General features: G+C 56.7%; 188 protein-coding genes and 8 tRNA genes (2 of these 196 running past the window's edge). 80 read left to right on the top strand and 116 right to left on the bottom strand.

Translation table 11 applies throughout. The features are described 5' to 3' along the window. From A8C75_RS08920 to A8C75_RS08910, 3 genes are all read right to left on the bottom strand, one after another. On the bottom strand, nucleotides 1–315 hold the 5' portion of the coding sequence (locus A8C75_RS08920) for a hypothetical protein (RefSeq protein WP_067380929.1). Its footprint begins 81 nt before the window's first position; only the first 315 of its 396 coding nucleotides appear in the window; the start codon lies at nucleotides 313–315; its stop codon lies off the left edge, out of view. 6 nt (nucleotides 316–321) lie between these two features. After that, complete coding sequence (locus A8C75_RS08915) at nucleotides 322–906, bottom strand: SHOCT domain-containing protein (RefSeq protein WP_067380926.1); 585 nt, start codon at nucleotides 904–906, stop codon at nucleotides 322–324. A gap of 467 nt (nucleotides 907–1,373) precedes the next feature. Continuing rightward, nucleotides 1,374–3,602: a PDDEXK family nuclease gene (locus A8C75_RS08910; protein ID WP_084783897.1), complete on the bottom strand. Its 2,229-nt coding sequence runs from the start codon at nucleotides 3,600–3,602 to the stop codon at nucleotides 1,374–1,376. Between the two features lie 856 nt (nucleotides 3,603–4,458). On the opposite strand from A8C75_RS08910, the gene A8C75_RS08900 reads away from it, so the two are divergent. Then, nucleotides 4,459–4,683, top strand: coding sequence for a hypothetical protein (locus A8C75_RS08900; protein WP_067380920.1), 225 nt, complete (start codon nucleotides 4,459–4,461; stop codon nucleotides 4,681–4,683). A 205-nt stretch (nucleotides 4,684–4,888) separates the two neighbouring features. Here the strand turns inward: A8C75_RS08900 and A8C75_RS23000 are convergent, their stop codons facing one another. The 3 genes from A8C75_RS23000 to A8C75_RS08895 form a co-directional block, all read right to left on the bottom strand. Then, the gene (locus A8C75_RS23000) at nucleotides 4,889–5,554 is read right to left on the bottom strand and encodes an inovirus Gp2 family protein (RefSeq protein WP_084783896.1); all 666 of its coding nucleotides are present in this window, start codon (nucleotides 5,552–5,554) and stop codon (nucleotides 4,889–4,891) included. Between the two features lie 182 nt (nucleotides 5,555–5,736). Then, complete coding sequence (locus A8C75_RS22995; protein ID WP_084783894.1) at nucleotides 5,737–5,958, bottom strand: AlpA family transcriptional regulator; 222 nt, start codon at nucleotides 5,956–5,958, stop codon at nucleotides 5,737–5,739. Nucleotides 5,959–6,062: 104 nt separating this feature from the next. Next, nucleotides 6,063–7,601, bottom strand: a complete 1,539-nt coding sequence (locus tag A8C75_RS08895; protein WP_157890254.1) for a hypothetical protein — start codon at nucleotides 7,599–7,601, stop codon at nucleotides 6,063–6,065. Nucleotides 7,602–7,807: 206 nt separating this feature from the next. Here A8C75_RS08895 and A8C75_RS08890 point away from each other — a divergent pair, with 206 nt between their 5' ends. Then, on the top strand, nucleotides 7,808–8,728 hold the full coding sequence (locus A8C75_RS08890) for a hypothetical protein (RefSeq protein WP_157890253.1): 921 nt from the start codon (nucleotides 7,808–7,810) through the stop codon (nucleotides 8,726–8,728). A gap of 517 nt (nucleotides 8,729–9,245) precedes the next feature. Here the strand turns inward: A8C75_RS08890 and A8C75_RS08885 are convergent. The 4 genes from A8C75_RS08885 to A8C75_RS08870 form a co-directional block, all read right to left on the bottom strand. Further along, nucleotides 9,246–10,475: a tyrosine-type recombinase/integrase gene (locus tag A8C75_RS08885; RefSeq protein WP_067380911.1), complete on the bottom strand. Its 1,230-nt coding sequence runs from the start codon at nucleotides 10,473–10,475 to the stop codon at nucleotides 9,246–9,248. A gap of 232 nt (nucleotides 10,476–10,707) precedes the next feature. Next, nucleotides 10,708–10,782: transfer RNA gene (locus A8C75_RS08880), tRNA-Gly, on the bottom strand. A gap of 66 nt (nucleotides 10,783–10,848) precedes the next feature. Beyond that, entirely contained in the window at nucleotides 10,849–11,409 is a 561-nt protein-coding gene (locus tag A8C75_RS08875; protein WP_067380908.1) for a carboxymuconolactone decarboxylase family protein, read from the bottom strand. Then, nucleotides 11,406–12,749: an aspartate aminotransferase family protein gene (locus tag A8C75_RS08870; RefSeq protein WP_067380905.1), complete on the bottom strand. Its 1,344-nt coding sequence runs from the start codon at nucleotides 12,747–12,749 to the stop codon at nucleotides 11,406–11,408. The genes A8C75_RS08875 and A8C75_RS08870 overlap by 4 nt, the downstream gene beginning before the upstream one ends. 55 nt (nucleotides 12,750–12,804) lie before the next feature. Here A8C75_RS08870 and A8C75_RS08865 point away from each other — a divergent pair, with 55 nt between their 5' ends. Continuing rightward, complete coding sequence (locus A8C75_RS08865) at nucleotides 12,805–13,791, top strand: MurR/RpiR family transcriptional regulator (protein WP_227819866.1); 987 nt, start codon at nucleotides 12,805–12,807, stop codon at nucleotides 13,789–13,791. A gap of 23 nt (nucleotides 13,792–13,814) precedes the next feature. On the opposite strand, the gene A8C75_RS08860 is transcribed toward A8C75_RS08865, so the two are convergent. The 4 genes from A8C75_RS08860 to A8C75_RS08845 form a co-directional block, all read right to left on the bottom strand. Continuing rightward, nucleotides 13,815–14,264, bottom strand: coding sequence for a universal stress protein (locus tag A8C75_RS08860; protein WP_067380899.1), 450 nt, complete (start codon nucleotides 14,262–14,264; stop codon nucleotides 13,815–13,817). Nucleotides 14,265–14,333: 69 nt separating this feature from the next. Then, nucleotides 14,334–16,952, bottom strand: a complete 2,619-nt coding sequence (locus A8C75_RS08855) for a TRAP transporter permease (RefSeq protein WP_067380896.1) — start codon at nucleotides 16,950–16,952, stop codon at nucleotides 14,334–14,336. 106 nt (nucleotides 16,953–17,058) lie between these two features. Beyond that, nucleotides 17,059–18,042, bottom strand: a complete 984-nt coding sequence (locus tag A8C75_RS08850) for a TAXI family TRAP transporter solute-binding subunit (protein WP_067380893.1) — start codon at nucleotides 18,040–18,042, stop codon at nucleotides 17,059–17,061. A 359-nt stretch (nucleotides 18,043–18,401) separates the two neighbouring features. Beyond that, nucleotides 18,402–19,397, bottom strand: a complete 996-nt coding sequence (locus A8C75_RS08845; protein WP_157890252.1) for a hypothetical protein — start codon at nucleotides 19,395–19,397, stop codon at nucleotides 18,402–18,404. A 284-nt stretch (nucleotides 19,398–19,681) separates the two neighbouring features. Between A8C75_RS08845 and A8C75_RS08840 the strand changes: the two genes are divergently transcribed. Beyond that, a complete protein-coding gene (locus tag A8C75_RS08840; protein WP_067380889.1) occupies nucleotides 19,682–20,620 on the top strand; it encodes a LysR family transcriptional regulator in 939 nt (312 codons plus the stop codon). An 87-nt stretch (nucleotides 20,621–20,707) separates the two neighbouring features. After that, nucleotides 20,708–21,313, top strand: coding sequence for a LysE family transporter (locus tag A8C75_RS08835; RefSeq protein ID WP_067380886.1), 606 nt, complete (start codon nucleotides 20,708–20,710; stop codon nucleotides 21,311–21,313). Between the two features lie 54 nt (nucleotides 21,314–21,367). Here the strand turns inward: A8C75_RS08835 and tcdA are convergent, their stop codons facing one another. The 5 genes from tcdA to A8C75_RS08810 form a co-directional block, all read right to left on the bottom strand. Beyond that, a complete protein-coding gene (gene tcdA / locus A8C75_RS08830; RefSeq protein ID WP_067380883.1) occupies nucleotides 21,368–22,183 on the bottom strand; it encodes a tRNA cyclic N6-threonylcarbamoyladenosine(37) synthase TcdA in 816 nt (271 codons plus the stop codon). 20 nt (nucleotides 22,184–22,203) lie between these two features. Beyond that, nucleotides 22,204–22,419 carry a hypothetical protein gene (locus A8C75_RS08825; protein ID WP_067292522.1) on the bottom strand — a complete coding sequence of 72 codons (216 nt, stop codon included), beginning with the start codon at nucleotides 22,417–22,419 and terminating at the stop codon, nucleotides 22,204–22,206. A gap of 175 nt (nucleotides 22,420–22,594) precedes the next feature. Further along, nucleotides 22,595–23,299: a DnaA regulatory inactivator Hda gene (gene hda / locus A8C75_RS08820; protein ID WP_067380880.1), complete on the bottom strand. Its 705-nt coding sequence runs from the start codon at nucleotides 23,297–23,299 to the stop codon at nucleotides 22,595–22,597. Further along, entirely contained in the window at nucleotides 23,292–24,389 is a 1,098-nt protein-coding gene (locus A8C75_RS08815) for an AI-2E family transporter (protein ID WP_067380877.1), read from the bottom strand. Before A8C75_RS08815 ends, hda begins: the two co-directional genes overlap by 8 nt. A 23-nt stretch (nucleotides 24,390–24,412) precedes the next feature. Next, on the bottom strand, nucleotides 24,413–25,465 hold the full coding sequence (locus A8C75_RS08810; RefSeq protein WP_067380874.1) for a DUF2066 domain-containing protein: 1,053 nt from the start codon (nucleotides 25,463–25,465) through the stop codon (nucleotides 24,413–24,415). 150 nt (nucleotides 25,466–25,615) lie between these two features. Here A8C75_RS08810 and purM point away from each other — a divergent pair, with 150 nt between their 5' ends. From purM to A8C75_RS08790, 4 genes are all read left to right on the top strand, one after another. Further along, a complete protein-coding gene (gene purM, locus A8C75_RS08805) occupies nucleotides 25,616–26,674 on the top strand; it encodes a phosphoribosylformylglycinamidine cyclo-ligase (protein ID WP_067380871.1) in 1,059 nt (352 codons plus the stop codon). 2 nt (nucleotides 26,675–26,676) lie between these two features. Next, a complete protein-coding gene (gene purN, locus A8C75_RS08800; RefSeq protein ID WP_120785176.1) occupies nucleotides 26,677–27,318 on the top strand; it encodes a phosphoribosylglycinamide formyltransferase in 642 nt (213 codons plus the stop codon). Between the two features lie 106 nt (nucleotides 27,319–27,424). Further along, nucleotides 27,425–28,141: a DUF3108 domain-containing protein gene (locus A8C75_RS08795; protein ID WP_067380868.1), complete on the top strand. Its 717-nt coding sequence runs from the start codon at nucleotides 27,425–27,427 to the stop codon at nucleotides 28,139–28,141. Further along, nucleotides 28,138–28,413 carry a YfcL family protein gene (locus A8C75_RS08790; RefSeq protein ID WP_067380865.1) on the top strand — a complete coding sequence of 92 codons (276 nt, stop codon included), beginning with the start codon at nucleotides 28,138–28,140 and terminating at the stop codon, nucleotides 28,411–28,413. The genes A8C75_RS08795 and A8C75_RS08790 overlap by 4 nt, the downstream gene beginning before the upstream one ends. 7 nt (nucleotides 28,414–28,420) lie before the next feature. Here A8C75_RS08790 and A8C75_RS08785 read toward each other — a convergent pair whose 3' ends face one another. The 7 genes from A8C75_RS08785 to gltX form a co-directional block, all read right to left on the bottom strand. Beyond that, on the bottom strand, nucleotides 28,421–29,185 hold the full coding sequence (locus tag A8C75_RS08785) for a M90 family metallopeptidase (RefSeq protein ID WP_067380862.1): 765 nt from the start codon (nucleotides 29,183–29,185) through the stop codon (nucleotides 28,421–28,423). Between the two features lie 63 nt (nucleotides 29,186–29,248). After that, nucleotides 29,249–29,503, bottom strand: coding sequence for a DUF2164 domain-containing protein (locus A8C75_RS08780; RefSeq protein ID WP_067380859.1), 255 nt, complete (start codon nucleotides 29,501–29,503; stop codon nucleotides 29,249–29,251). A gap of 333 nt (nucleotides 29,504–29,836) precedes the next feature. Beyond that, nucleotides 29,837–29,912 (bottom strand) — tRNA-Ala (locus A8C75_RS08775). 28 nt (nucleotides 29,913–29,940) lie between these two features. Then, a tRNA-Glu gene (locus tag A8C75_RS08770) sits at nucleotides 29,941–30,016 on the bottom strand. 28 nt (nucleotides 30,017–30,044) lie between these two features. Beyond that, nucleotides 30,045–30,120, bottom strand: a tRNA-Ala gene (locus A8C75_RS08765). 182 nt (nucleotides 30,121–30,302) lie between these two features. Then, nucleotides 30,303–31,238, bottom strand: coding sequence for a carbon-nitrogen hydrolase family protein (locus A8C75_RS08760; RefSeq protein WP_067380856.1), 936 nt, complete (start codon nucleotides 31,236–31,238; stop codon nucleotides 30,303–30,305). A 161-nt stretch (nucleotides 31,239–31,399) separates the two neighbouring features. Continuing rightward, on the bottom strand, nucleotides 31,400–32,893 hold the full coding sequence (gene gltX, locus A8C75_RS08755; protein ID WP_067380853.1) for a glutamate--tRNA ligase: 1,494 nt from the start codon (nucleotides 32,891–32,893) through the stop codon (nucleotides 31,400–31,402). Nucleotides 32,894–33,091: 198 nt separating this feature from the next. On the opposite strand from gltX, the gene A8C75_RS08750 reads away from it, so the two are divergent. The 11 genes from A8C75_RS08750 to A8C75_RS08700 all read left to right on the top strand — a co-directional run bounded on the left by A8C75_RS08750 (nucleotide 33,092) and on the right by A8C75_RS08700 (nucleotide 49,651). After that, entirely contained in the window at nucleotides 33,092–33,679 is a 588-nt protein-coding gene (locus tag A8C75_RS08750) for an ANTAR domain-containing response regulator (protein ID WP_067380850.1), read from the top strand. 66 nt (nucleotides 33,680–33,745) lie between these two features. Beyond that, entirely contained in the window at nucleotides 33,746–34,921 is a 1,176-nt protein-coding gene (locus A8C75_RS08745; protein ID WP_067380848.1) for a CmpA/NrtA family ABC transporter substrate-binding protein, read from the top strand. A gap of 332 nt (nucleotides 34,922–35,253) precedes the next feature. After that, nucleotides 35,254–36,570, top strand: a complete 1,317-nt coding sequence (locus A8C75_RS08740; RefSeq protein WP_227820010.1) for a CmpA/NrtA family ABC transporter substrate-binding protein — start codon at nucleotides 35,254–35,256, stop codon at nucleotides 36,568–36,570. A 102-nt stretch (nucleotides 36,571–36,672) separates the two neighbouring features. After that, nucleotides 36,673–37,629: an ABC transporter permease gene (locus A8C75_RS08735; RefSeq protein ID WP_418287456.1), complete on the top strand. Its 957-nt coding sequence runs from the start codon at nucleotides 36,673–36,675 to the stop codon at nucleotides 37,627–37,629. A gap of 30 nt (nucleotides 37,630–37,659) precedes the next feature. After that, nucleotides 37,660–38,598, top strand: coding sequence for an ABC transporter ATP-binding protein (locus tag A8C75_RS08730; protein WP_067380846.1), 939 nt, complete (start codon nucleotides 37,660–37,662; stop codon nucleotides 38,596–38,598). A gap of 183 nt (nucleotides 38,599–38,781) precedes the next feature. After that, nucleotides 38,782–40,251 carry a NarK family nitrate/nitrite MFS transporter gene (locus A8C75_RS08725; protein WP_067380843.1) on the top strand — a complete coding sequence of 490 codons (1,470 nt, stop codon included), beginning with the start codon at nucleotides 38,782–38,784 and terminating at the stop codon, nucleotides 40,249–40,251. A gap of 91 nt (nucleotides 40,252–40,342) precedes the next feature. Continuing rightward, nucleotides 40,343–42,073 carry a bifunctional protein-serine/threonine kinase/phosphatase gene (locus A8C75_RS08720; RefSeq protein WP_067380840.1) on the top strand — a complete coding sequence of 577 codons (1,731 nt, stop codon included), beginning with the start codon at nucleotides 40,343–40,345 and terminating at the stop codon, nucleotides 42,071–42,073. A gap of 334 nt (nucleotides 42,074–42,407) precedes the next feature. Continuing rightward, a complete protein-coding gene (locus A8C75_RS08715) occupies nucleotides 42,408–43,670 on the top strand; it encodes an NAD(P)/FAD-dependent oxidoreductase (protein ID WP_067380836.1) in 1,263 nt (420 codons plus the stop codon). Nucleotides 43,671–43,749: 79 nt separating this feature from the next. Next, nucleotides 43,750–46,302, top strand: a complete 2,553-nt coding sequence (gene nirB, locus A8C75_RS08710; RefSeq protein ID WP_067380832.1) for a nitrite reductase large subunit NirB — start codon at nucleotides 43,750–43,752, stop codon at nucleotides 46,300–46,302. Between the two features lie 11 nt (nucleotides 46,303–46,313). Next, nucleotides 46,314–46,658 carry a nitrite reductase small subunit NirD gene (gene nirD / locus A8C75_RS08705; RefSeq protein ID WP_067380828.1) on the top strand — a complete coding sequence of 115 codons (345 nt, stop codon included), beginning with the start codon at nucleotides 46,314–46,316 and terminating at the stop codon, nucleotides 46,656–46,658. A gap of 344 nt (nucleotides 46,659–47,002) precedes the next feature. Continuing rightward, nucleotides 47,003–49,651, top strand: coding sequence for a nitrate reductase (locus A8C75_RS08700; protein ID WP_067380825.1), 2,649 nt, complete (start codon nucleotides 47,003–47,005; stop codon nucleotides 49,649–49,651). A gap of 28 nt (nucleotides 49,652–49,679) precedes the next feature. Here A8C75_RS08700 and A8C75_RS08695 read toward each other — a convergent pair whose 3' ends face one another. Then, entirely contained in the window at nucleotides 49,680–52,328 is a 2,649-nt protein-coding gene (locus A8C75_RS08695) for a bifunctional diguanylate cyclase/phosphodiesterase (protein WP_162272098.1), read from the bottom strand. A gap of 325 nt (nucleotides 52,329–52,653) precedes the next feature. Between A8C75_RS08695 and A8C75_RS08690 the strand changes: the two genes are divergently transcribed. From A8C75_RS08690 to A8C75_RS08670, 5 genes are all read left to right on the top strand, one after another. Next, complete coding sequence (locus A8C75_RS08690) at nucleotides 52,654–53,535, top strand: DMT family transporter (RefSeq protein ID WP_067380818.1); 882 nt, start codon at nucleotides 52,654–52,656, stop codon at nucleotides 53,533–53,535. A 36-nt stretch (nucleotides 53,536–53,571) separates the two neighbouring features. Next, the gene (locus tag A8C75_RS08685; protein WP_067380815.1) at nucleotides 53,572–54,582 is read left to right on the top strand and encodes a CobW family GTP-binding protein; all 1,011 of its coding nucleotides are present in this window, start codon (nucleotides 53,572–53,574) and stop codon (nucleotides 54,580–54,582) included. Nucleotides 54,583–54,687: 105 nt separating this feature from the next. Next, the gene (locus A8C75_RS23750) at nucleotides 54,688–55,164 is read left to right on the top strand and encodes a hypothetical protein (RefSeq protein WP_067380812.1); all 477 of its coding nucleotides are present in this window, start codon (nucleotides 54,688–54,690) and stop codon (nucleotides 55,162–55,164) included. Further along, nucleotides 55,161–55,757 (top strand): SCO family protein, encoded by a 597-nt coding sequence (locus A8C75_RS08675; protein WP_067380808.1) that lies wholly within the window; start codon nucleotides 55,161–55,163, stop codon nucleotides 55,755–55,757. Before A8C75_RS23750 ends, A8C75_RS08675 begins: the two co-directional genes overlap by 4 nt. Nucleotides 55,758–55,802: 45 nt before the next feature. Further along, a complete protein-coding gene (locus A8C75_RS08670; protein WP_067380805.1) occupies nucleotides 55,803–56,369 on the top strand; it encodes a copper chaperone PCu(A)C in 567 nt (188 codons plus the stop codon). 85 nt (nucleotides 56,370–56,454) lie between these two features. On the opposite strand, the gene A8C75_RS08665 is transcribed toward A8C75_RS08670, so the two are convergent. The 5 genes from A8C75_RS08665 to recQ all read right to left on the bottom strand — a co-directional run bounded on the left by A8C75_RS08665 (nucleotide 56,455) and on the right by recQ (nucleotide 62,588). Further along, a complete protein-coding gene (locus A8C75_RS08665; RefSeq protein WP_084783888.1) occupies nucleotides 56,455–57,060 on the bottom strand; it encodes an elongation factor P hydroxylase in 606 nt (201 codons plus the stop codon). After that, nucleotides 57,060–57,764: a hypothetical protein gene (locus A8C75_RS08660; protein WP_157890251.1), complete on the bottom strand. Its 705-nt coding sequence runs from the start codon at nucleotides 57,762–57,764 to the stop codon at nucleotides 57,060–57,062. Before A8C75_RS08660 ends, A8C75_RS08665 begins: the two co-directional genes overlap by 1 nt. 525 nt (nucleotides 57,765–58,289) lie before the next feature. Beyond that, entirely contained in the window at nucleotides 58,290–59,039 is a 750-nt protein-coding gene (locus tag A8C75_RS08655) for a hypothetical protein (RefSeq protein ID WP_067380799.1), read from the bottom strand. Nucleotides 59,040–59,302: 263 nt separating this feature from the next. Further along, a complete protein-coding gene (ttcA, locus tag A8C75_RS08650) occupies nucleotides 59,303–60,286 on the bottom strand; it encodes a tRNA 2-thiocytidine(32) synthetase TtcA (RefSeq protein ID WP_084783886.1) in 984 nt (327 codons plus the stop codon). A gap of 178 nt (nucleotides 60,287–60,464) precedes the next feature. Then, the gene (gene recQ / locus A8C75_RS08645; protein ID WP_067380796.1) at nucleotides 60,465–62,588 is read right to left on the bottom strand and encodes a DNA helicase RecQ; all 2,124 of its coding nucleotides are present in this window, start codon (nucleotides 62,586–62,588) and stop codon (nucleotides 60,465–60,467) included. 161 nt (nucleotides 62,589–62,749) lie between these two features. Between recQ and A8C75_RS08640 the strand changes: the two genes are divergently transcribed. Continuing rightward, nucleotides 62,750–63,346, top strand: coding sequence for a YecA/YgfB family protein (locus A8C75_RS08640; RefSeq protein ID WP_335623053.1), 597 nt, complete (start codon nucleotides 62,750–62,752; stop codon nucleotides 63,344–63,346). A 526-nt stretch (nucleotides 63,347–63,872) separates the two neighbouring features. Here A8C75_RS08640 and A8C75_RS08635 read toward each other — a convergent pair. Genes A8C75_RS08635 through A8C75_RS08625 form a run of 3 tightly spaced genes read right to left on the bottom strand, consistent with a single transcriptional unit; the run spans nucleotide 63,873 to nucleotide 67,280 of the window. Continuing rightward, nucleotides 63,873–64,340, bottom strand: a complete 468-nt coding sequence (locus A8C75_RS08635; RefSeq protein WP_067380792.1) for an outer membrane lipoprotein — start codon at nucleotides 64,338–64,340, stop codon at nucleotides 63,873–63,875. Between the two features lie 13 nt (nucleotides 64,341–64,353). Continuing rightward, nucleotides 64,354–65,475, bottom strand: coding sequence for a phospholipase D-like domain-containing protein (locus tag A8C75_RS08630; RefSeq protein ID WP_067380789.1), 1,122 nt, complete (start codon nucleotides 65,473–65,475; stop codon nucleotides 64,354–64,356). A 23-nt stretch (nucleotides 65,476–65,498) separates the two neighbouring features. Then, nucleotides 65,499–67,280 (bottom strand): ABC transporter ATP-binding protein, encoded by a 1,782-nt coding sequence (locus tag A8C75_RS08625; RefSeq protein ID WP_067387119.1) that lies wholly within the window; start codon nucleotides 67,278–67,280, stop codon nucleotides 65,499–65,501. A gap of 145 nt (nucleotides 67,281–67,425) precedes the next feature. Here A8C75_RS08625 and aroA point away from each other — a divergent pair, with 145 nt between their 5' ends. Continuing rightward, nucleotides 67,426–68,706 (top strand): 3-phosphoshikimate 1-carboxyvinyltransferase, encoded by a 1,281-nt coding sequence (aroA, locus tag A8C75_RS08620; protein ID WP_067380786.1) that lies wholly within the window; start codon nucleotides 67,426–67,428, stop codon nucleotides 68,704–68,706. 193 nt (nucleotides 68,707–68,899) lie between these two features. Next, nucleotides 68,900–69,304, top strand: coding sequence for a hypothetical protein (locus A8C75_RS08615; protein ID WP_067380782.1), 405 nt, complete (start codon nucleotides 68,900–68,902; stop codon nucleotides 69,302–69,304). A gap of 583 nt (nucleotides 69,305–69,887) precedes the next feature. Here the strand turns inward: A8C75_RS08615 and A8C75_RS08610 are convergent. The 3 genes from A8C75_RS08610 to A8C75_RS08600 form a co-directional block, all read right to left on the bottom strand. Continuing rightward, a complete protein-coding gene (locus A8C75_RS08610; RefSeq protein ID WP_067380781.1) occupies nucleotides 69,888–70,199 on the bottom strand; it encodes a BolA family protein in 312 nt (103 codons plus the stop codon). After that, nucleotides 70,196–71,584, bottom strand: a complete 1,389-nt coding sequence (locus A8C75_RS08605; protein WP_067380778.1) for a DUF3422 family protein — start codon at nucleotides 71,582–71,584, stop codon at nucleotides 70,196–70,198. Before A8C75_RS08605 ends, A8C75_RS08610 begins: the two co-directional genes overlap by 4 nt. A gap of 116 nt (nucleotides 71,585–71,700) precedes the next feature. After that, nucleotides 71,701–72,066, bottom strand: a complete 366-nt coding sequence (locus A8C75_RS08600; protein WP_067380775.1) for a hypothetical protein — start codon at nucleotides 72,064–72,066, stop codon at nucleotides 71,701–71,703. Between the two features lie 57 nt (nucleotides 72,067–72,123). Between A8C75_RS08600 and A8C75_RS08595 the strand changes: the two genes are divergently transcribed. Continuing rightward, nucleotides 72,124–72,810 (top strand): hypothetical protein, encoded by a 687-nt coding sequence (locus tag A8C75_RS08595; protein ID WP_157890250.1) that lies wholly within the window; start codon nucleotides 72,124–72,126, stop codon nucleotides 72,808–72,810. Between the two features lie 26 nt (nucleotides 72,811–72,836). Here the strand turns inward: A8C75_RS08595 and A8C75_RS08590 are convergent, their stop codons facing one another. The 5 genes from A8C75_RS08590 to ycaO form a co-directional block, all read right to left on the bottom strand. Beyond that, nucleotides 72,837–76,271 (bottom strand): SbcC/MukB-like Walker B domain-containing protein, encoded by a 3,435-nt coding sequence (locus A8C75_RS08590; protein WP_067380769.1) that lies wholly within the window; start codon nucleotides 76,269–76,271, stop codon nucleotides 72,837–72,839. Continuing rightward, nucleotides 76,255–76,890, bottom strand: coding sequence for a DUF4194 domain-containing protein (locus A8C75_RS08585; protein WP_067380766.1), 636 nt, complete (start codon nucleotides 76,888–76,890; stop codon nucleotides 76,255–76,257). Before A8C75_RS08585 ends, A8C75_RS08590 begins: the two co-directional genes overlap by 17 nt. Continuing rightward, the gene (locus A8C75_RS08580) at nucleotides 76,891–78,294 is read right to left on the bottom strand and encodes a Wadjet anti-phage system protein JetA family protein (RefSeq protein WP_067380764.1); all 1,404 of its coding nucleotides are present in this window, start codon (nucleotides 78,292–78,294) and stop codon (nucleotides 76,891–76,893) included. A 222-nt stretch (nucleotides 78,295–78,516) separates the two neighbouring features. Beyond that, entirely contained in the window at nucleotides 78,517–85,389 is a 6,873-nt protein-coding gene (locus tag A8C75_RS08575; protein WP_067380762.1) for a retention module-containing protein, read from the bottom strand. Between the two features lie 140 nt (nucleotides 85,390–85,529). Next, entirely contained in the window at nucleotides 85,530–87,275 is a 1,746-nt protein-coding gene (gene ycaO / locus A8C75_RS08570) for a 30S ribosomal protein S12 methylthiotransferase accessory factor YcaO (protein WP_067380758.1), read from the bottom strand. A gap of 276 nt (nucleotides 87,276–87,551) precedes the next feature. On the opposite strand from ycaO, the gene A8C75_RS08565 reads away from it, so the two are divergent. The 5 genes from A8C75_RS08565 to A8C75_RS08545 all read left to right on the top strand — a co-directional run bounded on the left by A8C75_RS08565 (nucleotide 87,552) and on the right by A8C75_RS08545 (nucleotide 89,359). After that, nucleotides 87,552–87,627 (top strand) — tRNA-Asn (locus tag A8C75_RS08565). Nucleotides 87,628–87,650: 23 nt separating this feature from the next. Next, nucleotides 87,651–87,726 (top strand) — tRNA-Asn (locus A8C75_RS08560). A gap of 25 nt (nucleotides 87,727–87,751) precedes the next feature. Then, nucleotides 87,752–87,828 (top strand) — tRNA-Pro (locus A8C75_RS08555). A gap of 150 nt (nucleotides 87,829–87,978) precedes the next feature. Then, nucleotides 87,979–88,055, top strand: a tRNA-Pro gene (locus A8C75_RS08550). A 326-nt stretch (nucleotides 88,056–88,381) separates the two neighbouring features. After that, entirely contained in the window at nucleotides 88,382–89,359 is a 978-nt protein-coding gene (locus A8C75_RS08545; protein WP_067387117.1) for a polysaccharide deacetylase family protein, read from the top strand. Nucleotides 89,360–89,595: 236 nt separating this feature from the next. Here A8C75_RS08545 and A8C75_RS08540 read toward each other — a convergent pair whose 3' ends face one another. The 9 genes from A8C75_RS08540 to A8C75_RS08500 form a co-directional block, all read right to left on the bottom strand. After that, nucleotides 89,596–90,252: a tetratricopeptide repeat protein gene (locus A8C75_RS08540; protein ID WP_067380755.1), complete on the bottom strand. Its 657-nt coding sequence runs from the start codon at nucleotides 90,250–90,252 to the stop codon at nucleotides 89,596–89,598. A gap of 231 nt (nucleotides 90,253–90,483) precedes the next feature. Next, complete coding sequence (locus tag A8C75_RS08535) at nucleotides 90,484–91,956, bottom strand: oligosaccharide flippase family protein (RefSeq protein WP_084783884.1); 1,473 nt, start codon at nucleotides 91,954–91,956, stop codon at nucleotides 90,484–90,486. Between the two features lie 50 nt (nucleotides 91,957–92,006). Continuing rightward, nucleotides 92,007–93,011, bottom strand: a complete 1,005-nt coding sequence (locus A8C75_RS08530) for a glycosyltransferase family 2 protein (RefSeq protein ID WP_067380749.1) — start codon at nucleotides 93,009–93,011, stop codon at nucleotides 92,007–92,009. A 16-nt stretch (nucleotides 93,012–93,027) separates the two neighbouring features. After that, nucleotides 93,028–94,350 (bottom strand): putative O-glycosylation ligase, exosortase A system-associated, encoded by a 1,323-nt coding sequence (locus tag A8C75_RS08525; protein ID WP_067380746.1) that lies wholly within the window; start codon nucleotides 94,348–94,350, stop codon nucleotides 93,028–93,030. A 13-nt stretch (nucleotides 94,351–94,363) separates the two neighbouring features. Next, on the bottom strand, nucleotides 94,364–96,646 hold the full coding sequence (locus A8C75_RS08520) for a GNAT family N-acetyltransferase (protein WP_067380743.1): 2,283 nt from the start codon (nucleotides 96,644–96,646) through the stop codon (nucleotides 94,364–94,366). Between the two features lie 333 nt (nucleotides 96,647–96,979). Further along, the gene (locus A8C75_RS08515; RefSeq protein WP_067380740.1) at nucleotides 96,980–97,831 is read right to left on the bottom strand and encodes a hydrolase 1, exosortase A system-associated; all 852 of its coding nucleotides are present in this window, start codon (nucleotides 97,829–97,831) and stop codon (nucleotides 96,980–96,982) included. Beyond that, nucleotides 97,824–98,639, bottom strand: coding sequence for a hydrolase 2, exosortase A system-associated (locus A8C75_RS08510; protein WP_067380737.1), 816 nt, complete (start codon nucleotides 98,637–98,639; stop codon nucleotides 97,824–97,826). Before A8C75_RS08510 ends, A8C75_RS08515 begins: the two co-directional genes overlap by 8 nt. Then, nucleotides 98,636–98,884: a phosphopantetheine-binding protein gene (locus A8C75_RS08505; RefSeq protein ID WP_067380735.1), complete on the bottom strand. Its 249-nt coding sequence runs from the start codon at nucleotides 98,882–98,884 to the stop codon at nucleotides 98,636–98,638. Before A8C75_RS08505 ends, A8C75_RS08510 begins: the two co-directional genes overlap by 4 nt. A gap of 18 nt (nucleotides 98,885–98,902) precedes the next feature. Further along, nucleotides 98,903–100,651, bottom strand: a complete 1,749-nt coding sequence (locus A8C75_RS08500) for an asparagine synthetase B family protein (RefSeq protein WP_067380734.1) — start codon at nucleotides 100,649–100,651, stop codon at nucleotides 98,903–98,905. 198 nt (nucleotides 100,652–100,849) lie between these two features. Between A8C75_RS08500 and A8C75_RS08495 the strand changes: the two genes are divergently transcribed. The 12 genes from A8C75_RS08495 (at nucleotide 100,850) to A8C75_RS08440 (ending at nucleotide 116,556) form a co-directional block, all read left to right on the top strand. Continuing rightward, nucleotides 100,850–101,872, top strand: a complete 1,023-nt coding sequence (locus A8C75_RS08495; protein WP_067380732.1) for a FemAB family XrtA/PEP-CTERM system-associated protein — start codon at nucleotides 100,850–100,852, stop codon at nucleotides 101,870–101,872. Next, entirely contained in the window at nucleotides 101,869–103,416 is a 1,548-nt protein-coding gene (gene xrtA, locus A8C75_RS08490; RefSeq protein WP_067380730.1) for an exosortase A, read from the top strand. The genes A8C75_RS08495 and xrtA overlap by 4 nt, the downstream gene beginning before the upstream one ends. 15 nt (nucleotides 103,417–103,431) lie before the next feature. Beyond that, a complete protein-coding gene (locus A8C75_RS08485; RefSeq protein WP_067380728.1) occupies nucleotides 103,432–105,060 on the top strand; it encodes an acyl-CoA ligase (AMP-forming), exosortase A system-associated in 1,629 nt (542 codons plus the stop codon). Then, entirely contained in the window at nucleotides 105,047–106,285 is a 1,239-nt protein-coding gene (locus tag A8C75_RS08480; RefSeq protein ID WP_227819865.1) for a pyridoxal-dependent decarboxylase, exosortase A system-associated, read from the top strand. Before A8C75_RS08485 ends, A8C75_RS08480 begins: the two co-directional genes overlap by 14 nt. A 363-nt stretch (nucleotides 106,286–106,648) precedes the next feature. Next, a complete protein-coding gene (locus A8C75_RS08475) occupies nucleotides 106,649–108,040 on the top strand; it encodes a TIGR03013 family XrtA/PEP-CTERM system glycosyltransferase (protein ID WP_067380713.1) in 1,392 nt (463 codons plus the stop codon). Between the two features lie 175 nt (nucleotides 108,041–108,215). Then, complete coding sequence (locus A8C75_RS08470) at nucleotides 108,216–109,259, top strand: SDR family NAD(P)-dependent oxidoreductase (protein ID WP_067380710.1); 1,044 nt, start codon at nucleotides 108,216–108,218, stop codon at nucleotides 109,257–109,259. A 79-nt stretch (nucleotides 109,260–109,338) separates the two neighbouring features. Next, the gene (galE, locus tag A8C75_RS08465) at nucleotides 109,339–110,379 is read left to right on the top strand and encodes a UDP-glucose 4-epimerase GalE (RefSeq protein WP_067380707.1); all 1,041 of its coding nucleotides are present in this window, start codon (nucleotides 109,339–109,341) and stop codon (nucleotides 110,377–110,379) included. A gap of 374 nt (nucleotides 110,380–110,753) precedes the next feature. Further along, nucleotides 110,754–111,398: an XrtA/PEP-CTERM system exopolysaccharide export protein gene (locus tag A8C75_RS08460; protein ID WP_067380704.1), complete on the top strand. Its 645-nt coding sequence runs from the start codon at nucleotides 110,754–110,756 to the stop codon at nucleotides 111,396–111,398. Nucleotides 111,399–111,416: 18 nt separating this feature from the next. Continuing rightward, nucleotides 111,417–113,072 (top strand): XrtA system polysaccharide chain length determinant, encoded by a 1,656-nt coding sequence (locus A8C75_RS08455; RefSeq protein ID WP_084783878.1) that lies wholly within the window; start codon nucleotides 111,417–111,419, stop codon nucleotides 113,070–113,072. Nucleotides 113,073–113,080: 8 nt separating this feature from the next. Then, nucleotides 113,081–114,034, top strand: coding sequence for an AAA family ATPase (locus tag A8C75_RS08450; RefSeq protein ID WP_084783876.1), 954 nt, complete (start codon nucleotides 113,081–113,083; stop codon nucleotides 114,032–114,034). Beyond that, on the top strand, nucleotides 114,006–115,514 hold the full coding sequence (locus A8C75_RS08445; protein ID WP_067380699.1) for a TIGR03016 family PEP-CTERM system-associated outer membrane protein: 1,509 nt from the start codon (nucleotides 114,006–114,008) through the stop codon (nucleotides 115,512–115,514). Before A8C75_RS08450 ends, A8C75_RS08445 begins: the two co-directional genes overlap by 29 nt. Before the next feature lie 13 nt (nucleotides 115,515–115,527). Next, nucleotides 115,528–116,556 carry an XrtA/PEP-CTERM system-associated ATPase gene (locus A8C75_RS08440; protein WP_067380696.1) on the top strand — a complete coding sequence of 343 codons (1,029 nt, stop codon included), beginning with the start codon at nucleotides 115,528–115,530 and terminating at the stop codon, nucleotides 116,554–116,556. A 39-nt stretch (nucleotides 116,557–116,595) separates the two neighbouring features. Here A8C75_RS08440 and A8C75_RS08435 read toward each other — a convergent pair whose 3' ends face one another. From A8C75_RS08435 to A8C75_RS08405, 7 genes are all read right to left on the bottom strand, one after another. Next, nucleotides 116,596–117,648: a nucleotidyltransferase domain-containing protein gene (locus A8C75_RS08435; RefSeq protein ID WP_157890249.1), complete on the bottom strand. Its 1,053-nt coding sequence runs from the start codon at nucleotides 117,646–117,648 to the stop codon at nucleotides 116,596–116,598. Next, nucleotides 117,641–118,549 carry an HprK-related kinase A gene (locus A8C75_RS08430; RefSeq protein WP_157890248.1) on the bottom strand — a complete coding sequence of 303 codons (909 nt, stop codon included), beginning with the start codon at nucleotides 118,547–118,549 and terminating at the stop codon, nucleotides 117,641–117,643. Before A8C75_RS08430 ends, A8C75_RS08435 begins: the two co-directional genes overlap by 8 nt. Further along, complete coding sequence (locus tag A8C75_RS08425; RefSeq protein WP_067380688.1) at nucleotides 118,546–118,824, bottom strand: HPr-rel-A system PqqD family peptide chaperone; 279 nt, start codon at nucleotides 118,822–118,824, stop codon at nucleotides 118,546–118,548. The genes A8C75_RS08430 and A8C75_RS08425 overlap by 4 nt, the downstream gene beginning before the upstream one ends. An 11-nt stretch (nucleotides 118,825–118,835) precedes the next feature. Beyond that, a complete protein-coding gene (locus A8C75_RS08420) occupies nucleotides 118,836–119,525 on the bottom strand; it encodes a hypothetical protein (protein ID WP_157890247.1) in 690 nt (229 codons plus the stop codon). 212 nt (nucleotides 119,526–119,737) lie between these two features. Continuing rightward, a complete protein-coding gene (prsR, locus tag A8C75_RS08415) occupies nucleotides 119,738–121,117 on the bottom strand; it encodes a PEP-CTERM-box response regulator transcription factor (RefSeq protein WP_067380682.1) in 1,380 nt (459 codons plus the stop codon). After that, nucleotides 121,114–123,255: an XrtA/PEP-CTERM system histidine kinase PrsK gene (gene prsK / locus A8C75_RS08410; protein ID WP_157890246.1), complete on the bottom strand. Its 2,142-nt coding sequence runs from the start codon at nucleotides 123,253–123,255 to the stop codon at nucleotides 121,114–121,116. The genes prsR and prsK overlap by 4 nt, the downstream gene beginning before the upstream one ends. A gap of 33 nt (nucleotides 123,256–123,288) precedes the next feature. Further along, nucleotides 123,289–124,059, bottom strand: a complete 771-nt coding sequence (locus A8C75_RS08405; protein WP_067387112.1) for a S1 family peptidase — start codon at nucleotides 124,057–124,059, stop codon at nucleotides 123,289–123,291. A 336-nt stretch (nucleotides 124,060–124,395) separates the two neighbouring features. On the opposite strand from A8C75_RS08405, the gene A8C75_RS08400 reads away from it, so the two are divergent. After that, nucleotides 124,396–125,280: an XrtA system polysaccharide deacetylase gene (locus A8C75_RS08400; protein WP_067380677.1), complete on the top strand. Its 885-nt coding sequence runs from the start codon at nucleotides 124,396–124,398 to the stop codon at nucleotides 125,278–125,280. Nucleotides 125,281–125,517: 237 nt separating this feature from the next. Here the strand turns inward: A8C75_RS08400 and A8C75_RS08395 are convergent, their stop codons facing one another. From A8C75_RS08395 to A8C75_RS08355, 9 genes are all read right to left on the bottom strand, one after another. Next, nucleotides 125,518–127,176 carry a hypothetical protein gene (locus A8C75_RS08395; RefSeq protein ID WP_067380674.1) on the bottom strand — a complete coding sequence of 553 codons (1,659 nt, stop codon included), beginning with the start codon at nucleotides 127,174–127,176 and terminating at the stop codon, nucleotides 125,518–125,520. A 168-nt stretch (nucleotides 127,177–127,344) separates the two neighbouring features. Beyond that, nucleotides 127,345–128,379, bottom strand: coding sequence for a PEP-CTERM sorting domain-containing protein (locus A8C75_RS08390; RefSeq protein WP_067380671.1), 1,035 nt, complete (start codon nucleotides 128,377–128,379; stop codon nucleotides 127,345–127,347). A 223-nt stretch (nucleotides 128,380–128,602) separates the two neighbouring features. After that, complete coding sequence (locus A8C75_RS08385; RefSeq protein WP_067380667.1) at nucleotides 128,603–129,277, bottom strand: acyltransferase; 675 nt, start codon at nucleotides 129,275–129,277, stop codon at nucleotides 128,603–128,605. Between the two features lie 52 nt (nucleotides 129,278–129,329). Then, a complete protein-coding gene (gene prsT / locus A8C75_RS08380) occupies nucleotides 129,330–132,140 on the bottom strand; it encodes an XrtA/PEP-CTERM system TPR-repeat protein PrsT (RefSeq protein ID WP_067380664.1) in 2,811 nt (936 codons plus the stop codon). A gap of 109 nt (nucleotides 132,141–132,249) precedes the next feature. Beyond that, complete coding sequence (locus A8C75_RS08375; RefSeq protein WP_227819864.1) at nucleotides 132,250–133,458, bottom strand: glycosyltransferase; 1,209 nt, start codon at nucleotides 133,456–133,458, stop codon at nucleotides 132,250–132,252. Between the two features lie 59 nt (nucleotides 133,459–133,517). After that, entirely contained in the window at nucleotides 133,518–135,515 is a 1,998-nt protein-coding gene (locus A8C75_RS08370; RefSeq protein ID WP_067380658.1) for a ThiF family adenylyltransferase, read from the bottom strand. A gap of 288 nt (nucleotides 135,516–135,803) precedes the next feature. Continuing rightward, a complete protein-coding gene (locus tag A8C75_RS08365) occupies nucleotides 135,804–137,051 on the bottom strand; it encodes a hypothetical protein (protein WP_067380655.1) in 1,248 nt (415 codons plus the stop codon). A gap of 13 nt (nucleotides 137,052–137,064) precedes the next feature. Then, nucleotides 137,065–137,895: an outer membrane lipoprotein-sorting protein gene (locus tag A8C75_RS08360; RefSeq protein ID WP_067380652.1), complete on the bottom strand. Its 831-nt coding sequence runs from the start codon at nucleotides 137,893–137,895 to the stop codon at nucleotides 137,065–137,067. A 19-nt stretch (nucleotides 137,896–137,914) separates the two neighbouring features. Then, nucleotides 137,915–140,236, bottom strand: a complete 2,322-nt coding sequence (locus A8C75_RS08355; protein ID WP_067380648.1) for an efflux RND transporter permease subunit — start codon at nucleotides 140,234–140,236, stop codon at nucleotides 137,915–137,917. 510 nt (nucleotides 140,237–140,746) lie between these two features. Between A8C75_RS08355 and A8C75_RS08350 the strand changes: the two genes are divergently transcribed. Next, nucleotides 140,747–141,355, top strand: a complete 609-nt coding sequence (locus A8C75_RS08350; RefSeq protein ID WP_067380645.1) for a hypothetical protein — start codon at nucleotides 140,747–140,749, stop codon at nucleotides 141,353–141,355. 101 nt (nucleotides 141,356–141,456) lie between these two features. On the opposite strand, the gene A8C75_RS08345 is transcribed toward A8C75_RS08350, so the two are convergent. The 4 genes from A8C75_RS08345 to wecB all read right to left on the bottom strand — a co-directional run bounded on the left by A8C75_RS08345 (nucleotide 141,457) and on the right by wecB (nucleotide 146,656). Further along, a complete protein-coding gene (locus tag A8C75_RS08345) occupies nucleotides 141,457–142,194 on the bottom strand; it encodes a PEP-CTERM/exosortase system-associated acyltransferase (RefSeq protein ID WP_067380642.1) in 738 nt (245 codons plus the stop codon). Nucleotides 142,195–142,852: 658 nt separating this feature from the next. Continuing rightward, nucleotides 142,853–144,130, bottom strand: coding sequence for a Vi polysaccharide biosynthesis UDP-N-acetylglucosamine C-6 dehydrogenase TviB (tviB, locus tag A8C75_RS08340; protein ID WP_067380639.1), 1,278 nt, complete (start codon nucleotides 144,128–144,130; stop codon nucleotides 142,853–142,855). 41 nt (nucleotides 144,131–144,171) lie between these two features. Beyond that, a complete protein-coding gene (gene wecC / locus A8C75_RS08335) occupies nucleotides 144,172–145,440 on the bottom strand; it encodes a UDP-N-acetyl-D-mannosamine dehydrogenase (protein WP_084783874.1) in 1,269 nt (422 codons plus the stop codon). 31 nt (nucleotides 145,441–145,471) lie between these two features. Further along, complete coding sequence (wecB, locus tag A8C75_RS08330) at nucleotides 145,472–146,656, bottom strand: non-hydrolyzing UDP-N-acetylglucosamine 2-epimerase (RefSeq protein ID WP_120785241.1); 1,185 nt, start codon at nucleotides 146,654–146,656, stop codon at nucleotides 145,472–145,474. 74 nt (nucleotides 146,657–146,730) lie between these two features. Between wecB and A8C75_RS23595 the strand changes: the two genes are divergently transcribed. Continuing rightward, the gene (locus A8C75_RS23595) at nucleotides 146,731–146,886 is read left to right on the top strand and encodes a hypothetical protein (protein WP_157890245.1); all 156 of its coding nucleotides are present in this window, start codon (nucleotides 146,731–146,733) and stop codon (nucleotides 146,884–146,886) included. 182 nt (nucleotides 146,887–147,068) lie between these two features. On the opposite strand, the gene A8C75_RS08325 is transcribed toward A8C75_RS23595, so the two are convergent. The 10 genes from A8C75_RS08325 to A8C75_RS08290 all read right to left on the bottom strand — a co-directional run bounded on the left by A8C75_RS08325 (nucleotide 147,069) and on the right by A8C75_RS08290 (nucleotide 157,870). After that, nucleotides 147,069–147,503 carry a VanZ family protein gene (locus A8C75_RS08325; RefSeq protein ID WP_157890244.1) on the bottom strand — a complete coding sequence of 145 codons (435 nt, stop codon included), beginning with the start codon at nucleotides 147,501–147,503 and terminating at the stop codon, nucleotides 147,069–147,071. Nucleotides 147,504–147,680: 177 nt separating this feature from the next. Further along, nucleotides 147,681–149,228 carry an ArnT family glycosyltransferase gene (locus tag A8C75_RS22990; RefSeq protein ID WP_157890243.1) on the bottom strand — a complete coding sequence of 516 codons (1,548 nt, stop codon included), beginning with the start codon at nucleotides 149,226–149,228 and terminating at the stop codon, nucleotides 147,681–147,683. Between the two features lie 273 nt (nucleotides 149,229–149,501). Next, nucleotides 149,502–151,820: an aminotransferase class I/II-fold pyridoxal phosphate-dependent enzyme gene (locus tag A8C75_RS23810; RefSeq protein ID WP_067380632.1), complete on the bottom strand. Its 2,319-nt coding sequence runs from the start codon at nucleotides 151,818–151,820 to the stop codon at nucleotides 149,502–149,504. Nucleotides 151,821–151,835: 15 nt separating this feature from the next. After that, nucleotides 151,836–152,834 carry a GDP-mannose 4,6-dehydratase gene (locus A8C75_RS08315; RefSeq protein WP_067380629.1) on the bottom strand — a complete coding sequence of 333 codons (999 nt, stop codon included), beginning with the start codon at nucleotides 152,832–152,834 and terminating at the stop codon, nucleotides 151,836–151,838. A 16-nt stretch (nucleotides 152,835–152,850) separates the two neighbouring features. Then, complete coding sequence (locus tag A8C75_RS22980) at nucleotides 152,851–153,738, bottom strand: UDP-3-O-(3-hydroxymyristoyl)glucosamine N-acyltransferase (RefSeq protein ID WP_084783872.1); 888 nt, start codon at nucleotides 153,736–153,738, stop codon at nucleotides 152,851–152,853. A 38-nt stretch (nucleotides 153,739–153,776) separates the two neighbouring features. Then, a complete protein-coding gene (locus A8C75_RS08310; protein WP_157890242.1) occupies nucleotides 153,777–154,775 on the bottom strand; it encodes a hypothetical protein in 999 nt (332 codons plus the stop codon). Between the two features lie 44 nt (nucleotides 154,776–154,819). Beyond that, complete coding sequence (locus A8C75_RS08305; protein WP_067387106.1) at nucleotides 154,820–155,923, bottom strand: DegT/DnrJ/EryC1/StrS family aminotransferase; 1,104 nt, start codon at nucleotides 155,921–155,923, stop codon at nucleotides 154,820–154,822. Between the two features lie 4 nt (nucleotides 155,924–155,927). Beyond that, the gene (locus A8C75_RS08300) at nucleotides 155,928–156,944 is read right to left on the bottom strand and encodes a Gfo/Idh/MocA family protein (protein ID WP_067380624.1); all 1,017 of its coding nucleotides are present in this window, start codon (nucleotides 156,942–156,944) and stop codon (nucleotides 155,928–155,930) included. A 15-nt stretch (nucleotides 156,945–156,959) separates the two neighbouring features. Further along, on the bottom strand, nucleotides 156,960–157,334 hold the full coding sequence (locus A8C75_RS08295) for a DMT family transporter (RefSeq protein ID WP_067380621.1): 375 nt from the start codon (nucleotides 157,332–157,334) through the stop codon (nucleotides 156,960–156,962). Next, complete coding sequence (locus A8C75_RS08290) at nucleotides 157,331–157,870, bottom strand: acyltransferase (protein WP_227819863.1); 540 nt, start codon at nucleotides 157,868–157,870, stop codon at nucleotides 157,331–157,333. Before A8C75_RS08290 ends, A8C75_RS08295 begins: the two co-directional genes overlap by 4 nt. A gap of 860 nt (nucleotides 157,871–158,730) precedes the next feature. Between A8C75_RS08290 and A8C75_RS08285 the strand changes: the two genes are divergently transcribed. The 8 genes from A8C75_RS08285 (at nucleotide 158,731) to A8C75_RS08250 (ending at nucleotide 169,431) form a co-directional block, all read left to right on the top strand. Further along, nucleotides 158,731–159,942: a TIGR03087 family PEP-CTERM/XrtA system glycosyltransferase gene (locus tag A8C75_RS08285; RefSeq protein ID WP_067380618.1), complete on the top strand. Its 1,212-nt coding sequence runs from the start codon at nucleotides 158,731–158,733 to the stop codon at nucleotides 159,940–159,942. A 141-nt stretch (nucleotides 159,943–160,083) separates the two neighbouring features. Next, nucleotides 160,084–161,997 (top strand): XrtA/PEP-CTERM system amidotransferase, encoded by a 1,914-nt coding sequence (locus A8C75_RS08280; protein ID WP_067380615.1) that lies wholly within the window; start codon nucleotides 160,084–160,086, stop codon nucleotides 161,995–161,997. Further along, nucleotides 161,994–163,217: a TIGR04063 family PEP-CTERM/XrtA system glycosyltransferase gene (locus A8C75_RS08275; RefSeq protein ID WP_067380612.1), complete on the top strand. Its 1,224-nt coding sequence runs from the start codon at nucleotides 161,994–161,996 to the stop codon at nucleotides 163,215–163,217. Before A8C75_RS08280 ends, A8C75_RS08275 begins: the two co-directional genes overlap by 4 nt. Before the next feature lie 49 nt (nucleotides 163,218–163,266). Continuing rightward, the gene (locus A8C75_RS08270; RefSeq protein ID WP_084783870.1) at nucleotides 163,267–164,322 is read left to right on the top strand and encodes a glycosyltransferase family 4 protein; all 1,056 of its coding nucleotides are present in this window, start codon (nucleotides 163,267–163,269) and stop codon (nucleotides 164,320–164,322) included. 317 nt (nucleotides 164,323–164,639) lie between these two features. Continuing rightward, complete coding sequence (locus A8C75_RS08265) at nucleotides 164,640–165,794, top strand: TIGR03088 family PEP-CTERM/XrtA system glycosyltransferase (protein ID WP_067380606.1); 1,155 nt, start codon at nucleotides 164,640–164,642, stop codon at nucleotides 165,792–165,794. 3 nt (nucleotides 165,795–165,797) lie between these two features. After that, on the top strand, nucleotides 165,798–167,186 hold the full coding sequence (locus tag A8C75_RS08260; RefSeq protein WP_067380603.1) for a phenylacetate--CoA ligase family protein: 1,389 nt from the start codon (nucleotides 165,798–165,800) through the stop codon (nucleotides 167,184–167,186). Between the two features lie 2 nt (nucleotides 167,187–167,188). Beyond that, complete coding sequence (locus A8C75_RS08255; RefSeq protein WP_067380601.1) at nucleotides 167,189–168,181, top strand: polysaccharide deacetylase family protein; 993 nt, start codon at nucleotides 167,189–167,191, stop codon at nucleotides 168,179–168,181. 29 nt (nucleotides 168,182–168,210) lie between these two features. Continuing rightward, a complete protein-coding gene (locus A8C75_RS08250) occupies nucleotides 168,211–169,431 on the top strand; it encodes a carboxylate--amine ligase (protein WP_067380598.1) in 1,221 nt (406 codons plus the stop codon). A gap of 3 nt (nucleotides 169,432–169,434) precedes the next feature. Here the strand turns inward: A8C75_RS08250 and A8C75_RS08245 are convergent, their stop codons facing one another. Then, nucleotides 169,435–170,007: an arsenate reductase/protein-tyrosine-phosphatase family protein gene (locus A8C75_RS08245; protein ID WP_084783868.1), complete on the bottom strand. Its 573-nt coding sequence runs from the start codon at nucleotides 170,005–170,007 to the stop codon at nucleotides 169,435–169,437. A gap of 482 nt (nucleotides 170,008–170,489) precedes the next feature. Between A8C75_RS08245 and A8C75_RS08240 the strand changes: the two genes are divergently transcribed. From A8C75_RS08240 to A8C75_RS08225, 5 genes are all read left to right on the top strand, one after another. Next, on the top strand, nucleotides 170,490–172,682 hold the full coding sequence (locus A8C75_RS08240; protein ID WP_157890241.1) for a right-handed parallel beta-helix repeat-containing protein: 2,193 nt from the start codon (nucleotides 170,490–170,492) through the stop codon (nucleotides 172,680–172,682). 56 nt (nucleotides 172,683–172,738) lie between these two features. After that, nucleotides 172,739–173,812 (top strand): hypothetical protein, encoded by a 1,074-nt coding sequence (locus tag A8C75_RS08235; protein WP_067380593.1) that lies wholly within the window; start codon nucleotides 172,739–172,741, stop codon nucleotides 173,810–173,812. Between the two features lie 543 nt (nucleotides 173,813–174,355). After that, nucleotides 174,356–175,900, top strand: coding sequence for an asparagine synthetase B family protein (locus A8C75_RS23585; protein ID WP_157890240.1), 1,545 nt, complete (start codon nucleotides 174,356–174,358; stop codon nucleotides 175,898–175,900). Between the two features lie 737 nt (nucleotides 175,901–176,637). Further along, entirely contained in the window at nucleotides 176,638–177,576 is a 939-nt protein-coding gene (locus tag A8C75_RS08230; protein ID WP_067380589.1) for a glycosyltransferase family 2 protein, read from the top strand. After that, nucleotides 177,573–178,991, top strand: coding sequence for a DUF2264 domain-containing protein (locus A8C75_RS08225; protein WP_067380586.1), 1,419 nt, complete (start codon nucleotides 177,573–177,575; stop codon nucleotides 178,989–178,991). The genes A8C75_RS08230 and A8C75_RS08225 overlap by 4 nt, the downstream gene beginning before the upstream one ends. Nucleotides 178,992–179,074: 83 nt before the next feature. On the opposite strand, the gene A8C75_RS08220 is transcribed toward A8C75_RS08225, so the two are convergent. Then, nucleotides 179,075–179,692, bottom strand: a complete 618-nt coding sequence (locus tag A8C75_RS08220; RefSeq protein WP_227820009.1) for a LysE family translocator — start codon at nucleotides 179,690–179,692, stop codon at nucleotides 179,075–179,077. A gap of 270 nt (nucleotides 179,693–179,962) precedes the next feature. Between A8C75_RS08220 and A8C75_RS08215 the strand changes: the two genes are divergently transcribed. Further along, entirely contained in the window at nucleotides 179,963–180,187 is a 225-nt protein-coding gene (locus A8C75_RS08215; RefSeq protein ID WP_067380580.1) for a hypothetical protein, read from the top strand. A gap of 310 nt (nucleotides 180,188–180,497) precedes the next feature. Here A8C75_RS08215 and A8C75_RS08210 read toward each other — a convergent pair whose 3' ends face one another. Continuing rightward, nucleotides 180,498–181,787 carry a M18 family aminopeptidase gene (locus A8C75_RS08210; protein WP_067380577.1) on the bottom strand — a complete coding sequence of 430 codons (1,290 nt, stop codon included), beginning with the start codon at nucleotides 181,785–181,787 and terminating at the stop codon, nucleotides 180,498–180,500. A 29-nt stretch (nucleotides 181,788–181,816) separates the two neighbouring features. Next, nucleotides 181,817–182,335: an FKBP-type peptidyl-prolyl cis-trans isomerase gene (locus A8C75_RS08205; protein WP_067380574.1), complete on the bottom strand. Its 519-nt coding sequence runs from the start codon at nucleotides 182,333–182,335 to the stop codon at nucleotides 181,817–181,819. Nucleotides 182,336–182,486: 151 nt separating this feature from the next. Between A8C75_RS08205 and A8C75_RS08200 the strand changes: the two genes are divergently transcribed. Both A8C75_RS08200 and A8C75_RS08195 read left to right on the top strand, forming a co-directional pair. Beyond that, a complete protein-coding gene (locus tag A8C75_RS08200) occupies nucleotides 182,487–184,571 on the top strand; it encodes a carboxy terminal-processing peptidase (RefSeq protein WP_067380571.1) in 2,085 nt (694 codons plus the stop codon). Between the two features lie 9 nt (nucleotides 184,572–184,580). Beyond that, on the top strand, nucleotides 184,581–185,330 hold the full coding sequence (locus tag A8C75_RS08195; protein ID WP_067380568.1) for a hypothetical protein: 750 nt from the start codon (nucleotides 184,581–184,583) through the stop codon (nucleotides 185,328–185,330). A gap of 10 nt (nucleotides 185,331–185,340) precedes the next feature. Here A8C75_RS08195 and A8C75_RS08190 read toward each other — a convergent pair whose 3' ends face one another. After that, a complete protein-coding gene (locus A8C75_RS08190) occupies nucleotides 185,341–185,658 on the bottom strand; it encodes a hypothetical protein (protein ID WP_067380565.1) in 318 nt (105 codons plus the stop codon). Nucleotides 185,659–185,909: 251 nt separating this feature from the next. Here A8C75_RS08190 and rpsA point away from each other — a divergent pair, with 251 nt between their 5' ends. Next, complete coding sequence (rpsA, locus tag A8C75_RS08185; protein WP_067380562.1) at nucleotides 185,910–187,589, top strand: 30S ribosomal protein S1; 1,680 nt, start codon at nucleotides 185,910–185,912, stop codon at nucleotides 187,587–187,589. Nucleotides 187,590–187,842: 253 nt separating this feature from the next. On the opposite strand, the gene A8C75_RS08180 is transcribed toward rpsA, so the two are convergent. Genes A8C75_RS08180 through dnaX form a run of 6 tightly spaced genes read right to left on the bottom strand, consistent with a single transcriptional unit; the run spans nucleotide 187,843 to nucleotide 192,903 of the window. Next, nucleotides 187,843–188,280: a YcgN family cysteine cluster protein gene (locus tag A8C75_RS08180; RefSeq protein ID WP_067380559.1), complete on the bottom strand. Its 438-nt coding sequence runs from the start codon at nucleotides 188,278–188,280 to the stop codon at nucleotides 187,843–187,845. Beyond that, a complete protein-coding gene (locus A8C75_RS08175; RefSeq protein ID WP_067380555.1) occupies nucleotides 188,281–188,568 on the bottom strand; it encodes a YcgL domain-containing protein in 288 nt (95 codons plus the stop codon). Nucleotides 188,569–188,597: 29 nt separating this feature from the next. Further along, nucleotides 188,598–189,776: a ribonuclease D gene (gene rnd, locus A8C75_RS08170; RefSeq protein WP_067380552.1), complete on the bottom strand. Its 1,179-nt coding sequence runs from the start codon at nucleotides 189,774–189,776 to the stop codon at nucleotides 188,598–188,600. A gap of 7 nt (nucleotides 189,777–189,783) precedes the next feature. Continuing rightward, a complete protein-coding gene (recR, locus tag A8C75_RS08165) occupies nucleotides 189,784–190,383 on the bottom strand; it encodes a recombination mediator RecR (protein WP_067380549.1) in 600 nt (199 codons plus the stop codon). A gap of 5 nt (nucleotides 190,384–190,388) precedes the next feature. After that, nucleotides 190,389–190,712: a YbaB/EbfC family nucleoid-associated protein gene (locus tag A8C75_RS08160; RefSeq protein ID WP_067380546.1), complete on the bottom strand. Its 324-nt coding sequence runs from the start codon at nucleotides 190,710–190,712 to the stop codon at nucleotides 190,389–190,391. Between the two features lie 19 nt (nucleotides 190,713–190,731). Then, a complete protein-coding gene (gene dnaX, locus A8C75_RS08155) occupies nucleotides 190,732–192,903 on the bottom strand; it encodes a DNA polymerase III subunit gamma/tau (protein ID WP_067380543.1) in 2,172 nt (723 codons plus the stop codon). 206 nt (nucleotides 192,904–193,109) lie between these two features. Here dnaX and A8C75_RS08150 point away from each other — a divergent pair, with 206 nt between their 5' ends. From A8C75_RS08150 to A8C75_RS08140, 3 genes are read left to right on the top strand one after another with little or no spacing between them, the layout of a single operon-like run. Then, entirely contained in the window at nucleotides 193,110–193,574 is a 465-nt protein-coding gene (locus A8C75_RS08150) for a MarR family winged helix-turn-helix transcriptional regulator (RefSeq protein WP_067380540.1), read from the top strand. A 12-nt stretch (nucleotides 193,575–193,586) separates the two neighbouring features. Next, nucleotides 193,587–194,651, top strand: a complete 1,065-nt coding sequence (locus tag A8C75_RS08145; RefSeq protein WP_067380537.1) for an HlyD family secretion protein — start codon at nucleotides 193,587–193,589, stop codon at nucleotides 194,649–194,651. Further along, a complete protein-coding gene (locus tag A8C75_RS08140) occupies nucleotides 194,648–196,147 on the top strand; it encodes a DHA2 family efflux MFS transporter permease subunit (RefSeq protein WP_227819862.1) in 1,500 nt (499 codons plus the stop codon). Before A8C75_RS08145 ends, A8C75_RS08140 begins: the two co-directional genes overlap by 4 nt. Before the next feature lie 3 nt (nucleotides 196,148–196,150). Here the strand turns inward: A8C75_RS08140 and kdsB are convergent, their stop codons facing one another. The 6 genes from kdsB to A8C75_RS08110 all read right to left on the bottom strand — a co-directional run bounded on the left by kdsB (nucleotide 196,151) and on the right by A8C75_RS08110 (nucleotide 201,546). After that, a complete protein-coding gene (gene kdsB, locus A8C75_RS08135; protein WP_067380509.1) occupies nucleotides 196,151–196,915 on the bottom strand; it encodes a 3-deoxy-manno-octulosonate cytidylyltransferase in 765 nt (254 codons plus the stop codon). After that, nucleotides 196,912–197,118 carry a Trm112 family protein gene (locus tag A8C75_RS08130; RefSeq protein WP_084783864.1) on the bottom strand — a complete coding sequence of 69 codons (207 nt, stop codon included), beginning with the start codon at nucleotides 197,116–197,118 and terminating at the stop codon, nucleotides 196,912–196,914. Before A8C75_RS08130 ends, kdsB begins: the two co-directional genes overlap by 4 nt. Beyond that, on the bottom strand, nucleotides 197,115–198,164 hold the full coding sequence (lpxK, locus tag A8C75_RS08125; RefSeq protein WP_227819861.1) for a tetraacyldisaccharide 4'-kinase: 1,050 nt from the start codon (nucleotides 198,162–198,164) through the stop codon (nucleotides 197,115–197,117). Before lpxK ends, A8C75_RS08130 begins: the two co-directional genes overlap by 4 nt. A gap of 3 nt (nucleotides 198,165–198,167) precedes the next feature. Continuing rightward, nucleotides 198,168–198,587 (bottom strand): ExbD/TolR family protein, encoded by a 420-nt coding sequence (locus tag A8C75_RS08120; RefSeq protein WP_067380505.1) that lies wholly within the window; start codon nucleotides 198,585–198,587, stop codon nucleotides 198,168–198,170. A gap of 42 nt (nucleotides 198,588–198,629) precedes the next feature. Further along, complete coding sequence (locus A8C75_RS08115; protein WP_067380504.1) at nucleotides 198,630–199,250, bottom strand: MotA/TolQ/ExbB proton channel family protein; 621 nt, start codon at nucleotides 199,248–199,250, stop codon at nucleotides 198,630–198,632. 61 nt (nucleotides 199,251–199,311) lie between these two features. Then, complete coding sequence (locus A8C75_RS08110; RefSeq protein WP_067380502.1) at nucleotides 199,312–201,546, bottom strand: DNA internalization-related competence protein ComEC/Rec2; 2,235 nt, start codon at nucleotides 201,544–201,546, stop codon at nucleotides 199,312–199,314. An 82-nt stretch (nucleotides 201,547–201,628) separates the two neighbouring features. Between A8C75_RS08110 and A8C75_RS08105 the strand changes: the two genes are divergently transcribed. Further along, nucleotides 201,629–202,153 (top strand): DUF2062 domain-containing protein, encoded by a 525-nt coding sequence (locus A8C75_RS08105; RefSeq protein ID WP_067380500.1) that lies wholly within the window; start codon nucleotides 201,629–201,631, stop codon nucleotides 202,151–202,153. 111 nt (nucleotides 202,154–202,264) lie between these two features. Here the strand turns inward: A8C75_RS08105 and A8C75_RS08100 are convergent, their stop codons facing one another. Next, nucleotides 202,265–202,945, bottom strand: coding sequence for an ABC transporter ATP-binding protein (locus A8C75_RS08100; protein ID WP_067380498.1), 681 nt, complete (start codon nucleotides 202,943–202,945; stop codon nucleotides 202,265–202,267). Next, the gene (locus A8C75_RS08095) at nucleotides 202,938–204,182 is read right to left on the bottom strand and encodes a lipoprotein-releasing ABC transporter permease subunit (RefSeq protein ID WP_067380496.1); all 1,245 of its coding nucleotides are present in this window, start codon (nucleotides 204,180–204,182) and stop codon (nucleotides 202,938–202,940) included. The genes A8C75_RS08100 and A8C75_RS08095 overlap by 8 nt, the downstream gene beginning before the upstream one ends. 96 nt (nucleotides 204,183–204,278) lie before the next feature. Here A8C75_RS08095 and A8C75_RS08090 point away from each other — a divergent pair, with 96 nt between their 5' ends. The 7 genes from A8C75_RS08090 (at nucleotide 204,279) to A8C75_RS08060 (ending at nucleotide 209,367) form a co-directional block, all read left to right on the top strand. After that, on the top strand, nucleotides 204,279–204,851 hold the full coding sequence (locus A8C75_RS08090) for a PilZ domain-containing protein (protein WP_067380494.1): 573 nt from the start codon (nucleotides 204,279–204,281) through the stop codon (nucleotides 204,849–204,851). Next, on the top strand, nucleotides 204,844–205,722 hold the full coding sequence (locus A8C75_RS08085) for a hypothetical protein (RefSeq protein ID WP_067380491.1): 879 nt from the start codon (nucleotides 204,844–204,846) through the stop codon (nucleotides 205,720–205,722). The genes A8C75_RS08090 and A8C75_RS08085 overlap by 8 nt, the downstream gene beginning before the upstream one ends. Before the next feature lie 20 nt (nucleotides 205,723–205,742). Continuing rightward, a complete protein-coding gene (locus A8C75_RS08080; RefSeq protein ID WP_067380488.1) occupies nucleotides 205,743–206,033 on the top strand; it encodes a hypothetical protein in 291 nt (96 codons plus the stop codon). A gap of 124 nt (nucleotides 206,034–206,157) precedes the next feature. Continuing rightward, the gene (locus A8C75_RS08075; protein WP_084783862.1) at nucleotides 206,158–207,906 is read left to right on the top strand and encodes a putative bifunctional diguanylate cyclase/phosphodiesterase; all 1,749 of its coding nucleotides are present in this window, start codon (nucleotides 206,158–206,160) and stop codon (nucleotides 207,904–207,906) included. Between the two features lie 148 nt (nucleotides 207,907–208,054). Further along, on the top strand, nucleotides 208,055–208,288 hold the full coding sequence (locus A8C75_RS08070; RefSeq protein WP_067380485.1) for a VF530 family protein: 234 nt from the start codon (nucleotides 208,055–208,057) through the stop codon (nucleotides 208,286–208,288). A 100-nt stretch (nucleotides 208,289–208,388) separates the two neighbouring features. Next, nucleotides 208,389–208,688 (top strand): hypothetical protein, encoded by a 300-nt coding sequence (locus A8C75_RS08065; protein WP_227819860.1) that lies wholly within the window; start codon nucleotides 208,389–208,391, stop codon nucleotides 208,686–208,688. Further along, nucleotides 208,669–209,367 carry a 3'-5' exonuclease gene (locus A8C75_RS08060; protein ID WP_067380482.1) on the top strand — a complete coding sequence of 233 codons (699 nt, stop codon included), beginning with the start codon at nucleotides 208,669–208,671 and terminating at the stop codon, nucleotides 209,365–209,367. Before A8C75_RS08065 ends, A8C75_RS08060 begins: the two co-directional genes overlap by 20 nt. A gap of 67 nt (nucleotides 209,368–209,434) precedes the next feature. On the opposite strand, the gene sthA is transcribed toward A8C75_RS08060, so the two are convergent. The 9 genes from sthA to A8C75_RS08015 all read right to left on the bottom strand — a co-directional run bounded on the left by sthA (nucleotide 209,435) and on the right by A8C75_RS08015 (nucleotide 218,187). Then, nucleotides 209,435–210,835, bottom strand: coding sequence for a Si-specific NAD(P)(+) transhydrogenase (sthA, locus tag A8C75_RS08055; RefSeq protein ID WP_067380479.1), 1,401 nt, complete (start codon nucleotides 210,833–210,835; stop codon nucleotides 209,435–209,437). Between the two features lie 67 nt (nucleotides 210,836–210,902). Then, nucleotides 210,903–211,139 carry a (Na+)-NQR maturation NqrM gene (gene nqrM, locus A8C75_RS08050; protein WP_067380476.1) on the bottom strand — a complete coding sequence of 79 codons (237 nt, stop codon included), beginning with the start codon at nucleotides 211,137–211,139 and terminating at the stop codon, nucleotides 210,903–210,905. Nucleotides 211,140–211,265: 126 nt separating this feature from the next. After that, on the bottom strand, nucleotides 211,266–212,258 hold the full coding sequence (locus tag A8C75_RS08045) for an FAD:protein FMN transferase (protein ID WP_335622986.1): 993 nt from the start codon (nucleotides 212,256–212,258) through the stop codon (nucleotides 211,266–211,268). A gap of 69 nt (nucleotides 212,259–212,327) precedes the next feature. Beyond that, on the bottom strand, nucleotides 212,328–213,554 hold the full coding sequence (gene nqrF / locus A8C75_RS08040) for an NADH:ubiquinone reductase (Na(+)-transporting) subunit F (RefSeq protein WP_067380470.1): 1,227 nt from the start codon (nucleotides 213,552–213,554) through the stop codon (nucleotides 212,328–212,330). 33 nt (nucleotides 213,555–213,587) lie between these two features. Further along, on the bottom strand, nucleotides 213,588–214,196 hold the full coding sequence (gene nqrE, locus A8C75_RS08035; RefSeq protein WP_067294831.1) for an NADH:ubiquinone reductase (Na(+)-transporting) subunit E: 609 nt from the start codon (nucleotides 214,194–214,196) through the stop codon (nucleotides 213,588–213,590). A gap of 2 nt (nucleotides 214,197–214,198) precedes the next feature. Then, on the bottom strand, nucleotides 214,199–214,864 hold the full coding sequence (locus A8C75_RS08030) for an NADH:ubiquinone reductase (Na(+)-transporting) subunit D (protein ID WP_067380467.1): 666 nt from the start codon (nucleotides 214,862–214,864) through the stop codon (nucleotides 214,199–214,201). Between the two features lie 3 nt (nucleotides 214,865–214,867). Beyond that, nucleotides 214,868–215,644: a Na(+)-translocating NADH-quinone reductase subunit C gene (locus A8C75_RS08025; RefSeq protein WP_067380464.1), complete on the bottom strand. Its 777-nt coding sequence runs from the start codon at nucleotides 215,642–215,644 to the stop codon at nucleotides 214,868–214,870. After that, nucleotides 215,634–216,842, bottom strand: a complete 1,209-nt coding sequence (locus A8C75_RS08020; protein WP_067380461.1) for an NADH:ubiquinone reductase (Na(+)-transporting) subunit B — start codon at nucleotides 216,840–216,842, stop codon at nucleotides 215,634–215,636. Before A8C75_RS08020 ends, A8C75_RS08025 begins: the two co-directional genes overlap by 11 nt. Before the next feature lie 4 nt (nucleotides 216,843–216,846). Continuing rightward, entirely contained in the window at nucleotides 216,847–218,187 is a 1,341-nt protein-coding gene (locus tag A8C75_RS08015) for a Na(+)-translocating NADH-quinone reductase subunit A (RefSeq protein WP_067380458.1), read from the bottom strand. Between the two features lie 43 nt (nucleotides 218,188–218,230). Between A8C75_RS08015 and A8C75_RS23580 the strand changes: the two genes are divergently transcribed. Next, complete coding sequence (locus A8C75_RS23580) at nucleotides 218,231–218,533, top strand: hypothetical protein (RefSeq protein ID WP_157890238.1); 303 nt, start codon at nucleotides 218,231–218,233, stop codon at nucleotides 218,531–218,533. Between the two features lie 213 nt (nucleotides 218,534–218,746). Here the strand turns inward: A8C75_RS23580 and A8C75_RS08010 are convergent, their stop codons facing one another. Next, nucleotides 218,747–220,186 carry a glyceraldehyde-3-phosphate dehydrogenase gene (locus A8C75_RS08010; protein ID WP_067380455.1) on the bottom strand — a complete coding sequence of 480 codons (1,440 nt, stop codon included), beginning with the start codon at nucleotides 220,184–220,186 and terminating at the stop codon, nucleotides 218,747–218,749. A 202-nt stretch (nucleotides 220,187–220,388) separates the two neighbouring features. On the opposite strand from A8C75_RS08010, the gene mfd reads away from it, so the two are divergent. Further along, complete coding sequence (gene mfd / locus A8C75_RS08005; RefSeq protein WP_120785174.1) at nucleotides 220,389–223,823, top strand: transcription-repair coupling factor; 3,435 nt, start codon at nucleotides 220,389–220,391, stop codon at nucleotides 223,821–223,823. Beyond that, entirely contained in the window at nucleotides 223,820–224,410 is a 591-nt protein-coding gene (locus tag A8C75_RS08000) for a CsiV family protein (RefSeq protein WP_084783860.1), read from the top strand. The genes mfd and A8C75_RS08000 overlap by 4 nt, the downstream gene beginning before the upstream one ends. Nucleotides 224,411–224,505: 95 nt before the next feature. Here A8C75_RS08000 and A8C75_RS07995 read toward each other — a convergent pair whose 3' ends face one another. From A8C75_RS07995 to A8C75_RS07975, 5 genes are all read right to left on the bottom strand, one after another. Continuing rightward, nucleotides 224,506–227,253, bottom strand: a complete 2,748-nt coding sequence (locus A8C75_RS07995; RefSeq protein WP_067380449.1) for a CHASE domain-containing protein — start codon at nucleotides 227,251–227,253, stop codon at nucleotides 224,506–224,508. A 264-nt stretch (nucleotides 227,254–227,517) separates the two neighbouring features. Further along, nucleotides 227,518–228,675 carry a mechanosensitive ion channel family protein gene (locus tag A8C75_RS07990; RefSeq protein ID WP_067380446.1) on the bottom strand — a complete coding sequence of 386 codons (1,158 nt, stop codon included), beginning with the start codon at nucleotides 228,673–228,675 and terminating at the stop codon, nucleotides 227,518–227,520. Nucleotides 228,676–228,711: 36 nt separating this feature from the next. Beyond that, nucleotides 228,712–229,716, bottom strand: a complete 1,005-nt coding sequence (gene nagZ / locus A8C75_RS07985) for a beta-N-acetylhexosaminidase (RefSeq protein WP_067380443.1) — start codon at nucleotides 229,714–229,716, stop codon at nucleotides 228,712–228,714. 80 nt (nucleotides 229,717–229,796) lie between these two features. Further along, nucleotides 229,797–230,282 carry a L,D-transpeptidase gene (locus tag A8C75_RS07980; protein ID WP_067380440.1) on the bottom strand — a complete coding sequence of 162 codons (486 nt, stop codon included), beginning with the start codon at nucleotides 230,280–230,282 and terminating at the stop codon, nucleotides 229,797–229,799. Further along, a protein-coding gene (locus tag A8C75_RS07975) for a TetR/AcrR family transcriptional regulator (RefSeq protein ID WP_067380437.1) crosses the window boundary here: on the bottom strand, nucleotides 230,279–230,686 show its 3' portion. Its footprint extends 249 nt past the window's final position; the window shows 408 of its 657 coding nt (coding positions 250–657); its start codon lies beyond the right edge, outside the window; its stop codon occupies nucleotides 230,279–230,281. Before A8C75_RS07975 ends, A8C75_RS07980 begins: the two co-directional genes overlap by 4 nt.

Raw genomic sequence — 230,686 nt, 5'->3', positions numbered from 1 at the left:
AATATACTCCGTCAATATATCTAAAATTGATTTTTCCTCGTCTGTTATTGAAATACCTGCCGTCGAAGCAAGTTCGGACAGCTTGTGATTTTTCCTAAAATCAGTTTTTCTACCGACACAATGAGCCTTGAAAACAAGCTCGAAGGACATTCCAATTAACATTTTATAGGTAGCCCAACAACTCACTTCTAAGTTCCGATTTTCTTGCATTGCAAGCCACAGCGTCCGAGCTGACACCAGCAGGTCATGAGACTTGCTATGCCAATATGCTGCAGTGCCTTGCTGTAATTCGAATTGCTTTTCATATATATTCATAAATTCCTATGCCCGCTTTAGAAGCTTTTTCCTGGCTTCGTTGAACTCCCCCTCGGAGATATGGCCATCTTCCTTCAGCTTTGCCCATTTTATAAGCTCATCTGCTACTGAATATTGTTTGAGCTTTTCTCCCTTGATAATATCTACTTCTCCTAAAGCTACAGATTCAGTGGGGCTCTTTGGCTTTCTAGAAAATATGCCATTAATCTCTACCCACTCGCTGTGCCGATCAAGTGGATTGATAAAAAGAAATTTCACAAAAATCAAATAGGCTATACAAGTTCCAGCGAATGCTAGAGAAAAATAGAGCTCTTCGTCCTGACGATCCCAGTAGTCTTCTTCGTTTAAAGTAGTTGCGCTGTACGCTGCCACGATTAAACAGGCGATCAAAATAAGTGATACATAACCTCGAAAGTTTCTAACTGCTGTAGCCACATGAGAAAAATCTTCATTTTTCTTCATCATGAATATCCCAAATACTAAAAACAAAGCGGGAATTACTCCTACAAGAAACCCTAAGGATGGCAGCATGAGCAAACCAAATATCAAAATTTTACTCTGGTCACTACTATTTAGTGGTTGATTAGTCATAAAATCTCCTTAGATATATTACATTTAAATACTGCACATGCTCGTTTACGCGCAGACCAAGATAGCGTTAAGAAAGCCTAAGCGACCAAAAAGAAACAATATTTGAGAATTCACAGCCATTCTCCTCCGTTGAAAACGTGCATGCATATTTTCGTACTAGGCCGTGCGCAGTATTTAACAGGCCCCAATCCATAAGGCATTGATACTGTAACATTTTTGCTCCTAATACCAGTCAGAAACGAGCACATGAATGCTGTAAAACGCGCAATAAGGCCGTATGGCGTCCAATACGCTGTATAAGCGCACAGGCTTTGAGGGTGAGTTATGCACAGGGCGCGGTAGCAGGCAATGTCCGCTTTGGGTCGACAGCAAACAGATATCTCTGCAGCACACAGTCATACCACTCAATAAATCAGCAGCATCAGAAATATCGGAAAAACCAGCAAACAATCATTAATTTAACCCAGTTAACTTGTCGCATTCCAGACAGTTTCCTGCTCGATTACGCTAACGAAGTCCCGGCCGGAAATACCGTTTTGATAAAGCGATCCAAATTCCTGCCCTGCCTCCGCAGGCTTCGCTTCCAGTACCGGTGGATTTAGAAACATGCCAGCCGGGTCATTCAGATAATACGCATCATCCCACAGGGCAATCAGGACCTCCTCGAGCGAAACCTTCAGAAAGCCCGAGAAACGCTCATGGTCGTGTTCAATCGACGTATCTACAATCCAGCCATGGATTTTCAGGCCATCAGCGTCGTTCTCCAGTCCCAGACTAGTTGCCAGGGTCATATCGGTCTTCAACACCTCGGTAACAGCTTCGACCTTCCGCTTTACTTGCGTCCCGGCTTTACGCAGCGTCTGTGTTTTGTGCAGCCAGGCATCGAACTGCGAACTGCGCAAGAAGGTAGACTTGATCTCCAGCACTAGCAGGTGACCATCCCGCTGGCAGATCAGATCGATTTCACCCGGATCATAGTCATCCGTTTTAGGGGGCTGATAATTCGCTACGACTCTGAATCCACGCGCAGCAAACTGCTCCGCCAGCCGTGTCTCGATACGCTGGGTCTCATCCCGGGTTTCCTGTCTTCGCCCCCCAATACGGCGCAGGTTGTTAAGTGCCGCCGTAGAATTGTTCTGGAACGCCATCAGCCACGGTAACTGAAACAGGAAACGGCCCATTTTCAGCACCGGCCGTTCATGGAGTTCTGGTATCGGGCCGTGGCGCTTGTCGCGTAATTGGGCGGCCCGTTCTTTCAAGTCCGAGGTCCAGAAATCGAGTATGGCTTCTGCCGCTTTCAGGCTGCCCTTGGGTAGGGCCTCGTTCACGGTCCAGCCACGTATGGCTTCAATCTTTTCTTTGCGGTCCGAGAACGTGATGGGAAATCGGTTCTGCATCCCATCCTGAAGGCCTTCGATTGCCAGAAGGCACAGCGCTTTACACCAGTGTCCGGTTTCATCGAGATAGCGATTGAATGGCTCTATAAAGGCTGCATTGTAAAACGCAGTCATTAGCTCCATTGACAGTAGGGCTTGATACAGATCCACGCGAAGCCCGCTGTCCGTCAGCAGGTGATCGCTTAACCCGAACACCTCGGTTAGCTGAAGCTGAATCCGTAATGTCTTGATGACTGCTGCCTGATTGCGCTCGTGGTTCTCAGGAAGCCCTATTACCTTCCCCTCCATGCCTGACCGGGAAAACTCAGCCACTGCACGGTAATACCAGTACTGGTGCAGCCTTGCGAGCTTCTCACCGCCACGCTTCCATCGCTGTCGTTCTTCGACATCCACCTCAACGATGGTCAAGTCATTACCCACCAGTTTGAAGCGGATACTGTCGTCGTAACAGAATGCGTCGATCGACTGGGACATGAAACTGTTGTACTCGAGCTGCGCCGCGACGAGCTTTACGAAAGACGGGTAGATGACTAGGTGTTGGCCGGAGTGCTCGGGTGACGGAAACAGGAACGGCGACATATGCTGCTGTAGCGACCGACCGATATCGGATACCGATAGATTGAGAGCACTACAATCAAACGATTCCAGCTTCCACTTCAGGATGTCATTGAACGCATACCAGTGATCTTCCATCTCGTTATCGGAGCCAGCCCCCTGACCTAGCACCTTTTCAGTCGGAATCAGGTACTCGAACGCGTAGAGGCTAGAATATGAAAGTAATTCCAATGGTGTCAGACGTGCAAGTGGAGACCGGGACTCTTCCAGCAGCGATAAACGGTCCTGGTGCGCTATATGAAACCGACGGCAAATGGCGACCAGTGCACCAAACTGATCGGGATCGCTGTCAGCCAGCGCCTCAACCTCTCTCCAGCTTTTCGAATCAGGCCTCATTACCAGCCGCGAGTAACGAATGGCTCGCCTGACGGCCGAAGGTACAAGCGCTGCTATGCGCAACAGCAATGATCGATTGGAAACCACATCCTGAGCAAAGTAACGCGCAAGCGCCAGTACGAATGAATTGGATGCACAGATATCTGGCGTTAGTTGTGCAAGGAAGTCACTAGTCCAGAAAGCTGTATCGCGCTCGCTCGCCTTAATGGGGTTTTTCTTGCTCCGCCTAGCCGGCTTGCCGTCGAGGTACTGATCGGTGATCTCAGTTATCGCGTCATCAACGCTTAAGCCAGCCTCCCGACAGCGCTTGAATCTCGCATCGTACATTCCAGACTGTACTTCCGACATGAACACTCCATTGTCCAGCTGAGCCTTCTCGGCCCCTCTTATGAGCGATATGGCAAAGCCCCTGCCAAGCTGTATGCCATCATAGCTATCCCGAATGAGAGTTGCACTCTTTCAAGATAGACCCGACTCCCCACTGTGACTTGCAGCTTCTGAATTGTCTGCTGTTCAGGCGTCAAGGCCTTGGCAATCGAGATCATACCGTCGTGCTCCTTTTCTCAGTTGAGAGCAAGACTCGCTCGGCGCCTCGCCTGGCCACGATGCCAATCTCGGGCGCCCTGCCCTCAGTTATAGGCGTCCGTTCTTGATATTTTCAATCAGATTACGCACCCCCATACCCGTCAACCGCGCTTTGCGCCCTTTCCATTTCCCGGTCCCTGGCCAAAAATCAATGGGGCCCTGATGACCGCACACGATCAGGTGAGCCCCCTCATTCTTGCTGGTAAACACAATGCCACTACACCTCAGAAGATGCGCACTGGAACCCCGGTTGTTCCCACGTTTTATCTGCCCTTGTTTACGCTGGGCTTCCATTTCGGCAAATATCGTATTCTGTTTCATCGTTTTTATTGGTCCCATACTGTTGAATGTGTCGTCCGAGCTGACTAGACAACCGCCGGCTGCCTAGCCCTTGATCCGAGCAGCTGTCCGTATACGATCACCGAACGTTTACTCTCAAAATATGTTGCTAGGCGGTATTTTCTAATCGGCCGGGTGAGCTGTACTGCGCCTCGGGTTACCACACCAAGTAGCTGCGGATACCGATAGCCGCAAAGGTACGCCTGTTGGCATCAACCAAGTCTGAGCGTAGCTGCATGGCTGTTCAGCTCATCAGGTATGAAGGTGGCATAGAGGTAATATGGAGATCGTGATCGTCGGGATTGACTGTGCGACAGCCGCCAAAAAAGTAGGGTTGGCCAAGTCCGTGCTGGTCGATGGGCAGCTGCGCCTCGAAGCGGTAGAGCAAGACCACACAGGAATGGATATCGCCGCGCGTATTACCCAGTGGATTTCTGCCACAGGACCAACCCTGATCGCGATGGACAAAGCATCAACTAGTCAGGCCACAACGTTGTTTCACTGACGACGTGTTGCGAGTGAAAGCCGAAGCGACTCCAGCTGCATTTAATGCAGGAGCCAACGAATGAGCCTTATACAGATACTACTGATTTCGCTAAAGCGAATCCGCTTATACATGAAGACTATCGACAGAGTGTCTTTTTTACGATTTTAGGAAAATGAAAAATTAGTGCAAGGCCAAATCCAAAAAAACCGAACTTCTACTTTAATTAATTCCTCGAACAATCAAAAGAACGCACGGAACCTCCATAGTGTTTTGTATGCTCTTTACAGAGATAGCTAACGCTTTTGAAAAGTTCGGGACGCGAGGCATACCCATCAGTAGGCTGAAGCCAAAAACTACCTGCCACATTCACCAAACCACCAGAAAAGTCAAAATGGATCCCAATGGCACTTGCCCAAGATGCTCTTATCATACTGTATAGAGTACCGATCTCTAGCCTCAGATTTCCCAGTGTGTAATAGGCATCTTTGTTAAAAAGAAGTAACATGTGATAGTGCAGCCTCCCATCATTACCTCCAATCTCTCTCGCCCACACATATCTTAAATTACTAGCATGCGCCCTATGCTCACTCCTACGAATACTCTCATATCTAACTTTCATTCTTGACTTCAAAGACTTTATAAACATTTGCATCACGTAGTTACTATCATAAGAAATATCATGACCAATAGGAAACCGCATATCCAAGCGAACTGCAAATGTACGAGGATGATCTTGTATTGCTCGATCAATTGTTGAAAGTGATCTTTCTAAATAACTCTCGATGCATGGTCCTTTATGAACCAATATCGGTAACCCGCAGTAGCTATCCATACAATAACGACTTAGGTTTGTATTACTTTCAACTCTCTTATTGATCCCATAACTCATGATAAAACTCCTAATAGAGTAGTCATGCACTAGAATAGAGTATATTACTATACCGACAAATACAGACTTAAAATGAGCCTATACTGCGATAGGTAATAGTACGCAACACCAATAACCATGCGGAAATGAAAATTGTCGGAATATATCAAAAGATGAAACAGAAATTTAGGGGGACATGCCCCCTAAGATGCTTTTGCATGTATACCTTTGACCACTGTTTTGTTGTCCTCACGCATTTCTATCCGCTCGAGGATCCAATCCGTAACTTCACTATCAACCCAGCCAACGACTCGACCACCAAGAGGAACTGGCTTTGGAAAACTTCCATCAGCGACATACCGATAGATTGTAGAGCGGGAAAGACCTGTGTTATGCATTACTTCTGAAAGTCTGATAATTCTCATGACCGGCTCCTTATTGGTTCATGAGATCAGCAAGCTCAATTAAAATTAATTTTTACCAACACTAAGCACTCATCCATCCAGCTGGCCATAAAAACAGCAACTAATTATATATTGAAAATATTTCCCTGACTATCGTTCGTTATTTTTGCGGATATAACTTTGCATCCCGAATCCCCGACCCGTTCTATCTGCGCCTGAAAATCCCCATGAAATTGGTGTAGATTAACTTTATCCTTAATTAATATTTCAACAACCACATCGCCTTCAGCGACATCATTCTTTCTGGTCATCCCGGCGCCCATCGATAGCGATTCACGAAACAACTTATAGCCAAAAGCCGGATGTAAACTAATCACCGCATCGAAGGAATCAACACACCTTTCGTTATAAAAACAGAGCAACGCAGCCTTAGTAACCATGGACAAACGGACAACTTCGCCTGCCATCACAAGCAAGGGTCTTAGTAATAAACTTAAAGTTTCCTCACCATCACTTCTCTTCGAAACATCTCTCAACTCGCTCTGGATGATTTTCTTTTTAGAAATAAATTCATCTTCGCCAGCAACGTGCAGATCCGCCTCCAACTCACTAAGAACACTCATCAATACCTCCCCAAAATTTTTATCTTCTGGGCGAATACTCACAACAGAAGGCCTTTCAGGCAGCCTTTCCCAATTCTCACGGAGCAATTTTGACACGTACTCACATAGTTTAATCTGTAAGTAGTATGCCCCTCTTTTTGATAAATCTATATCATCACGTCTTACAATAAGATAAGTTTCTGGAATTTGAACATACAGTTCCCTAGATTTCTTCGCATACAGAATAGACCGTGCAAAGCTACGATCTCTAAACGCTAGCTCGCACCCTTTTATATGCAAATAGATGCTGTGGCGTTTATGATCTCCAAAAACCTTGTGATCGAGGTTTAAATAGTAGATACTTTTTCGACGACCGAGCCAACCGGGATCCACAACACCAGGCACTACTCTCTTCACATACCCTAATTTCTGAAATGACAACAAATGCGAACGAATACGCTTTTCTGTCATCCCCGTCAGGTTATTGAGATCAGCCATGCCGTTGTCTCGCAGAACACCACAGTCATCAGCATGATATAGCATGACGGCTAATAACCAACGCATCGAGCGGCTAAAGCCGCCTCGCCTTGACTTACTTCCATCGATTCGAATTGAGATTGAGTGATCATAATTTGGAAGCATCTCCGTAGGGGTTTCGAGAATCCACTGAATCATATTCTCAATGCGCGGGTCAGGCAGTGAAGTTGGATGCCGCAGCAAATCTATGAACGTTGAACTAAATGCAAAACACCTTCCTCCCCGGCGACCAAAATCTGAGAGAGATGACTTACGCACCAGTTCTCTCTCAAGACAAAAAGAAAGCATTTCACTAACAGCTTTAGGGTTTGAGTCAAGACTCTTCGCAAGCTCTATGACTGTCCCGCTAATGCAATTCTCGTCATCAGACTTTGAAACGGCTCGCAGCAGAGCAAGGCGCCCCTCTGGTGTCAGACGACCAAACTCCTTAGCACGTTTCACTCTCTTCTTACGATGTGAGTCACCCGCGCCGTACTCAACTTGGTAGTAGTCCTCATCTCTCCAGCTCAGTAGTGACTGATACATCTCAAACCTCTTATTATCGTTTAAAACTACAAATAGTACCTACCTTATTAAACTCAGCAAACATGTTTGTCAACACGTTTGACTTTTCAGAATGTGTAAACCATATTGTTCACAAAGAGCAAATACTAAGATTTAGACTAAAGCTAGAGCGGAGCACAATAGTGAGCCAGCAAGATAGAGCCCATAAGGCCATACGAAGATTAATCATGAAACTTACGAATGAAGACATACAGTGGGCAGTTAATTACTTTAATAAGAAAGGCGTGTACTTTCCTTTATTTAGCCCGATAATTTCTAACAGGGAAGGATTAGAAAACTGTCTAGTCGATCTAACTAGTAGTGACCATTCAAGGTTAATCCTGAACAGATTTAAGGCAGCTTATCGCGAGCGTAAAAATCGTCAAAAACCTCAAAGCCGGCAGCTAAGCATTCTCATAAATAGTGATGAGAACAAAAAAATTGAGCGGCTTTGCCGAGAAAGCAACTGTTCAAAAAAAGCACTTGTGCTCAAACTTATTGAAGAACACGAACAACTACATAAAAATATAAGCTTGCATTTCGAAGCAAAATACAAGGAAAAAATTAACCATCTCGAAAGGAATATTAAAGCCCTTAAGGAAAATAAAAACGCAGCGAGACCATCAATAAAAATCAAAGAACTTAACTCGATAATAAAAAGACTTTACACACAACTTAAGGGTGCCGATAAGATAAATACTGCGATATTAAATCTATTTGAAGATGAGATTTATTCTCTTAGCCTCCAAATCACACAGCTCAAAAATAGCAAATCAGAACCAGTCATTGATGATGAAGTCATTAGGCAGGCACAACGAATATTCTCAGAAAAGACCTCATTGATGAAAAGCACCATTCTGGAAATTGACACAAATACTCAATCAGAAGTATTCATGAATGAGAACTTTTATTTCAACACCCCCTTACAGTCAAATGACGAAATCTGGTTTGCGAAGCGCATAGGAGATGAAGCACCAAAAACAGTTCAGGACGCTTTAGAAAAGCTTATGCAAGGATTTGAAAATCAACAAAAGCGCATAGAAGAGCTTGAGAGGAACAATATAGAGCTAGAAGCCCTATTAGATTTTACGACCCAACCAGACATCTAGGTCAACATTAGAAACCTCTTACTGCAACCCTTATCAAAAGGCAATAAATCTGTAATTTTATCTTACCTTTTTCTTAGCTAACCACTGGTCATAAATAAAAAACTCAAAGAACACCTTACCCCGGGACATATGAAAAATCTTCTTTTTAAATACAGAAAAATCACTGTCATTTTTTGCGCAAAAAGCCTACCCACCTCGTAACCCAATCCACCCATATATGGCATGAATACATCAGCACGGCTTCTGACTCATGAACTTACCTGATTACCCACAAAACTCAGCCATGTTTCAGCCAATTTAGCTTTAGTAAATTCAAAAGATTACAAAGTCTCTCCTGTTTAAACTTCTCATATCAAGACGAAAACAAACCTTGCTTTGGTCACCCATCATGTTGTACCTTCCTGTTCACTGGAGTCACAGCATGATATTGGGCTATATAGTGACTGAGGTTCATAAGTAATCAGGTATATATTTATATCTTACATCTATGCTCAACAATGCAAGTCACATATCGTTACTACTCCTGAGCAAAGTTACGTACAATCGGCAGCCCATTACGGGCCTTGTACTCTAAGTCATCCAAGTAATCAGCCCATTGCTGCATCATTTTGACCCGATGATTGAGGAATTTGGTTCGATTATATGCCCTGCCATTCGCATCCTTCACGGAATGGGCTAATTGATGTTCAACCCATGCTTCGTCAATGCCCAACTCCTCTACGAGTAGCGTACGAGCCATAGCTCTAAATCCATGACTGGTCATGGTACTTTTGTCGTACCCTATTCTTCTTAGTGCCTGATTCAGTGTATTCTCTGATATACAGGCGGAATTACCCCGAAGTGATGGGAACACGTACTTGGAACGCCCAGTAATCCCCTTGAGGCTTTCCAGAGTATCCATGGACTGCCGGCTTAAAGGAATCAGGTGATCGTTGCGCATTTTCATACGCTCACCGGGCATAACAATCACCTTGGCATCAAAATCTATCTCGCTCCATAAGGTTCTCCGCACTTCACCTGGGCGACAGAACCACAGGGACGCGCATTTCAATGCCGCTTTTACAACATAAGTCCCTGAGTAAAGATCTATATCCACCAGCAACTGTCCCACCTGGGCCGGTTCAGTAATTGCGGCGTGGTGCTTTACGTTCCTTGGTTTCAACAGGCCAGTTAGGTCATTGGCAGGATTGCGGGTACAACGTCCTGTAATTATCCCATACTGAAATACCTTACTGGCATAACCCTTCACTCGATGGGCGGTCTCCAATTTCCCCCGTTTCTCTATCTTTTGGATCGCGTTCAGTAGCTCCGGCGCTTCAAGCTTAGCAATCGGTTTACGGCCGACGTAGGGAAACAGGTACTCGGTCATTGCATGAATTGTTCTAGCCTGATAGCTCTCTGTCCACTCATCCCTGACTCGCTCAAACCACTCTCGCGCTACGACTTCAAATGAGTTCGCATTCTGCACCTCGGACCTCAGCACCTTCTCTTTTTTGGCAACCGATGGATCGGTTCCGTCAGACAGCAGTTTGCGCGCCTCGTCTCGGGTCTCTCGAGCTTTTTTCAGAGACACCTCAGGATATACCCCCAGGGCCAGCAGCTTCTCCTTCCCCAAGTAGCGATACTTCATCCGCCAATACTTCGCCCCTGATTTTGTGACCAGTAGAAAAAGTCCTTTTTCATCAAACAGTTTATAGTTTTTATCCGCTTGCTTAGCAGCCTTCAGAGCCTTATCTGTCAGGGCCATCGATCGATCCTCTTGCCCCTCCAGCGGGGTATCTATTGCTGTCTCATTGGGGGTATAGATTTAAAATAATGGGGGTATAAAATCTAAAAAAATAGTACATACCCCCACAAGTACCCCCTGAACACCTGAGCTAGTATGAGACATCATGAGACACACTGGGAAGATTTTATTTGTCTTTTCAAAGATTTATCAAGATGGGTGAAACTAGGTGAGATGCGATGAGATCATAAACTGGAGCGGGTAGCGGGAATCGAACCCGCCTCGCAAGCTTGGGAAGCTCGAGTAATAACCACTATACGATACCCGCAAGAACTCCAATAATCTAACGCCCGGCCTCTGCCGCTGCAAGCATTTCACGTTGTTTATTCGAGTATCAACCGGGCTCTGGAAAGGGCAGCGGTGTTGATGTGTCGCGGCGCACCTCAAACACATTCAGGGTCATGGCAACCAGGGCGTAATAGCCGAGAATTCCCACCAACTCGACCAGTGCAGGCTCTCCAAACTCGGCGACGGCGCGGTGATAGAGTGCGTCGTCGATACGTCGCGTTTGATACAGAGTACAGCCGATTTGATACACCAGCTGCTCGTCGGTGCGCTCAAATGCAGGCGTGTTACCCAGGCGCAGCGCAGCAATCACCTGATCGGCAATACCGGACTGGCGTGCTATGGGTTCGTGGATCTGCCATTCGGCCTGGGACTGCCACCAGGCCGCCGTGACCAGAATCGCCAGCTCCGACAGGCGCAGCGGCATTGACGTATGGTAGCGACAGTAAGCGCCCAGCGCCTGGGCTGGGTCGGCCAGCCCGGGGCTGTGAACCCAGGCCAGGAAGGGGCCGTCCAGATTGCCCCGCGGGCCACTGAGAATGGCATCCAGCACGCGCTGCTGCTCAGCGCTCATCGTCCCCGGCGTCAGTTCACTCAGACGCGATTTCATGCGCTTGCTCCCTTTACGGCGCGCAGCGCCAGAGTAATTGCACGCTCGAGTTTCTCCACCAGCTCATCCAGATGCGACTCTTCAAGGATAAAGGCCGGCGCCAGCAGAATATGGTCGCCCTGGCGACCATCAAGGGTACCGCCCATGGGGTAGCACATCAGCCCTTCGTCCATCGCGGCCTGCTTGATGCGCGCATGCAGTTTCAGCGCCGGATCAAAGGGCTCCTTGGTTGTCCTGTCGCGCACCAGCTCAATCCCCTGGAACAGACCTCGGCCGCGCAGGTCACCAATATGGGGATGATCACCCAAGCGGCTGCGCAGGCGCTGTTGCAGCGCCGTACCCAGCACCTGCACCCGGGAGAGTAACTGGCGCGACTCTATGGCCTGCTGTACCGCCAGGGCCGCCGCACAGGCGGTGGCATGACCAATGTAGGTGTGCCCATGCTGGAAAAAACCCGTGCCCGCCGCTATGGCAGCGTAAATACGCCCACTCACCAGGGTTGCGCCTATGGGTTGATAACCCGCCCCCAGGCCCTTGGCAATGGTGGTGATATCGGGGCTGACGCCATCCTCTTCGATGGCAAAGAGGGTTCCGGTGCGGCCCATGCCGCACATGACTTCGTCCAGTATCAGCAGTACACCATAGCGGTCGCATACCTCGCGAATCTTGCGAAAGTACCCCGGCACAGGCGGCACCGCCCCCAGCGTTGCCCCCACCACCGGTTCTGCCACGAAGGCCATCACCTCATCCGCCCCCAGCCGCAGAATTTCATCCTCCAGCTCCTGCGCCAGACGCGTTGTGAAGGCATCATCGGATTCCTGCTCGCCCTGCTCACGGTAGGCGTAACAGGGCGTCAGATGGCTGACCTGAGTCAGCAGCGGCTCGAACTGGGCACGGCGCCAGGCGTTGCCACCGGTGGCCAGAGCCCCAAGGGTGTTACCGTGGTAGCTCTGACGCCGCGCAATCAGATGCCTGCGCTGCGGCTGTCCCGTCTCGGTGAAGTACTGCCGCGCAAGCTTGAGTGCCGCTTCAACCGCCTCCGAGCCACCGGACACAAAGTAGACGTACTCAAGCCCGGCAGGCGCCCTTTCGATAAGAAAGTCCGCCAGCTGCTCCATCGGCTCAGTGGTAAAGAACGACGTGTGCGCATACGCCAGGCTTGCCACCTGCTTCTGAATGGCCTCGACCACCTCGGTTGCATTGTGCCCGAGACAGGATACCGCTGCCCCGCCACTGGCATCCAGATAGCGGCGCCCGTCAGCGGCGATAATATAGGGGCCATCACCGGCAACAGCGACCGGGTAGGACTGGTGGGTATTGCGGTGAAAGACATGGGTCATTGAGGGGCACTCAGCAGTACTAGTATTTAGCAAATATATTTGCATACGAAAAATTATGCAATTATTTTTGCATAACCATCAGGTTATACTGCACACCCGACAACAACACCTGAACAATATAGAGCGAACTCTGGCGATGAACACATCAGGCTTCACCCCGCCCCATGACCTCAGTAGCCTGCGGCAACTGCTGGCCGATATTGATAGCAAGCAGGCGCCTATTCGCCTCGGCGGCCAGTCGCGCCGGGTACTCAATGCCATGCTGACTAATCCTGAACAGGTTGCCCTGACCTCCATCACCGAGCTTGCCGAACGCCATGGCGTCAACGCATCCACCCTGACCCGTCTGGCCCACCGCCTGGGGCTGAGCGGCTTCAACGGCCTGCAGCAGCTTTTTCGATTTGAACTGACCGGCAGCCCGCTGCATTTTTACAGCGATCAGGCCCGCCATCTGGCCCGTGAGCCCGGTCTTGCAGCCTCTGACCTGCCTGCCAGAGTCGGTCAGCAGGAATGCAGCAACATCAGCGCCATGATCGATAAGCTGGACCCAGAGAGCTTCAAGCGCGCCGCCGACCTCATCGCCAGAGCCCGGCAGGTGCGGATTTACGGCCTGCGTCAGTTCTATGCACTGAGCTATTTCCTGGGCTATGCCCTTGGCATGGTCAGGCCCAACGTCGCCACACTCGAGGCCGGGCGCCAGGGCATCGCCGATGCACTGAGCACGCTGCAGCCAGGCGACCTACTGATAGTCGCCAGCTGCTTTCCCTACACCGCCAGCGTGATCAGGACAGCGGAAATTGCACAGCAGCATGGCATCGAAGTCATTGCACTGACCGACACCCAGGACTCACCACTACACAACATTGCCAGCTACAGCTTTTGCGTACCCAACCGCAGCCTGTTTTACAGCAATGCCATGGCGGGATTCTTTGTGCTGGGGGAAGCGCTTCTGAGTGAAGTGGCGGCACGGCTGGGCGACACAGCGATAGAGGCGCTGCGCCGCAGAGAGGAGCTGATCAGCGAACTGTCACCGCTGTCTTGAAGGACAACCTGAAACCCTGCAGATCAGGTGGCTTTAAGCGCATCACCGCGCAGAATCATCACCGAACACTGCGCACGTTCAACCACGCGGGCGGAGTTTGATCCCAGCAGCGCACTGTCCAGCCGGCTGCGGTGATGCGCCGACATGATGATCATATCGGCGTTAATTGCCGCCGCCTGCTTGATGATCCGCTCCGCCGGATGCCCCTGATGTACCGAAAGGCTATGGGGTACATTAGCCGGGAGCTGCTGGGCAGCAAAGTCCACCAAGTGCTTATCCACTGCCTGATGCGCCTTCTTCACCGTCGCCGGATCAAAAAACGACGCGACCAGGGGAGAGGCAAAACCTGGCATCACCGTCATCAGATGCAGCGTGCCACCATTGGGGTCCAGCTCACGCAACGCCACCGCTATGGCAGGCTGGGCGAAAGCAGGTTCTTCAAGGTCAACCGGTATGAGAATAGTTTTGAACATGATCGGTCCTCGACCGGCCCAGAGCCGGCTCTGTCAGGACCGCCCACCCAGGGGCGGGCGGCCCGGTTATCAAGCCTTCGCAGTTCCGCCCTGCGCCTGCACCCCGCGCCTGCGACGCTGCATCATCACCAACGGCACCAGCAGCAACAGCGCAGGAATAAAGATCAGCTCCTTCGCAGGCTGAGGCTGGGCAATCTCTATACGCTCGATAACCTGGTCAAATGTCAGCCCCGCACGCTCCGCCCGGCTGTCATAGCTCACCGCATCCACCAGCGCCTTGCCGCCGTCGTCCATCAACTCGACACCTGCATCCATCAGCCGATCCCGCGTGTTGTCGCCCTCACCTGCCGGCAGCAGCACAACGAAACGGCGCTCGTTGCCAATTTCGTCTTCACCCAGAATATGCAGCCGCAAAGAGGTTCCCGCAGGAATGTCCAGAGTTTCATCCAGCAGTGCCGCACCTTCACGTACCTCGAAGGGGTCCACAATCCGATCCATCCAGAAACCCGGCCGAAACAGCGAAAAGGCAATCAGCAGCAGCAACAGCGTTTCGTGTACACGGCTGCGCACCAGGAAATAGCCCTGGGTGGCGGCGGTAAACAACAGGATGCCGATGGTCGAGATCACGAACACCATGATGCCATGGGGCCAATCAACGTTGATCAGCAGCAGATCGGTATTGAAGATAAACAGGAATGGCAGTATGGCGGTGCGCAAACTGTAGAAAAAGGCCACAAAGCCGGTGCGAATCGGATCACCACCAGACACCGCCGCCGCCGCAAAGGACGCCAGCCCCACCGGGGGTGTGACATCGGCCATGATGCCGAAATAGAACACAAACAGATGCACCGCAATCAGCGGCACGATGAGCCCGGACTCCTGCCCCAGGGTCACGATCACCGGCGCCAGCAGGGAGGAGACCACAATGTAGTTGGCCGTGGTTGGCAGCCCCATGCCCAGGATCAGGCTGAGCACAGCCGTGAGTATCAGCATCAGCAGCAGGTTACCGAAGGACATGACCTCCACCAGATCCGCCAGCACCGAGCCTACGCCGGTCTGGGATACGGCACCGACGATAATGCCGGCTGTCGCCGTAGCAATACCGATACCGATCATGTTGCGGGCACCGGTAATCAGGCCATCAATCAGCTGATCAAAGCCCGACAGACAGGCCGCCAAAAGCCTGCCTTCGTTGCGGAACAGCGCAAACAGCGGACGCTGGGTGACCAGTATGACCATCATCAGCACACTGGCCCAAAAGGCAGACAACCCGGGCGACAGTCGCTCGACCATCAGACACCACACCAGCACCACCACCGGTAAAATAAAGTGCAGACCCGACTTCACCGTCGGTCCTGTCTCCGGCAACTCCACCACCTCGGATTCGGGATCATCCAGCTCCAGTTCCGGGTAGCCCGCAGCAAAGCGGATCAGCCCGACGTAGACCCCAAACAGCAGCAGCGCGATAACAACACCAGCCGCATCGCCCAGTATCGGCTTGATCCAGCCGATACCGAAGTACACCGCAAACGCCACCACCGCCGTGCCCATAAAGCCCAGCAGCAGGCCCATGAGGCGCATCTGCCAGGGACGCACAACACCGCGGCGCGGCAACCCTTCCATGCCCAGTTTCAGGGCCTCAAGGTGCACGATATATACCAGCGCTATATAGGAAATCAGCGCCGGCAGGAAGGCATGGGTAATGACCTCGACATAGGACAGCCCCACATACTCCACCATCAGAAAGGCCGCAGCCCCCATGACCGGTGGCATGATCTGGCCATTGACCGACGAGGCCACCTCGACCGCACCGGCCTTTTCGGCACTGAAACCCACCCGCTTCATCATCGGAATGGTAAAGGTACCCGTGGTCACTACGTTGGCAATGGAGGAGCCCGAAATCAGCCCGGTCATGCCGGAGGACACCACCGCCGCCTTGGCGGGGCCACCCCGCATATGGCCGAGCAGCGAAAAGGCCACCTTGATGAAATAGTTACCGGCGCCAGCCTTGTCGAGCAGCGCGCCAAAGAGCACAAACAGAAATACGAAGCTGGTTGAGACACCCAGCGCAATACCAAAGACCCCTTCGGTGGTAACCCACTGATGGTTTACCACTTGTTTCAGGCTCGCGCCCTTGTGGGCAATAATGTCCGGCATATAGGGGCCGGCAAAGGTGTAGATCAGAAAGACCAGCGCCACCGCCACCAGCGGTGGCCCCAGCGCACGCCGGGTTGCCTCCAGCAGCAGGACACCACCGATACAGGCCACCACCATATCCTGCAGCAGGGGTGCGCCCGGGCGGGTCGACAACTCCACATAGAAGATAAACAGGTAGGCCGCCGAAAATGCGCCCAGCACAGCCAGCACAAGGTCAATGGCCGGCACCCGATCCCGGGGGGAACCATCAAAGGCCGGATAGGCCAGAAACGCCAGAAATACTGCCAGCGCCAGGTGGATGGAGCGCGCCTCGGTATCGTTGAATACGCCAAAACTGCCGATCAGCGGCCAGTCATAAAATGGCAGGGGCGACGCAATCCAGAGCTGGAACAAAGACCACCCCAGCGCCGTACCGAGCAACAGCATTTTCTGAAAACCCAGGGGGGTGCGCGCACCGCTGTCAGTGGCTGCAACCATGTCCTGCAGCCCTGCCTCATCAATGGCTGACGGGCCTTTCTTTGGGTCGCTCATAAAATCTCCGGTTATTAACTGCGCCCGCACTTAAGCACTAAAACGCTGCGAGCCAAACGAAAAACGGCCTGCCGATATGGCAAGCCGTTTTAATATAAGCCCGTGATTACATCCAGCCACGTTCTTTGTAGTACCGCACCGCACCGTCATGCAGCGGTGCAGACAGGTTGTTCTTGATCATCAGCGCAGGGTCCAGATTTTCGAACGCCGGGTGCAGACGCTTGAAACGATCGAAGTTATCGAACACGGCCTTGACCACCTGGTAAATTACTTCCGGATCAGCCTTGGTTGAGGATACAAAGGTCGCGCCCACACCAAAGGTGGCCGTATCTGCATCCGTACCCTTGTACATGCCCGCCGGAATAATTGCCTTGGCGTAGTAGTCGTTCTCACCGATCAGCGTATCCACTTCAGCACCTTCCACCGGCACCATCAGGGCATCGCAGGAGGTCGTGGCTTCCTTGATGGAACCATTGGGGTGACCCACGGTGAAGATAATGGCATCAACCTTGTTATCACACAGCGCCTGGGACTGCTCGGAAGACTTGAGCTCGGAGGCGAGTTTGAAATCGTCCAGCGTCCAGCCCTTGCGCTCCATCAGCACTTCCATGGTACCGCGCTGACCAGATCCCGGGTTACCGACGTTCACACGCTTGCCCTTGAGGTCATCAAACACCTTGATGCCTGAGTCTGCACGGGCAACCACGGTGAAGGGCTCGGGATGTACGGAAAAAACTGCCCGCAGCTCGGGGTTGGCACCCTGTTCTTCAAACTTGTCGGTACCGTTATAGGCGTGGAACTGCATGTCGGACTGCGCCACACCCATGTCCTGGCCACCCTCACGAATGGCATTCAGGTTGGCGACGGAGCCGCCGGTAGAAGGCGCGGTGCACTTGATGCCATGATCATCGGCACCGCGGTTCACCAGCCGGCAAATCGACTGACCCACGACATAATAGACGCCGGTCTGGCCACCTGTACCAATAGTCACATAGGTCGGATCGGCCGCAGATACACTCTGCACAGCGCCTGCCAGCATGACTCCAGCTGCCAGTACCGATGCGGTAAAGGCGGATTTAAGTTTTATCATGTTGTCTGCTTCCTTGTTTGTTATTCAGTGAATCTATGCAGCACGCAGCTACCACACTGAGAATGCCTGTAACGGTGCCTGATAACGCCCGGATGAGCACCAGGGCCAAGTTAGATAGGGTCGGCGATACAGCTTATAAAATCAATCAGTTATGTCAAAGACAAGGCGAAAACCCCAGTATTTCTCAGATTTTCCTGTCTATTTGGTCATACCCCGCAACCCGGATATCCTTGTTACAAGCATAGGCCGAGATTTGGCCGCGCGCCTGCAAGCACAAACACAGGCCGTGCCGGGGTACTAACGGATTACAGATTTGGGCAGTCAGCCATAAGGAGAAAAGTTGCACACACAGACGCCGATCAGGCAGCGGCGCTGTCCGCCTGTTTCAACAACGCCAGAACAGCCTGAATCGAGGTACCCAGATCGCCACGCATCCAAAGGCCCGCAAGAACCTGTTCGAAAACGTCAATCCAGTCCCGCGCCTTGGTGTCATTCGCGTCATCCACGCCTGCTACAACACATTCCACAAAATACTGACCATGACTGAGCAGCACATAGTGCTGCGCCTCAAGCAGATGCTTTTCATACAAAAGCCCTGCTGCGCTGCGCAACTGCGTGAGCGTCGCCTGACGTACGTCGATTTCCAGCATGCCGAACGCTTGCCCGACCGAAGCATCAGCCTGACCCAGGCGCGAGGCGCCTCCGGCCAGCAACAGCGGCTCCATGCCGGCAGACAAGAGCTTCGATGGCTGTAGCGCTGAGGCACCCACAAGATTAAAGGCGCCGGCGAACAGACGTTGCAAATAGGGATAAAGCTGCCCCGAATCGATGGCCCGGGCTCGACTTTGGGCGCCATCACGCTCGAGCCAGAGCGCACTTTGAGCCAGCGCATAGGGCCGGGCGCGGGCCGCAAGGGATTCGAGCCGGGGAGCATGAGCCGCCAGCCACTCAAGCATGGGAGCCTGAGCCAGCCACATTTGCCCCAAAAACAGATCCGACAGTTCAAATCGATGCCAGCCAAACTGCACACCACCCACCGGAAAGCGCAATTCAATCAGTGCGGCTATATCAAACTGGCCCAGCTCATCGAGTACCCGCTGAGCGCCCTCAAGAAAGAACTCGTAATCTGCCCGAGCATCGCCCAGCGCCTGAACCGGATCGCGCAGCACCGATGCATAGTTTTCTACCGGCCAGCGCGCGAGCAGTGTTTTTTCGAGCGGCGCCAGCCGCTCGCTGGCGTGATCCGCCGCAAGCTCAGCCACCAGCTCCGATGAGATCGCAGCCTGTTGCAGCATGTTCCCAAAACCACGATCAAGCCCCGCCCCCTTGGCGCAAGAGGCGTCTGAGAGTGTCATATTGGTCCGACTAGACGGGCGTCGATCAGGCTGCATCCAAGCTATCTCCCTATTCAGCGCTGGATCTGGCTGCTCACCGCTGAGCAAGGCCTGCGGGCGCGTCTGCTAATTATATACCTCTTGCAAGCCGCGGATCGGGCTTGAGGCTTTTATCTCACAGACTGTCATTGATAGAGCCCAGTCTATCGGCGCTCGCCCCCTGCCCTTGAGCTGTTTTACAGTGCCACCCAAGGTATTTTTTCAATGGCGTGCTTCGGTATAACCTGAGCTGATATCCTTGCGCCATGGAATTATCTCGCATCAACCTCAACCTGCTAACAGCACTGCATCAGCTGCTGCGCTGTCGCAGCGTCAGCCAGGCCGCGCGTGCCCTGTTCGTAACCCAGCCCGCCATGAGCCGCAACCTGGCTCAACTGCGCACCCTGCTGGGGGATCCACTGCTGGTGCGGGTCGGCAACCAGATGCAGCTAACCCCCAGGGCCGAAGCCCTGTCGGCGCAGATAGCGCCATTACTGCTGAACATTGAAAGCCTGCTGATGCCCGATCACTTCGATCCGGCGCTGTTTCAGGGCCGCTTCAATATCGCCATCACCGATTACACCAGCGAGCATATTCTGCCGACACTGGTCGAGGACCTGTGCCGTACCGCCCCCGGGCTGCAACTGCATTTCCACCTCTGGGAACCCGCCATGATCACTGACCTGCGCGAAGGCCGCATGGATCTGGCCGCCTGCATCCTGAATGAGGTACCCGACGATATTCACGGCCGCCAGGTCGGCGAAGACAGCTACAGCTGCCTGCTGCGTGCCGACCACCCGCTGCTGGCAAATGATGGGCCCGACCTGGATCAGTACAGCCAGGCAGACCATATCAGCATCAGCGGCGGTGGCGACAAGAACCGCGCCCTGGACAACGCCCTGGCGGCACTGGGCAGACTGAGACGGATCCGTATTACCGTACCCTTCTTTCACTCCGCGCTGGCCTTTTGCGCCAGCAGTGACGGCATTCTGACCCTGCCCAGCCACATGGCGGAAAACCTCAGGCAACGGCATGACCTGGCGCTGCGCCCGCTACCCTTTGAGGTCGAACGGGTGCGCTATTCGCTGATCTGGCATCAGCGCCAGCAGCATGACGCCGCCCACCGCTTCGTGCGCGAACGCTTCTATCAGGCACTGGAAAAATCGAGCTTTTCAAAGCCCGCCTCAAGTCATAAGCAGAAGTAATATCCCATATCAGCAATGGGGATTGGCGGCACCCGGGCGCCACTGCGTACACTGGGCGTCCAGATTAAGACTCCAGAGACTGACACTATGCTCGAATGGTTACTCTTTGCCGGCATCACCCTGCTGGGCGCCATGATTCCCGGGGCAAACATGGCCATAGTGCTGCGCAATACCCTGGGGCGCGGTCGCAGAGCGGGCTTTTTCACCGCAGCAGGCCTGGCCACCGCATTGCTGATCCACGCCTCCCTGTCCCTCGTCGGTATTGCTACCCTGATCAGCCAGTCACCGGGACTCTACGCCGGCATTCGCTGGCTCGGCAGCGCCTATCTGCTGTATATGGGTGTGATTTATCTGCTCAGCAGCCGCAAGGCCGAGAACCCCGACACAGCCGGTACAGCAGCGAGCAGCCAGCACAGCTTTCTCGCCGGCCTCATGATCAGCCTGTTCAATCCCAAGGTATTGCTGTTCTTTATGGCCATGTTTTCCCAGGTTCTGCAGCAGGACCATGGCTGGCCCGCCCTCATGCTCTACGGCCTGACCCCGGTCAGCATTGAACTGGCGTGGCTGAGCCTGGTTGTGATGCTGCTGACAAGACCCGCGGTACAGCAGGCACTGGCGCGCGCACGCCAGCGCATCGAAGGCGCGATAGGCGTGACATTGATGGCATTGGGAATCAAGGTTGGCCTGGGCTGAGCACCCAGGCGTGCTTCAAAGACAGAAACCACATACAAAACACGAGGGCGCTGGCTAGAGCGGGCTCACATCAGACAGCGCCGCCACACGACGGGCTTCGCGCTCCTGCAGCTTTTTCAGCACCCGCGAGACCGCCACAAAACCAAAACTGGCGGTAACGCAAACGGAGGCGCCAAAGCCGCCGTCACAATCCAGCCGCGTACTGCCCTCTGCGAGGGTCTTCTGCTGGCAGACAGTGCCATCGGGCTGCGGGTACACCAGCTGCTCGGTCGAATAGACGCAATCAACGCCAAATTTTCTAGAGGTACTGAAGCCATAATGACGCCGCAGCCAGGAGCGCACCTTGGCCGCCAGCGGATCCTGGCTGGTGCGGCTCAGGTCAGCGATGTCGATGCGGGTCGGGTCCACCTGGCCGCCAGCCCCGCCGATGGTAATCAGCGGAATCTTGCGCCGCTTGCAGTGCGCGATAAGGGCAGATTTTTCGCGCAGGCTGTCGATGGCATCCACCACGTAATCAAAGTCACCACTGATCAGCTCGGCGACATTTTCCGTGGTGATAAACTCCTCAACTTCTGCAACCACCGCCTCGGGGTTGATCGCCCGCACCCGTTCGGCCATGGCCTCGACCTTGGAACGGCCGATATTGCCGCTCAGCGCATGGATCTGACGGTTGGTGTTGGTGACACAGATATCATCCAGATCGATCAGGGTAATCCGGCCTATGGCCGTGCGCGCCAGCCCCTCGGCAACCCAGGAGCCCACGCCACCAATACCCACCACGCATACATGGCTGCGGCGATAAAGCTCAACCGTATCAACACCGTAGAGTCTGCGAGTGCCACCAAAGCGGTTTTCAAATTCGTTCGACACCGTTCACCCAACCCTGCTACTCAGAAGTCGTCATCCGTAAGCTCGGTCAGTACCGGCTCACCGCAGCCTGTGCACTTGCCCTCGATAAACAGCACACCCTTGAGTTCGTACTCGATCACCGTATGCATGCCAAGATTGGCCTGCTGACACTTGTCGCACCAGGTCTGAGTCAGAAACGCCTGCTGTTCGTCTTCATCCCGGGCGCCGAAATCCCGCATTGTCCGCTCGTCTAACATGTTGTTTCTCACCGGGGTCTGGTTTACATAGATTATAAATTTTTCATCGCCAACAGCCGTTGACACAGCCCGTTGGCAACGCCATGCCTGACATGAAAACGGCTGCCGGGCAGCACAGGGATGATGCAGAAAAGCCCCCGCGGGGGCAAGACACACGCCAGGGTAAGAGCCGGTGCTACCAGCCCATCTCCTGCTTGATAAAGGGAATGGTGATCTTGCGCTTGGCACTCAGGGATGCCTGATCCAGCCGATCGAGCAGGCCGAACAGGTCGCCCATATCGCGACTGGCATGATGAATCAGGTAGCGCACCACTTCACTGGATAGCTGGAAGCCGCGGGCCTGGGCACGCAGCTGCAGAGCGCGCTCCTTGTCTTCATCCGGCAGCGCATGCAGCTGAAACACCATGCCCCAGCTCAGGCGCGACGCCAGATCCGGCAGCTTGATACCCAGCTGGCGCGGAGCACTGCTGGCCGCCACCACCAGACGGTTGTTCTGTGCGCGGATGCGGTTAAAGAAGTGAAACAGCCCTTCTTCCCACTGCTTATTGCCCGTCACCAGCTGCACATTGTCGATGCACACCAGATCCAGATGTTCCATGCCATCCAGAATGCCGGGGCCCAGGTGCAGCAGCTCCTGCAGCGGCAGATAGACCGCGGTACGGCGTGCGGGCTCGCTGGCGTGGCAGGTGGCCTGCAACAAATGGGTACAGCCAACCCCTGGAGTCCCCCAGAGGTAGAGCAGCAGCTCACCCTCACCTTCGGCCGCCTGCTGCAACATTGCGCGAGCCAGGCCGTTGGCGCCGGTCAGATAATTCTCAAAACGCGCATCATCCCGCAGCGATACGCCGAGCGGGAGTTGGAAAGGAGCCGTGTTATTCATCCGCTTCTGTATTCAGCAATTCCACTTCGGCAACCTGCGCCGACCCATACAGCGTGCTGCTCTTGTAACCCTGGTGCAAATGGCGCAACAGCACCATGATCACCGCTGCAACCGGCAGCGCCAGCAATACGCCAACGAACCCGAACAGCTGCCCGCCCGCCATGATCGCAAAGATCACGGCCACAGGATGCAGCCCTATCCGATCCCCCACCAGCAATGGTGTCAGCACCATGCCTTCTAGCGCCTGGCCGACGGCGAACACCGCCCCCACCCAGAACAGCACCATCGGATCCTGAAACTGAATAAAGGCTGCAATGCCCGCAACAAAGATACCGATAATAAAGCCCATATAGGGCACGATACTGGCAAGGCCGGCCAGCATACCAATCAACAGCGCAATATCAAGCCCTACCAGCCACAGACCGACGGCATAAATGATGCCCAATGCCAGCATGACCAGCAGCTGCCCCTTTATAAAGGCACCCAGAACCTCATCGCATTCGTTAGCCCAGAGCGCGACCCTGGGCTCCAGGTAGCGCGGCAGCAACATGCGAATGCGCGCCATCATCAGATCCCAGTCCCGCAGCAGATAAAACAGCACCACCGGAATCAGCACCAGGTTGGCGATCCAGGCGAGCACCGCCAGACCTGAACGGGTAATCCCCCCTGCAAGCTGCGCCATCAGACTGCCGGTCTGCTGCCAGTTGCCCGCCAGCATGGATTTCAGCGTACCCAGGTCCATGGCCGCCAGATCCACCCCCAGGGTTGATTCGAGCAGCGGCACCAGGCGCTTCTCAACCAGATCGATAATCATGGGAACCCGTTCCAGCAGCACCTGAATCTGACGCCCCAGCTGCGGCAGCAGCAACAGTACCGTCAGTGCCAGCACGGCCGTCATGAACACGAACACCGTCACCACGGCGCCGGTACGGCCAAACTTCGCCGCCTCCAGCCGATCCGCCACCGGATCAAACAGGTAGGCCAACAGGGCACCCACCAGGAAAGGCGTCAGAATCGGCGCCAGCATATACACCAGCGCCCCCAGGATCAGGGTGACGATCAGTAAAAACCAGCGTTGCGATTCCGTCATACGATGCCTTCCCTATCCATGTTTCAGTTCTGCCAACGATACTGCAGCAAACCTGTGTCCGGCATATAAACGCCATCCATTCGACCCACCGGCGTCAGGCGATTATCCAGACGCAGCGTTTCCTGCAACTGTTCCACACTGGTATCAAGCTGCAGCCGCAGGCGCAGACGCCCCGCAGATATGAGTTCCGGGAAAACTGCCATAACCCCTTCGCTCGCACGCAAACGCTCAACCAGGGCGAGATAATCCGCCTGACCACTAATCCCATCGATCTGCAGCACCAGCCCCTGGGGCCGGTAATCCAGCGGCGCCAGCTCAGGTATCTGCAGCAAAGAATCCGCCACCCTATCAACGACGTCCGTCATCTGCTCATCCAGCTCGCCGAAAGGTGTAAAAAGCTGCGTCTCACGCCGCTCACCCGCAAATTCGAACTCACTGAACCAGAATCCACCTTCGAACCATATCCGGCCGGCCAGCACCGCATCGGGCGCATAGCGCTGGGATGCCAGACGCACCTCATCCGAGGCCTGCTGCCAGAGCAACTCCGGCGGCAGTTGCTGCAGGTCCTGCAGATCCAGCAACGGCAGCTGCAACGCCAGACCACGACGCTGCGCCTGCGCCACCAGCGCCTGCAGGGCCGGATGATCCGCCGTAATATAGTCTTCAACCGCCCCGGCCTGCTTGGCCACCAGCCACAACAGCAGCGCCGGACGTTGCTGACCGGGGCCCCGAATACCGGCATCCTGCAACAGCTCATCAAGCGGCGCCGCAGCGTAGTGCAGCTGTAGCCAGTGCTCACCCTCGTCCGAGCTACGATAGGCATACTCGCTCAGCAAGCCCTGCGCCTGGGCCAGCACCGCGCCATAGCCCGCCTCGGCCGCAACCTCGGCGCTGCCGCTGAGCTTGATCAGCACCTGTGCCAAACCTTCGGTGATCTGCTGCAGATTGGGCACCGTCCCTGCGCGGGCAACATTTATTTCAGCACTGTAAAGCCCCGGCACAGTAACAGCACCGGCAGAGATCGCCCACAGCAGCGCGGCACAGGCAAAAACCTGACGCAAGCATTTGATAAACATGAGGTATTCCCAACTACGATAAAACCGGCGAACAGCGAGGCAAAAGACGCTTAAACTCTAACACACAATAGCCGCCCCACGCGCAACCTGATAGAATGTCGCCTTCATTTTTTTGCCGCCAATCCCCGTTGCTGAAAGGTTATCTGATTCATGTCTACCGCATCCGACAAAACATCACTGAGCTATAAAGACGCTGGTGTCGATATCGACGCGGGTAACGCCCTGATTGAGCGTATCAAGGGCGTCGCCAAACGCACTGCGCGCCCTGAAGTCATGGGCGGACTCGGCGGCTTCGGCGCCCTGTGCGAAATCCCGGCCGGATATCGCCAGCCTGTCCTCGTATCCGGAACCGACGGGGTCGGCACCAAGCTGCGCCTGGCCATGGACCTGAAAAAGCATGACACCATCGGCATTGACCTGGTTGCCATGTGCGTCAACGACCTGATTGTCGCCGGCGCCGAACCGCTGTTCTTCCTCGACTACTACGCCACCGGCAAGCTCAACATCGACACCGCCGCCGACGTCGTGACCGGCATCGGCCGCGGCTGCGAACTGGCAGGCGCCGCACTGGTAGGCGGCGAAACCGCCGAAATGCCAGGCATGTACGAGGGCGAAGACTACGATCTGGCCGGCTTCTGCGTGGGCGTGGTTGAAAAGGCCGACATTATCGATGGCAGCCGTGTACAGGCCGGCGACAGCCTGATTGCCCTGGCCGCTTCAGGCCCTCACTCCAACGGCTACTCCCTGATCCGCAAGATCATTGAAGTCAGCAAGGCCGACCTCAACCAGCCCATGGGCGACGGCACCCTGGCCGACGCCCTGATGGCGCCGACCCGCATCTACGTCAAGTCCGTACTGCAGCTGATCAAGGACAGCCAGGTCAACGCTCTGTCCCACATCACCGGCGGCGGCCTGCTGGAAAACATCCCCCGCGTCCTGCCCAAGTCCAGCAAGGCCGTGATCAACACCGCCTCCTGGAAACTGCCGCCCGTATTCCAGTGGCTGCAGAGCAACGGCAATGTTGATGCGCGCGAAATGTACCGCACCTTCAATTGCGGCGTCGGCATGGTTATCGCCGTACCGGCAGCCGAAGCCGACAGCGCCCTGGCACTGCTGACCGCCGCCGGCGAAAATGCCTGGGTGATCGGCCAGATCGAAGACGCACAGGATGGCGAGGAGCAGGTCGAACTGCGCAGCGCGGAGGCCTGAGCGTGACACAAAAGCGGATTGTGGTACTGCTTTCGGGCAGCGGCAGTAATCTGCAGGCACTCATTGATGCGACCCAGTCGGGCCGCATCAATGGCCGCATCGTCGCCGTGATCAGCAACAAGCCAGGCGTCAGAGGCCTGGAGCGTGCACGCGATGCCGGCATCGATGCCCTGCTGCTGGACCACACCCAGCACGAATCCCGCGAGGCGTTTGACGGCGCTCTGCAGGCGCTGATCGACCAGCAAGAACCCGACCTGATCGTGCTGGCGGGTTTTATGCGCATCCTAACCGCCGACTTCGTACGCCATTACCTGGGCCGAATGTTTAACATCCACCCGTCACTGCTGCCCAAATACAAGGGCCTGCACACGCACCAGCGGGCGATTGAGGCCGGCGACAGCGAACATGGCTGCACTGTGCATTTCGTGACCCCGGAGCTCGACGGCGGCCCGCTTATTCTGCAGGCAGCGGTACCCATCGCAGCCGACACCAGTATCGAAAGCCTGCAACAGCAGGTCCAGGTGCGCGAGCATGACATCTACCCACTGGCGGTAGAGTGGTTCTGCGCCGAGCGCCTCACACTTGAGGCAACGGGCGTGACACTGGATGGTATTCAGTTACCGGCAAGCGGACAGCGCGTATAAATCCAGAGCATAGACCAACCGGCGCACCACCCCTGAGCGGGCGCCGGACAGGTTTAAACCCTGACCGCCAGCCACCGCACTGCGCAACCCACACGGAGCTCCAATGATGTACCGCCGGATAAAACAGATCCTGTGCTGCACCCTACTTCTGGGCAGCAGCATCAGCGCCCAGGCACTGAGCACCCCAACCGAACTGAAGCCCTTTCGCGCCCTGTACGAATCACACCTGGATGTTGGCATCGAACTGACCCTCGAAGCGGTGCGCGAACTGCGCCAGCAGAACGACGGCCAATGGCTACTCACCAGCACCGCTGACGCGGCCATTGCCGGCATTGAGGAAAGCAGCCGCTTCACCCTTGATAACCTGCAAGTCGTACCGCAAGAGTATCAGTACCACCACAAGGTATTCGGCAAGCGCCGCGACGCCACCCTCAACTTCGACTGGCCCAACACCCGGGTCACCAACGACGTTGACAACAAGCCCTGGCAGATGGACATCCCCATCGGCACCCTCGACAAGCTCGGTTACCAGATGCAGATCCGCCTCGACCTTCCCAGCGGCAAGACCAAGCTCAGCTATCCGGTCGCCGACGGCGGCAGCCTCAAGCAATATGACTTCGAAGTTCTGGGCACCGAGTCGGTCGACACCCCCGCCGGCACCTTTGATGCCATCAAGGTACAGCGCGACCGCGGTGAAGACGCCAAGCGCGAAACCTACATCTGGTTTGCACCCGAACTGGATTACATGATCGTCAAGCTTTACCAAATTGAAAGCGATGGCAAGAAAGCACAACTGCTACTGAAGAAGGTAGAGTCTCCATGACCCCCAACGATTACAGCGACAGCCTCCACAACTACCTGCTAACACAGGAACAGAGCACCGACGACAATGACCGTCTGTTCTATTGCAGCTACCTGCTGGGCCACCTGAGCCTGGCCGCCAGCACCGAGCCCGCCGACTGCGACCTGCTAGACAACAGCGTTAACCTGAGCCTGGAAAGCGCCTTCGCCGTTGATCGCCTCAGCGACGCCGACAAGGCCGGCATCGCTGCGCTCTGGGTCGAAACCGCACGCACAGCCCGCAACCCCGCCTGAAGCCACTTCAGCCACCCAGGCGTAACAGCGGATCCTGCCGATAAAACAGACGCAGCTGCCCATACACCTCAGGGTAGCTGCCCTGCAATAGATCAGGCGCCGCAAAGAACGCCTCGCTCAGCACTGCAAAACACTCCGCCGGATCCTGTGCCGCATAGGCATCCAGCGCCATAGCCCCACCCAACTCAGCCTCAGTCGCAAGGCCCGCATAGGCCGCAGCAAAATCCACCGCCCACTGCTGCACCGACATGCCCGCATGCAGCGGCGGCAAGCCATTGGCCGCGCCGTTGAGCATATCCAGCTTATGGGCGAACTCGTGAATCACCAGATTGACACCCGCAGGTGCCTCCGCCTCCACATCCTCCCACGACAGGATCACAGGCCCCTGTTCCCAGGCCTCACCACTGAGCGCCGCACGCTCGACATGCACCACGCCATCCTCGTCCTGATATTCATGTCGGGCGACAAAACCGCCGGGATAGACCAGCACGCTGCGCACGTCACGGTACCAATCCAGCCCCAGCGCCAGCACGGGCAGACAGGCCTGCACCGCAATGCGCAAACGCATGGCATCACTCAGCACCAACCCCTGTACACCCACCACAGACTTTTCCACCAGGAACAACAGCACCAGCTGCTGCAGATCCCGTAACTCCTCCGCACTCAAGCCTCGCAAGAGCCCAAGCGATGCCACCAACTCCTGCCACTGCGCCTGCGGCAACGCAGCCCTCTCCAGCAGACGCCTGCGCCGCCAGGCCCTGAAACTCCACATCAGCACCACCTGCAATCACCAGAGCACCACAGACAATCAACAGCCGCAATCAGGCCCCGCACACTAGCGCAGAAACTCTGTCGGCTTTTCGATCTCACTGATAGCCTCGGCTATATCATCCAGCTTGCCATTCAGCACCGCCTGAGCATCCGACAAGCCACGATTGTAGTAGTAGGCTCCTACTTTTTCGGAGAAAAAATCCAGCAGAAACTCGGCATCAAACTGACCAATGTCCTGCTCCAGCTCATCCCGAAAATAGCGCTGAATCTGCAGCACAACAGATGCCTTCTCTTCCTTTGAAAACTCAATCAGGGCCATGCAATCCACACTCCTCTTACTCACTGAATGCCGCGAACCGACACCACCAGGCCGCCACGCACAACTCGACCGACGCACATCACATTGAGACGCCAACCACACGGCACCATCATAGCGATTAACGCGACCCACCAGAACAAAGAAGAAAAGAAGCAAGGGAGAAACAGCCGGAGACAAGCACCTCAGAGCAGCACCCAGCAACAACGGACAGGAAGCATAAACATCAACGGAAACACAGGACAAAACGAATAACGAGCGTAAAAATTACGGAGGAATAAAACGACAGAAAACAAGCAGACAAGAGAGATAGAGCAGGAAATCATGTGCATGAATTGGTGGAGCCTGGGGGGATCGAACCCCCGACCTCGACGCTGCCAGCGTCGCGCTCTCCCAGCTGAGCTAAGGCCCCATAAAACAATTCACGCAAAACCTGAAAGTGGCGTCCCATAGGGGGTTCGAACCCCTGTTACTGCCGTGAAAGGGCAGTGTCCTAGGCCACTAGACGAATGGGACGCATAGGACTTTCAGCTGTCTTTTGAAGTGGTGGAGCCTGGGGGGATCGAACCCCCGACCTCGACGCTGCCAGCGTCGCGCTCTCCCAGCTGAGCTAAGGCCCCCTTCAGAAGACGAGCGCTATAGTAAAGTCAGACCCCGGTACTGTCAAGCAGGTTTTCTGCAAAAAACCAAAGAAAGTCCTTTAATATTCAACTGGTTAAACAACGCTCAGATTGAGCCGGATCTGCGGACAACAAGGCGCCCTTAAGGATGCAAATGCAGGCAATAGCAAACAGCTACCCTACTACTTGAACGTCAATGGCGGCTTGACGCCACGATCCACCTCAAGACTAAAGATATCGGGGCGACCGTAATGCCCCGCCACGTCCAGGGATTTGCGGGCCTCGCGAGCAGCGTCTGGATCAATCTGCGCATACAGAATGCCTTTTTCCCGATGCAGCGGGCCGGCCACAACGCCGCCAAAGGGCTTGATGACAACGGCATCCCCCGGATTGATCCATTCATCCGCACTGTACAACAGATCTCGATCCGGGAAAGAGTCCGGAATGTCGCCAGTCTGCATGGCGGTTGCGGTGCTGAGCACCCAGCAGCCGCCCTCACGCGCGATATGGTTCATTGACGCCAGCCAGGTTTCGCCGCTATCCCAGGTCGGGGCTATATAAAGGTCGATGTTCTGGGCATAGAGCGCGAAACGCGCAAGCGGCATGTAGCTTTCCCAGCAGATCAGACAGCCAATACGCCCGACCGGGGTATCGACTACGTTCAGGCCGGAGCCATCGCCGGCGCCCCATACCATACGTTCAGGATTGGTGGGCATCAGCTTTCTATGCCGATTCAGAATCTTGCCATCAGGCCCAATGACAACCACCGTATTGAACAGGGTGGAACCGCTGTATCGGCTATCCCGTTCGTTGAGCCCCATAACCACCACCATATTGTGCCTTGCTGCCGCCTCGCATATGCACTCAAGACCACCAGACTCCAGATCAACCGCGTTGGCAACAAGCTGAGCATGCAGACGATTTCCCAGCGCCATGTCACCACCGGGTCGCAGCCGCCAGATCCAGGTTGGGTAACCGGGAAGATAGGCCTCCGGGAAAACCACAAGCCGAGCCCCCTGTGTTGCCGCCTCCTCGATACTTTCGAGGGCGCGCTCCAGTGTCGCCCTGAGATCCAGCAATACCGGGGGCTTCTGAATAATTGCAACCTGTATGCTCATGGTGACTGTTCCGCCAAGTGAGTAAGTCCATTGAGACTAGCCCACTACGGGCAGCCGTCCAGCCTGATCAGGCGCCACTCATGCCTGACACAGAACGCAAAAACCCCGCCGCAGCGGGGTTTGGACGGACCAGGACTATGCGTCCCGGCGCACTCTGTTAATCAACCCTCAGCCTTTAGCGCCGCAAATTCCTTCTCCCAGCGCTTGCCTTCCTTCTTCGAAGGCCCGCCAATGATATTGAGCGCATGACGCACGCGGGCGCGACTCATGTCCGGCCCAAGGATCGCCATGGCGTCCATCACGGACACCGTCTGACTGGTGCCGGCAATGGCGATAAACAGCGGGAACAGGAAGTCACGGATCTTGAAGCCCATGCCATCGGCCAGCGCCTTGAGTTCGGTAAAGAGCTGATCCTTGGTCCAGACAGACTCGGTATCTATCTGCCAGGAGGCAAACTGCAGAATCTTGCGCACGTCTTCAATCTGCAGGGACTTGTGTGCAAAGCTGGATTCATCCAGATCGATCATGCCCGACAGGAAGAAGCCCGCCAGGGGCGCCACATCCGACAGCTTTTCGACGCGCTGCTGAATCAGCGGCAGAATCTGCATCAGGTACTGCGGGTTCAGCGCCCACTGCTGGAAGCGCTCGGCAAACTGCTCCGGACTCAGGTCTTCGCGCAGCCAGAGGCCATTAAGCCAGCTGAGCTTTTCCTGATCGAAGACAGGCCCGCCCAGGGACACGCGCTGAATATCGAAGTTAGCGAACATTTCGTCGCGCGAGAACTTCTCCTGTTCATCCGGCATGGACCAGCCCATGCGACCCAGGTAGTTGAGCAGCGCCTCAGGCAGGAAACCCATGCGCTGGTAGTACAGGATGCTGGTCGGGTTCTTGCGCTTGGACAGTTTGGACTTGTCGGGGTTGCGCAGCAGCGGCATATGGCAGAGTACCGGCATGTCCCAGCCGAAGTATTCATACAGCAGCTTGTGCTTGGGTGCCGAGTTGATCCACTCCTCGCCACGAATCACGTGGGTGATCTCCATCAGGTGATCATCCACCACGTTGGCCAGATGGTAAGTCGGCATGCCATCGGACTTGAGCAGAATCTGCGCATCCACCATGCCCCAGTCCAGCTCGATGGTGCCGCGCAACAGATCGTCGATCTGGCAGGCGCCCTCGCCTTCAGGCACCACCATGCGAATCACGTAGGGCAGCCCCTGGGCCGCGCGCTGCTCCACTTCAGCCGCCGGCAGCGCCAGATCACTCTGCTTCAGCGCGGTATGACCGCCGGCAGCCCGACGGGCTTCACGCAGTGCATCCAGCTCTTCAGGTGTGCGATAGCACAGAAAGGCCTTGCCCTTCTCCACCAGTTCCAGCGCGAAGTTCTTGTAGATATCGCCACGCTCGCTCTGACGGTACGGACCGTGGGGGCCGCCGACATCGGGACCTTCGTCCCAGTCCAGCCCCAGCCAGCGCAGGGAATCCAGAATCATCTGCTCGGATTCCGGCGTACTGCGCGCCTGATCCGTGTCCTCGATGCGCAAAATAAACTGCCCGCCGTGCTGGCGCGCGAAGGCCAGATTGAACAGGGCTATAAAGGCGGTGCCGACATGGGGATCGCCGGTCGGGGACGGAGCTACGCGGGTACGTACTGTCATCGTTATCCTGAAAGCTATAATCGAGTTAGCGAAATGACGCGCATTATAACGCCGCACCCAGACTTGGGACAGTCAAGTACCGGCGGACATCCCTGACGGCGTCGAAAATTTATCGCAAGAAAGGCATGTTTCATGCATATATTTTCAGTCACAGGATTTTGTTTGCCTGACTGAATGCACCCAGGAGCCCCCGTTAGAATGAAAAGCCCTCCATCGATAAAAGTATTGGTGATTGATGAGGATCGTGGCCGAGCCGCGCTGCTTGAACAGTCGCTGCGCGATCAGGGATATGAGGTGCTGGCACGACTGGACAATACCGATCTGCTGGCCGACCGGGTGGAGGAGCTTCACCCCGACATGATCATTATCGATCTGGACTCCCCCAGCCGGGATGTGCTGGAAAACATGGCGCTGCTGAATGACCGTTCACCGCGCCCGGTGGTCATGTTCGCCGAACAGGGCGACAGCGATACCATTTCAAAGGCCATCCGCTCCGGCGTCAGCGCCTACGTGGTCGACGGGCTTGAATTTGGCCGCATCAGCTCGATTCTGGATGTCGCCGCCGCGCGTTTTCGCGAGTTCCAGGCGTTGCGTCGCGAGCTGGTCGAGGCACGCTCGGAGCTGGCCGATCGAAAACTGATCGAAAAGGCCAAGGGCCTGGTGATGAAACGTCACAAATGCCCTGAAGACGAAGCCTTCAAGGCGATGCGCCGCATGGCGATGGATCAGCAAAAGCCGCTGGCCGAAATCGCCCGCAACATTATTGCCGTGATGGAAATCATCTGATCTGAACACGCTGCCCGCCCCGACCGCGGCGCACCGTTTGCATCCGACCCAATATGGATACCCGCTATGCCTGACCTTAGATTGCCCAGCCCTTTGCCGGCACCGGAAAAACCGCAACTGACACTGGGCTTCGTGCCCCTGATCGACGCCTGCCCGCTGATCCTGGCGCTGGAACTGGGATACTTCCGCGACTGCGGCCTGGACGTCAGCCTGAGCAAGGAGGCCTCTTGGGCCAGCATCCGCGACAAGGTGCAGCTGGGCCTGCTGGATGCCGCCCAGATGCCGGCGGGCATTCCGCTGGCCGCAGCCCTGGGGCTCGGCTACGGCCAGAACCCGCTGGTCTGCACCATGGGTCTGGGCCTCAACGGCAATGCCATTACCCTAAGCAGTGCGCTCCATGAAGCCCTGCAACAGGCGCCGGATTTCGGCACCGACCCCGCCTGCGCAGGCGCGGCCCTGGCCTGGTACCTGCGCGAACATCCCCAAGAGCGCCCCACCTTCGCCACCGTGTATACCCACTCGATGCACAGCTTTCTGCTGCGTTACTGGCTCAACGCCTGCGGTATCGACCTGCAGCGCATTCGCCAGGTGGTGGTGCCGCCGCCCCAGATGGTGGATGCACTCAAGCGCGGCCTGATCGATGCGTTTTGCGCCGGCGAGCCCTGGAACAGTGTCGCCCAGCAACAACAGGTCGGCCGCGTGCTGATCAGCGGCCACCAGATCTGGCATAACGCGCCCGACAAGGTGCTGGGCACCACCGCCCACTGGGCCCGCCAGCACCCGGACAGCCTGCAGCTGCTCATCATGGCACTGCTGCGAGCCTGCGCCTGGCTGGATGAAGCCGGCAATCGCAGCCGCATGCTCGACATTCTGGGCCAGCCACAGTACCTGGGCGCCGGTCTGATAACACCGGATCCCGGTATCGGCCGGCATCAGTTCTTTGGCAGTGCCGCCAACTTCCCCTGGCAGTCCCAGGCACGCTGGCTGCTGGAGCAAATACAGCAGGGCCAGCCCAGCCCCCGCAGCGGTGCAGAACTGGATGAACTGGCGCGCTCGACCTACGACAGCAGCCACTTTCGCCTGGCCAGCGCCGCCCTGCAGCTCAACCTGCCGCTGAACGACAGCAAGCTTGAAGGCATGCACGACAGCCCCTGGGAGGTTGCCGGCAACCAGGGCCCCCTCAGCCTGCCCAAAGACAGGCGCTTCGATCCGAGCGCCCAGCCTGTAACGGCTGAGCAATAAGAGTGCAGCACGCCAGCACCACTGACTTGCCGCAGTGCACAACAGAGCGCACAAAAATCACGCAACATAATTTAATCCATATATTTCAATGATTTAAATTTGTGGCACGGCTTATGCAATATCCTGAACAGTTTTGTTAAAAAGCAGTTTCAGGCAAAGGCGCCTGTAGCGGGACACGTATTTGGTCCCGTTGCAGGCGCCTTTTTGTTTGCAATTCAAGGAGCCAGACCATGCCACTCAACACCGCCCCGAGCACCACCTCCGTCCGCCCCCGTCGCACCCTGCTTAAGCAGGCGATGATCACCGCCGGCGCCCTGTCGCTGTCATCCCTCATGACCCTCAGTCTGGCCCAGGCCGCAATAGGCCCGCCTGAAAAGGAAGACCTGAAATTCGGTTTTATCAAGCTCACCGACATGGCGCCGCTGGCCATCGCCTACGAAAAGGGCTATTTCGAGGATGAAGGCCTGTTCGTACAGGTCGAAGCCCAGGCCAACTGGAAGGTACTGCTGGACCGCGTGATCGACGGCCAGCTCGACGGTGCCCATATGCTGGCGGGCCAGCCACTGGGGGCGACCATCGGCTACGGCACCCAGGCCCATATCATTACCGCCTTCAGCATGGACCTTAACGGCAACGGCATCACCGTCTCCAACGATATCTGGGAGCGCATGAAGCCGCATATCCCCAAGGATGCCGACGGCCGGCCGGTACACCCCATCAAGGCCGATTACCTGAAACCGGTGGTCGACGAATTCAAGGCCCAAGGCAAGCCCTTCAACATGGGCATGGTCTTCCCGGTCTCGACCCATAACTACGAGCTGCGCTACTGGCTCGCCGCCGGTGGCATACACCCCGGCTTCTATGCGCCCCACAAGGGTGATATCAGCGGCCAGCTCAGTGCCGATGCCCTGCTGTCGGTCACGCCGCCGCCACAGATGCCCGCCACACTCGAAGCCGGCACCATTCATGGCTACTGCGTCGGTGAGCCCTGGAACCAGCAGGCGGTATTCAAGGGCATAGGCGTGCCCATCATCACCGATTACGAAATCTGGAAGGACAACCCCGAAAAAGTGTTCGGCGTATCCAAGGCCTGGGCCGATGCCAACCCCAACACCCACCTGCGCGTCGTCAAGGCCATGATCCGTGCCGCCAAGTGGCTGGACGCCAACGACAACGGTAACCGCCCCGAAGCCGTTGAGATTTTGTCCCGGCCTGAATATGTCGGTGCTGATTATGAAGTTATCGCCAATTCCATGACCGGTACCTTCGAATACGAAAAAGGTGACATACGCGAGGTGCCCGATTTCAACGTCTTCTTCCGCCATAACGCCACCTACCCCTACTACTCGGACGCCATCTGGTACCTGACACAGATGCGCCGCTGGGGCCAGATCGAGGATGCCAAGCCGGACAGCTGGTTTATGGATATCGCCAAGAAGGTCTATCGCCCGGACATCTACGCCCAGGCGGCCCAGTCCCTGATCGAGGAAGGCAAGATGGAGGCCTCCGAGTTCCCGGACTTCGGCACTGAAGATGGCTACCGCGCGCCCCAGACCCACTTTATAGATGGCATCACCTACGACGGCCACAGCCCCAACGACTACCTGAAAAAATTCGGTATCGGCCTCAAGGGCGACGACAAAATCTGAGCTTAACCGGCGCAGGCAGCACGCCTGCGCCTCCGTTGTGGAGCAATAACCGTGAGCACTACAAGTCCCCAAAGTCACCCTCTAAAGGCCCGCCGGCTGCGCCTGTCACTGCGCGCACCCAGTGCCGACAGCGTCACTCGCATCGCCCGTGCCCTGCTGCTGCCGCTGCTCGGCCTGCTGGTGTTTGTGTTCGCCTGGCATATAGCCGCGCGCAATATCGATACTTCGCTGGGCAAGTTCCCAGGCCCGACCCAGGTGTATGAACAGTCCTTTGGCCTGATCGCCGACCACCAGCGCGAGCGCGGCCGCGAAGCCGCCTTTATGGAGCGCCAGGAAAAGCGCAATGCCGCCACTCTGGCCAAGGACCCCGGCGCCGAGGTACGGCTGCGCAACTACACCGGCAAACCCACCTTTGTCGATCAAATCGGCACCAGCCTGGTCACGGTACTGGCAGGCTTTGCCCTGGCCAGCCTGATCGCCATTCCGCTGGGCATCCTGATCGGCCTCAACGGCACCCTGTACGCGGCGCTTAATCCGCTGATTCAGCTGTTCAAGCCGGTCTCCCCCCTGGCCTGGCTACCCCTGGTCACCATGGTGGTCAGCGCGCTTTACGTCTCCGACGACCCCATGTTTGCCAAGTCCTTTGTTACCTCGCTGATCACGGTGTCCCTGTGCAGCCTGTGGCCAACGCTGATCAATACCGCCGTGGGGGTGTCGAGCATCAGCCAGGACCTTAAAAACGTCAGCAAGGTGCTGCGCCTGCCGTTCATGACCCACGTTCTCAAGATCGCCATTCCGGCCTCGATTCCTGCCATGTTTACCGGCCTGCGACTGTCGCTGGGCATCGCCTGGATGGTGCTGATCGCCGCCGAAATGCTGGCGCAGAACCCGGGGCTCGGCAAGTTCGTCTGGGACGAGTTTCAGAACGGCAGCTCCGACTCCCTCGGGCGCATCATGGTCGCGGTCCTGGTGATCGGCATCATCGGTTTTATGCTCGATCGCGCCATGCAGCTGCTGCAGAGCCGCATTTCCTGGGACAAAAACGCCGTCGTGCGCTAGTGCACTAGCCACCCAACAAGGAGACACCCCATGACTCACCTGGAACTTACCGGCGTAGCGATCGACTTTCCGACCCCCCGCGGCCCTTTTCGCGCCCTGGACGGCGTCAATCTGAAGATCGACCAGGGCGAATTCGTCTCCCTGATCGGCCACTCCGGCTGTGGCAAGTCCACAGTGCTCAACCTGGTTGCCGGCCTCTATGAGGCCACAGAGGGCGGTGTGGTACTGGAGGGCAAGGAGGTGCGCGAGCCCGGCCCCGAACGGGCCGTGGTGTTTCAGAACCACTCGCTGCTGCCCTGGCTCAGCGCCTACGAAAACGTCGAACTGGCGGTCAGGCAGGTATTTCGTAACAGCAAGACCCGCGCCGAAATGAAGGACTGGATCGAGCACAACCTGGAGCTGGTGCACATGAGCCACGCCCTGCACAAGCGCCCGGATGAAATTTCCGGTGGCATGAAGCAGCGCGTAGGCATAGCCCGGGCGCTGGCGATGCAGCCCAAAGTGCTGCTGATGGACGAACCCTTCGGCGCCCTGGATGCCCTGACCCGCGCCCATCTGCAGGACTCCCTGATGGAGATCCAGGCGCGGCTCAACAATACCGTGATCATGATCACCCACGATGTCGACGAGGCCGTGCTGCTGTCGGATCGTATCGTCATGATGACCAATGGCCCGGCGGCCACCGTGGGCGAGATCCTTAAAATTGAACTGGAGCGGCCACGCAACCGCATCGAACTGGCCGACGACGCCCGCTACAACCACTACCGCCACGAGGTGCTGAGTTTCCTGTACGAGAAGCAGCACAAGCCAGACCAGGACAACAGTCAGCGCAGTACGCCGAGCGGGAAGTCTGCCCCTACCAAACCCGCAACCGAAACCGCAATAACAACCGAAAGCGCAGTACTGGCACAGGACGTGCATTCATCCATGGCATCCACAGGAGAAACGACAGCCCCGGCTGCCGCCTGACCCACGGCAACGGCGCCAGGGGCCAGATAGCGGGTAAAAAGACAACTCCTGACGCACCGAAACAAGGCCCATAAAAGGGCAAACGCACCAAATTTGAACAATGGCGTTCAAGCCTTCCCGGCAACGGGAATCTTGGACGCCATTTTTTTTGCACTTTGCTGGCCCAGTAATGGATGAAGACCTATGACTGATCACACCAAGCTCAACCTGTTTGCCTTTAGCGGCAAAATGAAGATCCTGCACATGAGCTGGATCGCCTTCTTCCTGACGTTCTTTGTCTGGTTCAACTTCGCGCCCCTGCTGGGCGTGATCAAGACCTCCTTGGGACTGACCTCCGACGAAATCAAGACGCTGCTGATTCTCAACGTCGCCCTGACCATTCCGGCCCGCGTTCTGATCGGCATGCTGACCGACAAGTACGGCCCGCGCAATGTCTACGCCGCGCTGCTGTTCTTCTGCAGCCTGCCCTGCTTCATGTTCGCCCTGGCGCAGGACTTTACCCAGGCCGCCGTCGCCCGTTTCCTGCTGGGCTTTATAGGTGCAGGCTTCGTTGTCGGCATCCGCATGGTGAGCGAATGGTTCCCGGCCAACGAACTGGGTACCGCTGAAGGCATTTACGGCGGCTGGGGCAACTTCGGTTCCGCCGCCGCCGCCATGCTGCTGCCAACCCTGGCACTGATTTTTGGCGGCGAAGACGGCTGGCGCTATGCCGTGGCCACCACCGGTCTGCTGTGCCTGATCTTCAGCTTTGTGTGGTTTTTCAATGTGTCCGATACCCCCAAGGGTTCGACCTACTTCAAGCCCAAGCGTATCGGCGGGCTGGAAGTCACCAGCAAGGGCGACTTCGTTTTCCTGCTGATCATGAAAATCCCTCTCTATGCGGCCCTGGCGCTGCTGTGCTGGAAACTGTCGCCCCAGGGTGTATCGATTCTCAGCGCCACAGTCGCGTTCTTTATCTATATTGGCCTGGCGATCTTCTTCATTTATGACTGCTACAGCGCCTACAGCGTCAACCGGGAGATCTTCACCCAGCCGGTACCGGAAATGCACCGTTACAAGTTCAAGCAGGTTGCGGTACTGAATGTGCTCTACTTCGCCACCTTCGGTTCGGAGCTGGCCGTGGTCTCGATGCTGCCACTGTTCTTCGCCGACGTTTTCGAGCTGGACATGGTCTATGCCGGCCTGCTCGCCTCGGGCTATGCTTTCATGAACCTGATGTCCCGCCCGGCCGGTGGCCTGATCAGCGATCGCTGCGGACGCAAAGCCACCCTGCTGGTACTGACCGCGGGTCTTGCCCTGGGCTATGGTGTCATGTCGGTGATCGACAGCAGCTGGCCGCTGGCACTGGCCGTCATTGCCGCCATGGCCTGCTCCTTCTTCGTCCAGGCCGGTGAAGGTGCCGTCTTTGCCGTCGTGCCGCTGATCAAGCGCCGCCTCACCGGCCAGGTAGCTGGCATGACCGGCGCCTACGGCAATGTCGGTGCAGTGTTCTACCTGACAGTACTGTCCATGGTCAGCTACCAGACCTTCTTCATGGTCATTGCCGCCACCGCGGTACTGGGCTTTGCCGTCCTGCTGCTGCTGGAAGAACCCAAGGGGCACATGGCCGAAGTCAATGCCGATGGCAGTGTCGAGCTGATCAACGTCTCCTGATCAGCCTCTCCTGACTCAAGCGACAGCAGGAAGTAACCCGGGGGCGCGGCCGCAAGGCTTCGCCCCCTTTTGAGGTTCTGGAAGCACGATTATGAATCAGCCCCACAGCGGTGCCACCAAACTGCAGGTCCGTTTCGGCGGCCAGTCCATTGCTGGCATCAAACCGCAAAACCAGGATGCCTTCGCCGCCCATGCGCCGGACGACCAGGCCCTGCTGCTCAAGGGCGCCGCGGCGGTGATCGCCGATGGCGTCAGCAGCTGCGCCGACTCTCATATCGCCAGCCAGACCGCGGTCACCAGCTTTATTACCGACTATTTCAGCACCCCCGACAGCTGGAGCACCCGCCACGCCGCCGCCCGCGTGGTCTCGAGCCTCAACAGCTGGCTCTATCAGCAGAATTCCAGCCGTCTGGGTCACGACGACAGCATGCTGTGCACCTTTTCGGCGGTGATCTTCAAGTCCAACACCCTGCACTGCTTTCATGTCGGCGACAGCCGCATCTGGCACTGCCGCGACGGCGAGCTGGAACAGCTCAGTCGCGACCATGTTCACGTAGAAGGCGGCCGCAATTACCTGTCCCGCGCCTTCGGTGCCGACCAGCATCTGGAGCTGGATTACCGCACCCAGGCGCTCGAACCCGGCGATCGCATCCTGCTCACCACCGACGGCGTGCATGAGCACCTGACCCGGGCCCAGATCAGCCAGCTGATGAATCAGCACCCCACCGATCCCGTGGCCGCCAGCGCGCTGCTGATCGACCAGGCCATGGCGGCGGGGAGCGATGACAACCTCACCGCCCTGCTGATCGAGGTCGATGCGCTGCCGCTGGAAACCCCGGATGAAAACTATCAGCGCCTCAGCGCCCTGCCGATACCGCCGGTACTGAATGTCGGCAACCGCATCGACGACTATGAAGTGCTGGATGTAATCTTCAGCGGCACCCGCAGCCATATGTATCGCGTCAAGGATCTGGCCAGTGGCCAGATCTACGTGCTCAAGGCGCCGTCGGAGAACTTCAGCGAAGACAGCCTCTACCTGGATGGCTTCATGCGCGAGGAGTGGGTCGGGCGCAGGCTGGATCATCCCAATGTCATGAAGACCTTCGCGCCGCCGCGTCCCAAGCGCCTGCTGTATTACCTGGGCGAACACATCGAAGGCCAGAACCTGCGTCAGTGGATGCAGGACAACCCCCAGCCGCCACTGGACAAGGTGCGCGACCTGATGCGCCAGATCATATCCGGCCTGCGCGCCTTTCAGCGGGCCGAGATGGTGCACCAGGACCTCAAGCCAGAGAACATCATGATCGATGGCGACGGCCGGGTACGCATTCTGGATTTCGGTACAGTACGCATCGCCGGTATCGAGGAAATGGGCTCGCCACTGGACAAATCCGTCCCCCAGGGTTCGGTCAACTATGTGGCACCGGAATACCTGATGGGCCAGCAGGGCAGCTTTCGCGCCGACCTGTTTTCGCTGGCCGCGATCTGCTATGAAATGATTACCGGCCAGCTACCCTATGCGGAACCCTCCACCAAGCGCTATCGCATCGAGCACTATGGCGAGCTGCACTATATCCCGGCCCTCAAGCACCGCAAGGACTTGCCGTTCTGGATGGAAGGCTGCCTGCGCAAGGCGCTGCAACCCAATCCGATTCACCGCTATAACGCTTACTCTGAATTCCTGCATGACCTGACTACTCCCAACAGCCAGCTGGAGGCCCGGGTACGCGACCAGCCACTGATGACCCGCAACCCGCTGCTGGGCTGGCAGCTCATTGCCGGCGTGCTGTTGCTGATCAACCTGCTGCAGGCGTTTTTATAGACAGGCGCGGTACTGCCCACATCTGGGTAGCCCCTGCACACTATCGCTGGCGCCATACTTTCGCACCAATAACAGGCACCGCCACGGAGCAAGCACCCTATTCGGTGCACCAAAGCCCCTGACCCGCCCCCCGCAAACTACCCCAGAGTACTGAAAATACACACTTTCCAATACTTGGCACGGTCCCTGCTTTATACAACATAGACAAAGCGACGGACTCTTCGGGGTCCACTGAACAAAGGCGTTCATCCCCCGTGTCATTGCGCACGGCTGATGAACGCCTTTTTTTATTGAACGCTTTTTCCTGAAATAGATATTGCGGAGCCCACACCGGATGGAACTACAGAAACTGGTCATTATTGGTAACGGCATGGCAACCAGCCGTCTGCTCGACGAGCTGTTGAGCCGCGATGCCAGTGCCTACCAGATTACTGTATTCGGTGATGAGCCCGGTGGTGCCTATAACCGTATTCAGCTCTCACCACTGCTGGCAGGTGACACCGACCGCAAGTCGATCCAGCTTAAGAGCAACCTCTGGTACAAGAACCACGGCATCAGCCTGCACAGCAATGACGCCGTGGTAGAGATCGACCGGGCCCAGCGTTTTGTTATCAGCCACAAGGGGCTGCGCTGTGAATACGACCAGCTGATTCTGGCCACAGGTTCACGCCCGGCCCGGATCCCGGCCGATAACCAGGCACTGGCTGGCATCTTCGATTTTCGTACCGAGCAGGATGTCGAGCACATCCTTGCCCAGAGCGCCCGCAGCCGGGACGCACTGGTGATCGGTGGCGGCCTTCTGGGTCTTGAAGCCGCCGACGCCCTGGCCAAAAAGGGCCTGGGCGTGACCCTGATTCACCGCGGTGACTGGCTGATGAATCGCCAGCTCGACGCCTGCGCCGGCGAGCTGCTGCGCGCCGAGCTGGCCCTGCGCGGTATTCGCTTTGTACTGGGGGATGAAATCAGCCACTTCGAGGGCAGCGAGCAGCTGCAGGGTGCCGTGCTGAAAAGCGGTACCCGCCTCGATGCCCAACTGGCCATCATCGCCACCGGCATTACCCCCAACAGCGCGCTGGCGCGCTCGGCGGCGCTGGAATGCGACCGCGGCCTGCAGGTCGATGATCTGCTGCGCAGCAGCGATGCCCGCATCAGTGCCCTGGGGGAATGCATAGAGCACCGTGGACGGACCTTTGGACTGGTAGCACCGATCTGGGAGCAGGCTCGCCTGCTGGCAGATCGACTGGTCCGGGGTCTGGCCACTCCTTATCGTGATGCACCGGTACCCACCAAGCTGAAGGTGTCGGGCATCAATCTGTTCAGCGCAGGCGAGTACCTCGATGCCCCTGAGCTGGACAGCCTGACACTGGGCGACAGCGCCAGCGGCGTCTATCGCAAGCTGCTGCTGCGGGATAACCGTCTGGTAGGCGTCGTGCTCTATGGCGACGTACAGGACGGCCAGTGGTACTTCGAACTGATGCAGCGCCAGCAGGATCTGGGCGAACTGCTGCCACAGCTGATCTTCGGCCGCGCCTGCTGCCTTGATGAGATCCCGGAAGTACCGGTCACGGCCTCCATTACCCAAGAAATAGCCGTATGAACACTGAACTCAAACTAGCAGATCGATCCTGTACGACCGGGTCCCTGCCAGCCACAGAATCCGTAACGGGAGTAACCCCATGAACAAAACTAAACTGATCCTGATCGGCAATGGCATGGTCGGTCACCAATTCCTCGCCAGCCTTGCAGACAGTGGCGCAGCCGAGCGCTTTGACGTCACCATCTTCTGCGAAGAGCCGCGTCTGGCCTACGACCGTGTGCAGCTGAGCGCCTATTTTTCGGGCAAGACCGCCGAAGATCTGGCCATGGGGCAGCCGGCGCAGTACGCCGAATGGGGCTACACAGTACGCCTGAACGAAAAAGTCGTCAGCATTGATCGCGATAACCAGAGCGTCACCAGCAACACCGGTGATGTCCTGGCCTACGACCAGATCATTCTGGCCACCGGCTCCTTCCCCTTTGTGCCACCGGTACCGGGTCATGACCGCGAACACTGCCTGGTGTACCGCACCATCGAAGACCTGGAAGCCATCACCGCCAGCGCCGCCAAGGGCCGCAGCGGTGTGGTCGTGGGCGGTGGCCTGCTGGGACTGGAAGCGGCCAAGGCGTTGCGCGATCTGGGGCTCGAAACCCACGTAGTGGAATTTGCCCCGCGCCTGATGGCGGTACAGCTGGATGATGCCGGCGGCAAGGTGCTGCGCGACAAGATTGAAGAACTGGGCGTGAAGGTACATACCGGCAAGAATACCCAGCAGATCGTGGATGGCGACAACGCCGTGCACCGCATGGAGTTCGCCGACGGTGAGGTACTGGAGACAGACGTCATCCTGTTCTCCGCCGGCATCCGCCCGCGTGACGAACTGGCCCGCAGCTGCGGCCTGGATGTGGGCGAGCGCGGCGGCATCGTTATCGACAACGATTGCCTGACCTCGGACAAGAACATCTTCGCCATCGGCGAATGCGCCCTCTGGAATGGCCGCATCTTCGGCCTGGTGGCCCCAGGCTACAACATGGCCAAGGTCGCCGTTGCCAGGCTGCTGGGTGAAGACAAACAGTTCCTCGGCGCCGACATGAGCACCAAACTCAAGCTCATGGGCGTGGATGTGGCCAGCATCGGCGACGCCCACGGCCATACTCCGGGCGCGCGCAACTACACCTATCTGGATGAAGCCTGCGGCACCTACAAGAAGATCGTCGTCAATGAAAGCGGCAAGCAGCTGCTGGGCGCGATCCTGGTGGGCGATGCCGAGGACTATGGCACCCTGCTGCAGTACGCCCTCAACGGTATCGAGCTGCCGGAATTTCCGGACAGCCTGATCCTGCCCCAGCGCGGCGGCGACGGCAAACCCGCGGGCCTGGGCGTTGCCGCCCTGCCCGAAACGGCGCAAATCTGCTCCTGCCATGATGTCTCCAAAGGCGATATCTGCCAGGCCATCGATGGCGGTGCCGCCACCCTGGGTGACGTCAAGTCCTGCACCAAGGCGGCCACGGGCTGTGGCGGCTGTTCCGCCCTGCTGACCAACCTGGTGAACCATGAACTCGAAAGCCGCGGCGTGGAAGTCAATCGCAACCTGTGCGAGCACTTCGACTTTACCCGTCAGGAACTTTACCATCTGGTACGCGTGGATCAGATCAAGTCCTTCGACGAGCTGCTGCACAAACACGGCCGTGGCAAGGGCTGCGAGATCTGCAAACCCACCGCCGCTTCCATCCTGGCGTCGTGCTGGAACGAGTTCGTACTGAAAAAGCCCCACGTCGGGCTGCAGGACACCAACGATACTTTCCTCGCCAACATGCAGAAGGACGGCACCTACTCGGTCGTGCCCCGTGTTGCCGGCGGTGAAATCACCCCCGACAAGCTGATCACTCTGGGTCAGGTGGCCAAGCAGTTCAACCTCTACACCAAGGTCACCGGCGGCCAGCGTATCGACCTCTTCGGCGCCCGCCTGGAAGAGCTGCCGCAGATATGGCGCATCCTGGTGGATGCCGGCTTTGAAACCGGCCACGCCTACGGCAAGTCGCTGCGTACTGTCAAATCCTGCGTCGGCAGTACCTGGTGCCGCTACGGTGTAGACGACAGTGTGGGTCTGGCCATCGAAGTGGAGAACCGTTACAAGGGCCTGCGCTCGCCTCACAAGATCAAGTTTGCCGTATCCGGCTGCACCCGTGAGTGCGCCGAGGCCCAGAGCAAGGACGTGGGCATCATCGCCACCGAAAACGGCTGGAACCTCTACCTGTGCGGCAACGGCGGCATGAAACCGCGCCACGGCGACCTGTTCGCCACCGATCTGGACAAGGACACCCTGATCAAGTACATCGACCGTTTCCTGATGTTCTACGTCAAGACCGCCGATCGCCTGCAGCGCACCTCCGTGTGGATGGACAACCTTGAAGGCGGTCTGGACTACCTGCGCCAGGTCATCATTGAAGACTCCCTGGGGCTTGGCGCAGAACTTGAAGAGCAGATGCTGCAGGTTGTCGGCACCTACGAATGCGAGTGGAAGAAAACCATCGAGGACCCAGAAGCCCTCAAGCGTTTCCGCCCCTTCGTCAACGCCGATGCGACCGACGACAACGTGGTGTTCGTGATGGAACGCGATCAGATCCGCCCCGCCACCGCTGCGGAAAAAACCGCCAATACACCGGCCGTCCCCGTCAAGATGGTTAGCTGAGGAATCAAACCATGACCACCAACACAAAACTGATTTCCCTGTGCAGCAAAGCCGACCTGGTCCCCAACAGCGGCGTCTGCGCCCTGGTGGACGGCCGCCAGGTGGCACTCTTCTACCTGCCGGACGACGAACAGGTCTACGCCATCGACAATCACGACCCCTTCGGCCAGGCCAATGTATTGTCCCGCGGCATCGTCGGCTCCATCGCCGATGTGCCTGTGGTCGCCTCGCCGCTGTACAAGCAGCGCTTCAGCCTGATCGACGGCCAGTGCTTCGAGGACGAGACAGTGAAACTCGCCACCTGGCAGGTAAGCCTGCGGGATGACGTACTGCTGATCGACCCGACGCCCCGTTAAGGGGCATGCGGGATCAGGCACGCACCCAAACGGCTCCTTTATGTACCGCAACAGTCCCCCACTGCCGCGATTCACACCCGGAAACGCCAATGCCATGGGCATTTTGGGAAAAATAATAAACTGGCATGACATTCGCATAACCAATAACAATAGAACGAAAAGTGTCGTGCCCCGCGAGATCTGATTCTCACCGGCCCGGCCCCTAACGTGGAAGTTGGCAATGGCGCCATCTCCTGCCACTTGGCGGGAGGTGGCGTTTTTTTATGCGCACTGTTTTCCAAGTTGCCTGTGCGCCTGACTCCCCATACACCCAGGTCTGAACGACACGGCGAGTGGAACCCATCATGAAGAACAAACCTGAGTCCAGCACCCTGACCACCTGCCCCTACTGCGGCGTCGGCTGTGGTGTCGAGGCGCGCGTTAGTGACAACCGCCTGATCGCGGTGAGCGGCGATGCATCGCACCCGGCCAACAACGGCCGTCTTTGCGTCAAGGGCTCGGCGCTGCATGAAACCGCAGGCCCCGAGGGCCGTCTGCTGTACCCGCAGATTCAGGGTCAGCGCGTCAGCTGGGACAGCGCGCTGGACAAGGTCGCCGATACCTTCGCCCGCCTGATCGATCAGCATGGCCCCGACTCGGTCGCCTTTTACCTGTCGGGCCAGATCCTGACCGAAGACTATTACGTCGCCAACAAGCTGATGAAAGGCTTTATCGGCAGCGCCAATGTCGATACCAACTCGCGCCTGTGCATGTCTTCGGCGGTCGCCGGGCAAAAGCGCGCCTTTGGCAGCGACACCGTACCCGCCTGCTACGACGACCTCGACGAGGCCGACCTGGTCATACTGGTGGGCTCCAATGCCGCCTGGGCCCACCCCATCCTGTATCAGCGCCTGGCAAGAGCCAAACAGGCCCGCCCGGACATGCAGGTCGTGGTACTGGATCCAAGACGTACCGCCACCTGTGACCTGGCCGACCGCCACCTGGCCCTCAAGCCCGGCAGTGATGCCTTTCTGTTCAACGGTCTGCTGAGCTACCTGGCGCAGAACGATGCGCTGGACGACGACTATATTGCGCAGCACTGCGAAGGCTTTGACGCCGCCCTGACCCAGGCCCAGCAGCAGTGCCCGGACCTGATGACCACCGCGGCCTACTGCGGTCTTGAGCCTGCGGACGTGCAGTGGCTGTTCGAGCATTTCGCCCGCACCGAGCGCAGCCTGACGTTTTACTCCCAGGGCATCAACCAGTCGTCCTCCGGCACCGACAAGGCCAACGCCATCATCAACTGTCACCTGGCCACAGGGCGTGTCGGCAAGCCCGGCGCCAGCCCGTTTTCCATTACCGGCCAGCCCAACGCCATGGGCGGGCGCGAAGTCGGCGGCCTGGCCAACCAGCTGGCGGCCCATATGGAGTTCGACAACCCGACTCACCTGGAAACAGTGGCCGACTTCTGGCAAGCCCCCAAAATGGCGCAGGCGCCTGGCCTCAAGGCCGTGGATCTGTTTCAGGCAATTGAGCGCGGCGACGTCAAGGCCGTCTGGATCATTGGCACCAACCCGGCGGTGAGCCTGCCGGACTCGGCCCAGGTACGCCGCGCCCTGCAGCAGTGCGAACTGGTGGTGGTCAGTGACTGTGTCGAGCAGACCGACACCACGGCCCTGGCCGACGTGCTGCTGCCGGCCACCACCTGGGCCGAGAAAAACGGCACCGTCACCAATTCGGAACGCCGCATCTCGCGCCAGCGCGGCTTCTTGCAGGCTCCTGGCGAGGCTCGCCACGACTGGCAGATCGTCTGCGATGTCGCCGCACGCCTGGGCTTCGGTGACGCTTTCGCGTACCGGCACCCGGCGGACATCTTTCAGGAACACGCCCGCCTGTCGGGCTATCGCAACCAGGGCAGCCGGGATTTTGATATCTCCGCCCTGGCCGACCTGACCCGCAACCAGTACGACGCCCTGGCACCCATCCAGTGGCCCGTCACCGATACCTCCCCCGAAGGCACGGCGCGCATGTTCGCAGACGGCCACTTCTTTACAGCCTCGGGCCGCGCCCGCCTGCTGCCTATAGATGCCCGCATGCCAGCCAATCCCTGCCGGGACGGTGACTTCGTACTCAATACCGGGCGCAGCCGGGATCAGTGGCATACCATGACCCGCACCGCCCGCAGCCCGCGTCTGCTGGACCACTGCGACGAACCCTACATCGAAATCAGTGAACGGGATGCACAACAGCAGCGCATTCACAGCGGTGACCTGGTCAGCCTTTCAGCCCTCAATGCTGAATATATCGGGCGCGCTCGGGTGACCCCGAATCAGCAACCAGGATCACTGTTTGCCCCCATCCACTGGAATGATCGCTATGCATCCCACGGCGCTGTCGATGCCCTGGTGGCCGCCGTCACGGATCCGGTCTCCGGGCAACCCGAGCTGAAACAGAGTCCGGTGCGCATGCAGGGCCTGCGCCCGCGCTGGCAGGGGATGCTGCTGAGCCTGGACGCCATTGAGACGCCCGCCAGTGACTACTGGAGCCGTGTCACGCTGGAGCAGGGGGAACGCTATGCGCTGGCGGGGTTCAATGACAGACCGGACTGGTCGGACTGGGTCAAAAGCTGGCTACCTGCCAGCACCGACCTGATCGAGCTGCTGGACAGCCACGCCAACCACTATCGCGCCGCCGCCTTTAGGGACGGCCGCCTGTTATGGGTGTTTATTGCCAGTTGCGACGCTGAACTGCCGCCGCCTGCCTGGCTGTCGACCCAGCTGGGACGCAGCCTCACGACCAAGGAACGCATGCAATTACTGTCGGGCCGCGCCAGCGAAGGCGCACCGGATCAGGGGGCAATCATCTGTTCCTGTTTCCAGGTGGGGGAAAAGCGCATTCGTCAGGCGATGAAGGCGGGTGCCAACTCGGTCGAGTCCCTGGGCAAGGCGCTGAGCTGCGGCACCAACTGTGGCTCCTGCATTCCCGAGCTCAAGGCGCTGATCGAACATGCCTGAGCAGGCATTAACACAAATCTCGCTGCACTCAGTGATCTTCCCTGGCCGGGCGCAGCAGCGGAATCTTTGCCGTGGTCTGCAGCAGTCGCTCGGCCTGGTCAAAGTCAAGCGGTTTTGAAAACAGATACCCCTGCCCAACGTCGCAGCCGAACTGGCGCAGGATGCGCCACTGGGATTCAAGCTCCAGCCCTTCAGCGACCACCTTCAGCCCAAGCGCATGGCCCATCTGGATAATGGTACGTACCACGGTGGCATCGTTGGCGTGTTTTTCCAGCTCGTCGATGAAGCACTTGTCGATCTTGAGCGTTGCCACCGGGAAGCGGGTCAGATAGCTAAGGGAACTGTAGCCGGTGCCAAAGTCGTCGATCGTCAGGGACAGACCCAGCGCACGTAGCTGTTCGAGGCGCGGCATTACCAGCGCCAGGTTTTCGGCCAGCAGTGACTCGGTGATTTCGAGCTCCAGCGTCGCCGGATCAAGACGGTTATCGGTTATCATCTGGCGGGTATAGCCGACAATCGAATCATCCAGCAGCTGACGCACCGACACATTGATGGCCATGGTCAGCGAACGGCCGCCAATGGCCTGAAACCGGGCCAGATCCTCACAGCCCTGCCTAAGCGCAAAGCGACCCAGCTCCTCGATAAACCCGTTTTCCTCGGCGATCTCAATAAACTCGGCGGGACCGACCGCACCCAGCGAGCGACTGTTCAGACGCATCAGGGCCTCAAAGCCCAGAATCTCGCCGCTTTCGATCGAGTTCTTGCTCTGGTACACCATAAAGAGTTCGCCGCTCTTCAGCGCAATGGGCAGCTGATGTTCAATCTCGAGCCGGCGTTTCATGCGCTTGTCGAGCTCGGCATCAAAAAAGGTAAAACGACCGCGACCACAACGCTTGGACTCATAGAGCGCAAGGTCGGCATCACGAATCAGCCCCTGAGCATCGGGGCTGTCGACCGGATAGCGCGATATGCCAATACTGATCGACATGCTCAGATTCTTGCCCTGCAACGGCAGGGGTGCGCGAAAGGCCGCGAGTATATTGCCCGCCACCTGTTCGATCTGGGACCTGTTCTGAAAGCTGAAATGGATCAGGAATTCATCGCCACTCATGTGCGCCAGGCTGCCATCAGCACCCAACACCTGCTGCAGGCGCTGAGCGACCCTGACCAGCACCTGATCACCGAACAAATGTCCGAAGGTATCGTTAATCTGCTTGAAGTTGTCCAGATCCAGATACAGTAGCGCCACTTCACTTTGGCTACTCCAGGCCTGCTCCAGCGCCTGTGTAATCAGCTCGCTGGCCCGGCGCCGGTTGGGCAATTGCGTCAGTGAATCGAAATTGGCTTGCTGGTAGAGCAATGCTTCTGCGGCCTTGCGCTCGGAAATATCCTGACCGATCAGGATAAAACTGACATCGTCCGACTCGGAAATTTCCACCAGCGAAATCGAAAACTCATACCATTGCTCGGTACCGGCCCTCTGGCGCTCGCCGCACCAGCTGCCGTTGTCCAGCACCTTGCCCTGAATCTGCTGCAGATCGTCACGCAGCATGTCATGGGGGGAAAAGTTCGTGACCGGCACCCCCTTGAGGCGAGCCTCATCCTGCTTGACCTCCCCCTCGAAGCGACGGTTGGCATATTCGATACACCAGCTACTGTCGGTCACCACAACGCTGTCCTGGCTCTGCTCAATCGCCTGGGACAACTTCAGCAGATTACTCTCGGCGGTGATACGGGCATTGACCAGCCGTGTACCGGCCAGCCAGATCAAGCGATAGACCAGCAGCGCGACCAGCAGAAACAACGCCACCACGGTGCCCACGGACTGCACCTTGCCGAGCCAAAGCCAGAACAGCTGACGCAGCGGCAGAAAGGCAGCGGAGACAAACTGATACTGCGGCAGCAACTGCGACTGCACCACCACCGATTCATCATTGAGAGCCAGCGAAAAGGCATCGCCACTCATGCCATAGCCACCGCGCAGCTGCAGTTCTGCAAGTGTCTGGGTATCGACCTTCATAGTGGCAAGATCACGCAACATGCCTCCCGTCATGGGGTGGGCATAGCGCAGCTTGCCATCATCCGCCAGCAACCAGAGGTTGGCGCCGTATCGACGCTGCACGTTTTGCCAGATCGAATCCTGCCCATTGATGCTGTACAGCGCCACCAGCAGCGCCAGCACATTGCCGTCCTTGTCGGGCAGAGCCAGAAAGGCGGGCAAGAGCGCGACTGAATCGACATCAAGACGAAAGGCCGCCCCCAGCTTGAGGTGTTCGGTATAGCGCGCCTGGGTGATGGCATCACTTGAGGTCAGACTGAGATCCGCCGCCATGTCAGCGCCCACCCCCAGCAGCAGCTCGCCGCGACGATCAAGCACACCCAGCCCACGAATTTGCGGCACAGTAGCAGACAACATATCCAGCGCCGCCTGCAACTCGGAACGGCGCAGACGGTTATCCTGCACCAGCGGAGATCCTGCAGACAGCAGCAACTGTTCCTGCAGGCGGAAAAACGTCTCGGTCTGATCAATAAAGGCCGCGTTCTGCTGCTGCAGATCCTGCGTCACGTTGCGCCTCACCTCGTTCCAGCTGAACCAGCCGTAGGAAACGACAGACAGCAGCAGCAGCAGCGACAAGATCAGCATCGTTAGGCGCAAGGGCCTGAAACTATCGGTCATATCCAGTCCCCGATTCCGGGAGTGAGGCCCGACACTGCCGAGTTGCGACAGCACAGGCATCGCCATCAATGGCACTATTAAACGTGTTCGCATGGGCCCTTGGTTTCAACGAAGGACCCAGTGATGAAGCCCCCCCTGCTTCAGGTCTTAACCCACCGGGTTAATATGTACAGAGAAGAAAGCCCCTCAAAACACTATAAGTGTTTAATCCATATACTGCATCCCCCTGCACTCCAGTCAGGTGAAATGTTGCAATAACCGGTTTACCAGCGCCGGCCCCGGGGATACCCTAGCGCACTTTCAAGGATCGAGAGACGGCGCCACCATGGCCAATGTGCGACTTAAAGCCAATCTGTTGTTGCTGCTGGTAGCCGCAATCTGGGGGCTCGCCTTTGTCGCCCAGCGCCTTGGCATGGATCACCTGGGGCCCTTTGGCTTTAATGCCGCACGATTTTTGCTCGGCGCCCTTTCACTGCTGCCCCTGACGCTCATATTCCGCGCCCGCGCAGGCCAAGGCGAGTGGCGCCCGCTATTGCGCGGCGGCCTGGCCGCCGGCAGCCTGCTTTTTTGTGGTGCATCCCTGCAACAGGCTGGCCTGCTCTACACCACCGCCGGCAATGCGGGCTTTATCACCGGCCTCTATATAGTGCTGGTGCCAATTGCGGCCCGGCTGATGGGACAACCGGTAAGCCGTGCTATCTGGGTCGGCGCCTCCCTGGCACTGGTGGGGCTTTACTTCCTCAGTATCAACGCTGCCATGGTTATCAACCGGGGCGACCTGCTGGAGCTCATAGGTGCAGCGTTCTGGGCCGGCCACGTACTGATCATAGGCCGCCTGGCGCCTCACCTGGACGGCTTGCGCCTGTCGATCATTCAGTTTCTGATCTGTGCGCTGCTCTGTCTTGGCGTGGCATTGATCTATGAACAAGACAGCTTTACCCTCGCCAATCTGAAGGCCGCCTGGCAGCCCATCGCCTACGCAGGCTTGCTGTCGGTTGGGGTCGCCTATACCCTGCAGGTCTATGCGCAAAAGCATGCTCCCGCCGCCCACGCCGCCATCATCATGAGTCTGGAAGCGGTATTCGCCGCCTTCGGTGGCTGGCTGCTGCTCAATGAGGAACTGACCGGCCGCGCTCTGGCGGGCTGCGCCCTGATGCTCGCCGGTATGCTGCTTGCGCAGCTACCATCAGGCCGCGCCAGAACCTGAACCCTATCGAACACCCAGCGCACAAGGAGTAGCGGGATGACCGACAAAATCCCCGTCAATATCATCACCGGCTTCCTCGGAGTCGGCAAAACCACGGCCATCAACGCGCTGCTGGCCCAGAAGCCCGCCGATGAGCGCTGGGCAGTACTGGTCAATGAATTCGGTCAGATCGGCGTCGACAAGGCCGCCATGCCCGATGCCGATGGCCTGCATATCAAGGAACTGGCCGGCGGCTGCATCTGCTGCGCCCTGGGACCTGCCCTGCGGGCGGGACTCGCCACCCTGATTCGCAGCGCCAAGCCCCAGCGCCTGATCATCGAACCCACCGGCCTTGGCCACCCCGAGGGCATTATCGACACCTTGCAAAGCGGCAGCTTCAAAGACGTGCTGGATCTGCGTGCCATCATTTGCCTGCTGGATCCGCAGCTACTGGAAGACCCACGGGTCATGGCCCATGAAACCTTCCAGGATCAGCTCAACCTGGCCGATATCGTAGTGCTTAACAAACTCGACCTCGCCTCCCCCGCCCTGATCGACAAGGCACTGCAAGGGCTCCAGGGCCTGTTTCCGCCCAAGCAGCGCATTGAACAGGCACGCCAGGGCCGCTTCCCCATTGAGCTACTGGATCTGATCCGCGACGATACCCTGGCCGCCCAGTTCCCCGACAGCCATAGCCAGCAGGCCATGCAACCAGGCCCCTCAACTGCCACCACCGCGCAACCCCTGTTGCTGCCGGAGGCCGGACAACCGATTCGCCGCATTGGCCAGGGCACGGATTTTGTCAGCTGCGGCTGGGTATTCCACCGCGACGAGGTATTCGACTATGACCGCCTCGAAGTCGTGCTCAATGGCCTCGAAGGTGCGCTGCGCGTCAAGGGCGCCTTTCGAATCGGCTATGTCTGGGTGTTTTATAACCGCGTGCTCGAGCAGCATGATATTGACAAGATCGCCTGGCGGCGTGACTCCCGCGTGGAAATCATCGCCCGCGAAGCACTCGACTGGGATCTGATCGAGCGGCAGCTGCAACGCTGTATAGAGCCCCGCTGAGGCAGGCTCCCGTGTCGCAGCGCGACACCGCGCTGCGACATTCAGCCACAGCGACAGAGCCCCCCTGCTGTCCTAGAATGCGTCTTTGCCCTGAATGAGCCGGATATGTCTGAGACATCCCAGACCCCGCGCACCCTGCTGATGTTGACGTTAACGGCAGCATGCCTGCTGGCAAGCATCCTATTGCTGCCGCGCCTGCTCAGCACAACATCACAGACGCCCAGCCTTGCCATGGTGCCGGGCTGCGACCTGTCCGTCGCGCCCTGCACCAGCCGCAGCAACGACCAGGCCATGACACTGGAGCTGGTATCAGGCCCTGCTCTGGCCGGTGAAGCGCTAGAGTTCAGCTTGCAGCTTGAGGGCATCCAGGCCCGCAGCGTCACCCTGCAACTGGAGGGACGTAACATGTACATGGGAATCAACCGTCTGCAGCTGACCGAATCCGCCGACCAGCCAGGCCTGTGGCGCGGCAGAACCGAGCTTGCCATCTGCACCACTGAGCAGATGCAATGGCAAGCACGTATTGAAGCCCTTGGCGATACCGCCCCCACCATCGCCCACTATGAGTTCAGCGCCCAATGAACAAGAACCTGAAGACATTGCGTATCCTGCTAATCATGAGCGTCCTGCTGCTGGCGGGCATTGCCAGTGCCATCCTGCTGCGCCCGGCCCCCGTCGAACAGACCCTGGGCACACGCCTGGGAGGGGATTTCAGCCTAATGGCGGCCACAGGACCGGTGACGCTGACTGACTTTCGCGGCTACCCCAGCGTGCTCTATATTGGCTACGCCTCCTGCCCCGATGTCTGCCCCACCTCTCTGGCCGTGATGGCCCAGGGTTTTCGTCGCCTCGACCCGAGCGATCAGGATCGGGTACGCGGTATTTTTATCAGCGTCGATCCAAAACGCGATACGCCCGAAGCACTGGCAGCCTACAGTGCCTTTTTTCACCCCAGCCTGGTGGGGCTGACCGGCAGCCGGGCGCAAATCGATGCGGTGACCAAAAGCTACGGCGCCTACTATCGCATCAGCGAACAGACGGACTCAGCCCTGGCGTACAGCGTCGATCACAGCTCACGCCTGTATCTGATCGACAGTGATGGACAGTTGCTTGAGGTACTGAGCGACACAATCAGCCCGGATGAGCTGGCCGCCAAACTGCGCGCGCTGCTCTGACTCTCCCGTCATTAACCCTCCCGACAGCACAAGGAAGATCCCCCCATGCCACAGCTACTGCCCCGCGCCGGCCTGCTCTCAACGCTACTGACCAGCCTTCTCTGTACAACCTCCGCCTTCGCCGAGGTTCAGGCACAGGACGGCTACGTGCGGGCTGTACCGCCCGGACACAGCATCAGTGCGGCCTACCTGACGCTGCACAACAATTCCGCCAGCCCGGTACAGCTGGACAGCGCCCAAACCGATAGCGCCGGCACCACTGAGCTACACCAGACCCGGCAGCAGGATGGCGTCATGCGTATGCGCGCGGCGCAGCAGGTGGAAATCCCCGCAGGAGCTGAATATCGCCTGCAGCCCGGCGGCGATCACCTGATGCTGATCGATCTGACACAGCCCCTCAATGCCGGCGACGAGGTAAGCTTGCAGCTGAACTTCAGTGACGGACAACAGCTGCAGCTCACCCTGCCGGTTCGCTCTCCCATGGAGGAAACACATGCTGCAAACCCACAGGGCGCCTCTCATGGCGAATCACATGACTCGACACAAGACCCGGCACACAAAAAGGCGGAATCCATGACCCATTCACATGGCACAGAACAGCACAGCCACTAACAGCCATGGGTAACGGCAGCGGCTGCTGCAGGCTGAAAACGGCAAACGGAATATAAAGAAAGGATCAGGAACGAAACTCAGGCGGTCACATGATCGCGCTGCCGCCCGGATTCTGAGGGTGCTGCCTCACAGCTAAGGGTACTGAAGCAAGCTCTGTATCGTACGGCAGCGCAAAGGCGCCGGGATCAAGCGGGTCTGTGCCGTAAAAGGCCCTGAACGCCTCCACCAGCAAGCCTGCTCTGGTGGGCAGGCCCACCTCAAGATAGTGCAGCACCTGGCGCTGAACGCGAGCTTCGAAGCCACGGCTGGCGCCGATCTGCGCCGACAGATTGTCAGCACTGAAGTGAAAGCGGTGCCCACAGGCGACGGAAAGCATCCACTCCAGCGCCTGGGGTTTGACTTCTACGCTCTCGAACAGCGCCTGTTCCTCTGCCGTGCGCCCGTCAGGCTTGTACCAGTAACCAAAATCCACCTGGGTACGCCGCTTCGCACCGGCCACGCACCAGTGGGAAATTTCATGCAGAGCGCTGGAAAAAAAGCCGTGGGCAAAAATAATCCGGTGCTGCGGATGCTCGGCATCGGCGGGCAGATAGACGGGTTCGTCATCGCCACGCACCAGCAGGGTGTTGAGGCTGTGCTCAAACTGACCGTTGAACAGCTGGATCAGATCCTGATATTGATGCGTACTCATCACTCAAACTTCTGCCATGCATCCTGCTTCAGCCACCAAGTATCACCATTGCGCCTGTCCAGCCGAGCTGCCACATAGCCCTTGATATCCTTGTCAGGCCGGGCTCCGCTGAGCTGAATTTCATAGTCCGAACGTTCCAGCGATCCGGATTCAAGCAGCGGCTGCCAGGCGCCCTGATCCGCCAGCCATGACTCACCGCTGAAGCGGTCATAACGGATCAGTATCCATTGCCCTGCGCCGGTGTAATCGGCGGCGATGCGATAGCGATCCCCCACACCGCTGAGCGACAGCTCATTGGCTATCTGGCTGAGCTGGTCGATCAGGCCCGCCAGCTGCTCTGGCGCCGCGCCCGCAATACCTGCAGGTGCGGCATTGTCGGCAGCATCATCAGCACCGTCCAGGGCGGCGCTGCCGGTCAGCATCTGCAGGCGCGCAAGCGCCGTGCCTGACTGCTGTGACAGCTCGGCGCCCTGAGCCTTGATCTGGATCAGCTGCTCCTGCATCAGGGTCAGGCGGTTGGCCAGTGTCTCCAGGTTACGCTGCAGCGCCTCATCAGTCGCTGCTGTCGTCACTGTGCCGGACTTTGCCGCCTGACCAGGCGCCTGAGCGGAGGCATTGGACGCGCCAGTCGCCGCCGCATCCTGCCCGGCCGGAGCATTTGAAGCAGGCGCACCGGCTACCTGGGCATCTGATTCAGCAGGCACAGGCCCGTTGGCCAAACAACCGCCAAGCAGCAAGGACGCCAAGATTACGCAACTGATCTGTTTCACATCCATCCTCACATTCTTAAATACTTGCCCAGACTCGCGCCATTAGATACGCCAGGGTAGATGCAGAGACCGAAAGAAGGCGCACATTATTACTGCCCCGGCAGAGCTTGTCACGCTATCTGCAGAGGTATTAACCCGGGTTAATACATGAAGCAGGGATGCTTGATCACTGGGCCTTTCATTCAAACGAAGGGCCAATGCGAACGACATCTTTTTCCCTGAAGAAGGCCAGCATGTCCACGCACCTGTGTCCATTTTTGCAGGCTAAAGAGTGATGGCCTGACCGCGCATTCGCATCCATGCGTGCGCGGCATACGATCGCCATGGATGGCGGGAATGCAGAAAATGCAGGAGCATTTTTCTGTCGTACTTCCTGTACATAGCGACAACTCGGTTAAGGAACCTATTTGTCCGCCAGGTTAATAGTGCAAAAACGGGAAAGAGCCCGGGGCGAACGCCTCAGGGTTTGGCGGCAGAAGCCTGCAACATGTACCAGCAACTCAGCAATGACATCACCGCCGACAGAATGGCATCAACCCCCATGCGTGCCAGCTGAAGCCTGCCATTCTCATCCAGCCCAGGCTGCCCTATACGCTCAAGAATGCCATCGAAGGTTTTGCGCAGCGCCGTAGCACCGGCCACCGCATCGGTCACGATCATTTGCCTGTCGGTACCACTGCAGGCAAAGAGCACATCCTTGGTCATGCCGAACACCTGGGTCAACTCTTCGTTACCGCCACGAATCTCACCTGAGTGATAGTGCGCATCGACAATGGAGCTACACACCTGTACCGCAATCTTTCGGGCAGTGGCGACCAAGCGGCGCGGCTCCATGCTGTCCTGGCTGAGCCGATACCAGGCTTTGAACAGCTTTTCCACCGCGATGGCTTCATAGTCATCAGGTGCGGCAGCCGCCGCACCGCTGAGCGCGCGGGCCAGATCGTCAAACTGAGTACGGATTATTTCCTGGCGTTCAACCTTGCTGGCGGACTTGTACTTCATGAATTGCCAGAGATCATTCAGGTTCTCGTGCTCCAGCACAAGGTCCGGCAGATGGCCGTTAACCTTGGCGTCGGCCATCAAGCCATCGCGCAGCGCCTTGTAGCGGGGCGCCTTGGTGGGGCCGCCAGCAATAAAATCCAGCAGCAGCCCACGCAATTCTCGCACCATGTCGAGCAAAGCGCCCGGACTGCCTTGATTGTCACTCATCTATCGAGATCCTCTCCGATCTGCGCCCCAGAGCGCCCATGCAGCACCGCCATCGTGCATCCAATACGCACGAATTTCATGGCAGTATACAGGTCCAATTGTAACACGACACTAGCACCGGCGTTGTTACTTCGGGCACTGCCCGCGAGCCCAGCGCCCGCCAAGTGCGCGCCTCGCAGGCCGCGTCTGCGCCTGAAGCATAGCTGAACACCGCCGTTATCACGGCCAGTTAGCCTTAGGGGCATGCTAATTGCGATAAATTCTCAGAGCGACAGTATATCGATGCGCCCTCCCGGGGCCTCCGCGTCCTCACCTGACGTCGCCACTCCTTCGGCAAAACCCAGTTGCAGATTGGCAAAGTCAAACAGTTGCGTATCCGCCAGGTGGCTGGGCACTACATTCTGCAAGGACCTGAACATGGTTTCGATCCGGCCCGGATGAGTGTGATCCCACCCCTGCAACATGTCCTTGATGACCTGGCGCTGGAGGTTTTCCTGGGAACCACAGAGGTTGCACGGAATGATAGGGAACTGCCTAAGCTCGCTATAGGCTTCGATGTCTTTTTCCCGCGCATAAGCCAGCGGCCGGATCACCATGTTCTTGCCATCATCCGACAGCAGCTTGGGCGGCATGGACTTGAGTTTGCCACCGAAGAACATGTTGAGAAAAAAGGTTTCCAGAATGTCATCGCGGTGATGGCCCAGAGCGATCTTGTTGGCGCCAATCTCATCGGCAAAACCATAGAGGGTGCCGCGGCGCAGACGGGAACAGAGGCCACAGGTGGTCTTGCCTTCCGGCACCAGCTTCTTGACGATCGAGTAGGTATCGCGCTCGACTATATGGTAGGGCACGCCAACGGCATCCAGATAGGCCGGCAGTATGTGCTCGGGAAAGCCCGGCTGCTTCTGGTCCAGATTGACCGCCACCAGCTCGAAGCTGATAGGCGCACTCTTTTGCAGGTTCAGCAGGATGTCGAGCATGGTGTAGGAATCCTTGCCACCGGACAGGCAGACCATCACACGGTCGCCGTCCTCGATCATCCTGAAATCCTCGATCGCCCGTCCCATCTCGCGGCGCAACCGCTTCTGCAGCTTGTTCAGCCGCAGCTTGGTTTTGCGCTCGGCATCGCTCTGGGCGCCCTGCGCTGCACAGGGCTCAGTATCGGACGCGGAAGACGCCGCCAGATCAGCAGGCGTCAGGGAAGAAACAGGATCGCTCAGGACCTCTTGGTACAGGATATCGCTCATGGATTGGCATCGATCGAAATTTGAAGAGGCGCCGATTATAACCAAGTCACCCTCGATGCGCAGCCATTGTGCCCGGCCAATAGAGCCGTACGGTCAAGGGAGTTGCGCGCAATCCGCCCCTGAGCACCGAGTCACCCATCGCTAAACATGCAGGAGAAAGTACCTGCACATAGCCGCATCAGCGATCAAGGCTCAGCCCCACGCGCACACAGCGCAGCAGGCCCATGTCATAGGCACCGCCCAGGGCTTCATGCACCGGTTTTAACGCTGCACCGAAATCACGCTCACACTCAATCATGACCTGCTGAATGTGGCTGACTTCGGCCTGCGGCAACTCGACCACTTCCGCCATCTCCAGCTGCCCCTGCTGAATGGCCCGTGCCAGCTGACCAAAGATGGCGTTGACCGACAATTTGAGCTGCAGCGCAACCTGCTGTACCGTCATGCCACTGCGAAACAGCAGCAGAGCTTCATCCGAGGCTACCGCCTGCGTCTGGCCGGCCTGTTCATGCTGCTCGATGACCGCGAGGAACTGCTTGCCATAGAGCTCCAGCTTGCGCTCCCCCACACCGTTGAGCCTGCGCAGCTGCACCTCATTCAGCGGCCGGTGCATGACCATTTCCATCAGGGTGGCATCATGGAAAATCACATAGGGCGGCACGTCCTGGGTTTCGGCCAGCGTCTTGCGCGCGGCCCGCAGGTCATTCCACAGAGCATAGTCACTGGCTTCCAGTTTCGACTGCGGCACCGAGCTGCGGGTAAAGCGGCTCTGGCTGCGAGACTCCAGCCGCAGCTCCAGTGTCTGCTCGCTGCGCAGCACCCCGCGACAGGCCTCGGTCAGGTGCAGCACGCCATGCCCCTGGCCATCCACCCCCAGAAAGCCCCGCGCCACCAGCTGGCGAAACACCGAGCGCCACTGATTGCGGTCCAGATCCTTGCCAATACCAAAGGTCGACAGGCGATCATGCCCGCGCTCTCGCAGCTTTTCACTATTGCTGCCCAGCAGGATATCGATGACATGATTGACGCCGAAGTGCTGGCCCGAGCGATACACCGCCGACAGCGCCTTGCGCGCCGCTTCAGTGCCATCCCAAACAGGCACAGGTTCAAGGCAGGTATCGCAGTTGCCACAGGGCGCATGCTCAGACTCACCGAAGTACGCCAGCAGCGTCTGACGCCGGCAACTGGTGATTTCACACAATCCCAGTACGGCTTCAAGCTTCTGGCGTTCAATCTGTTTTTGCTGCTCGGGGGCCTGGGAACCTTCAAGCATCTGGCGCAGAAAAATAACATCCTGCAGGCCATACACCATCCAGGCATCGGCGGGCATGCCATCACGCCCGGCGCGGCCGGTTTCCTGATAGTAGGCTTCAATGCTTTTGGGCAAATCCAGGTGCGCTACAAAACGCACATTGGGCTTGTCGATCCCCATGCCAAAGGCGATGGTCGCCACCATGATCAGACTTTCTTCGGTCAGAAAACGGTGCTGGTTATGCGCCCGCAGCTCCGTCGAGAGCCCGGCATGGTAAGGCAGTGCATTGAAGCCGCGCTCGCACAGCCAGGCAGCTGTAGCCTCGACCTTTTTGCGCGACAGGCAATACACCACGCCGGCATCCTGCGGATGCTCATCGCGCAGAAAGCGCAGCAGCTGATCCTTTGCCTTGTCTTTCTGACCAATGCGATAACGGATATTGGGACGATCAAACCCCTGAATAAAGCGCACGGCCTGATCAAGCTGCAGCCGTTCGACGATTTCCTGCTGAGTGCGTCCATCTGCGGTGGCGGTGAGGGCGATGCGCGGCACGCCGGGAAAGCGCTCGCGCAGGCGACTGAGCTGCAGGTATTCGGGCCTGAAGTCATGCCCCCACTGCGACACGCAATGCGCTTCGTCGATAGCAAAAAGCGCCAGGGTGCAGTGCGACAGCAGATCCAGTGTACGCGGCTGCAGCAGTCGTTCTGGCGCTATATAGAGCAGATCCAGCTCGCCACTGCGCAGTGCATCCTCGGTACGGCTGCGTTCTTCAAAACTCACCGCCGAATTGAGGCAGCCGGCACGAATGCCCCACTGCGACAGGGCACTGACCTGATCCTGCATCAGTGCAATCAAGGGTGACACAACCACGGCTGTACCGTCGCGCAGCAGCGCCGGCAACTGGTAGCACAGTGACTTGCCGCCACCGGTCGGCATGACCACCAGCAAATCCTGACCGCCCACCAGACGGCTGATTACGTCTTCCTGGGGAGTGCGAAACTGGTCATAGCCAAAAACGTCTTTCAGTACTCGAAGTGCGTGTTCCATCATGGGGCGGCATTATCCGGCAAGGCCAGCGCCCTGTCACTTGAATTTCCCCGCCCGCAACTGAACAACCAGGGTCAAAACGCGGCTGATTTTAATTTATTCTTACTTCTTTAAGTCCTTTGGCGGTAGAATCGCCCCAACCAAACCGGAATCTGGACAGCCCCATGTCAATGCCCCCTATTGCCCAGCCACTGAACGATGATGAGCTGGACCGACTCGAGGAATTCCTGTTCTCCGACGCCGTATCCGAAGAATCCCTAGACCTGATCGGTATTCATGGTCTTTTCTGTGCCCTCAGCATCAGCCCTGAGCCCGTGCCCGAGGCCGAATGGCTGGCGCTGTTGCTCGACGGAGAACCCCAGTGGAAATCCGATGCCGAGCGCACCGAAATTGCCGGTCTGCTGCGTCAGTGGTATCAGTCCATCGGCAGCGACCTGTACAGCGACGAAGAGATCGATCTGCCCTGCGACACCACCCTTGAGCTCGACGAAGAAGACAAGGAAGCCGGCATCGCACCGCTGACACTCTGGGCCGAAGCCTTCATGGAAGGCGTGTTCCTGCACGAAGAGCTGTGGTTCAGCGCCGAACGTGAAGAACAGGTAGCCGAGCTGCTGCTGCCGATCATGGTCGCATCTGACCTGTTTGAAGAAGACGATTTCAAGCAGATGCGCCGCGACAAGCGCCTGTGCGAAGAAATGGTAAAACAGATTCCGGACCTGCTGGTCGACCTCTACTTGGTTTTCCACTCCCCCGAGAAGTAACCTCCAGGGATGGAGGGAATACTGATTTTGCCGGGAGCAAAAATCAGTAAACCATCCAGGGATGGAGGGCATGCTGTTATTGCCGGGAACAAATGACAGCACGCCCTCCAGAACTTACCCGCAAAAAAAACCTCGCAGAGCTGATCTCGCGAGGTTTTTTGTTATCCGCTATTCGAAGCCCGCTTTATCAGCGCTAAAAAGCGCCATAGCGTCACTACGAACAGGCCTGCTACCTGTACGCTGCACGGAAATTGGTGAGCCCTGAATCTAAAAGGGCAGGCCTGAATATCAGTGCCTGCCCGGGAAAAACTTAAGCATTATTGCTAATGCCTGATGGTCTCACGACCATTCGGAGATCGAACTGTGATTGTTGATAACACTCAGCTAAGCCCTCCCTTCCGATAAAGGTAACTTCAACATAGCACAGGAAAAGGTGCCTGTCGCACACTAAAACGCATTCATCTGCAGCGTCTCATTCCATGACCTGGTGCGCACCACAAGACGGAAAAATGCGCAGCCGTCAGGGTTAATAGGCTACGCGAGTCGCGCCGGCGGACTCCAGCAGACGCACACGCTCACCGGGGCGGAAGAACTTGCCGCCATCGACTTCCTGCACCAGCGACAGGGTTTCACCGTTATCCAGACGGACGGTAATTTCCTGCCCCTGCTTGCGGGTGGCGGACGCTTCAATCTTGTTGCCCAGTACACCGCCGGCCACAGCACCGATCACGGCACCCACGGCGCGGCCGCTGCCACCCCCAATATTGCTGCCTGCGATACCGCCAACAATGGCGCCGGCGCCGGTACCCACGGCACCGTCGGTACGCCCTTCGATCACCACCGGTGTTACCGAATCCACCACACCATAACGCACGTAATGCACCTGGCGCGCTTCGGAGCGTGAATAGGTGGTGCCGGTCAGGCTGGGCCCAGCGCAGCCTGCCAGCAACACAGAACCGAGCACCAGCGCCGCACAACCTGATATGTATTTCATTGTCACTTCCTCATTATCGAATTCTCAACACAATCTGACTGATCAATGACCAGATATACTCACGGATTTTGCGATGCCAGGGACGCGCATGCCAGGCTTTTTCGGTTATTTCGCTGCAATGCTGCACGTCAGCACTGAGCATGGCCGTCACCTGGTCGACAAACCGCGGCTCGCGAATCTCGATATTGGCCTCCAGGTTCCAGCGCAGGTTCCAGTGATCCAGGTTGCAGGAACCTATGGAGCTCCAGTCATCCACCACCCCCACCTTGGCATGCAGGAATCGGGGCTGATACTCGAATATTTTCACCCCGGCACTGAGCAGGCGCTGATAATACCGCTTGGAGGCATGGAACACCCAGGGCTGATCGGTATAGGGACCGGCCAGAATCAGCCGCACATCGACACCGCGCAACGCCGCCCGGCGCAGGGCCCGACGCAGCGAACGCGAGGGCATAAAGTAGGCCGTTGCCAGCCAGATGCGTTCGCTGGACTGATTGACCTGCTGCAAAAAGCTGAGCTTGATGCCCTGCTGATAGAGCCCTTCGGTGGTACAGACCTTCATCATCGCAGGCCCCACCTCGGCCCCCAGACTGCCTGGCGGCAGGCGCGTCGCAGTACAGCGCTTCCACAGGGCGTTGTAAAGCTCGATCAGATCACACACCACGGGGCCGCGCAGCGACAGCATGACCTCATGCCAGGGGCAACCCGCCTCCTCGGCCAGCCAATACTCGTCCGTCAGACCTGTACCGCCGATGAATGCCAGGGTCTGATCCACGATCATCAGCTTGCGATGATCGCGGGCGAAATTCTGCGTCAGCTTGCTCCATTTCAGCGGGTTATACACCAGGATCACCACACCCGCCGCCTCAAGCCGCAAGCGATCTGGCTCGGACAGCTTGCGACCACCAAAGCCATCGATCATCAGGCGCACCATCAGGCCGCGCCGTGCAGCTGCAATCATCTCGATAATGAACCTGTCCATTATCTGGCCGGAAGACACCAGATAGAACTCCATCAGCACGCTGTGACTGGCCTGGCGAATCGAATCAAGCATGATCGGAAAGAACTGCTCACCGTCGACAATCAGCTCAACCGCATTGCCTGCCCGCCATTTGAAACGCCTGCGATACTGCATCCATTCCCCCAGGGTTTCCTAGATTACTGATAGTGCCCGTAGAGCCTTGCGTAGAGGCCGTTTCGATCCAGCAGCGCCTCGTGGGGCCCCTCCTCGGCGATACGGCCATCCTCGAACACATAGACATGGTCTGCCTGGCGCACCGCGCTCAGGCGGTGCGCCACTATAAGGGTGGTGCGCCCGGCCAGAAAGTGACCCAATGCCTCATGCAGCCGCGCCTCGGTCTGGGCATCCAGCGCCGAAGTCGCCTCGTCCAGAATCACGACGCTGGGATCGGCCAGCACCATGCGCGCAATCGCCAGGCGCTGGCGCTGTCCACCGGATAGCCTGACGCCCTGACGCCCGATGCGGGTATCCAGTGTCTGTTCCAGCCCAAGGATAAAGTCACTCAGCTGGGCGATGTCCAGCGCCTGCCACAGCTGCGCATCAGTGAACCCCCGGCCCATGGACAGGTTGCTGCGCACGGTGCCATTAAACAATGCCGGTTGTTGCAACACAGTGGCAACCCGATCGCGCACCCGATCCAGCCCTATGTCCTCGAGCGGTACGCCGCCATACAGAATCCGGCCCGTGCCTGCAGGATAAAGCCCGAGCAACACCTGCACCAGGGTCGACTTGCCGCCACCGCTGGCCCCCACCAGGGCGATTTTTTGCCCCGCCGGCACCGTCAGGCTGATGCCATTGAGCACATCCTGTCCCGGCCCGTAGCCAAAGTGCACATTTTCAACGCTGACGGACACCGTTCTGTGCCCGGCAAAGGGATCACGGCGGTGCGGGTAACGCGGCTCCTGCTGCAGCATCAGCAGGCCATTGATACGCGCCAGCGCAGCCTTGGCGGCATAGAAGGCGTACTGCACCCCGAGCACTTCCTGCACCGGCCCCATCATGAACCAGAGATAGCCAAAAACCGCGATCATCTGCCCGACACTCAGATCCGAGAACACCACCATCAGCATGGAGACGGCGCGAAACAGATCAAAGCCCACCAGAAACAGCATCATGCTGAAGCGGGACGCGGCATCACTGCGCCACTCAAACGCGGCCGAATGATCCCGCACCCGACGTGCCTCATCCACCATGCGCGACAGATAATAGCGCTCACGGTTGGAGGCGCGGATCTGCTGAATGCCGTCCAGGGTTTCTATCAGGGCATTCTGAAAGACTTCAAAGGCCGCATTTTCGTGTTTCTTGAGCTGCTTCACCTGCTTGCCAATCGCCATGGTCAGCGCTATGACCAGCGGATTCAGGAACAGGATGAACAGCGCCAGCTGCCAGTGCATCCACAACAGAATCACCGCGGTGCCCAGAATCGACAGCAGCGCTATCAGCAGTTTGCTGACCGAGCCGCCGATAAACCTGTCCAGGGTGTCGATATCGGTCACGAAATGAGAGGTCACAGCCCCGCTGCCGCGGGTTTCGTATTCGGCCATCGATATGCGCTGCAGCCGCGCCAGCATGTCACTGCGAATGCGAAAAATAATGTCCTTGGACACCAGGGTGAACTGGCGCGCCTGCCACACCCCCAGCAAAAGCGCCAGAGCGCGCAGCAGCACGGTCACCAGCAGAATGGCCATGATATAGAGCACAGGCCCATGCCAGCTCTGGGGCACCAGCGGATTGATCAGATTGATCAGCGGACCCGGCTGGTTGAGCAGCACCTCATCGACCAGCAGTGGCATCAGCAGCGGCAAGGGCACCGAGGCCAGGGTGGCCAGCAACGCAATCAGGTTAGCCAGCACCAGCTCGCGGCGATGCTCCAGTGCAATGCGCGCAATACGCCCCCATTGGTATGTCACTGTATCCATGCCACCCGTCTGCCTCATCGTTCATCCATGGCATCATAGCCAATTCAGCCCTGCCAAACACCCCAAGCAACGCACGCAGGACTCGACGTGACGCCGGCAAGACAGTAACGTATATGCCCTGCGCAAACCTGTACAAGAGAATTCAATGGAAAGCATCACCCTGCAACCTGTCACCCGCGTCGATGGCGAAGTCCAGATTCCCGGATCCAAGAGCCTGTCCAACCGCATTTTGCTGCTGGCAGCCCTGGCCGAGGGCAGCACTCGCATTACCAACCTGCTGGACAGCGACGACATACGCCACATGCTCACCGCCCTTAAGCAACTGGGCGTACGCTATCAGCTGTCAGACGATCGTCGCAGCTGTACGGTTGAAGGGATTGGCGGCAGCTTTTCGAGCCAGGCTGCCGAGCTGTTTCTCGGCAACGCCGGCACCGCCATGCGCCCGCTGACCGCGGCGCTGTGCCTGGGCCAGGGTGAGTTCCTGCTGACCGGCGAGCCGCGCATGTACGAACGCCCGATCCGGGATCTGGTCGATGCACTGCGCACCCTGGGCGCCGACATCAGCTACCTGAAGGATGAAGGCTATCCGCCGCTGAAGATCAATGCCCGCGGCCTCCCCGGCGGCCAGGTGAAGATTCGCGGCAATATTTCCAGCCAGTTCCTCACCGCCCTGCTGATGGTCGCCCCCCTGGCCGCAGGAGACCTGACCATCGAGATGGACGGTGAGCTGGTCTCCAAGCCCTATATCGACATTACCCTGCACGCCATGCGCAGCTTCGGCATTGACGTCGAAAACGACAACTACCAGCGCTTTCATATCAAGGGACAGCAGAGCTACCGCTCGCCCGGCGCGATCATGGTGGAAGGTGATGCCTCTTCGGCGTCCTACTTTCTCGCTGCCGCCGCCATTGCCGGCGGCACTATTCGCGTGCACGGCGTAGGCAGCGACAGCGTACAGGGTGACAAGCTCTTCGCCGACGTACTCGAGCAGATGGGTGCCAGCGTGACATGGGGCCCGACCTGGATCGAAGTGACCCGGGGCACACTCAAAGGCGTGGATCTGGACCTGAACCATATCCCCGATGCCGCCATGACCATCGCCACCACAGCCCTGTTTGCAAAAGGCCCGACCGCCATTCGCAATATCTACAACTGGCGCGTGAAGGAAACCGACCGCCTCAGCGCCATGGCAACGGAGCTGCGCAAGGTGGGTGCCAGCGTGGTCGAGGGTGAGGACTTTATCGAGATTTCGCCACCTGCGCGATTGCAGGAAGCGGCCATCGACACCTACGACGATCACCGCATGGCGATGTGCTTCTCCCTGGTTGCCCTGAGCAATACGCCTGTCACCATTAACGACCCTGGCTGCACTGCCAAGACCTTCCCGGAATACTTCTCACTGTTCGAGACGCTGTGTCAACGCTAAAGCCAATAGATACTGAATGACAAGCGCTGCGGACAGCCTGTGTTCGCAGCGCGGCTGCTTTAATTGCAACAGCCGTTCCCCCAAAGACCTCTCCCCTAAAAGCACTTCCCGCAGCCGCCCTGGAAATCTACTGAAACAATCGCGCACGGACAGACTCCAACAGCCATAGTCACTGCTACCGAGTCATTGCTTGATGAAATTTCCCGCTGCGCTACGCCTGAGCACCCTGTTTCTGAGCCTTTGCCTCTTGCTGGCAAGCGGCTTGGTGGCTGCCGATCAGCTCTATATCAGGGGCGTACTGTTTCGCGATGGCGACTCGGTGGTGCGCCTGCTGCAGCATGCGGGGCAGCCGCTGTGGGTGAGTCAGATTGGCTATCGCTGCGATGAACGTTTTTCTTACAGGAGCACTGACAGACGCCGCTTTAGTGAACGCAGCAACCGGCATGACTGGCGCCGGGGGCGCAATCGCAACAACTGCGACTACCGCAGCCCGGCCGAACGCTGGACCTACATAGACGCCGGCAAGGAAATCCGCATTACGGTGGTGGCGGATACCATCGATGCCATCGACTGGAAGTTCAAGGGCCACAGCTGGTGACCCTTGGCTGCTCTAGAGCACGTTCATCTTACATCGGCCCATTGCGATGGTTGAGACGAGATTAAGATGACCCTGTTAGAGCCTGTGCAGACTGAGGTATCGGAGCGGTTTGATGGCTCATGTTGCGCCTTGCTGGCGCGTTACTTGCCAAGAAAGTAACCAAAGCTCTTCACCTTGAAGAATACGCCCCAATGAAGCCTATTCGCTGCGCTCTGAGATCATTCGACGGGCTGCGCTGACGGTACATCCCTGTATCTCATCGCAGGCGCATCAGTCCCTGTTGCGCCCCTTCGGGCCTTATCGCCGAATGACCTCAGTGCTCGCCGGCTTCATAAGGGGGAACAAGAGCCGCCCTGATGTTTCGGTGGCAGCACTCAAAGCAACCTCGATCGACAGATAAGTGTTTTGTGAAAATGCTCTAGCAGCCTGTCGGACTTGGCCGATCGTAGCGAGGGAAAGTCCGTTTTGAGGCAGTTTTTGAGCTCTTTTGAGGCAAATAGTGGTTCTATTTAACGAAAAAGAGGACGAAAAATGACCAAAATCGGCTTTTCCGCAGTAGATCAGTGGTAAGTCCGACAGGCTGCTAGCCTTTGGAACCCCCAAGGCATTCGGGGGACGTCGGCGCCTGTTGCTGACGCGCCCGCCATTCATCCGCCGTATAGAGGTGCATGGATAGCGCATGAATCGGGTTGCTCATTTCGTCCTTGAGCAAACCAAAGATCAGCTGATGGCGTTGTACCAGGCGCTTGCCGGCAAAATCATCCGACACCAGTACCAGCTTGAAATGACTCTCAGTGGCCGGCCCCGAGTGCATATGGCTTTCATTTTCGATATCCAGCTGCACAATGTTCAGCCCCTGGTTGAGCTTGTGTTCAATTATCGCCTGTACACTCATGTCTTCTCTGCCTTCACGCCCGTCTTGCGCTGCGCTTCCGCGCTGCGCTCCTCGCGGGCAAGTTCATGAAAATGTTTATGGATACGCCGTGTCACAAACCAGACGCTAAAGAGTACCAGCGGCACTGAAACCCCCACCGCCATATCCTTGTCGACCGGCACGCCGGCATCATAGGCGGCGGTAATAATATGCTTGAGCAGGCCAACGCTGTAATAGCTGATCGCCGCCACCGACAACCCCTCGACGGTATGCTGCATCATCAACTGGATGCGCGAACGCCTGTCCATGGATGCCAGCAAGGCCCGGTTTTGCCCCTGGATCGACAGTTCGACCCGGGTGCGCATCATGTCCGATACCCGATCGATGCGCCTGGACAAGTCCTCCAGCCTGCGCCCAACGGTTTCGCAGGTGCGTACCGCCGGCGTTACCCGGCGGGTGATGAATTCGGTCAGGGTCAGATGGCCTGAGACCTCATCTTCATTCAGCTCTTCCAGGCGCTTGAGCACCAGCTCATGGTACGCCCGCGTGGCGCTGAAGCGAAAGGTCGAACGCGCCCGAAAATCTTCCACCCGCGCCGCCATGGCGGTCAGCTCGGCGAGGATAACGGCTTCATCCAGGTCCGAATTGCCGGCCAGACGCTGGGTAATATCAGCCAGAGCTTCGTCCATGGGCGACAGCGCCGGCGCTATGCTGCGCGCCAACGGCATGCCAAGCAGCATCAGCAGGCGGTAGGTCTCGATCTCCAGCAAGCGCTGCATGAGTCGCCCAAGCTGGCTCGGTGACATGCCGCGGTTATACACCAGAAAACGCCCAAAACCATCGCTGTGCAGACGAAAGCTGGTCCATATATGGGCATCGCCCTGCTGCGGGCTACTGCCAATCAGGCGCATGCCTTCAAAATTGCGCTTGGCCTGGGGCAGCAATTGCTTGCCTTCCAACTCGCTGTATTCGAAGGCGACATGGAAAGCGCCCACTACACTGCCATGCAGCTGATCCAGCCAGCCAGGTGGCAACAGTGATAGCGCCGTGCGCGCGAAGGGCTGGTCGCAGGCGGCATTCGGGCTGGTCGCATCGAGATGAATGAAGGTGTAGGCGACGAACTCCATATGGGTTTCGCGCCGCAGCCGCAGCGAACCGAAATCCTGCTGAAAACAGCTGCTGTCGTGCTCAGGTACGGGTGCATCGAGCTGCTCGCACAGCGTTTGCAGATGGCGAAACTGCTGTGCCCGCTCGGACTCTGGGCACAGCACCGCCAGATGTGTAACACGGGCCGGCGCCTGAATCTGCTGAAACGGCCGCGAATGCAGCTCTTCGTACAGCAACTCGCGCAGCGGATGCAATTTGAACCCGGGCTCGACTGGCAACGCTTGAATAAGCTCGGTCATTCCTTGGCTCCCTTTCACTGAGCGGCTATTGAAACCCGGCACGGGAACGCCACTCAATACTGCGAATGTACCCTTGGATATGCAACTTGTGGGCCTGCTAGCCCTTACAATTACATTTAGTCCTGCAGCGGTGCCAGCATAAGCGGCTTTGATGACAGATCAATCGCCATCAGCTGCGGCTGCAGTTCGAACCAGGCGTCAAACAGCTCAGCACTCAGATTCCCAGGCCAGTGATCGGCAAACTCATCCCAGGCCGACAGCTCGTTTTCGAACATCTTGCGCCAGTGATCCGATTGGGCGGCGGCAAAATCCTCTTCGCTGAAGACTTCGTCAATCAGATAGAGCGTGCCCTCGGCCCGAAGCGCTGCGAGGCTGGTGTCCTGGTCCGACGCCTGGGCGGTATCGGCGGGCAGTGCGCTGACCCAGTCGGCAAACGGCTGGCGCGGTAACAGTGCAAAGGCCGCACGGTTTAACAGTTTCATGGTTGCATCTCTCGCTTTTCGATATACTTTTCAATCACTTTTATGACCCCGTGCCCCATGCTGATTCGAGTTTTGCCCGCCCTCAACCACCGTGATCACTGGGTCAGCCTGTGCCAGCGCGAATCACCCTATTGCTTTGTTGAAACCCCGGAAAGCCTGGTGGACTTTCAGACGGGTTTTCTGCAGATCACGCAGCTGAATGGCACTGTGCGCGACGGACGTGAAGCGGTGAAATTCAGCCTCGGCTCGCGCTTCTCGCTGAAGCCCGCCTGGGCCCTGGTCAAGGCCTGCAACTGGCGCCTGGACACGCTCATCGAAGGTCTGGAAACGCTGGACTTTCGCAGCAATGTACGGGACAACTCCCTGCTGGGCGTACACACCGACCTCAGTGTGCGACGCTACTTTGCCCGCGAACGGCATATCAGCTCACCGTCACGCCTGGGGCTGCTTGGGCCGCTGCAGCAGACGCCGAATATCTGGGATGGCCACAATCTGAGCCGCCTGCTGGCCAATGACCAGTGGCAGGATCTGCAGCCCGCCAGACACGCCTCTGCCGCAGCATCAGCCAGCGCAGCCCCTATCGACAGCAAGAGCCTGCTGCTGCAACTGCTGGATGCGCCAGAGCACTGGCTCGGGCTAAGTCGCAACGGTCGCCTCTATCTGCTGCACCGGCGCAATGCCATCGCCAGCCTGGTGCCGGACCTGCAGCCGCCACAACCCAGGTTGCAGCGACCGCCTATCTAACAGCTTTTAGCCGAGACTCAGCCGGCTCAGGCAGGCTCAAGAGTTTCGTTCTGCGAATCCTGACTCATCGCGGCCAGCAGCGTGCGCGGATGATCCGAGTTCAGCAATTCCTTGCCCTTAGCGGTGGGGAATTCCACATCGATATCCACCACGCGGCCATCACGACAGACGTTAATGATGGTATCCATGCAGGAACTGAGCAGCGAATACTTCTCATCCGGTGCGGCAATGATGGTCTGCAGCCCCAGGTCGTTCATGAACGCCAGGGAGGTCATGGTGTTTTCGGAGTCCAGCTTGTTGAACGCCTCATCGAACACCGACAGACTCATACCACCGAGCGGGCGGCCATCCGCGCCTTCACGCAACCGGTAGGTCGCGCCCATGGCGGCGGCCATGGCCACATAGAAGGGCACCTGATGCTCACCACCGGAACCGGTCTTGATACGCTGCGTCAGGGTCGTCTTGCGGTTGCCGTCCAGATCCTTGACCACCAGTTCGAAGTTGTAGAAGTTGCGATAATCCTGCAGCAGGCTGCTCTCGCCCTCGTCCTTCAGCACGTCGTGGATTTTCTCCAGCGCCTGATGGTGCGGCTTGTCACCGTCGTTCTTCAGATCGAACAGCGAGCCGACATTGGCCTGATCCATCCGGGTGTAAGCCTCAACCAGCTCCAGAATGTCCTTGAGCTCGGGGTTGGGCATCATCTCGAAACTGTACATTTCCTTGTGGAAGGGGCGGTTCTTGAGATGCGAATTCAGCTCGCGGATCAGGTCCTTGATCTTGTCGATCTGATCGTTCAGATGCGCCACAAAGTCGGATCGGAAAGCCGTTTCGGCTTCCAGACGAGCCCGCTCGGCTTTCTTGGCGTATTCAGCCAGTTCCGAATCAACCAGCACCGTCACCGTCTTGTCGACAAAGGCTTCAAGATCCTCGTGGGTCGACTCAGAGCTGATCATGTCCAGCGCCTGGTGACTCAAGCCGCCGCCGTGGTAGCGCGCCTTGTACTGAGCCACGGCATCACGCACGCCGTTTTTCTTTTTCTCGTGCAGCTGCAGTTCGGCCTGGGCCTTCTTGGCGGCTTCAAAGATGACGCGCTCAAGCTCACCCACACAGGTTTCATCAAGATAATCGCGTTTTTCCTGCGCGGCCTGAGCATCAAATATCGGATTTTCCTGGCAACGGCCGCGGGCCGCGCTGTGTTCGACCAGTTCCTGCTCCAGCACCTCGACCGCAGCGTTATCCTTGATCATGGCCGTGCGGGCTTTTTGCAGACGATCCATCAGCTGTTTCTGCTCGTCACCGGCTTTTTTCTGCGCGGCAACAAACTCGGCAATCGCCTGCTGAATGCCGCTGTCGTCCTGATTGCGCAGGTCTTCGACCGCCTGGCGCTGACCTTCGATCTCGGCATTCAGCTGCTCACGCTGATTCACCAGATCAAATACCCGCGCGTTCACACCCAGCAGCGCATTGGCCAGGCTGATCAGGTTGTCGCGCAGTTTTTCCAGCGCACTGTGCTGCTTGCCCAGGGTCGCAAACTCATTCACCATCTGATCAACCTGGCGACCCTGCACTTCCAGCTGACTGGCGCGACGCCGAATACCCATGATGGGCTGCATTTCATTGATCGAGGTGGTGGAGCCCTCGGACTGCAGCATGCAGTCGTAGGTCAGAGCACGTTCGTGGCGCAGCAGTTCGGTTTCGGTTTCCACCGCCATCACCGAGCCCAGCGCACGGTTCATGTACGCCCTGGCATGGTCGTTGTCAGTGTCGATAAAATGCGCCAGGGAGCCGGCCTTGTAACGCCCCAGCCAGTCATCACTCTTGGTGGTGTTGATGATACGGCTGCCCTTGAGGTGCCGACCCTTGCGCCTATAGATAGTAATGGCTTCCTTGACCCGATCCGGATCCACCACCAGTGCTTCGCGCCGCGCTCCCAGGAAGGACTCAATGGCCACGCGCCACTTGTCGTCATTGATATCGACCAGCTCGCAGATGGGCGTGGACTCGATACCGTATTCGGCCAGCAGTTCCATCAGCTCCTGGGTATTGCGGCGCACCGGTGCCCGCCCCTGCTTGAGCTGCTCCACCGCGCCCTTCTGGTTCTGGATTTCGGAGCGCAGCTCGTTCATCCGAATCACCGAGCGCTCGAACTGACGGGCGATCTCGCGCCGCACGCCATCAACATGCTTTTTCAGCTGATCGAGATTATTGTCGACCTCAACCGGCGACTCGGGCCACAGATCCGCCATCATGTCGCCCCCCTCACGCCACAGGCCAACGGACTGCTGCACCACGGGGCGGAAGTTCTCCGGCATCAGCTGCTCAAAGCTGGCGAAGCCTACAGTGGTGCGCAGCACGCCATGAACATGCTGAATGCGATCTTTGATACCGCCCAACTCATGCTGGCGCGCGGTCACGGCCGACTCCAGTGCCTTGATCTGGTGCGCACTGTCGGTATTGTTCAGACGCGCGCGAGCTTCGGCCAGGTCCTGCATAATCTGGTTGAGCTGATCGGACTTCTGCTCCAGCGCAAGCTGATAGCCGCTCTCTTTTTCCTGGTTTTCTTCCAGCCGCTCGGCGGCCGCCTCTTTCTTCAGGTCGGTATTCTCGAAGCGGGATTCGTGCACCACCCATTCATACTCGACGGCATTGCGTACGTTGCGCGCAATGCCCTTGCACAGCTCCTGTACCTTTTCGAGCTCTTCGATGCGCCGGGACACTTCCAGCGTCTTGTGCTCCATGGCCCTATACTCATCGAGCGACTTGCGAAAGGCCCCCACGTGCACAATGCTCTCGTCCAGCACGAACTCGCGAATAAAGCGCGTCGGGCTGTCAATGGGCAGGAACTTGAGCGCGTTGCGAAAGTTTTTGACGAACTTGTCGTCATCGTTGGGCATCTGCGGATCATGACTCAGGTGCGTGACCATCTCGCGAATAAAGCGATTGGCACGCTTTTCGAGCACCATATCCGGGCAGGCCTTGAGCAGACTGGCCCGAACCTCGTTCCAGGGCCGCGGCAGGCGCCCTTCGCCATCACGGCGGGTAAAGTCATCCAGCGATACCGAGAAATCCTGCAGGATGAAACGCCCCAGAATATCTTCATCGGCGGAAGCCGTGGAGGCACTGATGGCGATACCGACGCAACTTTCACGCGCCGTTTCGGTATCGAAAAAGCTCAGCGCCATATAGCTGAGGGCATCTTCACGGGCGTTACCCTTCTTGCCGCTGTCATCCATCATGCCCAGGCAGTAGGTGCGCAGGCTGCGCTCGCTCTTCTCGCCGGCCGAGGCGTTGAAGCTCAGATAGCGCTTGTGGCCACCCATCAATACCGTCTGAATGGCGTCCAGCAGCGATGACTTGCCTGAACCGTTGGGGCCGACGATGGCAACATTGCCCTTGATCGGGATTTCGATGGCACCAAGCACATACCAGTTAACCAGAACTATTCTATTGAGCTGCTTCATCAGCGGACTCCTCGGCAGGTGCCATTTCATCGCGGTTATCCGCGTCACACAGGGCTTCCAGCTGACCGATGAAGTCCTCGACCACCACCTGACGAATGGTGGGGTTAATACCCAGCGGAATGTTTTTCGGTTCGGTTTCCAGCGGTTTACCGCGCTCGATCAGACCATGGCGCGAGAACAGCGACAAAATTTCCTTGAGGCGGGTTTCATTGGGAAGCTCCTTAGCCGTCAGGTTTTCATAGAGCCCCAGCAGCTCATCGGTGCTGGTGTAGCCCTTGCCGCCTTCGACCTCGAAGTTCTCCAGCTTCTGCTCGTACTGTTGACGCAGACACAGCAGCAACAGCGACTCATCCAGACGCAGCCGCATGACCCGCTCTTCCCCCTTGGGCAAGACGCCCAGGTAGGCCTCATCCGGCTGATAGATCAGCGACCAGCCGATGGCCTCGAACAGGTTGGAGAAATAATCGATATGGGACGCCACCAGGAAGTAGCTGTCACGGTGGCCCGGCCGCTCGGCGTAGAGGAACTGACTGACCAGCAGCAGATTCGCCGCACGGGAAAAGTCGTCGGCCTTGTACTGGTCGCTTCGACCGATGATTTTCTGCAGATCACCCAGCATTTATAGTTTCCTCTGAATCACAAAATCTCGGCACTCAACCATATCGGCGACATTGACAAAGTTGTCCTTGAAGCGGATAGAGTAGGCCTGCATGGTGCCCTTGCCCTTCTTGCCCAGGGAGGCCAGATGGCGTACATAACTGAAACAGATGTAGTCTTCGATCGTCTCGATGCGAAAGCCGCCGGCCTCAAGGCTGCTGCGGCTGCCCAGGTTGCTCTCCAGATAGACATCGATGCGCTCCGGAGTGACCTCCCGGCGGTCCTTGTACTCCTTGAACAGACGCCGCAATTCCAGCACCTGTGGATCAATCTCGGCCTGGTGAATCACCCGGGGCTGAGCTTCAATGCGCCGGCGTATCGGCGAGCGCACACTGGAAGGCGACAGGAAGCGAATGGACTCCAGGGTGTCGACGCGGGGCACCTGCGCATCCGGCCGCCGGGCAATTTCGCCGATCACCCGTGACAGCCGCGCGGCCATGCCTGGCGTGGTCTTATCCATGTATCGCACGGTATCAGCCACGCGTTTTTCCAGCCGATAGCGGAAGTCGTCGATGGTGGCCAGGCGCTTATCCACCGAATCGAAGATGCGGATAATACGGTTGATATGCTGATGCACCCGCGCTTCGGCCTCATCGTGACCGACCTCAAACTGCATCTGATAATGCACGGTCAGCTTCTCAAGGCGCAGGCTGTCGAACTGCAATTCCCGCAGCAACGACAGTATCTGACGCCGGAAGCGAAAGGGGTTGTTCTTGGTTTTCAGTGTCTTGTAATCCGACACCAGGATGTGCTCAACGAAGCGGTCGAAGAAGCGCCGCACGATCTCTTGGGCATTGTTGGTGGCGGCCAGACTGATCTTGAGCTCGCGCAACCCCAGCAACATATCGGTCAGATGGGCGCTGAAATCCGCCGCAGTCTGCGCCGCTTCCGCCAGCGTAATACCGCGCCCCACCGGATCATTAATGGCAGACTCCAGCGAGCTGAGTACGTTCAGCACAGCACCGCCGTAGGAACGTTTTTCCAGGTTGGCAATCGACACCAGCGAACGCAGCAGGTAGCTGATAGAGGGCGACAGCAGCACGAAGGTGCGGTAAATGCGCTGTTCTTCCTCCAGCCAACCGGTTTGCACCAGACGGCGATAGACGCGGTTGGCGTACTCAGCGGCCGAGCGTGGCGGTTCGCCACCCTCGCTGTCGTCATCGTCCTCCGGCTCCCAGCGACGCACACCCAGGCGCACCACTGCATCTTCGATTGCCGAACGCACCAAATCCTTGGGAATGAAAGGGTCGATCAGGTCCTCATCGAAGAACAGATCCGCCAACGCGAGCATAACCGCCTGATAAATATGGCGATTCTGACCCGAGAGCGGCAGAAATAAGTCATCTGGCAGCTTGTTGAACAGCATTCGTTCCGGTTCCCCTGCCGCCCCTGAGGGGCAAAGCCCGTTGCAATGGAAAACAGAGGATTCTAACGGAAAACGGGCCTATTAATAACCCTGCTCGGCAAGAAGAAAGTACCGCCCCAAAGCCGGCTCAAACACCAATGACACCCAGGCCAAACTCAAGACAAAAAAAGGCTGACACTCAGGTCAGCCCTTTCTCCAGCGAGAGTTACACAGTTTTCAGCTTTACTGATCCGTTTGCAGATTGTTACCGGCGATCAGGGTATCGATAATCTGCTGGTCGGACATAGTACCGCCCGCAGTCAGATCGACACCCTGCAACACTATTTTCTGCGTCACATCCGCGCTGTTGAGCGCATCGTGGGCGATGGACACCGTGGTATTGGCGCCGTCCCAGTTAAAGCTCAGGAACTGATCAAGGTTATCCGCACCGACACCTGAGCCATCATGCTCACCCTGCAGCAAGTCCGCCAGATTCAGCACATCGCCTTGCGCCAGACTGAAATCTGTCACCGTATCGACAGCCGGGCTCGCCAGGGTACCCTCATCGCCGTCGTTCCAGACGAAGATATCCGAGCCATCATTACCGGTAAGGATATCGTTGCCTGAGCCGCCGGCCAGCACATCATCCCCTGCCGTGCCAACAAAGGCACTGCCAACGCCATCGCCGGAGCTAACAATACTGATGACACCCGAAGCACTGTCGCCATCGCCATCCACAGCCTGGATAGGCACATCGAAACTGACCTCACCATCATTAGACGCCACGCTCAGGCTGCCGACAACAAACTTGCCGTCACCACTTTTAACCCCCACATCCACTGTATCCAGCACCTTGCCTGAAGGCGCAGAAATTTCAAGGAAGTCGGTCGTGCCGTTGTACGTAATGACGCCGGCTGTCACACCGTTAGCATCATCAGCGAAGCTGGTGCCAATGGTGACCGCCACCTTGTCGAAAGAGCCATCATCGTATGTCACCACGACATAGATGAGATTGCCATTGCTGTAGTTTTTGCTGAAATCGAGCATGACGCCGTTGGCCCGCGGCCCACTCCAACCGGCATTGGCTTCGGAATCAGTCGTCGTGCCATCATCCCCATCCCCAAACTCGATGCGCATGACCTCCAGCGTATCGTGATTGTTGTTACCGCTACCGCTTGACGTACCTGTACCCCAGCCCGCTAAAGACCCATTGATTTTCGAATCCATCAACGCTGCATCATTCGCCGTACTGAACCAGTTATCCAGTGCCGCTTGAGACCCGGCATATCGACCCGACAGTATCGCCAGCTCATTATCGGCCCCATCTCGCAGAATCGCCCAGTCAGACGGGCCACCGGCCTCTTTCACGGCACTGCCCAGTGCCGTCGTGACAAAGGCATCCAGCGGTTGCAGAATCTCGACGTTATAACTTTCGGAGGCGGTATCGAGTGTGATCTCGAACGCCCAGGTACCCGAGTCGGCAAAGGCCGCGACCGCAGACAGCGCGGTCGAGCCCACCAGATGACTGGCGTCACTCGGATCAATGTAGTAGTACAGCGTAGCATTACCGCTGGTAACCCCGGTGACTACAGAACCATCAACGACAGAGTCGAATCGCAGTTCCTGCAGCCCATCGGCGCCGGATTGCAAATTGATTCGGCCGTCCGCAGCGATCCCCGCCTCATTGGCAATAAATATCTTGTCAACCGAGGTGATACTTGGGCCATCATCGGCGAATTGGATGTTACCACCAAGGTCAATCACCTTGGTATCCGTTGCCGAGTCGCCATCACCGTCAACAATGGTGTAAGACACACTGAGATTCACCAGACCGTTCGCCAGCACCTGCACATCGTCATCGTAGGCCGCCATGGTCTCTGCGTTAGAGTGATCCAGCGCACCGTACTGACTCAGAGTGACTTCGCCGCCACTCGCAACCCCGATGCTGAATACCACGCTGGCATCGATCGACGCCGGGGCCGTAACACTGGTAGAACCCACCACAGTGCCATCAGCAAGCTGATACAGGTAGATGCTCGCTCCCCCGCTGGTAAGGCCTGAGGCCGTACCCCCTCCCGACACCAGATTCAACGCAAAACTATATCCTGCACTCGAGAGCCCATCCGCCCCCGTGGATGTCGACAGGGTCACAGGAACACCGAACACAATCGCACTGGTGGCGGTGTCCGTTTCAGTTGGGTCACCGTCGGTTCTGCTGTCCTGCGTTTTCAGCACCACATTGGTGTCACTGCCCAATGTAAGAGTCACACTGGGCTCATCATCCACAAAGCTGATGTTGCCCCCCAGATCGATACTGGTGCCGTCCGTCGCGGTATCACCATCACTGTCGGTGGTGGTCGCGGTCGCGGTCAGCTCAACCAGACCGTTGGCCAGGGCGATAACATCGTCAAAGGCTCCGCCTTCAATATGATCGATGGCTTCGGACTGCGTCAGGGTGACAACACCATCGCTGTCCACCGCTATGCTGAACACAGGCGTGCCGCCGGCGCTGCCGACAATCTCGCCACCCACCAGCGCCAGGGTGATAGCAACACCGCCACTGAAGAGGCCAGAGGCGTCGCCATTACTGACGCCGGACGCCAGTGCGAGGCTGTAGCTAATGACAGTATCACCGGCACCATCGGCGCCATAGATCGGGGTCGCGGCAAAGATGCCACCAAAGGCGGCGCTCGACACGGCAACATCATCGTCGGTGGGGTCGCCATCGGTCAGGGCATCATTGGTCTGCAGCACCACAGTGGCTTCACCGCCCTGGCCCGTAACCGCGATGCTGACACTGGGCTCATCATCCACAAAGCTGATGTTGCCCCCCAGATCGATACTGGTGCTGTCCGTCGCGGTATCACCATCACTGTCGGTGGTGGTCGCGGTCGCGGTCAGCTCAACCAGACCGTTGGCCAGGGCGATAACATCGTCAAAGGCTCCGCCTTCAATATGATCGATGGCTTCGGATTGCGTCAGGGTGACAACACCATCGCTGTCCACCGCTATACTGAACACAGGCGTGCCGCCGGCACTGCCGACAATCTCGCCGCCCACCAGCGCCAGGGTGATTGCAACACCGCCACTGAAGAGGCCTGAGGCGTCGCCATCACTGACGCCGGACGCCAGTGCAAGGCTGTAGCTAATGACAGTATCACCGGCACCATCGGCACCGTAGACCGGGGTCGCAGCAAAGATGCCACCAAAGGCTGCACTCGACACGGCAACGTCATCGTCGGTGGGGTCACCGTCGGTCAGGGCATCATCGGTCTGCAGCACCACAGCGGCTTCACCGCCCTGGCCCGTAACCGCGATGCTGACACTGGGCTCATCATCCACAAAGCTGATGTTGCCCCCCAGATCGATACTGGTACTGTCCGTCGCGGTATCACCATCACTGTCGGTGGTGGTCGCGGTCGCGGTCAGCTCAACCAGACCGTTGGCCAGGGCGATTACATCGTCAAAGGCTCCGCCTTCGATATGATCGATGGCTTCAGACTGCGTCAAGGTGACAACGCCATCGCTATCCACCGCAATGCTGAACACAGGCGTGCCGCCGGCGCTGCCGACAATCTCGCCACCCACCAGGGACAGGGTGATAGCAACACCGCCACTGAAGAGGCCAGAGGCGTCGCCATTACTGACGCCGGACGCCAACGCGAGGCTGTAGCTAATGACAGTATCACCGGCACCATCGGCGCCATAGATCGGGGTCGCGGCAAAGATGCCACCAAAGGCGGCGCTCGACACGGCAACATCATCGTCGGTGGGGTCGCCATCGGTCAGGGCATCATTGGTCTGCAGCACCACAGCGGCTTCACCGCCCTGGCCCGTAACCGCGATGCTGACACTGGGCTCATCATCCACAAAGCTGATGTTGCCCCCCAGATCGATACTGGTGCTGTCCGTCGCGGTATCACCATCACTGTCGGTGGTGGTCGCGGTCGCGGTCAGCTCAACCAGACCGTTGGCCAGGGCGATAACATCGTCAAAGGCTCCGCCTTCAATATGATCGATGGCTTCGGATTGCGTCAGGGTGACAACACCATCGCTGTCCACCGCTATACTGAACACAGGCGTGCCGCCGGCACTGCCGACAATCTCGCCGCCCACCAGCGCCAGGGTGATTGCAACACCGCCACTGAAGAGGCCTGAGGCGTCGCCATCACTGACGCCGGACGCCAGTGCAAGGCTGTAGCTAATGACAGTATCACCGGCACCATCGGCACCGTAGACCGGGGTCGCAGCAAAGATGCCACCAAAGGCTGCACTCGACACGGCAACGTCATCGTCGGTGGGGTCACCGTCGGTCAGGGCATCATCGGTCTGCAGCACCACGGCGGCTTCACCGCCCTCGCCTGTGACCGCGATACTGACACTGGGCACATCATCCACAATATTGATATAGATCGTACCCTGACCGGTGTTGCCATTGGCGTCCGTCACCGTGAAGCTGAAGCTGTCAGCACCCTGCTCGACATTGGCGCCATCATCAGCGACAGGATCGCTGGTCACGGGCGCCGTGAGGGTATAGATATAGCTACCGTCACTGTTAACCTGGATAGTGCCGTAACTGCCGGTCGCAGAACCGTCCAGCGCAAAGGTATAGGGGCCATTGCCGCCGGACACATTGTCACTCAGATCACCCGCTGTCGATGTCTCGGCCGTACTGTCCGGATTACTGCCAGTTACAGTACCGGCGACGAGATCATCACCGTCCTTGATTTCATCCAGCGCCGCTTCGCTCACCTGAACGGCATTGTGATCTTCCACCAGCAGCCCTGCATTGGTCAGGTTTATGGTGAGCGTTGTGGTCGACGTATCACCATCGCCATCCACCAGGGTGTACACAAATACATCCTGCATATCGCTGCCGATGGCATTGGCCGTCGATGCATAGCTATAGCCGCCGTCGGCATCGAGCGTCAGGGTGCCGTAAAGGCCGGCAACAACATTGCCTATATCGCCACTGACTGGCGTGGTCGTATCACCGCCCGCCGCCCGCACACCCTGCAGGCTGGCGCCATCCGCGCCTTCAGCATCATTGACCAGCACGCCTGCAACCGCATCCACCACCAGGGTCGCCCCTTCGGTCACATCACCGGAGTCTGGATCGGCATCGGGCACATCATCCACAATCTCAATGGTGATGGTCGCTGGCGCCGAGTTCTCGGTACCGTCGAAGACTGTCAGACTGAATACATCTGTCTCGGCCGCATCAGGCACGTCGGTCGTTGGGCCTGTAAGCTCATAGCTGTAACTGGCAACCCCCGTTGCCGCGTTGTAGGCCGTAATGGTCAGAGTGCCACTGGCTCCCGCAAAGGAGGCATTCACCAGATCACCAATAAGCACCGGCGATCCACCATTGATCGTAATGGAGACGAGATCGTCGAGCCCGTCGAGGTCCGAGAGCGTAAAGCTACCCAGCGCAAACTCTGTGTCCGCTCCGCTGTCCGACCCCACCGCGAGGCCTGACTCGTACACAACATCATTGCCACCCTGGGGGTTACCGGTATCCACGACTACTTCGGGCCCATCGTTCGAACCGACCAGCGAGATTACAACATCGGCAGCATTGCCGGGGTTGTAACCATCGGTGACCTGGTAGGCATCGGGGAACGTAATCACCAGATCCGGATCGGTGTCATCCAGCGCGAGAAACGCGGCCTTGCCATCATCATTCAGTACAAAGACATAGCTGCCATCACTCTGAATAGTGAGATCACCGTACTGATGCGACAGTGCAATCTCGGTATCACCGGGCGGAATAACGACCTCCAGATTACCGGCAACATCGTCGCCATCCTCATCGGTGTCGTTACCCAGCACATTGCCCTCGGCGGACACAACCTCTGGATCACTGATGCTATTGATGTCATCTACGGCCACCGGCGTGGTGTCATCATCAATAATGGTGACATTCGCGGAGCTGGCATTAGGGTTAAGGTTGGCACCGCTTGCACTGAGCAGAATAATCTCGAAGGTCTCGTTACCTTCGTCCAGATGATCCATCACTATGCTGACCGGCACTTCAAACACCGTTTCGCCGGCCGGGATAACCACTACATTGATCAACTGACCATCGAACCAGTCATCGGGATAACTGGCCGTTCCCGGGCGCAGCTCGTAGGTCACGGTCACATCCTGGTCGTACGCCTTGTCCAGGGTCAGCAGAAAGGTGATAACACGCGGCTCACCACCGTTCGTCCCCTCCAGAACCAGGGCACCACTACCGCTCACAACAATGGGAAAGTCAGGTGTTGGCACATCGGGCGGCTCACCGCCGACCGGTGGCTCAGGCTCTTTGATGATAACGCTCACCACAGGCTCGGCGTCTGTCAGCAACACAACTTCGTTATCCGGTGTCGTAAACCCGCGACTCAGACCGCTGGTCGGATAACCCGCCTCAGGATTAACTTCCTGACCGGTACGGGACAACAGCACAAAGGACGAGCCTGAATCTCCCGGACCACCGGCATCACCCGGCGCCTGACCTGCGGCTGTAGCTTCGGCCACGGCGGTGGGATCCTCACCGGCCAAAATTGCGGCCTGAATGGCATCTATTTCACCGGTTTGCTGCAGCGCCTGGTCGGCACTTTGGCTGGAGGCCACCGACTGGGATGAATCGAACTGGGCGGCATCGGTATAAAATTCGGGGGTTATAAGCGCCTGCTGGCCTGACGCCAGGGAAACCGTCTCACCGGAGGCACCGGTCAGCTGCACGCTGCCGCCACTGGCGACGCGGATCAGCTCGCCCTCGAACAGAACATCACCGACCGCCAGAATACGTTCGCTGCCATCGGCGGCAACGGCGACGACAGTGCCGCTGATCGAGGTCACCGTTGCGGCAACATCCTGATGTTGAGACTGGCCATCGCCACTATGGGCGGTCAGGAAACCCGCATCGACCGTCGCCTCCTGGCCGGAATCCAGCGCCAGCGTTTCGCCGTTAGCTGCGGTAATCTCAATTCGTCCGCCGTCCGACACACGTACCTGATCACCTTCATAGAGGGTGTCGCCAAGCGAGAGTACCCGTTCTGCACCATTGGCGCCGACAGCCACAACGGTTCCGAAAATAAAGCTGACACTACCTGCAACGTCCCCGATAGCCATGACTAATCTCCTTGGTCTCGATAGCTGCCCAGTTCAGGCGTTACCTAAACATAGGAGCTAAAACCAGGGGCGCCTATTGTACCGTGGTACAGTAGCAGCCATATCGATACAGAAGTCGCAATAGGCACAAGGACTAAAAATCAGGGCTGATCCTGATAATGACTCGCTTTTATCTGCTGCAGGCGCTGATAGGTATCGAGCAAGATTCGATGAGTGACAAGACCTTCCAGGTTTTCCCCAATTGCCGGGGCATCCACGAATATTTCTTCGCCGGCCAGCATCTGACGCACCCGATCCAGCAACGGCTGACCGTAGATTTGCTGCAGCAGATAATCAAAATGCTCCGCATGGCGCTCGGGATCCAGGCGAAACTGCAGTAGCTGGTTAATACAGCGAAACAGTCGCAGACGCTCATCAGAGAGCAAACCGCTGTGCATAACCCAGTCGCTCCACCCCTGTGCCAGGCTCAGATCACCTGTACGCAACGCCAGCAAACAGCGCAACTCACCCACACTGAGTTGCCCCCAGTAGGTATCCGGATCGGCATACAGACACAAGAGTTCGCTGACACGCAGGTAATCATCCAGTTCAAGGCTGTCGAGTTGCTGCTCCAGCTCCGCGGCCTGCTCAACACTCAGCTCCGCGAGCTGCAATATCGAGCCCCGCATGGCCACTGCCCGATTATTGTTGTGATGCACGAGATAATCGACCGGATACAGGTCGGCCATCCCCGGCACCACAATCTGGCAACAACAGAGCCCCAGGTGCTCATGATCCGCGATATAAATATCCATATCGACGCGGTGAATCAGGTAGCACAGGTGCTCAAACTCAGCCTGACTGTCACCTTCAATGTTCCATTGCGTGAAGCTGTAATCAGGCTTTCGCGACAACAGATCCCAGGCGACCACGCCGCTCGAGTCGATAAAGTGCGCCTCCAGATTATCCTGCTCGGCCACCATACTGAGATCAAAACAGGGCGGCGCAAAACCGTTCAAGTCATCCAGGTCCCGCCCCTGCAGCACACCTGTAAGCGTGCGTTCCAGCGCGCGCTCGAATTTGGGGTGGGCACCAAAGGCTGCACAGCAGCCCCCGTCAGCCGAGTTGATCAGCGTTATATTGACCAGCGGAAACTTGCCCCCCAGTGATGCATCCTGCACCACCACAACAAAACCGGCGGCACGCAACGCATCGAGAGACTCGCAAAATGCCGGATAACGGGCCAAAATCGCCTGGGGTATCTGCGGCAGACTGATGCCAGCCGTCAGAATAGTGTTCTTTATATGGCGTTCAAAAATCTCCAGCAACGCCTGGGTTCGGGCCTCCCAACGCGAGTGCCCCGCGGCCATACCGTTGCTGGTATAGAGATTATTCAGAATATTGACCGGCAGCCAGACCTGCTGACCGGTGCGCTGACGCGTAAAGGGAATGGCACAAACCCCGCGCTGCTCATTACCGGAGTTTGTGTCCAGCAACATTCGGGCCCGCAGCTGGCCATGCAAATCGAAATGATCCCGCGTTGCCTCATCGAGCAGACCCTCGGGCAAGCCCTTGCCCGTGAGCGCAAACCAGCGCTCATTCGGGTAATGCACAAACTCAGCTTCGGCCAGCTCTCTGCCGAAATAGTAATCGGCAAAAAAACGATTGCAGGACAAGCGCTCATAAAACTCAAGCAGAGCACTGCTCAGCGCTGCATCGCGACTGCCGCCCCGTCCACTGCTGCTCAGCAGCGAACATACCCGGTCACGCAACTGAACCGACCAGACATTGGGCACCGGATTAAACCAGCACACTTCCTCCAGATCGAAACCCAGCGCCTGAAGACCCTGACGCATCTGGTCAATACGCTCATCCAGTGGCGCATCGTTACCCGCTGCAGCGCTCATATACTCTCCCTTGCCAACCACTTCTTATACTGTTTGCCCGAGCATGCCGACCTGCACACCTGAAACCGTGCATTCTATTGGCGCCCACCTGACACCCGCCCAGGCCGAGACGCTCGGCCGCGCCCGCACCCTCATAGAGTGCCGCGCTGACCTGCATGATTATAACCGCATCCCGTGTCGTCCACGCAGCCCCACCCAGCGCAAAAATCTTTTTTAAACTAAGGGGTTGACGCTGCCCGGCCTCGTCATTAATATACGCGGCCTCGGTTGAGACATTCCTTGATAGCTCAGTTGGTAGAGCAGTAGACTGTTAATCTATTGGTCGCTGGTTCGAGTCCAGCTCGAGGAGCCAACCGTAGAAATTGGTAGTGATGTTCCCTGATAGCTCAGTTGGTAGAGCAGTAGACTGTTAATCTATTGGTCGCTGGTTCGAGTCCAGCTCGGGGAGCCAACTATCAAAGCAAGTGCAGTACCGTCGGAGTGTAGCGCAGCTTGGTAGCGCATCTGGTTTGGGACCAGAGGGTCGTAGGTTCGAATCCTATCACTCCGACCATTAACCCTTCCCGCAAGATCTCGGTAATATTTGACGCCCTGGAAAATACGCAGTTCCGGCAGACCTTTGGCTCTGCTCTGGTGTTGCAAGTGTGTATCAGGCGCGACATGAAATAACGAGCTAGCAAAGCAAAGCAAAGTGTAGTACTGTCGGAGTGTAGCGCAGCTTGGTAGCGCATCTGGTTTGGGACCAGAGGGTCGTAGGTTCGAATCCTATCACTCCGACCATTTCCTTATCTCAGAAAATTCAGAATATCTCTCAGCTCGGTATATTTCGGGTCCTCCGCTTACCCCAATATTCATACTGTCCTGCAAAAGTTCACTCATTTCATATCACTCTGGATGTTTGACACCTCTGCATGATCGGAAACACCGACAGCCCCTCTCTTATCACTGATACAGCCTGGCTCGGTCGTTTCCTGAAATTCCGCCTATTGGCACGCCCCCTTCACAGATACCGCCATCTGAGAACAGTTACGCACCACCCTGGGTCACCTATAATCCAAGAGGCTGCCAGCTGGATCAGTGTGTAAAACAGGATGAGGGACAGGTTGATGCTCCACCAACTTATGACACTGCTTTCGCTTCCCTTCAGCCGCAACAAGCTCAGCATCCTGAACTACCATCAGGTTCTCGCCAAACCAGATCCGCTACGCCCATGGGAGCCGGACAAGACCAAATTCGACTGGCATATGGCATTGCTCAGGCGCCACTTTCGACCACTAGCACTCGTCGAAGCCCTTGACCGTATCGAGGACGGTACCCTGCCTGCACGGGCAGTCTGCGTGACTCTGGACGATGGTTACCTGAACAACCTTGAAGTGGCTCTGCCAATCCTGGATCGCTACCAGATCCCGGCAACTGTATTCGTCGCCACGGCCTTCAGTAACGGTAACAACATGTGGAACGACCGGATCATCGATCTGCTCGCCAGCATTAAAGCCAATGCCATCGACCTTGAACCGGCGGGGCTTGGGCGCTGCACCCTAGACAGTGTCGCAACGCGCCGACAGCTAGCCAACCAGATCATCAGCCAGCTCAAGTACCTTGCCGTTGAAGACAGACTTAAAAAGGTAGACGAGCTCTATGCGGTCAATGGATCCCTATCCGAAACGCGCAAGATGTTGCGTCCAGATGAGGTGGCCAAGCTTTCCCGGGCGGGGATCGAAATTGGCAGTCATACCCACAACCACCCCATTCTCAAGGGGATGACGCCAGGCCAGCAACGCGAGGAAGTCGGCCGCAACAAGGCTCTGCTGGAGGCATGGACGGGCAAGCCAGTGCTGGGGTTTGCCTATCCCAATGGCCGCTTCGGCAAGGATATGGATACGGCGAACCTCGCCGTGATCAGGGAGCTGGGATTCCGATATGCTGTATCCACTGACGCAGGCTATACCACCCAGGACTCTGATCGCTTTGCCCTCAGGCGCTTCACGCCCTGGGACGCCATTGCGCTGAAATTCCATGCTCGTATGCTTCTGAACCTGTTGGCCAACGCTACTCCCGGTGGCGATCCTACGAAAGCCCCCTGAGGCCGCCAACCAGGGAGGACAAGCGCGATACAACCCGGCTGCTGGAGCTGGCACGCTGCCAATCTCACCTCGATCAGAACCAAGCCAAAGCAATTGAAAACCTAAACAAGGTTGGCGCTAGAGATGAAAATTGAAATACTAAATCCTTATAAAAATAAACGTTACCGTCGAACCATAATTCTTCCAAAAACACAGGTCTAAACTACATGTTATCAAAAAGCCTAATAAATCAGAACTCATTCAATAGAAACCTGCCTTTCCATGAGCATGTTTTTGAGCCCGGGAAGCGGGTATTTTTTACTATATGCCTTTCGCGCGTGAATTTCTGAATTTTTAACATCACCTAACTTTAAATAAGCCAGCCCAAGATTATAATGAACCTCAGCAGAATCCCGTATAGAAAGCGACTTCGTATAATTTTCTATCGAACTTTTGTAGTTACCTTTTCTAAACAGATAGTTACCATAAATATGGTAAACCCTATAGTCTTCAGGTTTAAATTGCTTTGCCCTAACAAAAAAACAATTTATTTCCTCTTGAATAAATGGATCAGTTTTTACACCTTCGTACTCACTATATTTTACGAGAGTTGTCAAGGCAGGGTAATGATTAGGAAATTTATTCAATGTATATCCAAGATCTCCCATTATCGATCCAGTTTCTCCACCCTTCTTTAAACCCTGCACATTATCTGTAAAGTGTCGCCTCTCAACCGTTTCAAGAATTCTACTGCGCTGTTTCTCGTCAGAATAATCGTATGGGCCATATTTTTCAGCATAAACATCCCCACAGGACCCATGAGAATATGCAGAAAAAACAATCCCCCCCCAAAAAAACATGACCTTGTTATAAAATAACAGGCCTGCTAAAAAACTCTTTCTATTTAGCAACATAACCAACTCCTTATTTCCCCAAAAAATCAAGAGAGATCACCCATACAGCTTAATCAGCATCAGCTAGACCTCAAACTCTTTGCATAGGGCCTTGAGATGGTTCGCCATACGCCGCTGCACACCCGCTTCCATCAGGGACCCTCGGTGAAAGCATGGTCACTTTTTTCATAATCCGCCTCCTAAAGTTACGTTACACACTCACAAACTATAAGCCAAAAAATACAGGTAGTATCACTTAACCTTCATACGAAAAAGCGAACGACAAGTGCGATGAAAGACACCGGCCACATTAAACACCTCTTTCTTCATCGGATGCTGTAGGACGAATACCCCGGCTAGCCAACCAACAGCCGCCAGCACGCCACTGACCGCCAGAACGGAAAAGTGGTAGTCTGAAAGCCCGTTTTCTATAGCGTAGAAAGCCGTCAGCGCCGGACCTAAGCAGGAGCAGGGAACCAGTATAAGAGACGGAAAGACAGCCTTTATGTGATCTGAAAATCTTAGCCCGAAGGTACGGTAGAGCGCTCGCTGCACACAAAAAATCTGGGTCAGAGCCACTACGCCAAACAGCATCACTACGTCTTCGAGGCTCAGCCAGATTGAACTGAGCAGCACCAGAACCTGGCCCCCCTGAATCGTCGATTCAACTGCCAGGTTGCGCTTCACTTCGCCGACTGCGATCAAAGACAGGCTGTAGAAAGTATAGGGCGTCACCAGCATCGCATAGATACAGATCAGCGACGCAAGGGGGGCCGAACGTTCCCACTGATTGCCAAACAGGAACAGGATGAGAGGCTCGGCTAAAACAGCCATAACCGCAAGAACCGGTGCCATGATAGCGACCAGGTAGCTCATCGACAGGCTGTACAGCTTGGCGCCATCCGCTCCCTGCCTGATCTCACTGGCAAAGGTCGGGAAATAGACCGTGCGCACCAGCGCAACGACCCTTGAGATCAGCATCTTCTTCAGGCCGTTGGCCCGGCTGAAGAAAGCCACTTCGACGAATCCGAGGGTACGGCCCAGGATCAGGTCAGGCGCTCCGTTGCCAATTTCCCGGATAATTGAAGCCAGACCGGTCAACGAGCCAAATTTAACCGCTTCTCCCAAACCCCGGACGGTCGGCCACATAAAGATTTCCCCGGGTCTGACATAGTTCAGCCACACGACCTTGAAGACGTGCGCAGCCAGAGCTCCCCAGGCCATGCTCAGGTAACTTTGCCCGGCATAGGCACAACCGATGGTTACCAGGGTCTGCACCAGGTTTGTAAGCCACATGTTAGTGGCCAGGTAGTGAAACTGGAGTTCCCGGTGCATTAGCGCCAGTAGCGGCGTACCAAACGGAAGGATAAGAAAGTTGACGCAGAGAATACCCAGAACCTCGGCCACGCCAGGATGATTATAAAGCAGTGCAAGCGGCTCACGGACGGTAAACAGGATAAGCGCCAACAACCAGGAGGAGTAGAGCGTAACCGAGAATGCCGCCCGGAACTCCTGCCGCCCTACCGCTTCGGCCTGGACCAGATACTCGGCAACACCAAAGTCACGGAAGGTATGCGCCACACCCAGTACCGCCACGGATACAGAGTAAATACCGATCTCCGCCGGCGTTAGCACACGTGATACAACGATCACACTTGCAAAGCTGAGGGCGAAAGAGATGAAATGGGCCACGCCCATCCGGCTGAGATTTTTTCTGACAGCCATAGCGCTATACCTCCCTTTCCATCTGTCTGGCCAGACAAGGCAAGGAACGTCTACGCACGTGATCTCACCTTGCTCATCATGACCTGCAAAAGATTGGGAACAAACATCACGATAAAGGCTGGGTCGCTCCAGGACGCCCGAAGTACCAGCCGCCAGTCGCACTTCTGTCCCGTTTTGAGTAAATGAACGATGCTGGCAACTAGTGAATACCGGGTATCCGTCAACTGCGTGGCAACAAAGGCGCGGTGGTTATCCTCAAGGTTCAACTCTGCCAATATGCACTTGGAAAGTTTGAGGTAACTGGTCAGCAGCACCAAGGATTCAGGAGTCCCCCACCCAGCACTGTCAAAAATATTAACGCCGCGCCCCTCATCAACAAGGACCAGGGCAGCGAAAGCCACCTTATCGGTCTTCTGGCTCAACTCAAGCTTAAACAACCGGTCCTGACCATTGAACAGTCGCGCACTGAATCTCAAATCCGGGGCAATTTCAAGCCGGTACACCAGCGCTGATGTGCTAATGATGTTGCTCCGTTTGATGGCGTAGCCAAAAAAATCGCCGGAGAATGCATACAATGGCCGTTCGCAGCCCAAAGAGCAGTGATTGGAGGCAACAAGATCAAGCCCCGCCTCGGACTTCCATTCGAAGCGCGTATCAGCGAAGCCGGATCGGCGGCTATTGGCAAAAAAAAGGTCATAACCACGTTGCATGGCCTCCATGGCATGGAGCAAGAAATCCTCCCGCCAACAATCGTCGGAATCAATGAAAGCCACATACCGGGTACCATACGGCATATGATCCAGACCGTTGTTTCTAGCCGCCCCTGGGCCTGCATTATCCTGATTGATAATAGTTAGCCTTCGATCTTTCGACTGCAGATCAGCTAACTCTTCGCTGGCTGGAATCGGAGAGGCATCATCAATGACGATAACCTGGATACTGAATTCCCCCTGCTGAGAAAATATAGACTCAACACACCTTTTCAACAACCCCCTCTCCGATTGATAGTAGGGTATTATAACGCTAATCAATTGATAAAAATTTGAATCACCCATACATACCACCAACTATTTACATCGTAATTTCACGGTCCTGTTCTGCCCTACTCAAAAGATAATTTTTTCTATCATCAACAGCATGAATTTTACTAAGCTCCTTTTTCACAATGACATAAACCGAAATAATTGTTATCACGAAATGATAAGGTAAATCGAAGTATGCCAATGATAAAAAAGCTCCGCCTACAAGATAGGCGACCAAAGAAACCTGAAGATAACGGCATAACAATCCCGCCCACTTAAGTGACTCCACATTTTTTGACATCATTATTACCTTACTGGCGATCCTCCATGTTGCAAGAAAAACCATAAGATAGCTAATAAATGCCATCCACCCATGTTTCCCCAAAACCTGTATATAGTTGCTGTGAAATGCGACAAAATCATTCGGATCAGGTGCATAAATAATGAAATTGCTCGGAGTCTCCGCATTGAAACCTCGGGAAAACGGATGTGAAAAAGACATGTTTACCCCTGCCCTCCATGCATTCAACCTGCTTGCAGAGGAACTTTCTCTGACCTCTCCGGCCTCCTCATCTACAAAAATTGTACCCATTCTCTGATGCCAATTGTCAGGCATAAAATTATAAACAGCAGGTAACAAAGCAAGAAGAATCACAAAAGAAATAAGTTTCTTATTAGTTTTCGCCAATAAAAACAAAGCACATGCAATTACTGCAAGAAAGGCGCCCCGTGATTGAGATCCAAAAGCCGCTACGACCATCAACACAGCACAGAGTAAAAGAAGATACTTAAGTCGCTTGTCCGACTGGTTAGCACTGAAGTATACAAACACAGGAGCCACCATCAAATTAGTAACGGCCATAGCGTTATTTTCTTTAAAAAAGCTTCCGCTCGGACCATAAACGCGAAATTCCCCTCCGGTAAAAATTGTAAAAACACCACCCTTTACGCCATAAAATCCTATACTTAATGCGACAACAAGCAAAGCCAACTCAATTCTCTTCCTTGAGGTAAGCATAGCAAGTATAACCAGCGTAAAAAACTGAACTTTAAATACTTTCATGGCCAGTTCATTAATAAAGGGTGTCTTGTCGTGTAAAATCCAGGACAAAAACACCATTATATAAAACACAAATAACCAAATAATGGGTTTTTCAAGCGCTATTTTTTTTGGTTCATTACTGATAAAAAATGCAAAAATAGTAGTGACTCCAATCAGCATTGCCACAGGAAATTCAAACATGAACCCCCAAGTATGACTCTGTGGCAGCATGTAACTAACCCAACACCACATAAGCACACCGAAGAATGGCCGCCTAAAAATAAAGGGTATAGAACCCACAATTATTAGAAAAAGAAGAATATCACGCACATATAACCCTCCCTTATACGCGGTTTAAATTTCCCGCTTCACTTTTTGTTCTGGAAAAATATTTTTTTATCTTTGAAATCTCGTTAATTAACAAAACCATCATTCCTGAAAGGCTACGATAGTTAACAATTTGAACTCCGTACAGGCATCGACTCCGGTCCATCCATTCCTTTTTAAAGAAATCCAAACCGGTAAGAAAATCTATTACTTCCACATTATCTATCTTTATTACTCGCTCAATCATTTTCGTAGTAAGTACCGTGCCAGGGGATAAATTTTTATAATTTTTATCGTAGGCAAGCTTATAAATATAAGCAACTCTATTAGCCACCACCCACAATTGAACAGCAATGGGCTTACCATCAACATCTAGAACACCTAATCTAAGACGGTTTTTTTTGGCACACATCCTTGCAAATCCATTAATGAATTCCGGATAGGGCTCATCGTTCTTCCAACTGTTTTCGTATACCCTGTGATAATCTTTCAACTTTGATTCAATCGAGTCTAATTCTGTATATATACAGACAGACCAGCCACCGACAGCATCCAGCTTCTTAAATTTTCGTTTAACTGTATTGACTACACGCGAAGAACGACTTGAAATATAATTTTCAAAATTTTCACAACTATCATGATAAAAATTCTTAGTGATAAAATAGTCGAACTTCCAAATTTTCACCCCACTTATTTTTAGGATATCATTCCTAGCCTCGATACTTACAGGGTAAAAATCAACGAGATCCCACCCCTTCATCTCTTTCCATAGATACGTCATGAAAAAACTGTAAGCATATTCTCTGGTCGTAAGACTGGCGTCAATAATGACGTCATATATAGGAGAGTAGTAGTTTGATAGCCCAGTGAGCTTTCGAACCTTTACACCATGAAAACGCCCTTCGTTACGCCACATCGGCAGTACTGCTACCGCACGACCATTATTGTCTGCCATGCACAGGAAGAATACATCTCCAGCACCGGTCGCAACGGTTGCGCTAAAATTATCAAACCAATCGCGGCCCAAAAATATCGAATCCTGATCCTTCTCCTCAAGCAGCCTCAGGAAAACATCGGGCAGGGCATTAATCCGCGGATAACTTGACACCTCCACTTCAGGAGCGGGAGCGTTCTGTTTTTCCACCATAAGCCTGGCCAGGGAGTGCGACATCCGATAGAGCGCCTTGCGTGAGCTTCGCAGGAAGGGCTTAAGATCTCGCCGGCTAAAAAAACTGAACACAGGGCGCTTTAGTTTCCCGTGGCCAGGCACAAAGCGAGGAAGGTATTTAACAGGCCCAAATGCATCCCTTTCACTGTCAAACCAGATTGTCGGCGTGTAATTTCCTGTACTGACAGGAACTGCCTGCCCGGTCGAACGGAGATACTCGATTGCAGGCAGATCACAACCCGCTCGGATGCAAAGACCCACCCAAAAATCGGTGCGTCCAACCGTCGGCTCTATGACCCAGTAGCGTCCAGCTGCATCCCGTTTGAATTCCAGCGACACCGGTCCGCACAAGCCCAGCCCATTGAAAAAGATCTTTGTCAGGTCACGTAGTTCGGGCATATCAACAGAAACCGCAACAGTGGTCTGCCCCAGCGCCGGCGGGAAAGACGCCAGTTTGTTACCCTCAAAATTGACTAGCGGGAGCCCATTGTCCAGGTAGAGCGCACAGAAATAGAGGTCCTTGTCAGTACCGCTTACCCATTCCTGGACGAGAAAAGGATAGTCGTCGGGGTAATGATCGACCACAGCTTCAAGCTCCGCGACTGACGTGCACTTGATCGCCTTAAATCCAGACTGAGGGTTGGCAGGTTTGATAATAAAAGGCTGTTTCAGCGATGACACCTGATATTTTAGGTCACCTCTACTTTCCAGCACCACGGAAGCCGGGTAGTTGAGACCTACCGCCTTGCACCGACCCTCGATATTGCTCTTGAGCAGAAGCTTTTGGACCTGATCGACGCAACCTTCCCAACTGAGGATATAAGCCCCCCTGAGCCGCTCGATGTTGCTGGCAATTACCCGTACATTGCTATCATTCGAGGGAAACAGCACTATGTCACGCGATAATGGTATCCGTTGTCGAAAGGCACGCAGATCGTCGACCAGGGAGTTGTCCTTGATGCTTTCCACGTAATGAATATGGGCAGAATTCGTCAGTGCTCCCGGTATCGACGAATTGGCTTCAAAGGCGTGCACTTCAATTCCCAGGCGTTGCAGAGACCGCGCAATAGCCAGTCCGTGACTGCAAAGCCCGACCACCAGAGCACAGGGTGCGTTCTGAGGAAGTATCATCCCAACTCCTGCCGTGCACTTTCGTTGTTCAAAGACCGCAACCGTTGGCGACGCCGCCTTCCCATTACCCATTTGAGCCTGCCCGTGATCTAGCAGCCTCTCGGACTTAACACTGATCTACTGCGGAAAAGCCGACTCTTTTCGGTAAAGAGGGGTCATTTTTGTTTACTCTCTATAGAAGCACTATGCACAAGCTACATCCCTGTAGCTTGCCTGGTGGGCAGCTTACGCTGTGTAAATCGGCTATCCTGCCGATTTATCTCCTCAAAAGAGCCTCAAAACTGCCTCAAAACGGACTTTCCCTCGCTACGATCGGCCAAGCCCGACAGGCTGCTAGTCCCTGAAACTGGTTACAAATATCTGGGTTTGCCGCGCCACCCAATCCTTGGCTTGCCGGGTCGAAAATGTATGATCCGCACTATCCAGACACACCCGGGACACCGACCGCTCCTCGACCAGTTGCGCCCACGCAGCATCTTGGGCGAGCTGCCGGGAAAATGTTTTGGCCGTCAGATCATTGCCGCTTAGCACCAACAGAACCCTTCCCGGGTATTTATTCAAGCCCTCGAACATGCGCTGCTGATAGCAATTGTCAGAGGACTCTTTCGCTTTGGCCGCGCCTTTGTCACCGATCAGTGCCTGCCAAAGCGTGCAAACAAACTCCCATACACTGCCCACAAGGTTTCCTTTACCCTGTTTCAACTTGCGCCAAAAGCCCGGATCCAAAAACCGGCGCCTGTAATAGTGGGAGACTTGAGCCTGGGCCTTCGCCTGGCGATTCTCCAGCCAGGGATTCAGTAATACGAGGCCGGCCAGGCGCGGATCCCGGTGAGCGTATATCAGTGCTGCAGAGGCGCCATCGCACAGCCCCCAGAGCACGATACTCTCGAGCTCGGGACAATGTTGCTGGAAACAGTTAACCGCAGCGGCAATGTCGGCATCCAGATCATCGAACGCCTTTTTCTCCCCGCTGCTATCCCCCATTCCCGTGACATCAAAGCGCAGCACGGAGATGCCCTGGCTTGCCAACGCCCTCGCTAAATGAACAAATTGACGGTGACTTCCAACCCGATACTGCGGACCTCCCACCACGATAACAACCCCGACACTTGCGCGATCAACCAAGTGCAGGATAGCCGCCAGTTGCTGGCCCTGACTCGTGAAACAGAATGCGTGCTCAGGCATGGCACACCCCGTTGGCTTCCTTCAGACATTTCAGCGTCAATATAGTCAAGCTATCTGCATCGTACGTATCTGGAACTTGCCAAAACGGCACACCGGTACATGCTTCTATGGTCAGCCTGTCACCAGGCCACTGAGCATGAAGCCTGGAGGCAGTCAGTGGCACCTTCTCGCTCGCGGCCTCGATCCAGATAACACTGACCTTTTCCATCCAGGTTGAAGGTTGCATAGAGAGGGCGCTGATCTGAGAGACCAAACCTGAACTCATTGGGTATCCGGCCACCTCCACCGTCTCACCCTCCAGACAACGCCGGTACCAGTTAATCTGATCGTCTCCTCGCCCCTGCATCATCTCGCTCATCTGCTTGAGACGAAAAAACTGGTTCATCAATTGATGACCATTGATGACTGGCTTCCAGAGCAGCAAACGGTCCACCGCTTCCGCACCACGATCATCGACGTAGTGGGCTGCCAACAAACCGCCAAGTCGCAATCCCCAAAGGGTCACCGAGGAGCGTTGCTTTTGCCCTATCCACACCAGCGTGGCTTCGATATCGTTGAGCCACCCCGGAACCCTGGCTTCATCGAATTCCCCTTCACTGTCACCGGTACCGAAATAATCCAGCAGCACGACAAAATAGCCCGCCTCGGTCAACATTCGGGCCTGCCTGGCCACTACAGCACGAGAGAGATTCATCTCTTCCGCAAAAGGAGGCAGGAACAGCACAGCGTGCTCGGCGGAGCAATCCCCGAAAGCGGCCAAATAAAGACGCCCCTGACCTCCAGCAATGAAGTGCCCCTGGTACTTCACCTGCCCAAATGCTCCGTCACAAAATTCACCAGTGCGCCCAGGGTTTCAAAGCATTCGGCACTAACGTCATCGTCGTCGATAAGGATTCCGAACTCGTCCTCCAGGGTGGTGAGAAAGGTGACTATGGCCATTGAGTCCAGTTCGGCAACATGTCCGATCAACGGGGCATCGCGATCCATCAAGGCGATATCGCCTCTGGCCGTGGCGGCTATCAGCAGATTTTTTACAGTCGTTTCATAATCCATATTTTGGTTTCCCAGCGATCAATAATTCCGATCGAGCCACAACGCCAACACCATCAGCACCCACACCAGCTCGCCATAATACGAGGCGTGCCCGCTCTTATGACGGTGGATTGCCTCATCGATAAACGTCTTCTCGAAAAGATCGTACCGTTGCAGGGAATCGATCGCCTCATAGGCCAGCTTCTGCAGTTTTGGCTGGTCTTTGGTCCAGAGTCCGAACGGCAATCCGAACCCATGCTTGGTCTTGTGGATAATCTTGTTCGGAAGAAAACCGTCCATCGCCCTTTTGTACAGATGGCGCAGGTTGCCACGGGTCAGCTTGATGCCTGCCGGAACGCGCAATGAAAAATCTACCAGACGGTCGTCTAACATAGGATAGACCACGTCCACCCCAGCCAGCCGGCACATACTGCTGACCTTGACCAGGTCGTTGTCCGCCAGGGTATGCTTCCAGTCAAGGTAAAGCAGGCGATCCAGCGGGCTGGCATCGGGTAGCGCATCGTAGAGCTGCTGGCACTGCCGGTCGGGTTCAAACAGGTCGACGCCCTTGACGACACTGGCCGAAAATATCGCTTTGCGGTCAAGCAGATTGAGGAAGTTGTAGTATTGGACGTTCTCCGGGACCGTCATCTTTAGCTGTCGGACAAAGCTCTTGGCTTTGCCCAGCAACGCGGGAGTATCCGGTAGCGGGGAGCGCAGCAGGGTAAGATCCAGCGTTCCAATCAGGGGTCTGAGCCTTTGCCGCCAGCGATCCAGTTGCAGCTGAGTGGCATAACGCTGATTGCCGGCAAAGAGTTCGTCGCCGCCGTCACCGGCGATCAACCGGTTGACCCCCTGGGATCTGGCCAGTTGCGCGCAGAAATAAGTGGGGATTACCGAGCTGTTGCCGAAGGGCTGATCCATACTGCCGACCACCTGCGGCAGCGCCGCCACGACGTCTTCCGGTGTCATGCAATGTTCGTGGCCATTGAGACCGAAGTGTTCGACCGCCGTACGGGCATAGTCGATCTCATCGTAGCGCGCGACCGGGAAGCCGATGGAGAATACATCGGGGCTTGGAATCGATTGAGAGACCAGCCCGGCAAGACTCGAACTGTCCAGGCCGCCGCTGAGAAAACAGCCTGTCTTGTCCTTGATACAATAATCGGCCACGACGTCCTGCATCAGTACAAACAGCTCGTCGGCCAACTGCTGTTCACTCTGCGATGCCTGCTGATCAAACGCAGGCTGCCACCAAGTCTCGCTAGACAGCGTTCCCTGGCACCATGAGACCCGTTGGGCGGGCTCGAGACAATAAACACCTTCATAGACGGTTCTCGGGCTGGGGATCATATGGTGGTACAGATAGTTGACCACCGCCTGCCGGGAGAGGGCCAGGGGCTCGGTAGCGGCTCCGCGGAGCGCTTGAAGGCTGTCCGCTACGATCAGGCCGCTGGATACTGATTGGTAGTAGAGCCGATGGGTCACAAAACGGTCGGAAAAAAGATGGCAGGTGCCAGAGCGCCGGTCGTCGATTATCAGGGCGTAGTGGCCGGTCAACGCCTGAACACATTGGCCGCCCAGATCGCGATAGAGTTGCCCGATCAATCCGGGGGCCGCCTCGCCTCTGCATTTTTTTTGCAGCGGCTGGCCGTAGCAGTAGATCTCGCACCCATGCACCGACGCCCGTTGCCACTTGTCGCTGGCGTTGAGGTCATTCGAGTCACTGATAAGGACCTGAACTGCAGCCTTGGCGGGCTCTGTTGATAATTCTGCACTATCCGGCATCAGCAGTGCCCTTCCTCCTGCGCTGCACAATGGACATAGCGCAGTGTAGTACGCATCTTTGCCTCTGGCCTGCAGCAACAAAAAACTCGCGAACACCTCAGCCCTGCACTATCTTTTTCCCACCTGTGTATCAATGCCATTGCTACGTCTTGACATTATCGGCTTCCAAGGTTCGCTAACTGTGAAAGGATTTTACACATGGTTGTGATCAAGACATTGGACCTGAATACACAAGACCGCTGGGATCAGTTTGTTGAGACGTGCGAAGAAGCCACCTTTTTCCACAGGGCCGGCTGGAAATCCGTGATCGAATCAACGACCGGTCACACCTCTTACTACTTCTATGCCGAGCAGGACGGTCAAATCTGTGGCGTTTTGCCTCTGGTTGAGGTCAAGAGCCTGCTGTTTGGCCATTCACTGGTGTCCACCCCGTTTTGCGTCTACGGTGGCGTCGCGTCGATCAGCGACGCGGCGACCGTCAAGCTTCTCGACCACGCCAAGACTCTGGCGGAAACGCTGGGGGTCGACTATCTGGAACTCAGACACCGCCAGGCCAAAAGCCCTGACTGGCTCGCCAAACACAAGCACGCCACTTTCCGTCGCCCCCTGAGTAACGATGCAGGCAACCTGCAGGCGATGAAGCGCAAACAGCGTGCGGTTATCCGACAGGCGATCAGCAATGAACACACCGCGACTATCGAGACTGGCCTTGATCAGTTTTTTCATGTTTATTCCACCAGTGTCAGAAACCTGGGGACACCGGTGTTTTCACGGCGTTTTTTCCAGGCCCTGCAGGCGGTTTTCAAGCACGACTGCGAAGTACTCACCATCCATCACCAGGGCAGGCCGGTCAGCAGCCTGATGAGTTTTTATTTCCGCGATGAGGTACTGCCCTACTATGGGGGCGGGCTGCCGGATTCGCGCAACCTGAAAAGCATGGATTTCATGTACTGGAATCTGATGCAGCGAACTACGGCCAGGGGGCTTGCGACCTTCGATTTCGGTCGCAGCAAAATTGACAGCGGCCCCTATCACTACAAGCGACACTGGGGTTTTAAACCCGAACCGCTCTGTTATGAATACCATCTGGTCAAAGCGACCAAGCTTCCGGATAACAGCCCCAATAACCCCAAGTACCGTTACTTTATTAAGCTCTGGCAGCACTTGCCGCTGGGGTTGTCCCAGCAACTAGGCCCCTATCTGTCGAAGAACCTGGCATGACCACTTTCGAGCCCACCATAAACCGCGGTACGCCGCGCCTTCAGCTCAAGCGTCAGCAACGCAAAGCGCTGCTGACGCTGGCTCTGCTGGTGCTGGTTTACGCGGCAGTCTTCTGGCCCAGCCTGATGTCCATGGCGGCGATCTGGTGGCGCTCGGAAACCTATGCCCATGGGATGCTGATCCCCCTGATCAGCCTCTGGCTGATCATCCGTAAAGGTCCGCAATTGACCACCCTCGAAATGGGACCGGATTGGAGCGCGCTGATTCCATTGCTGGGATTGTGTTTTGTCTGGTTGCTGGGGCTGGCCGCCGATGTGCTGGTGGTGGAACAGATGGCCGCCATTTTGATCTTGATTGCCCTGGTGGTCGTCACTCTGGGCAGAACGGTCGCCAAGACCTTGGCATTTCCTTTGGCCTACCTGATCTTCGCCGTCCCCTTTGGCGATCAACTAACGCCGTATCTGCAACAGGTCACCGCAGATATCACGGTTCAGGCGCTGCAGCTCAGTGGCGTGCCGGTCTATTTCAACGGCCTCCTTATCGAAATCCCCAGCGGTCGTTTCGAGGTTGCCGAGGCCTGCAGCGGGCTGCGCTACCTGATCGCCTCCGTTGCCCTCGGGACCCTTTATGCCCACCTCACCTATCGTCGCCTGCGCAGCCGTCTGATCTTTATCGCCGCATCCGCATTGATGACGGTGCTGGCCAACGGCATACGCGCCTATCTGATTGTACTGATCGCCCACCTGTCCGATATGAAATATGCCACCGGGGTCGACCATTTGATCTACGGCTGGCTGTTCTTCGGCCTGGTGGTGATGTTGATGTTCTGGATCGGCAGTTGGTGGCGAGACCCTGAACCGGCTTTCAATCCAGACCAGAAGACCAGCGCCGTGAGCTCCTTGATGGAGGACAGGCCGCGCTCCCGGGTCTATGCGGCTCCGGCAGCCGCGCTAGTGATTTTGCTGCTAACCTGTACTTGGGGTCAGTTGATGAAGCTCACACCACAGCTTTCTGCCTTGCCCATCCAGCAGTTTTCCTTACCCCCATGGACCCAGCAAGCCGCCGACGCGCTGGACTGGCGCCCGAAATTTGTCGGGGCCGACCGAATTTTCCACGCAACTTACCGGCTGGATCACGACGCCACCGTCGGTCTTTATATTGCCGACTACCAATCCGAACATCAGGGCAAGGAGCTGATTAGCGGCGTTAACCGGTGGTACACCACCAATGCCTGGACGCCGGCGGGTCGCACTACTCGAACGGTCCCGGTCGGTTCCGGTCAACTCAAGGTCAATGTGCTCGAGCTGAGGACCCTGGATGGCAACATGCGACGAATCTGGTACTGGTTTTACGCCTACAAGCGGCCCGTCGCCAACCCCATGGAGGTCAAGCTGCTGCAAGCCCTGAACAAACTTAGCGGTGCGCACGAAGTGGTCAGCGGATACGCGCTGGCAGTGGATTATGAGGACAGCCTCACCGCCGATGCGACCCTGACTCGCTTCATCAAGGACAGCTGGCCCGAACTGGCGACAACCAGCCCCTGAATATCAGGACAGACGATGAATACGCGCACGCACTATCTCCTGCACCATCTGATCGAAACCAGGGCCGCTCAAACACCCGCACAACCTGCCTTATCCCACAGGCAGGAGCAGATCTGTTACGGCGAGCTTTCTACAAGGGTGCAACAGCTTGCTAGCGGGCTGGGAGAACTGGGCCTGCAGCGCTATGAACGCGTAGCCATCTACCTGCCCAAACAACACGAAACCGTGATCAGCCTGTTCGCCGCCACGCGGGCGGGCGGGGTCTTCGTACCCATCAATCCGGTCCTGAAACCGCCGCAGGTCCAGCATATACTCAGCGACTGCAATGCCCGCATTCTGATCACCAGCCACGCACGGCTGCAGCAACTGGCCCCGAACCTGGCGCACCTGCGTGATCTTAAGCAGGTGGTTCTGATAGACGACAACCTGTCCTGCGAACATGCCCCATACTCCCGTGTGTCTTGGCATCAGCTCCAGGGCGCGCCGATCTGCAGCGCGTCACCGGGTTCCGTAACCGACACCGATATGGCTGCCATCCTCTATACTTCCGGCAGCACGGGAAAACCCAAGGGAGTGGTACTGTCTCACCGTAATCTGATCGTCGGTGCCCAGAGCGTTGCCGGCTATCTCGACAACACACCGCAAGATCGTATCCTGGTGGTTCTGCCGTTGAGCTTCGACGCCGGCCTCAGCCAAGTCACAACGGCGTTCGAATCCGGCGCCTGCTGCTATTTGATGGACTATCTGCTGCCCAACGATGTTCGACGCCAGGTCGCCCGACACCGAATAACCGGAATCACAGCAGTACCGCCGCTGTGGAACCAGATCGCCTCGCTGGAATGGAGCCAAGATGCGGCAAGCTCAGTACGCTATTTTGCCAATACGGGCGGACATATGCCGCAATCCTTGCTGACCAGACTGCGCAGGCTCTTTCCCAACGCCCAGCCGTTCCTGATGTACGGCCTGACCGAAGCGTTTCGCTCCACCTATTTGCCTCCAGAGCAGATCGATTTCAAACCAGGGTCTATCGGCAAAGCGATCCCCAACGCCGAGGTGCTGGTATTGAGGGAGGACGGGGTCCCCTGCCAACCCCATGAACCCGGGGAACTGGTTCACCGCGGCCCCCTGGTGAGCCAGGGTTACTGGAACGACCCGGAGAAAACCCGCGAGCGTTTCAGGCCCCTTCCCGGTCAAGCCGAGGGGCTGGTGTTTAAGGAACTGGCGGTCTGGTCGGGCGATACTGTCACCCGGGATGAAGAGGGGTATCTCTATTTTGTCGGCCGCAGGGACGAAATGATCAAAACCTCCGGCTACCGGGTCAGCCCCGACGAGATCGAGGAGATGGCTTACCAAAGTGGCCTTATTCGCGAAGCTGCGGCTGTCGGTGTGCCTCATGCAACTCTAGGCCAGGCAGTCCTGCTGATTGTGACAGTGCCCGCGACAACAGACTCCACGGAGTCATGCCTCGACGCCCTGCTGCAGCGATGCCGCGAACAACTGCCCAATTTTATGGTGCCACATAAATGTATCCTTGAAGCCGAGCTGCCACGTAACCCCAACGGAAAAATCGACCGCCGACTCCTCGCCCAGCGGTACGCTGACTTATTCGATGACCTTTCGGAGCCACCTCATGCCGACGGTTAACCCCTTAGGTCACAGCACTCAGTGGCCGGATATACGCCACAATGAGCTCTATATCGGCGGCCTGCCCTTGTCCCGGCTCGCCGCTCAAATGTCCCAAACGCCTTTCTACGCCTATGATCGCCCGTTGATTGCTCAACGAATCGCCGAACTTCGCAGGCTGCTGCCGGCTGGCATCCAGCTCCATTACGCCCTCAAGGCCAATCCTATGCCGGCGCTGGTGAATTTCATCGCGCCACTGGTCGATGGTTTCGACGTCGCATCGCATCAGGAAATGCTGGTGGCGATCAATGGCGGTAAAGCCGCCAGCGAGATCAGCTTTGCCGGTCCAGGCAAGACTCGGCGCGAAATCGAAGCCGCAGTCGCCGCCGGCATCATCATCAATGCCGAGTCTTTCGCTCAAATCGATCAGGCGGCGCGGGCCGGCGTCGAACTGGGTATAGCACCCCGAATCGCTGTCAGACTCAATCCGGAGTTTGAATTAAAGTCCTCGGGCATGCGCATGACCGGCGGTGCCAAGCCGTTCGGGATTGATACCGAGCAATTCCCCGAACTGATCGAAAAGATGCGAGGACTGGACCTGGAGCCGGAAGGGCTGCATCTCTATACCGGCTCCCAGAACCTGAATCCGGCAGCCATTTGCGAAGCACAACAAGCAGTGGTAAACCTTGTCTGTGAGCTGATCAAGCGGTTCACGCTCAGGTTGCGCTTTATCAATATCGGAGGGGGATTCGGTATCCCATACTTCCCGGGGGAATCCCCCCTGGACCTTACGAGTGTCGCCGACCAACTGTACCGGCTACAGAAACAAACCCAACAGGCCTCCCCCAAGACCGCGCTGGTCCTGGAGCTGGGGCGTTACCTGGTAGGAGAAGCAGGCATCTATGTCTGTAAAGTGCTGGAGCGTAAAAGATCCCGAGGCACTGTCTACCTGATCACCGACGGCGGTCTGCATCATCACCTTGCCAACTCCGGCAACTTTGGGCAGGTCCTGCGCAAAAATTATCCGATACTGATCGGCAACCGCGCTGAAGGCGAGGAAAAAGAACAGGTCACCGTCGTCGGACCACTCTGCACCCCGCTGGATATCCTTGCCGAAAAAGTGATATTGCCGAAAGCGCAACCAGGCGATTGGGTGGTCATTCGTCAGTCCGGCGCCTATGGCCTGACCGCAAGTCCGCAACAGTTTTTGGGCCACCCTCCCGCAACTGAAGTGCTAATCGGGTAATGAGGTGGGCTTTCGACGTCTACACTGATGTTACCGGTTCTCATAAGCCTGAGAACCGTTGATTGGCCGGGACGGCTGGCGCTCAGGCGCGGACGTTATGGCAGGATGCCGATATAAAGCGAAACTCCCGAAATTTTCGGCACCATGCTTGCCGAGATATTTTCAACACCGGGCTGAATCGCTGCTTGAAGCGTCCGCACTAGAATTCTAATATTTCCAATATTGCGGCTCACGATCGCCCAACTTTCGTCGCTAAGTGCTCGAAACAGCAAGATCGGACGAGCTGACAGCGAGTGGAAGTAGCCAGCTGCATACCATCGCGGATTCCGGCTAAGCACAGACCTAAGACAGGGAGCTGCTTGCATGTTCGCACATCTGGCCGGTAATTTATCCGTCAAGCACACCTATGCGCTGCTGGCGATCAGCGAAGCATTCGCGATGTTGTCGTGCTTATTCCTGAGCATGAACGACTCGCAGCACAGTTTCTTCGATCACATGAGGTGCATGGGCTGTATCGTTTTTGTGCTTATCTGTTTTCTCAGCATGGCAGCCATGGGGCTGTATCGTCCGCTGCAGCGAGGCACCTCCCGCGAACAACTCGCACGAATACTGCTTAGCTTCACCCTGGCCTCCATCACCGAAGGGATCATCATCTATACCATCCCCATGACCAGCATCCCGCCCAAGACGGTTTTCATGGCGCTGGGCCTGTCGTTTCTGGTGGTTTGCGCATTGCGGTATGGATTCAACAAGCTCCACACCACAGACCTGTTCAAGCACCGCGTATTGGTGCTGGGCGCCGGAGCGCGGGCCTGTATTATCCAGGATAAATTGCGCCGCGCCTCAGACCGTAAAGGCTTTCAGCTGCTTGGCTATGTCGGAATCGAAGGGGATGCCGCAGGCGTCCGACAACCGGACCGATTAACCGTTGATCTCGATCATCTTGCCGAGTTTGTAGAACGCCACAAGATCAAAGAGGTGATCCTGGCCGCCGATCAGCACCAGGCTTACCTGCCGATGGATGAACTCTACGAATGCCGGCTGGTTGGGGCCAACGTGATCGACATCGCCAGCTTTATCGAGCGTGAGAGTGGAAAAATTCCGTTGCTACTGATCCCCCCGAGCTGGATGGCCTGCGGCAATGGCTATCGGATCAGTCGCCTGCTTGTACGTACAGGTAAACGACTCTTCGATATTATGATCAGCCTGCTCCTGCTGATCATAGTCTGGCCTATTATGCTGGTGACTGCGTTGCTTATCAGGCTCGAAAGCGGCCCCGGGGCCTCCATTCTTTACCAGCAGACTCGGGTTGGGCTCAGAGGAAAGCCTTTCAAAATCTATAAGTTCCGCAGTATGAAGGTAGATGCAGAAACTCACGGGGCTATATGGGCCCAAAAGGGCGATCAGCGGGTGACCCCTGTGGGGGCGTTCATGCGCAAATATCGTATCGATGAACTTCCACAGCTGTTTAATATTCTTCACGGTGAGATGAGCTTTATAGGTCCGCGCCCAGAACGCCCGGAGTTCGTCGAGCAACTCTCCCGCAACCTGCCGTATTACGATGTGCGCCACCAGCTCAAGCCGGGGCTGACCGGATGGGCACAAATCTGTTACAGCTACGGCAGCAGCGAAGAGGACGCCCTGGAAAAACTCCAATACGACCTCTATTACGTCAAAAACTTCAGTTTCCTGCTGGACACCATGATTCTGATACAAACCGTCGAGGTGATCCTGTTCGGCAAGGGTGCCCGTTGATTAACGCCGCTCACTGCAGAGCCGCTCCGCGCCCCGGTATCGGCCTGGCCGGCATCGACCAGGACTGCAACTCACTGTTCGGCCGGCCGGCTGTCTATACTGGCCGGATAATACGGCACCACCCCATCACCGAGTCTGCATCTATCATTAAAGTTTGGCGTTAAATGAGGCTCCCATGACCCGCTACGATCAGGTTCAGCATGCACTCACAGCCACCCCAAAGGTCTGGCTAGTTACCGGCGTCGCCGGCTTCATCGGCTCAAACCTGCTGGAAACCCTGCTCAAGCTCGGGCAGCACGTCATCGGCCTGGACAACTTCGCCACCGGACACCAGCACAACCTCGACGAAGTCAAATCCCTGGTTTCGACAGAGCAATGGACCAGCTTCCACTTCATTCAGGGCGACATCTGCAACCTCGAAGACTGCCGCCGCGCCATGCGCCACCCCGTCGCCGGGACCCGCGCTGTGGACCACGTCCTCCACCAGGCCGCTCTGGGCTCTGTCCCCCGGTCTATCGCCGACCCGATCGCGAGCAACGCCGCCAATGTCACCGGCTTCCTGAACATGCTGGTAGCCGCACGCGATGCCGACGTCACAAGCTTTACCTATGCAGCATCGAGCTCCACTTACGGCGATCATCCAACTCTGCCCAAGGTGGAAGAGAACATTGGCAAGCCGCTGTCGCCTTACGCTGTGACAAAGTATGTGAACGAGCTATACGCCGAGGTCTTTGCCAAGACCTACGGTTTCAAGACCATCGGCCTGCGCTACTTCAACGTCTTTGGCAAGCGTCAGGACCCGAACGGCGCCTATGCCGCGGTCATTCCGAAATGGACGGCGGCAATGATCCATTGCGAGGACGTTTGTATCAACGGCGATGGAAAAACCAGCCGGGATTTCTGTTTTATCGACAACACCGTGCAGATGAATATCCTCGCCGCTACCGCGCCGGATGACGCGAAAAACGAAGTTTACAACGTGGCCCTGGGAGACAGGACCAGCCTGAACACCCTGTTCGACACCCTGAAGGCAGCCCTGGTCGACTGCGGCGTGACTTACACCAAGGCCCCGGTTTACGGGGACTTTCGCGCAGGGGATGTATGCCACTCACAGGCCGATATCAGCAAGGCACAAAGCAAACTGGGCTACGCCCCCATTCACCGTATTTACGACGGTATTGGTCAGGCCATGCCTTGGTATGTGCGCTCTCTGAGTTAAGGACAATAGCCCGCGATGTCCCGGCCAGCAGCCTGTAATGACCTAGGTGAATTCCGCGGAAACAATTGTGAGGAAACTTATGAAAGTTCTGGTGACCGGCGGTGCCGGCTATATAGGGTCACATACCGTGGTCGAGCTGCTGAACGCCGACCATGAAGTGGTAGTGCTGGATAACCACTGCAATAGCTCGCAGACTGCACTGGAGCGTGTCGCACGAATAGCAACAGATGCCCGAAGGCAGACGCCACAACTGCTCGCCATTGAAGGCGATATCCGTGACAGGTTGCTGCTCGACCAGCTGTTCACCAAGCATCAATTTGACAGCGTCGTGCATATTTCCGGTCTGAAGGCGGTCAGCGAGAGCGTGGCGCAGCCGCTGGCCTATTACGAGAACAATGTCGCCGGCACCATAACACTGTGCCAGGCGATGCAGGCGGCCGGCGTGTTGAACCTGGTGTTCAGCTCCTCGGCCACCGTATATGGCGAACCGCCTGAGATGCCGATCCGTGAGGATTTTCCCACCGGTGTGCCGATAAATCCCTATGGTCGCTCCAAGCTGATGGTCGAACAGATGTTGCAGGACCTGGCCCGCTCGGACCCCCACTGGTCCATAGCACTGCTGCGTTATTTCAATCCCGCCGGCGCGCACGCCAGTGGACTGATTGGCGAAGATCCGCAGGGTATTCCGAACAACCTGGTTCCCTATATCAGCCAGGTGACGATCGGCCAGCGGGATAAGCTCTCGGTGTTTGGCGGCGATTATCCGACAGCCGACGGTACCGGGGTGCGTGACTTCATCCATGTCGTGGACCTGGCCCTCGGCCACCTGGCGGCACTCGGCTGGATGCAGCAAAACCGGGGTATCGGCATCTGGAACCTCGGAACCGGCCGGGGCTTTTCAGTGCTGGAGGTCGTGCGTGCCTTTGAGCAGGCCAGTGGCCGCCCCGTACCCTACACCATCGTCGAGCGGCGTACCGGCGATATCGCCGCATGCTGGGCCGACGCCTCTCGCGCCGAACGGGAGCTGGGCTGGAAAGCGGTTCGCGGGCTCGAGGAAATGATGGCCGATACCTGGCGCTGGCAGTCGATGAACCCCCTGGGGTATGGTCAGGCACGGTAAAAGCTAGGAGGCTGTCCGACAATACTCAACCTACTGAGAACCACCTGAGTTTGGCTGTTTTCGTGCTCTTTTTGACTCGTCGCAGGCTCCTCGGTCTGCGCCCCCGACAACTCGCCGGGGCTGGCGCGACAACGTTGCCCGCGAGCATGAGGCCAAAAACTGCCTCCAGGCGTCCATGCGTTCGGTACGAAATACACCCTTTGCGCTGGCCCCGGCGTACAAACGCCTGACTTTGCAATGAAACAGCCGGATGAGTCCACTTTACCTGGCAGGAGCGGCCACACTTGCAGCAACCACTAGCGCAGACTATGTTTCATGAGTGATGTTTGAGAGCAGACTCCAGTTGTATTTATAAGCACGGAGAATAGAAAATCATGAAAGGAATGAGGCCTGAGTGGCTGGCTTGTACTGCAGTAATCATTGCGCTCGCTCTCCTGACAGGCTGCACGAGCAATCCATATCCACCATTATCTACAGCTGTCGCAAAACATCCCCGTACAACCGACCCCGCCCAGTACAACTACCTGATCGGCCCGGGGGACAGTTTGAATATTTTTGTCTGGGGCAGCCCGGAAGTATCCCAGACAGTAACTGTACGTCCGGACGGCAAGGTCACATCCCCCCTGGTCGAAGATGTCTCGGTAAGCGGATTGACACCGACCCAGGTCGCGCGAAAGCTCGAGGAGAGCCTTGGCCTCTACATCAAGGAACCTATCGTTACCGTCATCGTCCAGGGCTTTGTGGGCCCCTACTCCGAGCAGGTGCGTATTATCGGCGAAGCCGATGAACCCCAGGCCCTGTCCTACCGAGAGGACATGACGCTGCTGGATGTCATGATTGCGGTTGGCGGCCTCACAGAATTTGCCAACGGCAACGGTGCCAGCGTGGTACGTATAGTGGACGGCCAGCAACAACAGTACGGCATCCGTATAGACGACCTCGTTGAGGATGGTGATATCTCCGCCAACGTCCATATCCTGCCCGGCGATATTATCATTATCCCGGAAGCGTGGTTTTAGGGCATCGGAGTATTATCCATGCAAGATATTATTGAGCAGATAGTCTCCTACCTACGCGGGATTTGGGTTCATAAATGGAGCGCTTTGGTATTGTTTTGGGTTCTGTGCCTGATCGGTTGGCCCTTTGTCCTGAAAATGCCGGATCAATACGTCTCTGAAGCAAAAGTGTATGTTGATACCCAGTCTCTGCTGGCGCCGTTACTGCGAGGCCTGACCGTTCAGACCAATCCCGAACAGCAGGTGCAACTGATTGTCAAAACCTTGCTGACCCGTCCCAATCTGGAAAAAATCACCCGTTTGGCTGACCTGGATATCCAGGCAGAAAACGACGCCGAATACGAAGCCATCATTGCTCAGCTGGTAGCCAACCTCACTCTGAGCCGAGCGGGTCGGGAAAACATCTATGCCATCTCTTACACAAGCCACTCAGCAGCAGAAGCCAAAAATGTGGTTGAAGCGACCTTGACTACACTGGTCGAAAACACTCTGGGAAACAAACGGGAAGACAATACCACCGCAGCCAACTTCCTGGACCGGCAGATCGGCGAATACGAGTCACGCCTGAATGAAGCGGACAACCAGCTCAAAGAGTTCAAGCAGAGAAACTACGAACTGATGAGTTCCGACAGTGGGTTTTATAGTCGCATCAATAGTCTAAAAGGCCAGACCAGGGCCATAGAGCTGGAGCTACGGGAAGCCAAAACCCGTATGGATTCGCTTGAAAAACAGCTGGCCGGAGAGGTGCCAAATTTTGGCATCATGGAAGAAGAAGAGCTCACTACGTCCTCCTACGATATTCTCTCCAGTTACGATGGACGCATCAACACTCTGGAAAACCAACTGGACCAGCTGCGTTTGAAATACACCGATCAGCATCCGGACATTCGGGAGACAGAGCTTATTTTGAAAGACCTCCAGGGGAAGAGGGCTCAGGAACGACGTGCACGACAACGGACGCGGCAAGCCACCCAGATTACACGAGAAGGAGGCTTGAACGAAAACCCTGTTTTTCAACAGCTCAAGCTCTCACACGCCAATGAAGAAACCACCGTGCGATCCCTGGAGGTACGCCTGGCTGATTATCAACAGCAACTGGATAGATTACAGAACAACGCCAACACCATCCCTGAGCTGGAGGCGGAGCTTCAAGCGCTGCAGCGAGGATATACGATTACCCAACAGCAATATAATGAACTGCTGTCGCGCCGCGAGTCGGCGCACCTGTCGGAACAGGCGGACGCCAGTGCAGATGGAATTAAGTTTCGCATCATAGAACCACCACGTCTGCCCGCAGCGCCCACGGGCCCTAACCGTCCCCTGATCCTGTCCGGGGTACTGGTAGGGGCAATGGGCATTGGCATCGGAGTCGCTTTCCTCATCTCCCAGCTCAGGCCTGTCTTCTTTGACCCCAAACAACTCTTTCAGGCCACAGGTTATCCCGTACTGGGGGTGATCAGCATGATCAGGGACCCGGAGTTGCTGAGCCAAAAACGCAGGGAAGCCCGTCTATTTATAGCCCTGGCAGGATCACTGCTGACGTTTTACGGAATGCTGATGTTCCTGCAGTTACTCCCTGACGCTAACCAACAGCTGCTTGCCTACGTTCCCGATTTCCCGAATACCTGGTTTCGCCAGCTCCAGCAGTTAGCCTACAGAATTCTCAACTATTTTTAGGGGTTCTCATGAGCACAATCGAGCGCGCACTTGAGAAAAGTCAGCAGATGGGCACGGAAAAGCGGGGAACTGTCAGTGTCGATAACCATCACAGGCTCGACGACACCCCGTCCGAGACACCGGTACGGCCCTCTATACAGGCCGACAGGCCGCTACAACCTCCCCTTCACGCCCCCCAGTCCGGGCCCCAAAAGGATGACTCAACCGACACTAGCCCCGACCTGACCGGCAGTCCAGAACAACTGTACATCGATACAGATCGCCTGGAACGGATGGGGCTGATTACCCCCACCGAAAACTTCACCCCAATCAAGGAGGAGTATCGCTATATCAAGCGTCCATTGCTCGATAACGCTTTCGGAGCCAATGCAGCACAGCTAACTAACCCCAACCTCGTTCTGGTCTCGAGCTGTCATGCAGGAGAGGGGAAAACCTTTACTGCGCTGAACCTGGCACTGAGCATGGTGACCGAGCATGACCGCTGCGTATTACTGGTGGATGCCGATGTGATCAATCCAAATCTCAGTCGCAGACTGAATATTTCCGACCAGGCTCTGGGTTTATTGGATTACCTGAATAGCAAAGCCGAAGTCAGGGACATCATTCAGAGCACCAGTATTCCTAACTTCAAGGTCGTGTCCGCCGGTACCCGCCACCATCATGCCACTGAGATGATTGCCAGTGAAAGGATGAAACAATTTATGAAGGAGCTTTCCAGCCGCTACAGCGACCGCATAGTGATCTTCGACACCTCACCGCTGCTTGGGGCCAGTGAAACCAGCGTGCTGGCGAAGATGACGGGGCAGGCATTGATTGTCATAGAAGAGGCTCGTACCTCGCAACGCCAGGTGGAACGGGCACTGAGCCTGCTCAAGCCAAATATGGCAATTGGTCTGGTCTTGAATAAATCCAGGACCAGACAAAAGGACTATTATGGCTACTACGGCGCTTCTCAGCGATAACCAGGTACGTTGGCTTGCGATCCCGCTAACAACAACGGTCCTGTTCACACCGATAGCGACAGCTCAGGCCAGCGACTGGGCATTTACGCCCGGGATACAGGTCACCGAGCATTACACCAGTAATCTCAACCTTGGCTCGAGCGCCGAAGAGGCAAGCCTTATTACTGAGGTGCGGCCCGGCTTTTCCCTCTCCAAACAGGGAGCTCACCTGCAGGCCAACCTGGATTACCGGCTCCAATTCCTCGACTATTCGTCAGACCAAGGCAGCGATGGCTACCATCATCAACTGGGCCTCTCGGCTAACTCAGAGCTGATCGACGACCGGCTTTTTCTGGATGCCAGAAGCAGCTACAGCCAGCAGTTGACCAACAATCGCAGTGCCAGCGCCGGCGACTCTTTGAGCGCCCCCGATAATTTTAGCGACACTTTTACCTTCCAGGTCACTCCCCGCTGGCGACAACGGCTCGGACGCTACACCACCTTCGGGGCGGATCTTTCCTACGATATGGTACGGTATGATGGCGTCAATGATGACAGCGACGGCTACCACACCAACTTTTTTCTCGACAACCAGTCCAACCCCAGCAAGATTTACTGGGCCCTCAATATCGATACCAGCCAGGCGACACCCGATACCTCCGCAACGAGCCAATCAGAGACCATGGATATCGAGCTGGGATACCGATTAAGCCGCCAGCTGGACGGCAAGCTTCGGTATGGTTATGTCGACAGCCATCTCGCCAATCCAACCCAGTCCGAGGCACAAGCAGGCAATTTCTGGGGTGCGGACCTTAGCTGGAACCCAAGCCCCAGAACGTCGCTCAGCGCTTCCTACAATAGCCGGCTGCAATCCAATCAGGGCTATGGATTGACCTTCAATCACCGGCAAAGACACACCAACTGGTCGCTGGCCTACAACAAGAATATCAGCAGTGTCCGTGAGGAACTGCTGCAACTCACCCCCGTCGGCACTCTGATCTGCCCATCAACCGCCTCTTTCTCCATTGCCGACTGCAGGCTGGTGGGTGGGGGCAGCCCAGTTCTACCAGGCCCCGGTGAGCGCGCGATCACCCTGGTCACTCCGCTGCCTACTCTCTCCGAAGAGCAGTTTATCCAACAAAGCCTGAACGCCAACCTCGTCATTAGCAAAGGCAAAAGCCTGTGGACCCTGGGCCTGTTCAGAACAGAACGAGAATTTCAGGTACAAGCCAGGACCGAAGAAGATATGGGCGCCAACGCCGGCTGGAGGATACAGGCATCAGGGCAAACCAGCCTGAGCACACTTTATACCTGGTCTCGCCTGGAAACAGATTCAGGGGCCACGGACTACCAGCAAGCGCTCTCGTTAAACATGGTTCGGCAGCTGGGCGCGGACAGTTCTCTCAACCTCGGCTTAAGGAGCACCGAGCGGGACTCTGCGGATGATAACCGTGCCTTCCAGGAGTTTCGAATCACACTCGGATTCAGCCATACCTTTTAGCGAGTATTGACCTATGTATACGTCATATTTCGGCTTTACCGCCAAACCCTTCCAGCTAAGTCCGGCGACTGAGTTTTTCTTTACAAGCAAGAGCCACAAGCGCGCCCTATCCTATCTGCATTACGGACTGAGCCAGGGCGAAGGGTTTATCGTGATCACCGGCGAGATCGGCACCGGCAAAACCACCTTAATGCGCAAGCTCTGGTCCACGATCGATCGGGACAACCTCGTCATCGCCCAACTGGTGACAACCAAACTGGAAGCCGATGACCTGCTGCGCATGATCTGCAGCGCCTTCGGGCTGCCGGCGGAGAATAAACCCAAGGCGGTGTTGCTACAGCAGTTTCAGGACTTTCTGCAGTCGGCTCATCAGGCCAAGAAACGGGTACTCCTACTGGTAGATGAAGCTCAGAATCTGTCGGCCAGCGCGATTGAAGAGTTGCGAATGCTTTCCAATTTCCAGGTCAAGGATACGCCGCTGATGCAGAGCTTCCTGCTGGGTCAACCGGAGTTGCGGACGATTATCCAGGATCCAGACATGGAGCAGTTTAGGCAACGCGTTATCGCGGCCTTCCACCTGCAACCTCTGAGCGAAGTGGAGGTCAAGGCGTATATCCTGTGGCGTCTCGGGGTGGCCGGCTGGACGGAAAATCCCGGCTTCTGCGACGGTGCATTCAAGGAAATTTACCGGTACACCAAGGGAATACCAAGAAAAATTAACGTATTCTGCGATCGCCTGTTACTGCTCTGCTTTCTCGAAGAGTTTACGATGGTAGATGAAAATACTGTCACTACAGTGGCAGAAGAACTCGCAGAAGAGTTCTCTCCCCTGTTAAGCCACCGTCAACCGCCCCCCACCGAAGGCAATACAGATCTACTTCTGGCATCCATTACGAGTGATGTATCTGAACTGCAGAGAAAAATTATACTCATCAACAAATATCTAAGTATCATGGTTAATGAGAAGGTTGAGCTGTTGAAAGACCTGGACAAAAAGCTCAAGCAGGAGGTCGACAGGACGCTGGAAGATTACGAGAGGTGACGGAACACCCTAAACGCACAGAACAGCCGGTTACCAGAGTTAATCCCTGCCGACAGATATTGAACGCATTAACTTTCGAAGCAAATGAGGGCCTAATACCGTAAGGGGCATTTTAAGCAGGTGGCCACGCCAGTAAAGCATATATTTTGCCAGCCTGTGCCCAGGTTTTTTGACCAGAGAATGGTGAGGTATGAGTACGCGGGTGAATAATATGTCCGCCACTCGCAGCTGTAAAGCGTTTGGAGCTCCAGTATCACTCGCCGCCCAGATATCATCAGGTATCGGACTGGACAAACAGTGCCGGCAATACCTTAGAGCGTAGAATAGAGGTCTGGCCAACTGCAGTTCCTGTGCTCGATGCTTGAGTTTCTGCCAGTCATCCGGATGTAACTCTCGAAAGAGAAGATCCATATCAGAAAGATCTCTCAGGCCATTTTCGAACTCTCCCTCAAAAAATAGATGCGTAGCACTATGAATAATCATATCGTACAGATGTAAAGTCCCTACGCCATCAGCATCAAAGCAAACCTGATCTATTAACCTTTCAATATCGACCCGAAACCGAAGCACGGGAAATATGTTGTGATGAATATCCAGCACTGTCTGTCTTTTATAGTGAATCAATGGCGGAATTTCATGAGTCCATTCTCGATAATAATGCTGATCGTAATCGTCGGATTTTTCGGAATACCAACCGACTGTTTTCAGTTGTCGCTCAACTTTTAGCAGTTCCTCTTTACGCACCAAGACATCAATATCAGTCAGGGTACGGCCTTGTCCGGCGGGCTTGTTCGCATAGATGTAAGCGCCCCCCTTCAACAAAATGGGCTGCACCCCAATATTGTGCAGCTCCTTCGCCAGCAGTTTGACTTCCCACTGTACCTGCGTACGCTGCTTCTGTGCCTGAAGTGAGGCCGAGACCAAGTGATGATACGCCTTTTGCGGAACCTCTTTCAGTAGATCCTTGTCGGCGAGTAACTGGCACAACCGTGCCAACAGGTTAGCAGACCGCCCCAACCGGATTGCCTGGTCCCACTGTTCATCCGAGTACTCCGTCGCTAACGAGGGATTACTTAACAGCGCCTCAATCACTCCGTGCCCCTTCGCACAACCCATCAAAAAATTCGAAAACCTCTTCAAATCGACTGTACTCCAGCGTGAAACAGTCACACTGATCCACCAACCTGCAGGCCGTATCAAAGCCCGATTTGCCAAGAATATGATAATTGAAGCTATTATCGATTAACGCCATTAATGCCGCCGGTTTTCGGCATGCGCGAACACTTAAGGCGCTACCTGCCAAGTAGCGGGGAGTAATAATATGAGTCGGCATCGCTCCCACCGATACCCGGGAAGCCGTTTCAGCCGTTGGCTTCATCAGCGCTATCACCCCTTTAGAGGTGTCGTAAAATTTTTCCGTCAACTCCGCCTGGGGAAATAGCTGACGCAGCAGGTCGATAGACTCGTTTTTCAGGTTGACCGGACGCCCGATAGGTATCGCACAGGCAGTAGAGGGTTCCACCATCAGGATCTCGTCCGAGAACAAACGCCAGCCATGCTGCATCAATGCTGCTGCCAGGGTGCTCTTGCCAGACCCCGGCGGGGCCGGGAGAATCACCATGACCCCGTTTTTTTCGACGCCAGCCGCATGGAAATGCAGGTACCGATGATACTGATTGGCGATACACCAGTTCAAACCCCACTCAAACAGTGGAACCGCCTGAAGAGCCGGCAGAGGCTTGAACGGGGCGAAGCCATCAAGATAAAAATTCACCTGTGGACGCACCCAGCGGCGCAATGACGCCGGTCGCTCTACCCGGATACGGAAGTCAATGAAGGCAGGACGAGTCACCGTTTTTCGAAACGGCTGGTAAAGAAAGGGAATCCACTTTTGGACGGAGTTGACGCGGGAAGTCAGTGCGACCGTGAAAGAACCAAATTCGAAATACCAGGTGTTATCCCCTTCGACACCCGGACGATACAGGTGACTCAAAGCGCGCGCACCAGCTGGCATTCCTGCAGTAAATGCAGGGTGTCGCCAACTATCCGCGGTAGCTCCTCAATCTCAACATACAAGGCTGCGGCTTGCCCGATCAGAGACTCGGTTGTCTGCGGGTTCTGTCCATCCAGGCAACACAATAAATGGTCGGCGAGATCGTTAAGCTCGAAAGTATCACCGGACAAAGGATGAAATACCACCGCGCCATCCTGCCAGCGTCTGGAAGCCTCCGCGTAGCTGAAATCCAAGTACCATCTAAGCTCATCCATGCTGTATTGACCTATATCGTACACCGCTGTACCAACGCAGCATTTTCAGCACCATTTGCGTTGAAGTGGGCCAAAATTCCCTCCAGCTGGATTTCCTTGGTCACATCGCCATGGACAGTGACCAACGCCTCAGTAATCTCCCGGTGCGAATACGGGTAAGTAACGCTGGAGTGCAAGGTATTCAGCAAAGCGGCGCTCGCCTGCTGAGCGTAAGCGTCGCTACCAAACAGGTACGCCATTATCGGGAGCGCAAAACCACCGACCCAGCTAAGAGAAGAACCGGATGTGGCCAGTACCTGAGTGATCAAACTATCAAGAGTGGTTCCGTTAGCATAGGTATAAGTATTATCCGATAGCACACGGCCCTGATCATCACACTCATCGCAGGGATTACTGACCTTCTTTGGCGGCCCACTCCCATTAACCTTGGGCTTGTACATGGTCCCACATTCGAGCCCCAGAACCGCAGGCCAGCAGACGGGATGGCTCTTCCAATACTCCGGCGTCTTGCCATCCCCGAGCGTGCGGCAGTCATGCAGGTGGTTAGAAAGGTTGCCGCTAAGCATGCCTGATATGGAGCACTCCGCCCCCCACGCCGATCGACTGGGCAAGGATGCCATAATGGGCGTACCGGCAAGCCCTATTAGCAGCCGGCGCCGGGTTGGGTCTGACTTCTTGGAGTGTTTCTCATCGGTATCCATCATCGGCATCCATTATAGAAAATCCACGTCGTCTGGGGCCCCTCCTGACGCTAAACCTAAGTTTCAGGCCTTTACTAAAAAGTCAGCAATATTCAAGCCACAGAAATATTTACTTTAAAAACAATAGGTTGATAAAATCGTATTCGACCACTGTAATAAAAACTGACACACTCGCGAGTCAATGCGGCTTATACCCTCAAAACAAGCCAACTTTACCGGGCACACTGAATTGCATGCTTTTCCAGCAACGCGTACAAAGTTGGCCGGGTAATGCCGAGCAGCTCTGAGGCCCTGGAAATATTGTTGTCAGTAAACCCCAGCGCCCTCACGATCGCACGTTTCTCCTCGATATCGCGAACCTGCTTGAGATTCAAGGGCCAGACATCCTGCGCCTCCCCCTGTGGCAACCCTAAATCACTGGCAGTAACCTGACTGCCATCCGCCATGATCACCGCGCGTTTGACCCTGTTTTCCAGTTGGCGTACATTCCCCGGCCAGCCATATTCCTCCACCGCCTGACAAGCCTCCTCGCTAAAGCCCTTCAACGGCCGCCCCAGCTCGTCGCAGTACCGGTTAAAGAAGGTACGAGCTATGAGTATGGCATCGCCTGGACGTGCTCGAAGTGGAGGAATGGTGATCACGAACTCGCTCAGCCGGTAGTAAAGATCCTCCCGAAAACGACCGTCACGGGTCATCTCTTCCAAATCCTGATGCGTCGCGCTGATAATCCGCACGTCCACCTCGATCTCCTGGCGTCCACCAAGTCGCTCAAAGCGCCTTTCCTGTAAAAAACGCAACAGCTTGGACTGAAGCGGCATCGGCATATCACCGATCTCGTCCAGGAACAAGGTGCCACGGTGGGCGGTTTCGACCTTCCCCGGAGTTTGTTTGACGGCCCCCGTAAAGGCCCCTTTCTCGTAGCCGAAAAGTTCGCTTTCCAACAAATTTTCCGGTATCGAGGCGCAGTTGATCGCAACAAAACGCTGACTGGCTCGATCGCTCAGGGCGTGGATAGCTACGGCCAGAACCTCCTTGCCGGTACCGCTTTCTCCCAGCAAGAGAGCACTGATATTGGCAGGCGCGATGCGTTCGACAAGCTTGCAGACTTCAAGCATTTCCTCGGAGGCCGCGATCACGCCCTGCAGCGGCGAATTTTGCAATCGAATGGCCGCCAGCCTGCGATTCTCCTTTTCCAGCTCGCGGAGCAGAAAAGCCCGCTCCAGTATCAAGCCCAGCGTATCCAGGTCCATGGGCTTTTGGCAGTAATCATAAGCCCCCAGGCCGATCGAGTTAACCGCATTGACCTTGTCGTCATTGCCGGTGAGGACGATAACCTTAGACTCAGGATGAAGCTGCAAAATTTCCTGCAGCACCTGCATCCCCACCGAGGCATTGGCAGGATCGGGCGGCAATCCCAGGTCCAGGGTGATCACATCCGGTTCGTATCGCCTTAGTTGCGCAATGGCGGTTTCCCGGTCAGTCGCAAACACCAGCTCGTACTGCTCCAATCCCCACTTGAGCTGTTTCTGAAGCCCCATGTCATCCTCGACAACCAAAAGGAGCTTCTTATCGCTTTCCCGGCCATTACTCATACTGCTTTACCTGTCTCTGCTTCCAGCCCCCCATGTATCTCATACGCCGGCAGTGCCACACGAAATTCACTGCCCTGCCCCGGCGCACTACTGACCTCGAGGGATCCCTGGTTCTGAACAACGAACTGACGGGTTTCGTAGACGCCAATCCCCATACCCGCACGCCCTTTGGTGGTATCAAAGGGCTTGAAAAGCCGCTCACGCTGGAACTGCTCGCTCATGCCGCAGCCATTGTCCATCACACTAAAGATAGCCATCCCGTCCCGGTTGTCTACCAACAAACGGACAAAACCCTCCGCCGGGGTCGCCTCCTGCGCATTCTGAACCAGATGACCCAACACCGAGACGAGCTTATCGCGCTCAGTCTTGAGCTTTAACGCCGCAGCCGGGCCCTCGGGAATCACCAACTCCACCTTGGGCAGCTGGTCCTTCTGGTTTTGCACGACGGCCCTGGCTATATCGAGTGCATTGACGATTTCTGCGCGCGCTGCGAGCACGCCCTGCTGCTTGAGCTGGCTCAACATCCTGTTCATGCGCTGCACTGCGTTGTCCAGAGTCTCCAGCGTATCGTCCACAAACTCGGGATTGCGCTTGTGCCGTTCGGCGTTCTTGGCGACCATGGAAAGTTGGGCCACTACGTTCTTGATATCGTGAACCACAAACGCCGAGAAACGATAATAGGCCTCGAACTGATGGGTGGCCGCTAGCTGCTCCGTCGTGTCTCTGAGGGTTATCAGAGCAGCCAGCTGAGAACCGAGTGCCTTCAACAGATCGTGATCCTCCCAGTTGAGGGTGCGTTCTGCCCGCGGGTGGGCCAAGCCAACCAGCCCATGAAGAGCGCCCTGATGCAGTAAGGGCACCAACAGCCAAAGCTGCTGCCCTTCCAACAGTCGATCGGCAATTTGAAGGTCGCCATAGTGAGCCGGCGCAGCCAGGTATTCTGGTACCTCGATGACCCAGCCACTCTCCTGACAGAAGTCGAGCAAGGCCCCATCTTCACGGCTCGACAGATTGGACAACGGCTTGACACTGCTCCAGCCCTTGACGACAAACTCCCCGCCTTCGCGTACCCAGAGAATCCCTCCCAGGCTATCCAGGGGATCAGCCATCCCCTGGATCAACTGCTCGTAATAGAAGTTATCCAGCGGCAGTGCGGAAAAGCGTTCGTTGGCCTTCATCCATTCCACACGGTAATCATATTTGTAGGATAAAAAGTGCTTGCTGACCCAGACAGCGACGATCGAACGGAAACGCCCCGAGCCAACCAGCAGGCACAGGAGCGAAAGCGCCACTACAATAAACACCACCCGGACCGCGCTGCCCTGGCTGGATTCGAACCAGCGCAGGTAGTAACCGACCATCGACATGACAAGCAGATAGATGCCCGCTAAAAACAGGCCGGTGGAGAAAAACACCGCCCGATGAGACAGGTGTAACTGACGATCTCCTCCCTTGTTTCGAGCGATGGAAACCGCCAATAGCGGCGCCATTAGCGCGCATACGAACCCACGCACCTGCCAAAGAGTCGCGTCCACCCGGTTAAACAGCAGCGCCTCTGAGTAGAGCAGGAAATCGTAGCCGAACACCACAGCAGTCCCGACACAGAAAAACTTGACCGACCAGCGCTGCTCCCGGGGTATATTGCGGTACCACTGTTCCAGCAAAATGAGCGCCAGGATCACCAGCATAAAGGGGCTCATAAGAGTGAGAGAAGCAGGCAAAAACCTGCCACTCTCTCCCAATGAAAATTGCAGCAAACTCCCCAACAGCAGAACGATCAGCAGCGGAAAAAACCCCCACAGCCACCGGCTGGACCAAAAATTTCGTGTGCCAACGTCCTGATTGCTCGCGTGCAGCCGCCACAACAGCATGACCCAACCGGCATCCCGCACTATCTCCAGAAAAAATTGATTCGGGTCTGGTTCCTCAGAACCCGGAATACCAAGACGCTCCCCGCCGCTGTTCAGCCCCAGATAGCCGGACCAAACAACCATCAGCCCCAGAGCCAGCAGCAACCAGCCCCCCTGCAGCCGCCCTCGCCATAGAAACAGGGTCAGTACCAGCACGGTAGCATACGCCAGGGTTGCGGCCAGATAACTGAACTCGGCAACCATCATTGGAAGCTCAATTCCCTTCACCCGCCTCTCTCCCGGAAAATTCGCAGCCAGGTCTCAGCCGCCCGTTAGACTGGATAGCAACTCACGCAGATAACGCACCGGAATCGCATAGCTGATGCCGCTGGGGTCACTCAGGACATCCTCTTTGGTCGATTTGACATAGACCCCGTTAAGAATTCCGACCACGGTTCCATCGTCCGGGTCATACAGCGGACTGCCGCTGTTGCCGGGGTACGCGGTGGCGTCCAGCTGGTATACCATCAAGGGCTGTCGCAACTGCCGGATTTTATGTGCAGATAACTGCCCGGATGATTGTGCCGGTATCCCCATCGGCGTGATGCTGGAGATCATGCCACGGTGCGTCACGGGGTAAAGACCCAGAATGGCCCCCAGCGGAAAGCCGGTAAAGGCGTAGCTCTCGCCCTCGCGAACGGTTTTCCTGTTCGAAAGCCGCATTACAGGTAGCCTGTCGGATACTTTCAGCAGTGCCAGGTCGTGGCGACTTTCAGAGGCGACGACCTTCGCCGGAATCACCCGAGGAGTATTCCCGATACCAACAAAAACCACCAGCTGCTCCTGCTTGAGGTCGTCTAGTTCGATATCAACCACATGGGCGTTGGTCGCTATATGGCGTCCATCGCCCACGACAAAGCCGGTGCCCAACAAGCGTGAGGGAGGACGTCGGCTTGGCGAGTAGGTTCCGATACCAACGATTGACGGTTTGACAGCAGAGACGGTGTCCGCCAGTTCGGACGCCTGACCGTAGCCACTGCCAAGGCCCGTCGTCAGCATCAGACCGAGCCAGACCCATGCGTACCGATGCATTACACCCCCGTCCATCATGCCACTCCCCAACCCCGATCAATACCGCCAAGCAAGCAGCAATCGAAGAGAAGTATAGTATTGAAGACTGATCTCTGTGGCTCACAGGCCCCAGCTCCTGCAGCATCCGGCAAGCTCTTGAAGTGATAACCCGTTTCAAAGAAAAGCGTTTGATCACGCGCCTCACGGGCTACAGGCCGACTCTGCCCTGCAGCTCCTTCAACTACACTTATCAAACACCGCTACCGAGCATGACGGCTGACGGCTGACGGCTGACGGCTGACAATAGTTTTTTGCTTGCGATCATTCTCCCATCAGAGTGACAAGGAATTCAGAGCTATGCTCCCTGCCCCTTTCCCCGAGATATCGACGGACTATGCGATCACTATCGATGTCGAGGATTACTTCCACGTGGCGGCGTTCGAAACGGTTATTTCTCCCGATCGCTGGGATCAGTATCCCTGTCACATTGAAGCCAATGTCCAGCGCATTATCCAGTCGTTAGACGCGGCGGTGGGAAAGGCGGGAAAGGCGACCAAAGCCACTTTTTTTGTCCTCGGCTGGGTCGCCGAGCGCTACCCCAGCCTGATTCGGGAGATCGCAGCACTTGGCCATGAAATCGCCAGTCACGGCTACCATCACCAGCGCCTGAATCATCTTTCTCAACACGAATTCAGGCAGGATATCACCCGGTCCAAAGCCTTGCTGGAAGATCTAACCGGTGCGCCAGTGGCTGGCTATCGGGCCCCCAGCTTTTCGATTGACGAAAACAGGCCCTGGATTCAAGACGAGCTTCGAGAGGCAGGATACCGATACAGTTCAAGCATCAACCCCGTGCCCCATGATCTGTATGGCTACAGGCACGCGCCGCGCACACCTTTTCTATGGGACAACGGTCTGCTCGAAATCCCGGTGGCCACGGCTGAGGTGTTCAACCGACGTATACCCTGTGCCGGTGGCGGCTACTTCAGACTCTACCCCTATGCCTTGTCAAAAAGGCTACTGCAAAAGGCCGCCCGACAGCTCGCCGGGCCTGTCGTTTTTTATGTTCATCCCTGGGAAATCGCGCCCGAGCAACCGAGAATTCAAGCGGCGTCGGCTAAATCCAGGTTTCGGCACTATCTGAATCTGCATCGGACTCTGCCGAGGCTGGAACGACTGCTAGGTGATTTCCACTGGGGCAAAATGTCTGACCTGCCGGTCGTCATTCATCACTCAAAATAAGCACAGGAGTATTATGCCGCTTGCCTTCAAAGTCCCTGCCGATAAATAACTCCCCAAAACCTGGCAGCCCCGGATTCGCGGACCTTCTGTATCCGCGATCTGAATCCGAGATCAACGCATATGCACGTCTTATAGAAATCGGAGTGATAGTGAAGTGGAAAAACGAAAAGCCTCTTCGAGCTAGACTCGAGGAGGCTTTTTTCGACCTGACATTTATCGACCTGACGATTAACTCCCTTACTTCAGATCAAAGCCGGTCAGAGGGTGGATCTGGAAGTTACCGCCGTTGAGATAGCCGTACACTTCATAGATCAGGTTGTCCTTGTTGATATTGGTGACCTCGCCGTCCGCGTTGAGCGTGGGCACGACGCCCTCGTAGATCCTGATATGGTAGAAGTCGGCGCAGCCGCAGTCAGCAAGCTTGTCGGTGACCGGAGGGTTGGCGAACGGATCGTTGCCGGACCCCATGTCGGGGCAGACGGCGCCGTCTTCCATCTTGTTGCCGGGCTCACCCAGATCTTCGATATGGACCTGGAACCAGTGGACGGTCGCCGGGTCCTGATTGGGCTTGTTGCCCACGGGCTCAGGCTGAATATCGTAGAACGCCGTATCCACCACACCCACACTGTGTACCAGCTCTGGATTTTTCCAGCTGAGATTCTTGAAAGTACCAATACCGACGAAGTCGATCTGCTTGTTAGGCGCAGGCCGAGCTTGCCTGCAATAGCCTGCATCCGTACAAATAATCTCGTCGATTTCGGTGCCGTCCGGCGCGCTGGCGGTACCGGCATGGAAGGTGAACTTCAGGTTGTTGGGGCTATTATGGTTGGAGTGGGTCCACTCACCCTTGGGCTGAGGCTGCAGGGCCGTGTTGGCGCCGGCCTGGCCGCCCATGGTGTAGCGGTAGGGATCCAGCGCAACAAGACTGGAGACCTTACCTTTTTTCTTGGTGACCGTGGGAGTCATCAGCCCCTCTGCGACCGTGCCGTCCCAACCCGGCGTTACGCCATCCTCGAAGATCCCAGCGGTGTCATTGCCGCCGCCTGTCACCCGGCAGGCCATTTCCGGAGGGATAAACTCGAAGGCATTATTAGGGTCAATCTGCAGGAGAATGTCGGGTCCCGATAGGCCATTGATGGCGCCGGGGTCGACGGGATCGAGTGCCCCTGCTATGGGGCTTAGGTCGAAGTTCATGGACGGGTTGGTTTGCTTGAAGCTGACGACCTGGCTGTTATTAAAGGGAAGTATGGTGCCCAGATCGACGCCGCTGGGGAAGAAGTCCTTGTCCACGTACTGCACCAGCACGGCGAGTTGTTGGGAGCCTTGCCCCAAAACAGTGCCTGTCCCGGGCCAGTTATTGGTACCAAACTCATCCAGGTTCCCCTGTAAGGGAATACCATTCAGGTCGGTACTCTGTGTAAAGTTACCCGACAAAACCGTCAGTTGCCCGCGGAGTATCGACAGGCCGTCACTGAACCCGGTGCCCGCCAGGGGATTCGCATTGGGGTTATTGTCGTAGTACATCTCGAAGTAATTGTCCCCGTTGGCGGGGTCCAGCGCGAGCAGCACTATGGTGCCGTCTGAGTTGGAGGTGATCTGGACGCCGTTGGCCAGGAACACGGTGATTTCGTAATTGACGTTGAGCCCGGGCGGATTTATAACAATCCCGTCAGGATCTACCGCGGCGGCCAGCGCCGAGTGGGAGTACGCCTGGGCGCTCACCGTTGAATCCTCTAAAACCGGGATTTCGTCCTTGATCACGGTGCTGCCCGGTAACCAGTCCAGGGAACCGATGGTAAAGGCGCCACCACCACCCTGGCCATCCGGGTCGAACTCAACCGGTGTGGATGCCTGAGCGTATGCCAAAGGCAGGCACAAACCGATGGCCAATGCCATTGGAAATAACCTGTTAGTAAAACGTCTAATGTTCATATTAGAGCTCCTTGTAACCGATTTCGTAATAACCAAGTTTCTAAGAGCCATCCGATAGCCTGGTGAAAAAAGGATTGTGACATCACTGGCACAATCCTTGTCGATACTTACTTGTCGCTTGCCTGCAGGCGATTAACTCCTTCTGGCGAATTGGTTCCGGCTTCCAAACCCCAGGAGCAACAGCCCCAAGCCGAAGAGCAGTACCGTGCTGGGCTCAGGAACTTCCGTGGTTACAAAGCCAGAGTTAGCGTCCGTCTGGAACAGGATGTCGGGGCCGCTGAAGCCGTTGACAGCGCCAATGTCAGGAATGATGGTGGAACCGTCAAATTGCATGGACGGGTTGGTTTGCGCGAACGGCAGTATATTGGAGGTATTGAAGAACAGATCCTGCACCAGGGCTGAGACATTGGATATAAAGAAATCATAGTCCTGGAAGGTCACGTCCGCGACCAGTTGGGTGGAGCCTTCGCCGCTAATGGTTTGCTGTCCACCCCATTGGTCTGCGCCGAATTGGTCCAGGAGGCTGGTTTGCAGGATGTCGCCGGCATTGAAGCCTCCACTGTTGTCAACATCCACGAATGTGAAGTCTGCGGTGAAGTTACCGCTGAGGCTGACCAACTCGGCGCTCAGGATCAACTGCCCGTCACGATAACCAGTACCCGCCAGCGGGTTGTTTTGTGAGCCGGCAGAAAAATCGTCGTAATAGATTTCAAAGAAATTGACAGTTTGGGTGCCGGCCTCCACCAGGGTGATGGTCTGGGAGAAGGTGTAAATATCGTTGCCACCGCCAATACCGTCGCCGCCATCGCTAACCAATACAGTTGGCGAGGTTTCTACGCTATCGATGGTTTCCGTAAAGCCCGCGACAAAGGTGATTTCAAAATTGGTATTGAGCCCGCTTGGCGCAATGCCGATGCCGTTTTCATTGACCAAGATGCCCAGGGATGCGTGGGAGTAGGATACGACGTCGTCTCCCTCTGCAGTGGGAATGGTGTCGACGGACAGGGTGCTGCCCGGCGCCCAATCAAATGAACCTACATTAAGGGTACCGTTGGCAGCTTCACCCGTGCCATCGGGGTCAAACATGATGGTGTCGGTGGCGAACACCGGCGCCGACAGGGTGCAGGCCAGGGCGAAACCCGCGGCCAAGAGTGTTTTCTTGTTCATGTGCGTCACCTACTTAGGTTGCCCGTCAGGTTGCCAGCCTGCGTGGATAATTGAACTGGACTCGAAGAGTCAACTGAACACTCAATACAAAGCACAACCCATGCCCTTTTCATTATTTCTTTTAAAAACAAAGGTATGGATTTTTTTTGACAGGCTCACAGATGCGCCTTTGGGGGAGGGTGTAAAAAAAACTGACGCGATACTAACAGACATCTGGAAATTACTAAGCCGCCGTGGTCTGAGCCTTGAGCAGGCGGGCAGGATTGCCGCCCCATATTTCCCCGGGGGCAATTCGAGCGCCTTTGCCCACCACGGCGCCCGCCGCCACCATAGCGCCATCGCCGATGGTGACACCGCTCATCACAATGGCCTTGGCGCCCACGGTGACATTGTCACCGATGCGGATCCTGGCGTGTGACAGATGATGGCCTTCCAGGGCGTGGCTGAACAGCACTGCATCGTGCCCGATCAGGGTATTGGCCCCGAGTTCAGTCAGCGGTGGGTCCATAATAACCCCGGCGCTGTAGCTGTTGTCCCCCAGGCGGGCGCCCAGGGCCTGGTAGAGCAGACGCATCAGGGGGGTGGGCAGCAGGTGATTGCGGGTCAGGGGGTAGAACAGGAGCAGGTAAAACAGCAGGTACACCTGATAGCCGAATTCCTCCCGGGAGTGCTCGGCGATCTCGCCTTCGCGAAGAGGAAAGTAGCGCAGGAAAACCCGATAAACGGCAATGCCGCAGAGATAGACCAGGAGAACCCAGCCAAGGGCCATGAACACACCGCGAAAATCCCCCAGGGGAAGCCAGCCCAACAGGAGATAGTTGATGACGCTGGCCAGGGCCAGGATAAGCGACAGCAACAAAACAAAAGTAAAGACCGGAGCGGCGGTAATCTTGCGCATGGCTATTCTCTAGACACTTGGTTCGTCGGGATTCTACGCCCGCCGCCCACGGTCAACCACTCAGTTCATCGAGTAATTTCTGCGCCTGCTGCTTGCCGGGAAAGGCCGCCTTGCTGTTCAGCAACTCGGTCAGCACCTGGGCTGCCCGTTGTTTGTCCCCACTTTGTGCCAGGGCCTGGGCCAGGTGGAAATGGATCTCGGCATTCCCTGGAGCCTGCTGCAGGGCATTCTCAAGCAGCCGCACGGCGCGCGCCTCCTGCCCTGGCTGGGCCAGCAGAATCATCGCCAGGGTATCCTGAACCGGCGCCGTCGGGGATAGCTTATAGGCCTGTTCCGCGTAGGCAACCGCCTGTTTGGGCTCGGTATCCCTGAGCAGCCAGGCGAGGTTGTTCAGGGCAATGATATGGTCCGGATTGCTGTCGAGGATGTCGATAAACGCCTTCTGGGCTTCGGGTTTGCGATCTGCCAGCAGGTAGAGATTGGCCAGGTTGTACCGGACTACGATGTCATTCGAGTGTTTGTCGAGCCAGTCCTCCATGGGTTTGAAGGCCTGTTCCCGCTGCCCCGCCTGCCACAGGGCTAGGCCGTATTTCACCACCAGGTCATTGCGCTCAGGTGCCAGCGCCAGAGCCTGCTGGTAAGCCTCGAGCGCCTGTTGGGGGTCGTTAAGCGCGGTCGACAACTGGGCGTCCTGGACATGCACGTCCGGATTACGCGGGTGATCCTGTTTCAGTTTGTCGACCAGTTCCCGGGCCTGGTCCCATTGCTGGCGCTGCAGCATCAGGCCAAGCATGGCAACCCGGGTATCAAGGTTCGTCGGGTCCAGTTGATAGGCTTTTTCCAGAGCGACGGCAAAATTTTTCCCGTCCCCGTTCCTGTAGTAGGCCTGGGCCAGCAGGTAGTAGTTAGGGGCCGATGCCGGCTGCTGGGCAATCAGGCGCTGGTAGCTATTGACGGCGCTACGATAATCTCCGGTTTCCGCCTGGGCTGTGCCCAGAACACGGAGCACCGCCGTATCCTGCGGGGACGCAACGGCCGCTTCCCGGATCACCTGCAGTGCCCGCACGGCATTCCCGTGGCGAAGCAATGTCTTACCGAGCAAGGCAGCAGGTTCGGCTTCCTCAGGGTTCTGTTGCCACACCTTTTCCAGCAGCGGCATGGCTTTTTCATCCTGGCCAATCAGCAGCTGGAGCTTGGCCAGTGAAAGGCTGATTCGCGCATGATCCGGGTAATGCTTCAGGCTGTCTGCGTAGAAGCCCAGGGCCTGATTTATATCGCCGCGTTGCAGGGCAAAAACCGCCAAATTGTGAGAGGCACTGGGATTGCCCGGTGACAGCTCCAGTACTTTTTCAAAAGTCCACAGGGCCTGATCTCCCAGCCGGTTGGCGAGGAAGGCCCACGCCAGGCCGAGATGGGCCGGAACGCTTCGGGGCTTCTTGGCCACCCAGCGCTCGGCGGATTCCAGTGCCTTGGCATTCTCGCCGGCCTGCATTTGGCCCAGGACCAGGCGTAATTCGAGATCATCCGCGCCCGGCTCAAGTGCAATTGCCTTTTCCAGCTCGGCCGTGGCCTGGTCAACCTCCCCCTGCGCCATCAGAGCAAGCCCGAGCTTGGAGCGCAGGCCGGCCGAGTCGGGATCCAGCGCCACCAATCGCTCCAGTTTTTCGATTGCCTGAGCCGGCTTGCCCTGCAGCAGCTCCAGGCCGGCCATCAGCTCCAGCGCATGTCGGTTGTCCGGGTTCCGCTGCAGCACCGATTCGAGCAGCGGATACGCATTCTCCAGATCCCCCTTGCGCAGCTGCATGCCGGCCAGCACGCTCGCCGCCGGGCCGGATTCAGGTACCAGGTTAAGGACGTTTTTGAGATAGGTGTCCGCCTGGAGCTCGTTGCCCTGGGCCAAATGGACAAGGCCCAGGTAATACTGTGCCGGGGCATAGTCGCCATAACGACTCTGCGCCTGTTCAAAGGCGGTCTGTGCGTCCCGGTACTGCTGTTGCTGGAAATGGATCAGGCCCCGGGCGAAATATTTGCCCGGATAATTGTCAGAAAGCTTTTCGATATCCTTTTCGGCGCCTTCGATGTCCTTGCGCTGGATACGCAGGAACACCCGCTGGGCGATGTATATCGACTTGTTGGCCGCGGCATTGATGGCCCGGGTGTAGGCCTCCTCCGCTGCCTCGAGGTTGCCGCTGGCTTCTTCAATCCTGCCCAGCTGACTCAGGGCTTCCGGGCTATCGGGTTGAATTTTCAGCGCCTTGTCGACCCACTCCCGCGCGGCAGTCAGGTCACCTTTAGCCTGCTTGACCTGGGCCTGACCCAGTAAAGCCGCAACGGAGCCAGCGTCCAGCTCCAGAGCTTTGTCCAGCTCCGACCGGGCCTCGCCGATTCTGCCGGTTTGTAACAGGCTCTTGCCACGCAGGGCCAGCAGCTCAGCCTGCAGCTCCGGTGAAAGCGAATCCAGGGGCCTGTAGTTTTCGAGGACATTCTTATATTCCCGCTGAAGAAATAATGCATTGGCCAGCGGCACCAGAACCATCTCCTCGGCCATCCCCCTGCTCCGCGCCTGACGCAACTCCTTTTCTGCGGAGGTACCGTCGCCCAGTTCAATATAGACCTGGCCCAGTAACAGGCGAGCCTGGGCATTGTCCGGGTTGGTCTTGAGGGCGTTCTTCAACTCAACGACAGCGGTTTGATATTCTCCTTGGCCCACGGCCTCCCGTGCCTGCTGGAGGTATTCCTCGTCCGTCAGGCTTTGGTCGCAGCCTTGCAGCATGAGGAACAGTATCCCGCACATCAGAACCTGCCAGGTCTTTTTATGCAGGGGGAGCATGGCTGAACGATTCACCAGTTCCGAACGACGCATGGTTGTTGTTCTCCACCTTAATGGTTGATTCCCTGAGACCAACTTGGCCTGCAACAGCGGCCGAGCCAATAGAGCTTTGATAACTGTAGTTCAATACAGTCTCCATTTCTCAGACCCTGGCGAGCTCCCGTGCAACCAGGTCTGCAAAGTTTCTTTCTGGCCCATAGGCCGCAACCTGTCCCATTACCGCCATGGCACAATCTCGATAACGGTTATTCCCCATCATCGTCTCGACCACCTGCTGGAGCCGGGAAGTGGTGGTTTGGCCTGCACGCATCAGGGTGCCGACCCCGGCCTGTTCCAGATAGGACATATTCAGGTACTGATCCAGATTACTGGCGATACCGATGACCGGTACGCCAACGGCCAGCGCTTGCAGGGTGGTGGGGCTACCGCCATTACAGATCACCAGGCTGGCACGTGATGCCGCCTGCTCACCGGGCAAAAAGTCGGCAACCCAGGCATTCTGCGGTGTGCGCTCTAACTGAATCAGGCCTGCAGTCGCAACAATAACGGTCACAGGCAACTGCGCTAACGCTTGCAGAACCCTGGGCAACAGTTCGCTCTGTCCGGAGCTGCCCAGGGTGAGATAGATAATCGGCTTGTCGGTGGGCAGTTCATCCCACCATGGCGGTAGCGCCACACTGGGTGACCAATTGATTGGGCCTATATACCGGTGTGTCGCAGGACGTTCAAACGTGGGTACGAGCTCGGGGAGATCGGCATAAAGCGTCTGGTCAGCGTCGGTATAGGTGCGCCTGAGATCCAGACCCAGAGACGGTAGCCCGTAGTGTTTCCTGACCCGGTTCAGCGGCCGGGTATGCAGCGCAAAGGCCAGGGGGCGCGCCAGCTTAAATAATGCTCCTGCCACCCCGGCGCCAAAGAATCGTGTGATCGGCAACTCAGGCACCCGGTAATCTGGCCTGGCGTACGGGCTCCAGTAGGCATTGGTGATCGTCATATAGGGGATAGCCGCAAGGCGCGCGCTCACCGACAGAGACAGGCGGAAGTCCCCGATTATAAGATCCGGGGAGACCTCTTTAATCACCTCAAGATCTTCTGTTATATACGCCTGGAGTGTATCACTGTCATAGAGAGGCTGCCCCTTGGCCAAGGCCTCCAGAAATGCCCGGCTGGAGATGGACTGAACGGGCCGCCAGGACCTTTGAAGCGCATGGAACAGTTCCCGGTATCGAGGATGACAGGCAAAGTGAACGTCATAACCTGCATCCTCCAGAACACGGGCCAGGACCATCGGTCTTGCAACATGCGCCAGGGTGACCGCTTCGGCGAAAAACAGCACACGTCTTTTGTGCATTACGCTACTTGCGTCAGGTTTTTCGTGTTTTGTTTCAGACGAGTCCGACTGACGCTCACTCATTCTGCCGGCCTGCCTGCTGATTGTTTACCGGCTGATTTTTCCGAGATAATCAATGCATTCAGATCCAGCCTCAGGGAACGGGAGGCCGGCAGCGGGCTTTCACCTATGCGCCCGATAAACACAGCCTGGTTCGTCTGTGCTGCTAACAATAGCGTGAATTTTTCAGCGCAGGCGCCGGCCAGACGCTCCACTGACGGGGTTTGGGTAAAGGGGATGCCGGCACGAATATAGCGGGCGAAAATCAGCGGCGTCATCTCCGGTTGCACCCCCAGCCCCAGCCGGGTAGACGTCAGCCACAGCCGCTGCATCGCGCGGCCCGCCTGCAGATAGTCCTCCAGGGTTTCGGGCGCCTTGGGTGCTACGATGGCAAAGTGGGCGGCGCAGCGCAACCCGGGAACCAGATCCAGCTGCAGTCGTGGCGCCAAAGTACCCGCCAGGTAACGGTTCATAATGGCGACCCGCTCCCAGCTTTGCATCACCCAGTGCATCAACTTTCCGGTCAGAGGATCGATCCCGACCGCCTGCTCGGGGATTCTGTCTTCGCTGAATTGCTGCCCCCAATCGATAATATTGCTATGCACCAGATAAGCCTCGGGCATGGTGAGCCGCACCTTGGCGTTGGCGAACATCAGCCGAGCCACCTGCCAGCGCTTTATCGGACGCTCAAACCAGCGCACCCGATATCCCTCGGGCAGGCTTTGCTCCAGCCGAGACCGCTCGGTAGCGGTCAAGGGTCGGGTGCTCATCGGTCGGCGCTGCACCGAACGCACCCTTAAATAGGGGGCCAGGGGATCAGGTTCCAGACTATCATCCGGGCGCAAGGTGACATCAAAGGTGGGAGTCTCCTCCGGCAGATCAGGGCGTTGCAAGATCCTGGCCCTCAAGCCAAGGGTTGAAGCGGCGATCTCTATCGATTCCAGAAGAGCACCGATCGCCATCTGACTGGCGCGACCATCGAGGTCGTAAACCACCCTATCCCTTGTATCTGAGCCGTGCACCACCAGCGCATTGTCATCCACCAGCTCAAACCGCCATGGCTGGGTGTTGTCGCCGCTCGGCGCCCAGCGCGCCAGATCCAGCACTTTCTCGGCCGCCGTTACCGGCGTATAGGTGGCCCGTTGTTTCGGTTTTGACTTTTGCAGCAACTGTTTCTTGCCAATACTGATGGCCAGCTGCTGCAGGGGGTTGTTATTGCCGCCGGGCCGCCAGGTCTTGGCCAACCGGTTGGCATAGGCATCAAACTGCAACCCCCAGGGAGCGGCCACCACCTTGCCCCGCTTTAACAACATTTTTAATACCTGGGTAGCCGCCGCGCCTGCGCAGAGCTCACATCCCATTGCCGTGGACGGCCCCTTTCTGGCGAAGACATCGATAGCCCCCGGATCCACCAGGTAACCACTTTGGAGCCGGGCAGGCGCCAACCCGACAAAAAAGCGCAAATACTGCTCCTCTTCCGAAACCCCTTCCAGGCGAAAATATTCCTCGAAGGTCATTTTCCCCGGCAGGAAATTCAGCACGGCGGTACCCATGCCCAAAGGCGCGGCTGTTGTTACCGGAATCCCCAGGCGGTCGCAGGCGGCAAATACGGCCTTGCGCATCGCTAATGCAAAGAAATCCAGTCCGTCCACATACACATCGACGTCTTGCAAAAACGCATCCAGGTTCTCGCTGGAAACGCCGTCAGGAAAAGTGCGGATATCCAGCTCCGGATTGATATCCAGGGCTCTGTTGACCAGGGTTTCGAGCTTGGGTTGACCGACAGACGAGAGGCTGGCACCCGCCTGGCGATTAAAGTTTTCGACACCAAACTCATCGAAATCCGAGAGATTGAAGGCACCGATGCCCAGACGGGTCAAAGTTAACAGGTGACTGCCCCCCACACCGCCCAGGCCTGCGATCGCCACGCGCCTGGTTTTCAGCAACCGCTGCTCCGCTTCGGTTACCCAGCCAATATTGCGTGAAAATGCAAGATCGTAATCAAAATCGCTGTTCATAATAGTGTGAGAGGCTCCAACCTGATGCCTGTTAAGCCAAATTCCGGGGGTTCGCTGTCAACCTGCTTCGCGGCCTTGAAGTGCGCCAGCCCAGCCAACAAGACGATACCGCCTGACACGTTCGCCATGCTATGTGCACTGGCCAACACCTCCGATGTGGATCAGATCCTCAAAGCGTAGGATAGATGGGTAACTTATTGGTAGATTCCGCAAACGATACGAAGTCTGCGTCTCTGGGCCCCCAACCGGGGGCCAGACATTGCAGCCAGTCAATTAGGACCGATACAATCAGAAGTACCGCGTCAACTGGATTTCAACGTAATCATCATCTTTGATCTGATGGAGAGGATCCTCTTCATCCACATGGGTAAAGAGTCGCATTTCCAGGCCAAGAACCCAATGCTCGTTCAAGCGCCGTGAAGCTTCCACATTGGCGAAGGTGGAACTGGAGTCTATATCGACGGTGCCCCCCGCCAGAATGCGGGTATTATGAATATCGTTATCAGTCAATCTCACCCCGAAAAAGATATCATCCTGCAGTACTGTGGCAGCGCTATCACCCCGGTCGTCGTAGTTGTACTCCAGCAACCAGCCCAGGTCGACCGCACTTCCCGCTATACCGAATTGTGTGAACTCAAAACCGCCGACGTAGGCGTAATAGTCATTGACATTGTTCTGGTTGTAGATCGCCTCAAGCTTCCAAAGCCATGCGCCCTTGGTGACCTGGACGTCGAGGCTGGTCTGGTCGATCTGCAGGTAGAGCGGGCGAAGGCTGGGGTTGGGGCCTGAATCATCGAGTATCAGCAGCGGTTCGCGGCTGGTTCCACTGAAATGCGCGATACCTATATCCCAGTCACCGAAATAGTGGGACCAGCGCAAGGCGAAATCGACATGGCGTTCTTCGTCGCCGGATTCGTAAATGGCATCATCGGTATCGACCACTGGCTCACTGCGCAGGCGGCCATCTGTTCCCGGGAATGTACGTTCCCTGAAGTAGGGCAACAGGTAAGCCTGCCAGGTGCCCCAGTCACTCAGGTAGTCGAGGTTGAGCATGGGTTGCCCAAGTTTGTCTTCCCGATCGATATTTTCCACCAGATCAGTCTGGTTGATGATATCGACCAGATGTTGCGACTCCGCCACCCCCCAGAAGACAGTGTCGACCCCTGCTTTAAAGACGAATTGTTCGGCCTCCATGCGCCAGAACAGTTCGCGTATATCGGCATGAGTACGCTCGTCGTCATTGGCGTCAAGGCGGAAAAAAGGGGTAAACGCCAGAGTTTGGGCTCCATAGTCCCAGTTCCGATAGTATTCAGGCTGGAATGCTCCAGACAGACTCCGGTCATCCTGGCCCGGATGGGCGGGACTGTGGAAAAACAGTCGGGTATCCAGGCTGGCGTAGCCTGTCCATTCGCTCGAAACGCTGTCTGCACTTGAGTTGGCTGAATCGTCTGCCGCTGCATCGACAAATTGCCCATATGCAAGCAACGGAACCAGGATCAGGGATGACAAGTCGATGCGGCGCACTTTATGCTTCAAAATGGCTTTCCTATTATCGAATGCGCGACAGTGCACTGCGGTTGAAATCACTGTCCGTCAGGCCGGTGCGGAACCGGTAATCCTCGAATATCAGGGTAGTACCCTTCCCATTCTGGTGATTTTTCATGATCATTTTTGCCGGGCGCCAGTACTGGTCCAGGTACTGTGTGTAACCTGCCAGTGTCATGGTCTTGAGAAGTTCGCCCTTGCGATCGTAATAGTCCACGCGTCTGAGCCGATATTCGCTCTGATCCACCCAGGTTACCTGACGGGTGTAGCCCGATTTTGGATCAACGGGAACGCGTTCGACCACGAAACAGGGTTCGCCTTCCACAGGCTCGTCCCGCAGGTAAGTGTAGGTATATTTTTCGACTTCCTGCGAGGACAGGTCCTCATAGGCAAACTCGCTGCCCATGAACGGCCCCGACTTGTCGGCGGAAGATATGCGTTTTACACGCTTGAGCGCCGGCAGATAGAGCCACTGGTCATCGCTGCCGACTTTGTGAGTAAAGGTCAGTATGGCCGTGCCATTGAGATCCCGTGGTCTGTCAAACACCATGATGCTCTTGTCACCGTCGCCCTCGACTTCCAGCGTCAATTGCCGCATTTCCCGGCGGACCTCCTCGGTTCCGGACAGGTTCAGCAGCATGGCGAGGTTGACCGTCGTGTCCGCGAAACCACTGTCGCGCTGGTCTGCTTCAAGTGCGATGGCCAGCCCTCGCTCAGGCGCAGACTCTTTCGAAGCTGGCTCTTCTGAAAAAGCCGGACCACAAAGAATGGCCACGCCGATAAAGGCGGCTAGTGATCGGTAGAAGCCATTTCGACTGATCCGTTTTACGCTCATACATATCTCCCAATCGGGGCTAGCCACCGATGATAGTCGTTTTCGCAGCCTTGGGCAGCAGCCAGCGATCAGCCTTGATCAAGACCGTCGGTAGAAACAGCAGATCCAGGGTGATGGCAATAACGATGGTCATGGCCACCAGCAGGCCAGATGTGGAGTTTACCGAAAAGTCAGACTGCACTAGTGCCAGGAACCCGATAGCCAGGACAATAGAGGTAGATACCAGAGCACTGCCCACTGCAGTAAAGGCGTACCTGATCGCCTGCTCCGCATCCAGGTTCCGCTCCTGCCTGGCCTCCAGATATTTCACAAGGAAATGGGTTGTGTCATCCACAATGATGCCCAGGGTCAGACTGAAAACTACCGAGGCGGCGATGTTTACCTCACCGACCACGGCCCCCCATATCCCGAGGGTAATGAAGGCGGGAAACAGGTTAGGTATGCAACTGACCAGCCCGAACCGGATCGAGCGAAATGCAACAACCAGGCAGAGCGAAACAAGCACGATTGCCGCCAGGGATCCGAGTAACATGCTGTTGATGTTGCGCAGGCCGACATTCGCAAAACTGATGGATTGACCCGCCCCGCGGACGACCATCCCCGGCACATTATCCTGCATCCAGCGCCGGCCTCGAGCCTCAAACGCAATCAGCCCCTGTGATTGCTGGTTTTTCAGCGTTGCCGCCACCTTGAGGGATGATTTGTCCGCGCTCACCTGATGCGTGACATCCTGCCCATACGGAACCGATATCTCAAACAACAGAACATACTGCGCCGCCAATTCCCTGCTGTCTGGCAGTTTGTGCCACTCGTCGGCCTCGCCATGCATCACCTGGTTCAGCCGCTTCAGGGTATCGGTAAATGATTCCACATTGACCACTTCAGGTTGCGCCCTGAGCCAGGAGACAAAGGCATCGATATCGGCAAGGAAGCCTGGATCGACGATACCCTGCCCCTCTCCGCTATCAAACGAGTAGTACAGCGATTGGGTTCCCGAGAGCTTGCTCTCAACGACGTCAATGGCCTGAGTGAGTGGAATCGCGTCAGAGAAATAGCCCGTGGGGTCGTCATTGAGTTCGATTCGGGGAATAAAACTCACGCTAAGAGCAATGAGTAACAACGAACTCCAGAAAATACGGTTGTTATGGCGAATCACCCAGTTGGCGAGACCACCCAGTGGTATTCCGGTTGTGACTCTCCCCGCCTTTCTGAAGGGCAGCATCAGCACCAGCCCGGGAAGAATGGTTACCGTCACCCAGAGCGCGCCCAAGACCCCCACAGCGGATATGGTGCCGAGTTCACGAAACGGTGGCGATTCGCTGAAATTCATGCTTAGAAAGCCCAGCGCCGTGGTGAGGCTGGTGAGCACAATTGGATAAAGCGTATGATCCAGCGCGTCCCGTAGCGCATCCCTTTTCTCCCGGCCTCTCCTCTGGCGCGTCAAGAATACGCTCAGCAGATGGATGCAATCCGCGACGGCCAGAGTCATGATGATCGTCGGCGCAGAGACGTTGACACTGTTTAGGCTTATACCTGCCCAGCCGGCAAAGCCCATACCCCAAAGGATGCTAAGAAATATTGTGACCACCGTGCAGATTGACGCCATCACGGATCGCAGCAACAGGGCAATAATGACCAAGACCAGGACAAAAAGTGCTGGCATGAGGGTGAGCGAGTCGTGGGCAGTGACCTCTACAAGGGTCTGCTCGGTCAAGGCCCATCCGGCCAGGTGAATATCAATGGCGGGATTTTCACTTTCGACTTCGGCCGCTAACGCCCTTGCAAAAGTCACGGCCTGATCAATGGCGGCCCCTTGCCCATCTTCAGGTAAATTCAGGGTGACATTGACTGCAGCGACCTGGCCGTCACCAGCCAGAATCCGCCCTATCAGCGCCTGTTGTGACAAGGCAATGCCCTTAATGCGCTGGCGGTCTTCACTGGTCAGCGAGCCCGCCTCTTCAACCAGCCTGTCGATAACGATGTCGTCGCCGTCCACCTCGGGATAGAGAAAGTTGGTGACCGAATCGACGCGCTTCGAGTGGGGCATCAGCCACGATTTTTCGGTAATTATCTGAACAGACGACAGATTGCTGGCTTCAAATATGTCACCGCCGCGGGTGTCTATGACGAAGAGTACGTTGTCCTCACGGCCGTAGGCTCGCTTTAGCTCTCGGTCTGCGAGGATGTTCGGGTCGTCCTCACTGAAAAAGACGTCGATACCCGACTCGACAGTCAAGCGGCTACCACCAAACCCGACGCCCAGGATCAACACCAGGCTGACCAGCAGTATCCGGTAGGGATAGCGGACGAGCATTGTGATCAAGCGATCCTTGAACACCATGGAAAGCCTCTCAAGATAGATACGATGGAAGTCAGGGGACTGAGTCCGACCTTAAACCTAGTGTAGTGGTTCAATAAACGCGGACACCGATTCTGTTACTCGATAGAGCCAAATCGGTGTTTCACGCCCATGGCGCTGATTGCCAAGGTCAGGTTCAGTGGCAAGACAAATACTCACGATAGAGGTGGCTGGATGCATTGCTCGCAGATTGACGAGCTCTGACACGACACGCTGTCGCCAGACAGGGACACTATAAGTTATTGATTTTATATAACTTTGTTAAAAGCCTCAGTCTAGCGTCGCTTTTTGATGACATTTCATGGAGAAAAACTCAGCTGACTTGTCGTTTGGGTGCACGATAAAACGATATAAACTATTGATTATTAAAACAAAGTATAAAATGGCTCAAGTTTTGCTTAAAAACCGCTGAATTCAACTATTAGTTACCCCTTGATCATACCAGTGTGTATCTGTGAGTAGATTATTAACGATTGTTAACGGGACTATTAAATGTCGATTCGCTTTGAGTTCAGTACAGATCCGAATTTGCTTGCCCAGTACTATCAAATCCGTGAGACCTGCTTTCGCCAACAACTGGGAATCGACTCTTTCGATGGCTCTGAAGATGTACACGATCGAGCAGGACATATTCTTATCGCCCGGGACGGGGATCGCTGCATAGGAGGGGCCAGAATATCCGGTACAGCCCCCATTAACCCGGCTCGGCTACCCATGGAATGCGATGATTTTATTCTCGAAGAGCACTTTCCCGAGCTGACACAACAGGGCATATCCTATTGCCAGTGGACGCGCCTGGCGCTACTGCCCGAGCACAGAACAGCCGAGGTATTGCGTGCACAATGCCTGGCGTTGATCAAGGGAAGTGCCGAGTTGAATTACAGCTACGCCTTTAATGTAGCGGGGACTATTCGCGCGCGTCTCTACCGGCGCCTGCATACTAACCTGGGTTATGGCTACGAGATTTGTAACCACATCAGCATTCCCGCCGAGAACGGGTTTACCGACCTGGAGCACCTGCTTTCCGTTGCCGCCATCAAACCTGAGGCCAACGGCCTGGCGTGCTTCGACAGCCCAAAACTTACACAGCGTGCGGCTTGATCAGCAACCCCCTGCGCAGCGCGGGCGGCATGACGAGAGCTTCGGGAGATAGGTTACCCAGGTTAAAAAGGGCTACCGTACGACATTACATCCCCCACCATTCATGGGTTGGACTGCTGCTCCGCCAGCTGGATGTATATTGCATCGAACATTTCCCGAATGGGAGCAATCATGTTCGACAGCAATATTTCCGGGGATATATAGAAAGGGGCTCTCCGGCCGTGGTAATCAATCGGCTCTCCTGCCTGCTGAAATTGAATGCCGATCCGGGTCAGCGCCCTGGCGAGCTTGGGCTCCATCATCACCAGTACATATTGGTAGTTTTGCTGCACGAAGAGCGCCGCTGCCGCCAGGTAGAGTCCGACTGCGATATAGGGGAAATTCCGTGCCTGATCGGATATGTCCGCCCTCACCCCGTCGAAGATAAAGGGCCTGCCCGTTTCCCCGCTACGACGCCGGTAGCGGGCGGGAACCGCCAACCGTGAGGCTTCGGCAATGGTGCCACGCGCCTGGGCCTTAAGATCGAAGAGCGCCGGATCGAAGGCGTGACTACAATATTTTTCCAGCGGCAGTATCAGCCCGGGCTCCGATACAGAGGTATGTGCGAAGCGCACTGTACCGGCAAAAGCCTGACTACTGTTATGCACCAACAGCAGATGATCAGAGCTGGCATCGAACGCATCATGCTCCAAGCCGTCGGGAAACGCGTTCTTGTCCTCGAACCCCAGCTCGTCGCAATAGACTTCATAGCGAATTCTGAACGCTTCTTGACGCAACGCTTGCGTATCAGCCAGCCGAACGCTGAAATACTTTTTGAAATTACTCACGATTTCTTGCATCGACCCTCCGCTCTTGTGCGTTGATCATCATGATCAGCTGGGTCTGCTGCCGTTTAGCGACCCCAAGCCCACCACTGAAGCGCTCTGAGAACACGACCGGTAACCCAGTCGCAGCACGCTTCAGGCCAGGCCGGCGCCCGGAGGTATTGCCACGGCACCTTGCTCGATATTCCTTCGAAGTATTCCCCAGCGAGATCAAGAGACACACAATCATTATTTTCTCAGGCAAAAAATGTGCGTCTTTTCGACTTCCACAACTATTTCAAATGGTTACAAAGCATGCGCAATACCAGCATAAGCGCAATCGTAAAGATTCCTGACACATATCGCCTCAAAACTACGGCTGTCTCCTGATGTTGCGCAGATAACACCGGCCTTGCTCTCCCGACTCACCTCCCAGCGCAGTGCTCACCCTTGCCACAATATTGAAAGGTCGCCGACAAAAACGAACCGAGACCCGGAGGAGCAGTTCGGTGCTTCTGGAGACAAGATGACCGGCTATTCAATTGATATCCTTAGCTCAACCCACGACTAAAGCAGCGGCGGCGCCTGACGGTAGCTGAAGCCTGCTTGCCTGATGCTTGGGCAGGATCGCAGCTGCAGAAGAGACCGGGTGGCCTCAGCGCCAGGGTTGGAATTCAACCGCGTCATCCCCACCTCACAATCGCATATCCGAGTCGCCCGCCAGCAGCACATACTTGAGATCGTAGAGCAGATGTTCGGGTTTCCCCAGCTCGCGTATCCGTGTGGCCCCCATGTCGACGAACTGCTCATGGGCCACGGCCAGGATGATTCCGTCGTAGACTCCCGCCTCGAGCTCCTGCAACGGACTGATACCGTAGGAGCGTTGCGCCTCCTCGGCATCGACCCAGGGGTCGTAGACGTCCGCCCGGACGCCGTAGGTCTCAAGCTCAGTGAGGATATCAACCACTTTGGTGTTACGGATATCCGGGCAATTTTCCTTGAACGTCAGCCCCATCACCAGCACCCGGCCACCGGTCACCTTAATGCCCCGTTGCAACATTCCCTTCACCAGTTCGCCGGCCACATAGCGGCCCATGGCATCGTTGATGCGGCGCCCGGCCAGGATCATCTCTGGGTGATATCCCACCTCCTGAGCCTTGTGGGTCATATAGTAGGGATCGACCCCTATGCAGTGACCGCCGACCAGTCCGGGCCTGAAGGGCAGGAAATTCCATTTGGTGCCCGCCGCCCGCAGTACCTCTTCGGTGTCTATATCCAGGCGCTTGAAAATCATCGCGAGCTCGTTGATCAGCGCTATATTGATATCGCGCTGGGTATTCTCGATCGCCTTGGCCGCCTCGGCGACGCGAATACTGCTCGCTTTATAGGTCCCCGCCGCAATGACATTTTTATAGAGGGTATCGACAAACTCGGCGATGCTGTCGGTGGATCCGGATGTCACTTTCAGAATATCCGCGACCCTGTGGTCCTTGTCCCCGGGGTTGATGCGCTCGGGGCTATAACCCACGAAAAAGCCCTCGTTCAGTGTGAATCCGGAGCCCTTCTCTAGCAGGGGAACGCAGACCTCTTCGGTGGCTCCCGGGTACACCGTGGACTCATAGATCACCACATCGCCCTGCTGAATCAACCCACTTAACAGCTCGCTGGCGCGCTGCAGCGGCCCGAGATCAGGCCTTTTGTGACGGTCGATCGGCGTCGGGACAGTGACAATATAGACTTGGCAGCCCCTGATATCCTCAGGATCCGAACTAAAGCTCAGCGCCGGCAAGGCACCCAGTTCCTCGACGCTCATTTCAAGCGTGCTGTCGATCTGATCCTTCAACGCATTGATACGCTCGGCATCGATATCGAACCCCACCACGTCGAACTTTTTGGCAAAGGCCGCCGCCAGGGGCAACCCCACATAACCCAGACCTATTACCGCCACCTTCACGTCTTCAATCCTGTTCACGGCCCATACCCTCGCTCGTCAAAATCGCTCAATGCCATTACTCAATGACTGAGTACCCCAGCGACATCAATCACTACCTTCTCGTTCAGAAAGTCACTGGACAAGCCGTTAAACTCTTTGTGCGCCACCAGCAGCAGGATGATATTGGCGCGCTCCAGTGCCTCGTTATGGTGGACCTTTTCAACGTCCCGCCTGCTTAAAACGTCCGGCAGCTGATCAACATTGGGCTCCACAACCAGAATTTCAGCCACCTTTGCGTCCACCAGTGCCAGGGTAATCGAGAGCGCAGGGCTTTCCCGAAGATCATCGATATCGGGCTTGAAGGAAAGACCGAAACAGCCTATCACTGGCTGCTTGAACTGGTTGGCGGCCTTGAGTGCCTTGTTGATCACGTAGTTCGGTTTGCCATCATTAACCTCTCTGGCCATGCGGATAAGACGCGCCTCCTCTGGTGCCGCACTGACGATAAACCAGGGATCCACCGCAATGCAGTGCCCCCCCACCCCGGGCCCGGGATTGAGGATGTTGACCCGCGGGTGACGGTTCGAGAGCCTGATCAGTTCCCAGACATTGATCTTGAACCTGTCGCAGATAATCGACAGTTCATTGGCAAAACCGATATTCACATCCCGGTAGGCATTTTCCGTCAGCTTGGCCATTTCGGCGGTACGGGTATGGGTGAGCAGGCACTCCCCCCGCACGAATATTTGATAGAGCCCCGCCGCCCGTGCTGCGCAGCGAGGGGTCATGCCGCCAATAATGCGATCGTTCGCGACCAGCTCCTGCAGCACGTTCCCGGGCAAAACCCGCTCCGGACAATAGGCAATATTGATGTCGGCCTTTTCCCCCTGCTGCTGAGGAAAGGAGAGGTCTTCACGGCAGTGCGCCAACCAGCCGGCAAGCTGCTCCGTGGTGCCAACCGGGGAGGTCGATTCGAGTATCACCAGATTGCCGGGTTGCAAAACCGGCGCTATGGTTTCGGCGGCAGCCTTGATGAAGCTGAGGTCCGGTTGATGATCGTCTGTAAAGGGGGTAGGTACGGCGATGATAAATGCCTCGGCCGCTTGCGGAATCAGCGTGGCCTTGAGATTACCGGTCGAGACCACGCTACGGACAACGATATCCAGATCCGGCTCGACAATGTGGATTTTACCGGCGTTGATGGTCGCTATGGCATGCTCGGAAACGTCTATGCCGATCACCTGGAGCCCTCGCGACGCCAGAACGGCCGCCGTCGGCAGGCCTATATAGCCCAGCCCCACCACAGATACGGTGTTAAATGTCCCGTCTGCTTCGTTGCTCATCACCATGCCTCTTCATGTTAAAGGTGTGCGCGCCCCATCAAAATGCGCTGTTTAGCGTGTGGCCGTGAGCATCGACGATCATCTGACAAATACGTTCACTGGCTCTCCCGTCCCCGTAGGGGTTATGGGCGAAACACATTGCCCGGTAGGCGTGCTCATCATCGAGCAGCGTGCAGGTTTCGGTCATAATCCGGTCAATGTCGGTACCGACCAGCCTGACCGTCCCGGCGCTGACGGCTTCCGGTCTTTCGGTCGTGTCACGCATCACCAGCACCGGCTTGCCCAGTGATGGTGCTTCCTCCTGAACCCCGCCGGAGTCGGTCAGAATGATGTGGGCCCGGCTCATCAGGAAAACGAAGGGCAGGTACTCGAGGGGCTCGATCAGATGAACATTCTTTTTGCCGCTCAGGAGGCGATAAACCGGCTCTCGAACCAGGGGGTTCAGATGTACAGGATAGACAATCTCGACATCATCGCGGCTCGCCAGCTCGCCCAGCGCACTACAGATTCTTTCAAATCCACTACCAAAGCTTTCCCGGCGATGGCCGGTCACCAGGATGATTTTTTTACCGCCAGGATCTCCATGACCCTGGCTCTCAATCGGGTTCAGAAAGGGGAATTGCTGCAGCATCTGCGTCCGTAACTGCGGATCTCGCTTGAGTTTTGCCTGAACAGCAAGCAGCGCGTCTATCACGGTATTACCGGTGACCCGGATACGGGTTTCTGCAACGCCTTCTCGCAGCAGATTGGCCTGGGCCATTTCGGTGGGCGCGAAATGCAGGTCGGTGAGGGCACCGGTCAGCTTGCGATTCGCCTCTTCCGGCCAGGGAGAGTAGAGGTCGCCGGTCCGCAGCCCGGCTTCGACATGCCCGACGGGAATCTGTCGATAGTAGGCGGCCAGCGCAGTGGCCAAGGTCGTGGTCGTATCACCGTGCACCAGGACCCGGGCCGGCTCAAAGGCCTGCAATACGGGGCCTAAGCCACTCAGCACGGCGCAGGTCACTTCGGTCAGGTTCTGCCCTGGCTGCATGATATTCAGGTCGTAATCGGGAATGATCTGGAACAGCGTCAGGACCTGATCCAGCATCTGCCGGTGCTGGGCGGTAACGCAAACCCGGGCCTCAAACCGCGCATCCGCTTGCAGTGACTGTACCACCGGCGCCATCTTGATCGCTTCAGGGCGGGTACCAAACACCAGCAGTATCTTGATCGGATCTTTTATCACCGCGACTACCTCCTGTAGAGGCTGTTTGACGAGTGTCGACGTTTTCTCGGTGGTCTGTCGTTGGACTATCGATGAGAACGATCATCGAAGCGCACAATGTCGCCTTCGCCCAGGTAGCCCCTGGTTTGAACTTCGCTCAGATGCAGCGACAGCCATCCGCTGCGTCGGGCAAAGCCGCAGCCAGTCTCCGGATACTGCGCAACGAGGCCAAAGGCGACCCGCTGTAAAAATTGCTTGGGACACTACTTGCGGGAAAGCGGCCAAAGCCGGGTTCCGGCCCCCCGAAGAGCATGACGGGTGTCATAGTCTATCCTTCGTTGGCTCTTGGCCTGGCGCTCAAGCGTAGAGAAAAGCATAGGCGACGGTTCAGGAGTCAACAAAGTATTCAGCAATTATCCACGAGTTGAGGTTAGCCGAGACTGTGCGTGCGCGCGGCCAGGTAACGGTAGAGTGCGATTCCCACCAGTGCACCGAACAGGTCCAGCGCCCAATCGCTCAGGCTGCCATAGCGCCCGAAAACCCCCAGCTGGTACCACTCATCGTAAGCCCCATACCCGCCCGTCAGCAGCAGCACCGCGACGGCTCCCCCGGGCGATTTCGGCAGCGCATGGCTCCAAAGGACTGCCAGCACCGCGAACGCAGGAATATGCAGCAGGTTCTGAATCGCAGGCGTCAAGGAAAAGTAGACAAAATCCACAGCCCCTGGCAATTCCACCTTGCCCGGAATCGACGACACCCGATGTAACAGCGCCATGTAGGCCAGCGCAGCAATCAGGGCCCAAGCGGAATGTGCCAGCCGCTGTCGGCGGCTGTTTTTCATCGGCCTTTTGACGTTGATGTCCACACAGAAACTCCCAGTTGAACGGGTTGATTGAATTCCCGCCTGCCTAAACACTCAAAATTATGCAGGCCTTATTCTGCATAGTTTATTGTAATGAAGCGCAATGACCGAATGCACGCCCTATCAAATTCTATTCTTACAAACAGATACCCCCCCGAAATCGCTGCATAATGGTTAGTATTAATTTTCGTCTCCTGTAGATATTCTATATAACCCCCAAGACTGAGGAATAAATCGATTGGTAATAAAATCTCCAATTCTTCTAAAAAACTCATTATCACTCTGATCCATAAAATTTGAAAACTTCGCTATTGATCTCACCTCTGAACTTGCACTATGGCTTTCAACCAAGACTGATAAGCTCTTAATTTCATCTATAGTGAAATCTTCTCTTGACCAACTAAATGATACTGGATCTATTGCCACATAGAACGATTCCCCATTATCCATGGCACTCATAACTACTTTTTTATCAAGATATTCAACGTTTGAAAAATCAATTTCTTTATCATACTTAGGCAAGTTAGACGAGAACCGGTAAGGCAAAGTAGAACTGAAAATTTTCATACCAGGATTTAGAGATGAATAGGATGCAATAGAGCGAGCATTGGCAGTAAATGAACGAATATTAATCTGTTCCAAATAACTTAAGACCAACGAGCCAGATACATATATCATCATCACAAAAAAATAAATCCTACGATTTATTTTTGACAAAAAATAGCCACTCACAAGCGTCATAGGCGCTACAAATATAAGCATATAGTTTACTTGCTTTGCTATAAGACCACCTGAAGGCAATACAAAAAATGTAAAAACGATAATTAAAGAAAGACACCACAGGACCACATAATTAAAGTTAGCGTCGCGTTCTTTACGAAAAAAATATACGATTAAAGAGAAAGCAAACAAATATCCCAACAGCCAAGTATGATAGAGTTTTACAAAAAGATATAATGGATAATAAAGAGGACTATCTTCAAATGAAAGATATCCATATTTTGATGTAGCGGCAAGGACAGATCTTACCAAATGAAACGGATCTCCTTGAAAATACCAGAAAAACAGACAATTACCCCCTACAAGAAGGCCTGACCCCAATGCCATAATAAAAATATTCTTTGGCGTATTCCGCATCATTCTAATGATATTAGGAATGAAAGCTAGATGAACAAGAACTGCCACAATGGCCTTGACCCAAAATATCGTCCCCAATGCACAACCAGTTAGAAAGTAGAGGTTAGAGTTAAATCGATAAGTTGCAATTCTGAACATAATAAAACTTGTAGTTATGAAGAGAGCCAAAGGCGCATCAGCCATTATTCGCCCGCCAAAGTGGACATGAATAGGCAACAACATGAGTAATATCGCAGCACTTACCGCAGCTCTTCGTCCCCACCAACACGCTGCCATGTAATAAATTATAGATACTTCCAAAGAGGATGAAATAAGACTCCAAAGATTACTACTAAACTCTGAAGTTCCGAAAACCTTCATTAAGGCCGCCATAGGTAAGTTAACCCCATAGCGGATACCTCCAATATAGTTTCCAACCTCCAGATTTCCATCAACAATCGCGTTCGCAGCATTGAAGTAAGTAAAGTCATCACTGCCGAAAAAACCGGTGAAAAAAAACATACGAACACTAGCAGAAACAATAAAAACCACCAAAGTAGAAAGTAATATATTACTAGATACGATTTCATCAAGAACTTCTTCTGATTTCATATCCATCAACCTCGATTAGTTACGAAAATTAAATATTTTTACTTTCAAGCTCGAACCATACTGGATTAATAAAGAACAGACTACGTTCAACAATTAAAGCATTAAATCGGCCTGATTCCAACACGATACTAATGGAGTAAATTTTCATTAAGAAACGCACTTAAAATTCAATATAATCTGACAGCCCAGCCTAATATAGAGTTAAGGTTGCCCCAAAAATAAATACCCCAAAAAAGCATGACACCAGACCCAAGTAATAACGCCACTCCAACATTATAAATTTCTTTCTTGTAAGGAGTCGTTCCTGCTGATCCCAGAATTTTTACCCAAAGCCTGCTGGTAACGCTTACAACGCCTGGTTGTCGCCTCCAGGATAAATCTAGGTCTGCGCCGCGACTCATCCAGCCCGCGCCAGATATATTCACCGAGGACACCCATCATCAGCATTTGAATGCCTCCAAGGAATAGGACGATAACAATCAGTGTGGTCCAGCCCTGGGGAGGCGTGCCGGTTAAGGCGTTGTAAATCACGAAGAGCGCGTAACTAAAACCGATAAAAGCCACCAGAATGCCGAAATAAGAGATGGCGCGAATCGGCAGATAGCTGAAAGCTGTGACAGAATCAATCAGTAGCTTTAATTTCCTGCCCAGGGTCCAGCCGGAGCGTCCGTTCAGGCGCGCTTGTTTATCATACTGAATCGCGGTCTGTCGAAAGCCCATCCAGGTCAACAGTGCCAGCAGAGAGATGTTTTGCTCGCCGAATTTACTGAGCGCCTTGACCACTTGCCTGTCCAACAGGAAAAAGTCAGCGCCATTAGCAGGCATATCGCGGAAGCCCAGTACTTTTCGCATCATCATGTAGTATAAGCGCGCGGCGCCCTTGGTGAGCCAGCTTTCCCCCTCCCTGCGTGCCCGTGCGGCCCAGACCACCTGATAACCTTCCTGCCACTGCGCCAGAAGCTCCGGTATCACTTCTGGCGGGTCCTGAAGGTCGGCCGCCAGGGCAATGGTACAGTTGCCCCGCACGTGATTAAGACAGCAGGTTAGTGCGAGATGTGAGCCAGAGTTGCGGGCGAGACGGTAGCCTTTGACGCGAGGGTCATGCTGCGCAAGTTCAGTAATTACCTCAAATGTATCGTCGCCGGAGTGATCGTCCACCAGCACCCACTCCCAATTCAAGGCGGCTTCATCCAGCACCTGGCAAAGGCGCTGGTAAAGCACCGGCAAGTTCTTCGCCTCATTGTAGGCCGGTGTAACGATGGAGATCATTGGCGCATTGCCGGATGCAGCGGCTGGTTCCTTCTTAAAGGTGGAAGCCGGATCCGTATTCATCTCAATCCTCTCCCTGCATTTCGAAGGCGCATCTTGCACTCTGATGGCGGTGACCGCCCGTTGGAGTGCTTGCACGACACGCTGCTGCTGTTCGAGCGTCAATTGCGGATAGAGTGGCAGCATGATGCAGTGGTCCTGGGCCGCTTCGCTCTCCCTTAGAGACTCGTCCCCTGCCGCATGTCTGTGGCCCGTCGTGTCCCGCGGGTTAGATGAGAGATCGACACTACGCCAGCAGCCCTCCGGGTAACTCGCTTCGCGGTGGATACACATGACCCCACGGCGAGTGGCGATACCCTCATCCAGCATTGATTGCATCACCGCTTTCTGATTCACGTGCGCGGGCAGACGAACACAGTAACTCTGCCAATTAGTGCGTGCCCATGAAGCCTCCTGAGGCAGCAGCAGCCCAGAAACTGACGTCAGTTCTCTATGGTAATATCCAGCCAGCTCCCGTCTTCTGGTGACTATATAGGACAAGCGTTTTAACTGTTCACGCCCCATGGCCCCCTGAATATCGGTCATACGGTAATTGAAGCCAAGTTCCGGGTAGCTCTCGAAGATAACGCTATTGGCCTGATGGCGGGTACGGTCGTTGACGTCCATGGCATGCTGGCGCAGCTTTGACAGACGTTCGGCAAGTTCGGGGTTATTGGTGGTCAGCATGCCGCCGTCACCGGTGGTAATAACCTTACGGGGATGGAACGAGAAACAGACGATCTCACCCAACGGAGCGCCGATCCGCTGCCAGCGGTCACCAGTCAGAATCTCGCTGCCAATAGCACAGGCGGCATCCTCCACCACGGGGACGCCGCGGGATTTTGCGATTTCCAATATAGATAAAAGATCCGCAGGCATGCCCAACTGATGAACCACCAGAATCGCCTTGGTGCGAGGGCTGAGCGCTGCCTCGACACCTGCTGGATCCATATTGAAGCTAATTGGGTCTATATCCACAAATACCGGCAGGGCACCGCAGTAACGGATCGCGTTGGCAGTGGCGACAAAGCTGTGACTTACAGTGATCACCTCATCCCCCGGACCTACTCCGAGTACGTGCAGTGCGAGGTGCAATGCCGCAGTGCAACTTGATACCGCGCAGGCGTGATCGGCCCCAACATAGTCAGCAAAGGCTGCTTCAAAGGCGGCCACCTCCCGCCCCTGAGTCACCCAGCCACTGGCGAGGGGGCGCTGAATTGCCTGCTGTTCTTCCTCTCCGAACAGCGGCATGGCGACGGGGATAAACGCCGGTTTTACTTCCATATCAAGACCTCAGTTTTAAATATTCCAGTTTCGGGTCACTTCGTCCTTGAGTAGTGTTTCAGGGCTCTTCCCCCCCCCCTCGTACCAGGCCTTAAGGCGGCCAAGTCCCTCCTTGAGGCTCACTTTGGGTCTGAAATCCAGCAGCTCCCGCGCTTGGTTGGTATCGGCATAAAGCCGCAGCACATCACCGGGCCTAGGGGCTTCATGAACCACATCCACGGTGCGGCCCTTAACCAGTTCATTAACCAGACGGGCGAGTTCGTTGATGGTGATTTCTTCACCCTGTCCCAGGTTGATCGTCTGGCCCACAGCTTTTTCGGAAAACCCGGCGCAGAGAATCCCCCGAGCAGTGTCACTGACATAAGTGAAATCACGAGTCTGAGATCCGTCTCCGTGGATGATCAGCGGATGGCCCGTCATGGCCCGTAGCAAAAACTTGGGAATCACCTCGCCGCTGTCCCCCTCATGGTGGCTGCGGGGACCGAAACTGTTGAAGGGACGAACCACCACCGTCGGATACTCATAAGTACGAAAGAAAGCGCGGGTGTAGCTCTCACCGGCCAGCTTGGATCCGCCGTAGACAGTCATGGGCAATGTGGGATGGTTTTCGGTCATCGGCACCCACTGGGCGGTACCGTACACTTCCGAGCTGGAAACATAGACAAAACGTCCGACCCCCGCCTCGCGACTGGCTTTCAACAGGTTCAGGGTGGCGGTGGCGTTGACGTCATGATTTTTCAACGGCGAGTGTATCGAGTGACGTACCCCCAGACAGGCGAGGTGGAAAACTACGTCCACCTCTTTCAGCAGCGGTATCATCTTGTCCAGATCACAAATGTCGTATGAGTAGAATGTCACACGATCAGTTAGCAGTTTCTGGATGTTCTCTCGCTTACCGTTGATCAGGCTGTCGACGATGATAACGCGCTCCGCACATTTGCTGAGCAAGTGAGACAACTCGGAACCGATAAAGCCGGCTCCGCCAGTGATAAGAACCGAGCCTTGGCTGGCCATAGATATACTCCGCCTGCTAGCGAATTGATTTCATAAACGCGATGTACTTAGAGTGATCAATCGCGAAATTACCTGTTACTCTCTGGTTGGCGGCGACATTCTTCGTCACTGTACTTCCAATCGTTACGTAAGCGTTGTCGCCAATACGGATTTCTGATGATATCGATGAACTTGGTCCAATCCATACGTTATCGCCAATTTCTACAGTTCCGGCAATCATTGCATTTGCGGCTATTTCACAGTTTCTACCGATCATGACATTGTGGGAAATATGTACCATGCCATCAATTTTGGTTCCTTCGCCAATTTCCGTGAAGCCACCATAAACAGATCTAGCCACATGTGAGTTTGATTGAATTTCAACATTGTTTCCAATTCTCACCCCACCGGTATGAGGAATAACAATATGCCGACCTGAAACATTTTTGGGTTCAAAACCGCAACCACCGATGACACAACCAGCCCTGATAATACAATTATCACCTATGACTGACCTTTCAAGTATTGTCGCGTTTGGCTCTATGATTGTGTTTTTTCCTATGATTACGTTTTTCTTATCAATGTGGGCAGACTCATGAACGAATACACTATCATCAATTTTAGTTTCGAAACTGCTCCAATAAAAATCAGTGCTTTTTTCTAAGTATTTGTGGAGTTCGTAAAATACACTGTCGGGATCCTCGCAGGTTGCAACCCCCAATTCCTTTGGGATTTGATTCGAAAGTCCAGAAGTGGTTATTACACAAGATATTTCTTCATTATCCAGAAGTGCTGAGATAAAATTTTTGTCGTAGAGTCTAACGAGTACCTTCGGTTTACGATGCGATAGAAGACCAAGAGCTGAAAAACTACCTTCATTAATTAAGTCTATCGAAAAGAGCATGCAAACTTCAGATAGGTTCATTATAATCACTCGCACATATTATTAATATTATTCAAGCCTTAAGTTGCATTTTTATAAAAATCGGGCATATTCGTGTATCCCCTTTGGCAAGCAAGGGCTATCGCTTCATCATAACGCTCAATTTGAGCGTAGGCATTTAAAAGCTCTGAACCCACTTTCAAGCCACCCGCTTGTAAACGAACGATGGGCTCATCACCTATCTCCGAAGGTAGTATTCCCATATGGCCATTTTTTGGCGATATGGAGGGATAAACGTTTTTAATTGAAAAAGACTCTCGATCAATATCTCCCCAGAATTGAACTACGGTAGTTTCTGGCCAAAATTGAGAAATAAAGGAAGACTCTTTCTCGCCCATGGGTTTATTAAAATTTGGATTGGTTGCGATAAGAACAGCATCAAAATCCATATTTGTACTCGAAGATTCTAAGGTTTCCGAAACACTTACGCTAGCGCCTACTTTATTAAGTGTATCTTCAACATAGGATAAAAATGGATTATCACATATCAAAAGTATATTACTCTTGTAGCAGGGAACTCCAGCCCTGTTTAGAAGATTTATCGCCATCAGCCCTAGGTAAGAAAAAACATCAATATCAGGATGTCTTTCATTAGTTCCTGCAACAAGAACATTTCTGCTTTTGCAGAATGAAATATCTATGTCAGATTCCCTTAGCTCCCAAGACTCATACATAATAGGTATTGCAGACCCAGGCTTCATTTTGCTAATCAGCGCATTCGATATAGGACGAAGATGGCCTGAGTTAGTCAACATATCAATGCGGCCTATGATTTCTTCGGATAATGTGTCAATCACCTCTACTCTATCGATCAGTTGAGCCTTGCCAGCCAGATCAAATGTAAGAGACCGAACCTCATCAAAAGTACCGTGCCTTGTCGTTTTAGTATATGCGTAGACTTTATCGGCGCCCGCCATTGCTGCGATAATCGGTGTACATGCGTAAGCACCAGTAGCCGCCTCTGTCAGTACAGTCGTGCCAGTCAGATCCAACTTGCATTGCGCTATACTGGTAGCCATTAACCTTAGCATTCGATTCTTTCGTTGATTATTCATGTTTTTAGTTAGTTCAGATTGAGGTGCTGTATTAAAGTGGTGTTTATTTTTCCAATTGATTCGATAGACAATTCCGGGTAAATCGGTAGGGATAGCAAGTGGCTGCTAGACTCTTCACAGATTGGTAATCTATTTATATGGCAAGAAGAGTCCGCATATGCCTTCTGTAGATGAATCGGAATCGGGTAATGGATCCCCGTTTGCACGCCCCTTTCATTCAGATGCTGCTGCAGCGCATCTCGCTCCTGAGTGCGTACCGCATAGACGTGATAGACCGGCTTCGCCCAGGGCTTCTCCGTGGGGATCCTTAGCGCCAAACCCGCCAACTGCTCATTGTACTGGTGCGCTACCTCACGACGTGCGGCTGTCCAGTCATCCAGGTGCCTCAGTTTGACCCTGAGAATGGCACCCTGTATGCCGTCCATTCGGTAGTTGTAGCCCTTGAGCACATGGTGGTACTTCTTCTCCTGGCCCCAGTCCCGAAGTAACCGGATCTTATTGGCAAAGGCTTGGTTCTGAGTGACCACCATACCGCCTTCGCCGCAGGCGCCCAGATTTTTCCCCGGATAAAAGCTGAAGCAGCCGAGATCCCCGATGCCGCCCACGCGCCTGCCTTTGTATTCGGCACCATGGGCCTGGCAGGCATCTTCAATCACCCGCAGATTGTGGCGCCTGGCGACTTCCAGAATCGGGTCAAGGTCGGCGGGATGACCATGCAGATGCACCGGCAGGATCGCCCGGGTACGCTCGGTGATGGCCGACTCTATCAGAGTCGGGTCCATATTCAGGGTATCGGGGTCTACGTCCACAAATACCGCTATCGCGCCGCAATAGTCTATTGCTGCGACCGTCGCAACAAAGGTGTTGGAGACAGTGATCACCTCGTCACCCGGACCGATCTCAGCCGTCAGCAGTGCCAAATGCAGCGCGCTGGTACCACTATTGACGGCGATGCCATGAGCAGCGCCGCAGTATTCGGCGAACTCCTCTTCAAAGGCAGACACCTCAGCGCCCAGTACATACTGACTGCTGGCCAGGGTATTGAGCACGGCCTGGTCGATCTCCTCCTTGATGGAGCGGTACTGGGCTTTCAGATCAAGAAACGGGATCATCTTTTCAGCTCCCTGCACTGAGTTCGATAGTGCAGCCTTTCTCCTGCATCGAGCGTGTGGCAGCTTCCAGAATTTCCACCACCTCCAGGCCCGCCTGACCATTATTGACCGGCTGTTCGCCCTTGGCGATACAGTCGGCGAAGTACCTCGCTTCGAAGTTCAACGCTTCGTGATTCTCAATCTGCGGCGCCACCATGTCGCCGACCCGGTAGCCGACCAAGTGGTCATAAAGCGCCTGGCGCTCACTGACGGTGATCCCTTTGTCGTAGATCTTGATCTTTTCGCTCGGCTCGAGATCATCGTAGACCACCATCTTCCTGGTACCGGCGATCATGGAGCGGCGCAACTTTACCGGCGACAGCCAATTGATGTGTATATGGCCCATCATGTTGTTTTCAAAAAAGAGTGACAGGTAGGCGATATCTGCAGGCTTGCCCGGCACATGGCCCATACCGGTGGCGGAAACAGCGACAGGCTTCTGATCGAAGACGAAGTTCATGATAGCCAGATCGTGGACGGCCAGATCCCAGATCACGTTAATATCGGGCTGAAACAGCCCCAGGTTGACCCTCACCGAGTCGTAGTAATAGATATCACCGAGCTCACCGCTCTCCACCAATTGGCGCATCTTGCGTACGGCACCTGTGAAGATGAAAGTATGATCCACCATCAGAATCAGCCCGCGTTTATCCGCTTCGTCGATCAACCGCCGCGCCTGCTCGGTGGTTTCGGTCAATGGCTTTTCGAGGAATACGTGTTTGCCAGCCTTGAGCGCCTCCATCGCCAGTGGAAAGTGTGTATGGACCGGTGTGGCAATCGCCACCGCGTGGATATCATTGGCCGTCAAGAGGTCACGATGATTGATAGTCGTGCGAGTTGCTGGATAGCGCTGTTTTACCAGCTGTAACCGCGCCGGATTCATGTCGCTAACCGCCATCACCTGGACTACGCCCGTCTCGTTAAAGTTTCGTACAAGATTCGGCCCCCAGTAACCATAGCCGATAACGCCGATATTGAGCATCTATCAACCCCTGTGTCAGACGTGGGCAATTACAGCGATACCACCTAATATCATCGCCATTCCAAGGAGTTTTTGCGCAGAAAGGACTTCACCGAAAAACAGACTGCTGCCGCTGGCCACAAGGACGAATGTCAGGCCTACCAGTATCGGGTAGCCGATACTAAGTTCCAGCTTCGAAAGTGCGCTGAACCAGACGATGGCGGCCAAACCATAGAAGAGCATTCCGAGCATGAAGAGCGGTTGCAGGCTGAGGCCTATCAGGCCGTCGATAATCCGGTTGGCGGCCAGGCTGAAGTCGCCGAATTTCAGTACACCCGCCCGCAACAGAAGATTAGCGGCACCTGTCATGATCGCGCTGAGCGCGATCAACAGCATCCCTGTCGTATTCATGACAGAGCTTCCTGGCTTGCTCCCTCGGTTGACGTTTTCTTCCGGGTATCTCCGACGATGCGCGCTGGCACGCCGGCGACGATGGCAAACTCAGGTACGTCATGTGCAACGACGGCACCTGCCCCGACGAGCGCGCCCTGACCGATGGTCAAGCCGGCAAGAATGGTCGCGTTGGAGCCGATCGAGGCTCTCGAACACACGCGGGTCAGAACTACCTGCCAGTCGGCTTCGGTTTGCAGTGTGCCGTCCTGAGTTACCGCCTGTGGGTAAAGGTCGTTGGTGAACATCACCCCATGACCAACAAATACGCCCTCTTCCAGCGTAACGCCTTCACACAGGAATGAGTGGCTGGACACCTTGCAATTGACGCCGATTTTTACGCCCTTCTGGAGCTCGACAAAGGCACCGATTCTGGAATGATCCCCGATGGTACACCCGTATAGATTGACAAGAGCAGGTTGGGGAATAAAAACGTTTTCGCCCAGTACTACATCATCTGCAATCATGTACAACTTACCTTGATTGATAGAATCCATCGGCCAGTTCGGGCTTGCCCCGCTTTCCGGCAACCTTCGACCTTGAGAATCTCCCTTAGAACCTCAAGGGAAGTCTAGAAGAGTCTGTCAAAGTTGCCAGAGGCCACGTCCATTTAATTTAGACTCACGGGCACCCACCCTGGACCGAGCCCGCATACGGCGCCAGAACAGTCAGGGTCGGTTTGCAGCTCCGGTGACTACAGGGCTTCGTAAATTTAGTAGTAATTACAACACCGCACCCCTGATTGGCTCTATCACCGCACAGCACTACTTTCGTCGATTCTGGCTTTTCCTTATCGCTTCGAGCGCGGGAAGCGCTGCTTGCTACTGTTGACACTGTGGGCATTGGGGCGCCGGACGAAGCGGTGACTTAAGCACGGCCGTAATACTCAACATTTTTAGCTAAAGCCTTATTAAATACTCTTAACAAAGAAATATTTAATAAGAAAACTGCTCAGTCAGAATTAAGCAATTATCCACGAGTCGAGGTTAGCCTGGACTGTACGTGCGCCGAAGGCGCCAGCAGAATGTGCCAGCCGCTGTCGGCTGCTGTCGGCTGCTGTTTTTCATCGGACTTTTGACATTGATGTCCACACAGAAACTCCCTGTTGTACAGGTTACCCCGAATCCTGCTTGACCTCGCCTAAGCATGGTGGGACAACTGCATTTTTGCACGCAGGCAGTCCATAGCCTAGACTGATTCGTGCCGCGCAACCAAGCGTTGCGCGCCACAGTACACTGCCGGTCTGACCTTCGCCTAACTCACGTAAACAGGAGAATGCGGGCTCCACACCGCTGGCGGCACAAACTCCAGCACTAGAGAAATAAGCGTCAGGCATCGGGCTAAGGAATCAGGGGAAATGGAGCATATTGTTTTTCTGGTCCACCGCATTCCTTATCCACCCAACAAGGGCGATAAGATCCGCTCCTATCACCTGCTGCAAGCGCTTGCCAGGCAGTACAAGGTGCACCTCGGCTGTTTCGTCGATGACCCTCTGGACTGGGAGCACACCGATAAACTGCTACCCTTCTGCGAATCTCTTAACTGTGTGCCGCTCAAAAAGTCTTCGCGCTACTTCAAGGGACTCGAAGCCTTGAGCAGCGGCAAGCCGATCACGCTCCCCTACTATCGAACGTCACAGATGCAGCAGTGGGTCACTCAAACGATCGAGCGGCACGCCATCAAGCGCGCGCTGGTGTTCTCCTCATCAATGGCGCAGTACCTGGAAGGGAAGCGTTTCTCCCACCTGAAAAGGGTCATCGATTTCGTGGATGTTGATTCCGACAAATGGGCACAGTACGCAGACAAGAAACGCGGCCTCGCCCGCTGGGTTTACCTGCGCGAGCACCGCACTCTGCGTCGTTATGAAAACCGCATTGCCCAGATTTTTGACACCTGCGTGTTCGTCTCCAACGAAGAGGCACGCCTGTTCAGCAACCAGCTTCCAGCCTCCCTGGCATCCAAGGTGGTTCACCTGCTCAACGGCGTCGATACCCGGTACTTCAACCCATCAGCAAGCTTTGAAACCTCGGAAACCTGCTGTCAGACCCCCTATCTGGTGTTTACCGGGGCTATGGATTACTGGGCCAATGTCGATGCCACAGACTGGTTTTGTCAGCAGGTGTGGCCCAGATTGAAACAGCTGTATCCTGACCTGCATTTTTATATCGTCGGCGGCAATCCCACGGCAGAAACCTGCGCGCTCGAACGTTTGCCTGGGGTCCATGTGACCGGGCGTGTGCTGGATGTCCGACCTTATTTGCATGACGCAGAACTGGTGATCGCCCCCTTGCAAATCGCTCGAGGTATTCAGAACAAGGTGCTGGAAGCCATGGCCATGGGCAAGCCGATCGTGGCCACCTCCATGGCCATGGAGGGGATTCATCACCACTCTGACCTCTGCCTCGAGGTCGCCGACTCACCCGACGACTTCAGCCGCGCCTGTAACCGCCTGCTGGAGCACAAACGCCCCGGAAACAACGCGGCCAACAGAGCCTGGGTCGTCAACCAGTTCGGCTGGGAAAAAACGCTGGGGCCACTATCGGCTTTGCTGGAAGGCACCGCGACATGAGCATCCCCCACCCTATCACCGATATCACCCAAATCGCCGATATCAAAAGCCGCTTCGGCACCGGCGGCCTGGATACTTGGGTGGCAAGATACCGAGACCTTGTCCACGCTTCAAACGTAGCCTCGGGTTAGGGAGCCCTTTATGTGCGGAATCGCTGGACTGCTTAATCTGGATCTCCAACCGGTTGACGCCGGACTGCTGCAACGGATGAACGATATCCAGATCCACCGCGGCCCGGACGCCGGCGACAGCTACATTGCAGGCCCCCTGGGACTGGCCCACCGGCGCCTGTCGATCATCGACATCGCCAGCGGCCAACAGCCGCTGGTCAACGTCGAGAACAACGCGGTCATCGTCTTCAACGGCGAGATCTACAACTTCGCATCCCTGCGTGAAGAGCTCAAAGGCCTCGGCGCTGGCTTTCGCACCCACTCGGACACCGAGGTCATCCTGCAGGCCTGGAAGATCTGGGGCAAGGCGTGCGTCAAGAGACTGCGCGGCATGTTCGCCTTTGCCATCTGGGATAAGGACAACGAGCAACTTTTCATCGCCCGCGACCGACTGGGGATAAAACCGCTCTACTACAGCCTGATCAATGGCCGCCAGCTGGCCTTTGCCTCCGAGCTCAAGGCACTGCAGTGCCTTCCCCGGCTCGACCGTCAGCTCGATGCCCGCGCCATTGCCGACTATTTCACCTTTGGCTACATCCCCGACCCCAAGTCGATTTTTGCCGGTGCCCATAAACTGCCGCCGGGCCATACGCTGCTACTGGAACGGGGCCAGACTAGCCCCACCATCGAGCAGTACTGGGACGCCAGCTTCGCCGACCCCTTTCAGGTGCACGACCAACAGCAACTGGATGAGGAGCTGATCGAACGGCTGCGCGAGGCGGTCGGTATCCGCCTGGTTTCCGAGGTACCGATCGGCGCCTTCCTCTCCGGCGGGGTCGACTCCAGCGCCGTGGTTGCCCTGATGGCCGGGCTGATGGAACAGCCGGTCAACACCTGCTCCATCGGTTTCGACGTTCCCAGCTTCAACGAAACCGAGTTTGCTCGCCAGGTGGCCGAGCGCTACCAGACCAATCACCAGGAGCACCAGGTGGCGGTGGACGATTTCGGCCTGCTCGACACCCTCTCGAGCCTCTACGACGAACCCTACGCCGACAGCTCGGCGATCCCGACCTACCGGGTCTGCGAGCAGGCCAAAAAGCGGGTAACCGTCTGCCTGTCCGGCGATGGCGGTGACGAGCTGTTCGCGGGCTATCGCCGCTACCGCTGGCATCTGCTCGAGGAGCGGATCCGCGGGCTGGTCCCTGCGGCGATCCGCAAGCCGGTGTTCGGCTTGCTGGGCAACTACTACCCCAAACTGGATCGGGCGCCCAGGTATCTGCGTGCCAAATCGACTTTCCAGGCACTGCAGCGCGAAGCGCTGGCCGCCTACCTGCATACCGTATCCTTCACGCCTGAGTCGATCTTCAAGCAACTGTTCACGCCCGAATTCAACAGGCGTCTGAACGGCTACCGGCCCCTGGAAGTGTTCGAAGGCTATCAACAACAGTTCGATGGCGACGACCCGCTGTCGCTGATCCAGTATCTGGATATGAAGACCTACCTGCCCGGCGACATCCTCACCAAGGTGGACCGCGCCAGCATGGCCCACAGCCTGGAAGTGCGGGTGCCGCTCCTGGACCACGAATTTGTGGGCTGGGCCAACCGCATTCCCGCACACCTGAAACTGCACCGCAGAGAGGGCAAACACATATTCAAGCGCGCGCTGGAGCCCCATCTGCCCAGTAACGTGCTCTACAGGCCCAAGATGGGCTTTGGCGTACCCGTCGCCCGCTGGATGCGTGGCCCCCTGGCCGACACTCTGCGCCAACGCATCCTGCGGGGGCATTTGCAGACCCTGGGAATTTTCAATCAGAAGACCCTGGACCGTCTGGCCGACGAACATATCCACGGGACCAGCGATCACAGCGTTACGCTCTGGGCGCTGCTGATGTTCGAGGCCAGTATCAGGCGCTCAATGACCGGCGATCAGGTAGCCGCTGCATGAAGATACTGCACATTTTTGACCATTCCATCCCCTTGCACAGCGGCTATACGTTTCGCAGTCGTGCCATCCTGGAAAACCAGCGTGTTCAGGGACTGCAAACCTGTCACTTGACCAGCCCCAAACAGGGAAGCGCCGCCGCGTCAAAAGAGCAGGTGGAGGGTCTGGACTTTTACCGCTGTAAAGACGTACCCGGTTGGATAAAAGCGGTACCCTTTGTCAGTCAATTGGCCATCATTCCAGTATTGAGCCGCAGGATCGCGGAGGTTATCGACCGAGAACGGCCGGATATCATCCACGCCCACTCGCCGGCCCTCAACGGAATTGCCGCCCTGCAGGCCGCGCGAAAAGCCGGTCTGCCACTGGTTTACGAGGTACGGGCATTCTGGGAGGACGCTGCCGTCAACCTTGGCACCAGCTCCGAAGGCGGAATGCGCTACCGTCTCACCCGTGCACTTGAAACCCATGTTCTCAAGCGCGCCGACGCTGTGACCTGCATCTGCCAGGGCCTGCGGCAAGATATCATCGCCAGGGGGGTGCCGGCACAACGCATCACCACCATCCCCAATGCAGTCGATCTGGAGCAGTTTCCGCTGCTGACCGGAAAATCCGCGGAAATCCTTCAACTGCATGGCCTGATTGACCAGCCTGTCATCGGCTTTATCGGCTCCTTCTACGAATACGAAGGCCTGGATATTCTGATTCAGGCCGTCGACCAACTGCGCGCCACCCTGCCGAACCTGCGGGTGCTTCTGGTGGGTGGCGGCCCCCAGGAAACCTTTCTCAAACAGCTGGCCTGTGACCTGGGCGTCAATGACCGGATCATCTTCACCGGAAGAGTACCCCACCAGCAGGTCGCCAGCTATTACAGTGTGTTGGACGCTCTGGTCTATCCCCGCAAATCCATGCGCCTGACTGAACTGGTGACCCCCCTCAAACCCATGGAGGCCATGGCACAGGGCAAGCCGGTACTGGCCTCCGACGTGGGCGGGCACAGGGAGCTAATAACCCACGGGGAGAACGGCTACCTGTTCGCCGCTAACAATCCGGCCGCCTTGGCAAACGCCATCGAATCGATGTTCCGCAATACTGCCTCCTACGACAAGCTGGTGGTCCGAGGGCGCGAGTTTGTCGAACAGGAGCGCAACTGGGTCGCAAGCGTAGGTCGATACCCACCCATTTACGCGGCTCTCGCGGGGACTTGCCAAACTGATGGCGTTTGATGCCCTGCGGATCTGTGTGATTGGCCCGGTACCCCCTCCCGCCGGAGGAATGGCCAGTCAGACAGCGGAGCTCTGCCGCCTGCTGAAACAAGAGGGAGCCCGGGTCACGCTGGTCGCCGTCAACCCTCCCTACCGTCCGGCATGGATTGGCCGCTGGCGGGGGCTGCGGGCGCTGTTTCGCCTGCTGCCCTACCTTCGAGCGCTTTGGTGCAGACTCGGACGCGCCGACGTAGCTCACCTGATGGCCAACTCGGGATGGTCCTGGTACCTGTTCGCAACCCCCGCGATCTGGATCGCTTACCTGAGAGGAACCCCAATCGTCGTCAACTACCGCGGGGGTAACGCCGCGACTTTTTTCGACCGTGCCTGGCCTTGGATCCAACCGACGCTGCGCCGTGCCAGCGCCTGCGTGGTGCCCTCGGGATTCCTTGCCGAAGTGTTCGCCAGGCACCAGCTATCGACATGCATCATTCCCAATACCCTGGACCCGTCCCGTTTTTTCCCAGCCAACCCGGCAAAGCCCAGGGTTTCACCGTCCTCCAGAGCGCCGATCATGCTCATTACCCGTAACCTGGAGCTGATCTATGGCATCGATTTGGCCCTGCAGGCACTTCCCGCCGTGCAGGCGCGGTTTCCCGGGGTCCGGCTGCTGATCGCCGGTTCAGGCCCTGAGCAGGCCGCACTCCAGTGCTTGGCAGAGGATCTGGGGGTGGCTGATCGGGTGGAGTTTCGCGGTCGACTGGCGTCTCAGGAGGTGGCCGAGCTGTACCGACAGGCCGACCTTCTGCTCAACCCCAGCCGGGTGGATAACTCGCCCAATTCCATCATCGAAGCCCTTGGCAGCGCCCTGCCCGTGGTGTCCACCCGTGCCGGCGGCATTCCTCAGCTGGTCACTGATGGGGAAACGGCGCTACTGGTGGACCTGGAGGATCCCGCCACGCTGGCAGCGGCCGCCCTGCGTGTACTCGAAGATGATGACCTGCGGGACCGACTGAAAACTGCCGGGCTGGAATTTAGCCGGCAATTTCATTGGGACTCGGTGAAAAGGGACCTGCTGAACACCTACCAGCAGGTCATTGAGACGAAAAATGACCACTTTAAATGAACGCTTTTGATACGAGCGTGCAGCACGCCGGCGTCGACAGGGGCAGTCGGAGGCCAAGTATTGGCCGGTTTGGCTATGAAAAGTCATCATCCAGACTAATCTCTAAATACTGACAAGCCTTTTTAGCGTGCAAGCAGCCTGTCGGACTTAACTCTGATCTACTGCGGAAAAGGCAACTCTGGTCATTTTTCGTACTCTTTTTTGTTAAATAGAACCACTATTCGCCTCAAAAGAGCCCAAAAACTGCCTCAAAACGGACTTTCCCTCGCTACGACCGGCCAAGTCCGACAGGCTGCTAGACAGAATGGACCGCATCGATGCATATCTGCCATATCGTATTTCGATTTGACATCGGTGGCCTGGAAAACGGCATCGTGAACATTCTCAATTGTCTTCCCAGCGCCGGGTATCAACACTCCATCCTCTGCCTGTCGGACTACAATCCCGAGTTCTTCGGCAGAATTCAGGCCGACGGCGTCACCATTCACACGCTGAACAAAGCCCCCGGTAAGGATATCGGCTACCTCAAGCGGCTATACGACCTGCTTCGAGAGCTTCGCCCGGACATCGTCCATACCCGAAACCTGAATACCCTCGAGTGCCAGGCAATCGCCTGGCTGGCCGGCGTGCCCGTCCGGATACACGGTGAACACGGCTGGGACTCCGAGGCGGCCAGGACCCGCAGGAAGCCAGCGCTCATTCGAAAGCTGTTCAGCCCCTTCATTAGCCGCTACGTCGCCCTTTCGGCTGAAACCGAACGTTACCTCACTGAGCGAGTGGGAATCTCACCCAAGCGCATCGAACGCATCTGCAACGGTGTCGATATCAGCCGCTTTCAACCCAGGCGCCCTGCCACACAAGCGCCATTGGCTGAAGAGACATGGGTCATCGGCTCCATTGGACGCCTGGCCAAGGTCAAGAATCACCAGCTGCTGATTCGGGCCTTCGCACAGTTGCTGGACAAGGCAGGCAGTCGCAGTGACCGGCTACGCCTTACCATCGTTGGGGACGGCCCCTGCCGCCAGCAACTCGTCGCGCAGGTCAAATCCCTCAACATCGAGGCACGGGTTTCCCTACCTGGCGCCAGCGAAAATATTCCAGACGTAATGTCCAGCCTGTCACTCTACGTACAACCTTCCTTCGCCGAAGGGATATCCAACACCATTCTCGAGTCCATGGCCTCGGGCCTGGCGGTCATCAGCACCGATGTCGGCGGCGCGAGAGAACTGGTAGAGCCAGGATTCAATGGCGAGATTACCGCAAACGACAACGTCGAAGAGCTTACCGAGGCGCTCTGGCAGTATATTGAGGACCCGCAGCGACTGCGCGTACAGGGTACTAACAGCCGTTTTCGGGCGGAGCAGAATTTCAGCCTTGCAACCATGGCCGAGCGCTATCATCGCCTCTACCAGGGACAGTCGGCTGCGGCGATCAGGAACAGACGCCATGACCATAATTTTGGGCGTACCTGAGTCATGGCGCAATCCCTTTACACCCGGCTGGTCGCCGATTGCCTGTTTCCCCTGCATGAAAGACTGAAGGGTCACAAGAGTGTGCAACTGAGAAAGGCGCTGGAAGAAAGCCAGTGGTTTACCCGCGATGTGCTCCAGACCCGTTGTAACACACAGCTGCAGCACTTCCTGACCGACGTAAATGCCAGCAACCCTTATTATGCCGACCAGTTCAGGGCCTGTGGACTCTCGCCTTCCAGCTTTGGCGACCCGGAGATACTCCTGCGTATCCCCTGCCTGACCAAGGAGCTGATCCGTGCGAATCGAGACCGCCTGCTCTCCCATTCCGATCAGCCTGTGAGGTTTATGAAGACCTCCGGCTCCAGCGGCCAGCCATTGGAGTTTGCCGTCGGCAGGGCACGGATCAGCCACGATATCGCCGCCAAATGGCGGGCAACCCGCTGGTGGGGCCTGGATATCGGAGACCCCGAAGCCGTTATCTGGGGCTCGGACATCGAACTCGGTGCTCAGGGTCTGGCCAGGCAGATCCGTGACCGGCTGATACGATCGCGTCTGTTCCCCGCCAAACATCTACAGGGCGATGCGCTCATGGCCCTGTTCGACCGCCTCCAGGCCTACCAGCCCGCCATGATCTACGGTTACCCCTCGATACTATCGCTCCTGGCCGAGGCCGCACGGCAACAGAAACGTCACTATAACGCAGGCCCCCTCAAGGTCATATTTTGCACAGCTGAAAAGCTCTACGACCATCAGAGGCAGCTGATAGAAGACGTATTCAAAGCCCCCGTAGCGAATGGCTATGGCAGTCGTGATGCGGGCTTTATCGCCCACGAATGCCCGCAAGGACGCCTGCACATCAGTGCCGAGGACATCATCGTCGAAATTCTTGACGATCAGCAGAACCCCGTTGCCGCCGGCACACCGGGTGAGATCGTCGTCACCCACATGGCGACCCGAGCCTTCCCGATGATCCGATACCGGACCGGCGATATTGGAATTCTCTCCACTGAACCCTGCGCCTGTGGACGCCAGCTGCCGGTATTGACGGACGTGATCGGTCGCGCCAACGACCTGCTCCGCGCCACGGACGGCGCCCCGGTTCACGGCGCCTACATCGGTAACATTGTCCGGGAAGACGCGGCGGTGGCCCAGTTTCAATTCATCCAGCACAACCCCCGACAGTTTGAACTCAAGCTGGTCTGCCGCGACGGCGCGCAGCCCAATCAGTCTGGCCTGAGGGCAAAACTTCTCGACGTAGTGGGCGGTGATGCCGAGATTGCAATTCAGCACACAGCCGCCATCGCCGTGGAACAAAATGGCAAGTTCAAGTACATTGTAAATCGGTGCCGCGAAAACCCTAGCCTCGCCGGCGCAACCGAACAGAGTCCCTGACCATGCAGACACGGACACAGATCTGTATCACGGTTGATACCGAATTCAGCATTGCCGGCCACTTTCAAGATCCAGAACGCTATGCTCCCCTGGCCGAGCCAGTCATCTATGGCCATGACCGGAACAAGCGACAGGGTCTCGAATTCCTTCTCGATACCCTTGCCCGCTACGAGATTACCGCCACCTTTTTTGTCGAATGCGCCAACTACTTCTACTTCGGCGACGAACCGATGCGCAGCGTCGTGAGGCAGTTGCAGCGTGCCGGCCAGGACACCCAGTTGCATATCCACCCAGTCTGGCTGAGCTTTGCCCAGGGCCGCGAGCAGTTCCCCCGCCACGATAACTGTGATGGGCGCAGGTACGAGGAGATTCTGCGCGTCATCACCCTCTGCGCCGACATCTTTGAGCGCTGGGCCGGACACCGCCCGCTGGCGCTGCGCACTGGCAGCCTGCGCGCCGATTTAAACGTCTACCGTGCCATGTCCGACGCTGGCATCCCCATGGCATCCAATATAGCCCTGGGCATTTTCCGACCCGGCGAGCCGGAGCTGCAACTGGACTCAGGCCGGCGGCGCATACAGGGTGTCATGGAACTGCCGGTGTTTACCTACCGGGACAGCAATCTCTTTGGCGCCCACAAGAAGTCACTGCAGATCACCAGTTGCTCCTGGCCGGAAATGCGGCATTTGCTTTGGGCTGCACGCAGAGCCGGCGTTGAGCAGATCATACTGCTGACCCATCCGTTTGAATTCATCAAGAAATCGGACTTCAGATACACCCGGGTGACACGTAACCGGGTCAACCAGAGGCGCCTGGAAAAGTTGTGTCTGTTCATCAACCGATACGAACAGGACTTTGTCGCCGTCAACTTTGCCAACCAACGGACAACCTGGCTTAAGTCGGAACTGGAGCAACCGTTCGTGCAGATCCCCTCAGTGTTCAGCATCGGCCGCAAACTCCACAACCGGATCAACGATTGGGTATGGGCCTACTGACCCACACTAAAGGTTCAATATCCCCCTTTATGAAAGATGCGCAAGACAAAATCATTATTCTCGGTACCGATACCCAGATCGGCCTGTCCCTGATACGGGAGCTGGGCCGACGACACTGCCACGTGGTCGCTATCGGGCGTTCAAGAGGCTCGATCGGGCTGCGGTCGCGCTATGCGCGGGAAGGCTTCCTCTGGCCCGGGGGCGATGAAACACAGCAGATCGAGTTTCTCAACCGGGTCGCCAGGATCACGGGGGCTCGCTTCCTGCTCTGCGTGTCCGAGACCGATATACTGTTCCTCAATCGCTGTCGCGACCGCCTGGAAGGACTGACACCGCTGATTCCCAGCCAGACGATGATCAACAGGGTGCTCGACAAACAGGGCACCGCCTGCGTTGCGGCCCAAGTTGGCATCCTGTCGCCCGAAAGCCACACCATCGGTGATTTGACGGAACTGTCCAACCTCGCGCCCTCGCTCAGCTATCCGGTGATTCTGAAGTGGAGCAACCCCCACGCGGTGATGCAGGATAGCCAGCGCCAGGGTCTCGTGATCGAAAAAATTATCTACTGCCACAACGCCGGAGAGCTGGCCGAGCAGCTCGGGCGCTACAAGCCGCTGGGCCGGTTTCCGATGATTCAGGCGTACTGTCCGGGTTACGGCCTGGGCCAGTTTTTCTTTATGCACCGGGGAAAGGCTCTGTTGCGCTTCCAGCATAAGCGCATCCACGAATGGCCTCCCGAAGGCGGGTTCTCGTCACTCTGTGCGGGTGTCCCGCTGGATCAGCACCCTGCGTTGCAGCAAAAGTCGATCGCCTTATTGCGAAAGCTCGACTGGGAAGGCCCGGCGATGGTGGAATACCGGTACGATGAACACAATGATCGCGCCGTTCTGATGGAGATCAATGGACGGTTCTGGGGAAGCCTGCCACTGGCGTACCATTCCAATGCCCCCTTCGGCTGGTACAGCTACCAGGTGCTGGGCCTGGGACAGGTGCCCGCAACACTGGACCCGATACGGGATGACATCCAGTGCCGCAATACCCTGATCGAACTCAAGCGTTTGTTTCGCATTCTCTTTCAGCCGCACAAGATCAAGGACAAAAGCCTGAGATTCAGTCCATTCAAAGAGGTGATGAGTTTCATCGGCGGTTACTTCAATCCCAGGATGCGCTACTACATCTTCAGCCTGTCAGACCCCAAGCCCTTATTGGCCGACTGGGCCGCCATGGCGCGCAAATTAATGCGCCGCTAAGATTCACTCCCTTGGCCTGAACGAGCGGTGCGCCAGGTACTGTTTGATCAGGTTCTCGGTGGCATTCTCGATAATTGCATAGCAGTGTTCGAAATAGGCCTTGCCATGTATATGAGGATCATGAATATGTAACCGCCGAGGCCGGGCCCAGTTCCCAAGGAGCGCAATTTGCGCATTGCTTTCGCCCAGCATGCCTTTCAGCAGCTGTGCGTGGCGCAGCTCCATCACCAGCAACAGGTCCGTATCCAGCACATTGAAGTCGGTAAAATCCGTGGTCAGATGTGAGCGCATATCCACCCCCCGCTCTAGCGCCGTCTCCACGCCGAGGTCAAAGGCCGGTACACCGGTGGTCGTAGATAAGCCGAAACCGGCACTGGGGATACCGTGACGCTGGGCCACGCATTCACCAAAGGGACTTCGGCAGATATTCCCGAGACAGACAAATACCAGACGCTCCACTCTGGCGAAATCGACCTGCCGAAAGTCTCCGTCCAGGCCAGCACGCGCTCCCATCTCGGTGAGCAGCAGTCGCACGAGCCCCTTGAAACTGGCGAAATTGTCATGGATGTAGGGCATTGTTCATCCGACTTCTGCTCCGGCGTCTAATGTGGGTACGGCTCATACCCGAGATTCGGCTAGCATCGACAGGCTTCAATCACGATAGCAGAAGCTGTAGCGCTGCCTCTGGTTGAACACAGCCGGCAGGCACCAACAAAGCTGGCGTATGCTAGGCCAGCGTCCGGCATGGGTTTGGCCTGCGGGCTTGACGTTATTGCATGCTCAATCCATGGATATATATCCAGAACCTGGATTATAGGACGGCTAGGCCGTCTGCGCTGAGCGCCATAGCGCCGGGCAACATCTCTAACCGTCGACGGCCTGACCGCCAAGGGTCACCGTTTTGTGCACCCGATGGCCATCACCAGTGCAGGCGAACGCCTGATCGCATCCGCGCGCCATAGTAGCCAACGACTCAAGCCACCGGAGTGGCTAGCCTGATTAGCGACTAGACTCTGTTATGCCCCCCAGCAGAATGAATCATCTGGACTCAAACAGCCATGAGAACCACATTACTCGGCGCTAGCTTGATCATCTTTGTACTAGTCGCCATGAACCTGACTGGCAGTGTTGATTTACCTGGCCAAACAACACAGACCACCCAGGCCGGCGACGCCCAAACTGGCAGAAACCTGGCCGACTGCATGACGGCCCTGAAGGACCTGGAGGGTGGTTGGTGTGAACTCCGAGTAAGCCCGGATAATCCCGGTATCGCCAATGTCTGGCCCGCCAAGCAGCCCCGTATTCAACACTCACTGGGCCCCAAGGCCGTACTCACCGCCTGGAGCAGCGCCGCCTGGGATAGCGACAATAAAGCGTTTTATTTTATGGGTGGCGGCGGCAGGGATTACGGGGGTAATGAGGTCTACCGTTTTTCATTAACCGACGGTAGCTGGAAAAGACTCACCAACCCCAGCCCTCTGGATCATTGGACCACCGTCAAAACACGCCATTTCTGGATCCCGGATATTCGCTCTGTACCGCCGGCGTCTTACATTCACGATGGGCTCCTGTTCAATAACACCACCGGTACTATCATATTGCTAGCCAGCCAGCCGGCGAACGGAGCAATAATCAGGGACGACGACAATGCCAGCCAGAGCACCTTTTTAAAAGACGGGAACGAGCCCCACCAATATGAATTTAATCCCTCGGAATCCGAAGTTCGTAATGGCCTGGCTCCCTTGAGCTGGAGGCGTATTGGTGACTATCCCTGGTCTACGGCGAGGAGTGTTCAGCTACAAGACGGTACTCTGATATTGGGCAACAAGGAACGGTTGTACAAATCCAGCCAAAACAAAGAAGGCCAACTGCAAGACCCGCAACTTTTCCACGACGATCACAAGAGCCGCGGTGGCAATGCCGTCTATGACTCGCACCGGAAATGGATCTGGAGCCTTTACCTCCGCAGCCTGGTTGCGGTCGATAGCTCCGGCAGAACCATGCTGGATATAAATCTGCCTATGAACGCCGGCAGGTCCATAGCATTTGATCAGCATGGCAGTCTTGTCATGTGGGATGGCAATACCCGCATTTTCATGCTCGACCCTGCTGATTCAGCCTCGGTATGGCGCACCATCAACTGGGTTAAGAATGGACCCTACGGAGGCGCGAAAGGAGCAGTCTATGGCAAGTGGATTCATCTGGGTAACAACTATTTTGCCGGTATTTCCAGTTACAGTCACGGCATATGGATATACAAGCATCCGGATAATCCAAAATCCGGGCGCCAGCTCTCGGATATCAATATTCAGAAAATGGTCGATCAGGCGGAAGATAACTCAGCGTTAAAATTGCCGGCGGGGCTCTATCCCTATGGGCTTCGCATTGACAAGCCCCTGACATTGGATCTCGAGGGCGTTGAGCTGATGGACGTCTCTGGCGGCAAGGGGCTACTGAACATTACCAGCACAGATGGAAGCCTAGTCAGGATACGTAACTTTGAAGGCAACGCCGAGGCCGGAGCGGCACAAACCGGCAATCTGGCGGGTATCCGCATAACCGGTGTCAATTTTAACGTCAGCCTGGAAAACATCACGATTCGCAAGACCGCCATCGGCGTCATGACCGACAACCGCGGCGGCAGTCTCTCCATACAGGACAGCGTTTTTGAGGATATTGGCTACTACAAGCGCAAAGGCTTAAGCCACATAATTTATGCGGGCGCCATCGATTCCCTTGATATCACTAACTCCCGACTGCAAAGAGCCTTGCATCTGGGCCATCTGCTCAAATCCCGCGCCAAATCCACGACAATTAAAAACAGTCAATTACTGGGTTTGCAAAGTAATCACAGTCGCGTAATTGATCTGTCCTGCGGAGGAAGACTCCTGGTAAGTAATTCTGTCCTGCAAAGCAGCTCACTTACCGATAATCAGGATCTGATTTCCGTCGGTGTCGAAAAACCCCAAAATTGCCGCCAGGGTTTGCAAGATGGAAGTATTGACATAAAGAATAGTGTAATTATCTTTGATCGAGATACACCTGCGGCCAACAAAAATCGCTTGTTCACTTGGCGTACCGGACTCGAGTATCTGTCCCTGAACAACAACACTATTGTCAGCAAAGGCGACAACAACCTGCTGAAACAGGAAATAGGCGATACCGCCATCGAAATAGAACCTCAACATAACACCTTGTTCAAAAGTCGTCAGGCAGCCAGCCTGAATCCAATACCGGATACATCTCCCTAATCCGAGTCATTACCAGAATAATGACAAACGCAGCGTAAATTCAAAAGGCTCACCCGATGAATTCCCATAAATTATTAACATTAATTATCACCAGTTTTCTCATAGGTTGTTTAGTCATCAAAAACGATCTGGCTGCTGCTGACATTATGACTACAACGGGAAAAAAAATAGATTCTGAACTATCAAAACTGGCTCATGCCATGAAGCCGGGCGAGTGGGCTGAACTCAAGGACAAACGCCCTCACAAGCTTATGCGGGTATTTGTCGGCCATCGGGAATCGGGAAAGGAAGTGTGGCATCACATTGCCGGCTGGACTGATGATGGCAAGTGGGACCCTAAAACCCGGCAGTTCCTGTTTATGGGTTTTCGTAAACAGAATAAATTCATTGCCTACTCTGAAGACAGCAATCAATGGCGTGTCCTCCCCGGCCCCTTTGGCTGGAACACCTCAGCCCCGGGCACCTTTAAAGACACCCGCAAAACCGGTTTCGGACACGTGTACGGGCGCAATGCACTGGATGCGGATCACGGTATATTCTATGTATCTTTAGCTGACTACACCTACGCCTATAACTTGCAGGACGGCACTTGGTCCCGTACACCAGGCGGAAGTGACATGAGCATCGAATATTTCCCGGGACTGGGGCTGCTGTCACACGAAACTCGTCCGAACAAGAGCAAAACAGGTTTCCCACTTAACCTCATAAATCCCGATACGAGCACTTGGGAACCCTTTGCCACTCTGCCCTTTTCCGGCTATCACGCGATAGTTCATTACAACCCAAAAATGGATGAAATGCTCTTTATTGCCGGCAACAAAAATCGAAGCGTGATTTCGCTCAAGCGCAATGGCCAACTTACCCGAAAGAAAGATTTGCCCTTTGACATGACAATCCGGTATGGCCAAGTGGTGGTGGATCCCAATACCGGTCTCTATCTAATCTTTAGTCAAGGTTCACTCACTGAATTTAACAGCAAAACCAATCAATACCGATCCGTGAGAGACTATCGTCCACCTTGGGGAAAGTACGAAATGCCGGTACCAGCAGCAATTCCCGAGCTGGGTGTGATCCTGTTTGTGGACGATAAAACTCTGCTGTATAAACACCATACCTCGCACGACCCTTAAGAATTAATCGGGAGCTGTTCAGTACCTGCGTGCCGCATATTCGACTATTTCGTTCGACTATATGTAAAACCCCGCGCCAGGCTGGCGCGTATTATCGGCGAACAATTGAGTTCAAGTATTACCTTGGAGTGACATCCCGCCATCTGACTCCAGCCTGCGCACTTTTCGCCGCAGGCCAGCTAGATATCGACGTAGAGACCCAGCACCTGCTTCAGGCGATGTGCCGCCCAAGCTGTAGAGGCCCAATGTTCGGCCTGTAACAGCTCATCCATACTCCCAAGCGTTCTTTACTAAGACGGACGAGGTACTTCTTCAGTGGCGTATGAACATGCATTCACTGCAAAATATCAACCTGAGAGTATGCACGATAAAATTCATTATACTCACCACGATGAAATACTAGACTGAATTCTTGTCTGGAACAAAAAAGGCGTCTACTCTTTCTATACTTCGTCAAAGTCGCTACCCGATTATTATAGCAAGTCAACTCAGCAACGATTGCACCTCATCTAGGTGGATGCAACTCAGAAGATCAGGGTACATATGCATCAATATAGTATAACTAACCAAGCAGATGACCAGTTTTATCTTCATCTTAAAAAAAAAGGTATCGAAATATATATCAAAGGCCAGACGGAAAAAACTGTTGGCTTTCCCTTAAAATCCAGTTCGGCTCGTAACAACCCTTACGAGGGAATATATGCCACATGGAAATGGGACGGCAAGCAACTTAAAGCCAGTAATGATCGTTACGGAATTAAGCCTCTATTCTATTTCAAGAATGACAACGAAATCATTATTTCGCCATCGATAACGCCAATACTTAGATCAGGGGTACAGCTAAAACCCGATTACCCAGGGCTTTCAGTTTTCTTACGACTAGGCCATTTTATCGGCAATGACACTCCTTTTCGCAACGTAAAATTACTCCCCCCAAACTCAAATCTATGTTGGGAAAATGGTGATCTTAAAATTGAGTCCTTTAAAATCGATAGTTGTTTTCAGAATAAAACCGTCAAAAATTATGACGATGCACTTGAGGGATATAGATACTACTTTTCCGCCGCAATTAGAAAACGCGCTCCATTAAATGAAAAATTCATACTACCTCTAAGTGGTGGTCGTGACTCTCGCCATATACTGTTTGAACTTTATTACCAGGGGTTTCGACCGGAACGATGCGTTACACTTCAGTATCGACCACCAGCAACCAATGAGGACGAACGCATCGCCCGGTTAATTTGCAACCGGCTTCAGATCAACCAAGACATTGTTAATTATCCACATTCATGGTTCGATGCAGTTTTCGACGATTTATTGAAAACAAATTATTGCGGTGGCGGGCATTCCTGGATATTACCGTTACTAGAATATTATGAAAAACGAGGTAACAACACTCTATATGATGGACTGGCGGGCGACGTGCTATCCACTGGCCACACCATAAGCAGAAATAAATCCGAGCGTTTTATTAACAGAGATTACGATAACCTCTCTGTTGAAATCCTGAATGAAGCCTCATATGAAGCATTAAACCGTTCATCTCTTAAATCAGATTTCTATCAAGAACTATCATTCGATTCTGCAGTAGAACATCTAAAAAGCGAACTAGTAAAACATGAAAACTGCGACAACCCGGCCCTTTCCTATACGTTTTGGAATCGCACCAGAAGGGCTATCGCCAGTATTCCCTACTCGATATTATCACCGATACAAAAGGTTCATTGCCCTTTCCTCGACCACGATTTTTTCGATTTCTGTACCGGTATACCCTCTCATATAACCATTGGAAAAGACTTTCATGACGACATTATAAAAAAATCCTACCCTATCCAGGCGGATATCCCCTACGAGAATAAATCGAAAAAAGCCATATACGACAAGGATGCTCGTAGATACTACCGAAAATCCGTTATAGATTTTACAAATTATATTTTTCGGCGAGGCTTTGGTAAATCAACCTTGCTAAAGGAAACATACCTCGCACGTCAAATTATAAAAGATCTTCTTACTAACAGCCGTGAACAACCCTGGTACCTTCGACGAGCAATATACTTATACGAACTGGAGAATCAACTCAAAAAATAGTTAAGCAGTATTCAATGAATTTTGTCGTCAGACAGCCCCATACATAACCCCTTCGACGCCTCTGGTCGGTACTGGCACCGTACGGGTTCCAACACCGACTTCGGTTGCACACTAGTGTACTGCTTCACCCTAATGGGTGCTTATAGAGCCCGCCAGAAGGTCCTCCGCGGTGTTGCATTTCCTTGAAATAGGCCCACTATGCCTTCGGAAATGCGCCGAGCGGCCAACCTCCTGGCGACTCGCTAAAAGCGCCTCTAAGAGCGAAGCAGTACACTAGCACCCAGGCCTGAATGACCTCGAGCGGATCGCTGACTTCTTCCGCAAAGCTCCGAGTTACGGGGTTCCCGCAGCACGAGCAGTGCTCGCTTGGGCAAAGAGTACCCAATGCACACTCGCTGCAGCCAGCCCTTCGATGAACTTGCGGATATCGGCCGGCTCACCGACCAGGTGGACCGGTATCACGCAGGAAGGCCGAACCCCATCAGCGGCTCCGGATGCCGCCGCTATGATGACAATAACGCGGCGACAGTTAACGGCACCACCTAGCTGATACGCTTGGGCATGCACACGTTTATCTTTCAATCAGCTGGTGATATATCTCACTGCCCGATAAGTGACTCTGATGTTCTTTGAGCTTGATCTTGAAGAAGAAGTCAACTGTACTACCTTGAGTCGAGACTGATGGTCCCTGACGAGCAGCTCGAATCCTCATATGTGATTCAGGAAGGGATGACAGGATGCAGAACGACCTCCCCTTGGTTTCGATCATCATTCCCGTGTACAACGGTGAGAAGTACATTGGCGAATGCATTCAGAGCGTCGTTGACCAAAGCTACCCGACCAAGGAGATTATCGTTGTCGATGACGGCAGCAGTGACCATTCCCGGCAGGTAGTGGAAAGCTTCGGTGGCCAGGTCCATTATTTTTACCAACCGAATTCGGGGTCGGCAGTGGCTCGCAATACCGGCATCGAACAGGCCAAAGGGCGTTACATAGCGTTCAATGACGGCGATGATCTGTGGTCCCCTGACCGGCTGCACCAGCAAGTCCGTTTTCTGGAGGAGCATCCGGAGTACGGGGTCGCGACTGGCCGCTTCCAACACGTGGACCAGCACTTCAAACTGAAATCGGCCGTTCCTGTGGACAGTACTTCTGCGCCGGTGATCGACGAGGCGATGTCCGGATGGGTTTACCATACCCTGTTCGAGTGTTCCTGGTACCACATCATTGCCGCCCTCGTTCGCGTTGAGGTGCTCGAAAAGGTCCGATTCAACCCCGACTTCAGGCGCGGGCAGGATTACGACTTCTGGCTGCAACTGGCGCACCACACCCGTATCGCCCAACTGGAGAGTAACTACGCCTATTACCGCAAGAACGAGGAAAGCATCTCTCACAAGCCCCACCTGCGTAATTACCGGGCCGAAATTATGGAGCACAACCTGTGTACCCACGGAGCGAGCAGCCGTGATGGCCGCTCCATCAGTCAGGGCAAACTCAACCGGCTGTTTTACAATGTCTGGTTCGAATACGGCTATGAACTTTTCCTGGCCGGGTGGTATCGCAGGGCTCTGAAAGCCTTCAATATCGCCCGGCGAAAGGCCCCCTTGAGCTTCAGTAGCTACAAGTTCATTGTCCGCTGCCTGGTGAAACTGCACCAGGATCGCTCACCGGCATGATCCACAGGCGCGACCTGGGGAAGATCGCCCGCATGCACAAGCAGCTCTGGCATCGAAAGCTGTTCGGCAAATCCCCTTTCCGTGGTCAGGATGATCTGCTGAAAACCCACTTTGCCGGCCCGAGCAGTGATCCCTGCCCAGGTTTCGAAACCCTGATTCATTACTTTTGGGACGCCCACCAGCACTATCTGCACAATACCGGCACCCTGGCTTACTACCCGGGTGCCGGCAGCATCTACGGGGCACGCAACGACGGTATCGAGGGAGTGACGCGGCTGCTGCCGCTCTGGGCGGCCTACCGTAACGCCCCCCTAGCTGACTCAGAGCTGCGAGCGGCAATGGACGTGCAGATTCTTCGCGCGCTGGTCAACGGTACTGATCCGGATCACTCCGGCTATTGGGGAGATATAGGCCACCGCTCCACCCTGATCTGCGAGGCGGGGGATATAGCCCTGGCCGTCTGGCTGATACGGGACAGTCTGTGGCAGCAACTTGCCGATACGCAACGACAACGGGTCCTGGCCTGGCTGAAACAGGTCATCGGCAAACAGACCGCCGACAACAATTGGCACCTGTTCGTAATCCTGGTGGACAAGATCGTCGCAGCACTCGACGCCAGCCACCGTTTTACCAGTGCCAGCCGCTACCGGAGGATCAAATCGTTCTACCGGGGCAACGGCTGCTTTGTCGATGGCGAGGGCGGTATGGTCGACCTGTACAATGCCTGGGCTTTCCACTACAGCCTCTATTGGCTGGACAAGATCGACCCCCAGTTTGATCCGCACTTCATCCACGATTCAGTCCGGCAATACGGGGCCTGGTACCAATACCTCTTTAGCGACCATGGGGTCGTCCTTTTCGGCCGCAGCCTATGTTACCGCATGGCCACCCCAGCCCCACTGCTGATAGCCGCCGAACTCAACCCTCTTGAGTTCCCCTATGGCATGGCACTAACGGCCCTGGACAGTTGCTGGCGTTACTTCATCCAGCGGGGAGGGGTACGTCTGGGGCGACCGACCCAGGGGGTTTTTGACGATGACCTGAGATGGCTGGACCCCTACAGTGGCCCGGCCAGTTCATTCTGGTCCACCCGCTCCCTGGTGATCTTCTATCACCAGTCGCTGTCAATGGATTGGTCCCGGGTCCAGCCTGCGCCACTGCCCGCCCAGGAGCGTCAGGTCGAAATGCAGATCAGTGAAGCCGGACTGCAGCTGGCAACTTATCCCGACAAGAGGTTCAGTCAGGTCATATTCTATGATCACCCCTACAGCAGCAGCGAAATAACCCCCAGGCAGCAGTCCCTGCGGGAAAAGCTCAGACAGTGGGTCTATGGGGTCGCCTGCCGCCCGTCCAATAACCTCCTCGGACAAGGCTTACGGGAGTTTGACTCCCGACTGGATGCCTACCGCCGATAAGCGATCACAGGTGATGCCCCGGCCCGGCGCTCCCATTGTCCAACGCCGGTGAACATTCGCTACGGCCCGCATTCTCGGACGGCCTAGCCAAACGCCAGCCATAGCGCAACGCCGACCATGAGGGACCCTGCTACGCGATTCATCAGACGAATATTTGAGCTGCGCTGCAAAAAGCGACTGAGCGTTTTTCCGCCCGCGGCATACATCAGCAGACAGCAGAACTCGATCAGCAGAATAATGGACAGCAGCACCGCCAGCTGAGGCACCATCCGATATCCGGGGTCGACAAAAGGCGGCAGCAGCGCGATAAAAAACGCCCAACCCTTGGGGTTGGATATGGCTGTCACAAACCCCTGCAGCGCAAGCTCAATTGCCCCTACGTCATGGGTCGCACCCGACGCAGACAGCGCCATTCGCCCCTTCGAGCGCCACATCTGCACGCCTATATAGGCCAGATAGGCACCGCCCCCCAAGCGCAGCAGATCGAACAACGCCGGATACTGCAGCAGGATGGCAGCGACGCCCAGCACCGAAGCACCGGCCACCAAGCCCACACCAATCAACTCACCCAGCATCATCCAAAGGGTGCGGCGCAACCCAATACTCATCCCCATGGTCAGCGCCAGCGTCATGCACATGCCCGGCGTAATAGAGACAAAGAAAAAGGTTGGGATAAAGATCGCGAGCACCGCCAGATTCATAATTCCGTCCATGAAATACCCTCAGCACAAAAATTGAGCACAAAAAGATCCTGAGCAAGCATTACCGCACAATCGACGTAGCTCCGGAAACAACCCGACGTCTGACACAACACGAATTGAATAGAATATTTCACCAATAAGCTGAGAAAGCATCGTTTGCCGCCGAGACCCACTCTGGATAATCTGCACGCCTAAGCAGATGCGCGCCAAAACAGTGCGCACAGACAGATCAGGCACCACCAGGGTGCACACTATATAGAGGACACTACCATGCAGGTTCAATACTACCCGTTCGACTTCTCCACCAGCCAGAACAAGAACCGTCGCGAAAGCGAACAGGAATACTTCATGCGCATGGCCCGTGAATTCGAAGCCGCCCGCGCCCTCAAGAGCCGTGAAGAAACCAAGCAGAAGATCAAGGCCGCCTTCGTTGCCGCACTGAACCTGTTCAAGTTCAAGCGCACCCAGAACCTCGAATCCCTGCTCGGACGATAATCCGATGTCAGCCATCATGCAGCAAAGCCCGAAAACAGAAGTATCGGGGCGCGCTGCATGAAAACGCGATACTTTCGAGCCAGTCGTCTGGACCCCGAACACCTCTGATCTAGAACCTGCTATTTGTGCAGACTCTCATAATCACCCGCACCGCAAGCAAGCCCTCTACACCAACACCTCGCAACACCACACCATTTAAATCCGTCCACCACTCCTAAACCGAACCCTCTCAGTGCCCCATGCGCTATCGCAGAAAGCGGCGATATTGCCAGACATAAAACCAGCCTGACAACACACCAGCATTATTGCATTAGCCACCCAGCGACGTCTGCACATAGAAGCGGCGCAGCACCCGCGACAGATTCCAGGAGTCCCTTGCACCCGCCATTTCCCGAATCGAGTGCATGGCAAACTGGGGCACACCGATATCCAGCGCCCGAACACCAATTTCAGCCGCGGTAATTGGACCAATAGTACTGCCGCAGGCCATGTCGGTACGCACCACAAAGGACTGCACCGGGACCTCTTCCTGTGCCGCCAGATCACGGAATATCGAACTTGTCTCGTTCGTCGTCGCATAACGCTGGTTGGCATTCACCTTGATGACCGGACCCGCATTAAGCAAGGGCCCGTGATTACCATCGTGACGGTCGGCAAAGTTGGGGTGCACACCGTGGGCATTATCCGCAGAAATCAGCATGGAGCGGGCCAGCATCCGTTGCCGCGCCTCAGGCTCTGGCAACAGGCGCTCAAGCACATGAGCCAGCATGGGGCCCTGCGCACCCGCCGCGCTCATGCTGCCGACCTCCTCATGGTCATTGCACACCAGCAAAGCGCCCTGATCGGTGTTACTGCCCAGCAAGGCATCCAGACCGATAAAACAGCTCAGCAGGTTGTCGAGCCGCGCCGACAACAGAAATTCGGACTCAAGCCCCAGCAAGGCCGGCGCCTGGGTATCATAGAGTGACAGGTCATAATCCAGCACCTGATCAATCCCGGATACCCCCTGCGCCTCCAGTTCATGCTTGAGCAGCGCCCTGAAATCCAGCTTCTCGCCCGCCTGCCCCAGTATCACAGGCAGGTAGGTCTGCGCATTAATGGTGCGAGCGGTATGCACCTCCCTGTCCAGATGAATGGCCAGGCTGGGTATCACGGCAACCGGACGCTCAAAATCCAGCAACATCTGCTCCAGGGCTCCGTCAGTCCGACGGTAACTGACCCGTCCTGCAATCGACAGATCGCGGTCAAACCAGGGATTCAGCAGAGCGCCGCCATAGACCTCGACACCCAGCTGCAGGTAACCATTGCGGTGCAACTCAGGCGCAGGCTTCACCTTCAGGCAGGGAGAATCCGTATGCGCTCCTACCATGCGCAGACCCGACTCCTCCAGCCTGCCCGCCTTTGGCATCACCCAGGCAATAATGGATGAGCCATTGCGGGTGGTAAAATAACGCCCACCCGACTCGAAACGCCAGGCATCCCGCTCCTGCAGGCCCACGAAGCCCGCCTGCTCAAGACGCTCAACCATTTGCGCCACCGCATGATAAGGCGTGCGCGAGGCGCCCAGAAAATCCATCAGCTGCTGATTAAATTGCTGCATCCTTCCACCCTTGCTTAATGCGATTACGACTACTGCGACGACTCAACCGCAAGCAGCTCGACCTTGAATACCAACGCCGAATTCGGCGCTATGCTCGGCGTCGGGCTCGACATGCCGTACGCCAGTTCAGACGGCAAATAAAGCATCCACTGCGCACCCTCGCGCATCAGCTGCAACCCCTCGGTCCAGCCCGGTATAACCCGGTTCAGCGGGAAACTTACCGGTTCACCCCTGGCATAGGAGCTGTCAAACACAGTGCCATCGATGAGCATGCCTTCATAATTGACCTGTACCGTACTGCTGGCACCCGGCATGGCACCGGAGCCTGGCACCAGTACGCGATACTGCAAGCCCGAGGGCAAGGTCACAACACCCTCAACCTGAGCGTTGCTCGCCAGAAATGACTGACCGGCACGCTGATTGTCATCATTGCGCGCCTTGTCGACCAACTCTGCGCGAAACGCCGCTTCATCCGAGTCATCGCCACACCCCACCAGCACAGCGCCCATCAGGACCCAAAGCGCCAACCTTACTGCTCTCTTTTGCATCTGAAACTCACCCTGCTAGCGCCGTAAACGCTTGATTTTACATTAGGACACGCGATGACTACACTCTGTTACCTGTACTGGTTGAACTTGCCAGGCAATTAGCCTGTCTGAAGGTTCAACTACCTGGCCTACTGGGACGCACCGAACCGATATGCTCAATCGAACTCTTTTTCTGCTTCCAACCCTCGCGCTGTCATTTCTGCTTCAAAGCGCGAGCGCCAGCACCACCGCCCCCGAAGCACTCGCGCCCGAGCCGATTCATCGGCAAACCACGCTCGATATTCTCGACTCCCTGACGCGGGAACATTACAACAAGGTCACCATAGACGATAGCTTCTCTGGCCAGCTGCTGGGTCAGTACCTCGAAGACCTCGACCCCAGCAAAAGCTATTTTTACGCCAGCGATATTGCCGAATTCAACCCCCTGAGCACCACCCTGGATGACAGCATTCAGGCCGGCGAACTCAAGGATGCCTATGGCATTTTCAACCGCTACCAGCAGCGCATGCATGAACGACTGACCTTCATGATCGCCGAACTGGAAGGCGGCCTGGAAGACGTGCAGTTCGACCTGGATGAAACTCTTGATATAGACCGCACCAGCGCCTCCTGGATCCAGACCCAGGAAGAAATGGACAAGCTGTGGCGCAAACGCCTCAAAAATGCCGCCCTTAGCCTGAAACTGGCGGACAAGAATCTGGCCGACACCACCGAAACCCTGCTCAAGCGTTACCGCTACCAGCTGCACCGCGCCGAGCAGATGAAAAGCGAAGACGTCTTCCAGACCTACATCAATGCCGTATCCAAGGGTTACGACCCGCACACCCAGTATTTCTCGCCGCGCAACTCGGAAAACTTTCAGATCAACATGAGCCTGTCACTGGAAGGCATCGGTGCCGTACTGCAAAGCGATGACGAGTTCACCAAGATCGTCCGTCTGGTGCCGGCGGGACCTGCCGACAAGACCGGTCAGCTGAAAGCCTCCGATACCATCGTGGCCGTGGCCCAGGGCGATGATGGCGACATGGTCGATATCGTCGGCTGGCGCCTGGATGACGTCGTCAGCAAAATTCGCGGCCCGGCCGATACTGTTGTGCGCCTGCAGGTCGACCCCGCCGGCAGCAACGACCGTCAGAAACGCAAGGAAGTGCGCATCGTGCGCAGCAAGGTCAAACTTGAAGAACAGGCCGCCCATAAACGCATCATGGAACTCGACTACCAGGGCCAGAACTATCGCCTGGGCGTGATCGAAATCCCAGCCTTCTATATTGATTTTGCCGCATTGCAAAGCGGCGATCCCAATTACAAAAGCACCACCCGGGATGTCGAGAAGCTCATCAAGGAGCTAACCGAGGAAGGCATTCAGGGGCTGGTAATCGACCTGCGGGATAACGGTGGCGGCTCGCTGCGCGAAGCCAACGAACTGGTCGGGCTCTTTATCAGCCGCGGCCCCACCGTGCAGATTCGCGACCCCAATGGCCGCATCGACATCCTCGGCGATTATGATGCCGATGTAGCCTACAACGGCCCGTTGGCCGTACTGGTGAACCGCCTCAGCGCCTCAGCATCGGAAATTTTCGCCGGCGCCATTCAGGACTATCGCCGCGGCGCGGTTGTCGGCAGCCAGACTTTCGGCAAGGGCACAGTACAGTCGCTGCACGCCCTGCGTCACGGTCAGCTCAAAATGACGCACGCCAAGTTCTACCGCATCTCAGGCGACAGTACCCAGCACAAGGGTGTCGTGCCCGACATAAAGCTGCCCAGCCTGTATAACGAGATGGATATCGGTGAAAGCGCACTCGAAGGCGCCCTCCCCTGGGACCAGGTACGGGAAGTGCGCCATGGCAAGTTTATCGGCGTCGACAACTTCCTGGATGAACTCAACCAACGCCACCTGAAGCGGGCCGAGGCAGATCCGGACTTCATTTTCATGCGCGAACAGGTTGAACACCTGACAGAAGCCGCCAAGGACAAAACCATTCCGCTAAACGAAACCGCGCTGCGCAAGGAACGCGACGAAGCCGAACAGTGGCAGCTCGACGCCCAGAACCGGCGCCGCGCCCTCAAGCAGCAGCCGCCACTGACGGCGCTGGCGGAACTTGAAGATGAACTGAAAAAAGATGAGCAGGGACGCCCCATCAGCTCAGAATCCATAGCACAGCTGGAAGAAACCGGCCGCATCCTGCTGGACATGGTAGATCTGACGTTCCGCTATACGGCCGCCGCCAAGGAATAAGACCCTGTCATGGTCAAACCCAGCCGCCAGATACTGATTCTGACAGGCGCGTCAGTGCTGATCGCAGCACTGGCGACCGGAGGCTATTTCACCTACCGCAAGATCCAGTCACAGCATGCGGCCACACAGCTAGAACTCGAGCAGCTCGGCTATACCAGCACAGGCCAGGCTCCGAGCAGCTCACAGCTCAAGGCACGCATGCAAAGCGCTGCAGCCACACCGGTACAGCAGCTGATCTACAACCTGACGGAAGAAAAGGAAAAGCTGACGCAGGCTAATCAGACCTTGCAGACACAGCTGGACGCTGCGCAGGAACAGGTCAAGTCGCTGCAGGAATACAGGCAACTCAACGAGTATTTCGCACCAAAAAATTTCGACCAGAAAATCATCCAGATCGAAAGCGACCTGAAATCATACCTAAGAAGACTGCCCGACGCAGATCGCTTCTCCGACCTGCAGATAGACATCATGGCGATTGCATCTGCACAGGAATACCGACGCTTTGCGCAACAAAACAGACTAATGCTGGATCAGGCTGAGCATGATCGCATCATTAACGATTATTTGCCGGGCTACGCCTTCTGTACCGGGGATGCCGTCGAGGTTGCCGCCAATAACGCCCTGGAAGAACGCATGCTGGCACAGTATCTGAGGACAAAGGATACGTCCCTGCTTTCGACAGCACTGCGCCAGGATTTTTTAGCGGTCATCAAGCCGTGCCAACTGGCGCTACGCCAGTCACTCGACACTCTACTTTAGACGAGCCGGTTCAGCCTTTCTTCGCCAGACGCGCACGCGCTTCAGCACGCTTAGCTTCTTCACGCTCACGCTTGGCAGCTTCCTTGGCTTCACGCTTGCGCGCAGCTTCGGCTTTCTGCTCTTCCTGAATACGGGCAAGGTCTTCCTGGCGCTGCTGCTCGCGCTCCTGCTTGAGGCGCGCTTTTTCGCGCAACTCTGCGGCAAATTCTTCGGACTTGCGGGAACGCTCGCTGGCAAGTTCTTCAATGCGCTCGCGCTTGCTTTCGGTAATGCTGGCTTCTAGCTCTTGCAACTTTGCGATCTGAGCTTCTATATCGTTTTTTGTCATGTAATCCTGGTAAGCACTCTGCTGGGGTTTGAAACTGAAACCAATTATACCGACAAGAGGCACCCGAACGCTATCTTAACAGGCACATTAGCTGTACAATATGGCTCCCTTATTGCGGCAAATCGGTGTCCCGTCAGCAACGGAGACTGTTGCCGCTTTATGTTTAATTTGACCTATACAGCTGACGGTATAGAAAGCTCGCGCCGCCCTACTTCTAATAACGGGCTGCCGACTTACCATAGGACCTATTCATGAGCGAAAGCTTTGCTGAACTATTTGAAGAATCCCTGCTAAACGTAGATATGACTCCGGGCACCCTCGTTATGGGTGAAGTTGTCGACATCGACAGCGATTGGGTTACCGTTAACGCAGGTCTCAAATCCGAAGCCGTTATCCCGCGCGTACAGTTCCTTAACGATAACAACGAACTTGAAATCAAGATCGGTGACACGGTTAAGGTCGCTCTGGAAGCGGTAGAAGACGGTTTCGGTGAAACCCGCCTGTCCCGTGAAAAAGCCAAACGTGCTGAAGCCTGGGAAGTACTGCAGACCAAATTCGAAGCCGAAGAAACTGTTACCGGTTACATCAGCGGCAAGGTCAAGGGCGGCTTCACTGTCAGCATCAACAACATTCAGGGCTTCCTGCCGGGCTCCCTGGTTGACGTGCGTCCCGTACGCGATGTCGACCACCTGGAAGGCAAGGAACTTGAATTCAAACTGATCAAGCTGGACCCCAAGCGCAACAATATCGTTGTTTCGCGTCGTGCGGTCCTGCAGGAAGCCAACAGCGCTCAACGCGACGAGCTGCTGGCTGCACTGCAAGAAGGCCAGGTTGTCAAGGGTTACGTCAAGAACCTGACCAACTACGGTGCCTTCATTGATCTGGGCGGCGTTGATGGCCTGCTGCACATCACTGACATGGCGTGGAAGCGCATCTCTCACCCGAGCGAAATGCTGAACCCGGGCGACGAGATCTCTGTCAAGATCATCAAGTTCGATCAGGAAACTGGCCGTATCTCGCTGGGTCTGAAACAGCTGAGCGAAGATCCGTGGGAAGCTATCAAGTCCCGCTACCCGTCCGGCAGCAAAGTACCCGCACGCATCACCAACCTGACCGATTACGGCTGCTTTGCCTCGATCGAAGACGGTGTTGAAGGCCTGGTACACGTTTCCGAAATGTCCTGGACCAACAAGAACATCCACCCGTCCAAAGTCGTGCAGATTGGCGACGAAGTCGAAGTGATGATCCTGGACGTGGACGAAGAGCGTCGTCGCATCTCCCTGGGTATCAAGCAGTGCACCGGTAATCCATGGGTTTCCTTCGCTGAGCAGCACGCTGCTGGCGATCGCGCTTCGGGCACCATCAAGACCATCACTGACTTCGGTATCTTCGTAGGTCTGGACAACGATCTCGATGGCCTGGTACACATGTCCGACATCACCTGGGAAGCTGATGCTGAAGCCGCCCTGCGCCAGTTCAAGAAAGGCGAAGAAGTTGAAGCTGTCATCCTGTCCATTGACGCTGAAAAAGAACGCATCTCGCTGGGTATCAAGCAGCTGGAAAGCGATCCGTTCAGCGAATACGTGGCAGCCAATGACAAGGGCACCATTGTCAACGGTATCGTCAAGTCGGTTGAAGCCAAAGCTGCCGTTATCGAGCTGGCTGAAGGCATCGACGCAGTACTGAAAGTATCCGAGCTGAGCGCTGAGCGCATCGACGACGCTACTACCGTACTGAAAGTCGGTGACAAGGTTGAAGCCAAGATCACCAACGTTGACCGTCGCAACCGCGCCATCAACCTTTCTATCCGCGCCAAAGACCAGGCTGAAGAAAAAGCAGCCATCAGTCACGTGCGCAACCAGGAAGTTGAAGTCGCTGGTCCGACCACCATCGGTGAGCTGATCAAACAGCAGATGCTGAAAAACAACTAAGCGATACTCTATCGCTTGGCAAAAAAGGAGCGCTTCGGCGCTCCTTTTTTATACCCACCAAAACCCAACTCACCCCATTCCGACACCAGCCGCAGACTTCAGCCACACAATCCAGATATCCATCCCGAACATCAGCCACAAGCCCTGTTCCTGCACATCCATGCGCCCACAGGATAAGTACATCCCTGCACAAAAAAGAGCGCCGTAGCGCCCCTTTCCGTTAACAAGTTACCGCCAGACAATTCGATAACGTCTATTCAATAACGTAGTCGACGAAGTCATCTTCACTGATCTGGTTATCCTTAACCTCATACCAGCTCAACACAGACGCATCAGCCTCAGCCACGGATTCGGCCCGACCACTGATCAGCGGATGCCAGTCCGGCAGATCCTTGCCTTCGTGAACCAGTCGGTAGGCACAGGTTCTGGGCAGCCAGTGGAACTCTTTCACATCTTCAGGGCGCAACTTGACGCAGGACGGCACCAGCGAACAACGCTTTTCATACTGAGTGCAGCGCCGCGTTTCCAGATCAAGCAGATGACAGACGACCGAGGTGTAAAACACCTCATGGGTATCCTCATCCTCAATCTTGTGCAGACAGCAGAGCGCGCAACCATCACAGAGCGACTCCCACTCATTGGACGTCATCTCTTCGAGTGACTTAGCACGCCAGAATACTTCCTGAGCCACCTAACGCACTCCGGTTTCTGGACGATCCGGATACAGATCGAGCATATAATCTTCCCTGGGCGGCGGCATCTGCAGGTAGTAACCATTTTCCGTAATGCCCGCCAGCATCTTCTCGACATCGATACGCGCCAGCTTGCGCCCGGGCTTGACCGGCATATCCATCAGATGCACCGGCGTGCCAAACATCGTGATCAGCGCCTCGGGCACTCGCGTAAGCAGCTCACGCTTTTCAACGTAGAGGTACATCTCGTCCTTGCGCGAACTTTTGTAAATACTGCAAATTTTCATATCAACTCTCATCTCTGTTCAAACGGGCGCTATTGCTCAAATCGACGCAACTGCACCAGCAGGTCGTCGCCTATCACTTCCTGGCGCCATCCCTGCAGCCCCGGCGGTAGCGCATAATCTGCACTCTCATCACTGCCGGTACGTATCAACGCCTCAATATCACGCCGGCGTAACAACAACTCCGGCGCCATATCCAGCGCTTCAGCACGCTCACGCCCCATCAGCTTCAAACGCTTGAGACGCGTATTCCAGATCACAGGCAGCGGCCTTGGGATCGGATCAACCGATTGCGCCTGGGGCGCAGCGGCGGCATTGCGCAAAAAATCCAGCATGGTCTCGCCATCTTCGCGCAAAATCCGCCGTTTCAGCTCAGGCACGCGGGACAGCTCGAGCGTGGTGCGCGGCCAGCGGGTAATAATGTCGAGCAATGTCTGATTGCGCAGCACCCGATTACGGGGCACATTGCGCAAGCGACACTGTTGCTCACGCCAGGCCGTCAAATCACGCAAGGCCGCCACCTTGTAGGGCGGCAGCGCCGCCATCTGGCTAAAGCGCAGATAGTACTGAATGCCGGTGACATCGGCATCAGGCGCATTGGCCAGCAACGCCAGCATTTCTTCCTGCAACCAGGACGTCATGCCCCTCTGCTCAAGCTCCGCCATCTGCAGACGACAGATCGCCGGCAGATAGGCCACATCCAGCGCCGCATACTGCTCCTGGCGCTGCGTCAGGGGACGCTGCAGCCAGTCCGATGTCGTTTCGCCCTTGCCGACCTGTACGCCGAGTACATTCTCCAGCATACGCTGCAGACCGACAGTAAAGCCCCAGCCGACAAAGCCGCCGGCCACCTGGGTATCAAACAGCGGACTGGGTAACACGCCAAACAGATGCTGGAACAACTCCAGATCTTCGGTGCTGGCATGCAGCACCTTGAGCACTGAAGGCTCGACAAAGAGCGCCAGCAAGGGCGCGAAGTCCGTGATAGACAGCGGGTCAATCAGGTAGCAGGCATGGTCGTCGGCCAGCTGAATAAGCCCGGCAATCGGATAAAAGGTATCCACCCGCTGAAACTCGGTATCCAGCGCAACCATGGGCAGCGTAAGCCAGTACTCGCACAGCTGCGCCAGTGCCTCATCGGTACCGACCCACACCGGCTCCTGCGCAGCACGTTCAAGCTGCTGCCAGTCATATCCATTTTCGTGCGCCATGCCTACCTCAATTCAGGGAACGTCGACCCGCCAGCGCGTGCGCCAGAGTACCACCATCGATAAACTCAAGTTCGCCACCCACAGGCACACCGTGGGCAATACGACTCACCCGAACACCCAGCTCGCGCACCTGCTCGGCGATATAGTGTGCCGTCGCTTCACCTTCCACCGTGGGATTGGTCGCCAGTATGACTTCGCGCACCTCACCGCCACGCAGCCGCTCGACGAGCGCATCGATACCCAGATCGTCGGGACCGACGCCATCAATAGGCGACAGATGCCCCTTGAGGACAAAATAATAGCCCCCGAACCCTCCCGTTTGCTCGATGGCCAGCATATCGACCGGCGACTCCAGCACACAGAGCACCGAGCGATCGCGACTGCTCGACGTACAGATGCCACAGGGAGACACTTCCGACAGGGTACGGCAGGACGCGCACTCACCAACCCGTTCCACCGCTTCGTGCAGCGACGCGGCCAGCTCCAGCGCCGCCGGACGGTCATGCTCAAGCAGATACAGTGCCATGCGCTGCGCCGACTTGGGACCCACACCCGGCAGGCAACGCAAGGATTTGATCAACTGCTGTATCAGAGGACTGAAAGACATCGTTATCAGAACGGCATATTAAAGCCCGGCGGCAACTGCATGCCGGCGGTGACTTTAGACATTTTATCCTTGGTATTGGTCTCAACCTTGCGTACGGCATCGTTGACGGCCGCCGCGATCAGGTCTTCCAGGATCTCTTTCTCTTCTTGCATCAGGCTGTCATCAATGGCAATCGACTTAACGTCGTGACGACCATTCATGACGATCTTGACCAGACCTGCGCCGGATTCACCGGTCACTTCTGCGCGCGCCACTTCTTCCTGCACGCGCTGCATGTCTTCCTGCATTTTCTGCGCCTGCTTCATCAGGCCACCCATGTTCTTCATCATCGTATTTATCCTCAGCCAATCAATTCGGTTCGAGCGGTACTACGGTATCTATATCAATATGAGCATCAAACTGCTGCAGAATATCCTGCACCAGCGGATCCTGCTCAATCGCCGCAACAGCCCGGGCCTGGCGCAGCTCACGCTGACGCTGGGCAAACTGATGCGGCGTTTCGCGGCCCTGGGCCGCACATTCGAATTCTACCTCAAGCGGCTGTGCAAAATAATCACGCAGCGCCTTGGTGATACGTTCGCGCTGGATCTCATTCAGCAGCGCCTGCTGTTGTGCCGTGTAGTGAAACCGCAGGTTTTGCCCCTGCACCGACTCCAGCGACAGATTCACCGCCAGACTCTCGGTCATCCCTCCCAAGCCAAGACCGGTGCAGAGCGCAACCCAGTCATCGGCCTGCAATGAATCCAGTGCCAGCGGCCTGGCCTGCACCGGAGCGATCTGAGTTGGCCGCGACACCGGTACTGACGACGAAGGCGACTGAGGCTGAACAGGCGACCCCGCCGCAGCGGACCGCGACGCCTGCAAGGAGGCGGGCTCAGATCGCCCAGTGTCAGCCCCTGATACAGTGCCAGCCCCTGACGCAGTCACGGGCGCGGCAGCTCCCTGAGGCGCCGACTGCGGCCGGGCGACAGCAGCGGACTCAGACTTTTTTGGCGGCGCTACTCCCATGAACGCCAGATCCGCATCACCCTGATCGTATCCGCCCGGTATATCCGACTCGTCGTACTCAGGCGACCCATCTGGCCTGGCACTCGCTGACACGGCAGACACCCGCTGCGATGCACTCTCAGACACAGGAGCGGGCGCAGGTGCGGCCACAGGAGCGGCAGCAGCGGTCATTACGGGCTCGGGCGCAAGCGCTGGCGCTGCAACCGGCGCCACAGCGAGAGCCTGCTCAGCACGCGATACAACAGCCTCACGGGCTGCATTGCGGACAGGTTGCGCGGCCTGCACATTGGCAACCCGCGCATTGGTAACCTGAGCATCCGTGTCAGCCACAGGCGGTGACGCGCTAGCGCTGGCTCCTGTATTGACACTGGCATTTGAACTGGCATTCGCAGCGGCGCTGGAAACAGGCGCGGGTCCCGCAGGCGCATCCGCAGGGCGAAAAGCCAGCATGCGCAACAGCACCATTTCCAGGCCTTCCCGGGCGTCCGGCACATAGGGCAGATCCCGTCGGCCCAGCAAGGCAATCTGGTAATACAGCTGTACATCTTCAGCGGTCAGGGCGCGGGACAGCGCCAATATCTGTTCGCGATCTCCCAGACTGTTATCCGCCGCATCGGGCAGCACCTGGGCAATGGCAACACGGTGCAACAGGCTGATCATGTCCCCGAGCACGCTGGCATAATCGGGCGAGAACTGCGCCAGATCCGCCACCGCCGCCAGCAACGCCTTCGCATCCCGGGCCGACAGGCATTCCAGCAGCCGACTTACCAGCATCTGATCGATGCTGCCAAGCATGGTCTGAACATCGAGCGTGGTAATAGTGCCGGCACCAAAGGCAATAGCCTGATCGGTCAGGCTCATGCCATCACGCATGGAGCCGTCGGCGGAGCGCGCCAGCAGCCAGAGCGCAGCCTCCTCGAACGGGATATTTTCCTCCCCCAGCACGAATCGCAGGTGCTCGACGATACGCTCGGGAATCATATTCTTGAGATTGAATTGCAGGCAGCGCGACAGGATGGTGACCGGCAACTTTTGCGGATCCGTCGTGGCCAGCAGGAATTTCACATGGGGCGGCGGCTCTTCCAGCGTTTTCAGCAAGGCATTGAAAGAGTGAGTCGACAGCATGTGCACCTCATCGATGAGGTACACCTTGTAGCGCCCGTGGGTCGGCGCGTACTGCACGTTTTCAAGCAGCTCGCGGGTATCCTCCACCTTGGTACGGGAGGCCGCATCGACTTCGATCAGATCAACGAAACGCCCTTCGGCAATCTCGCGACAGGCGCTGCACTGGCCGCATGGATCCGACGATACGCCGACCTCGCAGTTGAGTGACTTGGCAAACAGGCGCGCAATGGACGTCTTGCCCACGCCCCGCGTGCCGGTGAAAAGATAGGCATGGTGCAGCCGATCATCGTCCAGCGCATTGACCAGCGCCTTCAGTACGTGTTCCTGACCCACCATTTCCTGAAAACGCTTCGGACGCCATTTACGCGCCAGCACCTGATAGCTCATTGCTGCCCTGATTACGACTGAATATAACAGGCGCCTATGCTACCGGCTGAGTTGCCCTCGCGCCAGCACAACGACGGCCTTTAACCCGACCACGCAACGCTGCCAGACAGTCATCGGCGCCACTCCGCGACAGGGACCCGGCCTAGCCTTGCATATCTATAGTCGACTCATATAATAAGCATTGCTTACTATATAGAGTGCTTACCATGAATCACGACGCCAACCCGGGCTTCCTGTTCGCCGATATCGGCCGCCTGATGCGCCAGCGCTTCCAGCAGCAACTTGACCACAGCGAGCTGACCTACGCCCAGGCCCGGGCACTGATCTACATCAGTCGCTATCCGGGATCACGCCAGGTCGAGCTGGCCGAGCTGATGGAGATTCAGCCCATTACCCTGGCCCGGCTCATCGATCTGCTGCAGCAACAGCAGCTGGTAGAACGACGCGCCGACCCCAGGGACAGACGCGCCTACCGACTGCACACCACCGCTGCCGCACAAAACCCACTGCAGCAAATCCGCCAGATCGGCGCCGGTATTTACGAGCAGATGATGGACGGCCTGGATGCCCGTCAGCGTGATGAACTGGCGTCATCCCTAGTACAGATACGCAGCAACCTGTCCGGCAGCCAGACGCCCGCCAGCACTCACCCAGAGCCCCAGCCAATCTAGGAGACTGAACCGGTGACCACAACGCTCCCCCAAACCGAAAACACTCCGCCACCGCGCCGCAGATTTGCCGGTATCAGCCTGCGCACCCTGCTGATGGTCGTCATACCGTTACTGGCCGTCGCCATCGCCAGCCTGCTTTATCTGCGCAGCGGCCGTTACCTCGAAACAGACAACGCCTACCTCAAGGCCGACAAGGCCCCGATCAGCAGCGAAGTTTCGGGCACAGTGCTAGAGCTGAACGTGGGCGACAACGCCGCCGTCAGCAAAGGTGACCTGCTGTTTCAACTGGATCCGACCGAATTCCAGACGTCACTGCGTCGCGCCCAGGCACAGCTGGCCGCCGTCACAGCCGACATCCAGGCAAAACGCAGCAGCCACGCCGAGAAGCAGGCGCAGATCGACCTGGCCCGTACGGACCTTGATTACTGGCAACGCGAAGCCGATCGCCAGGAGAACCTGGCCCGCAGGGGGGCGATATCCCGCGCCCGCCTGGATGAAGCACGCCACAATGCCGACATGGCACGCCAGCGCGAGGTGGCACTGAAGCTCGAGCTGCAGCGCATTGCCGATGAACTGGCGGGCGGGCCCAACACCCCGATCGAGCAACATCCCGACTACCGGATTGCAAAAGCCGAACTGCAGCAGGCAGAACACGCCCTGCAACAGACCGCCATCCATGCCCCGATGGACGGCCATATCAGCCAACTGCCCAAACCCGGCCAATTCCTGGAGCGCGGGAAAATTGCTGCAATTCTGATTGGCAGCAAACTCTGGGTTGAAGCCAATTTCATTGAAGCTGACCTGGCCAAGATCGCCCCCGGACAGCCAGTACGCATCAATTTCGACAGTTTCCCCGACCAGCAATGGCACGGCTCGGTAGACAGCCTGAGCCCGGCAACCGGCGCCGAGTTTGCCGTCATTCCGGCGCAGAATGCCACCGGCAACTGGGTCAAGATCCCCCAGCGTGTGCCGGTGCGCATCCAGCTCGCTGACCCCGGCGGCAAGCTGCGCGCAGGGCTCAGCGCCCTGATCGAGGTGGACACAGGCACCTGCCGCCTGCAAGGCGCCTGCTCTTGAGTCCAGTCGGACAGCGCACCGGCCTGATTACACTGACCGTGATGCTGGCCACCATCATGCAGGCACTGGATACGACCATCGCCAACGTCGCTCTGCCCAACATGCAGGGTGGCCTGTCGGCCACTCAGGACCAGATTTCCTGGGTGCTGACCTCCTACATCGTGGGTGCGGCGATCTTCATGCCGCTGACCGGTTTCATGGCTGCACGCTTTGGGCGCAAGCGCCTGTTCAGCGCTTCGATCATCGGCTTTACCCTGACCTCCATGCTCTGCGGCGCCGCCCAGAACCTGGATCAGATGGTACTGTTCCGCCTGCTGCAGGGGATTTTCGGCGCCGCTCTGGTGCCGCTGTCCCAGGCGGTACTGCTGGACAGCCACCCGCCCCAAAAGCACGGTTCCGCCATGGCCATGTGGGGCGTCGGCGTGATGGTTGGCCCCATACTGGGACCGACGCTTGGCGGCTACCTCACCGAATACTACAGCTGGCGCTGGGTGTTCTACATCAACCTGCCCTTTGGCATTCTGGCCTGGCTGGGCCTGCTGCTGTTTCTCGACGAAACCCCCACCGATCGCACGCGTCGCTTTGACCTGCCGGGATTTGCCTTTCTCGGCCTCACCATAGCCGCACTGCAAATGGCCCTTGATCGAGGCGAACTGCTGGGCTGGCTGAACTCGCCCGAAATCATGCTTGAGCTCTCGCTGACAGTGCTTTGCGGCTACCTGTTTGTGGTCCACAGCTGCACCGCAGCACAGCCCTTCATCAGCCCCGGTATTTTTCGTGACCGCAATTTCAGCGTCGGGCTCATCATGATCTTCGCCGTTGGCATCATCCTGCTGGCGACCATGGCGCTGCTGCCACCCTTTTTGCAGCACCTGTCGGGCTACCCGGTCATGACCACCGGACTGCTGCTAGCCCCAAGAGGCATAGGCACCATGCTTGCCATGCTGATAGCCGGGCGCCTGCAGGGCACGGACAATCGCTACAAAATTGCACTGGGACTGGTATTGATCAGCTATTCGCTGTGGGAAATGACGTTCTTTACACCGGACATCAGCCAGTGGGAACTGGTACGCACGGGTATCACCCAGGGACTGGGGCTGGGCTTTGTGTTTGTGCCGCTAAGCACCCTGGCATTTGCCACCCTGGCGCCGGCATTTCGCAACGAGGGCACAGCGCTATTCAGCCTGATGCGCAATATCGGCAGCAGCATCGGCATCGCCTGGATGGTCACCCTGCTGGCCCACAACACCCAAGCCAACCACGCCGCCTTCGCAACCTATATCACGGACTTCAGCCTGCCATTGCAGCAGGTCATCAACACCGGCGCCTGGAGCCTGGAGAGCCCGGCGGGGCTCGGCGCGCTGAACGCCACCGTAACGCGCGAGGCCCAGATACTGGCGTACCTGCAGGATTTTCAGATCATGATCTGGGTGACCCTGGCCGCCCTGCTGCTACTCCCCCTGATGCAGGCTCCGCGCCCACAAAACACTAGGTAGGAATCAGGCTCCGAGCAGGATCCGCAGGCGCTCCAGATCCTCCGGGGTATCCACACCCGCCGGCGGCAACTCGGCCGCGACCGCCACATGAATGCGGGCGCCGTTCCAGAGTGCGCGCAGCTGCTCGAGGCATTCCGTGGTCTCGACCGCTGCCGGGGGCCACTGTACGAAGTCGTTCAGCAACCGCACGCGATAGCCATAGATACCAATATGGCGCTGCCACTCGAACCCGGCCGGCATCTGCTCGCGCCCGCCAGCAGTGGCGAAGGAATCCCGCGGCCAGGGAATGGTGGCACGGCTGAAATAGAGCGCCATGCCAAAACGATCCGTCACTACCTTGACCACATTGGGATTCATCAGCCCGGCGATTTCATCCACCGGCTCCGACAGGGTCGCGATCCCCGCCTGGGGGTTAGCCGCAAGGTTGGCCGCCACCTGGTTGATGATTGCCGGTGGAATCAACGGCTCATCACCCTGCACATTGACCACTATATCGTCATCCGCCATGCCAAGGATCGCCACCACTTCCTGCAAGCGGTCGGTACCTGAGGGATGATCCGCCGAGGTCATGCACACTTCGGCGCCAAAGCCACGGGCCGCATCAGCAATACGCACATCATCGGTGGCAACCAGCACCCGCGTCGCGTCGCTCAGGCAGGCACGCTCGTAGACATGCTGAATCATCGGCTTGCCGGCAATATCGGCCAGCGGCTTGCCGGGGAAACGGGTGGAGCCGAAACGGGCCGGAATAATAACTGTGAAGCTCATGGGCGCACCTGCTTTTTCAGTGCCTCGCGCTCGGCTTCGGTCAGCTTGCGCGCTTCGGTTTCCAGCATCACCGGAATGCCGTCACGGATCGGGTACGCCAGACCGCTGGCACTGCAGAACAGCTCGTCGGTTTCCCTGTGATAGTGCAGCGACGCCTTGGACACCGGACACACCAGAATATCGAGCAGTTTCTTATCCATCATTGTCTCTCACCTGAAATAGCATCAGACACCCGCAACCCGGGCCCTGGGGAATCTTGTCTATTTAACTGCGTCGCAAGCGCAGATTCAAATAGCGTGTCCAGCCGCGCCTCCACCGGCAGATACCAGCTGTTCGCCGGTGCCAGATTACGGCACTTCACCGCATCTTTTTCCGTCATGATCAGCGCCAGATCATCGCCAAATTCAAGGTCTTCGGCACTGAAGGCATGATGATCAGCAAAACTGTGGGCAATGGGGTCAAATCCCAGCCGACGCAAACTGTCGAAGAAACGCTGCGGGTTGCCGATACCGGCCAGCGCATGCACCCGCCGCGCACCCGGCCAATTTGCAGCCTGCAGGCTGGCACTGCCATCAAGCGCCCGCAGCGCGCCCGGCATCAATTGCATCATATGGGCACCGACAGGGCGAAAGGGCCCGTCACCGTTCACCACAACAAGATCGACCGAATCCATGCGTTCTGGCGGCTCGCGCAAGGGCCCCTCCGGCAGGCAGCGCCCGCTGCCAAGGCCGCGCTCACTGTCCAGCACCAGAATTTCGACGCTGCGCCCCAGGCGATAATGCTGCAGACCGTCATCACTGATGATCAGATTACAGTCGGTCTGTTGCAGCAGATACTTCGCCGCCGCGACGCGGTCCGGGTCTATCACCAGCGCACAGCCACTGCGCTCGACGATCAGCAGCGGCTCATCCCCCACCTCGGCCGCGTTCGCGCCCGCAACCACCAGACAGGGGTACCGCGACGCTTTGGAGCCGTAGCCTCGACTCACCACACCGGGCTTGTAGCCCGCCGCCTGCGCCCACTGCAGCAGCGCCAGCACCAGCGGTGTTTTGCCGGTTCCACCTACGGAGATATTACCAACGATGATCAGCGGTACCGGCGGCTGCCAGACAAGCTCAGGATGGGACAGATACTGCGCGCGACGGCGCAGCACAAGATGACGGAACAACCACTCCAGCGGGCGCAGTACACACAGCCAGCGACTTCCCTGATACCAGCCTCGCACCCAGCCCCGCATCAAGGCACTCATTGATCAGGGCGAACCCGGTTCGCGGGTAGTGATACTCAGGTGCACGAAGCCCAGCTGACCGGCCACATCCATGACGGTGACGACCGCCTGATGCGGCGTGGTGCCATCGGCGGTAATCAGCAGTGGGCGATCACGCTCTTCACCGGCACTCTGGCGCAAGGCCTGGCGCAGTGTATCGGGCTTGGAATTCACCAGCGGCTGACCATTAATACTGTAGCGCCCCTGGGCATCGATCAGCACTTCCAGCAGCTGCGCAGACGCCTCGCCAGGTTCGCCACTGGCTTCAGGCAGATCCACCTGCAGATGGGTTTCGCGGGTAAAGGTCGTGGATACCATGAAAAAGATCAGCAGCAGAAACACCACATCAATCAGCGGCGTCAGATTGACACTGACCTCCTCCTGGCTGCGGCGCTGAAACTTCACGCGCTACCCTCCGGACGGGGCATGGTAAATGCGACGGCGATATCAGACATGGTCAATTTCACGCTCGCCATGCACCACTTCCACCAGCTTGACCGCTTCCTGCTCCATTTCCTTGACCAGGGAATCGACCTTGCGCTGAAAGAAGCGGTGAAAAATCAGGGTTGGAATCGCCACCGAAAGACCGGCCGCCGTGGTGATCAGCGCCTCGGAGATACCACCGGCCAGCACCGAGGCGTTCCCCGTGCCCTGTACCATGATTTCGGTGAAGACCTTGATCATGCCGATCACCGTGCCCAGCAGGCCCAGCAAGGGCGTAACCGCAGCGATGGTCCCCAGGGGGTTAAGGAAGCGTTCCAGCTCGTGAATCACCTGGCTCGCAGCCTCAAGAATGCTTTCCTTCATCACCTCGCGGCCATGTTTGGCATTGTTCAGCCCGGCCACCATGATGCGGCCCAGCGGGCTCTGCGTTTTGATTTCACGCATCTGGGCGGGCGTCAGCGTCTTGCCCCTAATCTGCTCCCAGATATCACCCAGCAAGCCACCCGGCGCGATGCGCGAGGTACGCAGCACCCACAGCCGTTCCAGGCAAATCGCCAGTGAAAGCACCGAACATGCCACGATCGGAATCATCAACCAGCCACCGGCTTTCAGAAGTTCAAACACCCTGTACCCTCCGCTCGAATGCTGGCTACTTTAGCATAGCTCCCCTGCCAAAAGTAGGTCATTAACCCGCTGACCAATAACGCTTTTTCACCCCGCGCCAGGGCCTTGTACGGCACTCACCGGCGCCATTCGCTACCAGCTCCAGCGCCCCGGAATCGGCGGTATTGAACAATCGCGCACCCTGCCTCTCAAAGCGCGCTACCACCTCTGGCGCCGGATGACCGTACTGATTCATAAAGCCCGCACTAAAGAGTCCATATTGCGGCTGCAGCGCCGCCAGAAAATCCTCGGTCGACGAACTGCGACTGCCGTGGTGAGACGCCACCAGCCAGGTCACCGGCACCAGGGACCCGCCCCGCACCAACGCCTGCTCCACATCCGCTTCTATATCGCCGGTCAGCAGCAGACGACAGCCCGCAGCCTCAACCAGCAACACACAGGAGCGGTCATTCTCGCTCGCGCCCGCGCTGCCATGCAGATAGCTAAACGCCACCCCCGACCAGCGCCATTGCTGCCCCGCCCGACAGGCACTGTAGCCTTCCTCCTGCTGCAGCCGCAGACTGCCGGATGCGCGCTGCTCAACCGCCAGCGCGCGCAATACCTGCCCCCGCCCGCCGGCATGGTCGTTATCCGCATGACTCACCACCAGCCGATCCAGCGCCAGGGCGCCACGGCGCTGCAGATAGGGCAGCACTGCGCGCTCAAATGCAGCGCCGCCGCTGCGATAGCCAGGCCCTGTGTCATACAGCAGACTGCGCTCGCCCGCCTGCACCCAGACAGACACCCCCTGGCCAACATCAAACACCCAGGCCCGGAACCCCGCAGGAGGCGATGCAGGCGCACTGCCAAAGAGCGCCAGCGACCAAACCATCGCCGCCAGCACTCGCGCCCGCCACCCCAAGGGTAACACCAGCGCCAGTGACGCCAGCAAAGCTAACACCACCAATACCATAGCGGGCACCACCATGGGTCCGCTGGCAGCCAGATTCTGCGCCAGCACCGCCTGCTCCACCACACCCAGCCCCTGCCACAACGCAGCCAGCACCGCCGAGTAAATAAGCGCCGGGAACGCCACCGCGCACCAGAGTCCGAGCAACACCGGCACCAGACCCAGCACCAGAATCGGCAGCAGCGGAATGGCAAGCAGGTTAACCAAGGGCGCCACCAGGGAGATCTGACCAAACCAGCCCAGCAGGAAGGGTGTCATCAGGCAGAAAATAGCCAACTGCGCCACCAGAAGACGCTGCCATAGCGACTGAGCACCGCGCACGGACGCCAGCATCAGCAATATAGCGACAGCTCCAAACGACAACCAGAGCCCCGGCGCATACACCGCCAGCGGCTGCAGGCTCAGCACTACCGCCAACGCCAGCCACCAGCGCTGCCACAGACTCAACTGACGCAGACAAAAAGCCGACAGCAGCAGTGCGGCGGCCATAATCCAGGCCCGCAGGGTGGCTATGCCGGCACCTGCCAGCAGCACATAGCCCCCACTGAGCACCAGTGCCAGAAGTACCGGAAACAGGCGCAACACAGGCGCGCTCAAGCGGCCTGCCGGACACAGCCAAAGCAGGCCGCGCCCCAGTATCCAACCCAGCGCCACCACTATGGCAATGTGCAGGCCGCTCACCACCACCAGATGCACCGTGCCGGTGCGGCGCAATCGGTCCCAGTCCGACGCCGACAGCGTCGAGCCGTCACCAATAAGAAAGGCCCGTGCCAGCGCAGCGGCCGCAGGATCGGGCAAACCTTCAGACAGCTGCGCGCCCAGGTTGGCCCGCACCCGATCAAGCGTCCAGCGCCGCGACGGCTGACCATGCAACTCACGCACATAACCGACGGCGTCGACATCACGCATCAGCGCCCAGAGCTCATAATCAAAGCCGCCCGGATTCCACAGGCTGTGGGGCGGCTTCAGGCGTACACTGAGCGTCACCCGATCACCCGGCAGCAACAGTGGCAACGTGCCGTAGGCACTCAGACGCACGCGCCGCAGCCGGGTACCCTGCTGCGACAACACCCGCAGCTCAAACCGCTGTACCTCGCCTGAGACTTCCGGCAACCCGACCACCTCACCGCCAAGACGCAGCTCGGTGCCGGCCTGCTGCACATCCAGGCGGTGCCACAGTTGCCAGTTGCCGTAGCTAACGGCCAGCAAAAAGCCCAGCCAGAGCGGCAGGCATTGCCTGGGCCAGCGACTGCACAGCAGCAGCGGACACAAAACCACCAGCAGATAACCATCGGGTAGCTGCGGCAACAGGGCCGCGAGCACAATTCCCGTGACGTAGTAGATCATCCTTGATCCTGTCGGGTTGGCTTACGTAAGACCTGAATGCATAATAGAACCCCTCAGAGACTGCAATCAAAGTGCGACACCTATGCCTCGCAAGCTGATCAAGAAGTACATGCCCGACGAGCACCGGTTTCGCAGCCACCGAACCCTGAGCTGGCTTGGCGATCATATTCATGATCCCAACCTGTTTCACCTGACCCGCAAGTCCGTATCCCGCGCCTTCATGGTAGGCATTTTCTGCGCCTTTCTGCCCATACCACTGCAAATGCTCGTCGCTGCCATCATCGCGGTTGTGGCTCGATCCAACCTGCCAATATCCGTCAGCCTCGTCTGGCTGACCAACCCGCTGACCATGCCGCCGGTGTTCTATTTCACCTACCTGGTCGGCTCGCAGATTCTGGGAGCACCGGTAGAGCCGGTGGTGTTCGAATTTTCCCTGCATGGCCTGGGTGCCGAAATATCCGCCGTATGGTGGCCACTGCTGCTGGGCTCCGTACTCTGCGGCCTGGTGTTTTCCTTGCTGGGCTATGCCGCGGTGCAGCTGTTCTGGATTCGCCATGTGCTCAACAGCTGGAAAAAACGCCGCCTAGAACGCAAGAACCGCAAGTAGCCGACATGCCTCCTGCCACGACGTAAAAGCGCTACCGAGCGCGCATAAAAAACGACAGCACAGACTGTCGTTTTTTATGCCGGGCACAGAGCCCGAAGAGATATCAGGCAATCAGGCGGAAAAAAGGCTGCCGTCACGCAACTCCAGCTTGCGATCCATGCGCGAGGCCAGCTCCAGATCATGGGTTACCACAATAAAGGACACGCCGGTACGCTGATTCATATCATCCATCAGCGCCTGCACTTCGGCCGCCGTATTGCGATCCAGATTACCGGTTGGCTCATCCATCAGCACGCAGGCGGGCTCTGCCACCAGCGCCCGGGCTATGGCAACGCGCTGACGCTCGCCACCACTGAGCTGCGCCGGGCGATGCTGCAAACGCTTGCCCAGCCCCACGGCCTGCAGCACCCGCTCAGCCGCGGCGCTCGCTTCGCGCACCGGTGTGCCACGGATCAGCAGCGGCATGGCGGTATTTTCCAGCGCACTGAACTCCGGCAGCAAATGGTGGAACTGATAGACAAAGCCCAGCACCCGATTGCGGATGTCGCAGCGCTGACGTTCCGCCACGGCGTAAAGATCCTCACCACCCACCTCGACACTGCCACTGCTCGGGCGGTCAAGGCCGCCCAGTATGTTCATCAGCGTACTCTTGCCAGAACCCGAACTGCCGATAATCGCTACCCGCTCACCCCGTGCGATCTGCAGCTGCACATTGTCGAGCACCTGCAAGGAGGTACCACCCTCGCTGTACGCCTTAGCGATACTCTGCGCGCTCATCACCCAGTTACTCATAGCGCAGTGCCTCCGCAGGCTCGGTACGGGATGCGCGCCAGGCCGGATACAGGGTCGCGAGAAAACCGATGGTCAGTGCCGCACTGCAAATCAGCGTGACATCGTCCCACTGCAGCTGCGAGGGCAGATAGCTGATGAAATAGACATCGGCGGAAAGAAACTGAATGCCCAGCGCCCGTTCCAGCCAGGCCACCAGATCCGTGACGGTCAGGGCCAGCAAAACCCCAAGCCCCGTCCCCAGCAGGGTACCGATAGTGCCTATAAGACAGCCCTGCACCATGAATATGCGCATGATGCGCCCGGACGTAGCCCCCAGGGTGCGCAAAATGGCGATATCCGCCTTCTTGTCGGTCACCACCATGACCAGGGTCGAGACTATATTGAACGCCGCCACAAACACGATCAGAAACAGCAGCAGCCCAATCATGCGTTTTTCCATTTGAATCGCCTGGAACAGATTGCCGTGGGAACGGGTCCAGTCGCTGACCAGATAGGGACCGTTCAGGCCGGACGCAATCTGGCGCACGGCGGTCGGCGCATCGAACAGATCGTCAAAGCGCAGCCGGATACCATCCACGCCATCGCCCTGACGCGTGATGACGGCGGCATCCTCCAGACTGATATAGGCAAGATTCGCATCCAGCTCCGCACCCACCTCAAACACGCCCACCACGGTGAATCGCTTCATCCGCGGCACCACGCCGGCCACGCTGACCGACGCCTCCGGCAACACCAAAGTCACCTTGTCACCGCTGCCCACTCCGAGGGAGCGCGCCAGTATGGCGCCCAGCACGATGCCAAAACGCTGATTACCCAACGCCGCCAGGCTGCCCTCGCGCATGTGATCGCCAATAATGGACACCTGGTTTTCACGTACAGGATCGATCCCGGTCACCTGAACACCGTGCACGCTGCCACCCTGGGTCAGCATGCCCTGGGCCTGAATATAGGGCGCTGTGCCCAGCACGCCGGGCTGGCGGGCAATATCGTCGGCGACCTTGCGCCAGGACTGCAGCGACTCGCCGTAGCCGGCAATGGTGGCGTGGGGCACCATCCCCAGGATGCGCTGCTTGAGCTCACGGTCAAATCCGTTCATCACGGACAGCACCAGAATCAACGCGGCGACACCGAGCATCAGCCCGAGCATCGAAACCAGGGAGATAAAGGATATAAAATGATTGCTACGCTTGGCGCCGGTATAACGCAGGCCAACGTAAAGAGAGAATGGTCTGAACATGCGCGGGATTAAACCATAGAGGGGGGATTTACTCTAACAAAATCAGCACAATGTTGTTATTCTGCCAAGCAGAAAAAGAATCCTAGGAGAGCCCGCATGGACCAGGATCGGCGCCAGTTTTACCGTATCGAACACCAGGTCGCAATCGAGTACAAGCTGGTACCCGAAGCCGATGTCATGGACAGTGCCCGCCCCTACCAGTTCGACGTGTCGCCCCATTTCCTGCTGCTCAGTGAACTCCAGGCCATGGATACCGATACCGGCCACCTGCTGCGCAAGATCGGCGAAAAGCAGCCCGAAGTATCCGCCTACCTCAAGCTGCTGGACTCCAAGCTCAATCGCATCGCCCGCAGCCTGGTATCAGAGGAGCTCAAGGACACCGGCTCGCTGCGCATGCACAACATCAATCTCAGTGAAGGTGGTTTGTCCTTCGACTGCGACGACAACCTGCCGCTGGGACAGTACCTGGCACTCAAGCTGGTCTTCCCCGACAGCCTGCTGGGCCTGCTGCTCTACGCCACAGTACAGCGCAACGACGCCGTCGAGGGCGGTTATCAGATAGGTATCGAGTTTTTCAAGATGCCGGAAAGCTGCCGCACCCTGCTGGCCCGCTTCATTCTGGAAGCCCAGGCGCGGGAACGTCAGCGCCAGCTCAACCCCCATGACTGAAACACTTTTACCTGGCGGCCAGCCCCTTGCCAGCGAGCTGCTGGACGCATTCGATCAGCTGAACAGCAGCCTGGCACAGTTCTGCACCCTGCTGCGCATGAGCGACCGTGCCCTGTGGATACCGCGGCGCGACGGTGAAAACAGCACCAGCGAGCGGGATTTTGCCTGCTCCCTGATGGCGGATATCTGGTACAAGGATGGCCAGGATGGCCGCTGCACCCGCAGTCGCCACGGCCTGATCGGTGCCGATGAGGCGCTGCTCGCCAGCGCCCATGTACTTAACCAGCACAAGGCCGCCTTCCAGCTGGCCGCCAGCCGCCTGAACGCACAGCACCTGCGCGAGCTGCCAACCCAGCTGGCCCACCGCAGCGCCCTGCTGGGCGAGTTGCTCAACAACCAGGGGCTGGGCCGCATTCATCTCAAGCAGTGCTATCGCCAGGTGCCCATCCTGGAGCGCACGCCCACGCGCATCGGCTTCAACTGGTACAGTAGCGGACGCAGCATACGCCGCCTGACAGCGGGCGATGCGATGCAGTTGCTGCTCAAGCTCGACCAAAGCCAGCCCCATGTGCAAATTCAGCTGGCGCGCCTGTCGCCCCTGAGCGCAGAGACGCCACTGGCGCAGCTCCAGACCCAGGTACCGGTGATGCGCGCCAACATCGGCTGGAAAACCGATCAGGGCTGGCAACGCCAGGCCCGCAACTGCCCACTGCCGCTCCTGTTCCCGCTGGCGCCTGACGGCACCCTGCCGGAACACAACAGGCCAGAGCTTACGCCACCGCTGGGTCGAGAGCGCGCCGAACGCTCGGATGCACGTATAGACCCCGAACCCTTTATTGCCAGTCTGCGCATTCATCGCTACCAGCATTAACGCCAACGATCAGGCCCACCATGTCCCCAGCCAGAACCAAACTGCTGCACCATATCGCCACCGCCCTGGGCCTGCTGTTCCTCGGCCTCTGGTACGTCCTGTTCAAACAGCTCGGCGTCCTCGACTGGATCATGGATCTGGCCCCCCGCTCCCACGCCGGTGCCGGCCTGATGCTCGGCATAGCGACGATCATGATACCGGGCTTCTTTATCTGGAAGCTGTACAACCGCTGGGTCGAACGCCGCCTGCAGATCCGCGGCATCTATTACGAAGACAGCTACTACCAGAAAAAAGCCGACAAGGACGACTGACAGAACCCGACGCAGCCCCAGCCCCATAATCGACGCCACCCTGCCAAGTCGACTACACTGCATGCTTTGATGAAACATGGAATCGACTCAGATCGCCCTGCATTCAACGTGATAACAGGATGTTATGAACGTCAGGCACCAGTTTTCGACGGATCCGGCAGCCAACCGGTCTAACCACGCCCTCGCCGAACGCGAGCAGGGCGCCCCCCCCAGACTGCTCACCTGGGTGCAGCAACAGCAGCGACAGATCCGGCTCCTTGCCATCCCGTTGCTGCTCCTGCTCATGACTGCTGTCTATACCCTTGTGTACCTGACCGGCGGTGTGAAATACGTCTACGCACATTCCATGTACTTGGTGATTCTGCTGGGCGGCTTTATCTACGGCGCCCCTATAGGCGCCCTTGTCGGCGCGATGGCGGGTCTTGTACTGGGCCCGCTGATGCCGATCGACGTCAGCACGGGCGAGACGCAGAAAACCATCAACTGGCTTTACCGCAGCGGCTTTTTCATCCTTGCTGGACTCTTCTGCGGCACCGCCAGGGATTGCGTGCAGCGCTACCTGGACCACATCCAGTGGCTCATGCACCACGACGGCAGCAGCGAGCTGCCCAACCGCCAGGCATTGCTCTCCCACCTGAACGCGAGCTCTTACAGCAACCAGGATTTCAGGCGCAGCTACCTGGCGGTGATTTCCGTGGAAAACATGCTGGAAATGGAAACCGCCTATGGCCTGGGCATCAGCGATGAAATTATCCAGCAGCTGTCCTATCGCCTGCAGACCCTGAAAGACATGGAGACCAAACCCTATCGGATCAATAGCCATCAGTTGGCGATCATCCTGACATCGACATCGGCCTGCAATATCGAGAAGCGCCTGACCCGCATGGGCGAGGAATTTAACCTGCCGTTTCGTTTCGACACCCTGCTGATTCATGCTGATATCAGCACGGGCTATACGCTCCTTGCCAGCCAGAATGAAAGCGCCGAAACCTGCCTGCGCCAGGCCGAAATCGCACTGCGCCGTGCCGCCGAGCGCGCACAACCCTGGGCTCGCTTTAGCCCGGAGCTGGATATCACCCACAACCAGGACACCCTGGAGCTGCTGGCCGAACTCAACACAGCCCTGGCTTCGAATCAGCTGTCACTGCACTACCAGCCCAAAATCTGCCTGCTGAGCAATAGCGTCCTCGGCGTGGAGGCGCTGATGCGCTGGCAACACCCCGAGCGCGGCCCGATCCCTCCCGGGAAATTCATCCCCCGCGCCGAGCACAGCACCCTGATCGATCAGCTCACCGCCTGGGCCATCGACAGCGCCCTGGCACAGATTACCCAGTGGCAGTCCATGGGCATTCAGCTCAGCGTTGCCGTCAACATATCCACCCGCAACCTGCTGGCCCCCGACTTCGCCGACACAGTACTGGCCCTGCTGGAAAAGCATCAGGTCGACGGTGCCCTGCTGGAGCTTGAAATCACCGAAGGCGCCTTTATGCTCGACCTCGATCGCACCGTGCGCGAGCTCACACGCCTGTCCAACGCCAATATAACCCTGTCCATCGATGATTTCGGCACCGGCTATTCTTCGCTGCAATACCTTGATGCCCTGCCGGTCTCCGTCATCAAGGTCGACCAGTCATTCGTGAAATCCCTCTCCAAAACCTCAGGCTCATACCATATCGTCAAGGCCGCCGTGGACATGGCCCATAACCTGGGCATGCAGGTGGTTGCCGAAGGCGTGGAGACCAAAACCGCCTACGCGCTGCTGTCAGACTTTGGCTGCGATATCGCCCAGGGGTATTTCATCGCCCGCCCCATGCCCGCCGACCAGTTCAATAGCTGGTACCAGGATAACAACGGTCGTTTCCGACCCGAGTAAGCCTGTCCGGCACCCGGTCTGTAAAGCCGCGCTCTGACGCAGGTGATATAATCTGCCCTAACCTAATGCTGCAACGCACTATTTCCATCACCGTTCCCGGCAGCCAGTGCATTCGACACCGCTCTCCCTAAAGGACCACGCCAACACCATGAACCACCCGCAACCCAATAACCCCCTGCATGGCACTACCCTGGAACAGGTTGTCACCCGCCTGGTTGAACACTACGGCTGGAGCGAGCTGGGTGATCGCATTGATATCCGCTGTTTCACCCAGGACCCGTCCATCAAGTCGAGCCTCAAATTCCTGCGCCGTACGCCCTGGGCACGCAAGAAGGTCGAAGACCTGTACATCGCAGTGCTGACAGACGGCCCACGCAGCTGAGAGCCCTGGACGCCCTGGCAGCCTGTCGGACTTACCACTGATCTACTGTGGAAAAGCCCGACAGGCTGCTAGCCGGGCCTGATCTCCCGCAGGATGTCTTATGCAAACACCCCCGACCATCCTCAACGCGGAACCCCGTTTAATGGCGAACAAAGCATTTATTTTACAGCGCATCTGTATCTACGCCGGCACCACTATCGACCCCGACGCCGACGCTGAAGTCAGGCAGATCCTGCTCGACAAGTTCAACCTGCCCCTGCCCCAGCGCCGCTCACTGGAAGAGTCCTTGATGGCCGTGGCCACGCCGCGACCGGAAATCATCGACCTTATCATTCAATACCGTGCCCTGACGGCGAGCAAAAACAAGACGAGCCTGATCAATGCGCAAAGAAGAACGTGAAGCCCCCGGCAAGGCCGACATTGCCCTGATGCCCCCATTCCAGGGACTGGGTCTTGCCCAGATCCTGGTACCGCGCAGTCATGAAGACTTCATAGCCGCCACCCGGGACCTGCTGCAGTGCCGCTATGTGGGCTTCGATACCGAGTCCAAGCCCACCTTTGACAAGGGTGAAACCTCACGCGGCCCCCACGTGGTGCAGCTGACGACCCTCAAGCATGCCTATATCTTTCAGCTCTGGCGCGAGCATTGCTGCGAACATCTGTGCCGCATTCTGCAATCGGCGGACACCGTCAAGGTCGGCTTCGGATTAGGCTCCGATCGCAGCCATATCCGCCGCAAGCTGGGGATTACGCCCAACGCGCTGCTGGATCTGGATCAGGTATTTCGCAAGCAGGGGTATCGTCGGGAGCTGGGCGTCAAGGCTGCCATCGCGGTACTGCTGGGGCAGAAATTTCAGAAATCGAAATCCGTTGCCATGTCCAACTGGGCTCTGCCGGAACTCAAGGACAACCAGTTGCTCTATGCCGGCAACGATGCCTATGCGGCACGGGTGGTACTGGAGCTGCTTGACATCGACGCTGCGGCGCTGCCGATCAGCCATGCTGACACGCCAAAATCCGCTCAGAGCGATGCCAAGGCACGAAGGAATACGCAGAGGAAATCCGGATCGCCAGCCTGACAGGCTGACGGATAAAGACAGAGCCCGGCCAGAACCAGATGGCTCCGACCGGGGATATCGCAAAGATCTAGATGTTGGAAATCCGGTTCAAACCGGAAATAGCCGCAACACGGTAGGCTTCTGCCATGGTCGGGTAGTTGAAGGTGGTATTGATAAAGTACTTCAGGGTGTTAGCCTCACCCTTTTGCGCCATGATCGCCTGACCGATATGGACGATCTCGGAAGCATGGTCACCAAAGCAGTGAATCCCCAGGATTTCCAGCGTATCGCGGTTGAACAGCAGCTTGAGCATGCCCACCGTCTGGCCGGATATCTGCGCCCTGGCGGTATCCTTGAAGAAGGCCTGACCCACTTCGTAGGGCACGCATTCCGCCGTCAGCTCTTCCTCGGTCTTGCCGAGCGAGCTGATCTCGGGAAGGGTGTAAATACCGGTCGGCACTTCGTTGATATAGCGGAAGTCCTCGCAGTTCAGCAGATCCCCCGCCGCGGCACGCCCCTGATCCAGCGCCGCCGACGCCAGACTTGGCCAGCCCACCACATCACCGGCCGCATAAATGCCTTCGCAGCCCGTGCGGTAATGGTCATCCACCTCGAGCTGACCACGACCGTTAGCCACCAGGCCGATCTTCTCCAGCCCCAGGCCATCGGTGTTGCCGGTACGGCCGTTACACCAGAGGAAAGCATCGGCATGAATGCGCTTGCCGGACTTGAGGGTCATGATCACGCCGCCCTGGTCCGCGACAACGGATGCATATTCTTCGTTGTGACGAATTTTCACAGCATTGTTGCGCAGGTGATAGCTCAGCGCATCCGAAATTTCGCCATCCAGGAAGGACAGCAGACGGTCACGCTGGTCAATCAGGTCCACCTTGACGCCCAGGCCTGCAAAGATGGAGGCGTATTCACAACCGATAACCCCGGCACCGTAAATCACCATGGTACGGGGTGTATGGCTGAGTTTGAGAATGGTATCGGAGTTGTAGATACGCGGGTGTTCGAAGTCGATATCCGGCGGGCAATAGGGGCGCGAACCGGTTGCGATCACGACATTGCGCGCGCGCAGCGTTTCCTCGCCATTGGCCGTGCCGCGCACGATGATGGTGTTCTTGTCGGCAAACTCAGCCCGGCCAAAGAACACATCCACCCGGTTGCGCGCATAAAAGTTGGTGCGCAACATCACCTGATTGGCGATAACCTTTTCGGCGCGGTTCAACACTATGGGGAACGAAAACCAGCGCGGCTCACCAATATCACGGAACATCGGGTTGGTGTTGAACTCGATGATCTGCTTCACGGAATGACGTAGTGCCTTGGAGGGAATTGTACCCTTGTGCGTACAGTTGCCGCCCACCAGGTCCTGCTCCTCGATCACCGCAACGCGGCGCCCCTTCTTGACCGAATTCATGGCCGCACCCTCACCCGCGGGTCCGGATCCGATCACAATGACGTCATAGTCATACACTGCCATTCGTTTCCCCTTCGTATCTTGAAATAACACCACTATGGGCGGACAAAAATCCAGGCCAGGTATAGACCTATGCCTTGACCTCATACGCCAGAGCCGCCGGAGTCTGGGCCCGGTCGGTGGTTTTTTTCTGTTCTTCGTCGCACTTGTTCGGGTTACCGCCGCAGATATCGCACTCGGTTTCCACACCCATGGCACCCATGCCGCCACAGGAACCGGCGATGGGCTTACGCCCCATCAACACGCCCACGGACATGGCCAGGATCACGGCACCGAGCACCACAAAGGTCAAAATCATAATATCCATCAGTAACACCTCACTTGGCTTAGGTATTGCTCGAATTGCGGCATCATGCGCACGCCCACGGGCATCGTCAGGATCACCGTGCCGAGCGACACAAAGGTCAAAATCATAATAGCCATCGGCAATAGCTTACTTGCTTAGGTATTGCTCGAATTGCGGCGTCATGCGCTCTACAAAACCGGCTTCAGACTTGACGATAAAAAAGGCGGCTATCTGATTATCGATCGCATACTGGTAGCCGCGTTCATCCCCCATCACCGTCAGGGCCGTGGCCAGCGCATCCGCCTCGGCGCAGGTTGGCCGCAGTACGGTCACCGATGCCAGCTGATGCGCAATAGGCTTGCCGGTCAGCGGGTCCAGGGTATGGGAAAAGCGCACCCCGTCTTCCTGGAAGTAATTGCGGTAGTCACCCGAGGTGGCCACGCCGGTTTCATGCACCGTAATAACACGCTGCACTTCACGGCCTGCATCGACCGGGCTTTCAATCGCGATGCGCCAGCCATTGCCATCGGGCTTGAGCCCCCTGGCACGCAGCTCGCCGCCAATCTCCACCAGATAGCTGTCGATGCCTTCATGTTCCATCACCCGCGCCAGCTCATCCACGCCATAGCCCTTGGCGATGGCCGAGAGGTCGACGTAAAGATCAGCCGTCTTGCTTGCATGCAGTGTGGGCGCGTCCAGCTGCAGGTACTGATAACCCACGCGCTGACGCGCCGCATCGATCTGCGCCTGCTCCGGGGCATGGGTCACGCGCCCATCAGGTCCAAAGCCCCAGAGATTGACCAGCGGCCCGACTGTAACATCGAAAGCACCCTGGGTGCTCTGGCTGATCGTCTGCGCCAGCTGCAGCACTTCAAACAAACCGGCCGAGACTTGAGTACTGTAGCCCGCCCCTGCCTGATTAAAGCGCGATAGCTCAGAATCCACGATGTAGGTCGACATCGACTGGTTCACATCCAGCAAGGATTGCTGCAGCCGCGCCCCTATGCGCTCAACAGACTCATCCCCGGACTCAGCCGACACCCATTTGACGCTGTAGGTCGTCCCCATGGTGGCGCCCGAAACGCTGAGCACCCGCTGCTCGGGTTCCGAACTGCAGCCAGACAGAATTAGCAGCCACACAAAAAAAATGGCCAGCAGGGAAGCTGCTGGCCATTTTGTTGTCAGCTTCGGCACAGAAGCGACCATCCATCAACCACCGAAGTCGTCGAGATAGATGTTTTCACGTTCGACACCCAGATCTACCAGCATCTGGATGACCGCCGCGTTCATCATCGGCGGCCCACACATGTAGTACTCGCAATCTTCGGGCGCATCGTGATCCCGCAGATAGTTCTCGTACAGCACGTTGTGGATAAAGCCGGTGTGGCCATCCCAGTTATCTTCAGGCTGGGGATCCGACAGCGCCAGATGCCACTTGAAGTTATCGTTCTCTGCGGCAAGCGCATCATATTCTTCACCATAGAAGGCTTCACGCATGGAGCGTGCGCCATACCAGAAGCTGATCCTGCGCTTGGAGTTCAAACGCTTGAGCTGATCGAAGATATGCGAGCGCATTGGCGCCATGCCGGCACCACCACCGATAAAGACCATCTCGTTATCGGTTTCCTGGGCGAAGAACTCACCGAAGGGACCGTAAACGTCGATCTTGTCACCGGGCTTGAGACCGAAGACATAGGACGACATCTTGCCCGGCGGGAAGCTGGTGCCCGGCGGCGGCGAAGCGATACGGATATTGAACTTAACAATACCCACTTCTTCCGGGTAGTTGGCCATGGAATAGGCACGGATAACCGGCTCATCAACCTTGGAGACATACTGCCAGACGTTGAACTTGTCCCAGTCTGCGCGGTATTCCTCTTCGATATCGAAGTCCTTGTAGTGCACTACGTGGGCCGGAGCCTCGAGCTGCACATAACCACCGGCGCGGAAGTCAACATTCTGGCCTTCAGGCAGGCGCAGTGTCAGTTCCTTTATGAAAGTGGCCACGTTCGGGTTTGAATCGACGGTGCACTCCCATTTCTTGACGCCGAAGACATCGTCTTCGAGTTCGATCTTCAGGTCCTGCTTGACGGCAACCTGGCACGACAGACGCCAGCCCTGCTTGCCTTCACGCAGGGTGAAGTGGGACTCTTCGGTCGGCAGCATGGAGCCACCGCCCTCTTCCACGATACATTTGCACTGGGCACAGGTACCACCGCCGCCACAGGCGGAGGGGACGAAGATGCCAGCACCGGCCAGGGTCGACAACAGCTTGTCGCCGGCCGCAACCGTAATGGTTTTTTCCGGATCGCCATTAATCTCTATATTGACGTTACCGGAGCTTACGAGCTTTGAACGGGCTGCCAGGATAACCGCGACAAGTGCCAACACCATCGCGGTAAACATGACAACGCCGAGAACGATTTCAGCATTCATTGGCTTGATCCACCCTTGTGTTCATCATGTTCCTTACAGCTGCACACCGGAGAAGGACATGAAACCCAGAGACATCAGACCGACAGTAATGAAGGTGATGCCCAGGCCACGCAGTCCTGCCGGCACGTCGCTGTACTTGAGCTTTTCGCGAATACCCGCCAGCGCCGTGATGGCCAGAGCCCAGCCCGTACCGGCACCCACTCCGTAAACCACACTTTCGCTGAAGTTGTAGTCACGCTCTACCATGAACAGCGCCGCACCCATGATGGCGCAGTTCACGGTAATCAGCGGCAAGAACACACCCAGGGCGTTGTAGAGCGCCGGTACGAACTTGTCGAGGAACATCTCGAGAATCTGCACAACCGCCGCAATAACGCCGATGTACGAGATATAGCCGAGGAAGCTCAGATCCACGTCAGGGTAACCGGCCCAGGCCAGCGCGCCTTCACGCAGCAGATGGTTGAAAACCAGGTTATTGATCGGCGTCGTGATGGCCAGTACCACTATAACCGCAATACCCAGGCCAATCGCCGTCTGTACCTTCTTGGAGATCGCAAGGAAAGTACACATCCCCAGGAAGAAGGCGAGCGCCATGTTTTCAACGAAAACGGCCTTAACGAAAAGGCTTATCAGCTGTTCCATGATTACACCGCCTCCTGCTTGCTATTGGGGGCCAGCACGTATTCCGGCGCCTCAACCTGGTCTTTCTTCCAGGAACGCACGATCCAGATGAACATGCCGATAATGAAGAACGCGCTCGGCGGCAGCAGCAACAGACCATTGGCCTGGTACCAGCCACCGTTGTTGACCAGCGGCAGAATCTCGATACCGAAGAGGGAACCGGAGCCCAGCAGCTCACGGATGGTACCGACAAACATCAGTACCACACCGTAACCCAGGCCATTGCCAATACCGTCGAGGAACGAAATCACCGGAGGGTTCTTCATGGCGAAGGCTTCGGCCCGGCCCATGACGATACAGTTGGTGATGATCAGACCGACGAAGACCGACAACTGCTTGGACACATCATAGGCATAGGCCTTGAGGAACTGATCCACTACGATTACCAGGGACGCGATAATAGTCATCTGGCAAATGATGCGAATGCTGCCCGGAATGTGATTGCGGATCAGCGAAACAAAAAAGTTCGAAAACGCCGTCACCACGATAACCGCAAGGCTCATGACCATGGCAGTATTGAGGTTGGACGTAACCGCGAGCGCAGAACAGATCCCCAGGATCTGCAGACCGATCGGGTTATTGGCAAAAACCGGTTTCGTCAGGACGTCTTTAGCGGAAACTGAAGCCATGATTTACACCCCCCCTGCACGCAGGTTAGCCAGAAACGGCGCGTAGCCATTCTCGCCGAGCCAGAATTTAACCAGGTTGCTCACGCCATTGCTGGTCAGAGTCGCGCCGGACAGACCATCAATCTGATGCGCCGCATCCGCTGAAGACGGATTCACATTGCCCTTGATCAGGTGCAATATGGGATCCATCGTTCCCTCTTCGTAAACCTTCTTGCCAGGCCAGAGCGCTTTCCAGGCCGGGTTATCAACTTCGCCACCCAGGCCCGGTGTTTCGGCGTGGGAATAGAAGCCCAGACCCACCACTGTGTTCAGGTCGCCTTCCAGCGCCAGGAACCCGTACAGGGTAGACCAGAGACCGTAACCGTGAACCGGCAGGATAATGCGCTCGATCTGGTTTCCATCTTGCACCAGGTAGACCGGCATATAGCGGGCCTGACGCTTGATGGAGGCGATGTCGTCCTGGCGATCCAGCTTGATGGAACGTGCCGGATCCTTGGCAGCCTTGATGGCATCGTAGGTCGCAACATTCACCGCATCGGTGAACTTGCCTGTTTCCAGGTCGACGATTTTGGTGGTGATCTGCGCGAACAGCTCATCCACGGACTTGCCGGGTTCACTGATACCCGCTGCCGACAGGATGTTGGACTTGCGGTCCAGCTCCTTGTTGGAAACCTGCTGAGGCTTGAGCAGTACCGCTGCGGCGGATACAACTACCGAGCAGACGACGCACAGCAGAACGGTAACGGTAATCGTCTTCTTGATCGAATCATTAGCCGCCATGACGTTTCATCCTCCGCTTGATGTTGGCCTGCACCACAAAGCTGTCGATCAGCGGCGCAAAGAGGTTACCGAACAGAATCGCCAGCATCATGCCTTCAGGGAAGGCCGGGTTGACGACGCGAATCAGCACCACCATCAGACCGATCAGGGCACCGAAGTACCACTTGCCGGTATTGGTCATGGACGCCGACACCGGGTCCGTGGCCATGAAGAACAGACCGAAGGCATAACCACCGAGCACCATGTGCCAGTAGAAAGGCACACTGAACATGGGATTGGTATCGGACCCGATCAGGTTCAGCAGCACGGTGGTAACTACCGTACCGGCCAGCACGCCGGCAACGATACGCCAGGCCGCAACCCTGGTGTACAGCAGTACCAGGCCGCCAACGGCGATAAACAGCGTCGAGACTTCACCCACCGAGCCCTGAATGTTGCCGATGAAGGCATCGAACCAGGTGATATTCTGCGCCAGAATGGCATCCACACCGCCCGCTGCAGCCAGACCCAGCGGCGTAGCGCCGGAGAAGCCGTCAACGGCTGTCCAGATCGCGTCACCTGACATCTGCGCAGGATAGGCGAAGAACAGGAAGGCACGACCGGTCAGGGCCGGATTGAGGAAGTTTTTGCCGGTACCACCGAACACTTCCTTGCCGATCACCACGCCAAAGCTGATACCCAGGGCAACCTGCCACAGGGGAATCGACGGCGGCAGAATCAGTGCAAACAGGATAGAGGTAACAAAGAAGCCTTCGTTGACTTCATGGCCACGCTTCATCGCGAACAGCACTTCCCAGAAACCGCCGACCACAAAGGTCACCGCGTAAACGGGAATCCAGTAGGCAGCGCCGTGAATAATGTTATCCCACAGGCTGTCCGGATTGAACGACGTCAGAGCGCCGGCAACACTGCCCTGCCAGCTGCTCGCGTCGGTCAGACCCAGGCTCGCCATGGCGGTGTTGGCCTGAAAGCCAACATTGTACAGACCGAAAAGCACGGCCGGAAAAGTACAGAGCCACACCAGGATCATCATGCGCTTGAGGTCGACGCCATCACGCACGTGAGCGGCGCTTTTGGTCACCTGCCCCGGGGTGTAGAAAATGGTATCCACCGCTTCGTAGAGCGCGTACCAGTTTTCATATTTGCCGCCTTTATGGAAATGCGGCTCCATTTTGTCAAGAACGTTTCTCAGGCTCATTGGATCAGGCCTCCTTCTCGATACGCAGCAGGTTGTCGCGCAGGATGGGGCCGTACTCATACTTGCCCGTACAGGCAAAAGTAAAGAGTGCGAGGTCTTCCTCATCCAGCTCCAGACAGCCCAGCTGCATCGCGGTCACGATGTCGCCGGTAATCAGGGAACGCAGCAACTGTGTCGGCAGGATATCCAGCGGCATCAGCGTTTCGAACTGTCCCACCGGGACCATGGCGCGCTCGGAGCCGTTAGTGCTGGTGGTGAAGGCGAACTTCTTACCCGCATTCAGCACGGACGCAAACATGTTCAGTACCGAGAATTTCTCGGTCCCAGCGGCAATCCAGCCCATGAATTCACGCTTGTAGCCTTCTTCCAGCACGCTCACCTGAGTCGCGTAGCGACCAAGATAGCCCAGAGGGCCTGCGGCGCTGCGGCCATTCCAGATGGAACCACTGATCACGCGATTGGTACCCGGTTTGAGACGACCGGCGCAGACTTCCGCCAGGTTCGCGCCCAGACGGGTGCGCAACAGCGTCGGCTTGTCGACCTGCGGACCGCCCAGGGCAATAACACGCTCGGTCGACAGACGACCTTCGGTGAACAGCTTGCCCATGGCGATAACGTCCTGGTAACCCAGAGCCCAAACGGTCTTGGTGCGGGAGACAGGATCCAGGAAGTGAATATGGGTACTCGCGTTGCCGGCCGGATGAATACCGGAGAACTCGGACAACTGCACGCCTTCAACCGTATTGATCTTGGCGCCTGCCGCCTTGCACAGATAGACCTTGGTCTTGCTCAGCACGGTCAGGAGTTTCAGACCATTGGCAAAGGCCTCGGCCTGCTCGGCAATAACGACCTGAGGATCAGCGGCCAGCGGGTTGGTATCGATCGCGGTAACGAAGATCGAGTGCGGCTCGCTGCCGGGCTGAGGAATCTTGCTGAACGGGCGGGTACGAAACGCCGTCCAGAGTCCGGACTGAACCAGGTTCTGTTCGACCTGAGCACGCTCAAGACCCGCCAGCTGAGTGGCGTCGTACTTGGCAAATTCGACCGCTTCTTCGTTGTCATCCAGTTCGATAACAACAGACTGCAGTACCCGGCGCTCGCCACGGTTGATTTCCTTGACGACACCCGCGCCAGGAGCCGTGAAGTCGACGCCTTCTGTTTTTTTGTCGGAAAAGATCACTTGACCGAGTTTTACCCGGTCCCCCACCTTGACGGCCATCGTAGGCTTCATGCCTACATAATCCGGACCCATCACGGCGACGGAGTGCACCGTCGGAGCAGCGCTGATTCGCTGCTCCGGTGCCCCCGCAATCGGTAGATCCAGACCCTTATTGATCTTGATCATACGCCTCACCCAATCACGTTAACTGTATTTCAGGACTCCGCCCTTGAACATCAGTCATCAACTGAACGCTGCCCCGGCAACGATCAAGATGCTGTTTTGTTTTTGTCCCAAGGAAAGATTTGCCCCGCCAAAAATCCGCAACAGTATAACTGAGCGCAGCCTGTCTTTTCTACAAACTACCTTTGCAATCAGGCCCTTTGCTTCATTTAAGTTCGATAATTTTCAACGCAGGCAAACGCAGCGCACAAAAAAGCACCACGACGGGAATAAAGCCGCACTCAACCAGAGCATCATCAGACCTGATTGCAGAACACAACCCGACCTTGGTCGTACAAGCGGTAAATAAAGGCTGCGCCAGATCAGACAGATACAAAAAAATCTGCCCGCAAATGATCCGAGCAGCACAGAGCCGAAAACAGCAAGGGGGACAAAAAACAATCAAGCAGCGCCCATACAAACAAAAACCGGCTGCACCCAAGGTGCAGCCGGTCAGGCCTCTTTTTCAGAGGCAGAGCCGATCAAGCCTGCATCAGAACGACCCAGGCCAGCGGAATCCGAATCAGATCCCCTTTAGCGGGAACGCCGGCAGGGTGCAGTGCGCCATGGCCTGCATCATGCGGAATACCTGGCAGCTGTAACCGAACTCGTTGTCGTACCAGACGTAGAGTACACAACGCTTGCCATCAACGATGGTCGCCAGACCGTCGACCACACCAGCGGCACGGGAACCGACGAAGTCGGTCGATACGGCTTCGGGTGAGGTGCTGAAGTCAATCTGCTTTTGCAGCTCGGAGAAAAGCGCGGCATCACGCAGGTAGGCGTTCAGCTCTTCCTTGCTGGTTTCCTTCTCCAGGTTCAGGTTCAGAATGGCCATGGAGACATTGGGCGTCGGCACGCGAATCGCGTTACCGGTCAGCTTGCCTTCGAGCTGCGGCAGCGCCTTGGCAACAGCCTTGGCCGCACCGGTCTCGGAAATGACCATGTTCAGACCCGCCGCCCGACCACGACGATCACCCTTGTGATAGTTGTCGATCAGGTTCTGGTCGTTGGTGTAGGAGTGCACGGTTTCAACGTGACCGTTGAGCACACCGAACTGCTCATCGATCTTCTTCAGCACCGGCACAATGGCGTTGGTGGTGCAGGAGGCCGCCGACAGGATGCGATCTTCGTCGATGATATCCTGGTGATTCACGCCCATGACGATGTTCTTGATGCCCTTGCCAGGCGCCGTCAGCAACACGCGGGATACGCCCGTCGCACGCAAATGGAGGCTCAGACCATCGGCATCACGCCACTTGCCAGTGTTATCGATCAGCAGCGCATTGCTGATGCCATAATCGGTGTAATCGATGGTGTCAGGTGCATCGGCAAAGATAACCTTGATCATGTTGCCATTGGCAATCAGGGCCTGGTTTTCTTCATCGACCTGGATGGTGCCCTTGAAGGATCCGTGTACGGAGTCACGGCGCAGCAGGCTGGCGCGTTTTTCCAGATCATTCTCAGCATTGCCACGGCGCACAACGATGGCACGCAGGCGCAGGGACTGGCCGCCACCGGTACGCTCGATCAGCAGACGCGCCAGCAGGCGGCCAATGCGACCAAAGCCGTACAGTACGACATCGGTAGGTTCGCGCTCAGGGGCACCGATTACACTATCGAGTTCTTTTTTCAGGAAGGCTTCGATATCACCGTTGCCTTCGTGCCGAAACTTGATTACGAGCTTGCCGACATCTACGTGGGCGTTGGCAACACCCAGCTTGTCGACGGCTTCCAGTACCGGATAGGTATCATGAACGCTGAGCTCTTCCTGATCCTGCATCATCTGGCGCGCAAAGCGGTGCGCCTTAAGGATATCGGTGACCGAACGCTTATGTACAAGACGTCCGAACACAGAAGTTTCAACATTCCGATCGCGGTAGAGACGGCCGATTAACGGCACCATGGCCTCTGCCAGCGCTTCTCGCGCTTTCCAGTCTGCGAATACTAGTTCTTGGCTCACAGGTAACTCCAAATACGGTCAAGGCTGAAATTGGCTGCGGGCGCATTATCGCTTTTTCCACCAAGCGGGGCAAACTTGCCGGCCTACGACTTTCGCACTGCAGCATTTGGCGCAGGCCCCTGGATCTCAAGCCTGCCCTTTTGACCCCGCAGGCGGTAACATAGGGCGCTTTTGTAGTCGGGGCTTCAAGGAGTCAGCAACCGTGTTTGAACTGGACTATCCGATGCCGGCGGGAGCGGGCGATATCAAGCGTATCGGCCAGTTAAAAGGCTGCGCCCAAGGCTACCTCGCCGCTGCCGCCGCCCGTCACCACAAGGGCGTGACCCTGGTCATCGCCACCAGCAGTGATGCCGCTACGCGCCTGGCCAGCGAAATCGCCTTTTTTGATCCCGAGGTCGAACTGCTGTCCTTTCCCGACTGGGAAACCCTGCCCTACGACAATTTCTCGCCGCACCAGGACATTATCTCCGAACGCATCCTCAGCCTGTATCGCCTGCCGCAGCTGAGCCGCGGCATCCTAATCGTCACGGCGGCCACCCTGATGCAGCGCATAGCACCGCGCCAGTTCATCGGCGGCAACAGCCTGCTGCTGGACACCGGGCAGACGCTGGACCCCAGCGAAACCCGCCAGATGCTGAGCGATGCCGGCTATCGTGCCGTTGAAACTGTGTATGAGCACGGCGAATTCGCCCAGCGCGGCGCCATCCTCGACATTTACCCCATGGGTAGCCGCCTGCCGTATCGCATCGATCTGTTTGATGACGAAATCGAGACGCTGCGGGTGTTCGACCCGGAAACCCAGCGTTCCATCGAACAGGTAGAGCAGGTGCGCCTGCTGCCGGCGCAGGAGTTCCCGTTTGATTCCAGCGCCATCACCGGATTTCGCCAGCGCTGGCGCGAACGCTTTGATGTCGATCCCGGCCGCTGCCCGACCTACCAGGACGTCAGCAATGGCGTGACACCCCCTGGCATCGAATATTATCTGCCGCTGTTTTTCGATAACAGCATGACACTGTTCGACTATCTGCCGGACAACACCCTGGTGGTATGCGACCCGGGCCTGGAGGCGGCGGCCGAGCAGTTCTGGCACGAAGCCCAAGCGCGCTACGAAGAGCGCCGTCATGATATCGAACGTCCGCTGCTGGCACCTGAAGAAGTCTTTACCCGGGTCGATGAACTCTTTGCCGCCCTCAAGCGCCTGCCACGCCTGGTACTGCACAGCGACAGCGCAGGCAACGGCGGCGGCGCCCAGGACAGCTCGTTCGAGGAGCCGCCAACACTGCAGGTAAACGCTCAGTCAAACCAGCCCATGGCGACACTGAACGATTTTCTGGACAGCCACCCCGAACCCATACTGTTCTGCGCCGAATCCGCCGGGCGACGCGAATCCCTGCTCGAGCTCTTCGCTGTCGCCGGCATAAAGACCCGCAGCATCGACAGCTGGCAGGACTTTGCCGAACAGCAGCCACGCCACGGCATCTGTGTCTATCCACTGGAACTGGGCCTCAACCTGCCGGGCCAGTGCCAGCTGATTACCGAAACCCAGCTGTTCGGCCAGCAGGTCTTCCAGCGCCGGCGTCGCAGCCGCGACAAGGAACAGGCCGACCAGGTCATCAAGAACCTGTCGGAACTGCGTGCTGGCGCGCCCGTGGTACACCTCGATCACGGTGTTGGTCGCTATCTGGGCCTGCAGTGCATCGAGCTGGACGGCCAGCAGAATGAATTCCTGACGCTGGAATATGCCGATAACGCCAAACTCTATGTACCGGTCAGCTCACTGCACCTGATCAGCCGCTACGGCGGCAGCAGCGATGAAAACGCCCCGCTGCATCGCCTGGGCACCGAGCAATGGATCCGTGCCAAGCGCAAGGCGGCCGAAAAGGTGCGCGACACCGCCGCCGAGCTGCTGGACATCTATGCCCGTCGCGGCGCCCGCGAAGGTTTCAGCTTTGGCACCCCGGATGCCGAATACCGCCAGTTCAGCGCCAGCTTTCCGTTCGAGGAAACCCCCGACCAGGCTTTGGCCATCGAAGCGGTGCTGCAGGACATGACCGCTCCCCAGCCGATGGATCGCCTGGTGTGCGGCGACGTCGGCTTTGGCAAGACAGAAGTGGCCATGCGCGCCGCCTTCCTGGCGGTGCAAAACAGCAAGCAGGTGGTCATTCTGGTCCCCACCACCCTGCTGGCGCAGCAGCACTACGATAATTTTCGCGACCGTTTTGCCGACTGGCCAGTCAACGTCGAGCTGATTTCGCGCTTTCGCAGCACCAGCCAGCAGACCCAGGCGCAGGCCAAACTCGCCTCCGGCGAGATCGATATCATTGTCGGCACCCACAAGCTGTTGCAGGGCGACATCCAGTTCAAGGATCTGGGCCTGGTCATCATCGACGAGGAACACCGCTTTGGCGTGCAGCAAAAAGAGCGCCTCAAATCCCTGCGCGCCCAGGTGGATATCCTCACCCTCACCGCCACGCCCATTCCGCGCACCCTCAATATGGCCATGTCCGGCATGCGCGACCTGTCGATCATCGCCACGGCACCGGCGCGACGCCTGTCGGTAAAGACCTTTGTGCGCGAGGGCGACAAGCCCATGATCAAGGAGGCCATCCTGCGCGAACTGCTGCGCGGCGGCCAGGTCTATTACCTGCACAACGAGGTCAAAACCATCGAGCGCACCGCCGAAGAGCTCAAGGCGCTGGTGCCCGAGGCCCGCATCGGCATTGGCCACGGCCAGCTGCGCGAACGCGAGCTGGAGAAGGTCATGACCGACTTCTACCACAAGCGCAACAACCTGCTGGTCTGCACCACCATTATCGAAACCGGCATCGATATCCCCAACGCCAACACCATTATTATCGACCGGGCCGACAAGTTCGGCCTGGCCCAGCTGCATCAGCTGCGTGGCCGTGTCGGCCGCTCCCACCACCAGGCCTACGCCTATCTGCTGACACCGCCGGTTGCCAATATGACCCCGGATGCCGGCAAGCGACTGGAAGCCATCGCCCAGGCCAGCGATCTGGGCGCAGGCTTCACCCTGGCGACCCACGACCTGGAAATCCGCGGCGCCGGCGAGCTGCTGGGCGAAGGCCAGAGCGGCCAGATGCAGAGCGTTGGCTTTACGCTTTACATGGAAATGCTGGAGCAGGCCATTCAATCAATGCGCGATGGCAAGACGCCCAACCCGGACGCCCCGCTGCGGCACGGCCCCGAGATCAACCTGCGGCTGCAGGCTCTGATCCCGGACGAGTACCTGCCCGATGTGCACAACCGGCTGATCCTCTACAAGCGCATTTCCAACGCCAGCAACGATGCCCAGCTGCATGAACTCCAGGTAGAAATGATTGACCGCTTCGGCCTGCTGCCGGAACCGGTGAAGAGCCTGTTCCGCATCACGGCACTCAAGCTGCGCGCCAGCGCACTGGGGATTGCCAAGGTCGATGCCGGCGATAAAGGCGGACGCATCGAATTCAACGCCGATACCACTATAGATCCATACAAACTGGTCACCCTGGTTCAGAGCCAGCCGCGACGCTTCAAGCTCGAAGGCGCCAGCCAGTTACGCTTCAATGTCGAAATGACCACACCCGAACTGCGCGCCCAGACCGTCGAAAACCTTCTAAACGAGCTTTCTGCATGAGATTTCACCCAAGCCTCCCCCCGCTGCTCAGCACTCTGGCGCTCGCCTTGCTAACGCTGTGCAGCCTGTTTGCCCGGGCCGAGGACCCCGTCTACAAGGTGGAAGTGCTGATCTTCGCCAACCAGGACCCTGCCGCCCTGAAAGAACAGACCTGGCATAGCCTGGAGATACCCCGCCGTGCGGCGGCAGAACTGGGCAACGGTGGCAGCGGCACTTACCAGCGCCTGCCCGGCAATAACCTGGTACTGACGGCGGAAAAAAACCGCCTCGCGCGTCAACAGGGATTTCGCACCCTGTTCCACGGCGCCTGGTATCAGCCGGTGGGCAACCAGAACAGCAGCCGACCGGTACACCTGCGCGGTGGCCAGCTCATGCCCAACGGCGCCTACGAACTGGACGGCTACATCAGTATCGACCGCGGCAGTTCCCTGCACCTGCGCCCCGACCTGTACTACACCAGCATCAGCTCACAGGCCACCGACAAGCTGCTGATGGCAACCCTGAATACACCGCGGAGCATGAAACCCAACCAGATTCACTACCTGGATAACCCGCTGTTCGGCGTCCTGGTACTGATTCAGCGCTAGTCAGTGCCTGTACATACAAAAAGGGCTCCTTGCGGAGCCCTTTTTTGATCGAAGCCATTTAGCTGCCAAGCACTGCGCTACCGCAAAAGCACCGCTCAGGCGCGAACATCATCCGCGGCGGCATTGATAATGCCCTCATCTGCACGCGCGCCAGCAGCCTTTTCAGAAAATCCTCCAGAAGACTCTCCAGAAGGTTCAGCGCTGACCGCCACCAGCGGCAGGTCGACATAAAACACCGTACCCTGCCCCGGTATACTGTCAAAACCAATCTTGCCGCCGTGGCGCTCAACGATGGCCCGCGTAATGGCGAGCCCCAGCCCGGTACCGCCCAGGCGACGCGTATCCGAAGAATCAGCCTGGGTAAAACGCTCAAACACCTGCGCCTGAAACTCCAGCGGAATACCGGGGCCCGAGTCCGCCACGCTGATACGCAGCTCTTCAGACCCAGACAGCAAGGACACCACAACCTCAGCGCCCGCAGGCGAGTATTTGCAGGCATTGGACAGCAGATTCGAAAACACCTGCAGCAGGCGATTCTCATCCCCCAGCACAAGCGCCTCGCCCGCGCAGGGCACCAGACGGCAGCGCACAGCATACTTGTCGGCATAGCCCTGATTCATCGCCAGCGCCTTCTCGGCCAGCGCATTGGCCGGCAGCGACTGCAGCCTGAGCTCGACGTCTGCGTACTGAATCTTGCCGATATCAAGCAGGTCATTGATCAGGGTTTCCAGCCGCTGACAGTTGTCGTAGGCCAGCGTAATGGCGCCGACCTTCCTGTCGGGGTGAGCGTCCAGCACACCGCCCACCACCAGCCCCAGCGCCCCCTTGATCGAAGTCAGCGGCGTCCTGAGCTCATGATTGACCGTGGAAATAAACTCATCCTTCATCCGATTGACCTTATGCCGCTCGGTCAGGTCATGAATGATCAGGGTGTAGCGCATGCGCTCTCCAATCGGTAACGGACTCACCGCCAGCTCAATGGGCACTCGACTGCCATCAGGACGCAAGGCCCAGGTATCGCAGCGACTGCCTGCGCCGGACAACGACCCCAGCCCACCTGCGCCCGCCACCAGGCTGATGAAAAATTCCGGCACAACGTCACTGATCAATCGCCCGACGAGCGCCTCGGCGGGCTGAGCAAACAGCGCCTCGCCGGCCGGGTTAACCGACTCCAGTCGGCCTTTTCTATCCAGCGTCATAATGGTTTCAATGGCGGTGTTAAGAATCCCGCTCAGCTCCGCCGTACGACGCTGCACCAGCACCCCCACTTCATAGGCCCGGCCGGTCATGGCTAGCAAGAATGCGCCCAGCACACTGGTAAACAGCAGCCCTGTTGCCAGCACACCCCAGGCCTGCCAGCCACGATGACCTGACATATAGCCCGCCGACGGCCAGAACTGCAGCGTCCAGTGCCGCCCACCGACATCAATATCAGCGGTAAAGCCATAGGATGCACTTTCAAAGCCCGCATGATTTTCCGTCCCATAGAGATGACCCCCATCGGACGCCCCTCGATCGTCGATCGACAGCATAATATTGCCAGGTAGCCTGGCGTTCAGGACTGCATCGACAATATCACCGACACGGAAGACACCGACCGCAAAACCAGTGAGATTCTGCCTGCGATCCGCTGCAGTATTGCTTGCTCCGAGATATACCGGATGAAACAGCAAAAAGCCGGATTGAGCCCCGCCCTCCTGCACCAGCGTGATAGGCGCCGTCGCCACCGCAAGCCCCGTATCCCGCGCCCGATTCAGCGCCTCCAGACGCTCGCTACTGGACGCCACATCAAACCCCAGCGCCTTGCCATTGTCGCCCAGCGGCTCCAGATAGGTCGCCACTACATAATCAGGCCGCCTACCCGCCCGCACCAGCGCCCCCGTGGCGTCCCGCTCGGTGATTGCAAAGCCGGGAAAGCCCTCCGCCTGCACTAACTCTTCGAAACCCGCCCTCTGGGTTTCGGTGATACGCGGGTTCCAGCCCAGCCCCTGAATACCGGGCTTTTTCAGCAACATGTTTTCGACGAAGGCTCTGAACTCCGGTCGCATTACCCGGGATGAACTGACAAAAAAGCGCTCGATCGATGCGACAGAATCCAGGTAACTGGCCACACTGGCCCGCAGACTCTCCGCGGCTTCGCTGGAGGCCTTGCGGAACTCGAGCTCGGTGCGCTGCGCTTCCCACTTGCTCACCCAGACAAACAGCAGAACCACCGACGCCAGCGACAACAACAGCGGCACCGCCACCGAATGACGCCGCCCCCACCACAATGATCTGGGCCTGGAAAAACAGATAAACATCAGCGGCGCTGCAATCAGCACACCGATGGTATCCCCCACCCACCAGGTAAACCAGCTGTAGCCGTACTCGGCGATACTGATAACGCCGCCGGCATAGAGACTGGTCGCCCCCACACTCGCATTGACCAGACAGGCCACAGGACCTGCCAACAGCATGAACCTGAAAATATCCTGCTCTCGGGACTGGGACGTCGGATACCCCACCACCCGCTGCACCAGCCAGGCCCCGGTCAGCGCCTGCAGGGCCGCGCCGCTGGCAGCCCCAAGGGACAGCTGCAGCGCCACCAGAGACAAGGCTCCCTGCTCCAGCCCCACCCAGCCATTAAGCAGCATCGACCCCAGAAAGACCCCGGGCCACAGACGATTACCCCAGATCAGCAGGGCCGCGACGGCAATACCGGCGGAGGGAAAAATAGCCGTCGCATAGCCCGGCGGTATGGCCAGCAGCAGCGCCAGCCGCCCCACCAGGGCGTACACGATACACAGTATCAACACCGCCGCCAGCCAGGCTGGTTTAGTCCCAGCATTAAAAAATCTGTCCATATAACGGGGACGTCCCTGTATAAGTTGGAAGAGGAACCCTGCAGCAACGGTGATGATCCCGTAAAGCACCCTAACTCTGTAAATACTCCTGCAGAATAATAGTGCACCATCTTCCCCCGAGGTGCCACAGCAAGGCCGTGCCACACTAACCCACCGCCAGCAGATTACGACGCCGCCACACGCCAGAACGAAGAATCCCGCCTCCCTCTTGCGAGGTGGCGGGATTCATAGAGGCATACCCAGCACGGACTCAGAGCAGCTCGATCAGGCCTGCGATGGCGCCCGCTCCGACCGCGATGCAGCCTGCGACGGCAGCGCTCCCTGCGCCACAGCAGCATCCGGCAACGAGGCCAGGTGCAGCGTCTGGGTCGGAAAGGCCACCTCTGCACCGCGGGCTTCAATGATCTCAATGATGCGCAGCAGCACATCCTGCTTGATCTCATGGAAACGTATCCAGTTGGTGGTGCGCGTAAAGGTATAAACGAAGAAATCGACCGACGATGCACCGAAGCTGTTCAGGTTAACGATCAGCGTCTGCTCCTGATCAATCTCCTCGTGCTGGCGCAGCATGGCATGCACATCCGCCACTATCGCCTGGACGCGTCCGACATCATCGTAGCGCACGCCAATGGTTTCGTAGATGCGCCTGTTGGTCATGCGCGAGGGGTTCTCCACCGAAATACTGGCAAAGGTGGCGTTGGGCACATAGAGCGGACGCTTGTCGAAGGTGCGGATGCGCGTCTGGCGCCAGCCGATTTCCTCCACCGTACCCTCGATGTTCTTGTCCGGAGAGCGAATCCAGTCCCCCACCTTGAACGGGCGGTCCAGGTAGATCATCAAACCGCCAAAAAAGTTTGCCAGCAGATCCTTGGCGGCAAAGCCCACGGCGATACCGCCGATACCACCAAAGGCCATAACGCCGGAGACGCTGTAACCGAAGTTTTGCAGTACCACCAGCGCCGTGGTGATGATGATCGACAGGCGCAGCAGCTTGCCGATGGCACCCACCGTGGTCTGATCCATCGGCGTCTTGACCTTCTGCGGCGACACCAGCGCCACTTCAGCCCGTCGAATAAGACGAATCAGGAACCAGGTGATAAGCACGATGACCCCCATGCGCCTTATCGGCCCCACCACATCCATCAGTACAGTGCCGGTCTGACGATCAATCACCTCCAGCGCCCAGGCAGCACCAAAGATCCAGATCAGTGCCGCAATGGGGCGTCGCGCCGCCGCCAGCAGCAGGTCATCCCAGACATTGCTGGTCCGCTCCAGGCGTACACTCAGACGCCGGAACAGCCGATTGGAAAGGTAATTCAGCAGCATGGTCATAAAGACAATCAGAAAGACCCGCAACATCCAGCTGGTCTCCGGGCCAAAGGGCCAGTAATTCGCCAGCTGCTCACTAAACGCCTGCCACATCCGTTACATTCTCCGCTTGATTTCAGATTAACCCTGTTAGAGCGCCCGCAGCTCTGCCGCCAGCGCCTGGGCCCTGACCTGACGCTGCTGATTGATTGCGCGCCTGTCGCCGCGCAGCGCAGCAATAGCCGGACTTGGCACCCGAGGGTGCGCCCGCAGATAGTCCAGCACCTCGCGCGCGCCTTCGGGGTGATTGCACACCAGCAGCATGTCGCAGCCAGCTTCAAGCGCGCGGGCGGCACGGGCGGCATAGCCGCCGGCAAAGCCGGCCCCCTCCATGCTCAGGTCATCACTGAAGATCACACCTCTAAAGCCCAGCTGCGTGCGCAGTACCTGCTGCAGCCAGTAGTGCGAAAAGCCCGCGGGCGAGGGGTCCACGGTACTGTAGATCACATGGGCCGGCATTACGCCTGCAAGGCCTGCATCTATGAGTTGCGCAAAGGGCTGCATGTCCTGCTGTTCGATGGTGGCCAGGTCCCGCTCGTCGGTGGGAATCTCCAGATGGGAGTCCGCCTCGGCCCAGCCGTGCCCCGGAAAGTGCTTGCCGGTGGCGGCCATGCCGGCCTCGGCCATACCGCGCACAAAGGCCCCCGCCAGGGCGCTGACCGTTGCCCCATCGCCCCCAAAGGCGCGATCGCCGATCACCCGGCTGCGGCCATAATCCAGATCCAGCACAGGCGCAAAGCTGATATCGATATCCATATCCAGCAGCTCTGCGGCCATCAGCCAGCCGAGCTCAACCGCTTCAGCCAGCGCAGCCTCAGGCGCACAGGCGTAACGCTGCGCCAGCACACCCATGGCGGGCAACAGGGTGAACCCCTGGCGAAAGCGCTGCACTCGCCCGCCCTCGTGATCGACCGCGATCAGAATATCCGGCGCAAGCGCCCGCACCGCCGCAATCAGCCGGCGCAACTGCGTGGGGCTCTCAAAGTTGCGACTGAACAGTATCAGCCCGCCAACGGCGTCATCAGCCAGCAGCGCCGCTTCATCGGCACTCAGTTCGGTGCCCGCCAGATCCAGCATCAGTACAGCGGCTGTCATGGAAATTCCTCTGCTCTCAACTTTTCACAAACGCGTACGTTCACAAGCTCACAATGTCAGAAGCTTGCACGCCCACAACCTCAAGGATCAATGACGACCGCAGTACCTGTGGTGACGCGGTCAAACAAATCCAGCACATCGGCATTGCGCATGCGGATACAGCCATGGGACAAGGCCACACCCATGGGTTCGGTGTCCGGCGTGCCGTGGATATAGATGTATCGACGCATGCTGTCGACCGTCCCCAGGCGATTGAAACCGGGCTCGCAGCCACTGAGCCAGAGGATGCGCGTCAGTATCCAGTCCCGCTCAGGGTATGTGCGGGCCAGTGCCTGGGAGTAGGTTTCACCGGTAAAACGACGCCCGCGAAAGACCGCATTGAGCGGCTGCCCGGCGCCTATCCTGGCGCGAATGCAGTGCCGGCCACGGGGCGTACAGCCACTGCCTTCCTGCTCGCCAGGGCCATTGCGCGCCGTGGATATGGGGTAGCACTGCAGCACCCGCTCCCCCTCGAGCAGCTCAAGCTGCTGCCGGCTGATCGACACACGCAGCCAGCAATCACTCATAGCCAGCAGAACTGGATGCTTTCGGCCCGCGCCTGAAAGCCGCCAGCCAGCACCGGCACCAGCCGGTGCAGAGTACGTTCGATCTCGGCATCCAGGTCAAAGGTCTGCTTTTCAAGCGCCACCAAGGTCTGAAAGTTGGCCAGGGTAAACACCACCGAGCCCAGCAGGAAGTGCAGCCGCCAGAAGAACTCATCATCCTCCATGGGCGCCGAATCCTGCCTCAGATGCTGCAAGAATGGTTGCAGACGCGCACCGTAGTGCGTCACCAGATGCTCGCGTAGCGCCTGCTGCCGGCCCATGTAGGCCAGATCCAGCAAGCGCATGAAGACGCTCAGCTCGTCGGTGCTGCGCCTTTGCGCCTGTAACAGCGTGCGCATCAGCATGTCCATCAGCTCATCCAGCGT

Origin of the sequence: Marinobacterium aestuarii (assembly GCF_001651805.1) — a bacterium.
GTDB lineage: Bacteria > Pseudomonadota > Gammaproteobacteria > Pseudomonadales > Balneatricaceae > Marinobacterium_A > Marinobacterium_A aestuarii.
Note: the sequence above shows the minus strand (reverse complement) of the source record. Positions and strands in the feature narration are given on the sequence as shown.

Bases quoted from the DNA above. Each gene is read 5' to 3' on its own strand.
- A8C75_RS08795 (WP_067380868.1), top strand. From the start codon at position 27,425: ATGTACCGCCGGATAAAACAGATCCTGTGCTGCACCCTACTTCTGGGC.
- A8C75_RS08695 (WP_162272098.1), bottom strand. From the start codon at position 52,328: ATGACCGATAGTTTCAGGCCCTTGCGCCTAACGATGCTGATCTTGTCG.
- A8C75_RS08635 (WP_067380792.1), bottom strand. From the start codon at position 64,340: ATGAAATACATATCAGGTTGTGCGGCGCTGGTGCTCGGTTCTGTGTTG.
- nirB (WP_067380832.1), top strand. From the start codon at position 43,750: ATGAACAAAACTAAACTGATCCTGATCGGCAATGGCATGGTCGGTCAC.
- A8C75_RS08220 (WP_227820009.1), bottom strand. From the start codon at position 179,692: ATGAATCTGGCGGTGCTCGCGATCTTTATCCCAACCTTTTTCTTTGTC.
- A8C75_RS08405 (WP_067387112.1), bottom strand. From the start codon at position 124,059: ATGCATCGGTACGCATGGGTCTGGCTCGGTCTGATGCTGACGACGGGC.
- A8C75_RS07980 (WP_067380440.1), bottom strand. From the start codon at position 230,282: ATGAGTGATTGCTGGCTGCGTGTGTCGATCAGCCGGCAGCAGCTTGAG.
- A8C75_RS08090 (WP_067380494.1), top strand. From the start codon at position 204,279: ATGGACCAGGATCGGCGCCAGTTTTACCGTATCGAACACCAGGTCGCA.
- gltX (WP_067380853.1), bottom strand. From the start codon at position 32,893: ATGACAGTACGTACCCGCGTAGCTCCGTCCCCGACCGGCGATCCCCAT.
- recQ (WP_067380796.1), bottom strand. From the start codon at position 62,588: ATGATGGAACACGCACTTCGAGTACTGAAAGACGTTTTTGGCTATGAC.
- A8C75_RS08175 (WP_067380555.1), bottom strand. From the start codon at position 188,568: ATGAAAATTTGCAGTATTTACAAAAGTTCGCGCAAGGACGAGATGTAC.
- A8C75_RS08080 (WP_067380488.1), top strand. From the start codon at position 205,743: ATGTCCCCAGCCAGAACCAAACTGCTGCACCATATCGCCACCGCCCTG.
- A8C75_RS08670 (WP_067380805.1), top strand. From the start codon at position 55,803: ATGCCACAGCTACTGCCCCGCGCCGGCCTGCTCTCAACGCTACTGACC.
- A8C75_RS08535 (WP_084783884.1), bottom strand. From the start codon at position 91,956: ATGGCTGTCAGAAAAAATCTCAGCCGGATGGGCGTGGCCCATTTCATC.
- rnd (WP_067380552.1), bottom strand. From the start codon at position 189,776: ATGGCGCACGAAAATGGATATGACTGGCAGCAGCTTGAACGTGCTGCG.
- A8C75_RS08625 (WP_067387119.1), bottom strand. From the start codon at position 67,280: ATGGATACAGTGACATACCAATGGGGGCGTATTGCGCGCATTGCACTG.
- nqrE (WP_067294831.1), bottom strand. From the start codon at position 214,196: ATGGAACAGCTGATAAGCCTTTTCGTTAAGGCCGTTTTCGTTGAAAAC.
- A8C75_RS08715 (WP_067380836.1), top strand. From the start codon at position 42,408: ATGGAACTACAGAAACTGGTCATTATTGGTAACGGCATGGCAACCAGC.
- A8C75_RS08655 (WP_067380799.1), bottom strand. From the start codon at position 59,039: ATGAGTGACAATCAAGGCAGTCCGGGCGCTTTGCTCGACATGGTGCGA.
- A8C75_RS08665 (WP_084783888.1), bottom strand. From the start codon at position 57,060: ATGAGTACGCATCAATATCAGGATCTGATCCAGCTGTTCAACGGTCAG.
- A8C75_RS08190 (WP_067380565.1), bottom strand. From the start codon at position 185,658: ATGACAAAAAACGATATAGAAGCTCAGATCGCAAAGTTGCAAGAGCTA.
- A8C75_RS08275 (WP_067380612.1), top strand. From the start codon at position 161,994: ATGAAGATACTGCACATTTTTGACCATTCCATCCCCTTGCACAGCGGC.
- A8C75_RS08455 (WP_084783878.1), top strand. From the start codon at position 111,417: ATGCAAGATATTATTGAGCAGATAGTCTCCTACCTACGCGGGATTTGG.
- A8C75_RS08025 (WP_067380464.1), bottom strand. From the start codon at position 215,644: ATGGCGGCTAATGATTCGATCAAGAAGACGATTACCGTTACCGTTCTG.
- A8C75_RS08065 (WP_227819860.1), top strand. From the start codon at position 208,389: ATGCAAACACCCCCGACCATCCTCAACGCGGAACCCCGTTTAATGGCG.
- A8C75_RS07990 (WP_067380446.1), bottom strand. From the start codon at position 228,675: ATGTGGCAGGCGTTTAGTGAGCAGCTGGCGAATTACTGGCCCTTTGGC.
- A8C75_RS08290 (WP_227819863.1), bottom strand. From the start codon at position 157,870: ATGGATTCTATCAATCAAGGTAAGTTGTACATGATTGCAGATGATGTA.
- xrtA (WP_067380730.1), top strand. From the start codon at position 101,869: ATGACCACTTTCGAGCCCACCATAAACCGCGGTACGCCGCGCCTTCAG.
- A8C75_RS08520 (WP_067380743.1), bottom strand. From the start codon at position 96,646: ATGATACTTCCTCAGAACGCACCCTGTGCTCTGGTGGTCGGGCTTTGC.
- A8C75_RS08860 (WP_067380899.1), bottom strand. From the start codon at position 14,264: ATGTTCAAAACTATTCTCATACCGGTTGACCTTGAAGAACCTGCTTTC.
- A8C75_RS08885 (WP_067380911.1), bottom strand. From the start codon at position 10,475: ATGGCCCTGACAGATAAGGCTCTGAAGGCTGCTAAGCAAGCGGATAAA.
- A8C75_RS08375 (WP_227819864.1), bottom strand. From the start codon at position 133,458: ATGCACAAAAGACGTGTGCTGTTTTTCGCCGAAGCGGTCACCCTGGCG.
- ycaO (WP_067380758.1), bottom strand. From the start codon at position 87,275: ATGAGCGCTGCAGCGGGTAACGATGCGCCACTGGATGAGCGTATTGAC.
- A8C75_RS08675 (WP_067380808.1), top strand. From the start codon at position 55,161: ATGAACAAGAACCTGAAGACATTGCGTATCCTGCTAATCATGAGCGTC.
- A8C75_RS22990 (WP_157890243.1), bottom strand. From the start codon at position 149,228: ATGAAATCAGAAGAAGTTCTTGATGAAATCGTATCTAGTAATATATTA.
- A8C75_RS08250 (WP_067380598.1), top strand. From the start codon at position 168,211: ATGAAAGATGCGCAAGACAAAATCATTATTCTCGGTACCGATACCCAG.
- A8C75_RS08685 (WP_067380815.1), top strand. From the start codon at position 53,572: ATGACCGACAAAATCCCCGTCAATATCATCACCGGCTTCCTCGGAGTC.
- nagZ (WP_067380443.1), bottom strand. From the start codon at position 229,716: ATGACAGCCGCTGTACTGATGCTGGATCTGGCGGGCACCGAACTGAGT.
- rpsA (WP_067380562.1), top strand. From the start codon at position 185,910: ATGAGCGAAAGCTTTGCTGAACTATTTGAAGAATCCCTGCTAAACGTA.
- A8C75_RS08615 (WP_067380782.1), top strand. From the start codon at position 68,900: ATGAAATTTCCCGCTGCGCTACGCCTGAGCACCCTGTTTCTGAGCCTT.
- A8C75_RS08810 (WP_067380874.1), bottom strand. From the start codon at position 25,465: ATGTTTATCAAATGCTTGCGTCAGGTTTTTGCCTGTGCCGCGCTGCTG.
- A8C75_RS08245 (WP_084783868.1), bottom strand. From the start codon at position 170,007: ATGCCCTACATCCATGACAATTTCGCCAGTTTCAAGGGGCTCGTGCGA.
- hda (WP_067380880.1), bottom strand. From the start codon at position 23,299: ATGAATAACACGGCTCCTTTCCAACTCCCGCTCGGCGTATCGCTGCGG.
- A8C75_RS08350 (WP_067380645.1), top strand. From the start codon at position 140,747: ATGTCGATTCGCTTTGAGTTCAGTACAGATCCGAATTTGCTTGCCCAG.
- nqrM (WP_067380476.1), bottom strand. From the start codon at position 211,139: ATGGATATTATGATTTTGACCTTTGTGGTGCTCGGTGCCGTGATCCTG.
- A8C75_RS08740 (WP_227820010.1), top strand. From the start codon at position 35,254: ATGACCCTCAGTCTGGCCCAGGCCGCAATAGGCCCGCCTGAAAAGGAA.
- A8C75_RS08000 (WP_084783860.1), top strand. From the start codon at position 223,820: ATGAGATTTCACCCAAGCCTCCCCCCGCTGCTCAGCACTCTGGCGCTC.
- A8C75_RS08875 (WP_067380908.1), bottom strand. From the start codon at position 11,409: ATGAAATCGCGTCTGAGTGAACTGACGCCGGGGACGATGAGCGCTGAG.
- A8C75_RS08260 (WP_067380603.1), top strand. From the start codon at position 165,798: ATGGCGCAATCCCTTTACACCCGGCTGGTCGCCGATTGCCTGTTTCCC.
- A8C75_RS08640 (WP_335623053.1), top strand. From the start codon at position 62,750: ATGTCAATGCCCCCTATTGCCCAGCCACTGAACGATGATGAGCTGGAC.
- A8C75_RS08840 (WP_067380889.1), top strand. From the start codon at position 19,682: ATGGAATTATCTCGCATCAACCTCAACCTGCTAACAGCACTGCATCAG.
- prsR (WP_067380682.1), bottom strand. From the start codon at position 121,117: ATGAGTAATGGCCGGGAAAGCGATAAGAAGCTCCTTTTGGTTGTCGAG.
- A8C75_RS08760 (WP_067380856.1), bottom strand. From the start codon at position 31,238: ATGAGCATACAGGTTGCAATTATTCAGAAGCCCCCGGTATTGCTGGAT.
- A8C75_RS08360 (WP_067380652.1), bottom strand. From the start codon at position 137,895: ATGAGCGTAAAACGGATCAGTCGAAATGGCTTCTACCGATCACTAGCC.
- wecC (WP_084783874.1), bottom strand. From the start codon at position 145,440: ATGGTGATGAGCAACGAAGCAGACGGGACATTTAACACCGTATCTGTG.
- A8C75_RS08750 (WP_067380850.1), top strand. From the start codon at position 33,092: ATGAAAAGCCCTCCATCGATAAAAGTATTGGTGATTGATGAGGATCGT.
- A8C75_RS08395 (WP_067380674.1), bottom strand. From the start codon at position 127,176: ATGGCATTGGCCATCGGTTTGTGCCTGCCTTTGGCATACGCTCAGGCA.
- A8C75_RS23750 (WP_067380812.1), top strand. From the start codon at position 54,688: ATGTCTGAGACATCCCAGACCCCGCGCACCCTGCTGATGTTGACGTTA.
- A8C75_RS08790 (WP_067380865.1), top strand. From the start codon at position 28,138: ATGACCCCCAACGATTACAGCGACAGCCTCCACAACTACCTGCTAACA.
- recR (WP_067380549.1), bottom strand. From the start codon at position 190,383: ATGTCTTTCAGTCCTCTGATACAGCAGTTGATCAAATCCTTGCGTTGC.
- aroA (WP_067380786.1), top strand. From the start codon at position 67,426: ATGGAAAGCATCACCCTGCAACCTGTCACCCGCGTCGATGGCGAAGTC.
- A8C75_RS08235 (WP_067380593.1), top strand. From the start codon at position 172,739: ATGAATTCCCATAAATTATTAACATTAATTATCACCAGTTTTCTCATA.
- A8C75_RS08530 (WP_067380749.1), bottom strand. From the start codon at position 93,011: ATGGGTGATTCAAATTTTTATCAATTGATTAGCGTTATAATACCCTAC.
- A8C75_RS08915 (WP_067380926.1), bottom strand. From the start codon at position 906: ATGACTAATCAACCACTAAATAGTAGTGACCAGAGTAAAATTTTGATA.
- A8C75_RS08870 (WP_067380905.1), bottom strand. From the start codon at position 12,749: ATGACCCATGTCTTTCACCGCAATACCCACCAGTCCTACCCGGTCGCT.
- A8C75_RS22980 (WP_084783872.1), bottom strand. From the start codon at position 153,738: ATGAACCTATCTGAAGTTTGCATGCTCTTTTCGATAGACTTAATTAAT.
- A8C75_RS08285 (WP_067380618.1), top strand. From the start codon at position 158,731: ATGGAGCATATTGTTTTTCTGGTCCACCGCATTCCTTATCCACCCAAC.
- A8C75_RS08850 (WP_067380893.1), bottom strand. From the start codon at position 18,042: ATGATAAAACTTAAATCCGCCTTTACCGCATCGGTACTGGCAGCTGGA.
- A8C75_RS08160 (WP_067380546.1), bottom strand. From the start codon at position 190,712: ATGATGAAGAACATGGGTGGCCTGATGAAGCAGGCGCAGAAAATGCAG.
- A8C75_RS08215 (WP_067380580.1), top strand. From the start codon at position 179,963: ATGCAGGTTCAATACTACCCGTTCGACTTCTCCACCAGCCAGAACAAG.
- A8C75_RS08295 (WP_067380621.1), bottom strand. From the start codon at position 157,334: ATGAATACGACAGGGATGCTGTTGATCGCGCTCAGCGCGATCATGACA.
- A8C75_RS08590 (WP_067380769.1), bottom strand. From the start codon at position 76,271: ATGAAGCAGCTCAATAGAATAGTTCTGGTTAACTGGTATGTGCTTGGT.
- A8C75_RS08105 (WP_067380500.1), top strand. From the start codon at position 201,629: ATGCCTCGCAAGCTGATCAAGAAGTACATGCCCGACGAGCACCGGTTT.
- A8C75_RS08585 (WP_067380766.1), bottom strand. From the start codon at position 76,890: ATGCTGGGTGATCTGCAGAAAATCATCGGTCGAAGCGACCAGTACAAG.
- A8C75_RS08725 (WP_067380843.1), top strand. From the start codon at position 38,782: ATGACTGATCACACCAAGCTCAACCTGTTTGCCTTTAGCGGCAAAATG.
- A8C75_RS08060 (WP_067380482.1), top strand. From the start codon at position 208,669: ATGCGCAAAGAAGAACGTGAAGCCCCCGGCAAGGCCGACATTGCCCTG.
- A8C75_RS08855 (WP_067380896.1), bottom strand. From the start codon at position 16,952: ATGAGCGACCCAAAGAAAGGCCCGTCAGCCATTGATGAGGCAGGGCTG.
- A8C75_RS08890 (WP_157890253.1), top strand. From the start codon at position 7,808: ATGAAACTTACGAATGAAGACATACAGTGGGCAGTTAATTACTTTAAT.
- A8C75_RS08300 (WP_067380624.1), bottom strand. From the start codon at position 156,944: ATGCTCAATATCGGCGTTATCGGCTATGGTTACTGGGGGCCGAATCTT.
- A8C75_RS08450 (WP_084783876.1), top strand. From the start codon at position 113,081: ATGAGCACAATCGAGCGCGCACTTGAGAAAAGTCAGCAGATGGGCACG.
- A8C75_RS08280 (WP_067380615.1), top strand. From the start codon at position 160,084: ATGTGCGGAATCGCTGGACTGCTTAATCTGGATCTCCAACCGGTTGAC.
- A8C75_RS08910 (WP_084783897.1), bottom strand. From the start codon at position 3,602: ATGTCGGAAGTACAGTCTGGAATGTACGATGCGAGATTCAAGCGCTGT.
- A8C75_RS08835 (WP_067380886.1), top strand. From the start codon at position 20,708: ATGCTCGAATGGTTACTCTTTGCCGGCATCACCCTGCTGGGCGCCATG.
- A8C75_RS08825 (WP_067292522.1), bottom strand. From the start codon at position 22,419: ATGTTAGACGAGCGGACAATGCGGGATTTCGGCGCCCGGGATGAAGAC.
- A8C75_RS08545 (WP_067387117.1), top strand. From the start codon at position 88,382: ATGCTCCACCAACTTATGACACTGCTTTCGCTTCCCTTCAGCCGCAAC.
- A8C75_RS08200 (WP_067380571.1), top strand. From the start codon at position 182,487: ATGCTCAATCGAACTCTTTTTCTGCTTCCAACCCTCGCGCTGTCATTT.
- A8C75_RS08495 (WP_067380732.1), top strand. From the start codon at position 100,850: ATGGTTGTGATCAAGACATTGGACCTGAATACACAAGACCGCTGGGAT.
- purM (WP_067380871.1), top strand. From the start codon at position 25,616: ATGTCTACCGCATCCGACAAAACATCACTGAGCTATAAAGACGCTGGT.
- A8C75_RS08015 (WP_067380458.1), bottom strand. From the start codon at position 218,187: ATGATCAAGATCAATAAGGGTCTGGATCTACCGATTGCGGGGGCACCG.
- A8C75_RS08720 (WP_067380840.1), top strand. From the start codon at position 40,343: ATGAATCAGCCCCACAGCGGTGCCACCAAACTGCAGGTCCGTTTCGGC.
- A8C75_RS08865 (WP_227819866.1), top strand. From the start codon at position 12,805: ATGCAATTATTTTTGCATAACCATCAGGTTATACTGCACACCCGACAA.
- A8C75_RS08690 (WP_067380818.1), top strand. From the start codon at position 52,654: ATGGCCAATGTGCGACTTAAAGCCAATCTGTTGTTGCTGCTGGTAGCC.
- A8C75_RS07995 (WP_067380449.1), bottom strand. From the start codon at position 227,253: ATGGACAGATTTTTTAATGCTGGGACTAAACCAGCCTGGCTGGCGGCG.
- A8C75_RS22995 (WP_084783894.1), bottom strand. From the start codon at position 5,958: ATGAGAATTATCAGACTTTCAGAAGTAATGCATAACACAGGTCTTTCC.
- A8C75_RS08100 (WP_067380498.1), bottom strand. From the start codon at position 202,945: ATGAGTAACTGGGTGATGAGCGCGCAGAGTATCGCTAAGGCGTACAGC.
- prsT (WP_067380664.1), bottom strand. From the start codon at position 132,140: ATGCGTCGTTCGGAACTGGTGAATCGTTCAGCCATGCTCCCCCTGCAT.
- A8C75_RS08470 (WP_067380710.1), top strand. From the start codon at position 108,216: ATGACCCGCTACGATCAGGTTCAGCATGCACTCACAGCCACCCCAAAG.
- nqrF (WP_067380470.1), bottom strand. From the start codon at position 213,554: ATGAATGCTGAAATCGTTCTCGGCGTTGTCATGTTTACCGCGATGGTG.
- A8C75_RS08370 (WP_067380658.1), bottom strand. From the start codon at position 135,515: ATGAACAGCGATTTTGATTACGATCTTGCATTTTCACGCAATATTGGC.
- A8C75_RS08255 (WP_067380601.1), top strand. From the start codon at position 167,189: ATGCAGACACGGACACAGATCTGTATCACGGTTGATACCGAATTCAGC.
- A8C75_RS08785 (WP_067380862.1), bottom strand. From the start codon at position 29,185: ATGTGGAGTTTCAGGGCCTGGCGGCGCAGGCGTCTGCTGGAGAGGGCT.
- A8C75_RS08515 (WP_067380740.1), bottom strand. From the start codon at position 97,831: ATGCCTGAGCACGCATTCTGTTTCACGAGTCAGGGCCAGCAACTGGCG.
- A8C75_RS08225 (WP_067380586.1), top strand. From the start codon at position 177,573: ATGATCCACAGGCGCGACCTGGGGAAGATCGCCCGCATGCACAAGCAG.
- A8C75_RS08240 (WP_157890241.1), top strand. From the start codon at position 170,490: ATGAGAACCACATTACTCGGCGCTAGCTTGATCATCTTTGTACTAGTC.
- galE (WP_067380707.1), top strand. From the start codon at position 109,339: ATGAAAGTTCTGGTGACCGGCGGTGCCGGCTATATAGGGTCACATACC.
- A8C75_RS08305 (WP_067387106.1), bottom strand. From the start codon at position 155,923: ATGATCCCGTTTCTTGATCTGAAAGCCCAGTACCGCTCCATCAAGGAG.
- A8C75_RS08230 (WP_067380589.1), top strand. From the start codon at position 176,638: ATGCAGAACGACCTCCCCTTGGTTTCGATCATCATTCCCGTGTACAAC.
- A8C75_RS08575 (WP_067380762.1), bottom strand. From the start codon at position 85,389: ATGGCTATCGGGGACGTTGCAGGTAGTGTCAGCTTTATTTTCGGAACC.
- A8C75_RS08030 (WP_067380467.1), bottom strand. From the start codon at position 214,864: ATGGCTTCAGTTTCCGCTAAAGACGTCCTGACGAAACCGGTTTTTGCC.
- A8C75_RS08390 (WP_067380671.1), bottom strand. From the start codon at position 128,379: ATGAACAAGAAAACACTCTTGGCCGCGGGTTTCGCCCTGGCCTGCACC.
- A8C75_RS08425 (WP_067380688.1), bottom strand. From the start codon at position 118,824: ATGGATGAGCTTAGATGGTACTTGGATTTCAGCTACGCGGAGGCTTCC.
- A8C75_RS08605 (WP_067380778.1), bottom strand. From the start codon at position 71,584: ATGACCGAGCTTATTCAAGCGTTGCCAGTCGAGCCCGGGTTCAAATTG.
- A8C75_RS08540 (WP_067380755.1), bottom strand. From the start codon at position 90,252: ATGTTGCTAAATAGAAAGAGTTTTTTAGCAGGCCTGTTATTTTATAAC.
- A8C75_RS08500 (WP_067380734.1), bottom strand. From the start codon at position 100,651: ATGCCGGATAGTGCAGAATTATCAACAGAGCCCGCCAAGGCTGCAGTT.
- A8C75_RS08205 (WP_067380574.1), bottom strand. From the start codon at position 182,335: ATGCAAAAGAGAGCAGTAAGGTTGGCGCTTTGGGTCCTGATGGGCGCT.
- A8C75_RS23810 (WP_067380632.1), bottom strand. From the start codon at position 151,820: ATGGAAGTAAAACCGGCGTTTATCCCCGTCGCCATGCCGCTGTTCGGA.
- A8C75_RS08265 (WP_067380606.1), top strand. From the start codon at position 164,640: ATGCATATCTGCCATATCGTATTTCGATTTGACATCGGTGGCCTGGAA.
- A8C75_RS08630 (WP_067380789.1), bottom strand. From the start codon at position 65,475: ATGCAGTATCGCAGGCGTTTCAAATGGCGGGCAGGCAATGCGGTTGAG.
- A8C75_RS08815 (WP_067380877.1), bottom strand. From the start codon at position 24,389: ATGACGGAATCGCAACGCTGGTTTTTACTGATCGTCACCCTGATCCTG.
- A8C75_RS08420 (WP_157890247.1), bottom strand. From the start codon at position 119,525: ATGGATACCGATGAGAAACACTCCAAGAAGTCAGACCCAACCCGGCGC.
- A8C75_RS08210 (WP_067380577.1), bottom strand. From the start codon at position 181,787: ATGCAGCAATTTAATCAGCAGCTGATGGATTTTCTGGGCGCCTCGCGC.
- A8C75_RS08020 (WP_067380461.1), bottom strand. From the start codon at position 216,842: ATGAGCCTGAGAAACGTTCTTGACAAAATGGAGCCGCATTTCCATAAA.
- A8C75_RS08310 (WP_157890242.1), bottom strand. From the start codon at position 154,775: ATGGCTACCAGTATAGCGCAATGCAAGTTGGATCTGACTGGCACGACT.
- A8C75_RS08445 (WP_067380699.1), top strand. From the start codon at position 114,006: ATGGCTACTACGGCGCTTCTCAGCGATAACCAGGTACGTTGGCTTGCG.
- lpxK (WP_227819861.1), bottom strand. From the start codon at position 198,164: ATGAGTGCCTTGATGCGGGGCTGGGTGCGAGGCTGGTATCAGGGAAGT.
- A8C75_RS08195 (WP_067380568.1), top strand. From the start codon at position 184,581: ATGGTCAAACCCAGCCGCCAGATACTGATTCTGACAGGCGCGTCAGTG.
- A8C75_RS08845 (WP_157890252.1), bottom strand. From the start codon at position 19,397: ATGACACTCTCAGACGCCTCTTGCGCCAAGGGGGCGGGGCTTGATCGT.
- A8C75_RS08600 (WP_067380775.1), bottom strand. From the start codon at position 72,066: ATGAAACTGTTAAACCGTGCGGCCTTTGCACTGTTACCGCGCCAGCCG.
- A8C75_RS08745 (WP_067380848.1), top strand. From the start codon at position 33,746: ATGCCTGACCTTAGATTGCCCAGCCCTTTGCCGGCACCGGAAAAACCG.
- A8C75_RS08130 (WP_084783864.1), bottom strand. From the start codon at position 197,118: ATGATGGATAAGAAACTGCTCGATATTCTGGTGTGTCCGGTGTCCAAG.
- sthA (WP_067380479.1), bottom strand. From the start codon at position 210,835: ATGGCAGTGTATGACTATGACGTCATTGTGATCGGATCCGGACCCGCG.
- A8C75_RS08895 (WP_157890254.1), bottom strand. From the start codon at position 7,601: ATGTATCAGTCACTACTGAGCTGGAGAGATGAGGACTACTACCAAGTT.
- A8C75_RS08400 (WP_067380677.1), top strand. From the start codon at position 124,396: ATGCTCCCTGCCCCTTTCCCCGAGATATCGACGGACTATGCGATCACT.
- A8C75_RS08730 (WP_067380846.1), top strand. From the start codon at position 37,660: ATGACTCACCTGGAACTTACCGGCGTAGCGATCGACTTTCCGACCCCC.
- kdsB (WP_067380509.1), bottom strand. From the start codon at position 196,915: ATGAGCTTCACAGTTATTATTCCGGCCCGTTTCGGCTCCACCCGTTTC.
- A8C75_RS08580 (WP_067380764.1), bottom strand. From the start codon at position 78,294: ATGCTGTTCAACAAGCTGCCAGATGACTTATTTCTGCCGCTCTCGGGT.
- A8C75_RS08610 (WP_067380781.1), bottom strand. From the start codon at position 70,199: ATGAGTGTACAGGCGATAATTGAACACAAGCTCAACCAGGGGCTGAAC.
- A8C75_RS08150 (WP_067380540.1), top strand. From the start codon at position 193,110: ATGAATCACGACGCCAACCCGGGCTTCCTGTTCGCCGATATCGGCCGC.
- A8C75_RS23000 (WP_084783896.1), bottom strand. From the start codon at position 5,554: ATGAGTTATGGGATCAATAAGAGAGTTGAAAGTAATACAAACCTAAGT.
- A8C75_RS08480 (WP_227819865.1), top strand. From the start codon at position 105,047: ATGCCGACGGTTAACCCCTTAGGTCACAGCACTCAGTGGCCGGATATA.
- A8C75_RS08505 (WP_067380735.1), bottom strand. From the start codon at position 98,884: ATGGATTATGAAACGACTGTAAAAAATCTGCTGATAGCCGCCACGGCC.
- A8C75_RS08070 (WP_067380485.1), top strand. From the start codon at position 208,055: ATGAACCACCCGCAACCCAATAACCCCCTGCATGGCACTACCCTGGAA.
- ttcA (WP_084783886.1), bottom strand. From the start codon at position 60,286: ATGAGCGATATCCTGTACCAAGAGGTCCTGAGCGATCCTGTTTCTTCC.
- A8C75_RS08075 (WP_084783862.1), top strand. From the start codon at position 206,158: ATGAACGTCAGGCACCAGTTTTCGACGGATCCGGCAGCCAACCGGTCT.
- A8C75_RS08385 (WP_067380667.1), bottom strand. From the start codon at position 129,277: ATGCGCAAGATTACCGCCGCTCCGGTCTTTACTTTTGTTTTGTTGCTG.
- A8C75_RS08315 (WP_067380629.1), bottom strand. From the start codon at position 152,834: ATGGCCAGCCAAGGCTCGGTTCTTATCACTGGCGGAGCCGGCTTTATC.
- A8C75_RS08475 (WP_067380713.1), top strand. From the start codon at position 106,649: ATGTTCGCACATCTGGCCGGTAATTTATCCGTCAAGCACACCTATGCG.
- A8C75_RS23595 (WP_157890245.1), top strand. From the start codon at position 146,731: ATGAGAACGATCATCGAAGCGCACAATGTCGCCTTCGCCCAGGTAGCC.
- dnaX (WP_067380543.1), bottom strand. From the start codon at position 192,903: ATGAGCTATCAGGTGCTGGCGCGTAAATGGCGTCCGAAGCGTTTTCAG.
- A8C75_RS08780 (WP_067380859.1), bottom strand. From the start codon at position 29,503: ATGGCCCTGATTGAGTTTTCAAAGGAAGAGAAGGCATCTGTTGTGCTG.
- A8C75_RS08485 (WP_067380728.1), top strand. From the start codon at position 103,432: ATGAATACGCGCACGCACTATCTCCTGCACCATCTGATCGAAACCAGG.
- A8C75_RS08095 (WP_067380496.1), bottom strand. From the start codon at position 204,182: ATGTTCAGACCATTCTCTCTTTACGTTGGCCTGCGTTATACCGGCGCC.
- nirD (WP_067380828.1), top strand. From the start codon at position 46,314: ATGACCACCAACACAAAACTGATTTCCCTGTGCAGCAAAGCCGACCTG.
- A8C75_RS08270 (WP_084783870.1), top strand. From the start codon at position 163,267: ATGGCCAGTCAGACAGCGGAGCTCTGCCGCCTGCTGAAACAAGAGGGA.
- A8C75_RS23585 (WP_157890240.1), top strand. From the start codon at position 174,356: ATGCATCAATATAGTATAACTAACCAAGCAGATGACCAGTTTTATCTT.
- A8C75_RS08110 (WP_067380502.1), bottom strand. From the start codon at position 201,546: ATGATCTACTACGTCACGGGAATTGTGCTCGCGGCCCTGTTGCCGCAG.
- A8C75_RS08355 (WP_067380648.1), bottom strand. From the start codon at position 140,236: ATGGTGTTCAAGGATCGCTTGATCACAATGCTCGTCCGCTATCCCTAC.
- A8C75_RS08345 (WP_067380642.1), bottom strand. From the start codon at position 142,194: ATGCAAGAAATCGTGAGTAATTTCAAAAAGTATTTCAGCGTTCGGCTG.
- A8C75_RS08440 (WP_067380696.1), top strand. From the start codon at position 115,528: ATGTATACGTCATATTTCGGCTTTACCGCCAAACCCTTCCAGCTAAGT.
- A8C75_RS08900 (WP_067380920.1), top strand. From the start codon at position 4,459: ATGGAGATCGTGATCGTCGGGATTGACTGTGCGACAGCCGCCAAAAAA.
- A8C75_RS08595 (WP_157890250.1), top strand. From the start codon at position 72,124: ATGCTGATTCGAGTTTTGCCCGCCCTCAACCACCGTGATCACTGGGTC.
- A8C75_RS08085 (WP_067380491.1), top strand. From the start codon at position 204,844: ATGACTGAAACACTTTTACCTGGCGGCCAGCCCCTTGCCAGCGAGCTG.
- A8C75_RS08460 (WP_067380704.1), top strand. From the start codon at position 110,754: ATGAAAGGAATGAGGCCTGAGTGGCTGGCTTGTACTGCAGTAATCATT.
- A8C75_RS08700 (WP_067380825.1), top strand. From the start codon at position 47,003: ATGAAGAACAAACCTGAGTCCAGCACCCTGACCACCTGCCCCTACTGC.